217 protein-coding genes, 3 tRNA genes and 2 pseudogenes (2 of these 222 only partly in view) are annotated in these 226,708 nt (G+C 62.8%); 112 read left to right on the plus strand and 110 right to left on the minus strand.

Annotation, left to right across the window (positions count from 1 at the left end; translation table 11 throughout):
- Positions 1-2,730 carry the 3' portion of an efflux RND transporter permease subunit gene (locus NKI95_RS01440; RefSeq protein WP_352713458.1) on the plus strand. It extends 474 nt beyond the left edge of the window, so only the last 2,730 of its 3,204 coding nucleotides appear in the window; its start codon lies beyond the left edge, outside the window; its stop codon occupies positions 2,728-2,730.
- 233 nt (positions 2,731-2,963) lie between these two features.
- Here the strand turns inward: NKI95_RS01440 and NKI95_RS01445 are convergent, their stop codons facing one another.
- The 3 genes from NKI95_RS01445 to NKI95_RS01455 form a co-directional block, all read right to left on the minus strand.
- Positions 2,964-3,104, minus strand: a complete 141-nt coding sequence (locus NKI95_RS01445; RefSeq protein WP_292665242.1) for a hypothetical protein — start codon at positions 3,102-3,104, stop codon at positions 2,964-2,966.
- A 184-nt stretch (positions 3,105-3,288) separates the two neighbouring features.
- Positions 3,289-4,401: a TauD/TfdA family dioxygenase gene (locus tag NKI95_RS01450; protein WP_352713461.1), complete on the minus strand. Its 1,113-nt coding sequence runs from the start codon at positions 4,399-4,401 to the stop codon at positions 3,289-3,291.
- Between the two features lie 256 nt (positions 4,402-4,657).
- Positions 4,658-6,439: a chloride channel protein gene (locus tag NKI95_RS01455; RefSeq protein ID WP_352713464.1), complete on the minus strand. Its 1,782-nt coding sequence runs from the start codon at positions 6,437-6,439 to the stop codon at positions 4,658-4,660.
- 262 nt (positions 6,440-6,701) lie between these two features.
- On the opposite strand from NKI95_RS01455, the gene NKI95_RS01460 reads away from it, so the two are divergent.
- The gene (locus NKI95_RS01460) at positions 6,702-6,986 is read left to right on the plus strand and encodes an SCP2 sterol-binding domain-containing protein (RefSeq protein WP_352664381.1); all 285 of its coding nucleotides are present in this window, start codon (positions 6,702-6,704) and stop codon (positions 6,984-6,986) included.
- A gap of 50 nt (positions 6,987-7,036) precedes the next feature.
- On the opposite strand, the gene NKI95_RS01465 is transcribed toward NKI95_RS01460, so the two are convergent.
- Both NKI95_RS01465 and odc2 read right to left on the minus strand, forming a co-directional pair.
- The gene (locus NKI95_RS01465) at positions 7,037-7,711 is read right to left on the minus strand and encodes a GNAT family N-acetyltransferase (RefSeq protein WP_352713467.1); all 675 of its coding nucleotides are present in this window, start codon (positions 7,709-7,711) and stop codon (positions 7,037-7,039) included.
- A gap of 154 nt (positions 7,712-7,865) precedes the next feature.
- Complete coding sequence (odc2, locus tag NKI95_RS01470) at positions 7,866-8,999, minus strand: ornithine/lysine decarboxylase (protein WP_352576081.1); 1,134 nt, start codon at positions 8,997-8,999, stop codon at positions 7,866-7,868.
- Between the two features lie 563 nt (positions 9,000-9,562).
- Here odc2 and NKI95_RS01475 point away from each other — a divergent pair.
- The 4 genes from NKI95_RS01475 (at position 9,563) to NKI95_RS01490 (ending at position 13,530) form a co-directional block, all read left to right on the plus strand.
- Complete coding sequence (locus NKI95_RS01475) at positions 9,563-10,762, plus strand: amidase (RefSeq protein ID WP_352713471.1); 1,200 nt, start codon at positions 9,563-9,565, stop codon at positions 10,760-10,762.
- A 1-nt stretch (position 10,763) separates the two neighbouring features.
- A complete protein-coding gene (locus NKI95_RS01480) occupies positions 10,764-11,663 on the plus strand; it encodes a LysR family transcriptional regulator (protein WP_352713474.1) in 900 nt (299 codons plus the stop codon).
- 86 nt (positions 11,664-11,749) lie between these two features.
- Positions 11,750-12,418 carry a DUF1007 family protein gene (locus NKI95_RS01485; RefSeq protein WP_352713476.1) on the plus strand — a complete coding sequence of 223 codons (669 nt, stop codon included), beginning with the start codon at positions 11,750-11,752 and terminating at the stop codon, positions 12,416-12,418.
- Between the two features lie 5 nt (positions 12,419-12,423).
- Positions 12,424-13,530, plus strand: coding sequence for a nickel/cobalt transporter (locus tag NKI95_RS01490; protein WP_502908333.1), 1,107 nt, complete (start codon positions 12,424-12,426; stop codon positions 13,528-13,530).
- A gap of 25 nt (positions 13,531-13,555) precedes the next feature.
- Here the strand turns inward: NKI95_RS01490 and denD are convergent, their stop codons facing one another.
- The 4 genes from denD to NKI95_RS01510 all read right to left on the minus strand — a co-directional run bounded on the left by denD (position 13,556) and on the right by NKI95_RS01510 (position 16,488).
- Positions 13,556-14,533, minus strand: coding sequence for a D-erythronate dehydrogenase (gene denD, locus NKI95_RS01495; RefSeq protein ID WP_352713479.1), 978 nt, complete (start codon positions 14,531-14,533; stop codon positions 13,556-13,558).
- A 1-nt stretch (position 14,534) separates the two neighbouring features.
- Positions 14,535-14,741: a hypothetical protein gene (locus NKI95_RS01500; RefSeq protein WP_031211377.1), complete on the minus strand. Its 207-nt coding sequence runs from the start codon at positions 14,739-14,741 to the stop codon at positions 14,535-14,537.
- A 62-nt stretch (positions 14,742-14,803) separates the two neighbouring features.
- The gene (locus tag NKI95_RS01505) at positions 14,804-15,787 is read right to left on the minus strand and encodes a cation diffusion facilitator family transporter (protein ID WP_352713482.1); all 984 of its coding nucleotides are present in this window, start codon (positions 15,785-15,787) and stop codon (positions 14,804-14,806) included.
- A gap of 14 nt (positions 15,788-15,801) precedes the next feature.
- Entirely contained in the window at positions 15,802-16,488 is a 687-nt protein-coding gene (locus NKI95_RS01510) for a GNAT family N-acetyltransferase (protein WP_352713485.1), read from the minus strand.
- An 83-nt stretch (positions 16,489-16,571) separates the two neighbouring features.
- Here NKI95_RS01510 and NKI95_RS01515 point away from each other — a divergent pair, with 83 nt between their 5' ends.
- Positions 16,572-17,756, plus strand: coding sequence for a pyridoxal phosphate-dependent aminotransferase (locus NKI95_RS01515; protein ID WP_352713487.1), 1,185 nt, complete (start codon positions 16,572-16,574; stop codon positions 17,754-17,756).
- 30 nt (positions 17,757-17,786) lie between these two features.
- Entirely contained in the window at positions 17,787-18,173 is a 387-nt protein-coding gene (locus tag NKI95_RS01520) for a YciI family protein (RefSeq protein WP_352713490.1), read from the plus strand.
- A gap of 22 nt (positions 18,174-18,195) precedes the next feature.
- Here NKI95_RS01520 and NKI95_RS01525 read toward each other — a convergent pair whose 3' ends face one another.
- Both NKI95_RS01525 and NKI95_RS01530 read right to left on the minus strand, forming a co-directional pair.
- Entirely contained in the window at positions 18,196-18,951 is a 756-nt protein-coding gene (locus NKI95_RS01525) for an SDR family oxidoreductase (RefSeq protein WP_352713492.1), read from the minus strand.
- Between the two features lie 223 nt (positions 18,952-19,174).
- The gene (locus tag NKI95_RS01530) at positions 19,175-19,921 is read right to left on the minus strand and encodes a tellurite resistance TerB family protein (protein ID WP_352713493.1); all 747 of its coding nucleotides are present in this window, start codon (positions 19,919-19,921) and stop codon (positions 19,175-19,177) included.
- A 278-nt stretch (positions 19,922-20,199) separates the two neighbouring features.
- Between NKI95_RS01530 and NKI95_RS01535 the strand changes: the two genes are divergently transcribed.
- Positions 20,200-20,559, plus strand: a complete 360-nt coding sequence (locus NKI95_RS01535) for a YybH family protein (protein WP_352713495.1) — start codon at positions 20,200-20,202, stop codon at positions 20,557-20,559.
- Between the two features lie 2 nt (positions 20,560-20,561).
- Here the strand turns inward: NKI95_RS01535 and trhO are convergent, their stop codons facing one another.
- Entirely contained in the window at positions 20,562-21,482 is a 921-nt protein-coding gene (gene trhO, locus NKI95_RS01540) for an oxygen-dependent tRNA uridine(34) hydroxylase TrhO (protein WP_502908332.1), read from the minus strand.
- 169 nt (positions 21,483-21,651) lie between these two features.
- Between trhO and NKI95_RS01545 the strand changes: the two genes are divergently transcribed.
- A complete protein-coding gene (locus tag NKI95_RS01545) occupies positions 21,652-22,302 on the plus strand; it encodes a 2-dehydro-3-deoxy-phosphogluconate aldolase (protein ID WP_352713498.1) in 651 nt (216 codons plus the stop codon).
- Between the two features lie 41 nt (positions 22,303-22,343).
- On the opposite strand, the gene NKI95_RS01550 is transcribed toward NKI95_RS01545, so the two are convergent.
- The 3 genes from NKI95_RS01550 to NKI95_RS01560 form a co-directional block, all read right to left on the minus strand.
- Positions 22,344-22,417, minus strand: a tRNA-Gln gene (locus NKI95_RS01550).
- Positions 22,418-22,501: 84 nt separating this feature from the next.
- Positions 22,502-24,355, minus strand: a complete 1,854-nt coding sequence (locus NKI95_RS01555) for a peptidoglycan L,D-endopeptidase MepK (protein ID WP_352713501.1) — start codon at positions 24,353-24,355, stop codon at positions 22,502-22,504.
- Positions 24,356-24,715: 360 nt separating this feature from the next.
- A complete protein-coding gene (locus NKI95_RS01560; protein ID WP_352713503.1) occupies positions 24,716-26,293 on the minus strand; it encodes a sigma-54-dependent transcriptional regulator in 1,578 nt (525 codons plus the stop codon).
- A gap of 152 nt (positions 26,294-26,445) precedes the next feature.
- Here NKI95_RS01560 and NKI95_RS01565 point away from each other — a divergent pair, with 152 nt between their 5' ends.
- The 6 genes from NKI95_RS01565 (at position 26,446) to NKI95_RS01590 (ending at position 32,642) form a co-directional block, all read left to right on the plus strand.
- Complete coding sequence (locus NKI95_RS01565) at positions 26,446-28,281, plus strand: M3 family oligoendopeptidase (protein WP_352713505.1); 1,836 nt, start codon at positions 26,446-26,448, stop codon at positions 28,279-28,281.
- A gap of 391 nt (positions 28,282-28,672) precedes the next feature.
- Entirely contained in the window at positions 28,673-29,482 is an 810-nt protein-coding gene (locus NKI95_RS01570) for a helix-hairpin-helix domain-containing protein (RefSeq protein ID WP_352713507.1), read from the plus strand.
- 157 nt (positions 29,483-29,639) lie between these two features.
- Positions 29,640-30,791, plus strand: a complete 1,152-nt coding sequence (locus NKI95_RS01575; protein WP_352713510.1) for an aminodeoxychorismate synthase component I — start codon at positions 29,640-29,642, stop codon at positions 30,789-30,791.
- Positions 30,740-31,402 (plus strand): aminotransferase class IV family protein, encoded by a 663-nt coding sequence (locus NKI95_RS01580; protein WP_352713511.1) that lies wholly within the window; start codon positions 30,740-30,742, stop codon positions 31,400-31,402. Before NKI95_RS01575 ends, NKI95_RS01580 begins: the two co-directional genes overlap by 52 nt.
- 17 nt (positions 31,403-31,419) lie before the next feature.
- On the plus strand, positions 31,420-31,707 hold the full coding sequence (locus NKI95_RS01585) for a YciI family protein (RefSeq protein ID WP_352713513.1): 288 nt from the start codon (positions 31,420-31,422) through the stop codon (positions 31,705-31,707).
- Entirely contained in the window at positions 31,704-32,642 is a 939-nt protein-coding gene (locus NKI95_RS01590) for a heme-dependent oxidative N-demethylase family protein (protein WP_352713515.1), read from the plus strand. The genes NKI95_RS01585 and NKI95_RS01590 overlap by 4 nt, the downstream gene beginning before the upstream one ends.
- 98 nt (positions 32,643-32,740) lie before the next feature.
- On the opposite strand, the gene NKI95_RS01595 is transcribed toward NKI95_RS01590, so the two are convergent.
- Positions 32,741-33,184 (minus strand): DUF6640 family protein, encoded by a 444-nt coding sequence (locus tag NKI95_RS01595; RefSeq protein ID WP_352713518.1) that lies wholly within the window; start codon positions 33,182-33,184, stop codon positions 32,741-32,743.
- 13 nt (positions 33,185-33,197) lie between these two features.
- Positions 33,198-33,524 (minus strand): MoaF-related domain-containing protein, encoded by a 327-nt coding sequence (locus NKI95_RS01600; protein ID WP_352713521.1) that lies wholly within the window; start codon positions 33,522-33,524, stop codon positions 33,198-33,200.
- A 194-nt stretch (positions 33,525-33,718) separates the two neighbouring features.
- On the opposite strand from NKI95_RS01600, the gene NKI95_RS01605 reads away from it, so the two are divergent.
- From NKI95_RS01605 to NKI95_RS01640, 8 genes are all read left to right on the plus strand, one after another.
- On the plus strand, positions 33,719-34,768 hold the full coding sequence (locus NKI95_RS01605; RefSeq protein WP_352713522.1) for a LacI family DNA-binding transcriptional regulator: 1,050 nt from the start codon (positions 33,719-33,721) through the stop codon (positions 34,766-34,768).
- 158 nt (positions 34,769-34,926) lie between these two features.
- Positions 34,927-36,165 carry a hypothetical protein gene (locus tag NKI95_RS01610; RefSeq protein ID WP_352713525.1) on the plus strand — a complete coding sequence of 413 codons (1,239 nt, stop codon included), beginning with the start codon at positions 34,927-34,929 and terminating at the stop codon, positions 36,163-36,165.
- A gap of 122 nt (positions 36,166-36,287) precedes the next feature.
- The gene (locus NKI95_RS01615; RefSeq protein ID WP_352465847.1) at positions 36,288-37,733 is read left to right on the plus strand and encodes a homospermidine synthase; all 1,446 of its coding nucleotides are present in this window, start codon (positions 36,288-36,290) and stop codon (positions 37,731-37,733) included.
- An 85-nt stretch (positions 37,734-37,818) separates the two neighbouring features.
- Positions 37,819-38,193 (plus strand): outer membrane lipoprotein Omp10, encoded by a 375-nt coding sequence (omp10, locus tag NKI95_RS01620; RefSeq protein ID WP_352665656.1) that lies wholly within the window; start codon positions 37,819-37,821, stop codon positions 38,191-38,193.
- A gap of 189 nt (positions 38,194-38,382) precedes the next feature.
- Positions 38,383-40,494 carry a 5'-nucleotidase C-terminal domain-containing protein gene (locus tag NKI95_RS01625; RefSeq protein WP_352665512.1) on the plus strand — a complete coding sequence of 704 codons (2,112 nt, stop codon included), beginning with the start codon at positions 38,383-38,385 and terminating at the stop codon, positions 40,492-40,494.
- 150 nt (positions 40,495-40,644) lie between these two features.
- Positions 40,645-41,709 carry a ferrochelatase gene (gene hemH / locus NKI95_RS01630; protein WP_352665513.1) on the plus strand — a complete coding sequence of 355 codons (1,065 nt, stop codon included), beginning with the start codon at positions 40,645-40,647 and terminating at the stop codon, positions 41,707-41,709.
- Between the two features lie 130 nt (positions 41,710-41,839).
- Positions 41,840-42,790: an SPFH domain-containing protein gene (locus NKI95_RS01635; protein ID WP_352713527.1), complete on the plus strand. Its 951-nt coding sequence runs from the start codon at positions 41,840-41,842 to the stop codon at positions 42,788-42,790.
- A gap of 10 nt (positions 42,791-42,800) precedes the next feature.
- Entirely contained in the window at positions 42,801-43,265 is a 465-nt protein-coding gene (locus NKI95_RS01640) for an NfeD family protein (protein ID WP_352454064.1), read from the plus strand.
- 108 nt (positions 43,266-43,373) lie between these two features.
- On the opposite strand, the gene NKI95_RS01645 is transcribed toward NKI95_RS01640, so the two are convergent.
- Positions 43,374-44,375: a KpsF/GutQ family sugar-phosphate isomerase gene (locus tag NKI95_RS01645; RefSeq protein WP_292664673.1), complete on the minus strand. Its 1,002-nt coding sequence runs from the start codon at positions 44,373-44,375 to the stop codon at positions 43,374-43,376.
- A 177-nt stretch (positions 44,376-44,552) separates the two neighbouring features.
- Here NKI95_RS01645 and NKI95_RS01650 point away from each other — a divergent pair, with 177 nt between their 5' ends.
- Complete coding sequence (locus NKI95_RS01650; RefSeq protein ID WP_502909097.1) at positions 44,553-46,292, plus strand: outer membrane beta-barrel protein; 1,740 nt, start codon at positions 44,553-44,555, stop codon at positions 46,290-46,292.
- A gap of 131 nt (positions 46,293-46,423) precedes the next feature.
- Here the strand turns inward: NKI95_RS01650 and galU are convergent, their stop codons facing one another.
- Positions 46,424-47,329, minus strand: coding sequence for a UTP--glucose-1-phosphate uridylyltransferase GalU (gene galU, locus NKI95_RS01655; protein WP_352713532.1), 906 nt, complete (start codon positions 47,327-47,329; stop codon positions 46,424-46,426).
- 207 nt (positions 47,330-47,536) lie between these two features.
- On the opposite strand from galU, the gene NKI95_RS01660 reads away from it, so the two are divergent.
- On the plus strand, positions 47,537-48,763 hold the full coding sequence (locus tag NKI95_RS01660) for a lytic murein transglycosylase (protein WP_352713535.1): 1,227 nt from the start codon (positions 47,537-47,539) through the stop codon (positions 48,761-48,763).
- Positions 48,764-48,789: 26 nt separating this feature from the next.
- Positions 48,790-50,037 carry an SGNH/GDSL hydrolase family protein gene (locus tag NKI95_RS01665; RefSeq protein WP_352713538.1) on the plus strand — a complete coding sequence of 416 codons (1,248 nt, stop codon included), beginning with the start codon at positions 48,790-48,792 and terminating at the stop codon, positions 50,035-50,037.
- A 22-nt stretch (positions 50,038-50,059) separates the two neighbouring features.
- Here the strand turns inward: NKI95_RS01665 and NKI95_RS01670 are convergent, their stop codons facing one another.
- On the minus strand, positions 50,060-51,514 hold the full coding sequence (locus NKI95_RS01670) for a glutamate synthase subunit beta (RefSeq protein ID WP_352713540.1): 1,455 nt from the start codon (positions 51,512-51,514) through the stop codon (positions 50,060-50,062).
- A 143-nt stretch (positions 51,515-51,657) separates the two neighbouring features.
- Positions 51,658-56,388: a glutamate synthase large subunit gene (gene gltB / locus NKI95_RS01675; RefSeq protein ID WP_352713543.1), complete on the minus strand. Its 4,731-nt coding sequence runs from the start codon at positions 56,386-56,388 to the stop codon at positions 51,658-51,660.
- 476 nt (positions 56,389-56,864) lie between these two features.
- On the opposite strand from gltB, the gene NKI95_RS01680 reads away from it, so the two are divergent.
- A complete protein-coding gene (locus NKI95_RS01680) occupies positions 56,865-57,917 on the plus strand; it encodes a threonine aldolase family protein (protein ID WP_352713545.1) in 1,053 nt (350 codons plus the stop codon).
- Between the two features lie 93 nt (positions 57,918-58,010).
- On the opposite strand, the gene NKI95_RS01685 is transcribed toward NKI95_RS01680, so the two are convergent.
- Positions 58,011-58,475 (minus strand): Hsp20 family protein, encoded by a 465-nt coding sequence (locus NKI95_RS01685; protein WP_023675381.1) that lies wholly within the window; start codon positions 58,473-58,475, stop codon positions 58,011-58,013.
- Positions 58,476-58,947: 472 nt separating this feature from the next.
- Here NKI95_RS01685 and NKI95_RS01690 point away from each other — a divergent pair, with 472 nt between their 5' ends.
- The gene (locus NKI95_RS01690) at positions 58,948-59,922 is read left to right on the plus strand and encodes an alpha/beta fold hydrolase (RefSeq protein ID WP_352713546.1); all 975 of its coding nucleotides are present in this window, start codon (positions 58,948-58,950) and stop codon (positions 59,920-59,922) included.
- Positions 59,923-60,060: 138 nt separating this feature from the next.
- Positions 60,061-60,519 (plus strand): styrene oxide isomerase, encoded by a 459-nt coding sequence (locus tag NKI95_RS01695; RefSeq protein WP_352713549.1) that lies wholly within the window; start codon positions 60,061-60,063, stop codon positions 60,517-60,519.
- 60 nt (positions 60,520-60,579) lie between these two features.
- On the opposite strand, the gene hisN is transcribed toward NKI95_RS01695, so the two are convergent.
- Positions 60,580-61,353 (minus strand): histidinol-phosphatase, encoded by a 774-nt coding sequence (gene hisN, locus NKI95_RS01700; protein ID WP_352713552.1) that lies wholly within the window; start codon positions 61,351-61,353, stop codon positions 60,580-60,582.
- A gap of 347 nt (positions 61,354-61,700) precedes the next feature.
- Positions 61,701-62,657 carry an N-formylglutamate amidohydrolase gene (locus tag NKI95_RS01705; RefSeq protein WP_352713553.1) on the minus strand — a complete coding sequence of 319 codons (957 nt, stop codon included), beginning with the start codon at positions 62,655-62,657 and terminating at the stop codon, positions 61,701-61,703.
- Positions 62,658-62,796: 139 nt separating this feature from the next.
- On the opposite strand from NKI95_RS01705, the gene cpdR reads away from it, so the two are divergent.
- Positions 62,797-63,159: a cell cycle two-component system response regulator CpdR gene (gene cpdR, locus NKI95_RS01710; RefSeq protein ID WP_006199474.1), complete on the plus strand. Its 363-nt coding sequence runs from the start codon at positions 62,797-62,799 to the stop codon at positions 63,157-63,159.
- A 104-nt stretch (positions 63,160-63,263) separates the two neighbouring features.
- Positions 63,264-63,338 (plus strand) — tRNA-Val (locus tag NKI95_RS01715).
- 92 nt (positions 63,339-63,430) lie between these two features.
- Here NKI95_RS01715 and fcl read toward each other — a convergent pair.
- A complete protein-coding gene (gene fcl / locus NKI95_RS01720) occupies positions 63,431-64,393 on the minus strand; it encodes a GDP-L-fucose synthase (protein ID WP_352713556.1) in 963 nt (320 codons plus the stop codon).
- Positions 64,394-64,555: 162 nt separating this feature from the next.
- The gene (locus NKI95_RS01725; protein ID WP_352713558.1) at positions 64,556-65,710 is read right to left on the minus strand and encodes a dihydrodipicolinate synthase family protein; all 1,155 of its coding nucleotides are present in this window, start codon (positions 65,708-65,710) and stop codon (positions 64,556-64,558) included.
- Between the two features lie 242 nt (positions 65,711-65,952).
- Here NKI95_RS01725 and NKI95_RS01730 point away from each other — a divergent pair, with 242 nt between their 5' ends.
- The 13 genes from NKI95_RS01730 to NKI95_RS01790 all read left to right on the plus strand — a co-directional run bounded on the left by NKI95_RS01730 (position 65,953) and on the right by NKI95_RS01790 (position 80,667).
- Positions 65,953-67,008: a LacI family DNA-binding transcriptional regulator gene (locus NKI95_RS01730; protein ID WP_352465863.1), complete on the plus strand. Its 1,056-nt coding sequence runs from the start codon at positions 65,953-65,955 to the stop codon at positions 67,006-67,008.
- A complete protein-coding gene (locus NKI95_RS01735) occupies positions 67,005-68,021 on the plus strand; it encodes a Gfo/Idh/MocA family protein (RefSeq protein WP_352713561.1) in 1,017 nt (338 codons plus the stop codon). The genes NKI95_RS01730 and NKI95_RS01735 overlap by 4 nt, the downstream gene beginning before the upstream one ends.
- On the plus strand, positions 68,018-69,619 hold the full coding sequence (locus tag NKI95_RS01740; RefSeq protein WP_352713564.1) for an acyl CoA:acetate/3-ketoacid CoA transferase: 1,602 nt from the start codon (positions 68,018-68,020) through the stop codon (positions 69,617-69,619). Before NKI95_RS01735 ends, NKI95_RS01740 begins: the two co-directional genes overlap by 4 nt.
- Positions 69,612-70,388, plus strand: a complete 777-nt coding sequence (locus NKI95_RS01745; RefSeq protein WP_352713567.1) for an enoyl-CoA hydratase/isomerase family protein — start codon at positions 69,612-69,614, stop codon at positions 70,386-70,388. The genes NKI95_RS01740 and NKI95_RS01745 overlap by 8 nt, the downstream gene beginning before the upstream one ends.
- Before the next feature lie 15 nt (positions 70,389-70,403).
- Complete coding sequence (locus NKI95_RS01750) at positions 70,404-71,915, plus strand: aldehyde dehydrogenase family protein (RefSeq protein ID WP_352713570.1); 1,512 nt, start codon at positions 70,404-70,406, stop codon at positions 71,913-71,915.
- Between the two features lie 59 nt (positions 71,916-71,974).
- The gene (locus NKI95_RS01755) at positions 71,975-73,228 is read left to right on the plus strand and encodes an ABC transporter substrate-binding protein (protein WP_352713573.1); all 1,254 of its coding nucleotides are present in this window, start codon (positions 71,975-71,977) and stop codon (positions 73,226-73,228) included.
- Positions 73,229-73,371: 143 nt separating this feature from the next.
- Positions 73,372-74,331 carry a carbohydrate ABC transporter permease gene (locus tag NKI95_RS01760; protein WP_352713576.1) on the plus strand — a complete coding sequence of 320 codons (960 nt, stop codon included), beginning with the start codon at positions 73,372-73,374 and terminating at the stop codon, positions 74,329-74,331.
- Complete coding sequence (locus NKI95_RS01765) at positions 74,328-75,272, plus strand: carbohydrate ABC transporter permease (RefSeq protein WP_352713578.1); 945 nt, start codon at positions 74,328-74,330, stop codon at positions 75,270-75,272. Before NKI95_RS01760 ends, NKI95_RS01765 begins: the two co-directional genes overlap by 4 nt.
- A 4-nt stretch (positions 75,273-75,276) precedes the next feature.
- A complete protein-coding gene (locus NKI95_RS01770) occupies positions 75,277-76,392 on the plus strand; it encodes an ABC transporter ATP-binding protein (RefSeq protein WP_352713581.1) in 1,116 nt (371 codons plus the stop codon).
- Between the two features lie 5 nt (positions 76,393-76,397).
- Positions 76,398-77,912, plus strand: a complete 1,515-nt coding sequence (locus tag NKI95_RS01775) for an FAD-dependent oxidoreductase (protein WP_352713584.1) — start codon at positions 76,398-76,400, stop codon at positions 77,910-77,912.
- Positions 77,909-78,670, plus strand: coding sequence for a 3-ketoacyl-ACP reductase (locus tag NKI95_RS01780; RefSeq protein WP_352713588.1), 762 nt, complete (start codon positions 77,909-77,911; stop codon positions 78,668-78,670). The genes NKI95_RS01775 and NKI95_RS01780 overlap by 4 nt, the downstream gene beginning before the upstream one ends.
- A 46-nt stretch (positions 78,671-78,716) precedes the next feature.
- The gene (locus tag NKI95_RS01785) at positions 78,717-80,345 is read left to right on the plus strand and encodes a GMC family oxidoreductase (protein WP_352713590.1); all 1,629 of its coding nucleotides are present in this window, start codon (positions 78,717-78,719) and stop codon (positions 80,343-80,345) included.
- A 10-nt stretch (positions 80,346-80,355) separates the two neighbouring features.
- Complete coding sequence (locus tag NKI95_RS01790) at positions 80,356-80,667, plus strand: Dabb family protein (protein WP_352713592.1); 312 nt, start codon at positions 80,356-80,358, stop codon at positions 80,665-80,667.
- On the opposite strand, the gene NKI95_RS01795 is transcribed toward NKI95_RS01790, so the two are convergent.
- The 13 genes from NKI95_RS01795 to NKI95_RS01855 form a co-directional block, all read right to left on the minus strand.
- Positions 80,668-81,513 carry an EamA family transporter gene (locus NKI95_RS01795; protein ID WP_352465875.1) on the minus strand — a complete coding sequence of 282 codons (846 nt, stop codon included), beginning with the start codon at positions 81,511-81,513 and terminating at the stop codon, positions 80,668-80,670.
- A gap of 7 nt (positions 81,514-81,520) precedes the next feature.
- Positions 81,521-82,435, minus strand: a complete 915-nt coding sequence (locus NKI95_RS01800; protein WP_352713594.1) for an endonuclease/exonuclease/phosphatase family protein — start codon at positions 82,433-82,435, stop codon at positions 81,521-81,523.
- A gap of 89 nt (positions 82,436-82,524) precedes the next feature.
- Entirely contained in the window at positions 82,525-84,075 is a 1,551-nt protein-coding gene (locus NKI95_RS01805) for a cation:proton antiporter (RefSeq protein ID WP_352713595.1), read from the minus strand.
- 161 nt (positions 84,076-84,236) lie between these two features.
- Positions 84,237-85,301: an ABC transporter ATP-binding protein gene (locus NKI95_RS01810; protein WP_023675358.1), complete on the minus strand. Its 1,065-nt coding sequence runs from the start codon at positions 85,299-85,301 to the stop codon at positions 84,237-84,239.
- Positions 85,302-85,317: 16 nt separating this feature from the next.
- The gene (locus NKI95_RS01815; protein WP_352568166.1) at positions 85,318-86,109 is read right to left on the minus strand and encodes an ABC transporter permease; all 792 of its coding nucleotides are present in this window, start codon (positions 86,107-86,109) and stop codon (positions 85,318-85,320) included.
- On the minus strand, positions 86,106-87,020 hold the full coding sequence (locus NKI95_RS01820) for an ABC transporter permease (protein ID WP_352713597.1): 915 nt from the start codon (positions 87,018-87,020) through the stop codon (positions 86,106-86,108). The genes NKI95_RS01815 and NKI95_RS01820 overlap by 4 nt, the downstream gene beginning before the upstream one ends.
- Before the next feature lie 64 nt (positions 87,021-87,084).
- Positions 87,085-88,191 carry an ABC transporter substrate-binding protein gene (locus NKI95_RS01825; RefSeq protein ID WP_352713598.1) on the minus strand — a complete coding sequence of 369 codons (1,107 nt, stop codon included), beginning with the start codon at positions 88,189-88,191 and terminating at the stop codon, positions 87,085-87,087.
- Between the two features lie 242 nt (positions 88,192-88,433).
- A complete protein-coding gene (locus NKI95_RS01830; RefSeq protein WP_352713600.1) occupies positions 88,434-89,606 on the minus strand; it encodes an iron-containing alcohol dehydrogenase in 1,173 nt (390 codons plus the stop codon).
- 38 nt (positions 89,607-89,644) lie between these two features.
- On the minus strand, positions 89,645-90,130 hold the full coding sequence (locus tag NKI95_RS01835; RefSeq protein ID WP_352713603.1) for a DUF2569 domain-containing protein: 486 nt from the start codon (positions 90,128-90,130) through the stop codon (positions 89,645-89,647).
- 42 nt (positions 90,131-90,172) lie between these two features.
- The gene (locus NKI95_RS01840; RefSeq protein WP_352713606.1) at positions 90,173-91,561 is read right to left on the minus strand and encodes an aldehyde dehydrogenase family protein; all 1,389 of its coding nucleotides are present in this window, start codon (positions 91,559-91,561) and stop codon (positions 90,173-90,175) included.
- 183 nt (positions 91,562-91,744) lie between these two features.
- Entirely contained in the window at positions 91,745-93,115 is a 1,371-nt protein-coding gene (locus NKI95_RS01845; protein WP_352713609.1) for a glutamine synthetase family protein, read from the minus strand.
- Between the two features lie 85 nt (positions 93,116-93,200).
- Entirely contained in the window at positions 93,201-94,763 is a 1,563-nt protein-coding gene (locus NKI95_RS01850; RefSeq protein ID WP_352713612.1) for an amino acid permease, read from the minus strand.
- Positions 94,764-94,785: 22 nt separating this feature from the next.
- Positions 94,786-95,610, minus strand: a complete 825-nt coding sequence (locus NKI95_RS01855) for an N-formylglutamate amidohydrolase (RefSeq protein ID WP_352713615.1) — start codon at positions 95,608-95,610, stop codon at positions 94,786-94,788.
- 145 nt (positions 95,611-95,755) lie between these two features.
- Between NKI95_RS01855 and NKI95_RS01860 the strand changes: the two genes are divergently transcribed.
- From NKI95_RS01860 to NKI95_RS01870, 3 genes are all read left to right on the plus strand, one after another.
- Positions 95,756-96,583, plus strand: a complete 828-nt coding sequence (locus NKI95_RS01860; protein ID WP_352713618.1) for a MurR/RpiR family transcriptional regulator — start codon at positions 95,756-95,758, stop codon at positions 96,581-96,583.
- 522 nt (positions 96,584-97,105) lie between these two features.
- The gene (locus NKI95_RS01865; protein WP_352713620.1) at positions 97,106-97,921 is read left to right on the plus strand and encodes an SDR family oxidoreductase; all 816 of its coding nucleotides are present in this window, start codon (positions 97,106-97,108) and stop codon (positions 97,919-97,921) included.
- Between the two features lie 39 nt (positions 97,922-97,960).
- Positions 97,961-98,455, plus strand: a complete 495-nt coding sequence (locus NKI95_RS01870) for a MaoC family dehydratase (RefSeq protein WP_352714571.1) — start codon at positions 97,961-97,963, stop codon at positions 98,453-98,455.
- 129 nt (positions 98,456-98,584) lie between these two features.
- Here NKI95_RS01870 and NKI95_RS01875 read toward each other — a convergent pair whose 3' ends face one another.
- Positions 98,585-99,286, minus strand: a complete 702-nt coding sequence (locus NKI95_RS01875; protein WP_352713623.1) for a hypothetical protein — start codon at positions 99,284-99,286, stop codon at positions 98,585-98,587.
- A 193-nt stretch (positions 99,287-99,479) separates the two neighbouring features.
- Here NKI95_RS01875 and NKI95_RS01880 point away from each other — a divergent pair, with 193 nt between their 5' ends.
- Both NKI95_RS01880 and NKI95_RS01885 read left to right on the plus strand, forming a co-directional pair.
- Positions 99,480-100,121: a TetR/AcrR family transcriptional regulator gene (locus NKI95_RS01880; RefSeq protein ID WP_352713625.1), complete on the plus strand. Its 642-nt coding sequence runs from the start codon at positions 99,480-99,482 to the stop codon at positions 100,119-100,121.
- A gap of 188 nt (positions 100,122-100,309) precedes the next feature.
- On the plus strand, positions 100,310-100,549 hold the full coding sequence (locus tag NKI95_RS01885; RefSeq protein WP_352713628.1) for a DUF680 domain-containing protein: 240 nt from the start codon (positions 100,310-100,312) through the stop codon (positions 100,547-100,549).
- Between the two features lie 469 nt (positions 100,550-101,018).
- On the opposite strand, the gene NKI95_RS01890 is transcribed toward NKI95_RS01885, so the two are convergent.
- The 7 genes from NKI95_RS01890 to NKI95_RS01920 form a co-directional block, all read right to left on the minus strand.
- The gene (locus tag NKI95_RS01890; protein WP_352713630.1) at positions 101,019-101,243 is read right to left on the minus strand and encodes a hypothetical protein; all 225 of its coding nucleotides are present in this window, start codon (positions 101,241-101,243) and stop codon (positions 101,019-101,021) included.
- Between the two features lie 53 nt (positions 101,244-101,296).
- Positions 101,297-101,875, minus strand: a complete 579-nt coding sequence (locus NKI95_RS01895) for a sarcosine oxidase subunit gamma (protein WP_352713633.1) — start codon at positions 101,873-101,875, stop codon at positions 101,297-101,299.
- A complete protein-coding gene (locus NKI95_RS01900) occupies positions 101,868-104,861 on the minus strand; it encodes a sarcosine oxidase subunit alpha (RefSeq protein WP_352713634.1) in 2,994 nt (997 codons plus the stop codon). The genes NKI95_RS01895 and NKI95_RS01900 overlap by 8 nt, the downstream gene beginning before the upstream one ends.
- Positions 104,858-105,154 carry a sarcosine oxidase subunit delta gene (locus tag NKI95_RS01905; protein ID WP_352713637.1) on the minus strand — a complete coding sequence of 99 codons (297 nt, stop codon included), beginning with the start codon at positions 105,152-105,154 and terminating at the stop codon, positions 104,858-104,860. Before NKI95_RS01905 ends, NKI95_RS01900 begins: the two co-directional genes overlap by 4 nt.
- A gap of 8 nt (positions 105,155-105,162) precedes the next feature.
- Entirely contained in the window at positions 105,163-105,585 is a 423-nt protein-coding gene (locus NKI95_RS01910; protein ID WP_352713640.1) for a hypothetical protein, read from the minus strand.
- A complete protein-coding gene (locus NKI95_RS01915) occupies positions 105,585-106,838 on the minus strand; it encodes a sarcosine oxidase subunit beta (RefSeq protein ID WP_352709259.1) in 1,254 nt (417 codons plus the stop codon). Before NKI95_RS01915 ends, NKI95_RS01910 begins: the two co-directional genes overlap by 1 nt.
- Positions 106,839-106,966: 128 nt before the next feature.
- Positions 106,967-107,707 carry a hypothetical protein gene (locus NKI95_RS01920; RefSeq protein ID WP_352713642.1) on the minus strand — a complete coding sequence of 247 codons (741 nt, stop codon included), beginning with the start codon at positions 107,705-107,707 and terminating at the stop codon, positions 106,967-106,969.
- A gap of 198 nt (positions 107,708-107,905) precedes the next feature.
- On the opposite strand from NKI95_RS01920, the gene NKI95_RS01925 reads away from it, so the two are divergent.
- The 6 genes from NKI95_RS01925 (at position 107,906) to NKI95_RS01950 (ending at position 113,179) form a co-directional block, all read left to right on the plus strand.
- Positions 107,906-108,664: an SDR family oxidoreductase gene (locus tag NKI95_RS01925; RefSeq protein ID WP_352713645.1), complete on the plus strand. Its 759-nt coding sequence runs from the start codon at positions 107,906-107,908 to the stop codon at positions 108,662-108,664.
- Between the two features lie 109 nt (positions 108,665-108,773).
- Positions 108,774-109,160 (plus strand): SET domain-containing protein, encoded by a 387-nt coding sequence (locus NKI95_RS01930; RefSeq protein WP_352713648.1) that lies wholly within the window; start codon positions 108,774-108,776, stop codon positions 109,158-109,160.
- Positions 109,161-109,425: 265 nt separating this feature from the next.
- The gene (gene rpsU, locus NKI95_RS01935; protein ID WP_023675331.1) at positions 109,426-109,698 is read left to right on the plus strand and encodes a 30S ribosomal protein S21; all 273 of its coding nucleotides are present in this window, start codon (positions 109,426-109,428) and stop codon (positions 109,696-109,698) included.
- Between the two features lie 161 nt (positions 109,699-109,859).
- Positions 109,860-110,705, plus strand: coding sequence for a tetratricopeptide repeat protein (locus NKI95_RS01940; RefSeq protein WP_292657303.1), 846 nt, complete (start codon positions 109,860-109,862; stop codon positions 110,703-110,705).
- A 136-nt stretch (positions 110,706-110,841) separates the two neighbouring features.
- Positions 110,842-111,315, plus strand: coding sequence for a DUF992 domain-containing protein (locus tag NKI95_RS01945; protein ID WP_352713651.1), 474 nt, complete (start codon positions 110,842-110,844; stop codon positions 111,313-111,315).
- Positions 111,316-111,727: 412 nt separating this feature from the next.
- Positions 111,728-113,179 carry an MFS transporter gene (locus NKI95_RS01950; protein WP_352713654.1) on the plus strand — a complete coding sequence of 484 codons (1,452 nt, stop codon included), beginning with the start codon at positions 111,728-111,730 and terminating at the stop codon, positions 113,177-113,179.
- Here the strand turns inward: NKI95_RS01950 and coaBC are convergent, their stop codons facing one another.
- The 3 genes from coaBC to ubiE all read right to left on the minus strand — a co-directional run bounded on the left by coaBC (position 113,180) and on the right by ubiE (position 117,131).
- Positions 113,180-114,643 carry a bifunctional phosphopantothenoylcysteine decarboxylase/phosphopantothenate--cysteine ligase CoaBC gene (gene coaBC / locus NKI95_RS01955; RefSeq protein ID WP_352713656.1) on the minus strand — a complete coding sequence of 488 codons (1,464 nt, stop codon included), beginning with the start codon at positions 114,641-114,643 and terminating at the stop codon, positions 113,180-113,182. It abuts the gene before it with no gap.
- A gap of 66 nt (positions 114,644-114,709) precedes the next feature.
- Entirely contained in the window at positions 114,710-116,284 is a 1,575-nt protein-coding gene (gene ubiB / locus NKI95_RS01960) for a 2-polyprenylphenol 6-hydroxylase (protein WP_352713659.1), read from the minus strand.
- Positions 116,285-116,354: 70 nt separating this feature from the next.
- The gene (ubiE, locus tag NKI95_RS01965; RefSeq protein WP_352713661.1) at positions 116,355-117,131 is read right to left on the minus strand and encodes a bifunctional demethylmenaquinone methyltransferase/2-methoxy-6-polyprenyl-1,4-benzoquinol methylase UbiE; all 777 of its coding nucleotides are present in this window, start codon (positions 117,129-117,131) and stop codon (positions 116,355-116,357) included.
- A gap of 167 nt (positions 117,132-117,298) precedes the next feature.
- On the opposite strand from ubiE, the gene NKI95_RS01970 reads away from it, so the two are divergent.
- The 3 genes from NKI95_RS01970 to NKI95_RS01980 all read left to right on the plus strand — a co-directional run bounded on the left by NKI95_RS01970 (position 117,299) and on the right by NKI95_RS01980 (position 119,707).
- Positions 117,299-118,273: an adenosine deaminase gene (locus tag NKI95_RS01970; RefSeq protein WP_352713663.1), complete on the plus strand. Its 975-nt coding sequence runs from the start codon at positions 117,299-117,301 to the stop codon at positions 118,271-118,273.
- 143 nt (positions 118,274-118,416) lie between these two features.
- Positions 118,417-119,046, plus strand: coding sequence for a uracil phosphoribosyltransferase (gene upp, locus NKI95_RS01975; RefSeq protein WP_023675320.1), 630 nt, complete (start codon positions 118,417-118,419; stop codon positions 119,044-119,046).
- Positions 119,047-119,146: 100 nt separating this feature from the next.
- Positions 119,147-119,707 carry a TIGR02281 family clan AA aspartic protease gene (locus NKI95_RS01980; protein ID WP_352713664.1) on the plus strand — a complete coding sequence of 187 codons (561 nt, stop codon included), beginning with the start codon at positions 119,147-119,149 and terminating at the stop codon, positions 119,705-119,707.
- A 110-nt stretch (positions 119,708-119,817) separates the two neighbouring features.
- Here the strand turns inward: NKI95_RS01980 and deoA are convergent, their stop codons facing one another.
- The 6 genes from deoA to NKI95_RS02010 are packed head-to-tail and all read right to left on the minus strand — an operon-like array spanning position 119,818 to position 125,992.
- Positions 119,818-121,137, minus strand: coding sequence for a thymidine phosphorylase (gene deoA / locus NKI95_RS01985; RefSeq protein ID WP_352713667.1), 1,320 nt, complete (start codon positions 121,135-121,137; stop codon positions 119,818-119,820).
- Positions 121,137-121,955, minus strand: coding sequence for a purine-nucleoside phosphorylase (locus NKI95_RS01990; protein WP_352713670.1), 819 nt, complete (start codon positions 121,953-121,955; stop codon positions 121,137-121,139). The genes deoA and NKI95_RS01990 overlap by 1 nt, the downstream gene beginning before the upstream one ends.
- A complete protein-coding gene (gene cdd / locus NKI95_RS01995; protein ID WP_352713673.1) occupies positions 121,952-122,344 on the minus strand; it encodes a cytidine deaminase in 393 nt (130 codons plus the stop codon). Before cdd ends, NKI95_RS01990 begins: the two co-directional genes overlap by 4 nt.
- A 6-nt stretch (positions 122,345-122,350) precedes the next feature.
- Positions 122,351-123,322 carry an ABC transporter permease gene (locus NKI95_RS02000; protein WP_352516902.1) on the minus strand — a complete coding sequence of 324 codons (972 nt, stop codon included), beginning with the start codon at positions 123,320-123,322 and terminating at the stop codon, positions 122,351-122,353.
- A gap of 1 nt (position 123,323) precedes the next feature.
- Positions 123,324-124,463, minus strand: a complete 1,140-nt coding sequence (locus NKI95_RS02005) for an ABC transporter permease (protein ID WP_352465913.1) — start codon at positions 124,461-124,463, stop codon at positions 123,324-123,326.
- Complete coding sequence (locus NKI95_RS02010; RefSeq protein WP_352713676.1) at positions 124,460-125,992, minus strand: ABC transporter ATP-binding protein; 1,533 nt, start codon at positions 125,990-125,992, stop codon at positions 124,460-124,462. The genes NKI95_RS02005 and NKI95_RS02010 overlap by 4 nt, the downstream gene beginning before the upstream one ends.
- Positions 125,993-126,173: 181 nt before the next feature.
- Here NKI95_RS02010 and NKI95_RS02015 point away from each other — a divergent pair, with 181 nt between their 5' ends.
- Positions 126,174-126,383, plus strand: coding sequence for a SlyX family protein (locus tag NKI95_RS02015; RefSeq protein ID WP_031211352.1), 210 nt, complete (start codon positions 126,174-126,176; stop codon positions 126,381-126,383).
- 83 nt (positions 126,384-126,466) lie between these two features.
- Here NKI95_RS02015 and NKI95_RS02020 read toward each other — a convergent pair whose 3' ends face one another.
- From NKI95_RS02020 to NKI95_RS02030, 3 genes are all read right to left on the minus strand, one after another.
- A complete protein-coding gene (locus tag NKI95_RS02020) occupies positions 126,467-127,456 on the minus strand; it encodes a BMP family lipoprotein (RefSeq protein ID WP_292657345.1) in 990 nt (329 codons plus the stop codon).
- A 216-nt stretch (positions 127,457-127,672) separates the two neighbouring features.
- Positions 127,673-128,335 (minus strand): peptide-methionine (S)-S-oxide reductase MsrA, encoded by a 663-nt coding sequence (gene msrA / locus NKI95_RS02025; RefSeq protein WP_352713679.1) that lies wholly within the window; start codon positions 128,333-128,335, stop codon positions 127,673-127,675.
- A 65-nt stretch (positions 128,336-128,400) separates the two neighbouring features.
- Complete coding sequence (locus tag NKI95_RS02030; protein ID WP_352713682.1) at positions 128,401-128,724, minus strand: hypothetical protein; 324 nt, start codon at positions 128,722-128,724, stop codon at positions 128,401-128,403.
- Positions 128,725-129,152: 428 nt separating this feature from the next.
- Here NKI95_RS02030 and NKI95_RS02035 point away from each other — a divergent pair.
- Positions 129,153-129,242, plus strand: a tRNA-Ser gene (locus tag NKI95_RS02035).
- Positions 129,243-129,414: 172 nt separating this feature from the next.
- Here the strand turns inward: NKI95_RS02035 and NKI95_RS02040 are convergent.
- The 8 genes and pseudogenes from NKI95_RS02040 to NKI95_RS02075 form a co-directional block, all read right to left on the minus strand.
- A complete protein-coding gene (locus NKI95_RS02040) occupies positions 129,415-129,717 on the minus strand; it encodes a hypothetical protein (protein WP_352713685.1) in 303 nt (100 codons plus the stop codon).
- Between the two features lie 849 nt (positions 129,718-130,566).
- Positions 130,567-131,811: a hypothetical protein gene (locus NKI95_RS02045; RefSeq protein ID WP_352713688.1), complete on the minus strand. Its 1,245-nt coding sequence runs from the start codon at positions 131,809-131,811 to the stop codon at positions 130,567-130,569.
- A gap of 193 nt (positions 131,812-132,004) precedes the next feature.
- Positions 132,005-132,463 carry a hypothetical protein gene (locus tag NKI95_RS02050; protein ID WP_352713691.1) on the minus strand — a complete coding sequence of 153 codons (459 nt, stop codon included), beginning with the start codon at positions 132,461-132,463 and terminating at the stop codon, positions 132,005-132,007.
- A 260-nt stretch (positions 132,464-132,723) separates the two neighbouring features.
- Positions 132,724-133,224, minus strand: a complete 501-nt coding sequence (locus tag NKI95_RS02055; protein WP_352713692.1) for an RNase H family protein — start codon at positions 133,222-133,224, stop codon at positions 132,724-132,726.
- Between the two features lie 1,093 nt (positions 133,225-134,317).
- Positions 134,318-134,579, minus strand: a pseudogene (locus tag NKI95_RS02060) (hypothetical protein).
- A gap of 1 nt (position 134,580) precedes the next feature.
- Positions 134,581-134,928 carry a hypothetical protein gene (locus NKI95_RS02065; protein ID WP_352713694.1) on the minus strand — a complete coding sequence of 116 codons (348 nt, stop codon included), beginning with the start codon at positions 134,926-134,928 and terminating at the stop codon, positions 134,581-134,583.
- A 23-nt stretch (positions 134,929-134,951) separates the two neighbouring features.
- The gene (locus NKI95_RS02070; protein WP_352713696.1) at positions 134,952-135,161 is read right to left on the minus strand and encodes a hypothetical protein; all 210 of its coding nucleotides are present in this window, start codon (positions 135,159-135,161) and stop codon (positions 134,952-134,954) included.
- An 11-nt stretch (positions 135,162-135,172) separates the two neighbouring features.
- Complete coding sequence (locus tag NKI95_RS02075; protein WP_352713698.1) at positions 135,173-135,352, minus strand: hypothetical protein; 180 nt, start codon at positions 135,350-135,352, stop codon at positions 135,173-135,175.
- A 137-nt stretch (positions 135,353-135,489) separates the two neighbouring features.
- Here NKI95_RS02075 and NKI95_RS02080 point away from each other — a divergent pair, with 137 nt between their 5' ends.
- Positions 135,490-135,750: a hypothetical protein gene (locus NKI95_RS02080; RefSeq protein WP_352713700.1), complete on the plus strand. Its 261-nt coding sequence runs from the start codon at positions 135,490-135,492 to the stop codon at positions 135,748-135,750.
- Positions 135,751-136,010: 260 nt separating this feature from the next.
- On the opposite strand, the gene NKI95_RS02085 is transcribed toward NKI95_RS02080, so the two are convergent.
- Genes NKI95_RS02085 through NKI95_RS02095 form a run of 3 tightly spaced genes read right to left on the minus strand, consistent with a single transcriptional unit; the run spans position 136,011 to position 138,158 of the window.
- Positions 136,011-136,724 carry an SOS response-associated peptidase gene (locus tag NKI95_RS02085; RefSeq protein WP_352713703.1) on the minus strand — a complete coding sequence of 238 codons (714 nt, stop codon included), beginning with the start codon at positions 136,722-136,724 and terminating at the stop codon, positions 136,011-136,013.
- Positions 136,725-136,729: 5 nt separating this feature from the next.
- Positions 136,730-137,452 (minus strand): hypothetical protein, encoded by a 723-nt coding sequence (locus NKI95_RS02090; RefSeq protein ID WP_352713705.1) that lies wholly within the window; start codon positions 137,450-137,452, stop codon positions 136,730-136,732.
- Positions 137,453-137,507: 55 nt separating this feature from the next.
- A complete protein-coding gene (locus NKI95_RS02095) occupies positions 137,508-138,158 on the minus strand; it encodes a recombinase family protein (protein WP_502909098.1) in 651 nt (216 codons plus the stop codon).
- Between the two features lie 275 nt (positions 138,159-138,433).
- On the opposite strand from NKI95_RS02095, the gene NKI95_RS02100 reads away from it, so the two are divergent.
- Positions 138,434-138,850: a hypothetical protein gene (locus tag NKI95_RS02100; protein WP_352713711.1), complete on the plus strand. Its 417-nt coding sequence runs from the start codon at positions 138,434-138,436 to the stop codon at positions 138,848-138,850.
- Positions 138,851-138,863: 13 nt separating this feature from the next.
- Positions 138,864-139,388, plus strand: coding sequence for a hypothetical protein (locus NKI95_RS02105; RefSeq protein WP_352713714.1), 525 nt, complete (start codon positions 138,864-138,866; stop codon positions 139,386-139,388).
- Between the two features lie 175 nt (positions 139,389-139,563).
- Here the strand turns inward: NKI95_RS02105 and NKI95_RS02110 are convergent, their stop codons facing one another.
- The 5 genes from NKI95_RS02110 to NKI95_RS02130 are packed head-to-tail and all read right to left on the minus strand — an operon-like array spanning position 139,564 to position 146,814.
- Positions 139,564-140,121 (minus strand): hypothetical protein, encoded by a 558-nt coding sequence (locus tag NKI95_RS02110; RefSeq protein ID WP_352713717.1) that lies wholly within the window; start codon positions 140,119-140,121, stop codon positions 139,564-139,566.
- 30 nt (positions 140,122-140,151) lie between these two features.
- On the minus strand, positions 140,152-140,895 hold the full coding sequence (locus NKI95_RS02115; RefSeq protein ID WP_352713720.1) for a M48 family metallopeptidase: 744 nt from the start codon (positions 140,893-140,895) through the stop codon (positions 140,152-140,154).
- Complete coding sequence (locus NKI95_RS02120; RefSeq protein ID WP_352713723.1) at positions 140,882-144,181, minus strand: type I restriction endonuclease subunit R; 3,300 nt, start codon at positions 144,179-144,181, stop codon at positions 140,882-140,884. The genes NKI95_RS02115 and NKI95_RS02120 overlap by 14 nt, the downstream gene beginning before the upstream one ends.
- 1 nt (position 144,182) lies before the next feature.
- The gene (locus NKI95_RS02125; protein WP_352713725.1) at positions 144,183-145,310 is read right to left on the minus strand and encodes a restriction endonuclease subunit S; all 1,128 of its coding nucleotides are present in this window, start codon (positions 145,308-145,310) and stop codon (positions 144,183-144,185) included.
- Positions 145,300-146,814, minus strand: a complete 1,515-nt coding sequence (locus NKI95_RS02130) for a type I restriction-modification system subunit M (protein ID WP_352713728.1) — start codon at positions 146,812-146,814, stop codon at positions 145,300-145,302. The genes NKI95_RS02125 and NKI95_RS02130 overlap by 11 nt, the downstream gene beginning before the upstream one ends.
- A 199-nt stretch (positions 146,815-147,013) precedes the next feature.
- On the opposite strand from NKI95_RS02130, the gene NKI95_RS02135 reads away from it, so the two are divergent.
- Entirely contained in the window at positions 147,014-148,060 is a 1,047-nt protein-coding gene (locus NKI95_RS02135; RefSeq protein WP_352713731.1) for a hypothetical protein, read from the plus strand.
- Between the two features lie 171 nt (positions 148,061-148,231).
- Here NKI95_RS02135 and NKI95_RS02140 read toward each other — a convergent pair whose 3' ends face one another.
- The 4 genes from NKI95_RS02140 to NKI95_RS02155 form a co-directional block, all read right to left on the minus strand.
- Positions 148,232-149,590 (minus strand): tyrosine-type recombinase/integrase, encoded by a 1,359-nt coding sequence (locus NKI95_RS02140; protein WP_352713734.1) that lies wholly within the window; start codon positions 149,588-149,590, stop codon positions 148,232-148,234.
- A gap of 322 nt (positions 149,591-149,912) precedes the next feature.
- A complete protein-coding gene (locus NKI95_RS02145) occupies positions 149,913-150,320 on the minus strand; it encodes a hypothetical protein (protein WP_352713737.1) in 408 nt (135 codons plus the stop codon).
- A 272-nt stretch (positions 150,321-150,592) separates the two neighbouring features.
- Complete coding sequence (locus tag NKI95_RS02150; RefSeq protein WP_352516899.1) at positions 150,593-150,865, minus strand: hypothetical protein; 273 nt, start codon at positions 150,863-150,865, stop codon at positions 150,593-150,595.
- Between the two features lie 454 nt (positions 150,866-151,319).
- The gene (locus tag NKI95_RS02155) at positions 151,320-151,928 is read right to left on the minus strand and encodes a YdeI/OmpD-associated family protein (protein ID WP_352713740.1); all 609 of its coding nucleotides are present in this window, start codon (positions 151,926-151,928) and stop codon (positions 151,320-151,322) included.
- Positions 151,929-152,451: 523 nt separating this feature from the next.
- Here NKI95_RS02155 and NKI95_RS02160 point away from each other — a divergent pair.
- The 14 genes from NKI95_RS02160 to NKI95_RS02225 all read left to right on the plus strand — a co-directional run bounded on the left by NKI95_RS02160 (position 152,452) and on the right by NKI95_RS02225 (position 165,307).
- Positions 152,452-152,886 carry a DUF3597 domain-containing protein gene (locus tag NKI95_RS02160; protein WP_352713743.1) on the plus strand — a complete coding sequence of 145 codons (435 nt, stop codon included), beginning with the start codon at positions 152,452-152,454 and terminating at the stop codon, positions 152,884-152,886.
- 407 nt (positions 152,887-153,293) lie between these two features.
- Positions 153,294-153,524, plus strand: a complete 231-nt coding sequence (locus NKI95_RS02165; RefSeq protein WP_352713745.1) for a hypothetical protein — start codon at positions 153,294-153,296, stop codon at positions 153,522-153,524.
- A gap of 228 nt (positions 153,525-153,752) precedes the next feature.
- Positions 153,753-153,941 (plus strand): DUF3606 domain-containing protein, encoded by a 189-nt coding sequence (locus NKI95_RS02170; RefSeq protein ID WP_292657372.1) that lies wholly within the window; start codon positions 153,753-153,755, stop codon positions 153,939-153,941.
- Positions 153,941-154,123 carry a hypothetical protein gene (locus NKI95_RS02175; protein WP_352516894.1) on the plus strand — a complete coding sequence of 61 codons (183 nt, stop codon included), beginning with the start codon at positions 153,941-153,943 and terminating at the stop codon, positions 154,121-154,123. The genes NKI95_RS02170 and NKI95_RS02175 overlap by 1 nt, the downstream gene beginning before the upstream one ends.
- A 113-nt stretch (positions 154,124-154,236) precedes the next feature.
- The gene (locus tag NKI95_RS02180; RefSeq protein WP_352713748.1) at positions 154,237-155,718 is read left to right on the plus strand and encodes a hypothetical protein; all 1,482 of its coding nucleotides are present in this window, start codon (positions 154,237-154,239) and stop codon (positions 155,716-155,718) included.
- Between the two features lie 44 nt (positions 155,719-155,762).
- Entirely contained in the window at positions 155,763-156,032 is a 270-nt protein-coding gene (locus tag NKI95_RS02185; RefSeq protein WP_352713751.1) for a hypothetical protein, read from the plus strand.
- A 17-nt stretch (positions 156,033-156,049) separates the two neighbouring features.
- Positions 156,050-156,139: a K(+)-transporting ATPase subunit F gene (locus tag NKI95_RS02190; protein WP_023675300.1), complete on the plus strand. Its 90-nt coding sequence runs from the start codon at positions 156,050-156,052 to the stop codon at positions 156,137-156,139.
- A gap of 25 nt (positions 156,140-156,164) precedes the next feature.
- Complete coding sequence (kdpA, locus tag NKI95_RS02195) at positions 156,165-157,868, plus strand: potassium-transporting ATPase subunit KdpA (RefSeq protein ID WP_352713753.1); 1,704 nt, start codon at positions 156,165-156,167, stop codon at positions 157,866-157,868.
- Between the two features lie 213 nt (positions 157,869-158,081).
- Entirely contained in the window at positions 158,082-160,175 is a 2,094-nt protein-coding gene (gene kdpB / locus NKI95_RS02200) for a potassium-transporting ATPase subunit KdpB (protein WP_352713755.1), read from the plus strand.
- 12 nt (positions 160,176-160,187) lie between these two features.
- Positions 160,188-160,757, plus strand: a complete 570-nt coding sequence (gene kdpC, locus NKI95_RS02205; protein WP_352713758.1) for a potassium-transporting ATPase subunit KdpC — start codon at positions 160,188-160,190, stop codon at positions 160,755-160,757.
- A 52-nt stretch (positions 160,758-160,809) separates the two neighbouring features.
- Complete coding sequence (locus NKI95_RS02210) at positions 160,810-163,551, plus strand: DUF4118 domain-containing protein (RefSeq protein ID WP_352713760.1); 2,742 nt, start codon at positions 160,810-160,812, stop codon at positions 163,549-163,551.
- Entirely contained in the window at positions 163,548-164,240 is a 693-nt protein-coding gene (locus NKI95_RS02215) for a response regulator transcription factor (RefSeq protein WP_352713763.1), read from the plus strand. Before NKI95_RS02210 ends, NKI95_RS02215 begins: the two co-directional genes overlap by 4 nt.
- 121 nt (positions 164,241-164,361) lie before the next feature.
- The gene (locus NKI95_RS02220; protein ID WP_352713765.1) at positions 164,362-164,667 is read left to right on the plus strand and encodes a hypothetical protein; all 306 of its coding nucleotides are present in this window, start codon (positions 164,362-164,364) and stop codon (positions 164,665-164,667) included.
- A gap of 130 nt (positions 164,668-164,797) precedes the next feature.
- Positions 164,798-165,307: an NUDIX hydrolase gene (locus tag NKI95_RS02225; RefSeq protein ID WP_352713768.1), complete on the plus strand. Its 510-nt coding sequence runs from the start codon at positions 164,798-164,800 to the stop codon at positions 165,305-165,307.
- Between the two features lie 79 nt (positions 165,308-165,386).
- Here NKI95_RS02225 and NKI95_RS02230 read toward each other — a convergent pair whose 3' ends face one another.
- The 6 genes from NKI95_RS02230 to NKI95_RS02255 all read right to left on the minus strand — a co-directional run bounded on the left by NKI95_RS02230 (position 165,387) and on the right by NKI95_RS02255 (position 171,399).
- Entirely contained in the window at positions 165,387-166,238 is an 852-nt protein-coding gene (locus tag NKI95_RS02230; protein WP_352713771.1) for a citryl-CoA lyase, read from the minus strand.
- An 18-nt stretch (positions 166,239-166,256) separates the two neighbouring features.
- The gene (locus NKI95_RS02235; protein ID WP_352713773.1) at positions 166,257-167,441 is read right to left on the minus strand and encodes a CaiB/BaiF CoA transferase family protein; all 1,185 of its coding nucleotides are present in this window, start codon (positions 167,439-167,441) and stop codon (positions 166,257-166,259) included.
- Positions 167,442-167,456: 15 nt separating this feature from the next.
- Positions 167,457-168,980, minus strand: a complete 1,524-nt coding sequence (locus NKI95_RS02240) for a tripartite tricarboxylate transporter permease (RefSeq protein WP_352713776.1) — start codon at positions 168,978-168,980, stop codon at positions 167,457-167,459.
- Between the two features lie 4 nt (positions 168,981-168,984).
- A complete protein-coding gene (locus tag NKI95_RS02245; RefSeq protein ID WP_352713778.1) occupies positions 168,985-169,518 on the minus strand; it encodes a tripartite tricarboxylate transporter TctB family protein in 534 nt (177 codons plus the stop codon).
- Positions 169,519-169,673: 155 nt separating this feature from the next.
- The gene (locus NKI95_RS02250) at positions 169,674-170,651 is read right to left on the minus strand and encodes a Bug family tripartite tricarboxylate transporter substrate binding protein (protein ID WP_352713781.1); all 978 of its coding nucleotides are present in this window, start codon (positions 170,649-170,651) and stop codon (positions 169,674-169,676) included.
- Between the two features lie 208 nt (positions 170,652-170,859).
- Entirely contained in the window at positions 170,860-171,399 is a 540-nt protein-coding gene (locus tag NKI95_RS02255; RefSeq protein ID WP_352713784.1) for a GNAT family N-acetyltransferase, read from the minus strand.
- Between the two features lie 227 nt (positions 171,400-171,626).
- Here NKI95_RS02255 and NKI95_RS02260 point away from each other — a divergent pair, with 227 nt between their 5' ends.
- From NKI95_RS02260 to NKI95_RS02275, 4 genes are all read left to right on the plus strand, one after another.
- The gene (locus NKI95_RS02260) at positions 171,627-172,082 is read left to right on the plus strand and encodes a DUF2214 family protein (RefSeq protein ID WP_352713787.1); all 456 of its coding nucleotides are present in this window, start codon (positions 171,627-171,629) and stop codon (positions 172,080-172,082) included.
- Between the two features lie 182 nt (positions 172,083-172,264).
- A complete protein-coding gene (locus NKI95_RS02265; protein WP_352713789.1) occupies positions 172,265-173,242 on the plus strand; it encodes a tripartite tricarboxylate transporter substrate-binding protein in 978 nt (325 codons plus the stop codon).
- 78 nt (positions 173,243-173,320) lie between these two features.
- Positions 173,321-173,788 carry a tripartite tricarboxylate transporter TctB family protein gene (locus NKI95_RS02270; protein ID WP_292663247.1) on the plus strand — a complete coding sequence of 156 codons (468 nt, stop codon included), beginning with the start codon at positions 173,321-173,323 and terminating at the stop codon, positions 173,786-173,788.
- Positions 173,789-173,797: 9 nt separating this feature from the next.
- Entirely contained in the window at positions 173,798-175,309 is a 1,512-nt protein-coding gene (locus tag NKI95_RS02275; RefSeq protein WP_352713792.1) for a tripartite tricarboxylate transporter permease, read from the plus strand.
- A 34-nt stretch (positions 175,310-175,343) separates the two neighbouring features.
- On the opposite strand, the gene nth is transcribed toward NKI95_RS02275, so the two are convergent.
- Positions 175,344-176,165, minus strand: coding sequence for an endonuclease III (gene nth, locus NKI95_RS02280; RefSeq protein ID WP_352713794.1), 822 nt, complete (start codon positions 176,163-176,165; stop codon positions 175,344-175,346).
- Positions 176,166-176,187: 22 nt separating this feature from the next.
- Between nth and NKI95_RS02285 the strand changes: the two genes are divergently transcribed.
- Complete coding sequence (locus NKI95_RS02285) at positions 176,188-176,682, plus strand: DUF2244 domain-containing protein (protein ID WP_352713797.1); 495 nt, start codon at positions 176,188-176,190, stop codon at positions 176,680-176,682.
- A 3-nt stretch (positions 176,683-176,685) separates the two neighbouring features.
- Here NKI95_RS02285 and NKI95_RS02290 read toward each other — a convergent pair whose 3' ends face one another.
- Positions 176,686-177,501 carry a class I SAM-dependent methyltransferase gene (locus NKI95_RS02290; protein ID WP_352713800.1) on the minus strand — a complete coding sequence of 272 codons (816 nt, stop codon included), beginning with the start codon at positions 177,499-177,501 and terminating at the stop codon, positions 176,686-176,688.
- Positions 177,502-177,614: 113 nt separating this feature from the next.
- On the opposite strand from NKI95_RS02290, the gene NKI95_RS02295 reads away from it, so the two are divergent.
- From NKI95_RS02295 to NKI95_RS02320, 6 genes are all read left to right on the plus strand, one after another.
- Entirely contained in the window at positions 177,615-178,508 is an 894-nt protein-coding gene (locus NKI95_RS02295; RefSeq protein WP_352713802.1) for a methylated-DNA--[protein]-cysteine S-methyltransferase, read from the plus strand.
- Positions 178,509-178,624: 116 nt separating this feature from the next.
- Positions 178,625-179,533, plus strand: coding sequence for a ribokinase (locus NKI95_RS02300; protein WP_352713804.1), 909 nt, complete (start codon positions 178,625-178,627; stop codon positions 179,531-179,533).
- Positions 179,534-179,539: 6 nt separating this feature from the next.
- Positions 179,540-181,000, plus strand: a complete 1,461-nt coding sequence (locus tag NKI95_RS02305) for an amidase (protein WP_352713806.1) — start codon at positions 179,540-179,542, stop codon at positions 180,998-181,000.
- Between the two features lie 104 nt (positions 181,001-181,104).
- A complete protein-coding gene (locus tag NKI95_RS02310; protein WP_352713808.1) occupies positions 181,105-181,719 on the plus strand; it encodes a LysE family translocator in 615 nt (204 codons plus the stop codon).
- Between the two features lie 235 nt (positions 181,720-181,954).
- The gene (locus NKI95_RS02315) at positions 181,955-182,140 is read left to right on the plus strand and encodes a hypothetical protein (protein ID WP_352713810.1); all 186 of its coding nucleotides are present in this window, start codon (positions 181,955-181,957) and stop codon (positions 182,138-182,140) included.
- 3 nt (positions 182,141-182,143) lie between these two features.
- Positions 182,144-182,515: a hypothetical protein gene (locus NKI95_RS02320; RefSeq protein WP_352713812.1), complete on the plus strand. Its 372-nt coding sequence runs from the start codon at positions 182,144-182,146 to the stop codon at positions 182,513-182,515.
- A gap of 9 nt (positions 182,516-182,524) precedes the next feature.
- On the opposite strand, the gene NKI95_RS02325 is transcribed toward NKI95_RS02320, so the two are convergent.
- Positions 182,525-183,466, minus strand: coding sequence for a nucleoside hydrolase (locus NKI95_RS02325; RefSeq protein ID WP_352713814.1), 942 nt, complete (start codon positions 183,464-183,466; stop codon positions 182,525-182,527).
- A gap of 144 nt (positions 183,467-183,610) precedes the next feature.
- Here NKI95_RS02325 and NKI95_RS02330 point away from each other — a divergent pair, with 144 nt between their 5' ends.
- Positions 183,611-184,036, plus strand: a complete 426-nt coding sequence (locus tag NKI95_RS02330) for an Hsp20 family protein (RefSeq protein ID WP_023675270.1) — start codon at positions 183,611-183,613, stop codon at positions 184,034-184,036.
- Between the two features lie 63 nt (positions 184,037-184,099).
- Positions 184,100-184,357, plus strand: coding sequence for a BQ00720 family protein (locus NKI95_RS02335; protein WP_352713815.1), 258 nt, complete (start codon positions 184,100-184,102; stop codon positions 184,355-184,357).
- Positions 184,358-184,449: 92 nt separating this feature from the next.
- On the opposite strand, the gene ptsN is transcribed toward NKI95_RS02335, so the two are convergent.
- The 6 genes from ptsN to lptC form a co-directional block, all read right to left on the minus strand.
- Positions 184,450-184,914 carry a PTS IIA-like nitrogen regulatory protein PtsN gene (ptsN, locus tag NKI95_RS02340; protein ID WP_292663270.1) on the minus strand — a complete coding sequence of 155 codons (465 nt, stop codon included), beginning with the start codon at positions 184,912-184,914 and terminating at the stop codon, positions 184,450-184,452.
- A gap of 59 nt (positions 184,915-184,973) precedes the next feature.
- The gene (gene hpf / locus NKI95_RS02345) at positions 184,974-185,558 is read right to left on the minus strand and encodes a ribosome hibernation-promoting factor, HPF/YfiA family (protein WP_023675267.1); all 585 of its coding nucleotides are present in this window, start codon (positions 185,556-185,558) and stop codon (positions 184,974-184,976) included.
- Between the two features lie 291 nt (positions 185,559-185,849).
- Positions 185,850-187,376 carry an RNA polymerase factor sigma-54 gene (gene rpoN, locus NKI95_RS02350; RefSeq protein ID WP_352713817.1) on the minus strand — a complete coding sequence of 509 codons (1,527 nt, stop codon included), beginning with the start codon at positions 187,374-187,376 and terminating at the stop codon, positions 185,850-185,852.
- A gap of 197 nt (positions 187,377-187,573) precedes the next feature.
- Positions 187,574-188,392, minus strand: a complete 819-nt coding sequence (gene lptB, locus NKI95_RS02355) for an LPS export ABC transporter ATP-binding protein (protein ID WP_352713819.1) — start codon at positions 188,390-188,392, stop codon at positions 187,574-187,576.
- A complete protein-coding gene (locus NKI95_RS02360; RefSeq protein WP_292664963.1) occupies positions 188,392-189,000 on the minus strand; it encodes an LptA/OstA family protein in 609 nt (202 codons plus the stop codon). The genes lptB and NKI95_RS02360 overlap by 1 nt, the downstream gene beginning before the upstream one ends.
- The gene (lptC, locus tag NKI95_RS02365) at positions 188,987-189,700 is read right to left on the minus strand and encodes an LPS export ABC transporter periplasmic protein LptC (protein WP_352713821.1); all 714 of its coding nucleotides are present in this window, start codon (positions 189,698-189,700) and stop codon (positions 188,987-188,989) included. Before lptC ends, NKI95_RS02360 begins: the two co-directional genes overlap by 14 nt.
- Positions 189,701-190,007: 307 nt before the next feature.
- On the opposite strand from lptC, the gene sppA reads away from it, so the two are divergent.
- The 4 genes from sppA (at position 190,008) to lhpI (ending at position 192,731) form a co-directional block, all read left to right on the plus strand.
- A complete protein-coding gene (sppA, locus tag NKI95_RS02370) occupies positions 190,008-190,964 on the plus strand; it encodes a signal peptide peptidase SppA (RefSeq protein ID WP_352713823.1) in 957 nt (318 codons plus the stop codon).
- An 81-nt stretch (positions 190,965-191,045) separates the two neighbouring features.
- Positions 191,046-191,330 carry an integration host factor subunit beta gene (locus NKI95_RS02375; RefSeq protein ID WP_023675261.1) on the plus strand — a complete coding sequence of 95 codons (285 nt, stop codon included), beginning with the start codon at positions 191,046-191,048 and terminating at the stop codon, positions 191,328-191,330.
- Positions 191,331-191,377: 47 nt separating this feature from the next.
- A complete protein-coding gene (locus tag NKI95_RS02380) occupies positions 191,378-191,710 on the plus strand; it encodes a DUF1049 domain-containing protein (protein WP_292664966.1) in 333 nt (110 codons plus the stop codon).
- Between the two features lie 52 nt (positions 191,711-191,762).
- Positions 191,763-192,731, plus strand: coding sequence for a bifunctional Delta(1)-pyrroline-2-carboxylate/Delta(1)-piperideine-2-carboxylate reductase (lhpI, locus tag NKI95_RS02385; RefSeq protein WP_352713827.1), 969 nt, complete (start codon positions 191,763-191,765; stop codon positions 192,729-192,731).
- Positions 192,732-192,931: 200 nt separating this feature from the next.
- Here lhpI and NKI95_RS02390 read toward each other — a convergent pair whose 3' ends face one another.
- Positions 192,932-193,300, minus strand: a complete 369-nt coding sequence (locus NKI95_RS02390; protein ID WP_352713830.1) for a VOC family protein — start codon at positions 193,298-193,300, stop codon at positions 192,932-192,934.
- Positions 193,301-193,386: 86 nt separating this feature from the next.
- Complete coding sequence (locus NKI95_RS02395; protein WP_352713833.1) at positions 193,387-194,070, minus strand: helix-turn-helix transcriptional regulator; 684 nt, start codon at positions 194,068-194,070, stop codon at positions 193,387-193,389.
- A gap of 124 nt (positions 194,071-194,194) precedes the next feature.
- Here NKI95_RS02395 and NKI95_RS02400 point away from each other — a divergent pair, with 124 nt between their 5' ends.
- The 7 genes from NKI95_RS02400 to olsB all read left to right on the plus strand — a co-directional run bounded on the left by NKI95_RS02400 (position 194,195) and on the right by olsB (position 201,641).
- Complete coding sequence (locus NKI95_RS02400; protein ID WP_352713838.1) at positions 194,195-194,680, plus strand: anthrone oxygenase family protein; 486 nt, start codon at positions 194,195-194,197, stop codon at positions 194,678-194,680.
- Between the two features lie 89 nt (positions 194,681-194,769).
- The gene (locus NKI95_RS02405; protein ID WP_352713844.1) at positions 194,770-195,831 is read left to right on the plus strand and encodes an RsmD family RNA methyltransferase; all 1,062 of its coding nucleotides are present in this window, start codon (positions 194,770-194,772) and stop codon (positions 195,829-195,831) included.
- Positions 195,832-196,695, plus strand: a complete 864-nt coding sequence (locus NKI95_RS02410; protein ID WP_352713849.1) for a TrmH family RNA methyltransferase — start codon at positions 195,832-195,834, stop codon at positions 196,693-196,695.
- Between the two features lie 26 nt (positions 196,696-196,721).
- A complete protein-coding gene (lspA, locus tag NKI95_RS02415; protein WP_352468343.1) occupies positions 196,722-197,198 on the plus strand; it encodes a signal peptidase II in 477 nt (158 codons plus the stop codon).
- Positions 197,199-197,249: 51 nt separating this feature from the next.
- Positions 197,250-198,239, plus strand: a complete 990-nt coding sequence (gene acuI / locus NKI95_RS02420; protein ID WP_352713854.1) for an acrylyl-CoA reductase (NADPH) — start codon at positions 197,250-197,252, stop codon at positions 198,237-198,239.
- A gap of 88 nt (positions 198,240-198,327) precedes the next feature.
- Positions 198,328-200,616 carry a PAS domain-containing hybrid sensor histidine kinase/response regulator gene (locus NKI95_RS02425; protein WP_352713859.1) on the plus strand — a complete coding sequence of 763 codons (2,289 nt, stop codon included), beginning with the start codon at positions 198,328-198,330 and terminating at the stop codon, positions 200,614-200,616.
- A 149-nt stretch (positions 200,617-200,765) separates the two neighbouring features.
- Complete coding sequence (olsB, locus tag NKI95_RS02430; RefSeq protein ID WP_292664606.1) at positions 200,766-201,641, plus strand: l-ornithine N(alpha)-acyltransferase; 876 nt, start codon at positions 200,766-200,768, stop codon at positions 201,639-201,641.
- Positions 201,642-201,784: 143 nt separating this feature from the next.
- Here the strand turns inward: olsB and grpE are convergent, their stop codons facing one another.
- A complete protein-coding gene (gene grpE / locus NKI95_RS02435) occupies positions 201,785-202,420 on the minus strand; it encodes a nucleotide exchange factor GrpE (protein ID WP_023675250.1) in 636 nt (211 codons plus the stop codon).
- Positions 202,421-202,657: 237 nt separating this feature from the next.
- On the opposite strand from grpE, the gene NKI95_RS02440 reads away from it, so the two are divergent.
- Together NKI95_RS02440 and NKI95_RS02445 are read left to right on the plus strand one after the other, a co-directional pair.
- Positions 202,658-202,861: a hypothetical protein gene (locus tag NKI95_RS02440; protein WP_023675249.1), complete on the plus strand. Its 204-nt coding sequence runs from the start codon at positions 202,658-202,660 to the stop codon at positions 202,859-202,861.
- Between the two features lie 126 nt (positions 202,862-202,987).
- Positions 202,988-204,010, plus strand: a complete 1,023-nt coding sequence (locus tag NKI95_RS02445; protein WP_352713863.1) for a fatty acid desaturase — start codon at positions 202,988-202,990, stop codon at positions 204,008-204,010.
- A gap of 44 nt (positions 204,011-204,054) precedes the next feature.
- Here NKI95_RS02445 and NKI95_RS02450 read toward each other — a convergent pair whose 3' ends face one another.
- The 6 genes from NKI95_RS02450 to cysG form a co-directional block, all read right to left on the minus strand.
- The gene (locus NKI95_RS02450; protein WP_352713867.1) at positions 204,055-204,675 is read right to left on the minus strand and encodes a DJ-1/PfpI family protein; all 621 of its coding nucleotides are present in this window, start codon (positions 204,673-204,675) and stop codon (positions 204,055-204,057) included.
- A 136-nt stretch (positions 204,676-204,811) separates the two neighbouring features.
- Positions 204,812-205,348 carry a DUF934 domain-containing protein gene (locus NKI95_RS02455; RefSeq protein ID WP_352713871.1) on the minus strand — a complete coding sequence of 179 codons (537 nt, stop codon included), beginning with the start codon at positions 205,346-205,348 and terminating at the stop codon, positions 204,812-204,814.
- A 251-nt stretch (positions 205,349-205,599) separates the two neighbouring features.
- Positions 205,600-206,364, minus strand: a complete 765-nt coding sequence (locus NKI95_RS02460; RefSeq protein WP_292664601.1) for a phosphoadenylyl-sulfate reductase — start codon at positions 206,362-206,364, stop codon at positions 205,600-205,602.
- The gene (locus NKI95_RS02465) at positions 206,339-208,009 is read right to left on the minus strand and encodes a nitrite/sulfite reductase (protein WP_352713875.1); all 1,671 of its coding nucleotides are present in this window, start codon (positions 208,007-208,009) and stop codon (positions 206,339-206,341) included. The genes NKI95_RS02460 and NKI95_RS02465 overlap by 26 nt, the downstream gene beginning before the upstream one ends.
- Positions 208,010-208,082: 73 nt before the next feature.
- A complete protein-coding gene (locus NKI95_RS02470; protein WP_352713876.1) occupies positions 208,083-208,388 on the minus strand; it encodes a DUF2849 domain-containing protein in 306 nt (101 codons plus the stop codon).
- Positions 208,385-209,836, minus strand: a complete 1,452-nt coding sequence (gene cysG, locus NKI95_RS02475) for a siroheme synthase CysG (protein ID WP_352713878.1) — start codon at positions 209,834-209,836, stop codon at positions 208,385-208,387. Before cysG ends, NKI95_RS02470 begins: the two co-directional genes overlap by 4 nt.
- Positions 209,837-210,277: 441 nt before the next feature.
- Here cysG and NKI95_RS02480 point away from each other — a divergent pair, with 441 nt between their 5' ends.
- Both NKI95_RS02480 and NKI95_RS02485 read left to right on the plus strand, forming a co-directional pair.
- Positions 210,278-210,727 (plus strand): baeRF12 domain-containing protein, encoded by a 450-nt coding sequence (locus tag NKI95_RS02480; RefSeq protein WP_352468331.1) that lies wholly within the window; start codon positions 210,278-210,280, stop codon positions 210,725-210,727.
- Positions 210,728-210,952: 225 nt separating this feature from the next.
- A pseudogene (locus NKI95_RS02485) lies at positions 210,953-212,750 on the plus strand (cation:proton antiporter domain-containing protein).
- A gap of 36 nt (positions 212,751-212,786) precedes the next feature.
- On the opposite strand, the gene NKI95_RS02490 reads toward NKI95_RS02485, so the two are convergent.
- From NKI95_RS02490 to NKI95_RS02515, 6 genes are all read right to left on the minus strand, one after another.
- The gene (locus NKI95_RS02490; protein ID WP_254816795.1) at positions 212,787-213,539 is read right to left on the minus strand and encodes an SDR family NAD(P)-dependent oxidoreductase; all 753 of its coding nucleotides are present in this window, start codon (positions 213,537-213,539) and stop codon (positions 212,787-212,789) included.
- 157 nt (positions 213,540-213,696) lie between these two features.
- Positions 213,697-214,101 carry a hypothetical protein gene (locus NKI95_RS02495; RefSeq protein WP_352713880.1) on the minus strand — a complete coding sequence of 135 codons (405 nt, stop codon included), beginning with the start codon at positions 214,099-214,101 and terminating at the stop codon, positions 213,697-213,699.
- Between the two features lie 35 nt (positions 214,102-214,136).
- Positions 214,137-216,389 (minus strand): transglycosylase domain-containing protein, encoded by a 2,253-nt coding sequence (locus NKI95_RS02500; protein ID WP_352713882.1) that lies wholly within the window; start codon positions 216,387-216,389, stop codon positions 214,137-214,139.
- Positions 216,390-216,680: 291 nt separating this feature from the next.
- A complete protein-coding gene (locus NKI95_RS02505) occupies positions 216,681-216,932 on the minus strand; it encodes a hypothetical protein (RefSeq protein WP_352713884.1) in 252 nt (83 codons plus the stop codon).
- Between the two features lie 43 nt (positions 216,933-216,975).
- Positions 216,976-217,596 carry a ribonuclease D gene (locus NKI95_RS02510; protein WP_352713886.1) on the minus strand — a complete coding sequence of 207 codons (621 nt, stop codon included), beginning with the start codon at positions 217,594-217,596 and terminating at the stop codon, positions 216,976-216,978.
- 103 nt (positions 217,597-217,699) lie between these two features.
- Complete coding sequence (locus NKI95_RS02515) at positions 217,700-219,085, minus strand: M20/M25/M40 family metallo-hydrolase (protein WP_352713888.1); 1,386 nt, start codon at positions 219,083-219,085, stop codon at positions 217,700-217,702.
- 442 nt (positions 219,086-219,527) lie between these two features.
- Between NKI95_RS02515 and polA the strand changes: the two genes are divergently transcribed.
- The 3 genes from polA (at position 219,528) to NKI95_RS02530 (ending at position 223,594) form a co-directional block, all read left to right on the plus strand.
- Complete coding sequence (polA, locus tag NKI95_RS02520) at positions 219,528-222,476, plus strand: DNA polymerase I (RefSeq protein WP_352714573.1); 2,949 nt, start codon at positions 219,528-219,530, stop codon at positions 222,474-222,476.
- A 252-nt stretch (positions 222,477-222,728) separates the two neighbouring features.
- The gene (locus tag NKI95_RS02525; RefSeq protein WP_352713890.1) at positions 222,729-223,046 is read left to right on the plus strand and encodes a type II toxin-antitoxin system RelE/ParE family toxin; all 318 of its coding nucleotides are present in this window, start codon (positions 222,729-222,731) and stop codon (positions 223,044-223,046) included.
- A gap of 95 nt (positions 223,047-223,141) precedes the next feature.
- Complete coding sequence (locus NKI95_RS02530; protein WP_352713892.1) at positions 223,142-223,594, plus strand: hypothetical protein; 453 nt, start codon at positions 223,142-223,144, stop codon at positions 223,592-223,594.
- A 142-nt stretch (positions 223,595-223,736) separates the two neighbouring features.
- Here NKI95_RS02530 and NKI95_RS02535 read toward each other — a convergent pair whose 3' ends face one another.
- Entirely contained in the window at positions 223,737-224,141 is a 405-nt protein-coding gene (locus NKI95_RS02535; RefSeq protein WP_023675234.1) for a Fur family transcriptional regulator, read from the minus strand.
- 211 nt (positions 224,142-224,352) lie between these two features.
- Between NKI95_RS02535 and NKI95_RS02540 the strand changes: the two genes are divergently transcribed.
- On the plus strand, positions 224,353-226,554 hold the full coding sequence (locus NKI95_RS02540) for a caspase family protein (RefSeq protein WP_352713896.1): 2,202 nt from the start codon (positions 224,353-224,355) through the stop codon (positions 226,552-226,554).
- 101 nt (positions 226,555-226,655) lie between these two features.
- Positions 226,656-226,708, plus strand: the 5' portion of a protein-coding gene (locus NKI95_RS02545; protein ID WP_352713899.1) for a hypothetical protein. It continues 328 nt past the right edge of the window; the window shows 53 of its 381 coding nt (coding positions 1-53); its start codon is at positions 226,656-226,658; its stop codon lies off the right edge, out of view.

A 226,708-nucleotide genomic window follows, 5' to 3' on the forward strand; every position in this document is an offset into this window, starting at 1 on the left:
TACGCCCGCTCGCGGGTGCGCGACATACTGCTCAGACTCGACGGCGTCGGCGACCTCATCATCTTCGGCGAACGCGAATATTCGCTGCGCATCTGGCTCGATCCGGAAAAACTGTCCGCCCTGGGGATGACCTCGGGCGATGTGGTGCAGGCGTTGCGCGACCAAAACGTCCAGGTGTCGGGTGGCTCGATCGGCGCGCCGCCGACCAGCACTGGCATGGCGTTCCAGTACACGGTCACCACGCAAGGCCGCTTCAACGACGCACGCGACTTCCGATACGTGATCGTCAAATCGACCGACGACGGCCGCCTGATCTCGCTGCAGGACGTGGCGCGCATCGAGCTCGGCGCCAAGGATTACGTCACCAACTCCTATCTCAACGGCAAACCGGCGGTGGCGCTCGCCATCTTCCAGCGGCCGGGCACCAATGCGCTCGCCGCAGCCGCGGAGATTCAGGACAAGATGAAGGAGCTTTCCCGCGACTTCCCGAAGGGGTTGAGCTACGACATCGTCTACAATCCGACCGAGTTCGTCGCCGAGTCGATCCAGGAGGTCTACAAGACAATCCTCGAGGCGATGCTGCTGGTCATCATCGTCATCATCGTCTTCCTGCAATCGTGGCGCATGGCGATCGTGCCGATCGTGGCGATCCCCGTGTCGCTGATCGGCACGCTGGCGGTGCTTTACGCCGCCGGCTTCTCGCTCAACATGCTGACGCTGTTCGGCCTCGTTCTGGCGATCGGCATCGTCGTCGACGATGCGATCGTCGTGGTCGAGAACGTCGAGCGCAATATCGCCAGAGGGCTGGCGCCCAATCCGGCGTCGCACCTGACCATGGACGAAGTCGGAACGGCGGTCATCGCGATCTCGCTGGTGCTGATAGCCGTGTTCGTACCGACAGCCTTCATCCCCGGCATTTCTGGGCAGTTCTACCTGCAGTTTGCGATCACCATCGCGGTGTCGACGGCGATCTCGGCATTCAATTCGCTGACGCTTTCGCCGGCGCTGGCCGCACTGCTGTTCAAGCCGCACCACGCCGCGGCGGCGCCGCCGCGCTTTTTCCTGGCGCGGTTCGGACGCGCGCTCGCCGACGGCTTCAATCGCGGCTTCGACAGGGTCGCCCACTGGTATTCGAGCATCATCCGCGTGCTGGTCGGCTCGTGGATAACGATCGCCGCCATGCTGGCCGTTTTCGCGGCCCTCATCTACGCCACGGTCTACATGGTGCAGGCGGTGCCGCGCGGTTTCATTCCGTCGCTCGACCAGGGCTATGCGATCGTCGTCGTCCAGTTGCCGGACGGCGCCTCGCTGTCGAGGACCGATGCGGTCATCCAGCAGGCGTCGCAGATCATCCAGAAAACGCCAGGCGTCGACTACGCAGTCGCCTTCGCCGGCTTCTCCGGCGCGACCTTCACCAACGCCAGCAACGCGGGCGTGATCTTCGCCAGGTTCAAGCCCTTTGACGAGCGACTGAAAGCCGGCCAGTCGGCGACCCAGGTCATCGGCAATCTGTTCGGCAGCCTGCAAAGCATCAAGGAAGCCTTCATTATCGCACTGCCGCCGCCGCCGATCCGCGGCGTCGGCAATGCCGGCGGCTTCAAGCTGCAGATCCAGGAGCGCAACAGCGCCGACATGCGGCAGATCCTGGCGCTTGCCAACGAAATCGCCGGCAAGGCCAACAAGACGCCGGGGCTGACGGGCGTGTTCACCACGTTCTCCGCGTCGAGCCCGCAATTCTTCCTGGCGATCGATCGCGACAAGGCGCGCATCCTGAACGTGCCGATCCCCAACATCTTCGAGACGCTGTCGATCAATTTGGGCACCGCCTACGTCAACGACTTCAACGCTTTCGGGCGCGTCTACCAGGTGCGGGCGCAGGCCGACCAGGCGTTCCGCCTCGATCGCGCCGACATCTTGAAACTGAAGGTGCGCTCGGCGACCGGCGCGCTGGTTCCGCTCGGCACGTTGATCGAGATCCGCGACGTCACCGGCCCGGCGCTGGTCCAGCGCTACAACATGTACGTCTCGGTGCCGCTGCAGGGCAACGCCGCGCCCGGCGTTTCCACGGGCGACGCGCTGGCATTGATGGAAGGGATCACGACAAAGACGCTGCCGGCCGGTACCTCCTATGAATGGACCGAGCTCGCCTATCAGGAGCGCAACACCGGCAATGCCGCTGTCTATATCTTCGGACTGTCGGTGCTGTTCGTGTTCCTGGCGCTGGCGGCGCAATATGAAAGCTGGGTGCTGCCGTTCGCCATTGTGCTGGTGGTGCCGCTCGGCGTGCTCGCGGCGTTGCTCGGCGTGTCTTTCCGAGGGCTGGACAACAACATCCTCGTGCAGATCGGCCTCATCGTGCTGATCGGGCTTGCCGCCAAGAACGCGATCCTGATCGTCGAATTCGCGCGCCAGGCGCAGGAACGCGGCCTGTCGGCCGCCGAGGCTGCCGTCGAAGCCTGCCGGCTCAGGCTGCGGCCGATCCTGATGACCGCTTTCTCGTTCATCCTCGGCGTCGTGCCGCTGGTGATCGCAACTGGCCCGGGCGCAGAAATGCGCCAGTCGCTCGGCACCGCGGTGTTCTCCGGCATGCTCGGCGTCACCTTCGTCGGCCTGTTCCTGACGCCGGTGTTCTACGTCACGCTCAGGTCGCTGTTTTCACGGCGCAAGCCCCGTGCCGAGGCCGAGCCTTCGGAGCCGGCAGAGGCGCCATCGGAGACGGCCGCCGAGTAGGGTAACGAATTCGCCGCGTCGGGCGCGGCTTATCACTCCAGAAAATCGGCGGCGCGTAACGGCCACGATCTGCGCGACAACCGCGGCCTCCGGAGTCCTCGCTTGCGATGTCTGCTTTCAGGACGCGGCGAAGCTGATCTCTACGACCGAAATGAGGCGCAAAGCAGCCATTCAGGATTCGGTGTGCGAAGGTCAACGTCGGGCTCGTATCCAAACGTTGGCTCTCCCCCGCCCTACCCTTCGCCCGACAGATCGCGCCGCGCCTTGTCGAGTTCTTCGGCATAGCGGCGCATCAGATGACCTTCGGTCAACAGCCCGACGTCCTTGCGATCTGTGAAATCCTCGACCACCGCGAATCCCCTCGGCGCCGGCACTGGAAGGTCTCTGCCGCCGATTGCACGTTCGGCACCAGCAGCGATTCGTTCAAATTGGCGAACGACAGCACCGCCGATTGCGCCAAAGTGCCTCCGGCTAATAAGGGCTATGTCTTGACTGACCTACTAACGAACCCTGCCGAATGCGATCTTCGGCAAGTCGATGCTCTTTCGGTGCATGCCGCTATCGCGAGAGGACGCGAATCCGGCTCTGGAACTCACCACGATCGACATAGCATCCGCGCAGATGTCGCCGCCCGGTGTTCGGGTTGAACGATTGGCGGCCATGCAACACCCGGCGATTGTCGAAGACCGCCATTTCGCCGGCCTTCAGGCGGTAGGCTATCTGGAAACGCGGCCCGCGGATCATCATCATCAGCTTGCGATAAGCCCCATAAAAGGGCGCGCATAGCTCGGAGGGAAGGTCGATGACATCGACAAGATGGGCGTTGAACCGCAACTCCGTCACTTCCCCGTTGCGTCGAGTTACAATCACGGGAAACCTGCCCCGCAAATCGTAGTTTTCATCGTGAAAACGATAGGGGATCTCGACCTCGCACAACAGGCGGTAGGCTTCCGGATCTTCCGCCTGTAGCGCGGCGACGACCGCAAACCCGTCGGCCAAGATCGATCCACCACCCTCAGCGTCGTTTGCGATACAATGCAGGAACTGGTAGCCGGGCGGCACCTCCTGGTTGGCGAGATCGGTGTGTAGCGGCAAGGCGACCGGCGTATAGGCCAGATTGTTCGGGTTCGGCATCGACACGACTTCGAACATCGCGCCAAAATTTGTCTGGCGCAGGAAACCAATCCGCTCGGCCGCACGCCGCCCCGCGTCGGGATCATCGTCAAGCCCATCGACGATGGAGAGCCCGTATGCAGCCGTTGCCCTCAGCCAAGCGAGCAGATCGTCATCGCTTTGCAAGATGTCTCCGGCGGCGTGACGCGGTATGGTTTCAAGATCGACCGAGGCGTCCCAGAGTTTCGGAGCGATGTCGGCCGGATCGTCCCGCTTTCTGCCGGGACGGTAGGACTCAAAGAACTGGCTCGGGAATTCCTCCTCAGCCTGGTCGTTCTGCCAGACAATGCCCACAGCGCTGCCCCTGTTCCGCACGCTGATGGGTCTGAGCGAGGGGTCTACGCTGGTCAGATCGAAAGTTCGTTCTTCGGTCTGCGGGTGAAACGCCGATGGCGCATTGTCCTTTAGCCAAAGCCAGGGATAGCAGACTGTTTCGCCCGACACGAAAGTCACGGCAAGCGCGGTCTCCCGGGCCTCCACGGAAAGCAGGGTATTCATGATGATGTCTCTCTGAACACAGAATTTGATTTTCAGGTTGGATCAGGCCCGCAGGCCATCAACCCAACGGTGGTGGCCACCACAAGCTCGGCTTTCCATAGCGATGGGATCCGGGATTTCTGTTCGGTTCTTCGAGCACGCCATCTCCAGGCGGAATCTGGCTCCAGATGAAATCTGGTTCAAAGCCACCGCGATGGTAGCGATCATTCGCCGGCGGTGTCCAGCTAAATGCAGCGGGATCGCCATCCCCTCTCGGCTACCCCTCGCCCGACAGATCGCGCCGCGCCTTGTCGAGTTCTTCGGCATAGCGCCGCATCAGATGGCCTTCGGTCAGCAAACCGACCACCTTGCGGTCGGTGAAATCCTCGACCACCGCCAATTCCTCGGCGCCGGCGCGCTGGAAGGTCTCGGCCGCCGACTGCACGTTCATGCTCGGCACCAGCACCGCATCTCTGAATTTGGCGAAGGACAGCACCGGCATCTCGTCATCCGACAAATGGCTGTGCAGTTCGGCGACGATCAGCACGCCGAGATAATGCAGGTCGGCGTCGACCGCGATGACGCGCTGCGAGGCACCGAGCGGCACCTGCTTGCGGAATTCCGCAAGCGTCGTCGAGGCGTCGATGGTGCGGACATCCTTTCGCATCATCGAGCCGACAGTCAGGCTGCGCATCCAGCCGACGTCATGGGCGCTGCGGATGGTTTCGCCGCGCAGGTGAAAGCGCCATGTCGAGAAGGAATAGCCGAACGTTTCGCGCACCAGGATCGCCGCCATGAGCGAGGCGGCCAGCACCACGCCGGTCAGCGTCAGGTCGCGGGTCGATTCCAGCGCCAGGAAGGTCATCGTCAACGGGCCGCCGACGACGCCGACGGCGAGCGAGGTCATGCCGACGACGGCGGCGACGGCAGGATCGATGCCGGTCGCCGGCGAGACGAATGCCATCGCGCCGGCAAACATCTTGCCGAGCAGCGCGCCGAGGAACAGCGAGGCAAAGAACAGGCCGCCACGGAAGCCGGAGCCGAGCGAGATCGCCGACGCCGCCAGCTTCAGCACGAAGACGCTGGCCACTACGGCCAGCCCGTAATTCATCGCGAATTCGCGGTGCAGCGCGCCATGGCCGCTGGACAGGACTTGCGGCGTGACCAGCCCCAGCAGCCCGACCATCACGCCGCCGATGGCGGGGCGCAGCGAGGCGTCGATCGACAGCCTGGCAAAGAGGCGCTCGATCAGGCTCACCAGATGCATGATGGCGATGGAAGCACCACCGCCCAGAAGCCCGAGCAGCATGAACGGCAAATACTGGCTGACGGTGAGCTGCGGCAGGCCGGCGAGCTCCAGCGGAAACGGCACGCCGCCAAACACCTCGGCGGTCAGCGAGGCCGAGATCGCGGCGGCCATCACCGGCGCGACATTGGCGACCGAATAGATGCCGATGACCAGCTCGAAACCGTAGAAGGCGCCGGTCAGCGGCGCGTCGAAGGCGGCGGCGATCGCGCCGGCGGCACCGCAGCCGACGAGGATGCGGACACCGTTGCGGCGCAGCCTGAACAAGCGCGCCAGCCGCGACGCCAGGCCCGAACCCACCTGCGTATAGCCGGCCTCGAGCCCGACCGAAGCGCCGAAGCCGCTCGAGATCATCGTCTGCCCGGCGATGATGAAGGTGTCGGTGAGCGACATGCGGCCGCCATAAAGCGCGTTGGCTTCGATCGGATCGACCGGCGTGCGGAACTTCCGCTTTCTCAGCCAGATCACCGTCAGCCCGAGCAGGATGCCGCCGATCGCCGGTATCAGCGCCTGCTCCGGCCTTTGCAGCGAAAACATCGCTGAAAGCCGACCGCCGGGCTGAACGCCGAACATAAGCCCATGCAGGACCTGCACCAGTCCGCTCATGCCGGTGACCAGCGCACCCGCCATCACCCCGACCAAAGCCGCCAGAATGACGACGGCGATGCCGCGCGCCTCGAGCAGCGGGATCGATCGGATCAGCACCGCGCGCAACCGGCGGGCATAGACTTGCGGTTCGTTTCTGGAAAGCACCAGGGCGGCTCGCCGACATCAAAGGGGAGTGGTGCCTGATACGCCCGGCGGCTTCGCATGGCAACAATGCCGGCCGCCGAGGTGTCATGCCCGCGTGATGCTGCGGCGATAAAGCCCATCTTCGGCTCGGGGAACTGCGTTGACGTAAACGTCAACCCGAAGCTATATGCGCCGGCGGCCGTGGCTGTAAAACCAGGCAAGCGGCTTCGGCCAGGTCGGAGCGCCGGCGCGCGACAAACGCAACCAGACGAGGAGAACCGCCATGAGCGTTCAGGAGATTGCCGACAACATCAGGTCGCGCGTGGCGAGTGCCGGGTTCGATCGCTCCGTGAAATTCGACACCGGCAGCGACGGCGTCATCGTCATCGACGGCGCGGATGTCTCGACCACCGATGCGCCGGCCGATTGCACCATAAAGCTGTCACTCGACGATTTGGACTCGCTGATATCAGGCGATCTCAACCCGACCATGGCCTTCATGTCCGGCAAGATAAAGGTCGAAGGCGACATGACAGTCGCCATGGCGCTCAGCCAGTTGATCGGCTGATCCAGTTAAGGCGAAACAAGCCGCCGCGATCGGCGGCTTGTTTCGAACCATCAGGCAGCGAGCGGCAGTCTCTGCGCCTTCAGTTTGCGCCCGGCCGCCTTCAGCGTGCCTTGCGCGCCGTCGAGCGCGCCGACAACCAGTTCCCGCACCAGCAGACGGTGCCGCTCGTAAGGCCCCGGCATGGCCAGCGAGCCGGTCTTTGCGGCCGAAAACCCGAAGCGCTCGTAATAGGGCGCGTCGCCGACCAGCAGGATCGCCGCATGGCCAAGCCGCTCGGCCTCAGTGACCGCATGGCGCATAAGCGCCGAGCCGATGCCTGCATTCTTGAACGCCGGGTCGACCGCAAGCGGGCCGAGCAGCAGCGCTGCCTTGCCGCCCTCGCCCAGCACCACGTCCCACAGCCGCACGGTGCCGGCAACAGTGCCCGACGCATCGCGCGCGACAAAGGCCAGGCCCTCCGAAGGCCGGCGGCCGCGCCGCAGCTTTTCCGACGACTTTTTCCGGCGCTTCGGCCCCATGGCGCGATCGAGCAAAGCCTCGCGCGCGCCGGCGTCGGCGGCGGTTTCGGCAGTGATGACAAAAGCGCCGGCAATCTCCCCCCTCGAGGGGGAGATGTCGCCACAGGCGACAGAGGAGGTCGGCACGTCCTGACGCGACACCCTATCGTAGGCCAAGAACGTCGGCGCTTCACGCGCGGCGACCCCCTCTGGCCACTTCGTGGCCATCTCCCCCTCGAGGGGGGAGATTCCCGCGGCGCCTTCAACAATGAAATCCAAAACGTCCATTTCCGCGATCCTTCACGAGCGGATTGTTCCACAGGCGAGCCCGGGCGGGCGACAGGCGCCCACCTCGGATGATCTGACCGGTTCTTTCGAACCGTCAGATCACGTAGGATCGGAGAGGCTCGAAGCCGTTGAAGGCGACCGAGGCGTAGGTCGTCGTGTAGGCGCCGGTGCCCTCGATCAGCACCTCGTCGCCGATGGTCAGCGACAAGGGCAGCGGATACGGCGTCTTTTCGTACATCACGTCGGCCGAATCGCAGGTCGGGCCGGCGAGTACGCAAGGCGCGGTCTCGCTGCCGTCATGCGCGGTGACGATCGGATAGCGGATCGCCTCGTCCATGGTCTCGGCGAGACCGCCGAACTTGCCGATGTCGAGGAACACCCAGCGCACATTGTCGTTGTCGGCCTTCTTCGAGATCAGCACGACCTCCGACTTGATGACGCCGGCATTGCCGACCATGCCGCGGCCCGGCTCGATGATCGTCTCGGGGATGGCGTTGCCGAAATGCTTCCTGAGCGCCGAGAAGATCGCCTGGCCATAGGCCTGCGCCACCGGCACATCCCTGAGATAGCGGGTCGGGAAGCCGCCGCCCATATTGACCATCTTCAGCACGATGCCTTCGTCGGCCAGCGTCGCGAACACCTTCTTGGCGTCGGCGAGCGCGCGGTCCCAGGCGGTCAGGTCGGTCTGCTGCGAGCCGACATGGAACGACACGCCATAGGCGTCGAGGCCGAGCGCCTTGGCATGGCGCAGCACGTCGACCGCCATCGCCGGCACACAGCCGAACTTGCGCGACAGCGGCCATTCGGCGCCCTCGCCGTCGGTCAGGACGCGGCAGAACACGCGAGCGCCGGGAGCGACGCGGGCGATCTTCTCGACCTCCTCGACGCAGTCCACCGCAAACAGCTTGATGCCGAGCTGGTAGGCACGCTGGATGTCGCGCTCCTTCTTGATGGTGTTGCCGAAGGAGATGCGGTCCGCTGGCGCACCGGCGTCCATCGCCATCTCGACTTCGGCAACGGAAGCGGTGTCGAAGGACGAGCCCATCGCAGCAAGCAGGCGCAGGATTTCCGGCGCCGGGTTTGCTTTCACCGCATAGTAGATCTTGGAATCGGGAAGCGCCTTCTCGAAGGCGCGGAAATTGTCGCGCACGACATCGAGGTCGACGACAAGGCACGGGCCGTTCGGACGTCGGGTGGCGAGAAAGTCAAGGATGCGCTGGGTAGCCATCGGGGTCTCTCCATCAGCGCCTTTCGGCGCGCACAAAGGCTTGCGGACGCGGGCTCTCGGCCTCGCGAACACGCGGTGGACAAAGGCGGGACGGAAATCCATGGAACCAGCCGGTGGAGACCCCGGAACCATGAAGCGCCGTCTCGCGGCGGTGAACCTTGGCCTTGCCCGGCCTCGGTTCGCTTTGTCTGCCTTGGCTTGGATGGGAGACCCGTCCGCACTGCCGGCAATGAAGGTGTGCCTCTTCAGTAACCCCGGTCTTTGGACGACCGGCAGAACACCAGAAAGGCCCGCACCGTCGTTGCTTCAAGGTGTCCTCGGTTGGCGGTTGGCCGCTAAACCGACTGGAGGGGTTGGCTCCAGTTACCTTACCGATTGCCCTCACCATTCGAGGATCGGCGGACACCCACAGGCACGTGCGACTTTGGGCAAGCGCGATATAAGATCGAAAGATTTCACAATCAATAAAAATCGTATGGCAGGTTGTAAAATTTGTGGCATCGAACAATGCTGCGGCAACCAGAAGAACAATGCTGCGGCAAGCACATCCGGATATCGAACGCATGACAGGCACTCGTGGCCCGCTGAACGCTTTGCTCGACCTTGATCAAACCCCTGTAGCCGATACGAAATCCGGCCCGCTTGCCGGCTTGCGGCTTGCCGTCAAGGATATCTTCGACGTCGCCGGCTACCGCACCGGCTGCGGCAATCCGCAGAGATACCGGGAGGCTTCGCCGGCCATGGCGACCGCGCCGGCCGTCCAGGCGCTGCTTGATTCGGGCGCGCGCTTCGTCGGCAAGACGCAGACCGATGAGCTGGCGTTTTCCCTGCTGGGGCTGAACGCGCATTTCCCGTCGCCGGTCAATCCGGCGGCGCCCGACCGGGTCACCGGCGGCTCATCCTCGGGTTCTGCCGCGGCGGTTGCCGGCGGGCTTGCCGATATCGCCACCGGCTCCGACACCGGCGGCTCGATCCGTGCGCCGGCAAGCTTCTGCGGCCTGGTCGGCCTCAGGACGACGCATGGCCGCATCCCGCTCGACGGCACCATGCCGCTGGCCCCTTCGCTGGACACGTTCGGCTGGTTCGCAAGCGACATCGTCATCTACGAAAAGGTCGGCACGGTGCTGCTCGGCGATGATCCGCATTCCCACGAACTGGCACGCCCCGTCACCCTCGCTGCGCTGGACGGCCTTGTGCTCGGCCCGCACGAGGCCGACGAATATCGCGCCATGCTCCGCAGTGTCTCGTCGGTGCTGGGCGCGCCGCGCAGCGTCGGCCCGCTGTCGCATTCGACCGACGATCTCTATTGGTGCTTCCGCAAGCTGCAGGGCTATGAAGCCTGGCAAAATCACGGCGCCTGGATCGCCGGCGGCGACCGCATGCTGGGACCCGGGGTCAAGGAGCGTTTCGAGCACGGGGCGACTATCGACGCGGCAACGGCGCATCGCGAAACGGAACGTCGCGTTTCGTTTCGCGTCGAACTTGCCGGCCTGCTTGGCGACGACGGCGTCCTTGTGCTTCCTACCGCTCCGGGTGCCGCGCCGCTCAAGGCCGCGTCATTCGACGATTTGCAGACCTATCGCGAGCGCGCGCTGAGACTGCTCTGCCTTTCCGGCTTATCCGGTTTTCCACAAATCACGCTGCCGCTCGGCAAGACCGGCGGGGCGCCGTTCGGTCTTTCGCTGCTCGGCCCGAAGAACAGCGACCGGCAGCTGATTGCGCTGGCCGCCCGCATCCTTTCAGCCCACCAAGGAGGCGCATGATATGGATACGCTGACCCGCATGCGCGCCTTCATCGACGTGGTCGAGGCCGAAGGCTTTTCGGCGGCGGCGCGCAAGATCGGCCGCTCGAAGGCGCTATTGTCGAAATATGTGCGCGAGTTGGAGGACGAGCTCGGCGCGCTGCTGCTCAACCGCACCACCAGGCAGTTTTCCCTGACCGAGGCCGGCCACACCTATTACCGGCGCGCCTCGGAGATCGTGCGCGAGGTCGACAGCCTGGCCGATGCCGTGCGTGAATCCTCCGGCGACGTGCGCGGCAGGATCAAGCTGTCGGCGCCACGTACCTTTGCCGACGCGCCGATCGGCCAGTCGCTGATCGACTTCGCCAAGCAGCACCCCGATATCGTCCTCGACATCCATCTCGACGACCGTTTCGTCGATCTGGTCGAGGAGGGTTTCGATCTGGCGGTGCGCATTTCGCGGCTGGAAAATTCCTCGCTGATCGCCAGGCGTCTGGCGCCATTTTCGGTACGGCTTTGCGCGTCTCCCGAACTGATCGCCAAGCACGGCATGCCGGTCAGGGCGCAAGACCTTGCCCGCGTGCCTTGCATCATCGACACCAATGGCCGCTGGCTCACCAACTGGCCGTTCAAGGGCGACAGCGGCGATACGGTGAGCGTTTCGGTTTCCGGCCCGATCGAGGTCAACAGCCCGATGGCGGCAAGGGCCGCTGCCGTGGCTGGATTGGGATTTTCCATCCTGCCGGATTTCATCGCCGCGCCCGACATTGAAAACGGCAGGCTGGTGACTGCGCTGGATGACCGCATCCTGCCCGGCGGCGGCATCTTCGCCGTCTATCCGCACCGGCGCTATCTGCCTGCAAAGGTTCGCGTTTTCGTCGACTTCCTGGTGCAGTGGTTCAAGACGCTGGACAACGCATGAGCTTTCAGCCGCGTTGCGGTCCCATTTTCGCCCGCTTTCTGGTAACTGTCGGCAATTCACCGAAGCCGATTGAATCGCGACCGAGAATGCACCTGAAACAGCAAGCAATGATGCTGGCTTCGGCCTTGACCGCGACGTTTGCCGCCGTCGGACCGGCTGAGGTGCATCCCCACGTCTTTGCCGAGGCCCGCCTCGAAGTGGTCCTTAGCCCGGATCACCAAACTGTGAAGGCATTGCGCCATGTCTGGCGCTTCGACGATTTGTTTTCGAGCACAGTGATGATGGAGTTCGACAAGAATTCCGACCTGAAACTCGACGACAAGGAGTTGAAGGATGTTGCCGACACCGTCCATGCCTCGCTTGCCGAATTCAACTATTTCCAGCTCGTCACCGTCGACGGCAAGGACGTGGCAATGACCCCGCCGCCGCATTTGATGGCCAATTTCGACAATGACCAGTTGATCATCCTGTTTGAATCCGAACCGAAGGTGCCGATCAAACTGAGCGGCAAGATAGATATCGGCGTCTACGACCCGACCTTCTACACCGCCATCGATTTCACCGAGGATGCCCATCTGCAGGTCGATGGATTGCCGCCGACCTGCACCAGCAAGGTTGTCCGCCCGAATCCGGATGAGGCGATCGCCCAGAACCAGAAGACCCTGACCGACGCGTTCTTCAACGATCCGACAGGCACCGACATGAGCAAGATCTTTGCCACCAAGCTTGAACTGACCTGTCAGCCGGAAGGATAGATCCAGTGACCAAACCGTCCCTGCGTTTGGCATTCGGTCTTCTGGCCGTCGCCTTTGTGATGACGCACTTTCTCGGCTCCGCCCACGCCCAGAGCTCACTCGGCATCGGCACCAATGACGGCATGGCTCCAACCGCCACCGGCCCGTTCGCCCACATCCTGATGTGGATCAATCTGCGCCAGCAGGAATTCTATCATGCGCTTGCCGGCGCGATGAAGGCGATGCGCCAGGACGGCAGCAAGTTGTGGCTGCTCATCGGCCTGTCCTTTGCCTATGGCATTTTCCACGCCGCCGGCCCCGGTCACGGCAAGGCGGTGATCTCGTCCTACATGGTGGCCAATGAAGTGGCGCTCCGGCGCGGTATCATGTTGTCCTTCGTCTCGGCCCTGCTGCAGGCGCTGACCGCGATCGTGGTGATGCTGGTGGCCTATTTCGTGCTGCGCGGCACTTCTGTCTCGATGACCGACGCGGCATGGTTCCTCGAAATCATGAGCTATGTCTTCGTCACTCTGTTCGGCGCCTGGCTGCTGTGGCGCAAGGCCGGCCCGGCAATCCTTCGCCTGTTCGGGGCAAATCCCGGCTACAGCCTCTCGGCTGCCCATGCCGGCCATTCACATGCCGGCCATTCACATTCCGCGCATGCCCATGCGGCACATTCCCATGCGCTTCATGCCCACGACCACCACCACGCCCATGCCGCACACGGTCACCACAGCCATGCCGCGGGCGAGGTCTGCGAGACCTGCGGGCATTCGCACGCGCCCGACCCGGCGCTGCTTTCCGGCGATCGCTTCGATTGGCGCACGGCCTGGTCGGCGGTGGCTGCCGTCGGTATCCGCCCCTGTTCCGGCGCACTGATCGTGCTGAGCTTCGCCTTGCTGAATGGGCTGTGGTTCGGCGGCATCCTGTCGGTGCTGGCCATGGCGCTCGGCACCGCAATCACCGTCTCGGCCCTGGCGACGCTTGCGGTGACCGCCAAGAACTGGGCGGTGTATTTCGCCGGCGACGGCCGCATGGGCAACCGCATCCACTCCTTCGTCGAGATTGGCGGCGCCGCCTTCGTCTTCCTGTTCGGCCTGCTGCTGCTTTCGGCCAGCCTGACTGGCGCCTGACCTCGTTGCGTCCGATCAGGGCGCGTTAACTAGGGATCTTGCCACCCAACTCATCCTCGATATGGACGCGGATGATGTCGTCGAAGCTCGTTTCAGCGGCAAAGCCAAGCTCCCTCGAGCGCCGCGCCTCGAAGCGTGTCGGCCAGCCCTTGACGATCGCCCAGATCGTCTCGTCGGGCGCCTCGCGGATCAGTTTCACCGCCTTGGCGCCGGCGACGCGTTCCAGCGCTTCGATCTGCTCGCCGACACTGACGGCGACGCCCGGCATCGTCAGGTTGCGGCGCGGGCCGACGGCGGCACCGTCGATCTGAGCCGCATGGATCAGGAAATTCACCGCCGAACGCGGGCTGGCGTGTGTGTGGACGACCGAGCGCGGCACCGGCAGGATGGCTTTATGGCCGCTCAGCGGTTCGCGGATGATGCCGGAGAAGAACCCTGAGGCCGCCTTGTTCGGCTTTCCCGGCCTGACGCAGATGGTCGGCAGCCTGATGCCGATGCCGTCGAAGAAACCGCGGCGCGTATAGTCGGCAAGCAGCGCCTCGCCGATCAGCTTCTGCGTGCCGTATGAGGTCAAGGGCGTCGGGTGGAACTCGTCCGGAATGATGTCGGGAAACGGTGCTCCGAACACGGCGATCGACGAGGTGAAGACGACGCGTGGCGTATAGGCGGCTAAGCGGATGGCATCGAACAGCGCCCTTGTGCCGTCGAGATTGACGCGGTAGCCGAGATCGAAATTGGCCTCCGCCTCACCCGACACCACGCCGGCGAGATGGAAGATCACGTCAGGGCGCGGCGCGACCAGATTTGCCGTCGCCCCGGGCGCTGCGAGGTCGCTGGTGTGGACGCTGATGCTGACGCCTTCGAGGACCGGCGCCTGCGGCGGCACGATGTCGTGAAGGTCGAGCGCGGCGATCTTGCGGCCGCCGAGCGTCCCGTCCTTGGCCAGCCTGGCGATGAGCTTGCGGCCGACCATGCCTGCCGCGCCGGTAATCAGAATGCGCATGTCACTTTCCCTTTTTGCGCTGGCTGCGGCTACGCAGCCAGAACACGACGAAGATTGCCACCATGAAGATCGCGGCGACGACGCCGGCAAGCACCGTCGAGACCTTGCCGACAGCCAGCATCACGGTTGGAAGATAATAAGCAGCGATGCCGAACAGCAGCAAAATCCAGGCGGCGCCGATCGCCGCATTGCGGGTGTCGCGGTCCATTATGCGGCCCGAGAGTAGCGGGAGTTCATGTCGATCGTTGCCAATGCCCAGAACTCCCGAAGTCAGTGATAGTGGCCACGGTGTTGTGCCGTATCATGCGCATGCTCGTGCTCGTCATCATGCTCATGGCTATCGGCACATTGGCCGAATTCCGGTTCGACCGTGGCATGGGCTATGCCATGTTCCGCCGCAAGCCGCTTCTTGATCGCGCTGACCGCCATATGCGCATCGACGCCGTCATTGAGGCAGGCATGCAATGTCGCCATGTTGCTGGAGCCGTCGAGCGACCAGACATGCATGTGATGCACCTCGCGCACGCCCTTGACCGAGCCTTCGATGTCCCTCGCGATCAGGTCGCGGTCGAGGCTCGCAGGCACGCCCTCGAGCAGGACGTGGGCAGCCTCGCGCATCAGCGACCAGGCCGTGGACAGGATCAGCAGCGAGACCAGGATCGACAGAATCGGATCGATGGGCGTCCAGCCCGTCGCCAGGATCACCAGCGCCGCGACGATCGCCGCCGCCGAGCCGAGCAGGTCGCCGAGTACGTGCAGCATGGCACCGCGCATGTTCAGGCTGCCGCGGTCGCCGCCATGCAGCACGTAGAACGAGCCGAGATTGACCAGCAGGCCGGCGATCGCCACGACCAGCATCGGCCCGCCGAGCACCGGAACCGGCGCTTGCAAGCGGCCCCAAGCCTCGTAGACGATCCACAGCGCGATGGCGAAGATGGCGATGCCGTTGGTGTAGGCGACCAGCGTCTTGACCCGGCCGAAGCCGTAGGTGAGGCGCACGGTCGCCGGCCGGCTCGCAAGATGAAAGGCATACCAGGCAAGGCCGAGCGCGACGCAATCGGCAAGCATATGGCCGGCATCCGCCAGCAGCGCCAGTGAGCCGGTGAAGATGGCGCCCAGCGTCTCCGCAACCATGAAGCCGGCGGTCAGGCAAGCAGCGATCAGCACGCGCTTCTTGTCGGTCGAGCCGTGCACATGACCTGCGCCATGGCTGTCGTCATGCCCTTGCGAAGCGTGGTCGTGGATATGCGCCATTCTATGAGCCCTTGCTAGGCGCCGAACTCGGCGCGAATATCCTCGAGCCGCCGCCTCTGCTGGCCATCGCCGTCGAAATTGGCCGGATCGAGCCACGCCTCATAGGCTCTGCGCAGATCAGGCCACTCCTTGTCGATGATCGAATACCACGCGGTATCGCGGTTTTCGCCCTTGACCACAAGATGTTGACGGAAAATGCCCTCGAACTTGAAGCCGAAACGTTCCGCCGCGCGCTTCGACGGCTCGTTGCGATTGTTGCATTTCCATTCGTAACGGCGGTAGCCAAGCTCGTCGAAGACGTACTTCATGAACAGGAACTGCGCTTCCGTCGCCGCCGGCTTTCGCGAGATCAGCGGGCCCCAATAGATGTTGCCGATCTCGATGACGCCGTAGGTGGCGTCGATGCGCATCAGCGTCTGGCGCCCGGCGACCTTGCCGCTGGCCTTGTCAATGACGGTAAAGAACAGCGGGTCCTCGCTGGCTTCGACCTTGTCCAGCCACGGCTGGAAATCGGCGCGGGTCTGGGGCGGGTAGTCGAACAGCCAGGCGAAGCGATCGCCGGCATCGGCCACCGACGAGGCCTCGAACAGGCCGTCGCCGTGCTTTTCGGCGTTGAGCGGCTCCAGCCTGACAGTGCGCCCTTCCAGCACCTTGCGTCCAGGCCGCGGGCGCGGTTGCCAATTCTCGAGATTTTCCGACACCGAAAACTCCAATCCGTTTGACTTTTGCGGGCGGACGCTCACAAAAACGCACGCTCGCTGAAAGAACCACACGGACGGGAAAAATGCTCCACACGATTTCGGCCTTCGACCGCCTCGGCGAGGAAAATGCGTTCGCGGTGCTGGCGCGTGCCACTGCACTTGCCCATCAGGGCCGCGACATCGTCAATCTCGGCATCGGCCAGCCCGACTTCAAGACGCCGCAGCATATCGTCGAGGCCGCGATCAAGGCGCTACGCGACGGCCATCACGGCTATACGCCGGCCAACGGCCTGCTGGCGACGCGCGAAGCGGTGGTACGCCGCACGCTGGCCACTACCGGCGTCGAAGTCTCGCCCGAAGCGGTGATGATCCTGCCCGGCGGCAAGCCGACCATGTTCGCGGCCATCCTGATGTTCGGCGAGCCGGGTGCTGAAATTCTCTATCCCGATCCCGGCTTTCCGATCTACCGCTCGATGATCGAGTTCACTGGCGCTGCCCCCATCCCGGTGCCGATGCGCGAGGAGAACGGCTTTGCCTTTTCGGCTGCGGAGACCTTGGCGCTGATCACCCCGAGGACCAGGCTGCTGATCCTCAACTCGCCCGCCAATCCGACCGGCGGCGTCACGCCGCGAACCGAGATCGAGAAGCTGGTCAAAGGGCTGGAAGCGCACCCGGACGTGGCCATCCTCTCCGACGAGATCTACGACGTGATGACCTATGACGGCGAGACACATTGTTCGCTGCTCGCCTTCCCCGAGATCCGTGACCGGCTGATCGTCCTCAACGGCTGGTCGAAGACCTGGGCGATGACCGGCTGGCGCATGGGCTGGTCGATCTGGCCGAACGGCGACAAGGGCGCGCATCTCTACGACAAGGTGCGCAAGCTGGCGGTCAATTGCTGGTCCTGCGTCAACGCGCCGAGCCAGTATGCCGGCATAGCCGCCATCGACGGCCCGCAGGACGACGTCGACAGGATGATGCGCGCCTTCGACCGCCGCAGGAAGGTCGTGGTCGAGGGGTTGAATGCCTTGCCCGGCGTTTCCTGCATCACGCCGAAAGGTGCTTTCTATGCCTTCCCCAATGTTTCAAAAACCGGCTGGAAGGCCAAGAAGCTCGCCTCGGCGCTGCTCGAGGATGCCGGCGTGGCGCTAATCGGCGGCCCCGATTTCGGCATTCTCGGCGAAGGCTATGTCAGGCTGTCCTACGCCAATTCCGAGGAGAACATCCTGCGCGCGCTGGAGCGGATCGAGGCGTTCCTGGCGAAGTGAGGACGCACGACCGACGCAAGGAGACGCCAGATGTTCTATGCCATTCTTGCCTATCACGAGGAAGAAGCGATTACGGCGCTGACGCCGGAGCAGGATGCGGCGCTGATGACCGATCTTCTCCAGATCAACGATCGGCTGTACCGGCAAGGCACCCTTGGGCCGGCGGCGCGGCTCGGCGCGACACAAGACGCCTGTACCTTGCGCGGGCCAGGCACCGGAATGGTTGTCGACGGACCCTTCGCCGAGACCAAGGAACAATTGCTGGGGCTCTATGTCGTCGACTGCGCCAACCGTGACGCCGCTGTCGACATTGCGCGCGACCTTCGCCGCGTCAATCCGACCGCGGTCTACGAAATCCGTCCGATTTCGCTCTATCTTCATCTTCCCGGCGTGCCGCTTCCGGTCACGCGACCCTGATTTAGGACCGGGTGAGACTAATTTAGCCTCGCCCGACAAACGGCATCTTGGTCGCCATCACGGTCATGAACAGCACGTTGGCGTCGAGCGGCAGGCTGGCCATATGGAGGACGGCGTCGGCGACGCGCTCGACATCCATCACCGCTTCGGCGGCAATGGTGCCGTTGGCTTGCGGCACGCCGACCGTCATCGCTTGCGCCATGTCGGTCAGTGCGTTGCCGATGTCGATCTGACCGCAAGCAATGTCGAAGGGCCTGCCGTCCAGCGCCAGCGTCTTGGTCAGTCCGATGATGGCGTGCTTGGTCGCCGTATAGGGCACCGAGCCCGGCCGTGGCGCATAGGCCGATACCGAGCCGTTGTTGATGATGCGGCCGCCCATCGGCTGCTGCCTGCGCATGGCGCCGAAGGCGGCGCGAGCACACAGAAACGAGCCGGTGAGATTGACCCCGACGATGTCGTTCCACACCTCGACCGGGATATCGTCGATCAATGTCGATTTGTAGCTCGTGCCGGCATTGTTGAACAGCAGGTCGACGCGCCCGAAAGCCGCAGCAACCGTCTCGAACAAATCGTCGACCTGATCGGCCTTGCTGATGTCGCAGGCGAAGGCCAATGCCTTGGCCTGCGTCGGCCCGGCGGCGGCAATCGCCTCCTCCAGCACCGGCTTGCGGCGGCCGCAGAAGACCGTGTTCCAGCCGGCCTTGAGCAGCGCCGTGGCGACGCTTTTGCCGATGCCCGTGCCGGCGCCGGTGACGATGGCGGTTTTATAGTCGGTCATGGCTGTACTCCCTGAAAGGGATGAGCCATCGCAAATGACGGGAACCATGGCAAGCCGGCCCAAAGCCTGTGCTCACAAAAAGGGCGGCCATTGGCGACCGCCCCTGATCCGAACCGGGCTTGGGAGGAGGAAAGCCGATCCGACTGCCTGAATCATGCGCTCACCGGATTAATGAGAAGCTAACGCCAATGGCGCACCGGGTCTCCGCCGCCCAACCTTCAAGCTACCAGCGCGAGCCTGCGACCGGCTTGGCCGTGCTGCCCGCTGCCGGCACCTTCGCCGCCGTCACCGTCGCCTCGACATGATCGACCAGCGCGTCCGGCAGGCCGAGACGGCCGGCAAGCAGGTCGAGATAGCCGCGTTCGGCCCGCGTGTCCGGATCGATGGCAAGACGCGAGGCGGTGTAGAGTTCCAGCTTTTGCGCATCGGTCTTGGCGCCGGCGATCAGCACATCCAGATCGAGCGGTGCCTCCAGTTCCGACATCAGGAATTTCTCCGCTTCGGCGCCGACGCCGGCGAGGCTGAGCTTGCCGGCGATCTTCTGCCGCTCTTCGTCATCGACGTGGCCGTCGGCCTTCGCCGCCGAGATCATCGCCCTGACCAGCGTCAGCGTGAATTCGTCTTCGCCCTGCGGCGCTTGCGACGGATGGAAGGCGGTATCAGCCGGCGGCGGCAGCAATTCCGGTTCGCCGGCAGCTTGTATCTCGGCTGGCGCGTTGCCGTTCTTGTAGTTCTGGTAGGCCTTGTAGGCGAGGCCGCCGATCGCAGCCAACCCACCAAGCTTCACCGCCGCACCGGTAACCTGACGGCCCGGGCCGGTTCCGAGCAGCACCGCGGCCAGCGCACCGGCGGCAAGCGGATTGTCCTTGGCCATCTGCACCGCCTGCCCGGCCTTGTCGCGGACAGTCGATCCGGTACCGGGAACCTGCGAGCCGAGCAGATCGTCGAGGAGCTTCTTGGGATCGAACATCTATGCCTCCAGAATTGGCCCGGCCGAAGGTGCGCGGGCAGGTTTGCACGTCGAAGACCTAGGTCCCGCGGTTTGACATTACAATGACGGCGTACATCCTTTTGCCCGCTGCCACGCATGACCTCGCACCGGCATCTGCTGGGATTTCACGGGGAAATCACAGTGCTGCAGCCTCCTTCCGCGCCCAAAAAAACACGCGGCGCTCTGGACATTGGACGTGTCGAAACCGCCCCCGACTTCGACTAATGTCGCGGCATGTCGCTTGAGAGGAGCCTGGCATGACCGATGAGACAGACCGCCAGCCGGCACGCGATCCCCAGGAGCTGGAGCGCCTGCTGATTTCGCGGCAGTGGGTCGGAGACATTGACGGCATGGCGGCGCTTTTTGAGCCGCATGCAGTCATCGACAGCGGTGGCGAACAACTAACGTTCGGCCGCGAAGCCATCCGAACGCTGTTCGCGGAGATCACCGCAACCGGCCGAAAATTTCAATCCGGAGATCAGCGTCCGGCTGTCATCAGTGGCGACCTGGCGCTCACCTCGACCCGGCTTCCCGACGGCACGATCACTACCGAGGTCGCGCGCCGGCAGAGCGACGGGACATGGCTGTGGGTCATCGATCGCTTCTCTGTTGCTTGAAGCTAACTTCCGATGTGGCGGTCGCCGCGTGCTTGCGCCAGCTCGACCTGGCGCTGGCGCTCGGCATAACGGGAGCGATCTTCGTCCGAGCGGGCATCGAAGCAATGCGGGCATGAAACGCCGGTGGCATATTTCGGCGACAGCCGGTCTTCTGCCGCCAGCGGATGCCGGCAGGCGCGGCAGAGTTCGGCCTCGCCTTCGAGCAGCCCGTGCGACACCGAAACGCGCTCGTCGAAGACGAAGCATTCGCCTTGCCAGAGGCTCTGTTCGGCGGGCACGTCCTCGAGATATTTCAGAATGCCGCCCTTGAGGTGGAACACATCCTCGAAGCCGAGCGACTTCACGTAGGCCGTCGCCTTCTCGCAGCGTATGCCGCCGGTGCAGAACATGGCGACCTTGCGCCCCTCGAGCTCATGCCGATGCTGCTCGACCCAGGCCGGGAATTCGCGGAAGCTGGTGGTGGTGGGATCGACAGCGCCCTTGAAGGTGCCGAGCGACACCTCGTAGGCGTTACGCGTGTCGATGACGATGGTGCCTGTATCCGAGATCAGTGCGTTCCAGTCAGCTGGCGCAACATAGGTGCCTGCACCTGCCGCCGGATCGATATTCTCCACGCCCATGGTGACGATCTCGCGCTTCAACCGCACCTTCATGCGGTGGAACGGCATCGTTGCGGCGTTGCTGTATTTGATCTCGAGGCCGGCGAGACCGTCGATGGATTCGAGATGATCGATGAGCGCGGCGATTGCCGATTCACTGCCGGCGACCGTGCCGTTGATGCCCTCACGCGCCAACAGCAGCGTGCCTTTGATGCCGCGTGCGCAGCAGAAGGCGGCGAGCGGCGCTCGCAGCACCTCGAAGGTGTCGAGCCGGGCGAAGCGGTAAAGCGCGGCAACGCGGAAGGCTTGGCTGGGCAGTGTCATCACCAAGCCACTAAACGCTCACGACAGCCGGATCAAGGCAGAGCCGGGAGCGGTCTTACCGCGGGTGCGTTTCGACACCACGCGTGACATCGCGACACGCCGCGTTTCGTGGACAGAAAAACCGCCTTCTGCTAACCGGTCGACTTGATCAACAGAGGAGAGACGACGAATGCCCAGCACGACCGAAAAGCTCCTGTCGCTCCTCAACGGCCAGCCGGTCATACCGGTGCTGAAGATCGCCAATCCCGCCGATGCGGTGCCGCTGGCCCGGGCGCTGGCCCGCGGCGGCCTGCCGGCGATCGAGATCACGCTGCGCACCGCCGACGCGCTGGAGGCGATCCGCCGGGTGGCAGGCGAGGTCGAAGACGCCGTCGTCGGCGCCGGCACCATCCTGGACGCCCGCCAGTTCGGCGAGGCGGCGGCCGCCGGTTCGAAGTTCATCGTCAGCCCCGGCATCACCTGCGAGCTTCTCGCGGCAGCCAAGGACAGCGACGTGCCGTTGCTGCCCGGCGCCATCACGCCGGGAGAAGTCATGGCCGCGCGCGAAGCCGGCCTGCGCTTTCTGAAATTCTTCCCGGCCGAACAGTCGGGCGGCATCGCCTCGCTCAAGGCCTTCGCCTCGCCGCTTGCCGACGTGAAATTCTGCCCGACCGGCGGTATCACCGGCAAGAATGCCGCCGATTACCTCAGCCTGCCCAATGTCATCTGCGTCGGCGGTTCCTGGGTGGCGCCGGACGATCTGGTCAAGGCCGGCAAATGGGACGAGATCGAAGCCTTGGCGCGCGCCGCTAGCAAGCTCGGGCGCCAGCCTTCCGCATGAAGGCCCGCAAATCTGGCCTGCTGCCGATGTGATTTGCCGGCTGGTTCCCGCTCATGGGCTCGAACCACGATTCACGCCTTCAAAGGGCGCTGTCCTACCATTAGACGAAGCGGGAGAATGCTGACCAGTGGTTAGCATCCCGGGACGAAGGAAGCCAGTGCCGGCGGTGGAGGCAGCCGCGCGGGATGCCCAGCGCGGCCTACTCTGTCTTGAAGCGGGCTACCGACATGAACTTGACGGCCTTGCCGGTGAAGCGGTTGGCGTCGGCCATTTCGTTGCCCGGCTGGAAGCCCACGGTATAGACCTCGCTCGGTGCCGTACGGACGAAGTCGTAGGCGTAGCGCGGCGCCGTTGTCGCATCTGAAACGGTTGCGACATACTCACCGCTGTGCAGCGCCCAGCGGGCAGCCTGCGGCGCGGCGGCGACCACCACCGGCTTGGGGCCGGGTTTCAGGTCGCGGGCAGTGGCCCTGGGCTCCTTGCGTGTGGTCTTCACGCCCGCACCGATGACGGCCGCCGGATCGGAGCCGGCCGGGCGGGCAACGATGGCCTCGCGCGGCGATGCCCCGTCGCTCGATGCCCCGTCGTCGTTCGCCGGTTCCTCGAACACCGATGCTTGCTCGGAAAGCGACGCGACCTTGTATTCGTCGGTCGCGCTGACCCGTTCCAGAACGGCCTTGACCTCGTCGGGCTGGGAGCTGTCTGGCCGCGCCGACGGCAATACCGAGAATGCGTCGGTGGCGGTGTTGCTCCGCTCGGCCGCACTCGCCAGCGCCAGCAACACTTGCTTGTCCTGCGGTGCAAGACCCGCCTGCGAAAGATCGGCCGGCAGCGAATGATCGGGCCGCCAGCTCGGCACGGGAATGGTGTTGGCCGCGACCTGCACCGGGCCGGCCGCAGCAGACGGGTCTGCCATGCCGAACGGAACGTTTTCAGGCGCCATGCTTGCCGGCGCTTGCGCGGTCGCCACCGCCTGTTCGGTCGATCCAGCCGCATCCGCCACGCCGAACGGAACGTTTTCAGGCGGCTGGGCGCCGACTTCGGTCTTCGGACGCGGAGCAAAATCCGGCAGCGGAATGCTGCGCGCCGGCAATGCCGCGATGATCGTCTCCGGCGTGTCGTTCTCCGGTTCAGGCGCAGGCGCCGGAGCATCGGCGGCTTCCGGAATCTCGGCGCGCTTGGCGTCCTGAGGCGCCACGATGGCAATGCCAGGCAGGTTGCTGCTCTTGGCGGACGGCGCCGGCTTCACGTTACGGGGCTTTGGCGCTGGCTCGGCCATCGCCACATCGGCGCTGTCGTCCGCCTCGTCGTCGCCGCCGCCGAAGAAGGCTGCCAGGAAGCCGCGGGATTTTTTGCCACCGCCGCTTGCGCTGGCCAGTTCGATGGCCGGCGCGCCGGCGCCCTTGCGGGCCTTGTAGGAGGCGAGCGCCTGTTGATAACCAGGCAGCGGCTTGCCGTCGCTCGGTACATGCAGCGTCTTGCCGTTGGGGAACACGCGCGCCAGTTCCTGGCGGCTGATGCCGGGCCAGTGGCGCACGTTGCCGACATCCATATGCACGAAGGGCGAGCCGGAGCTGGGATAGTAGCCGACGCCGCCGCCCTGCATCCTGAGGCCGATGTCACGCAGCTTCTTCAATGGGACGCCAGGAACGTAGAAATCCATCGCCCTGCCGAGCATGTGCTGGCTCTTCTCGGCGACGCCCCTGCTGCGGCTGCGCAGCATCGAATTCGTCGACGGCGAACGATAACCGCACACGACCTGGATATAATCGGTGGCGCCGCTCTCCCGATACGCTTCCCAGACCAGGTCCAGCAGGCGCGGATCCATCTTGGTCGGCTCGTTGCGACGCCAGTCGCGCAGGATGATGTTAATCTTTCGCAATCCCGCCTGGTCGTAGCGGCCATTGCGCTTGTAGACGATCTCCGCCTTTTCATGCGTGTGGAGATGATAGAGTTTCAGCGAGCGTGTCTCGGCGCTGGCGCCGGTTGCCGCCGCTGCAAGGAACCCGACGGCAACAATCACCGCTGCCAGCCATCTCGGCCAGACGCTCATGTGATAATGCCGCCCGTTTTTGTGTCGTTCGATTCTGTTCAAATCAAAAGGCCTTGCAGGCTGCCGTTTTGTCCCCGGATTTGACCAAACGGATGCGTGGTGTGTGCATCCGAATATCGATCCTAATGGTTAATCATCGCTTATTGAAGCCGAAATGCGGTAACACGGTGGCGATATCCCGCCAAAAATATTGCGCAGGATATCTTGGTAAACCGCTGGTTTAGATCATGTTTTGGCGCTAGCTCGAAACACGATCTGTTACCGTCCGCCTTAATACGTGAACACTGCGGCGAATACCTCGTTTCGAGGCGTGCTTGCTTCGAATGGATGCCCGGATGAGAACCCGCTTGGCCCTGTGGCTCAGGAAGCGAGCCGTTCGACCCGGCCGGTTTCCGGGTCGATGCCGTATTCCTTGAGCTTGCGGTAGAGCGTCGACCGGCCGATGCCGAGGCGGCGGGCGACTTCGCTCATCTGGCCGTTGTAGTGGTCGATGGCGAGCTTGATCATTTCGAGCTCGACGTCGGCCAGCGCACGCACATTGCCGCGATCGTCGAGCGCCCGCAGCGTGCCGAAACGAGGCCTGGCCGGCGCATCGGGCTCGGCGGCTGCGATGCCGCCGGCGGCCGGTATGCTGTCGCGCGGCTGGCTGCCCGAAGCCAATCCGGAAGGCGGCCACCCTGGAGCTGCCCCCCCTGGAGCTGGCCCCCCTGAAGCTGGCAAGGCGATACCCGCATCGAGATTGACCGTGCCCTCGACCTGCGCCCGGATCTGCGGGAACTCTTCTTCGGTCAGCATGTCGCCGTCGGCGAGCACCGAAGCCCGGAAGACGGCGTTTTCGAGCTGCCTTATGTTGCCCGGCCAGTCATAGGCCTGCAGCATGGCAAGCGCCGCAGCCGAGATGCCTCGCAGGCGGTGGCGCGGATCGGCGGGCGCCACCTTCTCCATGAAGTGCTCGACCAGATAGGGGATGTCGTCGCGACGGTCGCGCAATGGCGGCACGAAGATCGGATAGACGTTCAGCCGATAGAACAGGTCCTCGCGGAACTTGCCGTCCTTGACCTGTTGCAGCAGGTTGCGATGGGTTGCCGAGATCAGCCTGATGTCGACCCTGACGGTCGAGCGCCCGCCAACCGGATCGACTTCTCCGTCCTGCACGGCGCGCAACAGCTTGACCTGCACGTCGAGCGGCAGGTCGCCGATCTCGTCAAGGAACAGCGTGCCGGAATGCGCTTCGACGAACTTGCCGGTATGTTTTTCGGTGGCGCCGGTGAACGAGCCCTTCTCGTGACCGAACAGGATCGATTCGACCAGATTGTCGGGGATGGCGCCGCAATTGACGGTGACGAAGGGTTTCGAGCGGCGGTCGCCGCTGCCCTGGATGGCGCGCGCCACCAGTTCCTTGCCGACGCCGGATTCACCCTCGATCAGGATCGGAATGTTGGACGCCGCAGCCTTGCGGCCGAGCCGGATCACCCGATCCATCGCAGGACTGTGGGTGATCATGTCCTTGAACGTCAGATGGCCGCCGCGCTGCCGTGACGAGCGCTTCACTTCGCCTTCGAGCGCTTCGACCTTGAGGGCGTTGCCGATCGACGCCTGCAGCCTGTCGGGAGAGGCCGGCTTGACGACGAAGTCGAAGGCGCCGTGACGCATTGCCGAAACGACGGTTTCGATGCCGCCCTGCGCGGTCTGCACGATGACGGGAATGTGGATGCCGCGCTCGCGCATCGCCTTCAGCACGCCGATGCCGTCGAGGCCGGGCATCATCAGGTCGAGGATGACCACCGACACGTCGCGCGCATTAGGCCCGTCGACGAGATCGAGACCGGCCTCGCCGCCATCGGCGACGATCGCCGTGTGGCCGAATTTCGTCACCGCTGCCTCGAGCAGCCTGCGCTGCACGGGATCGTCATCGACTATGAGTATGGAAGCTGCCATGACTGATCCGACCCTGCCCGCCCGAGAATGCGCCCTATGGATCATCTTGGCACAGGGTTCTAAATAAGCTTTCAAAAAACCCGGTGAACGAATTCCTTAGGATTTGACCGGCTTCTCGTTTCCTCGAATTTTTGTGTCTGGAAGGATCGGCAATGCGCATGGTTTTTGCTCGAAAGCTGGCGGCGGCGCCCGGTCAGGGCGTGGCGGAGCTTGGCGATCTGCCGGAATGGAATCTGGCCGATCTCTATTCGGGCATGGAGGCGCCCGAGTTGAAGCGCGACATCGCCAAGGCCGCCGCCGATGCCATCGCCTTCGAGAGCCGTTGGAAAGGCACGCTCGCCGCCGAGGCCGGGCGTGGCAGCGCCGGCAGGCTGGGCGAGGCGCTTCAGGCCTATGAAGCGCTGGAGGAGCTGATCGGCCGGATCGTCTCCTATGCGGGGCTTGTCTATGCCGGCAACACGTCGGATCCGCAGCGCGCCAAGCTCTATGGCGACATCCAGGAAAAGATGACCGATGCCAGCGCGCACCTGCTGTTTTTCGCGCTCGAGCTGAACCTCATCGACGATGGCGCGATCGAAAACGCACTCGCCGCCGATCCGGCCTTCGCCCATTACCGGCCCTGGGTGCTCGATCTGCGCAAGGACAAGCCCTATCAGCTCGAAGACCGCATCGAGCAGCTCTTCCATGAAAAATCGATCACCGGGCGCGGGGCCTGGAACCGCCTGTTCGACGAGACGATGACCGATTTGCGCTTCGACGTCGACGGCGAGGAGTTGACGCTGGAGCCGGCACTCAATCGCCTTCAGGATGCCGACGGCGAGGTGCGCCGCCGGGCATCCGAGGCGCTGGCCGCAACCTTTCGCAAGAATTTGCGCGTCTTTACGCTGGTCACCAACACGCTGGCCAAGGACAAGGAGATTTCTGACCGCTGGCGCGGCTTCGAGGACATTGCCGATTCCCGCCATCTCGCCAACCGCGTCGAACGCAGCGTGGTGGATGCACTCGCCGCCGCGGTTCGCGACGCCTATCCGCGCCTGTCGCATCGCTATTATGCGATGAAGGCGCGCTGGCTCGGCATGGAGGTGATGAACCACTGGGACCGCAATGCGCCCCTGCCGGAGACCCCGCAGGCGGTCATCGGCTGGGACGAGGCCAAGAACACTGTGCTTTCCGCCTACCAGCGCTTTTCGCCCGACATGGCGGAGATCGCCAGAACTTTCTTCGACCGCAACTGGATCGATGCACCGGTGAGACCCGGCAAGTCGCCTGGCGCCTTCGCCCATCCGACCGTGCCTTCGGCGCATCCCTATGTGTTGCTCAACTACATGGGCAAACCGCGCGACGTGATGACCCTGGCGCACGAGCTCGGCCACGGCGTGCACCAGGTGCTGGCCGGCGGCCAGGGCGCCTTGATGGCGTCGACGCCGCTGACGCTGGCCGAAACCGCATCGGTGTTCGGCGAAATGCTGACCTTCCGCTCCCTGCTCGAGCAGACCACCGACAAGCGCGAACGCAAGGCCATGCTCGCCCAGAAGGTCGAGGACATGATCAACACCGTCGTGCGCCAGGTCGCCTTCTACGAGTTCGAGCGCAAGGTGCATGCCGAGCGCAAGAGCGGCGAATTGACCTCCGACAAGCTCGGCCAGTTCTGGCTTGAAGTGCAGGCGGAAAGCCTCGGGCCAGCGATCAAGCTGCGCGAGGGGTACGAGGTTTTCTGGACCTATATCCCGCACTTCATCCACTCGCCTTTTTACGTCTATGCCTATGCATTTGGCGATTGCCTGGTGAACTCGCTCTACGCGGTCTACCAGAACGCAGAGCGCGGCTTTCAGGACAAATATTTTGCCATGCTGCGCGCCGGCGGCACCAAGCATCATTCCGAGCTTCTGGCGCCGTTCGGCCTCGACGCGGCCGACCCTGCCTTCTGGCAGATCGGGCTTGGCGTGATCAGCGGACTGATCGACGAGCTGGAAGCATTGGACAATTGATGCGCAACACTGGGTGATGCGCAACACCGGATGACCGGGTTTTCCAGAACAGTTTAGCTGCAATGCATATTGGCGATGGTTCTATTCTTGTCTTGGATATTTGTTCTTAAATAACTTTCCATGGAAGTTTTCCGTTAGATTCCCGTAAGCTGTATGATAGCGTCCGCCCTCAAGCTCAGCCGGGCACGTATGGATCCGGTCGGAAAATCCCGACCGGTCATGTCGCGTCGGCGGATGCGACAACGGTTGTTGGCCAGGGGCAAACCGGTCGCCGACAGCTCGATCGAAGCCGGCTGTTCTGCAAATTGCGGAACCACCATCGAATGGTCCTTCGCCGAGGTCATGGCTCCACAGGCCAGGGCGGACGGATCGGACTGGAGAGAGAAAGACAATGGGCACTTTTTTCTACATGCTCCTGGCGTTCCTGGTAGGTGTGTTGGTTGGCTGGTTCATTTGGGGACGCCTGCGTGGCGAGCTCGACAGTTTGCGCGGCGATCTCGACCGCACGCGCAGCGAACGTGACAGATTGCGGGCCGATAGCGACCGTCTGACCGGTGAGTTGGATGCATGCGGCCGCGCCCGCGCCGACCTCGAGCGGCGGCTAGGCGAGGCGCCGGCCGCCAAGGCGCCAACCGCGAAGGCGGCAACAGCCAAGGCGCCAGCCGCCAAGGCCGGCGCGACCAAAGCCGCGATGCAGGCGCCGTCAACCCTGATGTCGACATCCGCACCCGCCAAACCGGCGCCGAAGAAATCTGCAACGGCGAAGGCCGCGACCGCGCCACGCGCAAGTGCCGCGAAAACGGCAACGCCGAAACCGCCTGCATCGAAAGCAAGCGCCGCGCCCAGGGCCGCGCCAGCGGCAAGCAAGGCTGCGCCGGTGGCAAGCAAGGCCGCACCAGCGGCAAAGAAAGCCGCGACCGGCAACTCAACGACCGCAGCGGCGGGCAAAGCCAACGATCTGCGTCGCCTGATCGGCATCGGCCCGACCAACGAGCGGCTGCTCAAAGGGCTTGGGGTCACGACCTATGCCCAGATCGCCGCCTGGACGCCCGACGATGTCAAGCGGATCGAGGCGACATTGAATTTCGACGGCCGCATCGAACGTGAACGCTGGATCGAGCAGGCGAAACTGCTTGCCGCCGGTGACGAGAAGGAATTTGCGCGCCGCTTCCCGACCGCGGGAGAAGCCAGCAATACCTGATCCATGGCAAGACGGCATCTGGAACAAGGCGGCGCCCTCTGGCGCCGCTTTTGTTTTTGCCCCCCGCGCCTTTGCGTCTTGAGACGCCGTTCCCTCGATTGCGCACGGTCGAGCCCCCATATAGATCGATCGCTGGTGACCGCAGCATCCGAGCCTTATGTCCCTGCCCCTGCCCTTTGCAATCTTCCGGAACGACGAGACCGCGCGTCAGCTCGTTTTCGACCGGCCGGCCGAGATAATCGCAGCGCATTGCGAGGCGGACTTTTTGCCGGCCCTGGAAGCAGTGCAGGCCGCACATGACGGCGGCAAATGGCTGGCCGGCTATTTCTCCTACGAGGCCGGTTACCTGCTCGAACCCAAGCTCGTTCCGCTGCTGCCGGCCGGCCGCCGCGCCCCGCTTTTCTGCGTCGGCGTGTTCAACGCGCCGGTCGAAGAGACGGTCGCGCCAGGCGATCTGCCGGCTAGCAACGGCCCGATTTTTGACGCCAAGGCAGCCTGGTCTTCGGACGACTACGCCAAACGCTTTGCCAGGCTGCATGACCACATCCGCAAGGGCGACTGCTACCAGGGCAATCTGACCTTTCCTGTCCACGCGCAATGGTCGGGCGATCCACTGGTCGCCTTCAACGCGCTAACCGAACGCCAGCCGGTAAAGTACGGGGCGCTGGTCGCGCTCGGCGATCCGATCGTCTTGTCGCGTTCGCCGGAACTGTTCTTCGAGGTCGACGCGGAAGGCATGATCGAGACACATCCGATGAAAGGCACCGCGCCGCGCGGCGCCACCAAGGCGGAGGACGATCGCCTGAAAGCGTTCTTGCGCAACGACGAGAAGAACCAGGCCGAGAACCGGATGATTGTCGATCTCCTGCGCAACGACATTTCACTAATCAGCGAGGTTGGCACGCTCGATGTGCCGGAGCTTTTCCGCATCGAGAGCTACCCGACCGTCCACCAGATGGTGAGCCGCGTACGGGCGAAACTCTTGTCCGGCCTCACCATCCGCCAGATTTTCGCCGCGCTGTTCCCCTGCGGCTCGATCACCGGCGCGCCGAAGATCCGCGCCATGGAGATCCTGCGCGAGCTGGAAGGTGGCCCGCGCGATGTCTATTGCGGCGCCATAGGCTGGATCGCGCCCGGCGGCCGGATGCGCTTTTCGGTGGCGATCCGCACCATCTCGCTCTTTGCCAATGGCGAGGCGGTCTACAACGTCGGCGGTGGCGTCGTCTTCGATTCGACGACCGAAGAGGAGTACCAGGAGTGTCTGCTGAAAGCCCGTTTCGCGACGGGAACACTACCGATTTCGAACTGATCGAAACAATGCGCTGGGAGCCCGGCTCGGGTTTCCTCCGCTTCGACCGCCATCTCGCGCGGCTTTACGGCTCGGCAAGCGAACTCGGTTTCGCCTGCGATCCGCAAAGGGTCGGCGAAGCGCTGATGAATGCGGTTGGCCACCAACAGATCGCGATGCGCACCCGCCTCGTCCTGTCGCGCAAGGGCGAAGTCGCGGTTTCGGTGCAGCCCTACGAGCCGCTCGCCGCAGACAAGGTCTGGACACTGCAGCTGGCGCGGGTGCGGCTTGATTCGAGCGACATGCTGCTGCGTCACAAGACCAGCCGCCGACAAACCTATACGCGCGCCCGCGCCGAATATCTTGCCAGCTGCGCCGACGAGGTGCTGCTCGCCAATGAGCGCGGCGAAATCTGCGAGGGCACGATCACCAATGTCTTTGCCGATTTCGGCGACGGCGTGCTGGCCACGCCGCGGCTCGATTGCGGCCTGCTGCCTGGCGTCCTGCGCGGCGAACTGCTGGATCAAGGCCGCGCCGGCGAAGCGGTCTACACGTGGAACGAACTGAAATCGGCCAAGGCGCTGTTCGTCGGCAACTCGCTGCGCGGATTGATCCCGGCGCGGCTGGGCTGAAGCATCGGGAGACAACAATGTTCGTGATTTCGCTGAACTACAAGGTGCCGCTGGCCGAGATCGACCGCCTGCAGCAAGCGCACATCGAGTGGCTGAAGGCCTGCTATGTGGAAGGCATTTTTGTCGCCTCCGGGCCGAAGCGGCCGAGGACCGGCGGCATCATCATCGCGCACGGTCCACGCGAGGTGCTCGATGCCAGACTGGCGGACGATCCCTTCGCCAAGGCAGGTGCTGCCGATTACGAAATCACCGAATTCACGGCGAGAATGGCCGCTGCCGCACTGGAAGTCTACAAAGAAGCATGAGTTTCCGCCCACCGACCCACACACCCTATGACGGCTCGTCGAAACTGTTCACCATCGGGCTGAAGCCGCTCAATCTCGATAGTTGGATCGAGGTCGACGAATATCTGCTGCCCTATCTTGCCGAGAAACGCCGGCTTTATGCGGAAATTCCCGACAAGGTCTTTGTCGAGGAGCAAGCCACACGCGACGCTCAGCGCGAAGTGCTCGATCTGCTCGGTGCGCATCTGGCGGCGAACTTTCCTGAGAGCCACAGGCGTACCGACAACGCGATCGAGGTGATCGGCGGCACCGACAATCTCGAAGGCTCAGGCACCGCAGCTTCTTTCAGCGATGCGCCGCTTGTCGCGGCCTCGTTGCTCGTCCAGGAGGATTTGATCCTGATGCGCCGCGACGAGAGCGGCTGGCGTCTGGCGGCCGGCTCGCTCTGCTTCCCCTCGTCATGGGCGCTGACCGAAAAATTCGGCAAGCCGCTGCAGCAGATCCACGCGCCGGTACCGGGTTTCGGTCCGGGCACACGCCCGGCCGATCTCATCAACCGCATGTTCGACGGCCTCCAGGGCCAAGCCGTCGAACGCTATAACTGGTCGATCCAGGCGGGCGACGCGCTCTACCATCCGCTCTCGAACCTCGAACGCATCGACCGCGCCAGCAGTCGCCCGTCGAGATTCCCGGACGGCGACATCGACGCCCACGCCTTTATCCGCGTCGAGCGGCAGACGCTGAGAAAGCTCCCCGTTTCGGGCGACGTACTCTTCACCATCCGTATCCATCTCGACCCGCTCGCCGTGCTGGAGCGCCACCGCGACCGCGCGTCACTCGCAGTGTCCTTGGCCGAACAACTTCTGGCGCTGGACGAGGCACAGCTCGACTACAAGGGGATGACCGCCGACCGTGACCGCCTGGTCGCGTGGCTCAGGGCGCTGGCGCTGTCCTAGAGCAGTTCATCGTTTCACGGAAACGCCGAACCGCTCTACCTCTTTGTTCTTGCGCAATTCCGGACGGAAAACCGTTTCACACCTTTCCTGGAATTGCCCTAAATCGCAGCCAGGCCCAGCAGCAGGATCGCGGACATCGCGGTAAAGACGGTGACGTTGACGTCCCACCGCCAGCCCGCCGGTCCAAACGGCGGCCGGAATGGTGGATAGCCGTTCTCGTCGTAAAGCACTCCGCCATAGATCGGCCGCGAGAGCATGGCCACGAAGAACGCTCCATACATGGCCGCGGCCAGTCCCCCCGCGAGATAGAGCCGCTCGGCCTCGAGTTGCCCCTTGATCCAGATAAGCCCGAGCGCAATCAGCGCCACTCCGGTGTAGCTCAGCACCTGCCAGACGACGTGAAACCGGGCGTGGGGGGTCCACAACGGATTGGTCGCGTGGGTGGCGTTCAAGTCGGCTTTGATCGTCACCACACCGTAGCCCACGGTCGCGACGCTCAGCAGAATTCGGGCAAGCAGATGACCGTCGTAAGCGAGTTCCATCGCATTTCCTCCCTCACGCCGGAACGGCTTGAATGGCGCCCTGGGCACAGAAGAGCTGCCCATCGGCCAGCCGCGCATAATTATGGACGATCCCGTTCTCGTGATCCTGCAACTGCACAATGAAGTTGCCGCTCTGCTCCGTCCAGCTCGCGAGCACGAGATTCGGGCGCACGCTGGTCAGGCCGACGTTGACCACCTCGTCGATTTCGGTGGTCCCGATCGACGCCTGGATATGCAATTCCTGCGGCGAGAGAAATGTCAGCCGCGGTACGAAGGGGCCGAAAACGCAGTCGAAAGTCTTGCCTACGAGCGAGGCTGGAAAAGCATCGGTTGCTGCCATCATCCTCTCCTTGGGCATGGCCGCTGCGACCACGCCATTTGACGATTCTCGGTAACGCAGTCGCAGAAATATTCCGAATAGGTGCCCTTGGAGCGCTCCAAGGAATACGATCCCTCTATTTCGGTTTTGAGTCAATAAAATTCTTGGAGCGCTCCAAAAAATGGTCTACCTCAGGGAAAACGAGTGAATCGCCAATGCCCACCCTAGCCGATGTCGGCAAGGCTGCCGGAGTTTCCCGGGGGACTGTCTCCAACGTCTTCAACCGGCCGGAGCTGGTTAGGCCTGAATTGCGCGAGCGCGTCGAAGCGGCCGCGCGAGCGCTCGGGTTTGGCGGCCCCGATCCGAAAGGACGATTGCTGCGGGACGGCAAGTTCAATGCCATCGGGTTCATGCCGCCTGGCGCCTACGCCATCTCCGAAGTGATGAGAAGCCCTTACGGCCGCGAGCTGGTGCTCGGCGTTTCGCTCGCCTGCGACGAGGCTGGAACGACGCTCAGCCTTGTAAACGGCACCGACAATACGCGCTTCGCCAGCATCCGCGATGCCCTGGTTGACGGCTTTATCCTTGGTCACAGCGCCGACATTGGTCTCATAACTTCGGTACAGAGACGGCGTCTGCCCTTCGTCATTCTCGAAAGCGACGCAGGTCCCGGCATCAATTCGATAAAGATCGACGGCAGGAGTGGAGCGGTTGCTGCTGTCCGGCATTTGACCGGGCTGGGGCACCGGCATTTTGCCATCCTTTCGGTGCGCCGGACTCCCGGCCCGCCGATTGTCCACATGCCCGGACAGGCAACCCGCCCGCTTCTGGCCGGCTTCCCGCTCGACGATGAAAGGCTCGACGGTTTCAAACAGGGTTTGGCGGAGGCGAATTTGTCGATCGACGATGTCCCGATCATCGAGACGATCCCAGGCGAGCCATCTGCCGGAGCAGTAGTGTTCGACAGAGCACCTGAAGCAACCGCGATCCTGACAATGTCGGATTGGCAGGCGATCACGATATTGGACGAGGCGGTTCGCCGCGGCATAGACGTGCCGGGCCACGTATCGGTCGTCGGCTTCGATGGCACCGCCGAATCCGCACGCACCACGCCTCCGATGACCACTGTCGCACAGGACGTGATCGGAAAAGGCAGGCTTGCCGCCCGAATGGTTCTTGACAATGAAGCCCCCCGCCAGGTCGTTCTGCCGGTAGAACTGGTGGTTCGAGCCTCCACAGCCGCGCCGAGGGCAAAAATCCGCTGAAACGGGCGGGCGTGCCATCCGCACCAGGGGCGGCGCTCGCAGCGTCTTTTCTCTGAGCAGCGTCTGGCACTGGACGAGGCACAACTTGACTATAAGGGCCTGACAGCCGACCGTGACTGCCGGCGGAAGACAACTGTAACTTGTGGCTTGGGGGAACAATGATCCAGCATCTTGGCAGGCCGGTCACGTTCATGGCCGCGATCCTGGGACTGTTGACAGCAGCCGAGGCGGAGCCGGTGACGTATGCCGGCAAGCTTGGAAAGAGCGATATCGTCGTCGAATTCGCCGGCGACCCCGCGGCCGCCGGCGGCCCGCTGGCCGGCCGTTATTTCTACCGCTCGAAGGGCGTCGACATCCCGCTGCAGGCCCGGTCTCAAAAGGGCAGCAAGTTCGAACTGGCCGAGGAGGAGGCATGCGGCGCCGACAATTGCGATAACGGAAAGGCCGCGCCGATTGCCGCCGTCTGGCGCCTGGCCTCATCGAGTAACGGCAAAACCCTTGAAGGCAGCTGGAACGGAAAGAAGGCGCTGCCGCTCAGATTGGAACGGGTCGCAAGTCGGCAGGTGACCGAGAACGAGCCCAGCAGCCCGCTCGATCTCTACGATTTCAGCTTCATGAAGTTCTTCGGCAATGACACGCCGCTCACCATGGAAACGTCCCCTTATGACTATCTGCGGATGGACACTCGGCTCGATAACGGCAAGACGACTGGTTGGCCGGACGCAACCTACCGCTATGTCGTCGACCCCCGCACCAAATTTGCCACGCCGCGCATTGTCGAACTGTTCGGCGACGTTCCAATCGAGGCCGCGAATGCTCTGCTGCAAGACAGGCACTGGCGCGCAAACATCGGCGCACTGGGCTGCGTGGCGGCGCAATATGCCGGCTTCAACGAAGGCGGGTCGATTGAGAGTGCGGACGGCGGCACACTCGGCGGCTATGAGGACAGCACATTCGAATTGACCTCGCTGACGCCGCGGCTGATGAGCTGGCGGGAGTCCGGCAGCATCTTCTGCGGCGGAGCGCATCCGACCAACTATTCGGACGCCTACATCATGGATGTGCGCCGCGGCGTCCTGCTCGGGCTTCAGGACATTTTCTTGGATACGGTGGATGGCAAGCCCGGTCCTTCCCTCGCCTCCTTGGTCAAGCAACGGCGCAAGAAACCGACCGATCAGACCGATATCGATCACGAAGCCGAATGCGGCATGGACGATCTCATCGGCGAATATCTGGCGGTCAGCCTTTGGCGTCAGGGTGACAAGCAGGTTCTGGTTTTCGGGCTCCAGACCCTGCCGCATGCCATCCAGGCCTGCGCCGACGATCTGCTGGAACTGCCGGTCGCCGAGGCACGTGACCTCTTCAAGCCTGAATTCGCAAGACTGGTCGAGCCGTAGCCGGGATGGCGCGGCGTGAGGCCGGCCGTCCGCTTTTCGCTTTATTGTGACAATGATCTATGGTTTGTCGCGCCGCGGCCAAGCCGCTGTTCCGAAGCGTTTTTTGAGGGAGTAATCGATAAATGGCGAATGAAAACTGGCCCGTTTACGGTGAGATCACCGGCCCTGTCGTGATGATCGGCTTCGGCTCGATCGGACGGGGAACGCTGCCGCTGATCGAGCGCCATTTCAAATTCGACAAGTCGCGCATGACGGTCATCGACCCGCGCGACACCGACCGCAAATTGCTCGACGAGCGCGGCATCACCTTCATGCAGGATGCGGTGACCAAAAAGAACTACAAGAAGCTGCTGACACCGCTTTTGACCAATGGCGGCGGCCAGGGCTTTTGCGTCAACCTGTCGGTCGACACTTCCTCGCTCGAGCTGATGAAGCTCTGCCGCAAGCTTGGCGTCCTCTACGTCGACACGGTGGTCGAGCCCTGGCTCGGCTTCTATTTCGACGAAAAGGCCGACAATGCCTCACGCACCAACTATGCGCTGCGCGAGACGGTGCGTACTGAAATCGCAAAGAACCCGGGCGGCACCACGGCGATCTCGTGCTGCGGCGCCAATCCCGGCATGGTCTCGTGGTTCGTCAAGCAGGCACTGGTCAACCTCGCCACAGATCTTGGCCTCGACTTCTCGGAACCCGCGCAGCACGATCGCGAAGGTTGGGCCAGGCTGATGAAGAAGGCCGGCGTCAAGGGCATCCATATCGCCGAGCGCGACACCCAGCGCACCAAGAAACCCAAGCCGATGAACGTGTTCTGGAACACCTGGTCGGTCGAAGGCTTCATTTCGGAAGGCCTGCAGCCGGCCGAGCTCGGTTGGGGCACGCATGAGACGTGGATGCCGAAGAACGCCAAAAAGCACAAGAACGGCTCGAAGGCCGCAATCTTTCTGGAGCAGCCCGGCGCCAACACGCGCGTGCGCACATGGTGCCCGACGTCCGGTCCGCAATACGGCTTCCTGGTGACGCATAATGAGGCGATTTCGATTGCCGATTTCTTCACTTTGCACAGCAAGAAGGGCAAGGTGCAGTACCGGCCGACCTGCCATTACGCCTATCATCCCTGCAACGACGCCGTGCTGTCACTACACGAGATGTTCGGTGCCGCCGGCGAGGCTCAGCCCGTGCATCACGTGCTCGACGAAAACGAACTGGTCGATGGCATCGACGAACTCGGCGTGCTGCTCTACGGCCACGCCAAGAACGCCTACTGGTATGGCTCGCAGCTGTCGCTGGCCGAGGCGCGCAAGCTGGCGCCCTACCAGAACGCCACCGGCATGCAGGTCACGTCGGCGGTGCTGGCCGGCATGGTCTGGGCGCTGGAAAATCCCGAGGCCGGCATCGTCGAAGCCGACGAGATGGATTACAAGCGCTGCCTCGACGTGCAGAACCCATATCTCGGGCCGGTCAGGAGCTATTATACGGACTGGACACCGCTCGACAATCGGCCTGGTCTGTTTTCCGAGGACCTCGACACCAAAGACCCGTGGCAATTCCGCAACATCCTCGTTCGATAGCAGCGTTGCCTCGACACTCCGCCAGCTTGCAATCGCCCGGAAATCGGGCGATTGAAGAGGGCGGACCGAGGAGAGGAATTTGATGATGACGATTGTGCAAAGGTTGCTTTCGGCTGGCGTTGCCGCAGCCGCTGCCGTCACGTTGGCGGCCTGCACCACCACCGGCCCAGGCGAGCCGCCGGTGATCACGGCCAAAGGGGTCGAAGGCTCCTGGATCGACGCGCAGGGCACGGGCTTGTCCACCTTCAGGGGCGGCAGCTTCGCGACCGTCGCCACCGATACCGGCCAGAAGCTTGCCGATGGCAGCTACACCATGACCGGCGGCACCTCAGTCGAGATCCATGGCACTTCGCTGATCCGCCAGACGCCGATCAGCTTCAACTGCTTGATGGTCTCCACCAGCCAGCTCAATTGCACCAGCGCGAGCGGGCAGAATTTTGTGCTGACCAGGCGCACCTGAAATTCGATTCCGACTTGACTTTGCAAAGGGCGGCGGCTTCAAGCCGCCGTCTTCTTGCGCCGGCAAAGCTGATGCCGATTTCCGCTTGCATCGACTGAAACGCGATGTGAACATGGCCCGAGAGGGCTGTTACATCCCAGTCAAACAAGAGCGTTAAACGCGTCTGGTCCAGTTATCCGGGAGACGAGAATGAAGAAGATCGCTGCCATCGCCGCGCTGTCGGCATCGGCGCTTGGCCTGTCGGCAGGGGTATCCTTTGCCGACTACACGCTGAACATCCTGCACATCAACGACTGGCACAGCCGCATCGAGAGCAACAACAAGTATGAATCGACCTGCTCGGCCGAGGAGGAGACCAAGGGCGAATGCGTCGGCGGCGCCGGCCGCCTGGTCACCGCGATCGCCCAGGAGCGCAAGAAGCTGCAAGGCCAGAACGTGCTGCTGCTCAGCGCCGGCGACAATTTCCAGGGCTCGCTCTTCTACACGACCTACAAGGGTAAGACCGAAGGCGAATTCCTCAACCAGATGAAATTCGATGCCGAGGTGGTCGGCAACCATGAGTTCGACGATGGCGAGTCGGCGCTGGCGCCGTTTCTCGACATGATCCAGTTTCCGGTGCTCGGCGCCAACGTGAAGGCCAATGCGCAATCCAAGCTCGGCGACCGCGTCAAGCCGTCGATCGTGGTCGAGGTCGGCGGCCAGAAGATCGGCATCGTCGGCGCGGTCACCAACGACACGCCGGAGCTTGCCTCCCCTGGCCCGAACATCGCCATTGAAGACGACGTCAAGTCGATCACCGCTGAGGTCGAGAAACTGAAGGGAGAGGGCGTCAACAAAATCATCGCGGTCACCCATATCGGCTACAAGCGCGAGCGCGACGTGATCGCCAAGATCCCGGGCGTCGACGTGGTGGTCGGCGGCCACAGCCATTCGCTGCTTTCCAACACCGACCCCAAGGCGGAAGGCCCTTATCCGACGATGGTCGACAATCCGGACGGCTACAAAGTGCCGGTCGTGCAGGCGGCGTCCTATTCGAAATATCTCGGCGAGTTCAAGGTCGTGTTCGACGACAACGGCGTCGTCAAGGAGGCCAGCGGCGATCCTATCCATCTCGACAAATCGATCATTCCCGACCCCGCCGTGCTTGCCCGTATCAAGGAACTCGGCGCGCCGATCGAGGCTTTGAAGAACAAGGAAGTCGCCGAGACCACCAAGGCGATCGACGGCAGCCGCGAAAACTGCCGCGCCCGCGAATGCGAGATGGGCAATCTGGTCTCCGACGCCGTCCTCGACCGGGTCAAGGGCCAGGGTGTAGAGATCGTCATCTCGAATGGTGGCGGCTTGCGCGCCTCGATCGACCAGGGCACCGTCACCATGGGCGAGGTTCTCACCGTCCTGCCGTTTCAGAACACGCTGGCGACCTTCCAGATCTCCGGTAAGGATCTGGTTGCCGGCCTCGAAAGCGGCCTCAGCCAGGTCGAGGACGGCGCCGGGCGCTTCCCGCAGGTTGCCGGCCTGAAATATGCGTTCGACAAATCGGCGCCGCCTAACGGACGCGTCAAATCGGTCGAGGTGATGGAAGGCGGCGCCTGGACGCCGATCAAACCGGAGAAGGACTACCTGGTCGCCACCAACAACTATGTCCGCCAGGGCGGCGACGGCTACAAGGTGTTCGCCGAGAAGGCCAAGAACGCCTATGATTACGGCCCGGGGCTGGAACAGGTCGTTGCCGATTACCTCGGCGCGCACCGGCCCTATACGCCGAAGCTCGATGGCCGCATCACCGAGATCGCCGCGACCGGAGCCCCGACCGCAGAACCTGCCAACCCGGCCGAACCGCCAAAACCTGCTGAGGCAGCGCCGATAAAGCCTGCTGAGCCGGCAATGCCCGAAATGCCGGCCGGCTCCGGCGACATTTCCAAAACGCCGCCGGCCGTCCCGGCGGAAACCGCGCCGGCAACACCCGCACCCGCCGAGCCGGCCCAGCCGGCGGCACCTGCGGCTCCGGCCACACCGGCTCCGGCGACCCCTGCTCCGGCCGAACCGGCCAAGCCCGCCGAGACAGCGCCTGCCCCGAGTCAGCCAGCCCCAAGTGAGCCGGCAAAACCTGCCGAGCCGGCTGCGACGGCACCAGCCGAAAGCAGCCATGTAATCGTCGCCGGCGATACCTATTGGGATCTCGCGGTGAAGGCCTATGGCGACGGCACCAAATGGAAAATGATCTACGATGCCAACAAAGCCTACGAGCCACGCCGGCTGCCGGTCGGCGCAACCTTGACTATCCCGGCGGCCTCGAAGTAATCCGGCCGCATGAACGCAATGCACCCGCCCGGCAAACCGGGCGGGTGCTGCATTTCTGGGATAAGGTGCGGCCAGACGCTGCATTTGAAAACCGGCGCGGCATCGCTACTTTCGCCGCGGCACAGTTGGTTCGCGGTGTTGGAGAACCTCATGACGCGTGCCAGCCCTGCTGAAATCAAAGCCGAGAGGACCACCGCCTCGCCGTCGGCAGGGCGCCCTCTGGTCAGGACCGGCAAGGTCGGTGTCATGCTGATCAATCTCGGCACCCCGGACGGCACCGGCTTCAAGCCGATGTGGCGCTACCTCCGGGAGTTCCTGTCCGATCCGCGCGTCATCGAGCTCAACAAGGCGATCTGGTATCCGATCCTCTATGGCGTGGTCCTCACCACCCGGCCGAAGAAATCGGGCGCCAACTATGCCAGGATATGGAACCGGGAGCGCAACGAGTCGCCGCTGCGAACCTACACCCGTGCCCAGGCCGAGAAGCTCGGGCTTGCGCTCGGCGATTTACCCAACGTCGTCGTCGACTGGGCGATGCGCTACGGCAACCCTTCGACCGAGAGCGTGGCCAACAGACTGGTCGAGCAAGGCTGCGACCGCGTCCTGTCTTTCCCGCTCTATCCGCAATATTCGGCGACGACGACTGCGACTGCCAACGACCAACTGTTTCGCGCGCTGATGAAGATGCGCCGCGCCCCGGCCATTCGCAGCGTGCCGCCCTATTACAACGAGCCGGCCTATATCGAGGCGCTCGCCCGTTCGATCGAAAAGCATCTGGCGAGCCTCGACTTCGAACCGGAAATTGTCATCGCTTCCTATCACGGCATTCCGAAACCCTATTCCGACAAGGGCGACCCCTACCAAGCCCATTGCCTCGAGACGACGCGGCTGCTGCGCGAAAAGCTCGGCTGGGATGAAAAGAAGCTGATCACAACCTTTCAGTCGCGCTTCGGCGCGCAGGAATGGCTGCAGCCCTACACCGACAAGACGGTCGAAAGACTAGGGCGCGAAGGCGTGAAATCGATCGCCATCGTCAATCCGGGATTTTCCGTCGACTGCATCGAGACGCTGGACGAAATCGGCAGGGAAGCGGCCGAGACCTTCCACCATGCCGGCGGTGAAAAGTTCGCACACATCCCTTGCCTCAACGACAGTGCCGAGGGCATGGCGGTGATCGAGGCGATGGTGCGGCGCGAGTTGTCCGGCTGGGCCTGAACAGATCACCCGTCCATGCACCGGCAATCCGTGATCACCTGATTGTAACGTTGCTGAAACACACTTAAGTGTTTGGTCAAGTCGGCCGCGTGGAATGTCCAACATGGCCGGCTTTTGAGGGGAGAGCCAAATGGGTTTCAGTGGTTTTGATATCGCGCTTCTTGTTCTTGTCGCCCTTGTCGTCCTGGTGCTTTTCAAGGGCATCCGGACAATTCCGCAAGGCTATAATTATACCGTCGAACGCTTTGGCCGTTACACCAGGACATTGAACCCAGGCCTAAATCTGATCGTGCCTTTCGTCGACCGTGTCGGCGCCAAGATGAACATGATGGAGCAGGTTCTCGACGTTCCGACGCAGGAGATCATCACCCGCGACAATGCCACCGTTGCCGTCGATGGTATCGCCTTCTATCAGGTGCTCAACGCGGCGCAGGCCGCCTACCAGGTCTCCGGCCTGCAGAATGCGATTCTCAATCTCACGATGACCAACATCCGCACCGTGATGGGCTCGATGGACCTCGACGAACTTTTGTCGAACCGCGACGCCATCAACGAGCGCCTGCTGCGGGTCGTTGACGAGGCGGCGCATCCCTGGGGCATCAAGATTACTCGTGTCGAGATCAAGGACATCAACCCACCGGCCAATCTCGTCGAATCGATGGGCCGCCAGATGATGGCCGAGCGCAATAAGCGCGCCCAGATCCTCGCCGCCGAAGGCCTCAAGCAATCGCAGATTCTGGAGGCCGAGGGCCGCAAGGAAGCCGCCTTCCGCGACGCCGAGGCGCGCGAGCGCTCGGCCGAGGCTGAAGCACGCGCCACGCAGGTGGTGTCGGAGGCGATCTCCAAGGGCGACGTGCAGGCGCTCAACTACTTCGTCGCGCTGAAATACACCGAAGCGCTGACCAAGATCGGCTCGGCGACAAACAGCAAGCTCGTTCTGATGCCGATAGAGGCCTCATCGCTGATCGGCACGCTCGGCGGCATTGGCGAAATCGCCAAGGAGGTTTTCCGGAGCGAAGGCACCGCCGGCGCCGCACGACAGGCCGCCCGCCCGCCGGTGGTTCGCCCGAGCGAAACCTGAGGCCGCCGCCATGCTCGACCGCATTGTTTCCGAACTCGGCCCGTGGAGCTGGATGGTCCTCGGCTTCGTCCTGCTGGTTATGGAGGTTATCGCGCCGGGTATTTTCATGCTGTGGATCGGCATTGCCGCGCTGTTGATCGGCGTCGTCTCACTTCTCATCTGGGATGCCGGTTTCTGGACCTGGCAGGTCCAGGTCCTCGCCTTCCTCGCGCTGTCGCTGGTCTCGGCCTATGTCGGCAAGCGGCTGGTGGGCGGGCGCCATGATGAAACCGACCAGCCGCTGCTCAACCGTCGCGGCGCACAGATGGTCGGCCGGACGGCGACCCTTGCCGAGCCGATCAAGGACGGGCGCGGCCGCATCAAGCTGGGCGACACGTTGTGGCGCGTCTCCGGCCCTGACCTGCCGGCCGGCACGCAGGTGCGGGTGACGGGCGCCGCCGACACCGATCTGGAACTGACGGTCGAGGCGGTCTAGAAGCCCGCTAAAGCAATTCCAGGAAAAGTGTGAAACGGTTTTCCGACCGGAATTGCGCAAAAACAAAGAGATAGAGCGGTTCGGCGTTCCGTGAAACGATGAACCGCTTTAGGCAGCACCGATGCGCAGCAGGTCGTGCAGATGGACGAGCCCGATCGGCCGCCTGCCTTCGACCACCATTAGGCTGGTGATGGCCGAGTCGTTGATCGTCTGCAGCGCCGTCGCAACAAGCGTGTCGGGCGCGGCCATTTTTGGCTCTCTGGTCATCACCTGATCGACGCTCATCGCCAGGAGATCGCTGCCGATATGGCGCCTGATGTCACCGTCGGTGATGATGCCGATCAGCTTGCCGTCCGCGCCAGTCACCGCCACGCAGCCAAACCCCTTGCGCGACAATTCCAGGATCGCTTCGCGCATGCCGGTACCTGACGACACCAGCGGCAGCCTGTCGCCGACATGCATGATCTCGCGGATCTGCGTCAGGTTGGCTCCGAGCTGGCCGCCGGGATGGAACGTGCGGAAATGGTCCGGGGTGAAGCCGCGTGCCTCGAGCAGCGCGATGGCCAGCGCATCGCCCATCACCATTTGCAGCAGCGTCGAGGTCGTCGGCGCAAGGCCGTGCGGACAGGCTTCCGGGGCTCGCGGCAGCAGAAGCACCACGTCCGCTGCGCGCGCCAGAGCCGATTTTTCGCCCGCAGTGACCGCGACCAGCGGGATCGAGAAGCGCCTCGAATAGGCGATGATGCCTTTGAGCTCGAGGCTTTCCCCCGACCACGACAGGGCGACGATAGCGTCGTTCCTGGCGATCATGCCGAGGTCGCCGTGATTGGCTTCGGCAGGGTGGACGAAGAAGGCCGGCGTGCCGGTCGAGGCGAGCGTCGCGGCGATCTTCGAGCCGATATGGCCGCTTTTGCCGACCCCGGTGACGATGACGCGGCCATCGATCTGCGACACCATGTCGACGGCCCGTGCGAACGGCTCGGCCAGCCCGTTTTCGAGAGCGTCTGCCAGTGCCGCGACGCCGGCCTGCTCCGTCGCCACCGTTCTCAGCGCCGAGGCAATCGCGGCCTGCCCGTCGTGCCGCTTCCTGTCTGGGGATTTCACGTCCATGGACGATGCGATTAGCGCTTCGGCGCGCGCCTGTCCAACGGAATTGCCGCCCCGAACACCTTGACGGCCCATCCCTCAACGCTCCGTTAACCATCCCCATTTACGGTTTCGTAAGTATGGCGCGCGTGCGCCGCGCAAGCAGTGGTGCCGATGTCCGGGTTTCAGCCTCAAAGCAAAATGGGACGAAAGGGCAAGGCGATCTGCGCTTTGCTGCTGGCAACCAGTGTCCTTGCGTTGTCGCGGCCGGCGCTGCTTTGCGCCCAGGAAACCGAGCTGCGCGGCGAGGTTTCGGAATCGACAATCCTGGACGACCAGCAGTACAAGATCAGGCAATCGAGCATGGCTGGAACCCAGGCCGCGCAGGCTGCTGCAACCGCCAACGACAATACGCCGCTGCCTACCTATCGTCCGGCCAGTCCGGGGGCCTTGCCTGACGACGGCACGGGCGAAGCGGCCACAACCGGCGGCACTTTCGATCCGCCAGAGGCCAGCGGCGACCCATTTCCCGACAACCCTGCTCCGCCGCCGCGACGGCGGCCAAGCGCAACGCAACGCGCCACCAATGCGGCCAACGCCGAAGACGAGACCGCGGACAGTACGAAGAGCAAGGGAACCGCGACTGCAGGCGCGGCGACGACCGATGACACCGATACAGCTGCCATAGACGAGCAGGATACGGTCAACCGCCGTGCCGTCACCGTCGATTCCGCCGAGAGGCTCAAGCTCGACCCCGGCGCCGAGCGCACCGAAGCCATCGAAGGCCAGAACAAAAAGAACGAGGACGATCCGTTCGCCGCCACAGGCATCGAGCTCGGCTCCTTCGTGATCCGGCCGACGCTCGAGCAAGGCCTGACGTCTTCGACAAACGCCGATTCGAGCAGCCTCGGCAAGCCGGCATTGCTGTCGGAAACGACGCTACGCTTCAACGCCGTCTCCGATTGGCGGGAGAATTCGGCGACGGTTGAGGGCTATGGCATCTTCCGCGAAACCTTGTCCGGCTATGACATTCACGAGGCGCAAGGCCGCGTCGACGGCACGCTCAACATCGATCTCGACAATGATCTGCGCGCCATCGCCAAGCTGGGCTATGAGGCCGTGCCCGAATCAGCCTCGTCGCCGGACGCCATCGTCGGTGCCGTTGGGCAGCCAGTGCGCCAGACCGTGAACGGCAGTCTCGCCGTCGAGAAGGATGCCGGCAAGATGCGCTTCGCGCTGACCGGCGCGGTCGAGCACGACATCTTTGGCGACGCCAAGCTTTCGTCGGGCGGATCGCTGTCGCAGAAGGGCCGCGACTCGACGCTCTACACGGCCATTTTGCGCACCGGTTACGAGATCTCGCCTGCCATCACCCCGTTCACCGAAATCGAGATCGGCCGGCGCGCTTATGATTTGCGAGTCGATCCAAACGGTTTCCAGCGCTCCTCGACCAGGCTTGGCGCGCGGGCCGGCGTCGAGCTCGATCTCCGCGAAAAGCTTAGCGGCGAGTTCTCGGTCGGCTGGCTGCGCGAAGCCATCGACGACGACGCCCTGCCGGCGATTTCGGGCGCGACGGTCAATGCCGATCTCAAATGGTCGCCGGAACGCGGCACCACGATCGGGCTCACCGCACAGACGACCGCCGAGAACACGACGAACGCGGGCGAAAGCGGCGACATGCTCTATTCCGGCAGCCTCACGGGCGAGCGGCAAATCCGCGCCAACCTGACCGGAAATGCCGCACTCGGCCTTGAATGGCGCGACTATACCGGCTCCGACGATCATGATTTGACGCTGAGCGCCGAGGCTGGGCTGACGTGGTGGCTGAACCGCTACACCGGGCTCACCACCCGCGCCAGGACTGAAAAACTGACCAGCAACCTGGTTGGGCGCGACTACACGGCCAACAGTATCTTCGTCGGCTTGAAGTTGCAGCGCTAAATGCATGTCGCGCAAAAGTGTGCAGCGGTTTTGCGATAACGACATTCATAAAACAAGAACCTAATGCGCGTCGCATGAGGTCGGTCGAACGCGGCGCGCTTTAGCCGGTCTGCGGCAGCCGGTGTTGAAAACTACAAGGCTACGCCGCGGCGTTCTGACGGCGCGAGTTCGTCCAGAAGCGTGCGAATGACACCGGCCATGCTGGCATTCATGTCGCTGCGCCACAGTGCGAAGGCAACGTTGGCCTCGACGAAGCCTTCGGGCGAGCCGCAGTCGAACGTCCGCCCGCGGTAGTGGTAGCCGTAGAAGGGCTGTTGCTTCTGCAGCTTCAGCATTGCATCGGTGAGCTGGATCTCGTTGCCGGCGCCTTTTTCCTGACCTTCGAGTATCTTGAATATCTCCGGCTGCAGGATGTAGCGCCCGTTGATGTAGAGGTTCGACTGCGCCGTGCCGGTCTTCGGCTTTTCCACCATGCCGGTGATGCGGAAACCGTGATGCGCGTCCTCGCCGCGGCCGACAATGCCGTATTTGTGCGCCTCGGCCGGATCGCATTCCTGCACGGCGACGATGTTGTTGCCGGTCTCGGCGTAAAGCTCGACCATGTCCTTCATGCAGCTTTTTTCCGACTGCATGATCATGTCGGGTAACAGCAGCGCAAAGGGCTCGTCGCCGACAAGCTCGCGCGCGCACCAGACGGCGTGACCAAGGCCGAGCGGTACCTGCTGGCGGGTGAAGCTGGTCTGCCCCGGCGCCGGCTGCAGCCGCTGCAGGCGGGCGAGCTGGTCGTCCTTGCCGCGCTGCGCAAGCGTGTCGTAGAGCTCGAACTGGACATCGAAGTGATCCTCGATGACCGCCTTGTTGCGGCCGGTCACGAAGATGAAATGCTCGATCCCCGCATCGCGCGCCTCATCGACCACATACTGGATGACCGGCCTGTCGACAACCGTCAGCATTTCCTTGGGAATAGCCTTGGTAGCGGGGAGAAAGCGCGTGCCGAGACCGGCAACCGGGAACACTGCCTTGCGAACTCTCTTCATGTGCCAATTATCCATTTGCATGCCTGTTCGGCAATCCCGATTCGAGACATTTTCATGCCGAAATCGAGGATTACTGAACGGCGGGTCAGAAATCTCAGCTGGTAAAGCATTGACGCATCTTTTCACCCCGGACGGCACCTATGGTAAACCAAATGCTAACCGGGTTCGGCGATGAATAGTCTTCCTGAGATGAAGAAGGAGGAAAAGATGTCCGTTCGCAACGCCGCAAGGCGCTTCACCAGCGTCCTGACGGCCGCCAGCCTCTCGCTTGCCTTGCTCATGCCCAGCGGACCGGCTTTTGCCGATGCCGGCTTCCGCCAATGGGTCGCCAGCTTCCGTGCTACCGCCGTGGCGAGCGGCGTTTCCGGCTCCGTCTACGACCAGGCATTCAAGGGCATCAACGACGCTGACCCGGTGGTGCTGGAAAAGGCCCGTACTCAACCCGAATTCACCGCGCCCGCCTGGGATTATTTCGACAACCGCGTCCATGACCAGTCGGTCGCCGTCGGCCAGCAGATGGCAAGGAAATGGAAGCCTTGGCTGGACAGGATCGAGGCAAGATACGGCGTCGACCGCTACATCCTGCTGGCCATCTGGTCGATGGAATCGAACTACGGCGAAACGCTCAAGCGCGATGATATCATGCGCAATGTCGTGCGCTCGCTGGCGACGCTTGGTTATGCAGACCCGAAGCGCGCGAAATTTGCCCGCACCCAGTTGATCGCCGCGCTGAAGATCCTGCAGACCGGCGACATCGACGAAAGCCATCTCAGCGGCTCATGGGCCGGCGCGATGGGCCATACCCAGTTCATCCCCACCAGCTACCTGTCCTATGCGGTCGATATGGACGGCAACGGCAAGCGCGACATCTGGAATTCGATTCCCGACGCACTGGCGACAGCCGCCAATTTGCTGCGGAAGAACGGCTGGCAGGCAGGCAAGACCTGGGGTTATGAGGTCAGCATTCCGGACGGCAAGAAGCTGCCTGGGGGCTCGAAATCGCTGTCGCAATGGCAGGCGCTGGGCGTCACCCGTGCCAACGGCAAGCCGTTCAAGAACGGTGCGGACAAGGCGACGTTGAAGCTGCCCGGCGGCCGCGGCGGGCCAGCCTTCCTGATGATCAAGAATTTCTCGGTCATCAAGCGTTACAACAATGCCGACAAATATGCGCTCGCCGTGGGCCTTCTTGCCGACGAAATCGCCGGCTATGGCGGGCTTGTGCAGGACTGGAAGCGACCGTTTACCAAGCTCTCCTTCGAGGAAAGGCAGGAGCTTCAGAAGCGACTTTCCGAGCACGGCTATTACGACGGCAAGTTCGACGGCAAGATCGGTGACGGATCGAAAACCGCCATCATGGCCTTCCAGGCAAAGGCCGGCTTGACCCAGGACGGGTATCCGAGCAAGGAAGTGCTCAAATGGCTCAGGCAGAACTAGAGCCGGTTACGGGATGGAGAGGGTGATTGGTTTCGGCTGCGCGCATCCGGTTAATCGTTCGTCGCGTGCCGATCCTCGTTCTGGCGATCGCCGTTCTGGCAGTCGGCGCCGCCAGTGCCTTTCATACCTCGGCCATGGCGCAGGAGCCGGAAAGTCGTGGCTGGTCGCTGCGCGACCTGTTGTTTCCGCGCAGAAGCGAGCGGTTTGAGCAGCCGCCGCCCGAATTCCAGAGAGAATTCCAGAGAACAAAGCCCAGACCCAAGCTGAGGAAGCCCCGGTCCGGTCGCCGGCCGCCGCCGGCCGAACCGACAACCCCGGTGACCGAGAAGGCGCCGGATGCACGCGTCGTTCTGGTGGTCGGCGATTTCATGGCGTCTGGGCTGGCTGAGGGGCTCGACGCCGCCTTTGCCGAAAACACCGGCGTCAGGATCGTCGTCCGTGCCAACGGATCGTCCGGCTTCGTGCGTGACGATGTCTACAACTGGCCAGAACAGGTCAAGTCGCTGATCGCTGCCGAAAAACCGGCAGCCGTCGTCGTCATGCTCGGATCCAACGACCGACAGCAGATGCGCGTCGGCGATGTGCGCGAGCAGCCGCGATCCGAAAACTGGACCAAGGAATACGAGCGCCGGACCGATGCGTTCGGCAAGGCCATCGCCGCAACCAAGGTGCCGTATCTGTGGGTCGGCATGCCGGCCATCCGGGTCTCGAAAATGACCTCCGACATGCTGGCCTTCAACGACATCTTCCGCTCGTCCGCCGAAAGCCACGGCGGCGAATTCGTCGACGTCTGGGACGGGTTCGTCGACGAGAACGGCGCCTTCATCACCAGCGGTCCGGACATCAACGGCCAATCGGTGCGCCTGCGCTCCGACGACGGCATCAACATGTCGAAGGCCGGCAAGCGCAAGCTCGCCTTCTATACCGAAAAGCCGCTGATGAAGATCCTTGGGCTGGCCGCGCCGGGAAGCGTGGTGACAGCTTCTGCCCCAGCCGGCGCTCCCGTCGAGGCGCCGGCACCTGCTGCCGCACCGATAGCCGTCGATCGCACCGTGCCGATGCTGCTCAGCGATCCGGCGCTGGACGGCGGCTCGGAACTTCTCGGCGCCGCCCCGCCGGCAAAAGCTGACAAGAATTTGCCCGGCGAAAAGCTGATCGTCGAGGGCAAGGCGCCCGACGCCTCACCGGGCCGTGCCGACGATTTCTCCTGGCCGCCGAAGACACAGCCTGCGACGGCGGCCGCATCCGACACGACGACGGCGATCCGGCAGTAAGCAGAACCTCTTCGGAACGGACTCAACGCGGCAGCACGCTCGATCCCATCAGCGCCTCGTCGATGGCGCGCGCCGCCTGGCGGCCCTCGCGGATCGCCCAGACGACCAGCGACTGGCCGCGCCGCACGTCGCCCGCCGCATAGAGCCTTTCGACGCTGGTCCTGTAATCCCGATCATTGGCCTCGACATTCTTCGAACGGCGGCTGTCGGTGACGATCGTCATCTGCCGGTCGAGTTCCGACACCGGCCCTCGAGCGGCTGGCCCGGCAAAGCCGATGGCGATGAACGCGAGATCGGCGCGGATAACGAATTCGGTGCCGGCGATCGGCTTGCGCTTTTCGTCGACCTCGCAGCATTTGACCCCGGTCAGCTGGCCGTCTTCGCCGATGAATTCGAGCGTCGCCACCTGGAATTCGCGCTCGGCGCCTTCGGCCTGCGAGGACGAGGTGCGCATCTTGGTCGCCCAGTAGGGCCAGACCGACAGCTTGTCTTCCTTTTCCGGCGGCTGCGGCCGGATGTCGAGCTGGGTGACGCGCACCGCGCCCTGGCGGAAGGCAGTGCCGACGCAGTCGGAGGCAGTGTCGCCGCCGCCGACGACGACGACATGCTGGCCGCCGGCGACGATTGGGCGGGACGGCCATGCGACCGACTGGATCGGCTCGCCGCCTATGCGCTTGTTCTGCTGCACCAAATAGGGCATGGCGTCGTGCACGCCGTCGAGATCATCGCCCGGGATGTTGGCCGGACGCGGTGTTTCGGAACCGCCGCAATAGAGGACCGCGTCATATTCGGCGAGCAGTTCGGCGACCGGCTTGTCGACGCCGACATTGACGCCACAATGGAAGCTGACACCTTCGCCCTGCATCTGCTCGATGCGCCGGTCGATATAATGCTTCTCGATCTTGAAATCGGGGATGCCGTAGCGCATCAGCCCGCCCGGCCGGCTCTCGCGCTCATAGACGTGAACGTCATGGCCGGCACGACCGAGTTGCTGGGCAGCGGCCATTCCCGCCGGCCCCGAGCCGATGATCGCGACGCGCTTGCCGGTCTTCCGTTCCGGCGGATAGGGCCGGATATGGCCGGTTTCATAGGCCTTGTCGGCAATCGCCTGCTCGATCGTCTTGATGGCGACCGGAATGTCCTCGAGATTCAGCGTGCAGGCTTCCTCGCAAGGTGCCGGACAGATGCGGCCGGTGAATTCCGGAAAATTGTTCGTCGAATGCAGGTTGCGGATCGCGTTGTCCCAGTCGCCATTGTAGACGAGGTCGTTCCAGTCCGGGATCTGATTGTGGATCGGGCAGCCGGTCGGTCCATGGCAATACGGAATGCCGCAATCCATACAGCGCGCGGCCTGCTTCTCGACCTCCTTGTCCGACATCGGCAGCGTGAACTCGCGGAAATGCCGGATGCGGTCGGAAGCCGGCTGGTACTTGTGCACCTGCCGGTCGATCTCGAGAAACCCTGTTACCTTGCCCATAGTCCAGTCCCTGCTGTCCGGAAGGCACGCCTGGCGACGCACCCGTTAACCTCATAAGGCAGCCGTGGCAACCTTCAGTCCGAGGTCAGGATTGTTGATGAAGATGGTTGCCGAGACGCATGGCCTCCCGGCAATTTCCAAATCTATTCCGCCGCCACGTTCATGCGCATCCGTTCCATCTCGATCAGCGCGCGGCGGTACTCGACCGGCATGATCTTCCGGAATTTCGGCCGGAAAGTTGTCCAGTCGTCGAGGATTTCGCGACCTCGTACCGAGCCAGTGTAGTGGACGTGGTTGGAGATCAGCTGGTAGAGCCGCTCCTCGTCGTGGCTGGTCATATCGCCGGATACGTCGACACGGCCCTTGTGGTCGAGATCGCCGCCATGGTGGAGCAGCTTTTCCATAAGGTCGTCCTCTTCCGGAACCGGCTCCAGCTCGACCATCGCCATGTTGCAGCGCTCGGCGAAATCGCCCGCCTCGTCGAGCACATAGGCGACGCCGCCCGACATGCCGGCGGCGAAGTTGCGGCCGGTCTGGCCGATAACGACGACGATACCGCCGGTCATGTATTCGCAACCATGGTCGCCGACGCCTTCAACGACGGCGGCGACACCCGAATTGCGCACGGCAAAACGCTCGCCGGCGACGCCGCAGAAATAGGCCTCGCCCTCGGTTGCGCCGTAGAGCACGGTATTGCCGACAATAATGGACTCGGCAGCAACGATTTTCGTGTTCTCCGGCGGGCGGATGACAATGCGGCCGCCCGACAGGCCCTTGCCGACATAGTCGTTGGCAGCGCCCACCAGTTCGAACGAGACGCCGCGCGCCAGGAAGGCGCCAAAGGACTGGCCGGCCGTGCCGGTGAGCTTGACCGAGATCGTGTCCTCGCGCAGGCCCTTGTGCTTGAAGCGCTTTGCCACCTCGCCCGACAGCATGGCGCCCGTCGAACGGTCGACGTTGCGGATCGGCAGTTCGATGCTGACCGGCTGCCTGGCTTCGAGCGCCGGCTTTGCCAGTTCGATCAGCTTGCGGTCGAGCACGTCGTCGATCGGATGCTTCTGCCGCTCGGTCCAGTGCACCGCCTCGTGCGGCGCATCAGGCTTGTAGAACATCTTGCTGAAGTCGAGCCCGCGCGCCTTCCAGTGCTGGATCAGCTCGCGCTTTTCCAGAAGGTCGGTGTCGCCGATGATCTGGTCGAGATGGGTATGGCCCATCTCGGCAAGCAGCGCCCGCACCTCTTCCGCCACATAGAAGAAGAAGTTGATGACGTGCTCGGGCGTGCCCTTGAAGCGCTTGCGCAGCACCGGGTCCTGTGTCGCGACGCCGACCGGGCAGGTGTTGAGATGGCACTTGCGCATCATGATGCAGCCGGCCGCGATCAACGGCGCGGTCGAGAAGCCGAACTCGTCGGCGCCGAGCAGTGCGCCGATGATGACGTCACGCCCGGTGCGCAGGCCGCCATCGACCTGCAGCGCGACGCGCGACCTGAGACCGTTGAGCACCAGCGTCTGGTGCGTCTCGGCAAGGCCCATCTCCCACGGGCTGCCGGCATGCTTGAGCGAGGTCAGCGGCGAGGCGCCGGTGCCGCCGTCATAGCCTGATATGGTGATGTGGTCGGCACGCGCCTTGGCAACGCCGGCCGCAACTGTGCCGACGCCGACTTCCGAGACCAGCTTGACCGATACATCGGCCGCCGGATTGACGTTCTTCAGATCGTAGATGAGCTGCGCCAGATCCTCGATCGAATAGATGTCATGATGCGGCGGCGGCGAGATCAGGCCGACGCCCGGCGTCGAATGCCTGACCTTGGCTATGGTCGCATCGACCTTGTGGCCCGGCAGCTGGCCGCCCTCGCCGGGCTTCGCCCCTTGCGCGACCTTGATCTGCATCATGTCGGAATTGACCAGATATTCCGCCGTGACGCCAAAGCGTCCCGAAGCGACCTGCTTGATCGCCGAGCGTTCGGGGTTCTTGCCGCCGCCCGGCAGTGGCAGATAGCGGTCGGCCTCTTCGCCGCCCTCGCCGGTGTTCGACTTGCCGCCGATGGCGTTCATGGCGCGCGCCAGTGTCGTGTGCGCTTCCCTTGAGATCGAGCCGAAGGACATCGCCCCGGTCGAGAAGCGCTTGACGATATCGGCGGCCGGCATCACCTCGTCGAGCTTGACCTTCTTGCGCCCGGTCTCTTGCGCCAGCCTGATCTTGAACAGGCCGCGAATGGTCTGCGCCTGTGCCGTCTCGCTGTCGATCTGGGCGGAATAGTCCTTGAACGTTTCCCACGAGCCTTGGCGCACGGCGTGCTGCAAGGTCGCCACTGCGTCGGGCGACCAGATGTGGGCCTCGCCGCGCATGCGGAACATGTATTCGCCGCCGACCTCGAGGCTGTTGCGCAGCACCGGGTCGTTGCCGAAGCCGTCGGTGTGGCGGCTGACCGTTTCGGCGGCGATCTCGTCCAGCCCGACGCCTTCGATCAGCGTCGCCGTGCCGGTGAAGTACTTCTGCACGAAGTCCGACTTCAGCCCGATGGCATCAAAGATCTGCGCACCGCAATAGGACTGGTAGGTGGAGATGCCCATCTTGGACATCACCTTGAGGATGCCCTTGCCGATTGACTTGATGTAGCGGGAGACGACCTCGTAGGCATCGACCTCCGCCGGCAATTCGCCACGCTTGTGCATATCGAGCAGCGTGTCGAAAGCGAGATAGGGATTGATCGCCTCGGCGCCGTAGCCGGCGAGACAGCAGAAATGATGCACCTCGCGCGGCTCGCCGGATTCCACGACGAGCCCAACCGAGGTGCGCAATCCCTTCCGGATCAAATGATGATGCACGGCCGCCGTTGCCAGCAGCGCCGGAATGGCGATGCGGTCCGGCCCGAGCTGACGGTCCGACAGGATGATGATGTTGTAGCCGCCGGCGACCGCCGCCTCGGCGCGCTCGCACAGCCGGTCGATGGCGCCCAGCATGCCGGCCGCGCCTTCATTCGAAGCATAGGTGATGTCGATCGTCTTGGTGTCGAAACGGTCCTCGGTGTGACCGACCGAGCGCAGCTTCTCCAGATCGCCATTGGTCAGGATCGGCTGGCGCACTTCGAGCCGCTTGCGGCGCGAAGTGCCGACAAGATCAAAGATGTTGGGCCGCGGCCCGATGAAGGAGACGAGGCTCATCACCAGTTCCTCGCGAATCGGGTCGATCGGCGGGTTGGTGACCTGTGCGAAGTTCTGCTTGAAATAGGTGTAGAGCAGCTTCGATCTGTCCGACATTGCCGATATCGGCGTGTCGGTGCCCATCGAGCCGACCGCCTCCTGCCCGGTGGTCGCCATCGGCGACATCAACAGCTTTGTGTCTTCCTGGGTGTAGCCGAACGCCTGCTGGCGGTCGAGCAGTGAGACATCCCTGCGCAGGGCGCGCGGCTCGACCGGGTTCAGATCCTCGAGGATGAGCTGGGTGTTGGCGAGCCAGCTCTTGTACGGGTGCCTGGTCGCAATCTCCGACTTGATCTCCTCGTCGGAAACGATGCGGCCCTTGTCCAGGTCGATCAGCAGCATGCGGCCGGGCTGCAGCCGCCACTTCTTGACGATCCTTTCCTCTGGCACCGGCAGAACGCCGGCTTCCGAGGCCATAATGACGCGGTCGTCGTCGGTGACGATGTAGCGCGCCGGGCGCAGCCCATTGCGATCGAGCGTGGCGCCGATCTGGCGGCCGTCGGTGAAGGCAACCGCCGCCGGCCCGTCCCACGGCTCCATCAGGGCTGCGTGATACTCGTAGAAGGCCTTGCGGTCCTGACCCATCAGCTTGTTGCCGGCCCAGGCTTCCGGGATCAGCATCATCATGGCATGGGCGAGCGAATAGCCGCCCTGCGTCAAGAATTCGAGCGCATTGTCGAAGCAGGCGGTGTCCGACTGCCCTTCATAGGAGATCGGCCACAGCTTCGAGATGTCGTTGCCGAACAGTTCGGAATCGACCGAGGCCTGCCGTGCCGCCATCCAGTTGACGTTGCCGCGCAGCGTGTTGATCTCGCCATTGTGGGCGACCATGCGGTAGGGATGCGCCAGCTTCCACGACGGGAACGTGTTGGTCGAGAAGCGCTGGTGGACCAGGATCAGCGCCGTCTCGAAACGCGGGTCGGTGAGGTCCTTGTAGTAGGCGCCGACCTGATAGGCCAGGAACATGCCCTTGTAGACGATGGTCCGCGACGACATCGAGACGACATAGAAGCCGTTGTCGACGCCTTTGGTCTCCTCGTGGATACGGCCGGAAATGACCTTGCGCAGGATGTAGAGCCGCCGCTCGTAATCGTCGTCGTTCTCGATCTCGGCGCCGCGGCCCAGGAACACCTGCCGGTGCACCGGCTCGGAAGCGGCGATGTCGGGCGCCTTGGACAGCGACGAATTATCGACCGGCACGTCGCGAAAACCGAGCAGCGGCTGGCCTTCGAGCTGCGCAACCTCGGCGATGATGCCTTCGATATGCGCCTGCAGCTCCGGGTCGCGCGGCATGAATACATGGCCGACGGCGTAGTGGCCAGGCTTCGGCAGTTCGACCCCTTGCTTGGCCATCTCCTCGCGGAAGAAACGGTCCGGCAGTTGCACCAGCACGCCGGCGCCGTCGCCCATCAGCGGATCGGCGCCGACGGCGCCGCGATGCGTCAGGTTTTCGAGCACGGCAAGGCCGTCCTCGACAATCTGGTGCGACTTTACGCCCTTCATGTTGACGATGAAGCCGACGCCGCAGGCATCATGCTCGTTGCGCGGATCGTAGAGGCCGTGCGCGGCATAGCCGGTGCTGGTTCGCCCAATATTGGTCAGGGACGGATTTTTGACGGCTGCCGCTTTCGTCTGCGCGGCCTTCGTCGCAGATGGCGTCATGTCCATCATCGTCCTGTCCTCCGTTCCGTCCCCTTCGGGCGCTGGTTTCCGTCGGGAAGCGCGTGGCTCCCCTTTCAATCTTGCGGCACGTCTTGCGAAATTCTTGCCGACCGTGCGGCTTTCCGCATGGTTCGCATATGGTATTCGTACAGGCCAGAGCCAGGCTGTCTAGCTATCGCTCGCGGCAATTGCCGCAGAGGCGCAATCATATGCCAATGCGGCCAGTTTTGTGCGACAAAATAAGACAGCACTACTGTCCTAAATTTTTATGACAGAAATTTTGGATGCACACAAGACCGATTCACAAAATTCTTGAAGCTTTCGCGACAGAAAATTGCGCGGAACGCGGCCACAGCGTAACCTTCCGTCGCTGCGTCTACGGTCAGGCTTTCGCTGGCTTTAGCGGATTTTCTGCATCTGCCACTTGCGGCCGGCGTGCGAAAGCGGCCAAGCTCGCACCGATTTTCCCCAGCATAGGCAGACGCATGATTTTCGCTTCCGACAATTGGGCAGGCGCCCATCCCCGTATCGCTGCCGGCCTCTCGGCCCATGCCGACGGCTTCTCCACCGCGTATGGCGACGGCTTCCTCGACAAGGCAGTTTACCAGCGCTTCAATGAAATCTTCGAATGCGAAGTCGCGGTGTTTTTCCTCGCCACCGGCACCGCTGCCAATTCGCTGTCGCTGACTGCCTATAACAAGCCAGGCGGCATTTCCTTCTGCCATCGCGAATCGCACGTCATCGAGGACGAATGCGGTGCACCGGAATATTTCACCGGCGGTTCGCGGCTTTATACAGTCGAAGGCGCACTCGGCAAGATCGATGCCGGCAATCTGGAACGGGCGGTGGACCGTTTCGCACCCGAAAACGTCCATTCCGGGCGGCCGATGGCGGTTTCGATCACGCAGTCGACCGAGGTTGGCACCGTCTACACGCTGAACGAAATCGCCAGGATTTCGGCGATCGCAAAGCAGCGGGGATTGCCGCTGCACATGGACGGGGCCCGCTTTGCCAATGCGCTCGTCGCGCTGGAAACGACGCCGGCCGAAATGACCTGGAAGCACGGTGTCGACATCCTCTCCTTCGGCGGCACCAAGAATGGCTGTTGGTGCGCCGAGGCGATCGTGCTGTTCGACCTCGAGCGAGCCAAGGAATTGGCCTTTTTGCGCAAGCGCGCGGCCCAGCTGTTCTCGAAATCGCGCTTCATCGCCGCGCAATTCGATGCCTATTTCAGGGGTGGGCTATGGCTCGACACGGCACGGCACGCCAATGCGATGGCGGCACGGCTTGCCGCGGCGATAGAAGATTCCCCTTCGGCCCGGCTGGCCTGGCTGCCGCAGGCGAACGAGGTCTTCGCGGTCATGAAAAAGGCCGACGCCGAAAGAATGCAAGCGGCAGGCGCGGCCTTCCACGACTGGCACAGGCCGCTCGGCTACGACGGCCATATTGGCGAGGACGAAGCGCTCTATCGCTTCGTCACCAGCTTCGCGACCACGGCCGACGAGGTCGACCGTTTCGGCTACCTGCTCGCCGGATAGCAAGCCTTGCCCACCAGCAAAAAGAGCGGCGCATTGCTGCACCGCCCTTTCTTCCCGGGGAGTTGGCATCCCGGGAGAGTTTAGCTGCCTGGCTTAGGCGGCAGTCTTGGCCTCGATCTGCTTGGCCTTGGCCGGAGCCGAGGTGATCGCGATCTTGCGCGGCTTCAGCTCTTCGGGGATGTTGCGCTTGAGGTCGACGAAGAGCAGGCCGTTCTTCAGCGCGGCGCCGACAACCTCGACGTGATCGGCAAGCTGGAAGCGGCGCTCGAAGGCTCGGCTGGCGATACCGCGATAGAGCAGTTCGGAGCCTTCGCCATTGCCTTCCTCCTTGCGCTCACCCTTGACGGTCAGCACATTGCGGTGAGCTTCGATCGAAATCTCATCTTCCGAGAAGCCGGCCACAGCCATCGAGATGCGATAGGCATCTTCGCCCGTGCGCTCGATGTTGTAAGGCGGGTAGGTCTGGCCTTCCGGTTGCGCAAGCGAATCGAGCATGGTGAACAGCCGGTCAAAACCGACGGTCGAACGGTAGAGCGGGGAAAAATCAACGTGACGCATGGTGTGTTCTCCTGTTGAGCAACAAGGTTGCGTATGGCCGGTGCGAAACCCGTGACGGCGTTCCGGATGGGCCAGCGACCCCGACATTGGCGGCCGCATGACAAATTTGGGAAGCGGGCGACGGCATTTCAAGATTTTCCCGCGTCCGAACGGGACCGGTCCCGGCCCACGTCCCGATGTTGATGAACGGCAGATGAACCGTGGCTTCGGCGAGCGTTCAGCCAGGCGGCATTAAAACTGTTCTCGAGATCACGAACAGGTCGCCGGAAAAGGCGACACGACGAGGCCGAACCGGGTGTAACGTCCCTTCCTCCCGGTCGACAGAGGCCGGAAGCACGCCCAAGGCTGCTTCCGGCCTTTCTTGTTCGCTGCCTGGGTCGACCTCCCCGACGTCCCGAATTCCTTTGCTTTTGGCGCATGGGCGTTTATGCCTGATTTGCGCCCGTCGGCACCGACACCAACCAAACACCGTATGACCGATCTTTTCCACCAGCCCCCCCTCTTCCACGAAACTCCGGGCAATCCGCTGCCGGAAAACGCGGCCGGCGGCTTCTTCACCACGCGCGACGGCAAGAAGATCCGCTATGGGCTGTTTGCCGCGGTTACCCGCCCGATGAAGGGCACCGTCGTCGTCCTGACCGGCCGCAACGAGTGCATCGAGAAGTATTTCGAGACCATTCGCAACCTTGCCGACCGGGGCTTTGGCGTGGCAACCCTCGACTGGCGCGGCCAGGGCGCTTCCGACCGGCTGATCGGCGACCGACAGCGCGGCTTCGTCCGGAGCTTCTTCGACTACACCGGCGATCTGGAGCAGTTCTTCGAGGAGATCGTGCTGCCCGATTGCCGAGGGCCCTACTACATACTGGCCCACTCGGCCGGCGCGGTGATTGCGCTGCTCGCCGCGCCCGCAATGGCGAACCGCGTGCGCCGCATGGTGCTGATCGCACCGTTCTTCACCGTGCCGGACCTCCCGGTTTCGGTAAAAACCGTCCGCCGCATCTCTTCGCTGTTCTGCCTTCTCGGCCTTGGCCGGCTCTATGCCGCATGGGGGCCGCGGCCCAAGGAATCGGTGCCCTTCGCCATGAACAAGCTGACCAGCGACCCGGCGCGCTATCGGCGCAACACGCTGATCTACGAAACCTATCCGCAGCTGGCGCTTGGCGGACCGACGATCCGCTGGCTGAAGGCGGCCACGGAGGCGTCCTTGATCGTCAGCAACCCGGATTTCATGGCCAAGATCCAGGTGCCCTTGCTGATGATCGCCGCCGGCGCCGACCAGGTCGTCTCGACCAGGGCAGTCGAGGCCTATGCGAGGCGTCTGCGCGTCGGCTCGCTAGTGATGATCGACGGCGCCCGCCATGAGATCCTGCAGGAAGCCGACCTCTATCGCGAGCAACTGCTTGCGGCATTCGATGCCTTCATCCCAGGAACCGGCGACGCTGTTTGACCGCTTCGCCGGCGCCCGGCAATAAAGCCTGCGCGGGTCGCTTGCCCGGCACAGCTCGCCCCCTTATTCCCGTTCAGGCATCGCGCGCTAGGTTGCTGCCAAAGAGGTTGGAGGTCATTCGCCGGGAGAAAAACGACCATGAACGCATCGAACACGCTGTCACGTCAGGGGCATCGGCTGCTGCAGATTGGCGTCGCGCTGCTGCTGTTTTCGTCATTCGAGGGGTTTGCAATACCGTACCTCGCCGCACCGCGGCTCGGACTGTCCGCGCACACGCTCAGCGCCTTGGAGGGCGTTCTTTTGCTGGCGCTAGGCCTCACATGGTCTAGGCTCAATCTCGGCGCGGCGATGTCGCGGATTGCGTTCTGGCTCCTGATCTATTCGGCTTTGGCGATCCTGGCCGCCTACGTGATTGCCAGCGCCTGGGGGGCCGGCAACGAGACAATGCCGTTGGCCGCCGGAGCCGTCCACGGGAGCGCCTTTCAGGAAGCCGTGATCAAAGGCGTGGCGTATTCGTCCGCGCCGACCGGCCTCATCTCTTTCGTGCTCATTTTGTGGGGCCTGCGTCTCTCGGACGCTTGGCCTGCCGACTGCTAATTTAGAACCGCGGTTTCCGTCGGATTTGCGCAAAAACAGACGCTTGGGTGCACCGGATGCTCAGCCGCGCAGCGCCGTCATCGCCGCCGCGTGCAGCTCCGGTGTCGCCGCCGCCAGGATGTCGCCGCCGTTTTCCGCCGGTCCGCCCTCGAAAGTGGTGACGACGCCGCCTGCCTTCTCGATGATCGGAATCAGCGCCACGATGTCGTAGGGCTTCAATCCCGGATCGGCGACGATATCGACGCTGCCCGCCGCCACCATGGCGAAGGCATAGCAGTCGGTGCCGTAGCGGGCGAGCTGGACCTGCTTCTCGAACAGGTCGTAGCGTGAGCGCGCGTCTCCCTTGAACAGCGCCGGCGTGGTGGTGAACAGCGTCGCTTCGGCGAGATTTGTGGTCTTGCGCGTCGTGAGTTTTCGCGGGCCACCCGGACCTTCATAATGCGAGCCGGAAGCATTGGCGTAGAACAGCTCGCCGGTGAAGGGCTGCGACATCATGCCGGCGACGGCATCGCCGTCGACCGTCAGCCCGACCAGCGTGCCCCATACCGGCAGGCCGGAAATGAAGGCGCGCGTGCCGTCGATCGGATCGATCACCCAGACATGCCGGCTGGAGATGTTTTCGCTGCCATGCTCCTCGCCGAGGATGCCGTGATCGGGGTATTGCGCGCTGATCACCGCCCGGATGGCGCGCTCGGCTTCACGGTCGGCCTCGGTGACCGGGTCGAAGCTGCCGTGCTCCTTGTTGGTGACCGCGCCCTGATTGCGGAAGCGCGGCAAGGTCTCGGCTGCGGCGGCACGCGCAATGCGCCGCATGAACTCGATGCTGATGTCCAACTGATTCTCCCGCTTCAGCATGTCTGAGATGCCGGTATGCCTACGGTTTTATGCCGAAACAAAGGCGTTTTGCGCCAAAACAACGCGTTCGGAGCCTTTCGCACGGTGCCAACTGTTGCTCGAATGCAACGCCGCCGTCATGGAAATGCAGTTTCCACTTCACAGTGAATTAAAAAAGCCGGAACGCGCCTTGACATTTGTGCAGCGCACAATACGTTTGTTCTCGGACAGGGGTTCCTGTCCATGCCCTCCTTGGGCGTTTCCTCCCTAGACTTCGACCGTGTCGTGCAAACGATGCGGTCTTTTTTTACGCTGCCGCATAAGCGGCGAGTACCGCGATTCCGGCGCTATTCGGCAGCCAGCGGTAGATCCATGAAATTGTGATCGGGCATCGCCATCAGTTCGGCCGAAAACCGCGCCAGATCGCCGGCCAGGGCGTCGAAACCAGCCGATCTCTGGAACGTCCGCTCATTCATGTAGAGCCCGCGATTGACCTCGATCTGCAGCGCATGCAGATGGCGCACGGGGCGGCCATAGTGCTCGGTAATGAAGCCTCCGGCATAGGGCTTGTTGTGGGCGACGCTGTAGCCCATGCCGGTGAGCAGGCCGATCGCCGTCTCGGTCAACGCCGCCGTGGCGGAAATGCCGAACCGGTCGCCGACAATGAAATCCGGACGCAATCCGCTGTCGCCGACCCGTATGCTTGCCGGCATCGAGTGGCAGTCAATCAGCACGGCGTAGCCGAAGCGCGCATGGGTTCTGGTCAAAAGCCGTTTCAGCGTCTCGTGATAGGGCTTGTAGACCGCTTCGATGCGCGCCACGGCTTCCGCCAGCGGCAAGCGGCCGGAATAGATGTCGAGCCCCTCGCCGACCAGCTTGGGCACGGTGCCGAGCCCGCCGGCCACCCGCGCCGAGCGGATGTTGCAGAATGACGGCACCGGTTCGGCAAACATGCGCGGGTCGAGTTCCCACGGCTCCCGGTTGACGTCTAGATAGGCGCGCGGGAAGTTTGCCGCCAGCATCGGCGCCCCGAGCGCGACGGCACCGCCGAACAATTCCTCGACATAGCAGTCCTCGGAGCGGCGGATGGCGTTGCGGTCCAGCTTGGCCATAGCCATGAACCGGTCCGGATAGTAGCGGCCGCTATGCGGCGAGTTGAAGAGGAAGGGAACGCGCTGTTCGGCGCCCGATCGGATTTCGAAGGGTGGAACGACCGAAAAATCCTCGGCTGCCGTTTTCAATTTGAACGAACCCAGAAATACCAATGCATCATGATAAGGAAAGTGCCACCTCGCCGTCCGCATGTCCAGCCGCCGAAGTGCCAGCCAAATCAGGATTGTGCGGCCAACGTTCACTTGATGTTTACCGTCACCTCCTCATATACAGCATGGTTAACGGGCTTGCCGCACGGCATTGTCGGTTGGGTGATTCGGACGGGACAAGATGGCACGCATTCTGCTGGCGGAAGACGACGACGACATGCGCCGGTTCCTCGTCAAGGCGCTGGAGCGCGCCGGTTATCAGGTCAGCGATTTCGACAATGGCGCCAGTGCCTATGAGCGGCTGCGCGAGGAACCTTTTTCGCTGCTTTTGACCGACATCGTCATGCCCGAGATGGATGGCATCGAGCTCGCCCGCCGCGCCACCGAGATCGATCCCGACCTCAAGGTGATGTTCATCACCGGCTTCGCCGCCGTCGCGCTGAACCCTGATTCCAAGGCGCCGAAAGACGCCAAGGTGCTATCGAAGCCGTTCCACCTGCGCGACCTCGTCAACGAGGTCGAAAAGATGCTGCAAGCCGCCTGACGCGCTTTTTGTCGCGTCTTGACCGGCCCGGCAAGCCAGCCATTCTTTCCCTTTTCCCGCTATTGACGTGCCGAACCAAAAATGGTGTATGCGCGGCTTCGGATGGGCGTGTAGCTCAGCGGGAGAGCACTGCATTGACATTGCAGGGGTCACAGGTTCAATCCCTGTCACGCCCACCATCCAGATAATCCCTCACTTGGCCGTCGGTATTTTCATCGGCTGACGTTCTCGCCCTCATCCAGTCCTGATGCCGAGCTCGCCAATACCGGCCTCAGGCTGCGCCGAGGCGCAGATCGCCGGTCTCGACGTGCTCAAGAAACCAGGCATAGGTCTGTTCCAATCCGCTGCGCAGCGAATAGCGCGGGCGCCAGCCGGTGGCGAACAGACGCGACACGTCCATCAGCTTGCGCGGCGTGCCGTCCGGCTTCGTCGCATCGAATGTGATCGTCGCATCGGCGCCGGCGACCGACACGATGGTGCGGGCAAGATCGGCAATGGTGATGTCTTCCCCAGAGCCGACATTGATGTGGCTGTCGCCCGAATAATTCTTCAGCAGCCAGACCAGGGCGTCGGCGGCGTCGTCGACATGCAGGAATTCACGCATCGGCGTGCCCGATCCCCACACCTCCAGGCTCTTGCGGCCGGCGCGCCTGGCCTCGTGCGCCTTGCGCATCAGGGCCGGCACGACATGGCTTGAATTGAGGTCGAAATTATCGCCCGGGCCGTAGAGATTGGTCGGCATAGCCGAGATGTAGTCGACACCGTATTGGCGCCGATAGGCCTGGCACAGTTTCAGTCCGGCGATCTTGGCGATCGCATACCATTCGTTGGTAGGTTCGAGCGGGCCGGTCAGCAAGGCGTCCTCGGAGATCGGCTGCGCCGCGAATTTGGGATAGATGCAGGACGAGCCGAGAAACAGCAGCTTCTGCACCTCGTTGCGGAAGGCGCTGTCGATGACATTGTTCTGCATGACGAGATTGTCCTGCAGAAAATCGACGGGAAGCCGGTTGTTGGCCAGGATACCGCCGACCTTGGCCGCCGCCATCACCACTGCATCCGGCTTGCGGTCGGCCATCCAGCGCCGCACGCCGGCCTGGTCGAGAAGATCGAGCTCGGCGCGCGAGGCGGTCAGAACCTCGCAATCCTCGTCGGCCAATCGGCGCAGGATGGCCGAGCCGACCATGCCGCGATGTCCGGCCACGAAAACGCGCTTGCCCCGAAGGTCGAAGGTCATCAGCTTATCCCAATGCAGAACGGCAGCTTTGCCGGTTGGCCGGCAGAGCGCCGGATCGGCTTCTCTGTTGGACGCATACCGCATACAGATTTGCCCAGACAAGCCAAATCGCAAAGCCACCCGAAACCGGGCTTGCAGATTGGACGCTGCAATGTCTTGCGATCAGACGCCCGCTACCGCGCAGAGGCTTGTCATTCTGGCAATGGCAAGCTCCGGCTCGGCCAGCAATCCTGCCTGGTCGGCAAGGCGAAAGACATCGGCATAGTGACGTATGCCGCGCGCCGACTGCATGCCGCCGACCATCGAAAAATGGTCCTGATGGCCGTTCAGCCAGGCCATGAAGACAATGCCGGCCTTGTAGTATTCGGTCGGCGCCTCGAAGATCTTGCGCGACAGCGGCACTGTCGGCGCCATCAGCGCGTCATAGCCGGCGCGGTCGCCGTCGGCCAGCTTTGCCAGCGCCGCATTGGCGACCGGCGCGATGGTATCGAAAATGCCGAGCAGCGCGTGCGAATGTCTGTCGCCGTCGCCGGCGATCAGCTCGGGGTAGTTGAAGTCGTCGCCGGTGAACATCACCACGCCCTCGGGCAGCCGGTCCCTGAGCGCGATCTCCTTGCCGGCGTCGAGCAGCGATATCTTTATGCCTTCGACCTTGCCGGCATGGCGTTCGATGATCGCGATCACCGTCTCGAGCGCGGTTTCGAAATCGCTGCTGCCCCAGTAGCCTTTCAGCGCCGGGTCGAACATGTCACCCAGCCAGTGCAGGATGACCTTGCCGGATGCCTGGGACAGGATGCGGTCGTAGACGCTGACATAGTCGTCGGGGCTTTTGGCGATCGCCGCCAGCGCCCGGCTGGCCATCATGATCGCCTTGCCGCCAAGCCCTTCGATGAAGCCGAACTGCTCCTCATAGGCCGCGATGACATCGTCGAGCGTGCTCGCGGCCCCCGGCGCCAGATGGTCGGTGCCGGCGCCTGACGCGAGATCGGCGCCCTCGACGCTGCGCGCCTCGATAATGGAGCGGCGGATCAATTCCTTGGCATTTGCCCAGTCGAAACCCATGCCGCGCTGCGAGGTGTCCATCGCTTCGGCGACGCGAAAGCCGAGCCGCCAAAGGTGACGGCGAAACGCCATTGTCTTGTCCCAGTCGACCGCGGGCCTCGACCACGGATCGGTCATGGCGAGGGGATCGGCAACGACATGGGCGGCGGCGTAGGCGATGCGCGAGAACCGCGCGCCGGCCACAGGCTGCACCGGCTGGCCGACAAGCCGGTAGCGGATACGGCCGCCGCCTTCCCCGGGCAAGGTGATGTCCATGGCTCTCTCCTTCCCAGCGCCTATTAAATGGAACGTTCCAATAAATCAAGATACTTTGCCGCCCTTCGTCGCGCCGGTCAAATTGCTGCATCGCAGCAGGTGAAAGCCGTACTTGCTGGAGGATTGCGCCTATTGAGCCGCATTTTTCTCCGGTTCGAAAAAACGCGATTGACTCAAATGCGCCGCAGGGATTAGATCGTTCCAATAAATCGCACAAGAAACCACCGGGAGGACAGATCTGGATGGCCAGCCGGGCCAAGGCAACGATACTCGACATCGCCCGTGAGGCGGGCGTGTCCAAATCGACGGTATCGCTGGTGCTGCAAGGTAGCGGGCTGATCCGGCCTGAAACCGCGCTGAAGGTGCGCAAGGCGATCGAGGATGTCGGCTATGTCTACAACCGCGGCGCCGCCAATCTGCGCAAGGCCCATTCCAATGTCATCGGCATGGTCATCAACGATCTCACCAATCCGTTTTTCGCCGAACTGGCGGTCGGCATGGAGCGCGTCTTCCAGTCGGCCGGCGTCGTGCCCTTCATCGCCAATACCGCTGAAAACCCGGTGCGCCAGGAAGAGGTTTTGAAATCACTGATGGAGCAGGGTGTCGCCGGGCTCGTCGTGTCGCCGGCGCGCGGCACCACGCCTGGCGCGTTCCGCCGCCTTGAGACCGCGGGCGTTCCGGTCGTCTTCGTCATGCGCCGCCTTCCCGAAAGCCGCATCCCGGTGATCACACCCGACAATCATCGCGGCGCCTATCTCGCCACCGCCCATCTGATCGGTAAGGGCCACCGCCGGCTGGCCTTCTTCGGCGGCTCGTCCGACCTTGTCGTCTATCACGAGCGGCTGGGCGGCTTTCGCGAGGCCTGTGAAGCGCTCGGCATCGCACCGGCCGACAGGCTGGTCTTCGAGGGCGAAACCAGCCGCAAGGGCGGCATTGCCTGCCTGGAAACCGCGCTCGCCATGGCCGCGCCGCCGACTGCAGCCCTTTGCTTCAACGATGCGGTCGCCTTCGGCGTCTTGCTGGCGCTGCGCAAGCGCGGCCTGGAACCCGGCGCGGACTTTGCCGTCGTCGGCTTCGACGACGTGGCCGAGGCCGAGCACTATATGCCGGCGCTGACCAGCGTGTCGGTGAACACCGCCGGCCTCGGCGAGCGCGCCGCCCATGTCGTGCTGAAGATGATCCAATCGCGCACCACGCGCGCCGAGGATCATATCGGCGCCGTCAACCTCGTGGTCAGGGAAAGCTGCGGCCCCGATCGCAAGGAGCATGGCTGCGCAGGAATGGGAGACGCGGCATGACCGTCAGTTGGGGGCTGATCGGCGCCAGCACGATCGCAAGACAGTTCATGATCGGCGCCATCCGCGCGCAGCCGGACGGCGAAATCGCCGCAGTGATGAGCTCCAGCCCGGAGCGCGCCACCGCCTATGCCAGCGAAAACCGTATTCAGGCGGCGGTCTCGACGCTGGACGCCCTGCTCAAATCCGATATCGACGCCGTCTACATCTCGACCACCAACGAATTGCATCTCGAACAGGCACTCGCCGCCATCGAGGCGGGAAAGCATGTGCTGTGCGAAAAGCCGCTGGCGCTGACCAGCGCCGACGCGCGCAAGATGGTCGCCGCCGCCAGGGCCGCCGGCGTCGTGCTCGGCACCAACCACCATCTGCGCAATGCCGGCTCGCATCGGGCGATGCGCGAAGCGATCGCTGCCGGCCGCATCGGCAGGCCGATCGCTGCGCGCGTCTTCCACTCCGTCTATCTGCCGGAAAACCTGCAGGGCTGGCGCATCACCAGGCCGGACGCCGGCGGCGGCGTGGTGCTCGACATCACCGTGCACGATGCCGACACGCTGCGCTTCGTGCTCGGCGACGATCCGGTCGAGATCTCGGCATTCACGCAATCGGCCGGCATGGCCGCCGGCGGGCTGGAAGACGGCGCCATGTGCCTCTGGCGCTTCGGATCGGGGGTCATTGCCCAATCGCATGAGGGCTTCACCACCAAATTCGCCGGCACCGGCTTCGAGGTGCATGGCAGCGAAGGCTCGCTGATCGGCAAGGATGTGATGACGCAGAAGCCGGTCGGCTCGGTGTTGCTGCGAACGGCACAGGGCGAGGAGGAATTGAGCTTCGACCGCGAAGACCTCTATGCCCGTTCGCTGCGCCAATTCCACGCGGCGATACGTGGCGAGGGCCAGCCGTCCGCCACCGGCGAGGACGGCGTCTGGTCGTTGACCGCAGCCGAGGCGGCATTGCAATCGGCCAAGTCCGGCAAGGCCGTCGCCATCGACTCGAAGCTCGGGGGTGCTGCGTGAGCAAGCTCGTCTCCGCGGCTGAGGCCGCCGGCCTGATCAGGGATGGCATGGTCGTTTCCGTATCGTCGTCGAGCGGCCTCGGCTGCCCGGATGCAGTGCTTGCCGCCATCGGCGAGCGCTTCGACGCCGAAGGCCATCCCAAGGACATCACGACGCTGCACCCGATCGCCGCCGGTGACATGTACGGCATCAAGGGCATCGACCATCTAGCCAAGCCCGGCCTGTTGAAGCGCACTTTGTGCGGCTCCTATCCATCCGGGCCGTCATCTTCCGAGCCGCCGCAGATCTGGAAGATGATCGGCGACAATTCGGTCGCCGCCTATAACGTGCCGTCCGGCATCCTGTTCGACATGCATCGCGAGGCCGCCGCCAAGCGCCCCGGCGTGCTGACCAAGGTCGGGCTCGATACCTTTGCCGACCCGCGCCATCAGGGTTGCGCGATGAACGCGGCCGCCAGCGAGCCGATCGTTTCGGTGCAGCAGTTCGACGGCGAGGAGTGGCTCTATTTTCGCTCGATCGTGCCGCAGGTCGCGATCATCCGCGCCACCACGGCCGACGAGCGCGGCAACCTCACCTATGAGCATGAGGGTGCCTATCTCGGCGGCCTCGAACAGGCGCTCGCCGCCCGCAACAATGGCGGCATCGTCATCGCGCAGGTCAAGCGCGTCGTCGAGAACGGCACGCTGAAACCGCACGATGTGCGCGTGCCCGGCGTGCTGGTCGACCATATCGTGGTGGCGCCCGACCAGTTGCAGACGACGCTGACGCCCTACGATCCGGCCATCTCCGGCGAGATCTTCCGGCCGTTGTCGAGCTTCCGCAACGCCGAGATGAACGTCCAGAAGGTCATTGCGCGCCGCGTCGCCATGGAGCTTGCCGACGACATGGCGGTCAATATCGGCTTCGGCATCTCGGCCAATGTGCCGCGGATCCTGCTCGAGGAAGGCCAGCACGGCAAGGTCACCTGGGTCATCGAACAGGGCGCGGTCGGCGGCGTGCCGCTGCTCGACTTCAAGTTCGGCTGCTCGTCGAACGCCGACGCCTTCATGCCCTCGCCGCACCAGTTCATCTATTTCCAGGCCGGCGGCTTCGACGCCTCGCTGCTGTCCTTCCTGCAGATCGACCGCCATGGTTCTGTCAACGTGTCGAAGCTTTCGGCGCGGCCCCACGTCACCGCCGGCGCCGGCGGCTTCGTCGACATCACCGCGCGGGCGAAGAAGATCGTCTTTTCAGGTTTCTTCAATGCCGGCGCCAAGCTGTCGCTTGCTGATGGCGGCATCCGCATCGACCAGGAGGGCAAGGTCAAGAAAGTCGTCGGCGAGGTTGAGCATATCTCCTTCTCGGGCAAGCGTGCCGTCGCGCAGGGACAGGATATCACCTATGTCACCGAGCGCTGCGTGATGAAGCTGACGCCAGCAGGGCTGATGGTGACGGAGCTGGCGCCGGGCATCGACCTGGAGCGCGATGTGCTGGCGCAGGCCGAGATCCCGCTCGCCGTAGCCAACGATCTCAAAGTGACGCCGGATGCGCTCTACAGGGACCGGCCGATCGGCCTGTCGCTCAATGGCGGCGCCTCGCTTGGAGGCGCCCATGGCTGAGCGCCTCGTCACCTTTGAAACCGACGGCGCCATCGGCATTGTCACGCTGCGCCGGCCGGAGAAATTCAACGCCCTCGACATTCCGATGCTGCGGGCGCTGGAAGCAGCACTCGATGAGGCCGAGGCGGCGGACGGCGTCCGCGTCGTGCTGATCTGCGGCGAAGGCAAGGGCTTTTGCGCCGGCGGCGACGTCGAGGCATGGGCAGAAATGAGCGCCGCCGATTTCCAGGTGCAATGGGTTCGCTACGGCCACCGCGTCTTTGATCGGCTGGCGCGGCTGCGGCAGCCGACGATCGCCATTCTTGCCGGCCATGCGCTGGGTGGTGGGCTGGAACTGGCGGCGGCTTGCGACTTTCGCGTGGCGGAAACGCAGGTGAAGCTTGGGTTCCCGGAGACCTCGATCGGTGTCGTTCCCGGCTGGTCCGGCACACAGCGCGCCGTGCGCCGCTTCGGTGCGCAGGCGGTGCGGCGGATGGCGCTCGGCGGCGAGGTGTTTCTGGCGACCGAGGCTCTTGCTCTGGGGATTGTCGACCGGGTGGTCGAGACCGGTAAGGCGTTCGCCGAAGCCAAGGCCTGGGCCGGCAAGATCGCCGAGCGCGGGCCGCTCGCGACCGAAGCCGCCAAGCTGATGATTGCCATCGCCGAGGGCGAAGAGAGTGCTGCCGCGACCGAAGCGCTGGCCAGCGGCTTCATCGCGCTGACAAGCGATCTCAGGGCCGGCGTCGAGGCTTTCAAGGCCAAGCAGAAGCCGGCGTTCTCAAGATCTTAGGAACCTGAAACTCACATGAACGCACCTCTCAACATCGCCATGCCCGCCGAGGCAGCCGCAGCGCCGAAAAGCTACCGGCTGCTGATCGGCGGCAAGTTCATCGACGCCCAGGACGGCCGCACACTGGAGCGCAGCAGCCCCGGCCACGGCTTCACCGTCTCGCGCTATGCACAGGCCGGCGCGGCGGACGTGGAGGCGGCGGTACAGGCCGCGCACAAGGCCTTCGAGACCGGCCCGTGGCCGCGCATGAAGGCCGCCGAGCGCGCCGCGATCCTGCTCAGGACGGCTGACCTGATCGAGGCGCGGCTGGACGAGATTGCCCGGCTCGACGCACTGGAATCCGGCAAGCCGATTGCCCAGGCGCGCGGCGAGATCGGCGGCGCCGTCGACATCTGGCGCTATGCCGCGGCACTTGCGCGGACGCTTCACGGCGAAAGCTACGCCAATCTCGGCGACGCCATGCTCGGCGTCGTGCTGCGCGAACCGATCGGCGTCGTCTCGATCATCACGCCGTGGAATTTTCCCTTCCTGATCGTCAGCCAGAAGCTGCCCTTCGCGCTCGCCGCCGGCTGCACGGCAGTGGTCAAGCCGAGCGAGATGACCTCGGCCTCGACTTTCGTACTCGGCGAGATCCTGATGCAGGCCGGCCTGCCGGATGGCGTCGTCAACATCCTTGCCGGGCTGGGCGCCGATGTCGGCGCACCGATGGTCAGCCATCCGCTGGTCGAGATGGTGTCGTTCACCGGCTCCACCCGCGTCGGCAAGATGACCATGGCGTCTGCCGCCAACTCGCTGAAAAAAGTCGCGATGGAGCTCGGCGGCAAGAACGGCCAGATCGTCTTTCCCGACGCCGACCTCGAGGCCGCCGCCGACGCGGCGGTTTTCGGCGGCTTCTTCAATGCCGGCGAATGCTGCAATGCCGGCAGCCGGCTGATCGTCCATGAGGCGATCGCCGGCGAGTTCCTCGGCGCCGTCAAAGCACTCACCGCCAAGGTGACTGTCGGTGACCCGCTCGACGACCGCACCAAGGTCGGCGCGATGATCTCCACCGACCATGTGGCCAAGGTTACCGGCTACGTGACGGCAGCGGAGAACGGCGGCAGCCGGATCTATTGCGGCGGCAAGCAGCTTGCTTCGAGCGCCGGCCAGTATCTTGATCCGACCATCGTTGGCGACGTCACCGAAGACATGGCCATTGCGCGCGAGGAAGTGTTCGGGCCGGTGCTCTCGGTGCTGACTTTTGAGTCGATTGAAAGGGCGTTGCACATCGCCAACAACACGCCCTATGGTCTGTCGGCGGGCGTGTGGAGCGCCAGCATCGATACCTGCATGTCGGTGGCGCGGAATGTGCGTTCGGGAACCGTTTGGGTGAACACGTTCATGGAGGGTTACCCCGAACTGCCTTTCGGCGGCTACAAGCAGTCCGGTCTCGGACGCGAACTCGGCAAGCGCGCCGTCGAGGATTATACCGAGGAAAAGACAATCCAGTTTCATCGCGGCCAGCGCACCGGATGGTGGGTCGGCTGAGTTGGGAAGAACCCGGCGGGCATCCGCCGGTCGTGTAGGTTCAACAAGGGAGGAAGTACATGTTGCGCAAACTGCTTATCGGGACGGCTCTCGCATCAGGCGTTGCGTTCGCGGCCCATGCCGAGGACGTCAAGGAAGTCCAGATGCTGCATTGGTGGACGTCGGGCGGTGAAGCTGCCGCTCTGAACGTGCTCAAGCAGGATCTGGCCAAGGAAGGCTTTGCCTGGAAGGACGTGCCGGTGGCCGGCGGCGGCGGCGACGCCGCCATGACCGCGCTGAAGGCGATGGTGGCGGCCGGCAACTACCCGACCGCCTCGCAAATGCTTGGCTACACCGTGCTCGACTATGCCGCAGCCGGCGTCATGGGCGATCTGACCGAGACGGCGATAAAGGAAGGCTGGGACAAGTCCGTTCCCGCGGCCCTGCAGAAATTCTCCGTCTATGACGGCAAGTGGGTCGCGGCTCCGGTCAACGTCCACTCGGTCAACTGGCTGTGGATCAACAAGGCGGTGATGGACAAGATCGGCGGCACCGAGCCCAAGACCTTCGACGACTTCATCGCGTTGCTCGACAAGGCCAAGGCGGCGGGCGTCGTCCCGCTCGCGCTGGGCGGCCAGAACTGGCAGGAAGCGACCATGTTCGACTCGGTCGTGCTGTCGACGGGCGGGCCTGAGTTCTACAAGAAGGCCTTCAACGACCTCGACGAGGAGTCGCTGAAGTCCGACACGATGAAGAAGTCGTTCGACAATCTCGCCAAGCTCGTCACCTATGTCGACCCGAACTTCTCGGGCCGGGACTGGAACCTCGCCACCGCCATGGTCATCAAGGGCGATGCGCTGGTGCAGGTGATGGGTGACTGGGCCAAGGGCGAATTCAACGCCGCCAAGAAGGTCCCGGGCACCGACTTCCTGTGCTACCGCTTCCCCGGCACCGACGGCAGCGTCGTCTACAACTCCGACATGTTCGGCATGTTCAACGTTCCGGAGGACCGCAAGGCCGCCCAGATCGCCCTGGCCACCGCCACGCTGTCGAAGAGCTTCCAGTCGGCCTTCAACGTCGTGAAGGGCTCTGTTCCGGCCCGCACCGACGTGCCGGATACCGATTTCGACGCTTGCGGCAAGAAGGGCATGGCTGACCTGAAGGCCGCCAATGAAGGCGGCACGCTGTTCGGCTCTCTGGCGCAGGGCTATGGCGCGCCTCCGGCGGTTGCCAACGCCTACAAGGATGTCGTCTCGAAATTCGTCCACGGCCAGATCAAGACCTCGGACGAGGCCGTGACCCAACTGGTCAGCGCGATCGAAGACGCCAAGTAAGCGCCCGCCGATGTGAATGATCTCCCCGGCGCAAGCCGGGGAGAGTCCTCTGCGGTGGGGTTTGCGGTTGCGCCGACCGGCACGCTTTCGTGCCGCAGAGGCCGCGACGACAGAATTCCGGACCCGCGATACGGAATGGACAGATGAGCACAGTTGCTGAAACCAGTATCACGCTGACGCCGGAGCACGGTGCCCGTCCGGGCGCCTCGGTGCGCTCGCGCCTTCAGGACGCGCTGCCGAAGCTCGTGCTGGCGCCAAGCTTTGCCGCCACCGTCGTCTTCGTCTACGGCTTCATCCTGTGGACGATCTATCTGTCCTTCACCAATTCCAAGACCTTCCCGTCCTATGCGATCACCGGGCCACGCGCCTATCAGCGGCTCTGGCGCTGGACCTTCGAAAGCGACCCGCCGTCCAGCTGGTACACGTCGATCACCAATATGGGGATTTTCGGCTTCCTCTACATTTCCATCTGTCTGGCGCTCGGCCTGTTCCTGGCGATCCTGCTCGACCAGAAGATCCGCGGCGAAGGTGTGCTGCGGCCGATCTATCTCTACCCGATGGCACTGTCGTTCATCGTCACCGGCGTTGCCTGGAAATGGTTTCTCGACCCCGGCCTCGGCCTCGAGCAGACGCTGCACCAATGGGGCTGGACGAGCTTCCATTTCGACTGGATCAAGAACAAGGATTTTGTCATCTACACGGTGGTCATCGCCGGCGTCTGGCAGGCGTCGGGCTTCATCATGGCGATGTTCCTGGCCGGCCTGCGCGGCATTGACGGCGAGATCCTGAAGGCGGCGCAGATCGACGGCGCCACCACCTTCCAGCTCTACCGCCGCATCGTTATCCCGCTGCTGCGGCCGATCTTTCTCTCGGCCTTGATCGTGCTCGCGCATCTCGCCATCAAGTCCTACGATCTGGTCGTCGCGCTGACCAGCGGCGGGCCGGGCGGTTCGGCCTGGCTGCCGTCCAATTTCATGTATGAGTACACCTTCAAGCGCAACGAGATGGCCGTCGGCTCGGCCAGCGCCGTGATCATGCTGATGACCATCACCGCGATCATCGTTCCCTATCTCTATTCCGAGCTTCGGGAGAAGCCGCGATGAGCGCTATAGCCACTCCTGCTCGCCAGAGCACTGGCGGTATCAGCGCCAGGACGGTCAACCGTATCGTCATTTACGGGCTGCTGGCGCTGTTCGCGCTGTTCTACCTGATGCCGCTGTTCGTCATGCTGGTGACCTCGTTCAAGACCATGGACGAAATCCAGAACGGCAACATGCTGGCGCTGCCGCAGGCGCCGACCTTCGCACCCTGGATAAGGGCATGGAGCGAAGTTTGCTCGGGTCTCACCTGCGTCGGCATGAAGGGTTATTTCTGGAATTCGATCAAGATGGTGGTTCCGGCCGTCGTCATCTCGACCCTGCTCGGCGCACTCAACGGCTATGTGCTGACGAAGTGGCGCTTTCGCGGGGCGACGCTGGTATTCGGGCTGATGCTGTTTGCCTGCTTTATCCCGTTCCAGTCCGTCCTCTTGCCCATGGCAACGATCCTCGGCAGCCTCGGCCGGTTCGGCGTCAAGCTGCAGAACGCGACCGGCCTCACCTTCGGCTTCGGCAATCCGACGGTGAACCTGGTATTCGTCCACGTCGTCTACGGCATCGGCTTCACCACCCTGTTCTTCCGCAATTATTACGAGGCGTTTCCGAACGAATTGGTGAAGGCGGCGCAGATCGACGGCGCCAGCTTCTTCCAGATCTTCCGGCGCATCATGCTGCCCAACTCGCTGCCGATCATCGTGGTGACGGTCATCTACCAGTTCACCAACATCTGGAACGATTTCCTCTTCGCCTCCGCCTATGCCGGCTCAGGCGACGTCATGCCGATGACGGTGGCGCTGAACAACGTCGTCAACACCTCGACCGGCGTCGTCGAATACAACGTCAACATGGCGGCGGCGATGATCGCCGCGCTGCCGACGCTCCTCGTCTATGTGCTCGCCGGCCGCTATTTCGTGCGCGGCCTGATGGCCGGCGCCGTCAAAGGATAATCGGATGGCTTTTCTGGAAATTGACGGGTTGAAGAAGCGTTTCGGATCGGTCGAGATCCTGAAAGGCATCGACCTCGATCTCGAAAAGGGCGGCTTCCTCGTGCTGGTCGGGCCGTCCGGTTGCGGCAAGTCCACGCTGCTCAACACCATTGCCGGCCTGGAAACCATCACCGAAGGCGAAATCCGTGTAGACGGACGCACGATCAACGATCTCCACCCCTCCAAGCGCGACATCGCGATGGTCTTCCAGAGCTACGCGCTCTATCCGAACATGACGGTCGCCGGGAATATTGCCTTCGGCATGGAGATGCGCGGCGTGCCGGTCGGCGAGCGCCAGAAGGCGATCGACAAGGTGGCGAAGGTCCTGCAGATCGGCCATTTGCTGAAGCGCAAGCCAAGCCAGCTTTCCGGCGGCCAGCGCCAGCGCGTCGCCATGGGCCGGGCGCTGGTGCGCGATCCCAAGCTGTTCCTGTTCGACGAGCCTTTGTCGAACCTCGATGCCAAGCTGCGCGTCGACATGCGCATCGAGATCAAGCGCCTGCACGCCACCACCGGCACCACCATCGTCTACGTCACGCACGACCAGATCGAGGCGATGACGCTGGCCACCAAGATCGCGGTGATGCGCGACGGCGAGGTGCAGCAATTCGGCACGCCGGCCGAAATCTATAACAATCCGACCAACCTGTTTGTTGCCGACTTCATGGGCTCGCCGGCGATGAACCTGATCCCGGCGACGATCGGCAGCAACGGCAGCGGCTTCTCCGTCGTCATGGAGCGCGAGGCGCGCCAGCCGATTTCGTTGCCGCTGGCCAATGCGCCGGTCGGTCTTTCGGCATTCCAGGGCAAACCGATCATCTTCGGCGTCCGCCCGGAAGCACTGACCGATCCAGAGGGCGCCGAACGCAACGCCTCGAACATCGCCCGCGCCGACTGTCACATCGAGGTCATCGAGCCGGCCGGTTCGGATACGTTCGCGGTCACCAATCTCGGCGGCAAGGCGGTGGTGGCGCGGCTGCGCGCCGATGCCAACATCCAGCCCGGCACGGTCACCCCGCTCGCCTTCAACCTGACCAAGGCGGTGTTCTTCGATCCGGCGACCGAGAAACGCATTGTCTGACGGCTATGACAAATCCCGACATAGTCATTATCGGCTCCGGCATTGGCGGCGCCACGATCGCCTCCGGCCTTGCCGGCAGTGGCGCCTCGATCCTGATGCTGGAGCGTGGCGAACCACTGCCGGCAACGCCGCACTCACGCGACACGCGAGCTATCTTCGTCGATGGTCACTATCGGCCGAAGGAGATGTGGCTCGAGGCCGGCGGAGCGCCTTTCAACCCGGGCAATTACTACTATGTCGGCGGCAATTCGAAATTCTACGGCGCCGTGCTGATCCGCTACCGCGGGCAAGACTTTTCGGAGATGGAGCACTATGGCGGCATCTCGCCGGCCTGGCCGTTTTCCTATGAGGAATTCGAACCCTGGTATTCCAGGGCCGAGCAGCTTTTCCGCGTGCGCGGTGCACTCGGCGAAGACCCGACCGAGCCGTTCCACTCGATGCCCTACCCTTTCGGGCCGGTGCCCGACGAGCCGCCGATCGCGCGAGCGCGCGCCGAGCTCAGGAGCCTAGGCCTGCACCCGGCATCGCTGCCGCTCGGCGTCGACATCGAAGCCTGGCTGAAGGACGGCAGCACGCCGTGGGACGCGTTTCCCAACACAGGCGCCGGCAAGGTCGACGCCCAAACGGGACCGCTGGCCGCCGCACTTGCCGACCAGAACATCAAGCTCGAGACCGGCGCCCATGTCGAACATCTCGAGGCATCGCCGGATGCGAGGACAATCGCCGCCGTCCATTATCGACAGAACGGTACGCTGAAGAAAGTCGCGCCGAAACTGGTCATCCTATCGGCCGGCGCGGTCAATTCCGCCGCCATCCTGCTGCGCTCGCCCACCCCTGAGGGCAAAGGCGGTGGCAAAGGCCTGGCCAACCGCTCCGACCAGGTCGGCCGCAACTTCATGAACCACAATTCGAGCGCCATGCTGGCGATCGATCCACGCCGCCGGAACAAATCCGTCTACCAGAAGACGCTGATGCTGAACGATTATTATCTGTCCGACGGCAAGGGCGGCAAGCCGCTCGGCAACGTCCAGCTCCTCGGCAAGATCGACGGCAACATCCTCAAGGCCAATGTCAGGCGCGCGCCCAAATTCGCGCTCGATTTCATGGCCGGCCACGCCGTCGACTGGTATCTGATGTGCGAAGACCTGCCCGATCCCGAGAGCCGCATCATGGTCGACGGCAAGGACATCGTCATGCAGTGGCGGCGCTCCAACATGCAGTCGCTCGACGGACTGACCAAGGTGATGCGCGAGAATTTCCGCGCCTGCGGCTATCCGATCGTCCTGTCGCGGCCGTTCGACAAGCGCACGCCCTCGCATCAGTGCGGCACGGTGAAGATGGGCAACGATCCGGCGACCTCGCCGCTCGACCCGTTCTGCCGCTCCTTCGACCACAGCAATTTGTTCGTCGTCGATGCCGGCTTCCTGCCGAATTCGGCCGCCGTCAATCCGGCTCTGTCGATCGCCGCACAGGCGCTGCGCGTCGCCGATCATATCCGCAAGACGGAGCTTGCAACATGAGCCGCCCGGCAGCGATCGTCACCGGCGGCGCGCGCGGCATCGGCCTTGCCTGCGCCGAAGCGCTCGCAGATTCCGGCTTCGACATCCTCGTCGCCGACCTTGCCGACGAAGCCGCCGACGGGCTCGCCGCCGACATCACCGGGCGCGGCGCGAAATTCGCCTATGCCAGCAGCGACATCGCCGATCTCGGCGGCCATGCGGCACTTGTCGATGCTGCATTGAATGCCTTCGGCCGCATCGACTGCCTGGTCAACAATGCCGGCATCGGCGCCGTCCTGCGCGGCGACCTGCTCGAGCTCAAGCCGGAAAATTTCGACCGGGTGCTCGGCATCAATCTGCGCGGCACCGTATTCCTCGGCCAGGCCGTTGCCAAAGCGATGCTCGGCCTGCCGAGCGATGGTGCGAGATCGATCATCACCATCACCTCGGTCAGCGCCGCCATGGCCTCGCCGGAACGTGCCGATTACTGCATTTCCAAGGCCGGGCTTTCGATGTGGGTGAAGAACCTGGCGCTGCGGCTTGCCACCGAAAACATCGCCGTGTTCGAGGTGCGGCCGGGCATCATCCGCACCGACATGACCGCGGGTGTGACCGCCAAATATGACGGGCTGATCGACGGCGGGCTGGTGCCGGCAATGCGCTGGGGCGAAGCTGCCGATGTCGCCGCCGCTGTGGCGGCGCTCGCCGGTGGCAGGCTCGGCTTTTCGACCGGCTCGGTCATCAATGTCGACGGCGCGCTGTCGGTGCCGAGGCTATGAACAGGTGACGCCATGACCAACTACCTCCCATGAATGACTACATCCCATGACCGACTACATAATCGTCGGCGCCGGCCCGGCCGGCTGCGTACTCGCCAACCGGCTGAGCGAAGATCCGTCGCATCAGGTGCTGCTGCTCGAAGCCGGCGGCAAGGACTGGCATCCGCTGATCCATATGCCGGCCGGTTTTGCCAAGATGACCAAGGGCATCGCCGCCTGGGGCTGGTCGACGGTGCCGCAAAAGCACATGAACGACCGCGTCTTCCGATACACGCAGGCCAAGGTGATAGGCGGCGGCTCGTCGATCAACGCCCAGATCTACACGCGCGGCAACGCCCGCGACTACGATGCCTGGGAGAAGGAAGAAGGCCTTGCCGGCTGGGGCTATCGTGACGTGCTGCCCTATTTCAAGCGCGCCGAGAACAACCAACGCTATGCCAACGATTTTCACGGCGACCAGGGCCCGCTCGGCGTGTCGAACCCGATCGCGCCGCTGCCGATCTGCGAGGCCTATTTTCGCGCGGGACAAGAGATGGGCATGCCCTTCAATCCCGACTTCAACGGGGTAGCCCAGGAGGGCGTCGGTTACTATCAGCTGACGCAGAAGGACGCGAAGCGCTCCTCCGCCTCGGTCGCCTATCTCCGGCCGATCCGCGAGCGCAAGAATCTCACCGTCAGGACCGGCGTTCTGGTGACGCGCATCGTCGTCGACAAGGGCCGCGCCATCGGCGTCGAGATCGTCGACAGGCCGGGCGGCCAGCCAACGATCCTGCGCGCCGAGCGCGAGGTGATCGTCTCGTCCGGCGCCATCGGCTCGCCGAAGCTTCTGATGCAGTCGGGCATCGGCCCGGCCGACCATCTGAAGGCGGTCGGCGTCACACCGGTGCACGATCTGCGCGGCGTCGGCTCCAACCTGCAGGATCATCTCGACCTGTTCGTCATCGCCGAATGCACCGGCGATCACACCTACGACAACTACGCCAAGCTGCACTGGACGGCTTGGGCCGGCCTGCAGTATCTGCTCCTGAAGAAAGGCCCGGTGGCTTCCAGCCTGTTTGAGACTGGCGGCTTCTGGTACGCCGATCCGACCGCCGCCTCTCCCGACATCCAGCTGCATCTCGGCCTCGGCTCCGGCATCGAGGCCGGCGTCGAGAAGTTGAACAATCCGGGCGTGACATTGAACTCGGCCTTCCTGCGCCCGCGCTCGCGCGGCACGGTGCGGCTGAACAGTGCCGACCCGGCCGACCGCCCGCTGATCGATCCGAACTATTGGTCCGATCCCTATGACCGCGACATGTCGATCAAGGGGCTGAGGCTGGCGCGCGAGATCATGCGGCAGAAGGCGCTGCAGCCCTATGTGCTGCGCGAGGTACTGCCGGGACCTGACCTGCAGAGCGGCGACGAGTTGTTCGACTACGCCTGCCGCAGTTCCAAGACCGACCACCACCCGGTCGGCACCTGCCGCATGGGCCACGATGCGATGAGCGTGGTGACGCCCGATCTCAGGCTGCGCGGTATCGAGGGCCTGCGCGTCTGCGACGCCTCGGTGATGCCGCGCATCCCCTCCTCCAACACCAATGCGCCGACGATCATGGTCGGCGAAAAGGGCGCCGATCTGATCCTTGGCCGCGAGCCGCTGCCGCCGGCAGTGTTTTCCACCAACCGAGCGGCATGAAGGACAAGGAATGATCAGGCACTGTGTCTTCGTCAGATTCCGCGACGATGTCGCCAACGCCGAGCGCGCGGCAATCCATGCCGATCTCGAAGCGTTGCGGTCGGTGATCGACGGCATGGGCAAGGTCGAATTCAGCGCCAATACCAGCCCGGAACCCTTCGCTCGCGGCTTCACACACGGCTTCACCATCGACTTTCGCAATGCCGCGGCACGCGATGGCTATCTCGAGCATGAAGCGCATCAGCGAGCCGGCGCAAGACTGGTCGCGGCGCTCGAAGGCGGCATCGACGGGCTGATGGTGTTCGACCTGGAGATCGCGTGACTATCCCATTCTCAGCGCAACGACGCCGGCGACGATGCTAAGCACCGCGGCACCTCGCCATGCCGTCATCTTCTCGCCGAGTGCGAACACCGAGATCATCATGGCGAACAGGATCGATGTTTCTCGCAGCGACGCCACCGAGGCGATCGGCGCCTTGGTCATCGCCCACATGACGATCCAGTAGGCGCCGCCGCTGAGCACGCCGGTATAGATTCCCGCCTTCCAGTCGCGCGCCAGCACCGGCAGCGCCTGTGGGCCGCGAAAGACGACGCACAGCACCAGCGCCCACAGCGCATCGCAGACGAACAGCCAGGCCGCATAACTCGACGCGGTGGCGGCCAGCCGCGCGCCGCTGCCGTCCGACAGCGTGTAGCTGGCGATGAAGATCGATGTGCCCAGCGCGAAGCCGACGGCGCGCAGGTTCAATTTCTCCAGATGCGCGCCGCCGCGAAACGACAGCACCAGCGTGCCCGCCGACAACAAGAGGATGCCGACGATGGCGAGCGGCGCCGGCATCTCGGCAACCACCACAATGCCCCCCAAAGCGGCCAGCAACGGCGCGGTGCCGCGCGCCAGAGGATAGGTCTGGGCGAAATCGCCGGCCTTGTAGGCGCCGATCAGGAACGTCCTGTAGCCCATGTGGAAGACAACCGAGGCGAGGATGTACGGCCACACTTCCGGCTTCGGCACCTCGACAAAGGGCAACGTCACCAGCGCCGCGGCACCCATGCCGAGCGTCATCAGCGTGATCGACAGGAAACGGTCGAGATGGACCTTGACCAGCGCGTTCCAGATCGCATGCATGGAAGCGGCGGCGAGCACCGCGAAAAAGACAAACAGGCTCATCGTCGGTTCATCCGCCGCCCGTTCCGATGGCGATCGGCGTCTCCAGGTCGATATCCACCCAGAGCGGAAAATGGTCGGAGGCGATTTGGCCGATATCGGCGCTGACTGAGCGCACGCGCCCCGCAAACATGCCGCCGACGAAGCAATGGTCAAGCCGGCGCTTTGCGATCCTGCCGTCGATGGTCTTCACATGGGTATGAAAGTCCGACGTCGGTTCGCTGGCGACGGCGGCGGCATCGACAAAACCGTCGAGATAGGAGGCACCGCGATGATAGGGCGTGCTGCCGACGATGCGCCGGTACTCGGCGCTGCCCGGCTCCATGTTGAAGTCGCCCATCCAGATCGCCGCCACGGGGTTTTCCGGCTCCTGTTCGCCATTGCTCCAGTTGCGCGCCGGCTCGTCGTCGGCGCCGCTCCATGGCCCGCCCTCGGAGGGCGTACGGCGATGCTCGGCGAGCAGGTATTCGATCTGCTCCAGCCGCTCCTCGGCGGCGATATGCGCGAGATGCAGCGACAGCACCCGCACCGGGCCGGCAGGGGTGCGGATCATGCATTCGAGTGCCGCGTTGCGGGTGTTGAGCGGACGCAGCGTGCGCCTGAGCGGCAGCGTATGCAGCCGCGACCAGACGATCGGCAGCTTCGACAGAACCATGGTGCCGAATTGCCGCCGCCGGTTGGCGACGCGGCCGTCACGCCGCTCGCTGGCATCCATGTCGAAGGCCGGACCGTAGACCCAATGGTAGTCGGGCAGCAATTGCGAAAGAAGTTCCGGCTGGTCGTCCTCGTTGCTGCGCCGCCAGTGCCGCTCCACTTCCTGCAAGGCGATAATGTCGGCACCGGCCACGACATTGGCACAGCGCGCCAGGTCGTAGCGGCCATCGCTGCCGAAGCCGTACTGGATGTTATAGCTGACCAGCTTCATTGCTTATCCGGCTCAATTTCTTGCTGGCAGTAGCCGTTCGCTGGATTGGTTGCAATGTGCAGCCGGACAGAGGCAGCTTGGGCCAGATGCTAAGTGGTCAGCGGCTGGAACCGACCGGGCGGGGATGCTGCCAGTTCCGACCAGTCGATCTCTTCCTCGAGGCGGTGGTAGGCCTCGTCGCCGATCGTTCCGTCGATGCGCAAGCGCTCCAGCGCATCGCGCTGGCTCTTGATGGCATAAAGACGCAGTCTGTCATACTCGGTCGCCGCCTGGGCATTCTCCGGGTTTTCGGCGATGGCGCGCTGGGCGGCATATTGCTCTCGCACCGCCCCTGCCGCGCTCGATGTCTTGCCGCTGAGCACGTCGAGCGCCGCCTGCATGATGGCGACGCGCGCCTGCGCCACCTCCCGGTCGACCGTCCGGTCGAGGTCGAGATTGAGCAGAAGCAGCAACGGTTTCAGGCTGACGCCTTGCAGCACCAATGTGCCGAGCACGACCGTGAAAGCGGCGAGCACGATCGGATCACGGCCCGGAAAGTCGGCCGGCAAGGCGAAGGCTGCCGCAAGCGTCACCAGGCCGCGCATGCCGCACCAGCCGATGAGCACGCCGCCGCGGAATGTCGGTGCGTCCTTCCGCCTGTCCTCGTCGCCCAGACGTGCCAGCTGTCTGAGGATCGCGCCGCAGCCCAGCACCCAGACAAGCCGCGATACGATGACGACGGCCAGCACGGCCAGGGCAAAGACGAACGCCTCGCTTTGCCCTTGTTCGGCAAGTCGGCCGACGATCGATCGCGCTTGCAGGCCCATCAGGACGAAGGCCAGGACGTTGAGCACGAACACCGCCGTCTCCCAGACCGAGTAGGAGCTGACACGATTCCTTGCCGGCATGCGGCGCGGCGACGTACGTGCGATCGTCATGGCATAGACGACGATCGTGATGATGGCGGAAAGCCCTATCCTGTCGGCCAGGATCCAGACACCGAAGGTTGAGGCGAATTGAACCACTGTGCCGCTCGCCGGATCGTCGATGCGGCCGAGTATCGCGAGAGACAACCGGCCGAGCACATAGCCTGCGGCAAGGCTGCCGACCGTCGACAGCAGGATCATTGGAACGGCACTGCTCAACAGGATGGAGCCGGCGGCTGCGGAAACCGACATCCTGTAGATCAACAGCGCCGTGGCGTCGTTGAGAAGGCTCTCGCCTTCCAGGATGGCGGTGATGCGGTGCGGCACCTTGAATTGTCCGAGTACGGCCGCGGCTGCCACGGCATCGGGCGGCGCTACGATCGCGCCAAGCGCTATGGCGGCGGCAATGGGCAGGCCTGCCATCGTCCAGCCGACCAGCGCGACCGTCACGGTGGTGAAGATGACGGCGCCAAGCGCCAGCAGGATGAGCGAAACCTTGTAGCGGTTGAGATCGCGCAGCGACGTGTCGTAGGCCGCGTCGAGCAGAACCGGCGCGATGAACAGAGCGAGTGCCAGTTCCGGGTCGATCTCGATGGTCGGTGCAAACGGCAGGAAGGCGATACCGGCGCCGGCCAGCGCCAGCAATGACGGATAGGGAATCTGCAGACGCCGCGACAGCGCGGTCAGGGCGACCGCGATGAGAAGCAGGACAAGGGTGAGTTCAAAAAGCGCCATGTCCTATCGTAGCGGTGAAGCCGGGCGATTGGCACTGCAAAAACGGCCACGGCTTTGGCTGCTGGTGAATGGTGAATGGTGAATGGTGAATGGTTGCTTGCAGAGAAATTTCGGCGCGTAAAGTGCCCTCTTACTATTCACTATTCACTATTCACTATTCCCTAATGCAGCACCAGCATGTCGCCCGACGAGAACGAAATCTCGGCCTTTTCGCCGACAGCGGGTGGCGGTGTGGCCGGACTGTTGAACGTGTCGAGCGAGACCGTGCTGCCGCCGATGCCGACGCGCACCCGGATGACCGAGCCGAGGAAATGCACCTCGGCGATTTCGCCCGAAAGGCTGGAATCGCGACCGGGGTGGCGGCCGAGCGAGATCGCCTCGGGCCGCAACGCCAGCGACAGCGTGTCGCCGGACTTCGAGCCGTTGAGCTTGCCCTTGAGCGAGACCTCTTGCGAGTTGACGCGAACCTTGCCCGAAGCCGCGTCGGTGACCGTGCCTTCGAGCACGTTCAGCGTGCCGACGAAATTGGCGACGAATTTGGTTGCCGGCCGGTTGTAGATCTCGAACGGCGTGCCGACTTGCTCGGCCTTGCCGCCATACATGACAGCAATGCGGTCGGAGATCGACAGCGCCTCTTCCTGGTCGTGGGTGACGAAGATGGTGGTGATGCCGAGCTTCTTCTGGATCGAGCGGATTTCCTCGCGTAGCGACACGCGCACCTTGGCGTCGAGCGCCGACAGCGGCTCGTCGAGCAACAACAGCTTCGGCTTGGGCGCAATCGCCCGCGCCAGCGCGATGCGCTGCTGCTGGCCGCCGGAAAGCTGATAGGGATAGCGGTCGCCCATCTGCGGCAGCTTGATGATGTCGAGCATTTCGGCCACGCGCCTGTCGGCATCGGCTTTCGGCATACCGGCGACCTTCAGCCCGAAGCCGATATTCTGCGCCACGGTGAGGTTCGGAAACAGCGCATAGGCCTGGAACACCATGCCGACATTGCGCTGATTGGGCTTCAGCCGGGTGATGTCCTTGCCGGCCACGACGATCTTGCCGGCGGACGGCTCCTCGAAACCGGCGACCATGCGCAGCACCGTCGTCTTGCCGCAGCCCGATGGCCCGAGGAAGGAGACGAATTCGCCTGGCTCGACGTCGAGGTTGAAATCCTGCACCACGGTGATGGGGCCGAAGGATTTTCGCACATGCTGGATTGAGAGGAAGGGCTCGGTCATGGCTTTTTCCTTCGGGTCAGTTCGGACGGTTCGCCGATCGCGGCGCGAAACGCGACAGGATCTGGATCAGCGACATGCAGCCCCAGGTGATGGCGAAGGCGATGATGGCAAGCGCCGCCGGCTCGTAGGCGCGGTTGGCGCCGACGTTCTGCAGATAGGGTCCGAAGGCAGGCCGGTTGAGCAGGCTGGCCATGGTAAATTCACCGATGACGATGGCGAAGGTCAGGAAGGCGCCCGACAGCACCGCGATCAGCACGTTGGGCAGGATGACCCGGGTGATGATCGTGCCCCAGCCGGCGCCGAGGATCTGCGCCGCCTCGGTCAGTGTCCGCACGTCGATGGTGCGAAGCCCGGTGTCGACGGCGCGATACATATAGGGCAGCGCCAGTGTCGCATAACCGATGACCAGCAAGGCATTGGCTCCTGTGTCGCTGGCCAGGAACGGCAGCGGTGAATTCGACCCGTACATTCTGATGTAGCCGAAGACGATGACGATGGCCGGGATGACCAGCGGCAACAGCGTGATGAACTCGACGACGGGCCTTAGCTGCGGCAGCCGCAGACGAATCCAGTACGCCGCCGGCACCACCACCAGCACGCCAAGGACGATGGTGAAGATGGCGGCGACCACCGAATAGATGAAGGTCGCCTGGAAGCGGGGATCGCCGAGCACGACCTGATAGGCATCGAAGGAATAGGCGCCGCGCCGCATGCGCATGGAGAATTCCACGGTCGCGATGAGCGGAATGAAGAAATAGGCAGCGCCCAGCGCGAAGACGATCCAGGCCCAGAATCTGCCGGACTTCATTTGAGCCACCTCTCAGAGCGCGTCCGGAACCAGATGTAGAAGACATTGGCCAGCCCGGTGATGACGATCATGCCGAAGGCGATGGCGTAGCCGAGATGGGCATTGTGCAGCACGTCACCGCGGATCTGCGCGTAGAGCAGGATAGGAACGATATTAAGCGAGGAGCCGGTCAGAGCGTAAGCGGTGGCGATGGCACCGAAGGCGTTGGCGAACAAGAGGATGACGGTGCCGAGGAAGCTTGGCCAGATCACCGGAATGACGACCAAGCGCCAGAACTGCGCCTGGGTCGCGCCAAGCGTTGCCGCCGCTTCGCCCCATTCCTTCTTCAGCCCATCGATCGCCGGCACGATGATCACCACCATCAGCGGGATCTGGAAATAGACATAGGTCAGCGTCAGGCCCCAGAACGACAGGATGTTGAAACCATGGGCATAAATGTTGAAGCCGACCAAGACGTTGAGCAGCACCGTGGCGAGCCCGAGCCGGCCGAGCGTCGCGAGAAAGGCGAAGGCCAGCGGCACGCCGGCAAAATTGGAGGCCACGCCGGAGAAGGTCAGCGTCGCCGAGCGTATCCAGTCCGGCAGCCCGCCGCGCACGATGGCGATGGCAATGGCAAGCCCCGCGAAAGCACCGATCAGCGACGAGGCGAGGCTGACCTTGATTGAGATCCAGTAGGCGGCAACGATCGACGGCTGCGCCAAGGCCGCTATGTTTTCGAAAGTGAATTCGCCGGCATCGTTCCGGAATGCGCCCAGCATCAGATAGAGCGTGGGCAGGATCAGGAACATGATGGCGAAGATGAAGAAAGGCGCAACGCCAAGCCATTGCGTCGGCAGCCTCATGCTGCGGGCGTCGGCAGGAGGCGCGGTCTTCCCGGCAACAGCGTGATCGGACAACGAGATATCGGTCATGCGCCGGCTACCGTCCTGGAGGTATGCCGGGCGGCGATCTAAGCCGCCCGGCTGATCTCAAGTCTTACTTGACGTTGGCGCCGACGACGGCATCCCAGTTCTTGGTGATGGCTTCCTTGGCCTTGCCCTGCTCGTCGAGCGTCGGGAACACCGCGGCTGCATAGGACTCGGCCGGCGGCAGCTTGGCCATCACGTCAGCCGGGAGCTTGCCATTCTTGGCGAGGTCGTTGAAGCGGATCGGGTGACAATAGCCCTTCAGCCAGCCGATCTGGCCTTCGTCCGAATAGAGATATTCCAGCCATAGCTTGGCAGCATTCGGGTGCGGCGCGTAGGCACTAATCGCCTGAACATAGACGCCGGCGACGACACCGGTCTTCGGCACGACGACGTCGACCGGCGGATTGCCCTTCAGCGTATCGCGGCCGGCAAGCGCGTTATAATCCCAGGTCACCAGGATTGGCGTCTGGCCTTGGGCAAGCGTCGCGGGCTTGCCGATGACCGGCACGAAATTGCCGGCGGCGTTGAGCTTCTTGAAGAAGTCGAGACCAGCCGTGCCGGCGGCTTCGCCGGCAGCCGCACCGCCGGAAAGGCCGGCGGCATAGACGGCCTGGATGGCCTGGTTCGAAGCGCGCGGGTCACCGGCGAGCGCAACGGTATTGGCGAATTCCGGCTTCAGCAGGTCGGCCCAGTCGGCCGGCGCTTCCTTGACTAGGTCCTTGTTCACCAGGAACGAAAGCACGCCGTAATAGTCGCCGGTCCAGAAGCCATCGGCATCTTTGGCGCTGTCCGGGATCGAGTCCCAGGTTGATACTTTGTAAGCCTGGATCAGGCCATCCTTCTTTGCGGTGGGGCCGAACGACAGGCCGACGTCGATGACGTCGGGCGCCTGCGGGCCCTTGTTGTCCTTGTTGGCCTTGATCGCCTCGACCTCGTCACCGGAGCCGGCATCGGGGTTGAGTTCGTTGATGGTGAGTTCCGGATATTTCGCCTTGAAGCCGTCGATGACCGCGCCGTAGCCGCACCAGTCATGCGGCAGCGCGATGACCGTGAGCTGGCCTTCAGCCTTGGCTGCGGCGACCAGTTCATCCATGGACTGGGCCGACGAGATGGCAGAGGTCGCCATCAGGGCGACGGCCGAAAGGGAAAACAGTTTTCCCGTGAATTTGAACATGTGTTCTCTCCGTTGAACTGACGCCGTTGGACGCCTGCGATGCGGTATCGTTTTCGTGTGACAGCCAGATGAAAGCTTTGTGAAAGCGACGCCCTGCAGTACGAAAAAGTAAACTCTTTTTAACCGGCTGTAGCAATCGCTGCGCCGTTATTTTTCCGGCTAACTAGTTTCGGCCTTGCCTTTCATCCTTTCCCCCTTTCTTCGCCTCTTTTCCCAAGTGGATTTCCAATGCTGAAGTTGTCTTAGACGGCGCCGGCGATGGCATTTTCGAGCAGCGTCAGCGCCGCCTTCTTGGTCAGCTTGACCGGGTTGCCGCCGGCGGTCGGGTCGACCACCGCCATGTCGGCGATCAGGCCCTTGCGCTTCTTGTCCATGTCGAGCCCCTTGATCAGGTCGGGCAGCGCGTGCGGCACCTTGAGCTCCTTGCGCAGCTTGATGATCGCCTTGGCAAAGCCGTCGAAGCCGCCCTTGATGCCGCAATAGGCGGCGAGCCGGGCGATGCGCGGCTCGATCGCCTCGCGGTTGAAGGCCAGCACATAGGGCATGAACACGGCGTTGGTCATGCCGTGGTGGGTGTCGTAGAGCGCGCCGATCGGATGCGACAGCGAATGAATCGCGCCAAGCCCTTTCTGGAAGGCGGCGGCCCCCATCGCGGCGGCACTCATCATGTTGGCCCGGGCGACCAGATCCTTGCCGTTGGCATAGGCTTTCGGCAGGTTTTCGAAGACCAGCCTGATGCCTTCCACGGCAATGCCGTCGGCCATCGGGTGATAGCCCGGCGCGCAATAGGCTTCGAGGCAATGGGCAAGCGCATCCATGCCGGTGCCGGCGGTGATGAAGCCGGGCATGCCGACCGACAGTTCCGGATCGGCAATGACGATCGCCGGCAAAAGTTTCGGATGGAAGATGACCTTCTTGGTATGGGTCGCTTCATTGGTGATGACGCCGGCGCGGCCGACCTCCGAGCCGGTGCCGGCCGTGGTCGGCACCGCGATGATCGGCGCGATCGCATCGGCATCGGCGCGCGTCCACCAGTCGCCGACATCCTCGAAATCCCAGACCGGACGTGTCTGCCCGGCCTGGAAGGCGATCAGCTTGCCGAGGTCGAGCGCCGAGCCGCCACCAAAGGCGATGACGCCGTCATGCTTGCCCTTCTTGAACACGGCAATGCCGGCGGTCAGGTTGGAATCCACCGGGTTCGGCTTGACCTCCGAAAACACGCCATACGGCACCTTGGCGTCGTCGAGGATCTTCAGCGTCGAGGCCACCACCGGCAGCTTGGCCAGTCCTGGATCGGTGACGAACAGCGGCCGCTTGATGCCGGTCGCCGCCAGCACCTCCGGCAGCTCCTTGATGCGCCCGGCGCCGAAGCGGACGGTCGTCGGGTAATTCCATTTGGAAACGAGTTTTGTCATTTCGACCTTCTTGACTGCTTTCATGCTCTCGGATGTCGTTAATTCGCAAAGGTATTGGCCACACGGTCTGAGCGCATCATGTACGGAATCCAGATGGCTGCGGCCCAGACGGAGCGGTAAATTCCGCGCATCGTTTCCGTGTCGAACGCATCAGCCAAGGTTGGAAAGGTCTCGGGAAAAACCAGATGCGCGGCCCATGGGTCGAGGATGGCATATACCGGCATCGCGACTGCCCAAATCATGTACCAGCCGGGGAATATCTCCCAGCGCTTGAACATGAAGAACAACAACAGGGCCGGGGCTGTAAAGCTTAGAACGCCTGCTGTCACCAGTTCGGCAACGAGCAGCGCACCTTGAGAAAAACTGAAGGCCTGCCAGTCGAAGCCGAGATAGTCGACACCAAACATTTGCATCAGCCCCAGTATCGGCGTGAGCATCAACCCGAGCATCGGCAGGACAAGCCATCCGCCGATACCCTCGGGACCTTCACGATCTGGCAGGGCCGATTGTTGCGTATCCGCCATTACTCCCCCTCAACAGCGATCGTATGCTTGTCGATCGCCACCTTAGATCGCTTCGCGTAGATGGTATGATTTCGGCCTGGTCAGATTGTCGTAGCCGATGGCCGACAGTGCCGCGCCCTTGCCGGTGTCCTTGACGCCGGTCCAGACCAGCGCCGGATCGAGATAGTCGCAGCGGTTCATGAACACGGTGCCGGTCTCGACGCGATCGCCGATCGCCGCTGCATGGTCCGTGTCGCGCGTCCAGATCGAGGCGGTCAGCCCATAGGGGCTGTCGTTCATCAGCGCGATCGCCTCCTCATCGTTGCGCACCTTCATGATGCCGACGATCGGGCCAAAGCTTTCCTCGCGCATGACGCTCATCTGGTGGTCGACCTGGGTCAGCACTTCCGGCGCCAGATAGGGCGAACCTTGCCTGTCGTTGGCCACCTTCATATTGATGTGCGCCTTGGCGCCCTTGCGCAGCGCCTCGGCCTTCTGCTCACGGATCAGGTCGGCGAAGCGCGCCTGCGCCATCGGCCCCATGGTGGTCGCCTGGTCGAGTGGATTGCCGATGACGTAGTTCCTGGTCTCGGCGATGAAGCCTTCGACGAATTCGTCGTAGACCTTCTCGTGGACATAGACGCGCTCGATGCCGCAGCAGCACTGGCCGGAATTGAAGAAGGCGCCGTCGACCAGATTGGCAACGGCATGGTCCATCGTGGCATCCGGCAGCACATAGGCCGGATCCTTGCCGCCAAGCTCGAGGCCGAGCGTCATGAAGGTGCCCGCCGCCGCCTTTTCGATGGCGCGGCCGCCGGCGACCGAGCCGGTAAAGTTGACATGGTCGATCTTGCCGGAGCCGAGCAGCCTTTCGGTCTGCGCATGGTTCAGGACGAGGTTCTGGAACAGGCCCTTGGGCAGGCCGGCTCTGTCGAACGCCTGCTGAAAACGTTCGCCGACCAACAATGTCTGTGCCGCGTGCTTGAGGATGACGGCGCTGCCCGCCATCAGCGCCGGCACGATGGTGTTGACGGCGGTGAGATAGGGATAGTTCCACGGCGCGATCACCATGACCACGCCGAGTGGCACTTTTTTCACATAGCGGCGAAAGCCGTCCTTCGGATTAGAGGCCATGACCGGCTTCAGTGCCGCCTCGGCGATCTCGACCATGTAGGAGACGCGCTCTCTGACGCCGCCGAACTCGCCGCCATAACGCACCGGCCGACCCATCTGCCAGGCGATCTCCGGCACGATCTCGTCTGTCATGGCGACCAGCGCTTCCAGCATGGCAAGCATGTACTTGCCGCGCTCGACGACCGGCGTCTGCGCCCACTTCTCCTGCGCCGCCTTGGCGCGCTCGACCGCGGCACCGATCGCCTGGTCCGTCGCCAGAGGCCGTTCGGCATAGATCGAACCGTCGACGGGGGATTTTATCTTGACCGTTTCGGTCATGCCTTGGGTCCTCGCATTCTACAATAATTCTCGTTGGTCACGCCGCCCCTCATCCGCCTGCCGGCACCTTTCCGCCTATAGTGACGGAGAAGGGACAAGCTCCAGCGCTGGCGACCCCCCTCTCCCCGTTCTTCACGAGAGGGTAGAGGTGAGGGGCGGGCGGTGCTGACATTGCCAGGTCATCTAATACCGCTCGAACCCTCTGTGCAGTTCCCAGTCCGTAATCCGGCGGTCGTACTCGAACTGTTCCCAGTGTGCCGTGTGGACGTAATGTTCCAGCACATCGTCGCCGAGCGCCTGCCTCAGCATCTTCGATTCCGCCAGCGTCGCCGTGGCATCGCGCAATGTCTTTGGAATTTCAGGCAGCTGCGAGGCCTGGTAGGCGTCACCGATGAAAGGCTTCTGCAGTTCAAGCTTTTCATCGATGCCGGCAAGCCCGGCCGCGATCAGAGCGGCGAAAGCCAGATAGGGGTTCAAATCGGCGCCGCCGATGCGGCATTCCATGCGAATGCCCTTGGTGCCCTCGCCGCAAAGACGGAAACCGGCGGTGCGGTTGTCCTCGCTCCACATGATCTTGGTCGGCGCAAAGGTGCCGGCCTGGAAGCGCTTGTAGGAGTTGATGTAGGGCGCCAGGAACCAGGTGAATTCCTTGGCATATTTGAGCTGGCCGGCCGCCCATTGCTGGCCGAGCGTAGACAGCGTCCACTCGGCATTTTTGTCGTAGAACAATGGCGTCTTGCCGTCGGCGCTCCACAGCGAATTATGGATGTGGCTGGAATTGCCGGCGAGCCCGTAATTGTACTTGGCCATGAACGAGATCGCCTTGCCTTCGGACTCGGCGATTTCCTTGGCGCCGTTCTTCAGGATGACGTGGCGGTCGGCCATGTCGAGCGCCTCGGCGTAGCGGACATTGATCTCTTCCTGGCCGGGACCCCACTCGCCCTTCGAATTCTCGATCGGGATGCCGGCCGCCTCCATCTCGTTGCGCAGCCGGCGCATGACGCCTTCTTCCTTGGTGGTGATGCCGATCTGGTAGTCGCCGATGTAGGGCGATGCCGTCTCGAGGCCCTGCCAGTGCTTCTTGCGGGCGGAATCGTAGGTTTCGCTGAACAGATAGAATTCGAGCTCGGAAGCGAAATAGCCGATATAGCCGCGTTCCTGCAGCCGCTTGACCTGCTTCTTCAGTATGGCGCGCGGCGAATGCGCCAGGTCGTCATGGGTATGGTGGTCGAGCACGTCGCAAATCACCAGCGCCGTCTTCTCCAGCCACGGAACGAGCCGCAGCGTCGCAAGGTCCGGCTTCATGACGAAATCGCCATAGCCCTTCGACCAGCTCGCCGCCTTGTAGCCGGGCACCGGTTCCATATCGATGTCGGCGGCCAGCAGGTAGTTGCAGCCATGCGTCTCGTCATGCGCGGAATCGACGAAGTACCGGGCCAGGAACCGCTTTCCCGCAAGCCGCCCCTGCATGTCGACGATGCAGGCCAGCACCGTGTCGACCTCGCCGCTGGAGACCGCTTGCTTCAACTGATCGAACGAGAAATTTCCGGCCATTCTTACGGCACTCCAGCGTTTGTCGTTTTGAAAAGGGAATGAAAACCATGGCCGGCGCGATGCCGGCCATGGTCACGAGAGAGCGTCAGGCGCCGGCTTCGCCGACGGCTATCTCGGCTGCCTTGATCGCCGCCTGGCGCTTTGCGATCTGGTCGCCGATGGGCGGACCCTGGAAGCGGCGGTTCTCGAAACCGAACCAAAGGACCGCGGTCAGTACAATGAAGCCCAGGGTGATATAGAGCACTTTGTCGTTCGGCGGCTGGATGGCGATGTAGAAGATGATCGCCATGCCGATGACCGACAGGACGCAAAACAGCTTGAACAGTCCTGCGCCGAGATTCCACGGGCCGGGATTCGGCCATTTCGCCGTTCCGAAAGCCATCATGCCGAGCGCGATCGGAATCGTGAAGGACAGGAACAGGAACACCAGCGTCGAATTGACGACGATGGTATAGATGTTGGTGCCGCCGATCGAAATGAACTGGGCAAGAAAGACATAGATGATCTCGAGGATCGCAGCGGTCCAGATGGCGTTGACCGGCGTGCGCCAGGTTGGGCTGACTTTGGCGAGCCCGGCCGAACCGACCGGCATGCCGCCGTCGCGAGAGAAGGCAAACAGCATGCGCGAGGCCGAGGTCACCGTGGCGAGGCCGCAGAGGAACTGCGAGATCAGGATGGCCAGATAGAGCAGTTCTTTCAGCCAGCCCGGTAGGATTGCATCCATTGTCGAGAAGAATACGCTCCAGCCCTGCTTGGCGCCGGCAGCCAGGTCCGGAATTGCCAGAACGATCGCGCAGACCATCGCCCAGCCGATCAGCGACGACCAGAGCACGGACGAAATGATCGCCCGCGGAACGGAATGCGCTGCCTTCAGCGTTTCTTCCGAAGTATGCGCCGACGCATCGTATCCGGTGATGGTGTAGACCGGCAGCAGCAGGCAGAGCAGGAACAGGTAGCTCATGGAATCCGACTGTGGGAAGACACCGCCCCCGGCATCACCTGAATAGTTGGTGAAGGTCCAAAGCCGCGTGATGTCGATCGCAGGCGCAAACACTAGGCAGGCAACGATCAGCACAGCTGTTGCGCCAAGGATCAGGAAGCCGGAAGCGTCAGTCAGCATGGCGGTCAGCTTGATGCCGAAGTGATTGCAGAGCGCCTGGATCACAGTGATGACGGCAACAAATCCGACAATTTCGCCCGGAGTACCAGTAATGCCGAACCAGCTCCCGAACGTTCCAACGAAGAAGAATGCGGTACCGATATTGATGGCGCCCAGAACGGTGATCAGGCCGAGCAGGTTGAGCCAGGCGGTCAGCCAGCCGGTGAAACGATTGCCGAGGATCGACGCCCAGTGATAGAGGCCGCCGGCGGTCGGAAATGCCGAGGCGATCTGGGCCATGGCGAGCGCGAAAAATCCCGAAACCATGCACCCGACGATCCAGCCGATACCGGCGCCGGCGCCACCGATGGACGACGTCGCCTGCGCGAAGGAATTGATGCCGCCTGAGAGGATGCAGATGATCGAGAACGAGATCGCGAAATTCGAGAAGCGGCTCATGCTTCGCGACAGTTCCTGAGCATAGCCCATTCCGTGGAGAACTTTCAGGTCCTCCTTCTTGTCACCTTCGCTGTAACCCGGTGCTACCATTTTGAAGTCCCCTTTTGGTTTCTTAGCTGGCCGATTGAACTGACTTTCCGACTGCGCTTGGTCTGGAGGCCTTGGCCGCTTCGGGCTCCAGATTGAGAAAAATACCCGTGAGCAGATCCGCCCATTTCCGTTGCCCGGCTGCGCCGGAAATCTCGTCGTTGCGGATTTCGATCATCGCGCAGGGCAGCCCGCGCGAGCGGGCATGACGTTCCAGCGTGAAATAGACGCGGTCGGCCGGCGAATAGGGTTCATTGACGCCGACGGTGACACCGGCAAGCTGCTGCAGCGCCGCGATCAGTGGCGCCGCCAGCCGGCGGTCCTCGTCATGGATGATGCCGATGTGCCAGGGCCGGCACTTGCCCTTGTACACCGGCGTGAAGGAATGGATGGACACCAGCCGCGTCTCCCGCCCGGCCGCCAGGCGCTCGTCGATGATCGTCGCGATCCGGTCGTGGAACGGCCGCCAAGCCAGCGCGATGCGCGCCTCCCGCTCGTCGGCGGAAAGCCCCTGGTTGGCCGGGACAACGGTTTTTTCGCTGGCGCTGATCGTCACTATCAGGTCCGGCGCGTCGAGCGGTCGGTTGCAGTCGATGACGAGCCGCGAAATGCAGGTCTCGACCAGCGTCGCATCGAGCACCTCGGCCATGCGGCGCGCCACCGGCAAGGCGCCGGGATCCCAGGCGATGTGGCGGGAAAGCTCCTCGGCGGCAAGGCCGAGCGTTCCGAATTCCGGCGGCAGGAAGTTGGAGGCGTGGTCGCAGGTCAGCACGAAAGGGCTTGATCCGTCGGGGTTCGTCACCCTTACGGTTTCAGGCGATGCAAGGCTGGCGGGCCGTGCTGTCTCCATTGTCTGCTGTCCCCGGGGAGCGCTGTACCGTATGTTACGTATTTTGCCTCATTGCGTCCCTGCGGATGATTTCATACAGTTTGGCCGGCTTTGTCAAACGCGATTTCGATAACGCGGTAACGGCCCGGCCAGGGTGGGGAAAAACATGGTTTCGAGCATTGCCGAACTGATCTCCGACCGCATCGGCACCATGCCGGCCGGCGAACGGCGCGCAGCGCAAACGCTGATCGCCAGCTATCCGCTGATCGGGCTGAAGACGGTCGCCGAATTCTCGACCACGGCCGGCGTATCGTCGCCGACGATCCTGCGTTTCGTCGCCCGGCTCGGCTTCCAGAACTACCCGGAATTCCAGTCGGCGCTGCAGGACGAGCTGGCGGCGCAATTGCAGTCGCCGGCCTCGCGCACGCTCAATCCCCCATCGCAGGGCAGCAGCGCCGTCTCGCCGATGCTGGAGGCGACGCTCGACAATATGCGCGAGACATTCCGGCATCTCTCGGACAAGCAGCTTGCCGACATCGTCGCCAAGCTTGCCGACCGGCGCGGCAAGACATTCCTGATCGGCGGCCGCTTCACCGACCCGCTGGCGCGCTACATGGCCGCCCACCTCGCTATCATCCAACCCAATGTCTTCCATCTCGCCGGCCAGGAAAGCGTCTGGCGCGACCGGCTGATCGACATGGGCAAGCGCGACGTGCTGGTGATCTTCGACATCAGGCGCTACCAGGACAGCCTGGTCCGTTTCGCCGAGACTGCCAACCAGCGCGGCGTGCAGATCGTGCTGTTCACCGACCAGTGGCTGTCGCCGATCGCCCGCTTCGCCCGCCACGTCATCGCCGGGCGCACCGCCGTGCCTTCGGCCTGGGACTCATCCGCCGCACTTTTCGTCGTTGCCGAAACGCTGATCGGCGCCGTCACAAGGCAGCTCGAGGCCGACGGCGCCAAACGCATCCGCGAACTGGAAAGCCTGCGGTAGCACAGGCTTTCGGAAAGGCACGCTTGCTGGCTGGGCTAGTCAACCAAAAGGCTGACCATCTGCAGAATCAGGATCAGCAAAAAAACGCCAAAGACAGACGCAAAGACCGCTGCCAGCAGGACGGTGCGTTGTTTCTTACCCATAGCTTTCGCCTTGAAAGCATAGTCCCCGTCCACGAATACGAACGTCAGTCTCGCCCCACTGCTCGGCCACCCTCCCGACTCCTCAAGACCCGCCTGCGGCTTGGGCGGAGGAGTAATGACGACTGGTTCACGCGCGAAATGAACAGCTTACCAAGGTGCTCGCTAACGGGGATGGCCGCATCATTCATCCGACCCATGTCACGGCCGAATGAACACCTTGCCGCTGGCGCCTAACCAATTCAGCCGCAAACCCTGCCATCGCCCCAGTCCGGGTACTTTAGCCGTGGCAAGGATGATCGTAGTTCGGCTAGCCTTGTCGACTTGAAGCCGCTTCCTTGAACCACCAGTCAAAGCGCGGTGAACTGCGCGGAGGAATTCGATGAGCTATCTGGACGAACTGTTTTCCGTCGCCGGCAAGACGGCGCTGGTCACCGGCGCCGCGACCGGCATCGGCCGCATGGCGGCGACCGCTCTGGTCAAGGCCGGCGCTTCGGTGATGATCGCCTCGCGCAAGGGCGAGGATTGCGTCAGGGTAGCCGGCGAGTTGAACGGCCTTGGCGCCTCCGGCCGGGCCGAGGGTTTCTCCGCCGACGTCTCCAGTGAGGCCGGCATTGCGGCGCTCGTAGCCGAGGTCAGGACACGGACCGAGCGGCTGCATATCCTGGTCAACAATGCCGGCATCTCCTGGGGCTCGCCGCTGGAAAGTTTTCCCTACCATGCCTGGGCCAAGGTGTTCGGCGTCAACGTTGCCGCGGTCTTCCACCTGACGCGCGAATTGCTGCCTCTGCTCGAAGCCGCCGCCAGCGATGCCGACCCGGCACGGGTGATCAATCTCGGATCGGTAATGGGCACGCAGCCTTTGGCCGAAGATGCCTACTCCTACTCTGCCTCGAAGGCTGCGGTTCACCACCTGACGCGCATCCTGGCGATCGAGCTCGCCGGCCGCCGCATCACCGTCAACGCCTTTGCGCCCGGCCCTTTCCAGAGCCGGATGACGGCCTTCGCCACCGGCACCGAGGACCAGGCAAGACATATCGGCAACCATGTACCGATCGGCCGCATCGGCGCGCCGGATGACATTGCCGGCGCAACGCTCTATTTGTGCAGCCGTGCCGGCAGCTATGTCACCGGCGCCATCCTGCCGATCGATGGCGGGCAGTCGGTGCAACACGGGCTGACATTGTTCAAGGAATGAGACGCACGCCATCCGGCGAGTGAAATGCCGGGGGTGAAGATGGAGGACATCAGCGTGAAACCGATCAGTCTCGATGTGCTTCTGGCCAATGTCGGCAAGGAAGTCGGCGTGTCGCCATGGCGGGTGGTCACCCAGCGCATGATCGACCAGTTCGCCGATGCCACCGACGACCATCAGTTCATCCATTGCGATCCGGAACGCGCCAGCCGCGAGACGCCGTTCGGCGGCACCATCGCGCATGGCTTCCTGTCGCTTTCGCTGTTGTCGGCGATGACCTTCGAAACCATGCCGCCGCTGGAAAACAGCAAGATGGGCGTCAATCACGGCTTCGATTCGCTGCGCTTCCTGGCGCCTGTGAAGACCGGCTCGCGCATCCGCACGCGCTTCGTGCTGGCCGACGTCAAGGTCAGGCCGTCGGGCTGGGTGCAGACGGCGCACGACGTGACGATCGAGATCGAGGGCTCGAAAAAACCGGCGCTGACTGCCCGCTGGCTGACCCTGACGCTGATCGAACGCCAGCCGGAAGCGGTTTGACTGGCATCCGAGCCTGGGGACCTAGAGCAATTCCAGGAAAAGTGTGAAGCGGTTTTCTGTCCGGAATTGCGCAAAAACAAAGAGATAGAGCGGTTCAGCGTTTCCGTGAAACGATGAACCGCTCTAAGTCTATTTGGCTTCGGCCGCGACGTACTTCATGTGGCGGCTGACCTGCAGCGCAATGTAGACGACCAGTGAACAACCGATTGGGAACACGATCTCGTTGAGGCCGGTTGCGATCGCCTGTGGCATTGCGAGAGCAGCGTCGTTCGCCGCGGCCGTCTCGATCGTCAGCACCGTGATGCCGCCGCCGAATACCGCACCTATCAGGGCGCCCGCCAGCGCGAAATGAAGCGGACGCGGTTCTTCCTTCGATGCCAGCGACGCCAGTATCCAGCCGAGCAGCCCGTATTCGATCGCACGCAGCACGCCCAGCGTGGTGAGCGACAGGATGGCCGGCTTCGCGGCCGCATCGAGCGCGCTGACCATCACCTTTTGCGTCCCTTTGGCGATGCCCATCGCCAGTGGCGCCGAAATCGCGCTGACTAAGCCGCCGAACGAGGCTCGCACCTTGGTGAGCGCCGTGCCGAGGCTGACGCCGGCGCAGACGAAGAACGACCAGGTCACGCCTTGCGCCAGTTCGATCAGAACCTGTGTCGTCGCCGGATAGGCACCTGCCGCAAATCTGACGGTCAGAATGAGAGCTTCCATGGCGAAGCCGAGCGCGATCGCCAGCCATGCAACCATGACGACGCGCCTGAGCGCCATCCTGGCGCGATGGGAAAGCGGGTCCACGTCCGGCACGCCGGACGAAAGCTCAGTCGGGGCCATGTTGGCCTCCCAGATCACAATTGTTGCAGAGCCGCGAATTAGTCTTTGTCTGTAACAGTCCGATGTTGCCGGCTTTATTGCCGGGTTACATCGTTTTGTGACAGTCAAGCTTCTGCTTCGTGCCACCTTGCCCGACGCCGTACAGCGTATATATGCTGCATCCAGCCATCATTCATTTAAGGCAGTCGAACAATTGCAGCTAAGCGTCCAGGAGCGCCGCGAAAAACAAAAGGCCGAACTGCGTTCCGAACTTGTCGACGCCGCGCACAAGCTTGTCCAGGAAGAAGGCTATGACGGCCTCACCATCCGCAAGCTCGCCAAGCGCGTCGGCTATGCGCCGATGTCGGTCTATTCCTATTTCGCCGACAAGCAGGATATCCTGTTCGCCTTGGCCGAGGACGCGTTCGAGACCTTGGCCAGGCGCATCGAACGTCACACGGCCGACGACCCGATCGAGGCGCTCAAGGCGGTGCTTGTCGAATACGCTGCCTTCGGGCTGGAAAATCCCAACGAATACCGCACCGTTTTCATGACCGAAAAAGTCAGGCCGCCAGCCGGAAAGACGTTCGCCGATATGGAGAGCGGCAACCCGGCGATGAAAGTGCTGATCGAGAGGGTCGAAGCCTGCGTTGCCGCCGGCAGACTCAAAGGCGATCCACGCGCCATCGCCACCATGTTGTGGGCAGTCGGCCACGGCGCCATCTCGCTGCTGATCACCTTCCCGTTCTACCCGCTCGGCGACCAAAAGACGTTCATCACACGGATCGGCGACATCATGCTCGAAGCCATCGCCGCGCACGAGATCGCGCCGCTCACGCCGCCGGTCAACTGCTGAAGAGCGGCGCTTCTCCCGATCTGTAGGATCTTCTCCGAACGATCCGCGCTCCGGCGCCGAGCGTTCGGCAATTCCTGCGCTCAACTTCTCCGTACATGTACGATTTTGCTTGAACTCCCTAAGTCCTGGGCGTATCTGTACGCAATGCCGTACATGTACGAATCCAATAACTGGACCGGAGACAGACCATGAAGAAGGCAATCCTCACGCTCGCCGCCCTGCTGGCGCTCTCTGGCGCCGCATTTGCCGGCGGCAGTCAGCCAGCCAAGCAGGAAGCGACCTGCATCGGCACCAAGACCGATGTGAAGCTCGATTGCGCGCCGACCGGATCGCTTGAGAAGGTGGATGCCGCGACCCACAAGGCCGACACCAAGGGCCCGAGGCTCGGCATCGGCATTGACCCGTGGATCGTGCCAAGCAGCTTCTGAGGACTTCGAGCGGCATGAAGATGAGGAGCGGCAGGATATCCTGATTGCCCGTCCTCGTGGCTGGTCGATGCCGGCACCGAAATGGGCGCCATCGGCGAAGCTGCCGATCTCCCCACTTGCAGGCTGGGCAATCGCATTTGGATTCTTGCGAAGATGGACCCCACCCTAACCCTCCCCACAAGGGGGAGGGAACGCTGCCGCGCGCCTTTCCTTCCGCTTTGGCGCCGAAAGGCAGGCCATTTGCCCGAGGTTAGCGCCAACGGAAGTCTCCCTCCCCCTTGTGGGGGAGGGGTTGGGGTGGGGGTACATCGTAGAGTGAAAGCCTCGGCTTTCCACCTGCGATAGGCCTGCCCTTGCGTGGGAGATCGCCCTCGTTCGGGCTTTCGCCAATCATCGACGCTGGAACGCATATCCACATGGAACAGCGCAAACCTGCTGGTCGAGGCCGGCTCCGCCGGGCCGATAGAAATTATCTCTTGCGCTTCTGTCCCGCCACGCTTTTGGGCTTGCCGGGTCTTGCGGGTGCGCCGGGAATGGCCGTTCCGGTGATCGACACCGGATCGCTGGCCGGGAATGTATCCTCGAGGCCTTCCTCGAGTTCCTCTTCAATATCCGTCCCAGTGCGCTGCTCGCCTTCGAAAGAGCGCACGGCCGGCGTCTTGGCCGGCGACTTCGGCGCGGAGTTCGACGGCATTTGCATTCTCCCTCGGCTCGCTGTCGCAGAACGGTCGGGCACGGCGAACATGCCTATGCTGCCGCGTCGCGCGCTGCCTCCGACAGAAAAGTAAAGACATAATCGGAGAACGAACGCCAGCATTCGACGCGGAACGCGTCGGCCGCGGTGCGCAACAGCACGATTTCGACCTTGCCGAGAATGGTACGCGACGCCGCCCCGACCGGAAAGGCGTCGAGCGACAAATCCTGCGGGCAGCCGGCATTGATCGTCGCCGCGGCAGCCGGACCGGTGACCGATACGGCGACGTTGCGGTGCGAGATGCCGACCGCCGAATGCAGCGCGGAAACCCTGGCGCAATCGGCGAGCGGGTCTTTGCCGCTCTCATCGATGACCAGCCACTCGTCCGGCCCGAGCCACAAGGCCGTGCGTCCGGCCTTTGCCGCCGAGGTTTTCGGTCTCTGCGGCAGGACGACGCCGAGCGCTTTCGAAAGTGCCGCGATCGAGGTGTCCGGCGCGCGCAGCGATATGCGCTCGGCCGGCGGCAGCACGGCAAGTGTGACGCCGGCGCCGGAAAGCGACTGGCCGGCGAGCGCCGGACGGCGTTCGACCGAGGGTCCGGCGGCGGCAGTTTTCAAAGCGGCCTTAGCCATTGAGGCGCTCTCCCTTCTCGTCGAAGAACACCATGCCGGTGACCTCCACCTCGACCACCCCGTCCGGCATCGGCACGTAGAGCGTCTCGCCCATGCGATCGCGGCCGCCGGCGACCAGCCCCAGCGCGATCGAGCGGCCGCAATTTTGCGACCAATAGCTCGAGGTGACATGGCCGATCATCTTCATCGGGATTGCCTGCTTCGGGTCCGCGACGACCTGCGCGCCCTCCTCCAGCACCACCTTGGGATCCCTGGTCTTCAGGCCGACAAGCTGCTTGCGGCCCTTGGCGACCAGGTCCGGCCGCGCCATGCCGCGAATGCCGACGAAGTCGGTCTTCTTCTTGCCGACCGCCCAGTCGAGCCCGGCGTCGTTCGGCGTCACCGTGCCGTCGGTATCCTGGCCGACGATGATGTAGCCCTTTTCGGCGCGCAGCACATGCATCGACTCGGTGCCGTAAGCACAGGCGCCATGCTTCTGGCTCTCGGCCCATAGCGCTTCCCAGACCGCCTCGCCGTAATCGGCCGGCACGTTGACCTCGAAGCCGCGCTCACCGCTGAACGACATGCGAAACAGCCTTGTCGGAACGCCGCAGATCCGGCCTTCGCGCACCGACATATGCGGCAGCGCTTCATCCGACATGTCGATGCCCTCGACCAGCGGCGCGATGATGTCGCGAGACTTCGGTCCCTGCACGGCGATCACCGCCCACTGCTCGGTGATCGAGGTCAGCCAGACGTTGAGATGCGGGAACTCGGTCTGGAGATAATCCTCCATATGGTTCATGACGCGCGGCGCGCCGCCGGTCGTCGTCGTCACGTGGAAACGGTCGGCAGCCAGTCTTCCCACCACGCCGTCGTCATAGATGAAACCGTCCTCGCGCAGCATGATGCCGTAGCGGCAGCGACCGGGCTCCAGTTTCTCCCATGGATTGGTGTAGAGCAGTTCCATGAATTTGGCCGCATCCGGCCCGACCACCTCGATCTTGCCCAGCGTCGAGGCGTCGAACAGGCCGGCCGTCTTGCGCACCGTGACGCATTCGCGGTCGACGGCCGCATGTATGTCCTCGCCCGGCTTCGGGAAGTACCAGGCGCGCTTCCACTGGCCGACATCCTCGAACATCGCGCCCTGGCGCTCTGCCCAGGGATGGATCGCCGTCTTGCGGGTCGGGTCGAACAGGGGACCGCGCGCGTGCCCGACGATCGAGCCGAATGTCACCGGCGTATAGGGCGCACGGAACGTCGTCAGCCCGACCTGCGGGATCGGCTTGCCCAACGTCTCGGCGGCAATCGCCAGGCCGTGCATGTTGGAGGTCTTGCCTTGGTCGGTCGCCATGCCGTTGGTGGTGAAGCGCTTGACGTGCTCGATCGAGCGCATGCCTTCATGCACCGCCTGGCGGATGTCCTTGGCGGTGACGTCGTTCTGGAAGTCGACGAACGCCTTTACCGTCGTATCCGCGCCGGCGCCGGGTGCCGCACCCAGCATGCCGCGTGACCAGCTCTCGCCGGCATCGACCTTCGGCTTCGTGCCCTTGGCTGGCTTGCTGCCGGCGTCCTTGGCCGCCTTGGCACCCGCTGCATAGGCCTCCTCGATCGTCGCCGACAGCCCGTCCGTACCGTTGCAGGCGCCGACGGAGACGCAGTCCTGCGCGTAGATGCCGGGCACGAAGCGCTTGGTCTCGTCATTGAAGGCGACCTTGCCGCGCGATTGCGAGAACAGATGCACCGATGGCGTCCAGCCGGCCGACATCAGAATCGCGTCAACCGGGATGGTGCGCTCGCCGCCGCCATTCTTCGGCTGCACGGTCATCGACGACACCCGCAGCTTGCCGCCGGCGCGGATCACGGCGCGGCCGAAATTGACCTCGATGCCGAGCGCCCTCGCCTCGTCGATCACCGGCCCGGTCGGGTTGTCGCGCAGGTCGACGATGGCCGCCACGTTGATGCCGGCCTTTTTCAGGTCGATCGCCGCCGCATAGGCGGAATCGTTCGCGGTGTAGACGCCGACATTCCTGCCGACGGCGACACCGTAATGGTTGAGATAGGTGCGCGCCGCCGATGCCAGTATGATGCCCGGCCGGTCGTTGTCGGCAAACACCATGTGGCGCTCGATGGCGCCGGTCGCCAGCACCACGCGTTTGGCGCGAACCTGCCACAGCCGCTCGCGGGGCAGGTCGCGGCCGGGGTTCTGCAGATGGTCGCTGACGCGCTCGACCAGCCCGACGAAATTCTGCGCGTAATAGCCGAAGGCGGTGGTGCGCGGCAGCACGCGGACATTGTCCATCGCCCTCAACTTGGCGACAGCGGATTGCGCCCAGGGAAAGCCGTCCTGGCCTTCAATCTTCGCGCCGCTCTCGAAGCGCAGGCTGCCACCGAATTCCGCCTGCTCGTCGGCAAGGATGACACGCGCGCCGGTCTCGGCCGCGGCCAATGCCGCGGCGATGCCCGCGGCACCGCCGCCAAGCACCAGCACCTCGCAATGGGCGAAGCGCGCCGAATAATGGTCGGGATCCGGCTGGTTGGGGGCGACGCCGAGACCGGCGGCGGCCCGGATCTTGGGCTCGTAGAGGTTTTTCCACGCAGCCTTCGGCCACATGAAGGTCTTGTAGTAGAAGCCGGCCGAAAGCATCGGCGAGGCGATGCTGCTGACTGCACCGATGTCGAAAGCGAGCGACGGCCAGCGGTTCTGCGACTGTGCGGTCAGCCCGTCATAGAGTTCCTGCACCGTGGCGCGGACGTTCGGTGTCTTGCGTGCCTGGTCGCGCTTGATCTCGACCAGCGCGTTCGGCTCTTCGGCGCCTGCCGACAGGAAGCCGCGCGGCCGGTGGTACTTGAACGAGCGGCCGACAAGGTGGACGCCATTGGCAAGCAGCGCCGAGGCCAGCGTGTCGCCCTCGATCCCGGTATAGGGGCGGCCGTCGAAGCTGAAGCCAGCTATCTTTGCCTGCTTGAGCCGCCCAGCGCCGGCAATGCGGAACGTGGCGCTCATTTGGCGGCTCCCGGCAGCTTCGTGGGCTTCGGCTCGCCGGCCTTGTAGGTCATCAGGAACCTGTCGCTGACGGTGTCGCGCACGGCGTTGAAGAACCGCGCGCAGCCATGCATGTGCCGCCAGCGCTCATAGATGATCCCCTTGGGATTGGAGCGGATGAAGAAGAACCTTTCGAAATCGTCGTCGCTCTCGCCGGCGATGTTTGGGGAACGCGCAATATGCGCCTCGCCGGCGTTGCGGAATTCGAGCTCCGGACGCTCTTCCTCGCAATAGGGGCAGCGGATGAGAAGCATGGTTGGTCCTACAGTTCGCCGTGGCCGACGCGAGCGCCGGCAGGTTGGTCGCAAAGCCTCTGGCCCATCGTCACGAAGGGCGCGACCAGCCGGATGCGCTCCTCGATGCTGGCTACCGGGCGGAAAAGGTCGCGATACGCCATATTGCCGACCGAAAGCGTCATCGGTTCGGTCGTCACGATGACGTAGCGCCGCTCGAATTTTTCGCCTTCCTCGAGATCGGCTGGCCGGTTCTCCATAAAGGTGACCACTCTCTGACCGGCGCTCCAGGCGCAGGCGAGTACACCCTCGTCGACGGAAAACGGCCAATCCGCTTCATTGCCGGCGCGGCTGATGGGCTGCAGGCGCACCTCCTCTGGCGTCGGGATATGAAACAGGCCTTGCTCGCCGGCGAGCATCAGCGGCATGGCGACGGCCATCTCGGTCACCATCAGTGCGCCACCGCTGCCGCCGCCGCCTCGTCGATCAGCCGGCCGGTGCGGAAGCGCTCTATGGTGAAGGGCGCGTTGATCGGGTGCGGATCGTCCCTGGCGATCGTATGGGCAAAGACATGGCCCGAACCCGGCGTCGCCTTGAAGCCGCCCGTGCCCCAGCCGCAATTGACATAGAGGCCGGGCACCGGCGTCTTGGCCAGGATCGGCGAACGGTCCGGCGTCACGTCGACGATGCCGCCCCATGAGCGCAGCATCTTCATGCGCGTGAAGATCGGAAACATCTCGCAGATCGCGTCGAGCGTATGCTGCAGGATGTGCAGGCCGCCGGTCTGCGAATAGGAGACATATTGGTCGGTGCCGGCGCCGATGACCAGCTCGCCCTTGTCGGACTGCGAGATATAGGCATGCACCGTGTTCGACATCACCACGCAAGGCACCACCGGCTTGACCGGCTCCGATACCAGCGCCTGCAGTGGATAGCTTTCCAGCGGCATGCGCACGCCGGCCATGTTCATGATCACCGAGGAATGGCCGGCGGCGACCACGCCGACCTTCCTGGCGCCGATGAAGCCGCGCGTCGTCTCGACGCCGGTAACCGCGCCGTTCGGCGCCCGCTTGACGCCGGTGACCTCGCAATTCTGGATGATGTGGACGCCGCGCGCCGAAGCGCCGCGCGCATAGCCCCAGGCGACGGCATCGTGGCGCGCCGTGCCGCCGCGGCGCTGCAGGGCAGCACCCATAACCGGGTAGCGCGCATCGCGCGAAATGTTGAGCGGCGGGCAGAATTCCTTGGCCTGTTCCGGCGTCAGCCATTCATTGTCGATGCCGTTCAGCCGGTTGGCGTGGACGTGCCGCTTCAGCACCTGGATGTCGTGGATGTTGTGGGCGAGCATCATGACGCCCCGCGGCGAATACATGACGTTGTAGTTGAGCTCCTGGCTGAGCCCGTCCCACAGCTTCAGCGCATGGTCGTAGATGCCGGCGCTTTCGTCATAGAGATAGTTGGAGCGGATGATGGTGGTATTGCGGCCGGTATTGCCGCCGCCGAGCCAGCCTTTTTCCAATACCGCGACGTTGGTGATGCCGTGCACGGTGGCGAGATAATAGGCGGTGGCCAGGCCATGGCCGCCGGCGCCGACGATGACGACGTCGTACTCCTTCTTCGGCTCCGGCGAGGACCACTGTTCCTCCCAGCCCCTATGACCGCGCATGGCCTCGCGGGCGATGGCGAATACCGAGTATTTCTTCAACGTTGCAGGCCTCGCAAATGGCGGCCGGGCAGATCAGACAACCCCGGCGCGCGAGCTGTATCACTAGCGAAACCGTGCTGCCAGCCTTGCACTGTTTGCGACGGCGCTTGCCGTTTTGCGCCGTGCCTTCAACGGCCGCTGTTGTGAGCTTCGCGTTTTGACGTTTCAGCCGACGCACGCTTCAGGATAGACGGCCCGATTGCATAGGTCGGCCGTAAAAAGCCCCGGCGACAATCGGCGGCGATTTTACGAACCTCTGCATCGCCCGACTGCTCCGCCATGGCCACGAAACGCTCAACGATCACCTCGCGCTGCCTGATAGCCACTGCGGCGGCAAAGCGCCGCAACACAGCATCAGGATGATCGAGCAACCGGGGCAGGTCCTCGGCGCTCGGCATGAAATAATGACCGCGAGGACTTACCAGCGTCCCAAAAATCGAGTCCGGGCGCAGAGCGGCGGCATTTTCCACCGCAAGCCTCAACTGCCAACGCTGCGCGAGGCAAATGAACTGGACGACCTTCCATCGAACGCCCGCATGTTCGTCATCCAGCCTCAGAAAAATGCGGCCGAGAACGACTCCATCAGCTGGCGTGGTGCAACTCCACAGCGCCTCGATTGCATCGAACCGAGTACGCCAATGTTTGCTGTCGAGCAGGTTGGCTATCTCCTCGACGACGCAATTCATCTTGAAGCTAAGTGTTGGCCTTATTTCAGCTACCAGAAATGCCGCCGTGCCCTGCGTATAACTATTACTGGATGTCAGTAACGGCCGCAGATTCTCGATCGGAAAGCCCTTTTGGAAATACGAAAGGAGATCGTTCGCCAGTTTGCCGTCGCCCTCGTAGCCGGGCTCCAGCAACTTGCTCATCATGTCTTGGGGGGTCATTGCAAATGGGTGGCGCGTCCACCCGCGAGTTTTGGATGAGGACCCGTAGCTTGGTGGCCAGCGGAGGTCAAGAAGCGCTGTTGAAAACAGCGCAGGTATCGGGTGGTTCGCACCGCCCCGATTTGCGACCAAGCATCCCGATTGCCGGCAAGGGCCGGCGCGAAAGAAGGATGCAAAAAAATGCTCGCACTTGCCAACAAAGTTGCCATCGTCACCGGCGCCAGCTCCGGCATCGGCCGCGCCACGGCCAAGGTGTTTGCGGAGGAAGGCGCCAAGGTGGTCGTCGCAGCCCGTCGCCAGGCGGAGCTCGATGCGCTGGTTGCCGAAATCGAAGACGCCGACGGCACCGCCGTCGCTCTTGCCGGCGATGTCCGCGACGAAGCCTACGCAAAAGCCCTCGTCGACCTGGCGGTCGGGAAATTCGGCGGGCTGGACATCGCCTTCAACAATGCCGGCTCGGTCGGTAGGATGGGGCCGGTCTCGGAGCTGTCGCTGGAGGGCTGGCGCGAGACGCTCGATACCAATCTGACCAGCGCCTTTCTCGGCGCAAAATACCAGGTGCCGGCGATGATCGATCGCGGCGGCGGCTCGTTGATCTTCACCTCCACCTTCGTCGGCTACACGGTCGGCATGCCCGGCATGACCAGCTATGCCGCAAGCAAGGCCGGTCTGATCGGATTGACGCAGGTGCTGGCCGCCGAATATGGCCCGAAAGGCGTCCGGATCAACGCGCTGCTGCCAGGCGGCACCGACACGCCTTCGGCAACGTTCAAGACACCTGAATCGCGAGCCTTCGTCGAAAACCTGCATGCCTTGAAGCGCGTCGCCGAGCCTGAGGAGATCGCCCGCTCGGCGCTTTACCTGGCTTCCGATGCATCGAGCTTCACCACCGGCACGGCACTGTTCGCCGACGGCGGCGTCTCGATCACCCGGACGTGAAGCGTTTCGCGGTCGGCGCATCGGCGCGCAAGCCAACGTCAGAAAAACCAGTCTTGCTTTTTCCGGCGATTTGACGATTCCGTCTTCTCCTCGAAGACGGATTGGAAACATGCTGCTGATCAGAACCTATATCGCCGCAAGCGCAATCGAAGGCGTCGGCGTGTTCGCCGCCGAGCCGGTCCGCAAAGGCGCGCAGATCTGGCGTCTCGATCCGGACTTCGACCGGCTGATCCCGGTCGAAAGATACGAGACTGCGCCGCCGCACCTCAAGGAATTGCTCGACAGATATGCCTATCCCAGTCCGGACCGGCCGGGCTTCATGGTCTATGAGGTCGACAATGGCCGTTTCATGAACCACGCCGACAAGCCGAACACCGACTTTTCGCAGCATGGCGGGGCCACCGCGACCCGCGACATCGCCGCCGGCGAGGAGATAACCTGCGACTACGGCGAATTCTTCGAGGGTTTCGAGCAGCTCCACCTGGCCACAGCGTAGCGGCGCCTATCTGGTCCAAGGTGAATTTTGTTCTTGCTTTGTGCCGGCAGCTATGCTATTAATTTCGATATGGTGCTGATTCACACCGAAGACCCGCCGCCGAGGCGGGTTTTTCGTTTCGGGGTCGGCACCGTCTCTCAATCGGCTGTGGACAGCGCCCCTTGATTCTGCTATCAGCCGCCCCAATTCGTGGTGTAACGCGCCGCGGAGGCTTGTGGCTATGGCCGCTTGCCTGTTGATTTCAAACCGAAAGACAGGATTGCACGTGCAGGTACTCGTCCGCGACAACAATGTTGATCAGGCGCTTCGCGCGCTCAAGAAAAAGATGCAGCGCGAAGGCATCTTCCGCGAAATGAAGATGCGCGGACATTACGAGAAGCCCTCCGAGAAGCGCGCCCGTGAAAAGGCGGAAGCCGTGCGCCGTGCCCGCAAGCTGGCCCGCAAGCGCGCCCAGCGCGAAGGCCTGCTGCCGATGACGCCGCGTCCGGTCGCGGCCGGTGCTGCCGGTGCCGGTGCTCCGCGTCCGCCGCGGTTCTGACGTCAATTTTTCGTCCTTTTCCAAGGATATCCAAGGTGGCGCGATGCGGAATCGCCGCCACCTTTTTGTTGTGAGTTCGACCCGGTCCGAGAGGACCGGTTGGGAGAGATGCCGGTTCGGAGGGGCCACGGACCAGACGGCGCAGTAAGGACAGGGCAGACATGGACGCAATCACCGTAGAGCGCAGAACCGCGTGGCGCGGCCTCGCCCTGACGGCAGCCCTGCTTTCCGGGATGGCGCTTGCCAGCTGCCAGAGCGTTCCAACCGGCGAGTTCAACAACATCGACAAGGCGCAAGCCTCGAGCGAGAACATCTCCTCGCTGTCGGCGGTGATCCAGCGCAACCCCCAGGATCCGGAAGCCTACAATGTGCGAGGCTCGGCCTATGGCCGCGGCGGCCAGTACCAGGCGGCGCTGAAGGACTTCGACACCGCCATCCAGCTCAATCCGAATTTCTACCAGGCCTATTCGAACCGGGCGCTCATCCAGCGCTTCCTCGGTGACCAGGCAAGCGCGCTGGCCGACTACAACCGCTCGATCCAGATCAATTCCAATTATGACGCCGCCTATATCGGCCGCGGCAATCTCTACCGCAGGGCCGGCCGGATCCAGGAAGCCTTCAACGATTTCCAGAAGGCCATCCAGCTCGACACGACCGACGCGCGCGCCTATCACAATCGCGGCCTGATCTACCAGAGCCAGGGCCAGCACGCCTTTGCCATCGAGGATTTCTCGACCGCCATTTCGCTAGCGCCGGATGCTTCCGAGCCTTACAACGGACGCGGCCTCTCCTACCTTGCCATGAACGACGAGGACAACGCCTTCGCCGACTTCAACATGGCCATAAAGCTCGACGGCAAGAACGCCGAGGCCTGGTCCAACCAGGCGCTAATCTACGAACGGCGCGGCGACAAGGTCAGGGCCGCGAAATCCTACCGCGAGGCCGTGCACCTCAATCCGACCTACCAGCCGGCCAAGGACGGCCTGGCTCGCACCAGCGCCGGCTGAGCGGGCCGGTTTATCGGGCCGCCCTTTCCGCACCCCGACAACCCTGCGTTTACCCTTGCCTTGCTGGCGCCAAGTTTTCGGCGGAACGCTCGGCGTGCTCAGCCGTTTGTACAAAGCCATTGGAAAGGACCCCGCCATGATCAAGAAACTCGCCTGTGCCGCCGCTCTGGCGACGACCGTCGTTGTCGCTCCCGCCAGCGCCAGCAAGCTCCAGCTCGGCGTGCTCGACTGCACCATCGACGGCGGCACGGCCTATCTCGTCACCTCCAACAAGGATGTTTCCTGTGTCTTTCGTCCGCATCGTGGCGGTCCCTCCGAAGTCTATACCGGGGTGATTTCCAAGCTCGGCGTCGATGTCGGCCGGACGCACCAGGGCCAGCTGGTATGGGCGGTTCTGGCGGCGACCCGCAACCACGATGAGGGCGACCTTGCCGGCAGCTACTATGGCGTGAATGCCGAGGCCAGCGTGGTCACCGGTGGCGGCGCCAATCTCTTGGTCGGCGGCCTCGACAGCGCCTTTTCGCTGCAGCCGCTCAGCGTCCAGGCACAGACCGGCGTCAACCTGGCGGTCGCCGTCACGTCGCTGGACCTGATCCACTCGTTCAAGTAACGGCGTAGCATGGCTCCCCGAGCGGCGGGGAGCGTAGGTGTCGGCCTGCGAATAGCTGCCGAAAGCTCATGGATTCCGGCAGGCCCACTCCGCAGAGGATGGGCCGCCCTGATGTTCAAAGTTGCAGCGCTCGAAGATCACGGCATGGCAACTGTGTTCATGCCGTTACCGTGACCGAAGATTGCGGCGATCCAATATTGCTCGTCTTCGGTCTGACCAGAATCTCAATGCCTCGTGATCGTCCCCCCATCGCACAATTTTGACATCCGCCACGACAACGGCGATCAAAACCGCTTGATCTCAACTGTGGTTGAGGTTCTACAAGCCCTCCCGCGAGGCGGCGCGCGTCCATTTCGACGCGACGAATGCTCAGTATCTTAGATCGGCGCCCAAGAAAATTCGGGAGGACGGGGTGACCAAAACAAGCACAAATAGAGTTGACTGGCGCGCGCTGTGGGCGAGCGGCGACCTGGCGCGCTTCTGCTTCATCAGCCTCGGCATCCTGCTGCACGCCACCAACGAAACGATGGTGGCAACGGTCATGCCGGCCATGGTCGGCGAGCTCGCCGGTGTGCAACTGTTCGGCTGGTCGCTGGCGATCTACGAGCTCGGCGCCATCGTTGCCGGTGCGGCCGCCGGACGGCTGGTGAGCTATGTCGCGCTGCGTACCAACATGATGGTCGCCGCAATGCTCTATGCCGGCGGCGCGCTGGTCTGCGCCACCGCGCCTTCGATGCCGCTGTTCCTCAGCGGCCGCCTGATCGAGGGGCTCGGCGGCGGCGCGCTGGTGTCGCTGGCCTTCGTCTCGGTCGAGCGGCTGTTTGCCCGCGCGATCTGGCCGCAGCTTTTCGGCGTCATGTCGGCGATCTGGGGTGTCGCCGCCTTCAGCGGGCCGGTGCTCGGCGCGGTCATGACCGAATTGCTGTCCTGGCGCTGGGCCTTCGGCGTCTTCACCCTCGGCGGCACGGCCATGGCCCTGGCAAGCTTCATCGTGCTCGATACGCCTGAAGCAACAAGGCCGCAGGCGACCGGCGGCTCAGCGCCGCCTTTCCCGTTTGCAGCACTTGGCTGCCTTGCCGTCAGCGTCGTGCTGATCGCCACCGCCGGCGTCGACATCGCCCTGCTGCGCTCGTCGCTGCTGCTCACCCTCGGCCTGATCGGCCTGGCGCTGTTTATCCATATCGACGCGCTGAAGCCGCGCTCGCGCCTGTTCCCGTCGCGGCTGTTCTCATGGCGCTCGCCGGTCGGCGCGGGCATGACCATGGTCGCGGCGTTCTCGGTGGCGACCTGCTCGTTCGCGGTCTACGGGCCACTGCTCCTGACCAGCCTGCACGGCATTCCGATCCTCACCACCGGCTACATCATCGCCGCCGAATCGATCGCCTGGTCGATCCTGTCGATCCTCGTCGCCAATGCGCCGCCGGAGCGCGAGCGGCTGATCATCGTCGGCGGAGCGCTGATGATCGCCACGGGCATCGCCGGTTTCGCCTATACGGTGCCGGCGGGCTCGATCCCGTTGATCCTGCTTTGCGCCTTGCTGCAAGGCGGCGGTTTCGGCATCGCCTGGCCGTTCGTCACGCGTGTCATCGTGGCATCGGCGCGGGAAGGCGAGCAGACGGTCGCCTCGGCCGCCGTGCCGACCATGCAGCGCATCGGCTATGCCGTGGGTGCGGCACTGACCGGCATCGTCGCCAATGCCAGCGGCTTTTCCGAAGGTCTGAACCGCGAGGCCGCGGCAAATGTCGCCGCCTGGCTGTTCCTCGCCTTCATCCCGCTCGGAATCCTGGGATGCCTCGCCGCCTTGCGGATATCGGGGACGAGCGACGCGCAGCCGGCGAAGCTGCCAATCTCCGTCGGGGATTGACTAGACCACGACCGTCTTCAGCCGGTCGGCGATCAGTGCCGCGAGCCGCGTCGCCACCTCGTCCTTGCTCATCTCCGGCCATTCCTCGACGCCGGCCTTTGAGACGATCCGCACCTTGTTGCGGTCGCCGCCCATCACGCCCGGAGAACCGCCTTCATGCGAGACATCATTGGCGACGATAAGATCGGCACCCTTTTTCGCAAGCTTGGCCTCGGCATTCCTGACCAGGTCCTGCGTCTCCGCGGCGAAACCGACCACCAGCATCGGCCGCTTTTTGTGATGCCCGACACCGGCAAGAATATCGGGATTTTCCACCATCTGCAGCACCGGCGGACCCTCGCCCGCCACCTTCTTGATCTTTTCCCCGGCCGAGCTTTGAGCGCGCCAGTCGGCGACAGCCGCGACGAACACTGCCGCGTCGGCCGGCAGCAGCTGTTCGACCGCATCCTTCATCTCGACGGCAGTTTCGACATGCAGCGTGGCGACGCCGGCCGGATCGGCAACGCCGACCGGACCGGAGACGAGACGCACGTCGGCGCCAAGCCTGGCCAGCGCCGCCGCGATCGCATGGCCCTGCTTGCCCGACGAGCGGTTGGCGATGTAGCGCACCGGGTCGATCGGTTCATGCGTCGGTCCGGAAGTGACGATGATCTTTCTTCCCGCCAGCGGCTTTGGCCGGCTGTCGAGCAGCGCCTCGATCGCGGCGACGATCTCCAGCGGCTCGGCCATGCGGCCCTCGCCCGCCTCGTTGCTCTCGGCCATCTCGCCCTTCGACGGGCCGATAAATGCGATGCCGTCCTTCTGCAACGTCGAGCGGTTGCGCCGGGTCGCCGGATGCGCCCACATCTTCGGGTTCATGGCGGGCGCCATTAAAACCTGCTTGTCGGTGGCGATGAGCACGGTGGAGGCAAGATCATTGGCGTGGCCGTTGGCGAGCTTCGCCATCAGGTCGGCGGTGGCCGGCGCCACGACGATAAGGTCGGCCTCGCGCGACAGGCGGATGTGGCCGACATCGTGCTCGTCCTGGCGGTCGAACAAATCGATGAAGACATGATCGGCGGACAGCGCCCCGACCGACAGCGTGGTGACGAATTCCTGCGCCGCCGCGGTCATCACCACGCGCACCGAAGCACCACGCTCGCGCAGCCGGCGCATCAGGTCGAGCGCTTTGTAGGCAGCGATGCCTCCGCCGATGATGAGCAGGATGCGCTTGCCGGAGAGGACACCTCGCGCGACTTGGCTGGGGACCGCGACCACCGGAGCTGCAGGATTCTGCAAGCTTATCAGTTCGCGCAACGTTTTCTCGATCTGGTCGATGCGGCCGGACGAACCGAGTTGACCTTCGACCGCTGCGCGGATCATGACCCGCGCCTGGTCTTCCATTGACCGGCCATTCTCCGCAGCCAATCGGCGCAGCATATCCTTGACCTCGTCATCAAGGTTGCGGATCGTGATGCTGGCCATGTGATTGCACTTTATCCGAAATCGCCGAAGGCAATGATAGCAATGCAATCAATCGACAACAAGGCGTTAGAGCAGCTTCCAGGCGATATACACCAGCGTCAATGCGATTACCCACAGCGCCAGCCGGCCGGAGCGGGTGTAGCGCGCCTCGGCCCTGCCGATTGCGTGCGCGGTCCTTTCGTCGAAGCGCAGGCCGTGTTCGGCCATCAGGTCGATCTCACGCGACAGCCGCTCGGTGCGGGCAGCGAGGTCCGGCGCCTGGCGGGCCAGCGCCAGCAGCGCGTTGGCGCCGTCGCGCGCATCGGCCAGTAAAGCGCGCGGGCCGAGATTGCGCGTAATCCAGCCGCTCACCACAGGTTCCGACGTCTTCCACATGTTGAAGGCCGGGTCGAGGGTGCGGGCGACGCCTTCGACGACGACCATGGTCTTCTGCAGCAGCACCAGCTCGGATCGCGTCGCCATGTCGAAGAGGTCGGTCACCTCGAACAGCAGCGTCAAAAGCTTGGCCATCGAGATGGTCTCAGCCGGCTGGCCGTGGATCGGTTCGCCGATCGCCCGGATCGCCTGGGCAAAGGCTGCGACATTGTGCTGGCGCGGCACGTAGCCGGCCTCGAAATGCACCTCGGCGACGCGCTGGTAATCGCGCGTGATGAAGCCGTAGAGGATTTCAGCGAGGAAGCGGCGCTCCTTCCTGCCGAGCCGGCCGGCAATGCCGAGATCGACAGCGACGATGGTGCCGTCGGCCTCGACGAACAAGTTGCCCGGATGCATGTCGGCATGGAAGAAACCGTCACGCAGCGTATGGCGCAGGAACGACTGGACCAGGTTGGCGGCAATCGCCTTCAGGTCGTGGCCGGCGGCGGCGAGGCCGGCAATATCGTTCAACTTGATGCCGTCGACCCATTCCATGGTCAGCACGTCACGACCGGTGCGCTCCCAGTCGACCGACGGCACGCGAAAGCCGGGATCGTCCTTGGTGTTCTCGCCGAGCTCCGAAAAAGCCGCCGCCTCCAGCCTCAAATCCATTTCGATCTTGGTGGTCTGGGCCAGCGTCTCCGTCACCTCGACCGGCCGCAGCCGGCGCGACGACGGGATGTACTTTTCCTGCAGCCGGGCGGCGAGGAAATAGCTCTCGAGATCGCGAAAGAAGCGGCGGCGCACGCCCGGCCGGATGACCTTCACCGCCACTCGCCTAACGACGCCGTCCTGCATCGTTTCGGCGGTATGGACCTGCGCGATCGAGGCGGCGGCGACGGCCTCGCCAAAACTGGCATAGAGCTCACCGACCTTGCGTCCGAGCGATGCTTCTATCGCCGCTATGGCCTCGGCCTTGGGAAAGGTCTGCATCTTGTCCTGCAGCATGGCGAGATCAAGCGCGATATCGTTGCCGACGACGTCTGGCCGTGTCGCCAGGAACTGGCCGAGCTTGACGTAGGACGGGCCGAGCCGCACGACCGCCTTGGCCAGCCTGTCGCCGCGCTCATAGGCAAGCGCGCGCCGGCGGGTGAACAACCGGGCCATGCGCCAGCCGAATTTCGGCAGGCCGAAGAGTTCGTCGCCAGGCAAAGCCGCGATGACCCCTTCGCGGACCAGCACCCAGCCGGCCCGCACGAGCCTGAAACCAGCGCCGATGCTGCTCATGGCTGGCTTTGCCCTGCCGGTTTCCCGAACTGGCGAAAGGCACGTCGGGCTATGAAAATGCGGGCCAGCCTCAAAGCTTCCAGCCCGAATGAAGCGCGGCGATCCCGCCGGAATAATTGCGGAATGAGGCGCGGTCGAAGCCCGCGCGAGAAATCATCGCCGCGAAATTCTGCTGATTGGGAAATTTGCGGATCGATTCGACCAGATAGGAGTATGGCTCGCCATCGCCGGTCACCACCTTGCCGATCCGCGGGATGGCGTTGAACGACCACGCTTCATAGACCTTGTCGAGCAGCGGCATCTCGACCTCGGAAAATTCAAGGCAGAGAAAGCGCCCGCCAGGCCTCAGCACGCGATAGGCTTCGGCAAGCGCCACATCGATGCGCGGCACGTTGCGGATGCCGAAAGCGATGGTGTAGGCATCGAAAGCAGCGTCGGCAAAAGGCAGTTCCTCGGCATTGGCTTCGACGAAATCGGTATTTGCCGACAGGCCCTTTTTCTCGGCCCGGTCGCGGCCGACGGCGAGCATCGAGCCATTGATGTCGAGCACCGTCGCATGGGCATGCCTGCCGCTCGCCTCGACGATGCGGAAGGCGACATCGCCGGTGCCGCCGGCAACGTCGAGAACGCTCCAGCCCGGCCGCTTCGGTGGATTGAGCCAGGCGACCATGGCGTCCTTCCACAACCGATGCAACCCGGCCGACATCAGGTCGTTCATCAGGTCGTAGCGGTTCGCCACCTTGTGGAAAACATCATTGACCAGGGACTGCTTGTCGCCTGGTCCTACCCGCTTGAAACCATAGGAGGTTTCCATGCCGCCCGCAGCTGTGGTTCTTTCAACCGACATCGTTTTGATCCGCCATAAAATCGGCGGGACCATAGCCGATCGATGGTGCGGGCGCTATTGTTTAAGGCGCGGTGTTCGGCCGCGCTTCGAAGCAGGTGCCGGAAAAGTGTCACACGGTTTTCCGGCAAGAACTTGCGTCATAAGAAAAAGCCTGACGGGATAATCGAATGCCTTTGAAAGCAGAACTGCACTGCCACATCGAAGGGGCAGCGGCGCCTGAACTCGTCCTCCGCCAGGCTGAGAAATACGGCAAGGATGCCTCGCCCTATATCCAGGACGGCTCCTTCGTCTGGCACGATTTCACCTCTTTCCTCGCCGCCTACGACTTCTCGTCCGACCTGTTCCGCACCGAAGAAGATTATGCGCGACTGGCCGATCACTACCTGACCAGCCTTGCCCGCGACGGCGCCATCTATTCCGAGGTTTTCACCTCGCCCGACCATGCCAGCAAGGCCGGGCTGTCGCCAAAGGCCTATACCGACGCGCTCGGCGAAGGCATGGCCCGCGCCAAGGCAAAGACCGGCATCGAAGGCCGGATGATCGTCACCGGCGTGCGCAATTTCGGCGTCGAATCGATCGAGCGGGCGGCACGTTTCGCCGCCCGCAGCGGACATCCGCTGGTCACCGGCTTCGGCGTCGCCGGCGACGAGCGGATAGGCGACCTGGAAGACTATGTCAGGGCCTTCGAGATCGCCCGCGAGGCCGGCCTCGGCATCACCGTTCATGCCGGCGAGTTGTTGGGCTGGGAAAGCGTCGAGGCGGCACTCGACCACATCCGCCCGTCTCGCATCGGCCATGGCGTGCGCGCCATCGAGAACCCCGAGCTTGTGCGGCGCATCGCCGACGAAGGCGTCGTGCTCGAATGCTGCCCCGGCTCCAATATCGCCCTGAAAATCTTCGACAGCTTCGCCGACCATCCCTTTCCCGCCTTGCGCGCGGCGGGCTGCAAGGTGACGCTCAACTCCGATGACCCGCCCTATTTCTGGACCTCGCTGAAACGCGAATACGACATCGCCGCCGAGCATTTTGCCATGGATGACAAGGCGCTCACCGCCGTCACCAGGACGGCCATCGAGGCAGCCTTCGTCGACAGGAAGACCAGGGCGGCGCTGCTGGGCAGGCTCGGCGCCAAGGGCAGGTGAATGGTGAATAGTGAATGGTTCACCCGGCGCTTCGGTCCATCAACCGCGAGTTTTTCCGCGCAACCAAGGACTCGCAAACCAGTTCACTATTCACTATTCACCATTCACCATCCACTATTCACCTGCGCAGTTCGGAGAACACCATGAAGGGCGTCACCGTCGTCGACCATCCGCTTGTCCAGCACAAGCTGACCATCATGCGCAAGAAGGAAACCTCGACGGCCGGTTTCCGGCGGCTGCTGCGCGAGATCTCGCTATTGCTCGGCTACGAGGTCACCCGCAATCTCGAACTGACGACGACGACGATCGAGACGCCGATCGAGACGATGGAGGCGCCGACGCTGGAGGGCAAGAAACTGGTCTTCGCCTCGGTGCTGCGCGCCGGCAACGGCTTGCTTGAAGGCTTGCTCGATCTGGTGCCGGCGGCGCGTGTCGCCCATATCGGCCTCTACCGCGACCATGAGACGCTGGAGGCTGTCGAATATTTCTTCAAGGCGCCGGGCGACCTCGCCGACCGGCTGGTGATCGTCGTCGACCCGATGCTGGCGACCGCCAATTCGGCGATCGCGGCGATCGACAAGCTGAAAGGCCGCGGCGCCACCAACATCCGCTTCCTCTGCCTGTTGGCGGCACCAGAGGGCCTCGAGCGGTTTACCCAGGCGCATCCCGATGTTCCGGTCTTCACCGCTTCCATCGACCGCCAACTCAACGAGAAGGGCTACATCATGCCCGGTCTCGGCGATGCCGGCGACCGCATGTACGGCACCAAATAGGTCCGTTTACCGATTGTTTACGCAAACGGCTGGTTTCCGCATTCGTTAAAGCGGCAAACACCATATCGGACTAAGGATCGGCAACCACAAAGGCCGGTCCATGCTGCGCAAGCTTCTCATCCTTGGCGTATTTGCCGGAACGTCGGCATCGCTGCCGATCGTCTATCAGTCGAATCCACAGGTAATCGAGCGGCTGTTGAAATCCGCCGTCGGAACCAAGCCGGCCGACACACAAACCGACCTGAACCTCGCCGCCGTTCCGGACAGGCCGGCGACGCCGCAGCCGCTCGGCCGCAAGGTCGTCGTCACCGCGGACGCGCGCGGGCATTTCATGTCGGCCTTCAAGTTGAACGGCCGCCAGATCGACGGCATGATCGATACCGGCGCGACGCTCGTCGCCATCAACAGCTCGACCGCACGCAGGATCGGCATCTCGCTCAATTCGTCGGACTTCAGCCATCAGGTCAACACCGCCAACGGTGCGATCAAGGCCGCCGTGGTGACGATCGACCGCCTGCAGATCGGCAGGATCACCGTCGAGGGCGTCGAGGCCGTCGTGCTCGACGACAGGGCGCTGCACACCAACCTGATCGGCATGAGCTTTCTGCAGCGGCTCGAAAAATACCAGGTCGAAGACGGCACGCTGCTGCTGGTTCAGTAGACCGTGATCCCGAACCGCAGGTCCGCGCCAGCGAAAAGAGGGAACCGGTTTTCGGACAAGATCATGGTCCAAGAGAGATAGAGCCCATCCGATACCCATCGGAATGGGCTCTACCCGCGCGGCAGGATCCGCCGGATGACGGTTTTCTCCGTGGCCGGTTTGGAAGTGCCGATCGTATAGGCCGAAAGCACGGCGGCGGCGGCCGCTTCGGCATCCCCGGTATTGCGGGCATGGACCAGCGCCAGCGCTTCGCCGGTCCGCACTTCAGCGCCGACTGGCAACAGCCTGGTGATGCCGACGGCGTGATCGATCCTGTCGTCCGGCCGCGTCCGCCCGCCGCCAAGCCCGACCACCGCAAGCCCGATCTCGCGGGTCGCGATGCCGGTGACAAAGCCGTTCGCGCTCGCCTTGACGGCAAATTCCGTTGCCGTTTTCGGCAGATATTTTTCCGGATTTTCGATGAAGTCGGCGGGACCGCCAAGTGCCGCCACCATGCGCGCGAAGATGGAAGCGGCGCGGCCGCCGGCCAGCGTCTCGGCGGCGCGGCGCAGGCCGTTCTGGTTGGACGACACCAGGCCTGCCGATTGCAGCATTTCGGCGGCCAGCGCCAGCGTCACGTCCTCCAGCCGCCGGTCGCGAAAGCGGCCGGTGAGAAAATCGACGGCGTTGCGCACCTCGACCGCATTGCCGGCGGCGGATGCCAGCGGCTCGTTCATGCCGGTGACCAGCGCCGAGGCCTTAAGGCCGGCGCCATTGGCGACGTCGACCAGGCTGTTGGCCAGCGCGGTTGCATCGCGCGATTTCTCCATGAAGGCGCCGTTGCCGACCTTGACGTCCAGCACTAGCGAATTGAGGCCGGCGGCCAGCTTCTTCGATAGGATCGAGGCGGTGATCAGCGGCACCGATTCCACTGTTCCCGTCACATCGCGGATGGCGTAGAGCCTGGCGTCGGCGGGTGCCAGATCGGCGGTCTGGCCGATGATGGCGCAGCCGGTTTCCAGCACCGTCTTGCGGAAGCGTGCAATGTCCGGCTGGCTGATATAGCCGGGGATGGCATCCATCTTGTCCAGCGTGCCGCCGGTATGGCCCAGACCCCTGCCGGAAATCATCGGCACATAGGCGCCACAGGCAGCGACGATCGGTGCCAGCATCAAGGAGACATTGTCGCCGACGCCGCCCGTCGAATGCTTGTCGGTGACCGGCCCAGGCAGATCCGACCAGTCGAGCACATCGCCGGAATCGCGCATCGCTATTGTCAGCGCCACCGCCTCGTCGCGGCTCATGCCGTTGAAGAACACCGCCATGGCGAAGGCGCCGACCTGCGCGTCGGTAACGGTGCCGGCGGTCAGGCCCTCGATAAAGAACGCGATCTCCTCAGCCGAGAGCTTCTGGCCATCGCGCTTGCGGCGGATGATTTCCTGGGGAAGCATCAGGCGTCGACCCTGTGCTCCGGAAGCCCGTCCTGAAAAACGCGCTGCAGGATGGTCGCCAGCCGCGCGCCGCCGACCGGCGCCATGTCCTTGGTCTCCTGGTGCGACAGCTCGGCTCCGGTCATGCCGGCGGCAAGGTTGGTGACGACAGAGCAGGCGGCGACGCGCAGGCCGAGGAAGCGGGCGAGAATGACCTCCGGCACCGTCGACATGCCGACCGCGTTGGCGCCCATGACGCGCGCCATGCGGATCTCGGCGGGCGTCTCGAAGCATGGGCCGGAGAACCACATATAGACGCCCTTGTGCAGCGTGGTACCGGTGGCCTTCGCCGCCTGCTCGATGGCGGAGCGGAGACCGGCGTCATAGGCTTCGGTCAGGCCGACGAAACGGCGGTCGCTCGGCTCGCCTATCAGCGGGTTGGAGCCCGAGAAATTGATGTGGTCCGTGATCAGCATCACCGAGCCCGGCCCCATCCCCGGATCGACCGAACCGGCGGCGTTGGTGAGGATCAGTTTGGAGATGCCGAGGCCGGCAAGCACCTCGAGTGCCGGCCGCATCGCCGCCGCGTTGCCGTGCTCGTAGTAGTGTGCGCGGCCGGACAGCATCAGCACCGGCGTGCCGGCAAAGAGTCCCGCCACCACCTCGCCGGCATGGCCGCTGACGCCGCTTCTGGGAAACCCCGGCAAGTCGGCGTAGGAAATGCGCACTGCATCCTCGACCTTGTCGACAAGCCCGCCAAGCCCCGATCCCAGCACCAAAGCGGTGGTCGGCGCCAGCCCGTCCAGCCTTTCGACGAGGTGATCGAGCGCTTCTTTCATTTCAGCACATCGCCCTGGAATCCGTATGGCAGCAACTCGCCCATGGTCACGGTCTCGACCACGCCACTGTCATCGCAGAGATAGAACTTCGTTTCCGGCCGGCAGAATTCCGCCAGCCGCTGCCGGCAGCCGCCGCAGGGCGAGCATTTTGCCACGCGTTCGGCGATCACGGCGACTTCCGTGATCTTGCCGCCGCCGCCCATGATGTAGTTGGCAAGTGCGGTGGTTTCAGCGCACCAGCCCTCCGGATAGGACGCGATCTCGACATTGGCGCCAGTGAAGACACGGCCGTCCTCGGTGCGCAACGCCGCGCCGACCGGAAATTTCGAATAGGGCGCATAGGCCTTGGCCATGGCGGCTTTCGCCGCTTCGAACAGATCATGAGCCATGATAGATCAGCGTTCCTTGACATAAGGCACGCCGCCGGCGCGCGGCGGGATTGCCTTGCCGATGAAGCCGGCAAGCAGGATGACCGTCAGGACATAGGGCAGCGCCTGCATGAATTGCACCGGCACCTTGCCGATCAGCGGCAGCGGCGTGCCTTGCAGGCGGATCGACGCCGCGTCGAGGAAGCCGAACAGCAGGCAGGCGAACATGGCGTTGACCGGTTTCCATTTGGCGAAGATCAGCGCGGCCAGCGCGATGTAGCCCTTGCCGGCGGTCATGTCCTTCACGAAGCCGCCATTCTGCACCATCGACAGATAGGCGCCGGCAATGCCGGTGAGCACGCCGGTGCAGATCAGCGCCCGGTAGCGCAGCCAGGCGACGGATATTCCGGCGGTATCGACCGCGGCCGGGTTCTCGCCGACGGCGCGCAGGCGCAAGCCGAAGCGGGTGCGAAACAGCACCCACCAGGTGAACGGCACGGCCAGGAAGGCGAGATAGACCAGCACGGAGTGGCCGGAGATGAGTTCCGAATAGATCGGCCCGAGGATCGGAACGCTCCTGAGCGCATCCGCGCCCGGCCAGATGATTGCCTCGAAGCGCTCGCCGGCGGCCAGCGCTGGCGTGCGCCCGCCTTGCTGGAACCAGGCCTGGCCGAGCATGATCGTCGATCCGGCCGCAATGAAATTGATCGCGACGCCGGAGACGATCTGGTTGCCGCGATGGGTGATCGAGGCAAAGCCGTGGATCAGCGCGAAGGCAACCGAGATGAGGATGGCCATGCCGAGCCCGAGATAGGCCGAGTGGAAGACCGAGGCGGCGGCGGCACCGGCGAAGGCGCCGACAAGCATCTTGCCCTCGAGCCCGATGTCGAAGACGCCGGCGCGCTCCGAATAGAGGCCGGCGAGGCAGGCGAGCAGCAAGGGAACCGACAGGCGGATGGTCGAGTCCAGGACCTGCACGATGGCATTGAAGAAATCCATCTCAGGCACCCTTCCCCTTGACCGCTTCCATACCAACCGATCTCGGGCTGAGCGAGGCGAACAGCGCCTGGACGTAGGGCCGGAACATATGCTCGAGCGCGCCGGCGAACAGGATGACGAGGCCCTGGATGATGACGATCATGTCGCGGCTGATCGCCGGCATCTCGAAGGCGAGCTCGGCGCCGCCCTGGTAGAGCATGCCGAACAGTATTGCGGCAAGCACGATGCCGACCGGGTGCAGGCGGCCCATCAACGCCACTGCGATGCCGACGAAACCGGCGCCCGAAACGAATTCGAGCGCGACATTATGCTGGTCGCCCATCGTCGGATTGAGCGCCATCATGCCGGCCAGTGCGCCCGAGATCATCATCGCGATGATGATGATGCGGATCTCCGAAATGCCGGCATAGCGCGCCGCTTTCGGGCTATGGCCATAGGTGCGCATCTCGTAGCCCAGCTTGGTGCGCCAGATCAGCACCCACACGAGAAAGGCCATGGCCAGCGCCAGCAGCGAGCTGACGTTGAACGGCGCCGAACGGATTTTGGCGCCGAACAATTCGATGATCCAGTTGAGCTTCGGCAATTGTGCGCCTTCGAGGAAGGTGCGCGTCTGCGGCGCCATCGAGCCGGGCGGCTTCAGCATGCCCACCAGCGCATAGACCATGACGCTGGCGGCGATGAAATTGAACATGATGGTGGTGATGACGATGTGCGAGCCGCGCTTGGCCTGCAGATAGGCCGGGATCAGCGCCCACAGCGCGCCCATCGCCGCTGCGGCGACAATGGCAATCGGGAAGGTCAGCCACCAGGGCAGCACGCTGTCGAAGGCCAGGCAAACGATGCCGATGCCGAGACCGGCGATATAGCCCTGGCCCTCGCCACCGATGTTGAACAGGCCGCAATGCGCCGCAACCGCCACCGAAAGCCCGCTGAAGATGAAGGTGGTGGCATAGAAAAGCGTGAACGCGATGCCTTGGCCGCGACCGAAGGCGCCCTCGACCAGGACGACGGCTGCGCGCAGCGGGTTCTCGCCAACCAATATGACGACGAAGCCGGCAACGACGAAGGCGACGAACAGATTGATCAGCGGGATCAGCACGTAATCGGCCCAGGCCGGCAGCTTGGCATAGGGAGTGCTCACTCGGCCGCCTCCCGGTGCTCGACGCCGGCCATCAGCAGACCGAGTTCGCCCTCGGTCGCGTCGGGGCCGCGCTCGCCGACGATGCGGCCGGCAAACATCACCAGAATGCGGTCGGAAAGCGAACGGATCTCGTCGAGCTCGACCGAAACCACCAGCACCGCTTTGCCCTGGTCGCGCATCGCGATGAGGCGCTTGTGGATGAATTCGATGGCGCCGACATCGACGCCGCGCGTCGGCTGGCCGACGATCAACACGCCGGGATCCTGCTCCATTTCCCGCGCGAGCACGATCTTCTGCTGGTTGCCGCCGGAGAAATTGGCGGTCTTGAGGCGGCAGTCGGCCGGGCGGATGTCGTATTTGACGATCTTGTCCCTGGCATCGTTACGGATGGCGTCGATGTCGAGGAACGGCCCCTTCAGATAGCGCTCGTCGTCCTGGTAGCCGAGGATCGAATTCTCGTTCTCCTCGAAGGCCAACACCAAGCCGACATGGTGGCGGTCCTCCGGCACATGGGCAAGGCCGCGCTCGCGCAGCTCGCCAGGGTCGGCGGCGCCGGTCAGGTCGATCGGCTTTCCGTCCAGCATAACCGAGCCCGACACGGCATGCCTGATGCCGGAAATCGCCTCGAGCAGTTCGGATTGTCCGTTGCCGGCGACGCCGGCAATGCCGACGATCTCGCCGGCGTGTACGTCGAAGGAGACGTCGTCGACCATGGTGACGCCGCGGGAATCCTTGACCGTCAGGTTCTTGACCGCGAGCTTGACGCCGCCGGCCTTCGCCTCGCCCTTCTCGACGCGCAGCAGCACGCGCCGGCCGACCATCAGCTCGGCCAACTCCTCGACCGTGGTCTTCCTGGTTTCGCGTGTCGCCACCATCGTGCCCTGGCGCATCACCGAGACCGTGTCGGTGATCGCCATGATCTCGCGCAGCTTGTGGGTGATCAGTACGATCGTCTTGCCCTGCTCCTTCAGCTGCCTGAGGATGCGGAACAGATGGTCGGCCTCGGCCGGCGTCAGCACGCCCGTCGGTTCGTCGAGGATCAGGATCTCGGCGCCGCGATAGAGCGCCTTGAGGATTTCGACGCGTTGCTGCAGGCCGACCGGCAATTCCTCGATGATCGCGTCGGGATCGACTTCGAGCCCGTATTCGCGCTCGAGCCGCTCCAGCTCGGAACGAGCCTTGGCGATGCTCTTCTTCAGCAGCGCATCGCTTTCGGCGCCGAGAATGACGTTTTCCAAGACCGAGAAGTTGTCGACCAGCATGAAGTGCTGATGCACCATGCCGATGCCGAGCGCGATTGCATCGTTTGGTGTCTTGATCGATGCCGGCTGGCCGCCGACACGGATTTCGCCGGCATCGGCCTGGTAGAAACCATAGAGGATCGACATCAGCGTCGACTTGCCGGCACCGTTCTCGCCGACGATGCCATGGATGGTACCGCGCATGATCTCCAGATTGATGTCGCGGTTGGCGCGCACGGCGCCAAAGCTCTTGTCGATGCCGATCAGCTCGATTGCGGCTTGCGCCATGCAGCCTGTTCCCACTGTTATTTTTTTACCGCTTGGTCAAACGCCTAGCATGACGCCCAGTCTGTGCCAATTGGGTCTGTGCCAATTGGCCGGAGCAGGGTTCACTCTCGACAAATCCCGCCATGCTTGTCAATTTCCAACGTGGCCGCAGCCTGCACAATCGCCTGATCGAGGATTTCAAATGACCATGCCCGAGGACCGGCTGACGACGCTGGAAATCCGCGCCGCCGAGCAGGAGAAGACCATTGAGGAACTGTCCGGCCAGATCGCCGAACAGTGGAAGGTGATCGAGCGCATGCAGCGCAAGCTCGACGCGCTGGCCGAGCGCTTCCTGGCGCTGGAGGAACAGGCCGCACCCGACGTGCCGGTAACCAAGCCGCCGCACTGGTGAGCGGCTGACAATGCAAAACCGCCGGGCTTTCACCCGGCGGCTCGTCAGTTCAGCAGTGCTAGTCGATCAATAAGGGCAATCGATCAATACGGGCAGGCATTGTCCGACATGTAGTCGTGCACCTTGATGGTGCCGGCGATGATGTCGGCCTTGGCCTTTTCGACCGCTGCCTTCATCGCGTCGTCGACAAGCGCCTTGTTGTTGTCGTCCATGGCGTAGTCGACGCCGCCTTCCTTGAGGCCGAGATCGTTGACGCCGGCCGTGAACTTGCCGTCCTTGGCATCCATGAAGGTGTTGTAGACGGCAACGTCGACGCGCTTGACCATCGAGGTCAGCACCTTGCCGGGCTGCAGGCCGTTCTGATTGGAATCGACGCCGATGCCGAGTTTGCCGGCGTCGGCCGCTGCCTGCAGCACACCGACACCGGTGCCGCCTGCCGCTGCGTAGACCACGTCGGCGCCCTGGTCGATCTGCGTCTTGGCGATCTCGCCGCCCTTGGCCGGATCGTTCCAGGCTGCCGGCGTATCGCCGGTCATGTTCTGGATGACGTCAGTGGCGCCGGCCGCCTTGGCGCCGCCGACATAGCCGCAGCCAAACCTGCGGATCAGCGGAATGTCCATGCCGCCGACGAAGCCGACCTTCTTGGTCTTGGAAGCCATCGCCGCCATCACGCCGACGAGGTAGGAGCCTTCCTGCTCCTTGTAGACAAGGGAGCGGACATTGGGCTTGTCGACGACCATGTCGATGATGGCGAATTTGGTGTCGGGGAACTCGGTGGCGATCTTGTCCAGCGCGTCCGCCCAGGAAAAGCCCGCCATGACGATCGGATTGCGGCCGTCCTCGGCGAAACGGCGCAGCGCCTGCTCGCGCTGGGTGGCGTTGCTGACCTCGAATTCCACATAGGGGATGCCGGTCTCGGTCTTGAACTTTTCGGCGCCGTGGAAGGACGCCTCGTTGAACGACTTGTCGAACTTGCCGCCGAGATCGTAGAGGATCGCGGGTTGAATGTCCGCGGCGAAGGCCGGAAGAACCATTGCAGCTGCGGCCATAAGGCCGAGAACGATACGTTTCATGTGATCCACACCCCTGTCGGTTATTTGTCCATTATGCACCCTAATGCCGGCCCGGTTCTCCGGCAGGCACGCGGCGTCAGGCAGGAGTGTCTTCCTCCCGCTTCGGGCCAATCTGGCACGGCCCGAAACAAAATTCACGTGGAATTTTGACCCTTTGGAAAAGCGTGGCGCCGCATCGCTGCGCCACAGCACATTCCTTGCGTCAGGGGCGCAAAATCAGTCGGAGACGGCAGCCGGAATGGCGCAGGAGACGCCGGTTCCCTGCAGGCCGCAATAGCCATAGGGGTTCTTCGCCAGATATTGCTGGTGGTCTTCCTCGGCGAAGTAGAATTCCGGCGCCGGTGCGATCTCCGTGGTGATCTTGCCGCGTCCGGCGCCGCGCAGCGAAGCCTCGTAGGCATCGCGCGAGGCGATCGCAGCCTGGTACTGCGCGTCGTTGAACGTGTAGATCGCCGAACGGTAGGTGGTGCCGACGTCATTGCCCTGGCGCATGCCTTGGGTCGGGTCGTGACTTTCCCAGAACAGCTTCAAAAGCTCGGCATAGGACACGATCTTCGGATCGTAGACGACGAGCACGACTTCGGCATGGCCGGTAAGCCCGGTGCAGGTTTCCTGATAGGTCGGGTTGGGCGTGACGCCGCCGGCATAGCCGGCCGCCGTGACCCAGACGCCCTCGACCTGCCAGAACAGGCGCTCGGCGCCCCAGAAGCAGCCCAGGCCGAACATCGCCGTCTCCAGCCCTTCGGGATAGGGACCCTTGAGCGGCCTGTTCGAGACAAAATGCTTCGATGCCGTCGGGATCGGCCGGTCGCGGCCGGGCAGCGCCTCGGAGGGTTTCGGCAGGTTGAGCTTCTTGTTCAGCATGTCGCTGAGAAACATGTGTGGGTTCCTTTTCTTCTTGGTTGAGCCTCCCCGGTACGGGAACACCGGGTCAGGCTGGAATTTCAGGTCGCGGCGAACCGCCCGCTGGGGCGCTGCCGCCTGTAGCCGATGGCGTAAAGAATGAACGCCAGCACCGCGAACACGGCGAAGCCGGACTGGCTGAGCACCCAGGCGATGGCACCGTCCCACAGCAGCGGATTGACCTTGTCGCGGACGAAGCTTTCGAAGGCGCTGCGCGTATCCGGCGAGACCGCGAGCCAGCTGGTATTAAGCGGGGTCATCACCAGCGCCGAAGCCGCCACCGACCGGGTCGCATCGAGCACGGCCATGATGACCGAAACCGACAGCGCGACCATTGCAGCGAGACGAAAGACGAAGCGGAACATCCAGACCCTTCCTCCCCAGGAGATTATCAGAATGTCGTATCGGACTGTTAGATAGGATCTACTTGCTTCGCCTGCAATCGCGACACGCGAAGTTGAACCCGCGACCGCCGGTTCGCCGGAACCGGTGGCGCGCCGGACGGCGAGCACACCTCCGCCGCCCCTTTCGATAGGCTCCCAACGGGTGCTCCGGTAACATGGGGTGAGCATCCGTATGCGGCAAAGCGAATAGACTGTCGTTATGTCTTGGCATTCGGCACCGGATCGACTAGATGAGCCCCGCGCCTGTTGCTTTGACGGCTCAGGTGCGGGGAAAGGGTATCCGCTGGTTGACGGCGCCCACGGCCGGAATTCCGGGCCGGAATCCCAAGGGAGATGCATCTCCCCAACCCGCGCGGCGAAACCGACCGCGTCGAAAATGCTAAAAGGACGGAGAGGTGGCCGAGTGGTTGAAGGCGCACGCCTGGAAAGTGTGTTTACGGGAGACCGTAACGCGGGTTCGAATCCCGCTCTCTCCGCCAATCTAGGCAACTCCCTTCAACGTACTGAATGGATAGGGTTTTTCGGAGAGCCTTTCCAGGTCGGTGCCCCACATCGGTGCCCCAAGATCCTGTCGCTTCACTTCTGGCTGGGATAGAAGCTGTAAAGGGCAGATTCCAGCGCGGCCTTTCGCTCAAACCTCTAGCAGCCCGTTCACGGACAGCTTGCGGCCTCAGGCATCAACGTCTTAATGATGCAAGCTGGATGCCCACCGTTAATATTGCCATACTTTGTATCCGAGCCGTAGAACTGCTTACACCTGGCCAGGAGAAGTTGTCCCTTTAGCTCATTGTTGTTGCTGTCTATGAACGGACAAACTACGGTTCCATCGGCTGTAGGGAAGTCGCAGGAGACTTTTACCTCGCATTCCTTGAACCCCGCAGGAGCGGCAGCCGAAGGCCCAGGAATGGCAAGAAGCACTCCGCTTAACAATACGAACATACTCACTTTAGTCATGACATCCTCCCTTTTCCTAACTAGAATGTTGCAGTTTCTTTTCCCCGACTACCTAGTCTGCTTGCCAAGGTAACGATTGTTTTTGAGGTTTATGTCGGCAAGCGTCAGCTCACACTAATGCGGTGAGGGCCAGACACTTGAATCTACTAGATTCGCAGCGTCTTCAAGAATCCACCACCTGAGCAAGGATCCCCGAGGAATTCACGTAAGTGCCTACATCAGCAAAGTAAAATGAGACATCAGCCAATCATAGGCATTCTACGCTCGAATAACAGTATGCTCTGAAAACGCTGCCAAGGCAATGACTATGAGAACCAACACCAAAAGTTGTACGTCCACTATTCCGACCGAATTAATCAGGCCGGAGTACCCTTCGTGTCTTTGGGACCACACTTTACAGTGGCCGGTGGTTTGGGACAAAATAGTACGAAGGCTCACTTCGCCCCACGATGCTTCTCAGGCCGAAAATGGCATAGACGTACCCTCGGGCGTCCCAGCGCCTCTTGCTTTCGGTGACACCTTGAAGCCGCCCATACGCTCTTTCCTTTATCCATTCGGTCTTACCACTGCCCTCTCACTGCCATTTCGTGCAGCCCCGTATGTCGTCATGAGCGCGGCCGGGAGACTGCTGCCTTGAGGTCATCTAGTCGATAGGCGATGGCGGACCGCAAGGGAGTGGACATGAAGGAGAGGAGGGAGTGGGGCGAGCGCATCTACATATGCTGGGGGCAAGCGTACTATTTGGCCACCCGCATGAGTGGGAGCGATGGTTCTGTTCGCAATGGGAAGCATGGTGGGCCGGCTGGCGCAAGGCGAAGGTGTGAGGGGACCAACCCTGAATTGACGGCCTCATTTGACCACCACCGGAATTGACACCCCCTCGCGAGACTCGGCAAACTCGACCATAACCTTCTTGGCCACCTCGCAGTCTCGCGCCGCCACCATCACCCCATCATGCATCGGTAGGGCCGCTATCCCCATCTCCGCCAGTCGCAGCAAGACGGCAACCAAGATGCAGCTTTCAGTGAACATCAAGTCCAACGCGATGTCCCTACCGAAGAGCGGCACGAGGGCCGGGTGCTTATTACTAATCGCCGTCGCCAGCCTTCTTCCCGTCCAGCCCACCGGCAAGGCATCCTTCACGCCGCTCGGCAGGCGGGTCATTTCGTTGGAAGACGACAGCATGGCCGCGAAGCCAGCCTTCACGGCGGCACGATGCTCCTCCAAGCCGGGGATAGCATAGACGTCACCCTCAGGCGGTGCAGCCCCAAGTCGCGCATAGGCAAGCCGTGGGAACATGCTGGCGAAGTCGAGGTCGGCTATAGGCTCTCCGTTGATGCGCAGGTCTCCCCGCAGTCTCTTCGGTAAGGATTGCCAGAAGCCACCGTAGAGCCGGCCATGAAGGCGGAAGGTATGCGGGTCCCCGATGTCGCGCAGCAGGAAGCGGCGGGTTAGCCTGAAGCCAGCTTGGGGCTGGCCTTGAAGCTCGATGCGCTGGGTGGCGAGAAAGGTGTTGATTTCCTCCATCTCCCTCCGCAGTGAGCATGTCTCAGGGGTGTCCACATAGTCCACCAGTTGATAGGGGAGCTTGTGGCCAATGGCATCACGGCCCATCCTTGCGGTCAGCCATACGGTCTCCTCCCCCTCTGCTCTGCCAACCTCCGCCACTGTCCCCGCGAGCAAGGCATTAAGCAGGCTACCCGTTGCCTCTATGCCTGTCCTGCGCTTCTTGATGTGGGCTGGGTGCTTGAGCACTAGGCCCTGGGCGGCCATCGCATCGGTGACATGGGGGAGATGCCCCAAGCCCTTGCGGTCGTAGCGGGACAGGGAGGTGTGGCGCAGAGAGATGGCTAGACGGCTATGCTCGGGGTGACCTTGATGCATGGCTGCGAGGTTCGCCACTAGGCAGGACACGATGCTGGTCACCCTCTCCACCTGCTCCTGCTTGGGTCGCCTGATGCGGGCTTGATGTCCCTTGGCGGTGGCTTGGAGCACCTGCATGGTGATGGACTCAGTGAGTGCCTTGAGGTTCGGGCCTAGTGCCGTTGCCCAAGGATCAAACCAATGGTCGGAGGAGGAGAAGGGATCATCCATCAAAGCCCACCAATCTCTAAGCCGGCGTCCAGGGGCCTCTAAGCTGGGTTGACGGAGATGGGGCTGGGAAAGGCCTCTAGCCCCAAGCGCACCACCACGGGGCCGCCATAAGGGGAATGGGGGGAGCTAAGGCTTGAACATGCGCGTCCCCGAGATACCCGATCAAGTCACACGATGAAGTGGCCGCGAGTTTTCATTCTGCCGCCGCACGGTGCGATGGATGCAGGCCAAACCTTTCCACCTTCAGCTTAATGATTTCCGGAACTGCCACGCCAACAAGCGGATCGACAACCTTCCCCATGGCCTCACCGATTTTCCGCAGTACGAGCCCTGAGGAGCGAGGATAGGCATGGATCTCAATCGAAACGTCCTCGCCCTTGGGGTTCCACATCATCCACCGCCTATGGGTCCCACTTGCCAGCCGATGAGCAGCTTTCGCGGCCTGAACAATCTGGAACTCCTTAGTCCGATTGCTTGCGAAGTCGTCCTCAATAAGGGCCGCCACGGCGAGATAGATCGCCACCAGACGCTTTGCTGGTATCTCCGCGTCACTAAGCCGGGCGAACGCGATACGTGCCCTGCTGGCAGCATCCAGACCGCGAAGATTCATGGCGGGTTCGGCTCTGCCGGCTGTGGCGAGCAAGTAATCCATCTCTACCACGGTCGCGGCATCACGGCGAGTTGCTAGCCACTGGGAGGCGGCAACAAGATAAGGCTTCAATTCAGCAGCGCGGTACGTTCCGCGCCACTGCGAGCCGTGGCGAGATTTACGCTGAGCGTGGTATCGGCATAGATACCGCGACAACCCATTGCCCTGAGAGAGCATCGAGGGGCGGCCACACCCAGGTATAGAACAGGCGGAGCCGTCACTCTCGTGTCGCTGTGCTCGCTCTCCAGGATGGTTTCGCGCCCTCACGCTTCGTCTTGCCTCCATGCGCCACGGGCTCGCAGCGTTAGGCGCGCTATCGTGCTGTGATGAGGTTCAACACCATCGTCGATAAGCTGCATGCGGAGAGTGATCTGGCGTGAAGTAAGCACGTGGTGAATGCGCTTGAGAATATCTTGATTGGCAAGAGGTCCCTTGGAACCCTCCCAGCCCCGGGCGGCCTGTGCTTCAGCGTTCTGTCCAGCTCCTATCGCGTAGGTGCTGTTTGTGTAGCAGTTGATGGTTGACTTGGGCTGCACGCTCTCCAAAACGCCAGCTAGGCTGCCCAAGGTTGCTCTCTGAGCACTGCTCTTTCCTTCGCTTTTCCTGACCGGTTCGAATTTCTCCGGGGCATCGGACTTTGAGCGGATCAACCAGACCGCCGCAGACCGCACCTGCCCCCCGCTTCCTGATATCCAAGCGTCGAATTCGCCTGGTTCTGCGAAAATCGGCTGACCTTCAGGGTAGTGCCAATCTGTAGGTTTCATTTTGCGTTGTGACCTTCTCTTTCGGAAGCAGCGGTTAGATGCTGCACGATCCAGAAGTTGGAGGCGCGAAAGGCGGGTTTCAAGTATTTAGCAGAAATATATTTTGTTGTTACACCCTAACTTAAGAGTTTGTTACACCCACTTAAGACTAAAGTCAGCAACCTCGGGGAGATACTGTACTTTCAAGGGTAGTGGCGATAGCCGTCTATGCGTACCCTCGCCCAGCATCCAGCTTCGTCCCCACACTTGCCACCCACAGCTACCTTCGCCGGCGCGAGTCCCGGGCAGCTGCCTTGCATTGCGCTAACTGTTAGCTAGACTCGTTGCGTTCGCTGACGCGGCGTTCCGGGGTGTGGAAACCCTGAGTTCAAACATGGTGCCGAACACATCGGCGCCGATCCTCGACTTTTTCGGTCGGGGAGCCTGTGGCGTATGTCCAGGTTCTCCGGAACTAAAGGCCGCAGGAACCGGAACTCGGTTTTCCAACTCCCCGATCAGGGGTCATGAGGAGGCTGTCTGCGGGGGCGTACCGCAGGCGTTTGCCTCTCTAGGGGAACCAATGTCGTCAAAAGCGCTCCGGGCACCAAGCAGCGCCACAGCAACCGACCGCTATCGAACATTCCGAGGGCGGGAGCCGGCAAGGTGGCTAGCTGAATTCCGAGAAGCGGGCTGGCCCGATACAGCAGCAGCGGCCGTAACGAGCTTTCTAATGGGAGCACGACCGCTTCCTCCAGGCTGGAAGGAGGAGATGGTGCCTGCTGCATCCGGGCAGGCCGAAGCTATCGCATCGAGTGCCGCCGCGACCATTGCGGCGCAAATCGCTGCCCTAGAGCCACGGCCTGCACAGGGTTATCTTGCTGAGAGCAGGTCGCCTAGGAACAAGACGGCTCTCGTGATTGCACTCGGGCTGTCGACCGTCGCCGTCATCGTGGTGTTTCGCGCGGTCGGCACGATGGAGTATCGCCGGTCAGTCAATCACTACTGCATGTCGGGGCCGGCCTCGCGCTGTCCAGACTATCCACGTATTCCCGGAAAGTTCTCATATGAAATTGATCCCGACGTCCCTGCCGGCCCTTGACCTCATACGGGTTCGCTACTCCATGTCCGGCACGTCGCCACCACAAAGAGCGTCGTCGGTTCGCCGTACTCTCCTGGCAAGGGTTGGCATCACGTGTCCACGCAATGACTCCGGCATGCTTACCCGCTAGGCCCTTCGCGGTCCTTATAGCCCGGTCCTCGGTCTGCTGCTCGGCAGGCCCAAAGACAGGCTGAAGGTCGCCCGTCTCATCGCGGTCGAAGGCGGTGACGACGATTAGCTTGGGCGCCCTCTGCTGCGGAAGGATGCTGTCCGACATGCTATCGTCTCCCGTTCCCTATCGCTCGGTAACCGAGGGGGCGGGCCAGGTCTTTGGCCGGAGCCTGACGGACAGGGTTGCTCCGGCTCGGCGGACCAATCGGAACGGTCCCGACTATGGGCACCATCGGCGCGGCCTGCTGCGGGTCCTTCCGCTTGGCCTTTAGCTCCGTGATTTCCTCATCGCGTCTAGCGATCCGGCTTTCCAGGTTGGCAATGCGCTCGGTCAGCAAGTAGCGGCCGACCAAGAAGCCGCCACCTCCAAACAGTACGGCAAACGTCGCAAAGGCAGCCGGGTTCGCGATGACCAGCGCCGAGTTGGCTTCTAGGAACTCAATAAGGTCATGCATGGGGCGTTGTGGTCCACAGTCTCTCACCCCGAGCGGGGCGGCGAGTCGTCGTAGCTTACGTGCACAAGCCCCGGATGCCGATGAGCGAGTGCGAGGATTTGGGTCTCAAGTTCGCAGTTGTAGGCCATGAGCGCTTTGACGGTCTCTAGGGGGCTCTCGTAGCGAGCGATGAGCTTCTCCGCCTCCGAGTGCAGCTCGGCCTTGGCTTCGGCGTCTAGGTGCATGATGCCCATCGGGGTGCCTCCTAACGTCTTGCCCGTCGCGGCGCCGAGAGTTCGTCAAGGCGGTCCTGAAGGTGGCCATTGAGCACGATCATTTCCTTGAGCGCTTTTACCGCGTCCCCCTTGTGCTGAGCAATGAACTTGTCGGCGATTGACTGGAGAGCGGCTTCTTGGCGGCTGTCCAGCTTCACAATGTGGTCCATGGCGATAACTCCAAACGCTTGATGAGAGGCAGTGAACAAAAACGGAACAAAATTGTCAAGCCAGAATTGACTCTGCGAGGACTGTGTTCCTATTTGGCGATGAGTGGGGCGGTTACTCATAGGCATGGAGAGCCGCGATGGGCAGACGGAAAAGCCGGTATGAAAGGCTATCCGCACGTGACGCGGAGGCGATCATTTTGGACGCGCTTAGCCTTCGAAAGACGCTGATGGCGGCACAGGTGCATCTCAATGCAAGTGGCCCGTTGTTCTGGCAACTTTGCGGGCTCGTCGAGAAATTGCACGAGGTGCTCGCCACGGTCGCCGAGAAAGAGCCCGACTACCGGGCAGGGCATCTTGGCCTGCTTCCGCTGCCTGAGGACTACTCGACACGGAAGTGATCAATGGCCGGGCCAATGGACAGCGTTGGACGGGCCGCAAAGGCCAACATGCTGCTAATCGTCGAGTGCGGCCATTGCTATCATGTGGGTCGGTTTAAGGCGAACGATGTGGCCAAGGTGGTGGGATGGAACAAGCCGCTAGAGGCCATCAAGTTTAAATGCAAACGGTGCAGTCGAACGGACACGAAGGTGAAGACGCAGTTCATCGATCAGGACCATCCGCCGAAGGGCTACATTTGGGTTTTACAGAAAGCGAGAAGCTAGAACAGCGAGCCTTGAGCGGGCGGAGGCACTTGAGTGGGAACCTTGATCTGTGTGGCAGGCTTCTCGACAATCACGAGGGCGTCATCCGGCGCTGTGCGCTGTAGCTGTTTCGCCTCCGACCAGGGGGCACTTAGCCACATCTCCGTTTCCTCTTGCGTGGTTAAAATTACCGGCATCGCCTTCTCATGGATCGGCGCAATGAGGGCGTTGGGCTTGGTGGTCAGGAAGCCATAGACCTCATGATCACCAGGGCCTTCCTTGACCTTGCGGACTCCAGTCCAGCGCGTCCACAGGCCGGCGAAGAAGAACAGCGGGCGGTCCTCGTTAAGGGCGAACCAAAAGTTGCGCTGAATGCCGCCCGTCTCGGGGTCCTTGTCGCCGGGCGCAGGGCTGGGCTCCGCGAAGCTCGTCACCGGCACAACACAGCGATGCTCGACGCCGACATACTGCTGCCAATGGCCGTACTGCGGATTGCGGATGTTCGTCGTGCCAGGGTCGGCGTTGCCCTTCACCCGTTCCAGCGGCGTCGGCATCCCCCAGCGCAGATTGGCAAGTTCGCGGGTGCCGTCCTGCGCATTGCGGACGACCGGGCCAAACTGGTTTGGATAGATATCAATGGACGGCTCAAGGTTGCCAAGGATGTCCCGCAAGGCGCGGGTCCACTGGCGAATGGCCTCTTGCGACGTGGTGATGTTGTAGAGGTTGCACATCGCATCTAGCTTCGACTTTTACCTCGGATTTCACGAACTCGCGATCCTGGCACAACTATGACAGCCCCATCACTAGCGCAAAAAACGGCGTAGTCTGAGGTGAACAAAACTACAACGGCGTCATACAGAATACGATCATCCAGATAAACGGTTTCCTTGAATCGTGCATCGTTCTTCACGTACTGGCCAAAATACACTCCGCAGAGTGTCATGAATAATAGCATAAAAAACAAATCTCCCATCACCCTTCTAGGATTTGCGTGATAGAAGTCTTGGCCAAATCTAGACAATCTGTACATTAGATATATTGCAAATACAACCAGTAATATAAAGATAACACGCTCGCCTATTCTATTCTTACCGCTTGTGTGATCGAAATAAAATTGAAGCCCCATATAAGCCGCGAAAGCACCGCAAAAAAGCAGTCCAGTTATTATTCTCCTCCTACTAGAAATGTCAGATTTAAAAAGGTCCAGTAAGAAGTAAGCGTAGCTATCAGCTGCCCATGTAAATCCGAGAAGGAAGACCGTTATCACTAGTCCGATCTTCACGAGGTCGGAATATTGCACCAGCCATATAAGCCCACTTCCAAAGACACTTAGATATCCTGAGGTGAATAACGCGGCGGTCATTACTGCTAACACAAATGCTGCAGCGGACATGACTGCAAAATTTGTCGTTGCGAAATCCATCGCCTTCGTAAACCTGGAGTTCGACAAGTCGGCCACAAGCGCTCCAACGACAATCATAATTCTGATACCAGGATAGATACATAGCTGATTCTTAGCGCCCGGCCAGATTGGTCTTAAGAGCTATGCCCTGAACTATTAGGGTTTTGGCATTGGGGTGCTCCGCCAGAATCCGAAAGACCGACGCCCGGCTAATCCGTAGAGCGGTCACGATATCGCCGGCTGATTTACCTTCAGCCCTTAGGCGCAGCACCTCCTGTGCCTTGGCGCGGGCAGTAGGCTGCCTACCAGCATACTTACCGTCCGCCTTGGCTTTCGCGATCCCCTCGCGTTGCCGTTCAAGCATTAGCTCCCGTTCGAATTCGGCGATTGATCCCAGTAGGTTCAACATGAGCTTCCCTGTCGGAGTGGCGGTGTCGAGGTTCATTGCCAGAATACGGAGCCCTGCCCCCTTTGCCTTCAGAGCCACAGTGATCGACACGAGGTCGGCCACAGAGCGTGCTAGCCGGTCCAGCTTGGTCACAACCAACGTGTCGCCCTCCCGCACCCATTCAAGGACGGCAGCAAGCTGGGGTCGATTGGTCGCAACAGAGGAAATTTCTTCGCGAAATACCTTGGTGCATCCCGCTTGCTCAAGGTCGCGAAGCTGGGCCTCAAGGCCTGCCTTTTGGTCAGTGGTGGAGGTGCGGGCGTAGCCGACTAGTGCGGACGTGGACATGACATTGGGTCTCCCATTGGCGTTCATGTGAGACTATTATGTGAGACAGAAGGCGAGAATGTCAAGCGACCATTCATATGAGACTGTCTGGACGGCTATATGGCAGACTCACATGGGCTTGCCCTAGTGATACAGTGATACTTCTGCCGCTTGGGGTGAGTGCCGCAACTTCATTCTTATGGTCCGTGCTAGCCCAACACTACGGCCCTCCCGAAGCAATGCGCGTCTAGAGCAGCCATAGTAAGATGACGTTGACAGCGACAATATAAGGCGCCACCATTGCGCTTAGTGGGGGAGATGGCTTGCAAGACGTTGCATCCGACTTAATTGCGAACATTGAGGGATACCAACAGCTTCTGACAACCTTGTCATTAGGGGTGTCGGCTGGTGCGTTTGCGCTTTTGTGTCAGATCATTTTTCACAATGCGCAGAATGATAATCGAATATTCCTGAAACGCAGCTGGCTAGTATTCGCAGCCATCGTTGCGCAATTCTTCTCAATTGTTTTTGGCGTCATGACAAAAAGCGTACTTGTATCGGCTGTCCCAGCGCTTCATGCAATCGCATGGGGCTCGAAATCTGCGACCGTCTATCTCAAGGACGCTGGCCTTGAAAACATCATGAACTGGGCCGCGATGCAGGTTGTGTTCTTTGGAATTGGTATGCTGCTGCTCCTAGTAGTCCTTCTATCTAACACACATCAGCTTCGAAACCGCTAAGGGGCCTAGCTAAATGGATCGTCGTGGTTTGCTGCTGTCGGCCATCGGAATTGCGGCCGCAGTCAGTTCGTCACCTGCTGTGGGCCAGACACAAATTCGCGAACCGCTCGACCTAGATGCCTTCGCTAAGAGCATCTTCGAACCCAAAGTTCTCGGCAACATTTTTGTTGACGTGGAGTTTGTGCACAGTTGGCGAACCCAAGTGGCCCCTCGCGGCTATGAGAGCAGCGCAGAATGGGAACAGCGTGCGACAGCGAATAGAGGAGAGGTGTGGAAGTATCTACAGGACAAGTCGGTGCAGGGCATATTAACGCGATCGGATGCCCTTTTCTCCTACGAGAAAACGGGCCTTTCTGTTTTCGAAAAAAGTAAGGATGACTTTGACCGGTTCCTTATGCAGATCGGGGTCGAGCCCTCCGGCTTGTCCGCCCATCGAATTCTCACATCCCTTCGAGCCTACTCACTGTTGAACGCAGCTGCGTTCGGGGATGATGTTACCAGCAAGGCGCAGGAGTCATTCTTCTGGCCATTCTGTTGAAGTCCGTAGCGCAATCACATCGTCATAAGGCTACGCCGACCACCACAAGTGTCCGCCACGGCGGGCACAAAGCCGGCAAAACGCGGCGGCGATAGGGGGCACGGGGGGAATGGTCGTCGACGCCCTCACGAGATGGTGTCTCGAATATCTGACCCAAAATTTGATTGGGCGACTGTCACCGTTCACGCAAGAGCAGCTTTATGTCAGCCAAAAGCTCAAGGTCGACTTTGTCACCTAGCAGCGGTCGTAGACTTCTCTCTGTCGCTTTGCCAAGCAGTTGGACAAGTTCGCCCGAAAAATCAAACGGTGGTTCCGCCCTCTTTCTTTCACCCATCAATGTCCAAAATGGGTTTGCAATCGCTTCGTTCCGATTAGGTTGACGTTCACGCGAGTAGGCAAGCACCCCCGGAGCCTTCAGGTGAACCCTACCGAATTTGCAGAACCAAGCTTCGACGGCCCCCCGATCGTTCTTGTTATCAATGTGATCGAGAAGCGTTTTTATGACTGTAATGTCTTTGTGCTTTTCCACGTGGTCGAAAATGCCGACCGCTATCTGATGAATTATTTTGCGTTCCTCTGATTTGGTGGGTTTTCGACCGCCCTTGGCGCGAGCACTGTCTGCCGAAAACTTCTTTTCCAGCTTAGCCAGGTCGTCCGGCAGATTTATGCGGCGCTCTCGCTTGAGGCTAGCAAGCAATCGAAACAGGGGCCTTTCGTGATCTAGTCGGCTCATCGTTTCCTATCTTACCAACACTCTTGGACGTTAGTCGTTCAGGATGATCTCGGCGCTGTGGTCGAGGCGCGACTTGACGGCCTCCCAGCCCGGCATGGCACGCGTGAGAAGGCGGAAGAACTCGGGGCTGTGATTGTGTTCTCTGAGATGGCAAAGCTCGTGGGTGATGACGTAATCGATCGCCTCGCGTGGGGCTTTGACCAAGAACGGATTGAGCGTGACCGAGCCGCCCGTCGCGCAGCTTCCCCATTGCCGCTTCATGTCGAGCAGCCGGAAAGGCGGCGGCCCCTGGACCCAGGGCAGTGCCTTTGAAATTGCCTCGATGCGACCGGCGAAATAGTCCCGCGCCTTGACGCGATACCAGGCCCGCAAGCGGGCCCGGAGCGCCGCCTTGTCGGTGTTGTCCGTCGCGACGATGAGGAGGCCATGCTTCAGCTTGATTGACCGCTCTGCCTTGGGCACCTGCATTACCTTCAGGACATGGCGGCGGCCGAGATAGAGCGCCTGCTCGCCGCTGACATATTGCCGTGGCAGCACATATTCGAAGCGTTTCCTGGCATCGGTGACATGCCGGAGAACCCAGCGGGCGCGTTTCATTACGGCTTTGCGGATGGCTTCCTCGCTGGCGTCCTCGGGAGCCTCGACCTCGACGGCACCATCGGGATGGACATGGATGGCAATGCGCTCGCGCCGCACTGGGTTGACCCGCACGGCGTAGGCGATGTTCTGGTCGCCATAACGCAGCGTCGACATGTTACGCTCAGAGAGTGCCACGGGAGGCTCCCAGGCGTACGATCTCGACGATGTGGTCTACCAGCGCCCCGGCCTTGTCCAGCCCACCCAGCGCCTTGAAATAGCGCGGCAGGAGCCTGGTCCTGATGTCGGCCTCGATGTTCGCCGGGTTGATCGAGAACGTCGCCACGGCGTTGCTCACGATCCCATCGATGTGGAAGGCCTCATCCACCAGCCAGTCCTCACCCCTATCCCGCGCGACCTCGCCCAGCACGATCGGGAACAGACCGAAATAGGCCTGCGCGTGGGGATTATCCGGGAATCGATCGGGGACATGGGGATTGGCCCGCATCCTCGCCTTCTCCTCAAGGTCCTTGAAAAGGATGTATTGCTTGTGCGGGTGATCGAACAGGGATTCCGCCTCCTTGATCGCTTGCCGTAACAGGTCAGAGAAGACCGCCTGTGCATAAGGATCATCGGCGAGCGTCTGTTCGATTGTCTTGGTCAGTCGTGTCTTGATGACATCGGTCTCGGCGCGGGCCTTATCGTCGCTCCACCCTGACGCGTCATAGCCGGCCTGCTTTTGATCCGTGAAGCCGGTGAGGTCGATGACGCCTTCCGACTCCTTGATCTCGACACCGACGACCTGCTTGTCGACCAGCTTGCGTATCTGCTCCTCGTAAGCCGAGAAGTCGACCGTCTCCATGGCATCTTGCTTGGCCTGGATGCGCAGCTCGGTGAAGAACTTCAGGTCCTTCTTGTAGCCGGCAATCGTCGCCTCGCTGAAGGAGCCGTCCTCGAAGAAGGCGCGTGAGGAAAGGGCGAGCTTAAGGCACATGCCGAACTCGGTCAGCGCGGCATAGAAATCCTCGCGCACTTTCTGATTGCGATCGTAGCTAACGCCCTCTTCGCCAAGAACCGAGTCCGGGGTTAAGACCAGGCGGAACTGCTCGCGGTCACCCTTGTTCTTCACGCCGACGAAGATTGCCCATAGCGAGGCGTGGAGGCCTGGCAGGCGCTTGTATTCGGTCGAGACGCTGGCGAAGGTGCCTTCGATGTCTTCAATGTCGTAGCCGCCCTGGGTGCGCTCGGCGAGGTCCTGGTAGTCCTTCAGCGACGTGTCGAGTTCCATCAGGATGCCGCGATAGTCGATCAGGAAGCCGAACTGCTTGGCCTCGTGAAGGCGGTTCACTCGCGCGATGGCCTGGAGCAGATTGTGCTCCTTGAGATATTTGTCGATGTAGAGCACCGCGTTGCGCGGCTCGTCGAAGCCGGTCAGCAGCTTATCGACGACGATGAGGATGTCGGGCTCACCCGGTGTGCCGAAATCGTCGATGACGCGCCGCTCATATCCCTCTGCATCGTTGCCCACATTGGCTGCCCACCATTTCTGGACTTCAGGGGTCTTCGCCTCGTCGGTGTCCTCATGGCCTTCGCGGGTGTCGGGCGGCGAGATGATGACGGCGCTGGTGACAACGCCCGTGGCATCGAGTGCCTGCTTATAGCGGATCGCGGAGAGCTTGCTGTCGGTCGCCAGCTGCGCCTTTAGCCCGGTGCCAAGCTCCTTGAAGTTCTGCGAGAAGTGTGTGGCGATGTCCCAGGCGATGAGGTCGATGCGGTTGCCGGCTCGGTAGACGATGCCACGGGTGGCGAACTTCTTCTTCAGATCGGATTGCTGCTTGCCGGAAAGCCCTGTGGTGATCTTGTCAAACCATTTGTCGATGGCCTCGGCATTCACGTCGACCACCGGCCGGCGCTCCTCGTAGAGCAGCGGCGTGACCGTCCCATCCTCCACCGCCCGCTGCATCGTATAGGCGTGGAGGATCGGCCCGAACTTGTTCTGCGTCTTGTCGTCTTTCAGCAGCGGCGTCCCTGTGAAAGCGATGAAGGCGGCGTTGGGCAGCGCCTTGCGCATCCGCTCATGGTTTTCGCCGCCATGGCTGCGGTGCCCCTCGTCGACCAGCACGATGAGGTCTTCGGACGCGTTGTGGCACTCCTTAAAGCGTGTCGCCGAATTGAACTTTTGCAGCAGCGTGAACATGATGCGCTCGGTGCCGGAGCCGATGCGCTGCGCTAAGTCGCGACCTGACGACGCCTTGGCGTTCTCACCGCCCTTCTTAGTCGCCACCGCAGAGCCGAAAGCACCGCCCGCCATGAAGGTGGTCGACAGTTGGCGCTCTAGGTCGACCCGGTCGGTGATGACGATGATGCGGCAGCGGGCAAGTGCGTCGTGGATCAGCAGCGCCTTGAGCAGAAAGACCATGGTGAAGGACTTGCCCGAGCCGGTGGTGTGCCAGATGACGCCGCCCTCGCGCCCGCCATCGCGGTTGCGCTTCTCCATCCGCGCCAGCATCGCCTTGATGCCGAAGACCTGCGGGTAGCGGGCGGCGATCTTGCCGAGCTTGCGATCGAAAAGGAGGAAGTAGCGGATGAACTCCAGAAGGCGATCGGGCCGCAACAGGCTGACGATGAGCCGATCTTGTCCGGTCGTGGCGACGGGTTTCGACCACAGGCCATCGAAGAAAGCGCTGACATGGGGCGGCCGTTCGGCGAACAGGGCGGAGTGCTGCTGCGGCGTCAGTTTGGCGTTGACCATCGCGTCGATCGAGGCGGCGGAAATGTCCTCCTCGCGCCACAGCGACCAGAATTTGGCAGGGGTCTCGGTGGTGGCGTATTTGCCGTCCTGCCCAGAGATGGAGAGAAGGAGCTGGGCATAGGCATAGAGGGCGGGAACGCCGTCAGGCTTCTGGTTGCGGAGATGCTGCGAGACGCCCTCGGCCAGCATCAGCTTTTCGGCATGGCTACCGGTCGGGCGCTTGGCTTCGATAACAGCCAGCGGGATGCCGTTGACATAGAGCACGATGTCGGGACGGAATCGTCCATGCCCACCCTCCCGTTGAACCGAAAACTCCTCGGTGACCTGGAGGCGGTTTCTCGCAGGGTCCGCGAAGTCGACCAGCGGCACGGTGACGGAATGCTTGTGCCCGTCCGGCATCAACTCGGACACGGTGACGCCAAGGATGAGATGCTTCCAAACCCGCTCGTTGGCCGGCGTGAGGCCCTCATTGAGGCCGGTGTCATTGAGTGCCTTCAGTACCTGGGCGACACCGGTGGTGGAGAGCGCATGGCTCGCGCCGCGATAGGCAAAGCGCCAGACCGAGATATGGTCGCGCAGCACCGCATCGAGCAACACCGCCCGTTCTCCCCCGCGCAATCCCAGGCACTCCTGCGGCGATAGGTAGGACCAGCCAAGCTTTAGTAAGAGGGTGAGCGCCGGGACCTTTGCCTGGGTTTCCTCGTCAGTCCTTGGGCGCTCGGGGGCATTCATCTCACACGGTTACTCGTCTCTTCCCTGTTAGCAGTTCCCGCATAAGGGCAGCTTTTTCCACCTTCAGCAGCTCTAATTGCCTTCTCAATGATTGGAGTTCATCGTCAGCAGTTGAAAGGATTTCGGAGATTTTGTTTCTCTCCGCGCTTGGAGGGTAAGCAAACACGAATTTCCGCAAGTCACTGCCGTTTATCGAGTTGATCGTCGCGCCGAGATTTTGGCTCACATGCCGCCTAAAAACAGCGGAGCAAATCAGCTGATAGGCAAACTCTGGCTCAGTCGGTCGAAACAATGCCATGAAGGCCCCGTGAGCAACGCCAGTGGTCTCTTTCGAGATTTTGGCCGCCTTCCCGATTAGATTCCGACTGCCGTTCCTCACACAAATGAGGACGTCGCCGAAGCGGGTAAGTTTGTTCTCGGGAAGCTTCAAATTGACGTAGACCGTGTCGACTAACGAAATGGACCCGCCTTGAACATTCGATGAGCGGAGAACAAGTAGGCCCTGCCCGTCTTTAACCACATCGCTTGGGGAATACGTTAGGCCCGAAATCAACTCCCCCATCTGCCCCAACTCGACATCCGGCCAAGTACTCCCTTCATATCCTTTCAGTCGCCGTTTGCCCGTAAGCAATTGCCCCATGAGGGCCCGCTTCTGCGCCTCTGCATTTGCAAGCAGGTTCTCGTTGGTCTCGATGGCAGCGTCCCAAGTCGAAAGGATGTCGGCGATCTTCTTCTGTTCGGCGAGCGGAGGGACGAGAGCCGAGATTCGATGTAGGTCGTTGCGATTAACACCCGGCACACTGGTCTTATCACTGTATTTTTCAAAATCTACGGTTTGCAGAAAGTAGTATGCGAAGCGCTTATCGTTGCCATGAAAGTCTCTCACCCAAAGCGACGTGTTGAGCGGCCAGTGATCCTCCTCAACATAGAATACCTCGCCTATTGAACCGTATCGCCCGGTTACAATTCCCGGCCCTTTTACTCTTGGCTCAGAATGCGTACCGGAGCGCCCGCTTGAGGAAATAATTGGATAAAGGCCTGGCTCTCTTTGTGATGCTGGAAGATCGAATCCCCTCTGAAGTTCTGTCACTTCTCCCAGCGTCCGGCGCTGCCATCCTTCAGGAACCATAGCCAAGTTCCCGAAGATATCCTTCCATCTTATCTTCAAGTTCGGCAAGTTCGGCGTTCAGCTTCAGTCGCTCCGCCCGCGCGGTCATCAGGTTTATCTCCTCATCCGCCTTGAAAGTGTCGACATAGCGCGGGACATTGAGATTGAAGTCGTTGTTGGCGATCTCTTTCGCTGTCGCCAGATAGGCGTATTTGTCAATCGAGACGCGGTCATCGAAAGCCGCCAAAACCTTAAGAAACTGCTCCTCGCCCAGCCGATTCTGGTTGGCGTCCGCCTCGTAGTCGCGGCTGGCATCGATGAAGAGCACGGTGTCATCGGGCTTCTTCTTGCGGAAGATGAGGATGGCTGCGGGGATGCCTGTACCGAAGAACAGCTTTTCGGGCAGGCCTATGACCGAATCTAGAAGGTTCTCCTCGATGAGCTTGCGGCGGATTTCGCCCTCGCTCGATCCCCGGAACAGGACGCCGTGCGGCACGACGACTGCCATGCGGCCAGTGCGCGGCTTCATCGTCTCGATCATGTGCAGGATGAAGGCATAGTCGCCCTTGGTCTTTGGCGGGAGGCCCCGGCGGAAGCGGCCGAAGGGATCGGCTGCGGCCTTCTCCGATCCCCATTTGTCGAGGCTGAAGGGCGGGTTGGCAACGACGACATCGAAATGGCGCAGCCGGTCTTCCGCCGTGCGTAGCTTGGGGTTGCCGATGGTGTCGCCCCATTCGATCTGGTGATTGGTCTCGCCATGCAAGAACATGTTCATCTTGGCCAGCGCCCAGGTCGAACCGATCGCCTCCTGGCCATAGAGTGCATACTTTCTGGAGCCGGTGTGCCTGGTGATCTCCTGGCCGCACTTCATCAGCAGCGAGCCCGAGCCGCATGTCGGATCGCAGATGTCGTCGCCTTCCTGTGGCTCGACCAGTCGCGCCATAAGGGTCGAGACTTCGGCGGGGGTGTAGAATTCGCCCGCCTTCTTGCCCGCAGAGGCCGCAAAGCGGGAGATAAGATATTCGTAAGCGCCGCCAATGATGTCGAGGCTGCCGACACGGCTTGGCCTCAGGTCCAGGCTGTCCTTGGCGAAATCCTCCAGCAGCATCCGCAGAATGTCATTCTTCTGCTCCTCGTCCCCCAACTTATTCGCGTTGAAGGAGATGTCCTGGAACACGTCGCGTAGCTTGTTGCCGTTCGCCTCTTCGATGGCATGAAGCGCGGTGTCGATTCGCTCGCCATTGCCGGCCTTGTGGCGGTCGCGGTGAAGATCATAGAAGCCCGCACCCTTCGGCAGCACGAACTGCTCATTCTTCATCAGCGCTTCAATGAGATCGGGATGGTCGCCATGCTCCTTGCGGTAGGTCTCGTAGTGGTCCTTCCAGACATCGGAGATGTATTTCAGGAACAGCATGGTCAGCACGTAGTCCTTGTAGACCGACGCGTCGACCGTGCCCCTGAAGGTGTCGCAGGCAGCCCACGCCGCCTTGTTGATTTCCGCCTGTGTGACGCGACTAGCCGCCATGATGCCTCCGTTGAATCGATTCGTCCGAAATTGGCCGTTTGGCCCACCCGATGCAATCGGGAAAGGGCTCTACCCCCCGGCCATACATTGAACCATTTCATCCACCCCGATTTGCCAAGCGCTAGAGCCTGTGACATGTCCCGGTTTCAATATCTCGATCTTTCGGCTATTCCTCCGAGCTCTAAAGGGGGAGAGTGCTATGGCGGATTCCGACGAGATTGTCGCTTTGAGAGAGAGAGTGATAAAACTAGAAAATTTGCTTGGTCATCTTATTGACAATTGGTCATCTTTTGGTCATCTTATTGACAATGAGAAGCTAATTATTGACAATGAGAAGCTAACTAGCCGCGATCGAGCCGTTATCAGGAGCTATGTGACGGGGAATGAACCTCCTGAGGAGGCATTCGATGATGCAGATTTATACGCCAGAGCGGTGGTAGATCGGCGCGTACGAGCCAAGGTAAAAAAGCCATCTAGAACAGAACGGTTGGAGAATTCCGTAAAAGATATCTCGGAACGACAGGCAAATTTGCAAACCGAGTTCCAGACGTTCAATTTTGAAAAAACCTCGGAAATTAAAACCCTCTCAGAAAGCTCTTCGCAGACCGGGCGGGATATGAGGCTCTGGTTTTCTGTGCAATCCCTAGGTCTAGACACGTCCTTGTTGTCGCTGCCGCGCTACTTCCCAATTCGAATCTTCCTCGAAGAGTCTCCATCTCCCGCAGTCCAAGGTTTAAGGGACGAAATCACTAAGCTTCTCGACGCCTTCGGTGCTGAAGTTGCTGATGAATTTCCACCGGTTATAGGGTCGTTCTTTCAGACATTTACCGGCCGCTTCAAAAATGCTCTGCGGAGCAAAGAGGCGAAAGAGCGATATGCCAAGATCGAAAAAGCGCTCGAACTACAGGTTCTAGGAAAGATTCAGGCGGACATAAATCTGAAGGCCTCAGAAGCCTTCGCAAACGTTGCAAGAGCGTTGGAAAACTCAGGAAACGCATCGATCCAAATTGGTTCAATGATCTACGAGCAAGTTGTGGACGAGAGCGGCCGACATGTACGTTCCCGCGAACTGACGCTAGCAGAAATGATCGAGATTGAAAATCGCGATAAGCTCAAGGCGGCCGTCACGGTCGATGCAAAGTTCGATTTCAAACAGCTGCCAGAGGTGCGCGAATTGCCGGCTCCAGATAGGAGTTCGCAGCCCGGCAGCCCTGAGAGACTGCGACTTAGGGCACCTGAGAAGTGAGCCGACATATTAATTGCGATCGCGGCAGGGGTTTTTAAGAAAAGGTCGGATTGGCAGCTGCAAGCGCCTTTTGGCGTTATCCGGGTCGTGCCACGCGTATGCTGTTTGACCCACTCGCTTTCTGTGCAACGGGACCGTGTTACAGCGGATCGACACCGCGTCGAAATTCCCTTATGAATGGGCCTCCGGGGCGCAATCCGCCTCTGAGCACTGTCGAGGTAGCTTTACGGACTCCACAAGCGCCCTCTTTGCCTTCTCCGGGTCCATCCCCGCGTAGACGTGCTGGCTGAGGTCTAGGCTCTTGGCCCGTTCGCTATCCGTATGCCCGACCACCCACGTGATGGTCCACTCGTCAAAACCCTCGGCCCCCGCAAGCATGGCATCACGTGCCTTGCGCATGAACCAGCGGCGAAACGAGTGAAAGTCCACGTTGCTCTTGGCCTTGTCGTTCGGCCGCTCATCGACCCCCACATCTCGGCGATAGCGGGTGAACCTCTTGGCGGCCGGATCGGAACGCGTCTCGCGTGACTTGGGGATGGGCGGCAGGTCTTCAAAGAGATAGTCGCTGTCCTTCTTTCCGGCGGTGCGGCGCTTGACGATCTCCACAAGGCCGCTGTGGATGGGCACCGTGCGGCGGGCATTGTCCGTCTTGCCGGCCCAGATGTTGAAGACGCCACCTTCGCAGTCGGAAACGTGAAGCTGGCAAATTTCCTCAATCCGCATACCGCTTAAGGCCCCCACTGGTATAAGGTCATCGAGCAGCGGGCCAGCATCGCCGCCAAGCAGCGTGGCCATCTCGGCATCAGTGAAGGGCCGCTTGCCTCGGTCTGGCTCAGCGTCGCGCCTTTGCCGGGGCCCTGCGGGAAGCGTCTGGCCCGCCCATGGGTTCTCACTGGGTGTGAGGTGTCCCTTGTCTCGCAGCCATGCCCAGTACTGCCGGATGAACCCGAGATATGCGGTGGCCTTCTGGTGACCCCTGCCGACCACCAGCGACTCAGCGATGAACCTGCCCGCTTCGGTGCGGCCAACCGCCTCCAGCGCGACGGGTCGATTGCTATCCCGGAGCCAATCTTCGAGCCACCCCAGCGCCCTGCGAAAGTCGCCCTCGGATTTCAATCGGTAGCCTTGGTGCTTCAGGAAGTCTTCAACGTGGTGGTCTAGCGGGGTCACCTTACCACTTGCGAGGTCATAGAAAGCCTTCGCCCGATCCTCTCCGTGAATGGCCTCAAGCTGGTAGGCCCGCAGCGTAATGGCCTCCTGCGCATTTTCATCTTGGTTGGCGAGACGCAGCCGCAGCGCTTCGGCCTCCACGGGGTCATTCGATCCCAGCGCCTTCTCTGCCGCCGCGATGATGCCTTTGAGCCGCGCAACGATAGGCCATTTGCGCTCATTGGCTTCCTTGAGGTCGGCCGTGTGGAGAGGATGAGTGAGCTTGCCACGACCTAGGATATCGCGAACCCTTGCCGGCACCTTCACGCGAACACGCCACTGTTGACCGTGCCATTCGAGATACTGTCTTGAGATAGCCATTCGGACCCCGGTGCCCCACGCTGGTGCCCCACAAGTGAGTCTCAGATGCGCAGAAGTCAAGGGCTGCAAGGGGTACGGGCCTATGGAGGAGAGTTTCCCGCTCTCTCCGCCAGCTAAATCACACCGGCTCGCCGAGCCTGAAGGGACACTGGACGGCGACTGCCGCTGCGATGCAGTATCTTGAGGCAGGCAGCGGGGGCGCGAAGGCTACTGAGCGGCTTTCATCTTCGCCGCACCCTTACTTCAGATCAGCCCACAACCAATCGGCCGCGCTTCACCAGAAGCACGGGCTTTGGTCGACTCGGCACTGTCGCCGCCCCGTCTAGCGCGGAACCGCTTGTATCCCCGAGACCGAGCGCTCTGTTTCGCCGGAGAACACCACGAAGGCAAAGATCAGCACGGCGACAGCGACAATCATTGAGCCGGTGGCGACAATCGGCTCGAGCGCCGGATTTCCCTGCAGCATTAGGTAAAGGGCCGGCAGCATCACGACCAGGCCGAGATTGTACACGCCGTAGTGGATCATCGCGCTCCTGCGGGCGGCCTTCGCCGGGTTCAACGCATAGTAGCCGCCGAATATTGCACTGGTGACCCATCCCAGCAGGTTGATGTGCGCGTGAGCCGGAAACGCGCCGTGATCGCCTGAAATTGCCATCTGCAGGCCAGCTGCAATTCCCAGAATTAGAAAGACGATGGCTGTCTTGAAAAAGAGTTCCGAAACCTTAGGCATGTCATTCCCCCAAACCGTTTTTGCCGCCGCATCATGCTTTGGTTCCAGCGACCTGCCAAGGGGACCGTCGGGCCTGCGGAACCATTTATCGCCGGCCTGACAGCCCATCGGCGGCCGGCCGCCGGGCCTGGCCGGTTCGCGAGACCAGCCGGCAAAAAATATGCACTCACGCTAATTTAATTGCAACATTACCCGCCAGGCTTCCATGTCGTTTCTCGCCCAGGGAAGTGTCCTGCACGATCTTGGTGCCATACGCGCCGAAGATCTGCCCGTCACTGTTGCAGCAAGGCCTCGCCAAACTTCTCCCACAGCTGTGCGCAATCTGTTGCTCTGAGGCTGGGGGTTCCGAGTGGGCCATATCTGATGACGGCGGCGTGAACATCATAGCCAACGATAGGTGCATTGGCGACAAAGTGGATAGCCTCGCCCAATCGGCGAGAGCCAATTGGCGCATCGGTTTTGTTGGTGATGTCGAAGACACCACAAATATCCACTTCCTGATTTCTGGCTGCCAACGCAGCTTCCATTACCTGTTCGTGCATCATCGAAATCTCTCCTAACGGTCTAAGTCTAAGAACTTGTGCCGGTCCGGCAGCTGACAACTGGCAAATCGAAGTGCCTTTTGCAGCATCTCGATTGGCTCTTGCTGCGAGCCACTCCGCCCGCTCCCGCGGCAAGCCGATAAGGCAACTGCCAGCGAAATCCGCAGGCACGTCCACGGTCGCATCAAACACGGCCCACGTGCCAGTCGGCTCCTGAACGGGCAAAAACCTCATAACAGCGCCTGCTAATATACTATGCCGACTGTGAGGACGGGACTTTTTTCCTGCATCAACTAAACGAATGAGAGCTGGTGTCGAAATGGCAGGCGACGCTCGTCGAAAACAAATCGTCGGCGACATCGCCAGAATCGAAGGTGCGCCTGAGCAGCGATCCGGCAGCATTCGGGGCTCGCCGACAGGGACAAGCACAAGATGCCGGAGACAAGCAGCCAAATGTTCATCCAGAACCGCGATTTCGTTGCGGATAGATGGTCTCGCCGCGCTTCAGCATCTCCACGAACGCCGCGATCTTCCTCTTGCGTCCGGCTTCGGTCTTCATGTTGTGGATGCGGAAGGCGAGCGCGAAGCGGTTTTGCCCGCTGAGCTTTGCCAGCATCTCTTTCGCCCTGGGCTCGGCGTCTATTGCCGCCTGGAGATCGTCGGGGATCTTCATCTCCTTACCGCTCTTGTAAGCGGGCGCCCAGCGGCCATCGGCCTTGGCTGCCTCGACTTGCTTCAGCCCGTGCTCGGTCATCCGGCCCTCCTCAATCAGCCGGGCGACATTGTCGACATTGATCTGGCTCCAGGTGCTCTTCTTGCCGCGCGGGGTGTAGCGCTGCAGGTAGCTTTTGCCGTCCAACGCCTTTCGCACCGCATCGATCCAGCCCCAGCACAACGCCACGTCGATGGCTTGCTTCGGCGTAATCGACGGCAGCCCCGAATCGAGCTTATGGATCTTGATCCAGACTTCGTCCTCGCTGTCGTGATGCTCGCCAAGCCAGGCATGGAAGCTTTCGGCATCCCTGAACTCGCGCACCTTGGCGGGGTCGACCTTGACAGGCGCCATCAGCCGGTCCGCCCGTGACGCAGGCGCGTAACGACGCCGAACCGCTTGCGGGCCGCGCGCGCGCTCATATCAGCTCCGACAACCGGGATCATGGTTCGCTCCCCTCAACGATGCGAATACGTAACCTAGACGATCTTTCTGCTTTCATCATCAAGAGCGTCTCCCTCCAGGTACCGCTCCAATGCCTCCATTGGCCACTGACACTGATCTTACTCGTACGGAACCGCTCGGCATTCCGCAGATTTATTTGCAACTTCTAATTTATCTGGATGCATGCTGAGAGCCTTCAATTAGGCCGCCACCCATTGCACTTGACGGTCTCTCGAGCTGTCTCTAGCCCGAACTGCTGCCGTCTCGGTCGATTTTCTAACGCAACCAAGCCTTTACCTTTCAGCCAGTTTGGAGTTGCCGCCGCGTCGCGTTCGTGGCCCGGTACAACCAGGGCGCTCAATGCGGCATTCGGCAACGGTCGCCTCACCGACCGTCAAGGCAACACCACCGTCAAGGCACACAGGAGATAACAATGGGCATTTTCGACAGTATCAAAGGTGCGATTTTCGGAAACGCGGTTGCGGCCGAAGCGCAGCCGGCGCAACCGTCTCCCGCGCCTGCTTCGAGCACGGCCACCCAGCCGACGGCGCCTACCCGATCCGTCCCGGCTGCAACCCCGGCCCCGGCAGCGCCGGCCGCGCCGTCCCCTGCTCCGGACATCGCTGCCATTCTCGACAAGGCGGTGGCCGCGAAGGGGCAAAAGCTCAACTGGAAGAATTCGATTGTCGATCTGATGAAGGCTCTGAATATCGACAGCAGCCTCGGCGCCCGCAAGGAGCTTGCTCACGAGCTGAACTACACCGGCGACATGAACGACACCGTAACGATGAATCTGTGGCTGCATGATGCACTGATGAAAAAGCTGGCCGAAAATGGCGGCAAGCTTCCGAGCGACCTGGCCGCCTAGGTCATAAGACAAGCAATTCCAGGAAAACGTGTGAACGGTTTTCCGTCCGGAATTGCGTCAAACAAAAAAACAGACCGGTTCGGCGTTTCCATGAAACGACGAACCGTCCTGGTCCTGCCCGCACCGTGGTTCTTGCTGCGCTGGCTTCGGCCGCAACCGAGCAGACCACACTGCCAAGCATCAGACTGCCAAGTAAATAAAATTTAGACCGATCCCGGCCGCTGGGATTGGGTCTATGGCGAAGTCGCATGGCACAAAAGCGCTGCCGCCTCGCGCCCGGATTGCCTCACGCAAACCGACGATTTTCGGTCGCTGCCCGCACGCTGGTAGGACCACCATTTCGCTGGCGAAACGCGACGTTCGGCGTATCATTCTCCCGGGAGAGGGTTCATGGTGGGAGGAAGCCAATGAACGTGGTGCAGAGGGTGCCTGTCGCCGACTTGACGGCCCAAGAGCTTGTTTCATCTGCGCTTTCACGGTTCGGTGCCGGCGACACCATATCGACGAGGGCGATGCTGGACATCCTTCGCAGGACGGCTCCGGCCTGCGGCAACAGTGACGACGATCTGGTCGAGCTTATCGTCATGACGGCCGTTGGTAGGACCATGGGCGTCGTGTTCGACCATCGCTCCTATTAGCAATCCGGAACGAATATCAGGCTGCAGGAGCAGTGGCGGGCGGTTGGCAGCGCCGCCAAAGAAGCCAGCCTGTTTGTGCGTGAAGGTCGGCCTGGCACCAAGCCCTTGCTTTGAGCAAAACCGCTGCTCATGCCGGGTCATGCCCGAGGGCGGTAATTGGGCGACACGCTCGAAGGAACTCGCTGAAATCTTGCCCGTTATGCTCTCGTTGAGATGAGGAGAGCTGCCATGGCCGACGACAAAACCAAGACCGACAGTCGCGACCGCTCACGAGTGGCGGGCGGCGAGGATTACGAGGTACGTCACTTCGCCGAGGAAGCGGGCATTACCCCGGATCAGGCACGCACGCTGATCAAGCGCCACGGCACCGACCGCAAGGTGCTGAACGAAATCGCCGAGAGCATAAGAGCGTCGTAATGGCTGACAAGAAAACCGCAACGGCCGACCGCAAGACGCGCGATGCGGACGAAAAGGAGGCTCTGCGTCTGGCCGAAACCACCGACGTTTCGCCGAAGCAGGCGAAGGATCTGATGCGCAAGCACGGCAAGGACAGCCCGAAGGTCGAGAAGGAGGCCAAGAACTTCAAGGCCGAGGGCTGAGCCGCCGAGCCGGTTGGACGCGCGGCACAGGGTTGTGGCCGCAATCCTCCAGCTTATCGGTTTTCTAACAAATTCGGCCTATCCCTTCCGCTATCGCGGCTCAGGGATGCCATATGCACGGGATATCTGGTGAGGCCAGGCCGTCGATAGACGACATACGGCATGTGAGGCTGGTGTTTTGCCTGCTGGCGGCGGTCGTGATGGCGGCGGCGCTCCTCGCCTTTGCCACCTCCCTCCTGCAGGATCCCGATAGCTGGTGGCACATCAAGGTCGGCATGGATATGCTGGCAAGCCGCACATTCCCCACCGTCGACATCTATTCCTACACTTTTGCCGGCCAGCCATGGATCGCCAAGGAATGGCTTAGCCAGGTTCTCCTTGCAATTGCCTTTGAAGCCGGCGGCTGGAACGGCGTGGTGCTGCTGGCGACTGCAGTAATCGCGCTGACGGCCTTCTTGACGTCGTGGTATCTCAGCGCGTGGTTGAAGCCGACGCTGGCGATAGGACTGACGCTGGTTCTCGCGCTGTTGATCGGGCCGATCTATGTCGCCCGGCCGCACATCTTTACCTTGCCCATCATCGTCGTCTGGACCGCCGGTCTTTTCGAAGCCGCACGCAACGAGAAAGCGCCGCCTTTGTGGCAGCTGGCGCTGCTTTGCCTGTGGGCCAATCTCCACGCCACCTTCACCTTCGGTTTCGTCATCGCCGCCTTCGCCGGCCTCGACCTCGTCATGCGCACGCGCTTGTCGAACCCCCGGCTGCTGGCCAAGTGGATCGCTTTCGGGCTGCTTTGCCCGCTGATCAGCCTGCTCAATCCCTATGGCGTCAAGGCCATACTCGCCACATTCACCGTGGCCTATGGCAATGAGGCGGTGCCTTACATTGCGGAGTGGCAGCCGTTCGACGCCTCGCGGCATACCCTCCAGGAGGTGGCCCTGCTGGTGGCGTTTTTCGGGCTGCTCGTGTCGAGATTGCGCATTGGCTGGGCCAAGGCGCTGTTCCTTGTCTTCACGTTGCACGTCTATCTCACCCACATACGGTTCATGTACCTGTTATTTCTTCTTGTCCCGGTCGTCCTTGCCGTCGAGGTCGCGCAACAATATCCAGCGCTTTCAGCCGCAAAATGGGCGGCTGAAAAGCGCGACGGACTCGAGCAATTTTTCGCGCGGCAATTTTCCAGGATTTGCGCTGGACTTGCCGTTTTGGTGGTTTCGGCGGCTGCGGCGTTCATGGCGTATCCGGTGGTGCCGAGCCAGAAGACCTCGGCGAGGGACGCGCTGGCATTCGCCCAAACCCATAAACTGTCGGGCAATCTGCTGAACTCCTACAATTTCGGCGGCACGCTGATTTTCCATGGCATCAGGACGTTTATCGACGGCCGCGCGGATCAGCTCTTCCTGAATGGCTTTACGGAAACGGATGAGCAGACTGGGCACAGCCGGGGCAAGCCGATCCTGAAAGCCCAACTCGAGAAATATACGGTAGGCTGGGCATTGTTGACCGCCGACGACAGCCGCATTCCGTTCTTCGAGGAACTGGGCTGGAAGCGGGCCTATGCGGACGATTACGCGGTGATCTATACCCGCCGCGACTGATCCCGGCAGCTTCGCGCGCCGGTGCGCACCTCCCTCCTGAAGCTGTGGTCAGTGCCGAGGCGGCGAAATCCTTATGGGATTTTGATTTCTTTGCTCCGCGTCCCGTCTCGAACCTTTATGGCACTTTGATCCATATTCGCCGAAGCGATGTATCCGGCCGCCGATGTGATGCGGCGACAGGCTCGGATAGTTTTGTCCAAGTTGAAAAGAACAAACACCAAGGAAAATGCACGATGGACATCGTTGTTGTCGGGATTGGAATCGCGTTCTTTGCTCTATGCTTCGGCTACATCAAAGCCTGCGACAAGCTGTAAGTTTAGGGGATCGCAACATGCTTTTCGACTATATCCTCGGCGGCGCCGTGACCTTGTTTCTTCTCGCTTACCTGACATACGCCCTCGTTCGCCCGGAACGCTTCTGATCTCCGCTGGCAAGGAGCCAACCCCATGACAATCAACGGATGGCTGCAGATCCTCGTCTATTGCGGGATCGTAGTTTTGCTGGCCAAGCCGCTCGGCGGCTACATGCATCGCGTTTTCAGCGGCGAGCGCACATTCCTATCGTCAATTCTGGCCCCGCTCGAGCGCGGGCTCTACCGCATATCAGGGACCAGCGAGCGCGAGGAGCAGCACTGGACCTCCTATGCGGCGGCCCTGCTGTTCTTTAACCTGGCCGGCTTCCTGGTGCTCTATTTGCTGCAACGGCTGCAAGGCGGCCTGCCCTACAATCCGGCCGGCATGACCGCCGTCGAACCTGGGCTGGCCTTCAACACCGCCGCCAGCTTCATGACCAACACCAACTGGCAGAACTACGGCGGCGAAAGCACGATGTCCTATCTCGTGCAGATGGCCGGCTTGACCGTGCAGAATTTTCTGTCGGCGGCGACCGGCATCGCCATTGCGGTCGCACTGATCCGCGGCTTTGCCAGGGCCTCAGGCAAATCCATCGGCAATTTCTGGGTCGATATGACCCGCTGCACGCTCTATCTGCTTTTGCCGTTCTGCATCGTCCTGACGCTCGTCTATGTCTATCTCGGCATGCCACAGACGCTCGCTGCCTACGTCAACGCGACGACGCTCGAAGGCGCGCAACAGACCATCGCGGTCGGGCCGGTCGCATCGCAGATCGCCATCAAGATGCTCGGCACCAATGGCGGCGGTTTCTTCAACGCCAATGCCGCGCATCCCTTCGAAAATCCCGATGCAATCTCCAACCTGATCCAGATGGTGACGATCTTTGCCCTCGGCGCGGCGCTGACCAATGTCTTCGGCCGCATGGTCGGCAACCAGCGCCAGGGCTGGGCAATTCTGTCGGCTATGGGCGTGCTGTTCATCGCCGGCGTTGCCGTCTGCTACTGGGCCGAGGCCGCCGGCAATCCTCTGGTCCATGCCCTCGGCATCGACGGCGGCAACATGGAGGGCAAGGAGAGCCGCTTCGGCATCGCCCTGTCGGCACTGTTTGCCGTCATCACCACAGCCGCGTCCTGCGGCGCGGTCAATGCCATGCATGACAGCTTCACCGCACTCGGCGGCATGATCCCCATCATCAACATGCAGCTCGGCGAGGTCATTGTCGGCGGCGTCGGCGCCGGCTTCTACGGTATCCTGATGTTCATCGTCATTGCCGTTTTCGTCGCCGGGTTGATGGTCGGACGCACGCCCGAATATCTCGGCAAGAAGATCGAGGCCAAGGAGGTCAAGATGGCTATGCTGGCCGTGCTCTGCCTGCCGCTGGCAATGCTGATCTTCACCGCTATCGCGGTGGTGCTGCCGACCGGCGTTGCTTCCATCGCCAACGCCGGTCCACACGGCTTCTCCGAGGTTCTCTATGCCTACACCTCGGCCGCGGCGAACAATGGCTCCGCCTTTGGCGGTCTCAGCGGCAACACGCCCTGGTACAACATAACGCTCGGCATCGGCATGCTGATGGGCCGCTTCCTGGTCATCATTCCGGCGTTGGCGATTGCTGGCTCGCTGGTTGCGAAGAAGACCGTCCCTGCCTCCGCCGGCACCTTTCCGACGGACGGTCCGCTGTTCGTCGGACTGCTGGCCGGTGTCATCCTGATCGTCGGTGGCTTGACCTTCTTCCCTGCCCTGGCGGTCGGACCGATCGTCGAGCACCTGGCGATGATTCACGGTCAGACATTCTGAAACGGCGATGCCCTGGTTCAAGATCATACCTCGAAAGGTCCGGCATCGCCCCGAGCCGGAGGGGGAGAAAACGCCCCCTCCTTTCCCGACGCTGTCCACATTCCTCGCTATTGCGGCAGCCTTGATCATGATCTGGCTGCTGGCTTACGGGCCGCCGCACCTTCGTTCGGCACACGATCGACCGGTCAACAACATCGACACTGGAGCCACCAAATGAGCCCGTCGAAATCCGTGAGCATCATGGATACCCGCATTCTGTGGCCCGCTATCGGCGGTTCCTTCAGAAAACTGAACCCGCGCACCTTGATGCGGAACCCGGTGATGTTCGTCGTCGCCGTCGTCTCGGCGCTCACCACCGTGCTGTTCGTCAAGGATCTCGTTACCGGCGGCGGCGATCTTGGCTTCACGCTGCAGATCATCATCTGGCTGTGGTTCACCGTGCTCTTCGCCAATTTCGCCGAAGCGGTGGCCGAAGGCCGCGGCAAGGCGCAGGCAGACTCGCTGCGCCGGGCGCGCACCGAGACGCAGGCCAAGCTGTTGAACGGTGGCGACCGCAGCAAGTTCAAACTGGTGCCCGGCACCAGCCTGAAGGTCGGCGACATCGTGCTGGTCGAAGCCGGCGACATCATCCCCTCGGACGGCGAGGTGGTCGAAGGCGTGGCTTCAGTAAACGAGGCGGCCATCACCGGCGAATCCGCACCGGTCATTCGCGAATCCGGAGGCGATCGTTCGGCGGTGACCGGCGGCACGCAGGTCTTGTCCGACTGGATCCGCGTGCGCATCACTGCGGCTGCCGGCCATACGTTCCTCGACCGCATGATCTCGTTGGTCGAGGGCGCCGAGCGCCAGAAGACACCCAACGAGATCGCGCTTAACATCCTGCTCGTCGGCATGACGCTGATCTTCGTGCTGGCGACGGCGACGATCCCGAGCTTCGCCTCGTATTCGGGCGGCTATATCTCGGTGACCGTGCTGGTCGCCCTGTTCGTTACCCTGATCCCGACCACAATTGGCGCCCTGCTGTCGGCCATCGGCATTGCCGGCATGGACCGCCTGGTGCGCTTCAACGTACTCGCCATGTCGGGCCGCGCCGTCGAGGCGGCCGGCGATGTCGACACGCTGCTGCTCGACAAGACCGGAACCATCACGCTGGGCAACCGTCAGGCGACGGCATTTCGTCCGGTCAAGGGCGTCACCGAACAGGAACTGGCCGACGCGGCCCAGCTTGCCTCGCTTGCCGACGAAACGCCGGAAGGCCGCTCGATCGTCGTCCTGGCGAAGGAAAAATACGCCATCCGCGCCCGCGACATGGCAAGCCTGCACGCGACTTTCGTGCCCTTCACCGCGCAAACCCGCATGAGCGGCGTCGATCTGGAAGGCTCCTCGGTCCGCAAGGGCGCAGTCGATGCGGTGCTTGCCCACGTCAACCTCTCGACCGTTGCCACAGGCAGTACGCGCCCCGGCAGCGACACCGTCCGCGACCTCCAGGGGATCGCCGCCGAGATCGCCAAATCGGGTGGCACCCCACTGGCGGTCGAGCGCGACGGGCGCCTGCTCGGCGTCGTCCATCTGAAGGACATCGTCAAGGGCGGCATCGCAGAACGCTTTGCCGAATTGCGCCGCATGGGCATCCGCACGGTGATGATCACCGGTGATAATCCGATGACCGCGGCGGCGATCGCGGCGGAAGCCGGCGTCGACGACTTCCTTGCCCAGGCGACGCCCGAGGACAAGTTGAAGCTGATCCGCGACGAGCAGGCCAAAGGCAAGCTGGTCGCGATGTGCGGCGATGGCACCAACGATGCGCCGGCCCTTGCGCAGGCCGATGTCGGCGTTGCCATGAACACCGGCACGGTCGCGGCGCGCGAGGCCGGCAACATGGTCGATCTTGACAGCGATCCGACCAAGCTGATCGAGATCGTCGAAATCGGCAAGGCGCTGCTGATGACGCGTGGTTCGCTGACCACCTTCTCCATCGCCAACGACGTGGCCAAGTATTTTGCCATCATCCCGGCAATATTCGCCGTCTTCTACATCGCCCCGGGCCAGACCGCCGGGCCGCTGCAAGCGCTCAACGTCATGCATCTGGCGACGCCGCAGAGCGCTATCCTCTCGGCCATCATCTTCAACGCGCTGATCATCATCGCGCTGATCCCGCTGTCGCTAAGGGGCGTCAAATACCGCGCGGTCGGCGCCGGTGCGCTGCTCAGCCGCAATCTCATTGTCTATGGTCTCGGCGGCGTCGTCGTCCCCTTCGTCGGCATCAAGGTGATCGACATGGCTATCACTGCTCTCGGTCTCGCATAAGGAACCACGTCGATGCTCAATCAAATCAGGCCCGCGATCGTCATGATCGTCTTCTTCACCGTTCTGACGGGTTTGGTCTATCCGATCGGCATGACCGGCATTGCCCAGGCGCTGTTTTCGCGCCAGGCCAATGGCAGCCTGATCGAGAAGGACGGCAAGCTCGTCGGTTCCGAGCTGATCGGCCAGGCCTTCACCAGCGACCGCTATTTCCATGGCCGTCCGTCGGCTGCCGGCGACGGCTACAATGCCGCCGCCTCGGGCGGCTCGAATCTCGGCCCAACCAACCCGAAGCTCATCGACCGTATCAAGAGCGACGCCGAAAAGTTGAGAGCAGAAAACCCGAACCAGCCGGTGCCGATGGATCTGGTCACCACGTCCGGCAGCGGGCTCGATCCGCATATCAGCCCCGATGCGGCCTATTTTCAGGTTGCCAGGGTGGCCAAGGCCAGGGGCGTCGATGAATCCAGGATCAAATCGGTTGTCGACAGCCAAGTCGAGGATCGCGAGTTGGGTTTCATCGGCGAGCCGGTGGTCAATGTGCTGGCCCTCAACCTTACGCTGGACGATGCGATGAAACAATGAAAGGCGGCGCCGGGATCGACACCGAAGCCGGCGCCGTTCATGATTGACCCTTATGCCAGACGACAGCCGCACCGCCGAAACCAGGCCGTCTCCCGACGCGCTGCTCGCGCATGCCGAGCGGGAGGAGCGCGGTCGCCTGAGGATATTTCTCGGCGCCGCCCCCGGTGTCGGCAAGACCTACGAGATGTTGATGTCGGGCCGCGCCAGGCTGGCCGACGGGGTCGACGTGGTGATCGGCATCGTCGAGACGCACGGCCGCAAGGAAACCCAGACGCTGGTCGAAGGCTACGAGGTCATTCCTCGCCTTGAGATCGATTATAAGGGGCGGATCCTCGAGGAGATGGATCTCGACGCCATCCTCGCCCGGCACCCGGCGCTGGTTCTGGTCGACGAACTCGCCCACACCAACGTCGCCGGCAGCCGTCACCCCAAGCGCTATCTCGACGTCCAGGAAATCCTGACGCACGGCATCGATGTCTACACGACACTGAACATCCAGCACGTCGAAAGCCTGAACGACGTCGTGGCGCAGATCACGCGCGTCAGGGTGCGCGAGACGGTTCCAGACTCGATCATCGACCAGGCCGACGACATCGAGATCATCGACCTCACCCCCGACGACCTGATCAAGCGGCTGGAGGAAGGCAAGGTCTACTTCCCCAACACCGCCCAGCGCGCCATCGAGAACTACTTCTCGCCGGGCAATCTGACGGCCCTCAGGGAGTTGGCGCTCCGCCGCACCGCCCAGCGTGTCGACGAGCAGTTGCTCAACCATATGCAGGCCCACGCGATCCCGGGACCGTGGGCGGCCGGAGAAAGGGTTCTCGTCTGCGTCGACGCACGTCCGGGCGGAGCGGCTCGCATCCGCTATGCACGCAGGCTGGCCGACCGGCTCCGCGCCCCCTGGACGGCGCTTCATGTGGACACCCCTCGCTCAGCCGCCATGCCCGAGGAGGACAAGGATCGGCTGGCGACGCAGCTGCGCCTTGCCGAGCAGCTCGGTGCCGAGGCGACGACCATTCCGGGTCAGAATGTCGCGCAAGACATCGTTCGCCACGCGACGGCGAACAACTTCACCCATATCGTGATCGGCAGGCCGACCCGATCGCGCTGGCGCGAATTGATCGAAGGCTCGCTCACCTATGATCTCATCCGCGACGCCGGCAACATCAGCGTCCATGTAATTTCGGGAACCGACCAGGGCACCGACGCACCCTCGAAAAATGTCAGCGCGGCAACCGAGCAGAAGCAGTTTCAGGTTAGGCCCCACCTGCTAGCCACAGCCTATGTCATGGGCTCCCTCGCCTTCAGCACTGTTCTCGACCAGTTTCTCGACGTTCGCAATCTGGCCATTGTCTTTTTGCTGGCGGTGCTCACATCGGCTGTAACGGGCGGGCTCTGGACAGCGTTGTACGCCTGTGTCGTCAGCGCCCTTGCATTCAACTACTTTTTCCTAGAGCCGCGCTACACACTGACGATCAGGGATCCGGAGAGCATCGTTGCGCTTGCCGTGTTCCTTGTTGTCGCCGTTATCGCCAGCAATCTGACGGCGCGGGTGCAGCGTCAGGCGATCGCCGCCAGCTCACGGGCGCGCGCCACGGAAGACATCTATCAGTTTTCAAAGAAGCTCGCCGGCGCCGGTACCCTGGACGACGTGCTATGGGCCACTGCCTTCCAGATCGCCTTGATGCTGAAGCTGCGCGTGGTGCTGCTTTTGCCGGAGGACGGCACAATCGCGGTCAAAGCCGGCTACCCACCCGACGACACGCTGGCCGAGGCCGACATCGCAGCAGCCCGCTGGGCGTGGGAGCATAACCGCGCCGCCGGGCGCGGCGCCGACACCCTGCCCGGAGCAAAACGCCTCTATCTGCCCCTGCGGACCGGACGCACGGCGGTGGGCGTTGTCGGCCTCGACAACGACAAGCAAGGTCCGCTGCTAACCCCCGAGCAACAGCGTCTGCTCGATGCGCTCGCCGACCAGGCGGCGGTCGCCATCGAGCGTATCCAGCTCGTCGCCGATGTTGACCGGGCCAAGCTTGCGGCCGAGGCAGACCGTCTGCGCTCGGCCTTGCTCACCTCCATTTCCCACGATTTGAAGACGCCGCTTGCCGCCATCATGGGCGCGGCCGGAACACTCAGGGAATTCGAGGCCGCACTTCCCGAGCAGGACCGGGCGGAACTGCTGTCGACCGTGCTTGATGAATCGGAAAGGCTGAACCGCTTCATCGCCAATCTGCTCGACATGACCAAGATAGAATCCGGCACGATGGAGCCGAATTATGCGTTCCACTATGTCGGCGACATTGTCGGCTCAGCCCTGCATCGGGCCCGCAAAATCGTCGGCGAGCACAAGACTGAGATCGATATCCCATCGGATCTGCCGATGTTGCGGCTCGACCCCGTTCTGTTCGAACAGGTGCTGTTCAACCTCCTCGACAACGCTGCAAAATACGCGCCGCCAGGTTCGACGATCCGCCTGCAAGCCTGGGCCGACCATGGCTTCGTCATCCTGCAGATCATGGATGAGGGACCAGGCATTCCGCCGGCGGATCTAGAGCGCGTGTTCGACACTTTCTACCGTGTGCGCAAGGGTGACCAGGTGCGTGCCGGCACCGGGCTCGGATTGTCGATTTGCCGTGGCTTCATCGAAGCGATGGGCGGGACTCTCTCGGCGGCAAACAGAACCGACCGCTCGGGTGCGGTTTTCACCATCAGGATGCAGGTGGTGCCGGCAGAGCTGCCCAACCTCGGCGAACCCGATGCAGGCCATCAGAATATGGACGATGTGGCATGACGAGCCTGGACGTCAGGATATTGGTGGTCGACGACGAACCGCCGATCCGAAAACTGCTTCGCGTCGGGCTCGGCAGCCAGGGCTATGCCATCAGCGAGGCGCCGAACGCCAACGTGGCGATCGAACTCATGGAGGCGGAAAAACCGGACCTGATCCTGCTCGATCTCGGACTGCCCGGCATGAGCGGTCATGATTTGCTGCGCAAATGGCGCGACGACGGCCTCGATATTCCCGTGGTCATCCTCTCCAGCCGCACCGACGAGGCCGGCATCGTCTCGGCCCTCGAACTCGGCGCCGACGATTATATCACCAAGCCGTTCGGTATGAACGAGCTTGTCGCACGCATCCGCGTAGCGCTTCGCCACAAGTTCCAGAAGCAGGGTGAGAGACCGGTGTTCGAAACCGGCGACCTCTCCGTCGATCTGGTGAAGCGCATCGTCAAGGTCGAGGACAGGGAGATAAAGCTCTCGCCGAAGGAATACGACATTCTTCGCACCTTGGTGCAGCACGCCGGCAAGGTTCTCACCCACCAGTTCCTGCTGAAGCAGGTCTGGGGCGATTCCACCGACGTTCAATATCTCAGAGTCTACGTCCGGCAGATCAGGCAAAAGATCGAAAAAACGCCCGACCAGCCCCGCTATATCACCACCGAGACCGGCGTCGGATACCGGCTGCGCGAAGTCGATTGACGCGACGGGCGTCCGAAGCCGAAATGCCTCTTCCAATCCGCTTCAAATCAGCGGCGGCCATGGCGTCGTCCGACAAAAGCCCTATATTGAGGCAAGAACGGATTTGTGCGGGAATGAACGGATGCCACGGCTTCTCCTACTGCAGTTTTTTGGGTCGGCAATGCTGACTGCGGCGATGCTGTGGGGCGTAAATCCTGCTGCATCGGCACAGGTCGTCAGCCCCGCCGATCGCAACGTGTTGATCCAGCAAGACCAGTTGCAGATGTTGGAGAACAGGCTGCGGCGGCAGCAATACCAGCAGCAGCAACAGCAGTACCGTGCCCAGGATCGCCAAATCCCAATACCGCAACGGCAGGAGGTACCGCAGATGAGGCCAACTTGCCAGTTGCTGCCGTCGGGGAGCGGCTTTGTCAGCACCTGCCGCTGACGACCGGCCCCTTTCATTTATTTAGCCGACTTATATACTGGGGAAACCGCTCCGCTTGCGCCCCATTGAGGGCGGCCGACTTTGCAACGCTGCCCTTGCCGTCTGGGCACCGCTTCGACTGGATTATCGAATGGCAGCCAGCAAGAAGAAGGTCGTACGCAAGGCAAGGAAGGGCGACGGGGTTCGCCAGGTCGCGGCGATTCCCTTTCGGCTGAACGAGCATGGCGATGTCGAGGTGATGCTGGTCACATCGCGAACGACGAGGCGCTTCATCGTACCGAAGGGCTGGCCGATGAAGGGCAAGAGCGGCCGCAAGGCAGCCACCATCGAAGCACAGGAAGAAGCCGGTGTTCTCGGCAAGACACTGAAACAGCCGGCCGGTACCTATCACTACTGGAAGCGGCTGGCGAACCGGTTCGTTCGCGTCGACGTCGTCGTCTATTTGCTGGAAGTAACCGAGGAACTTGCCAATTGGCAAGAAGCCGAGAGACGGCAGCGGGCATGGCTGACGCCGACCGACGCGGCGTTGCTGATCGACGAGCCGGATCTTTCGACGCTAGTGAGGAACATCAGGATTGCCGAACTGGAGCACAATCCCAAAAAGCAGAATCCGGCGTTCGGAAAAGATCACACTCGATAAAAGATGGGGGCCTGCCCCGACTGTGTGTGTCGGGATGGAATTGGTTCCAGCGCCCGCCGCCGTCTCTTGAACCGATGCCTCACTGACTGCCATCGTCTTCCTCGGGCAGAGGCCGCGCCGGCGTGCCGGTATAGGCCCACAGCCATTCGCGCGGCAGTGGCCCTTTGTTGCGGTCGCTTTCCTGCGACTGTTCCCACGCATGTGCGAGGATGCCGACCGAGCGCGACAGCACGAAAAGGCCGCGCGTCAGCGGCGGCGGGAAGCCGAGCTCGCCGTAGATGATGGCCGTCGCACCGTCTATATTGAGCGGGATTTTTTTGCCCTTGCGCCGCGCAACTTCCGCCTCGACCATCTCGGCGATGTCGGCGAAGCGCCCGCTGACGACGCCGCGCGCGGCAAAGTCGCGGGTCAGTTCGATGAGGCGCGGCGCCCGCGGGTCGACCGGGTGGAAGCGGTGGCCCAGCCCCGGCACATAGCCGTCTTCCCCAGCAAGGACACGATCAACCCGCGCCGACACCGCGTCCGCGAGCGGCACGCCGGCGTCCAGTTCGGCGGCGATGTCTCCGTAGAAGGAGAGCGCCTGTTCGCCGGCGCCTCCATGCACGTCGCCAAGCACGTTGACGGCCGACGCCATGGCGCTGTTGATGCCGACACCGCACGTGATCGCCATGCGGGCGATGGCGATGGACGGCGCCTGCGGCCCGTGGTCGACGGCGGCACCCAGCGCGATGCCAAGCAGCGCCGCCTGCTCCTCGCTTGGCAGTTCGCCGCGCAGCATCAGCCAGATCATTGCCGGAAAGCTGACGCGGCCGATCAGATTCTGGATTTCATAGCCGCGCAGCCGGATGACGCCGGGCCGCATCTCGATGATGCCGGTCTGCCACCATTCCTCGCCGCGCGCGCGGCCAGTCTTGTTTTCCGTGTCGCTCATGTCTTCTTTCCGTGCCGCTCATGCCTTCGCTCTTTTCTTGGCGCGTGGCGGCAGGTTGGCAAAAACCTCGTCCATATGCTCGCCCAGCCCCGGCGGCGGCCTGCTCGGCAAAGGTGCCTCGCCATCGACCATGAAGCCGCCGCGCACCACGGTCAGCGGCCTGTCCATGCCGGACACAGCCGGGAAGCGCGCCGTCATGCCGCGCTCGATCACCTGTCGCTCTTGCAGGACCTGCGGGATTGTCAGTACCCGGCCTGCCGGCAGGCCGGCGCGATTGAACGTCTCCTCCCAGGCGGCGGCCGAGCCGCTCGCCAAGGCATCCTCGATCAGCGCTTTCAATGCAATGCGGTTCTGCTTGCGCGTTTCTCGCTCGGCAAAGCGGACATCCGACGCCAGCTCCGGTCGACCGATCAACCGGCACAGTGTGACGAACTGCTCCTGCTTGTTGGCGGCGATGTTGAGCAAGCCGTCGCCGGTGCGAAACGCGCCAGACGGTGCGGCCGTCATGTTTTCATTGCCCATCGGCTGCGGCTCGACTTCCGCCGTTAGATAGTTCGACACCGGCCAGCCGAGCGCAGAAAGCGTGCATTCGAGCATCGAGACGTCGAGGAACGCGCCCTCGCCTGTCGTCTTCTGCTTGACCAATGCGGCGGTAATGGCGAATGCCCCGACCAGCCCGCCAAGCGTATCGGCGACGGGATAGCCGACACGCAGCGGCGCCGTTTCCGGTGTACCGGTGATGCTCATAATGCCGGAAAGACCCTGGATGATTTGGTCGTAGGCTGGATTGTCGCGCATCGGCCCGGTCTGGCCGAAGCCCGATATCGCACAATAGACAAGGCTTGGCCGGACCTCTTTCAGCCTGGCATGGCCAAGCCCCAGCCGGTCCATTACGCCGGGGCGGAAATTCTCGACCAGCGCGTCGGCCGAAGCGACCAGATCGAGAAAGCGTTCGCGGTCGGCCTCCTGCTTGAGATCGAGCGCCACCGAGCGTTTGCCGGCATTCTGCGCCAGGAACGAAGCGCCCATGCCCGCCCGGTTGAGCTCCGGAGAGGCGCCGAGCTGGCGCGCCAGATCACCGCCTTGCGGCGTCTCGACCTTGATGACGTCGGCCCCGAGCAACGCCAGCTGGTAGGCGCAATAGGGGCCGGCCAGCACATTGGTCAGGTCAAGGATGCGGATGCCGGAAAGCAGGTCTGTCATGACGTCACGAACAGCTCAGGCATCGCCCGGCACGTGCTCCGGTCCGCGCATGCGCCTGTGCTCGATGTAGGCCCAGATATGCGGTCCGACCAACCCGATGAAGGCCAGCGTCAGCAGCGTCAGCGACAGCGGATGCTTATAGAACACCGTCCAATCGCCGTTCGAGATGGTCATCGCGCGGCGGAACTGCGTTTCGGCAAGCGGCCCGAGAATCATGCCGATGATGACCGGCGCGGTCGGGAAATCGAAACGCCGCATCAGGAAGCCGGCTGCACCGAGCAGATAGAGGATGACGAGGTCGATCGGCGATTGCGAGATGCCGTAGGTGCCGACCGTGGCGAACACCAGGATGCCGGCATAGAGGTGCGGCGCCGGGATCTTCAGCAATCGCACCCAAAGCCCGATCAGCGGCAGGTTGAGGACGACGAGGATGACGTTGGCGATGAACAGGCTGGCGATCAGCCCCCACACCAGGTCGGCCTGCGTCGTCAGCAGCAGCGGCCCCGGATTGATACCGTAGCTCTGGAATGCCGACAGCATGATCGCGGCCGTCGCCGAGGTCGGCAGGCCGAGCGTCAGCATCGGCACCAGCACGCCGGCCGCGGATGCATTATTGGCCGCTTCCGGCCCGGCAACGCCCTCGATGGCGCCGACCGTGCCGAACTCCTCCTTGTGTCTGGAGAGTTTCTTCTCGATGGCATAGGAGAGGAAGGTCGGGATTTCGGCGCCGCCGGCCGGCATGGCGCCGATCGGGAAGCCGATCAGGGAGCCGCGCAGCCATGGCCTCCAGGAGCGCGACCATTCAGCCGCGGTCATATAGAGCGACCCTTTCAACGGCACGATGTCGTCCTTGCCGGCATAGCGGCGCGAGGCCATGTAAAGCGTCTCGCCAACGGCGAACAGGCCAACCGCGACGACGATGACGTCGACGCCGTCCAACAATTCGCTCATGCCGAAGGTGAAGCGCGGCTGCCCCGTCTGCAGATCGACGCCTATCATGCCGACGACGAAGCCGACGAACAGGCTGGTCAGGCCGCGCACCGACGACGAGCCGAGCACCGCCGAAACCGTGATGAAGGCCAGCACCATCAGCGAGAAATATTCGGCCGGACCGAAAGCCAGCGCGAATTTGACGACGATCGGCGCCAGGAAGGCAACGCCGATAGTGCCCAGCGTGCCAGCGACGAAGGAGCCGATCGCCGAGGTTGCCAAGGCCGCACCGCCGCGGCCGGAGCGGGCCATCCGGTTGCCTTCCAGCGCGGTGACGATAGTGGCGCTTTCGCCAGGCGTGTTGAGCAGGATCGATGTCGTCGAGCCGCCATACATGGCGCCGTAATAGATGCCGGCAAACAGGATGAACGACGCCTCCGGCGCCACCTGATAGGTTATCGGCAACAGCAGCGCGATGGTCAGTGCCGGCCCGAGGCCGGGCAGCACGCCGATCGCAGTCCCCAGCGTGGTGCCGACCAGGCACCATATGAGATTGATCGGCGAGAAGGCGACCGAAAATCCGTGCGCGAGATGGCCGAGCGTTTCCATGGCGTCAGCCCCTCAGCATGGCAACGACCGAATCGACGATCGCGTTCAGCTGGTTTTCGATGAAGCCGGCGCCGATATTGACGCCGAGTGCCCTGGCAAAGCCGAAATAGGCGGCCAGCGCCAGGATCAGACCGAGCAGCACGTCACGCAGCGGACGCCGGCTGCCGAAACCGTGGCAGATGAGAACGAACATGATGACAGATGCGGCGGTAAAGCCGAGCGGCTGGATCAGCACGAGGTTGGCGATCAGTCCGAGGGCGACGATGCCCATCGCCTTCCAGTCGGTCGGCGTCTCCTTTTCGTCCTCCGGCTGCCATCCGCCCCGCAAGGCGGCAATGATGAGCAGCAGCGACAGGATCACCATCCCGGTCATGGTGATGTAGGGAAAGACGGTCGGACCGACCTTGGAATAGAGCGGCGACACCGGGATTGCCAGCGTCTGCCAGGCAACCGCACCCGCACAGGCGAGGAGCCCAACGCCGATCAGCAGTTCGGGCACTGCAAGGCGCGGCGGCGCCTGCTGGTCGCTGGTGCTCATGATCGTCCTCCCAATGTCGGTCCCTTGGGGCCGGTTCTCCTTGGACCGGTCTCACTCGGCCGATCTCGGCGTAGTTTCACCTCCGGCGCCGCGTATGTCCATGCGGCTGGCGAAAGTCGGCAAGGGCCGGCGCAGGCCGCCCCTTGCCGAGAGCATCACGCCAGGCCGAGGTCCTTGAGGATCGTCCCGATGCGGGCCGTGTCTTCGGCGACGAATTTCGCATAGTCGTCACCGGTGAGCAGGATCTGCGTCCAGTTGCGGTTCTTGCATTCGGTCGCCCAGGCGTCGCTCTTGGCCATGGTCTCGATCAGCTTGATCATTGCTGCCTTGTCGGCGTCCGAGACGCCGGGCGGTGCGAAGACGCCGCGCCAGTTGAACAGCTCGACATCGATGCCGGCTTCCTTCATCGTCGGCGCATCGATCCCCTCCTGGCGTTTGTCCGCGGAGATGGCCAGTAACCGCAGCGCACCCGCCTTGACCTGTTCGGCGAACTCGCCATAGCCGGAGATGCCGGCCGCGACCTGGTTGCCGAGCAGCGCCGACAGCGCCTCGCCGCCGCCGGCAAACGGCACATAGGAGAGATTGGTGGCCGGAACACCGACGGTCTTGGCGATGAGGCCGAACAAGATGTGGTCCGAGCCGCCGGCCGAACCGCCAGCGACCGGAACCTGCGTCGGGTCAGCCTTGAGAGCAGCGACAAAGTTCGCGGCCGTCTTGAACGGCGAGGCGGCCGGCACGACAAGCGCCTCGAACTCGCCGGTGAGGCGGGCGATCGGCGTGACTTCGGTAAGGTTGTTAGCCGCCTTGTTGGCGATAATGGCGCCGACCATGACCATGCCGGCCACCATCAGCGCATTGCCCTTGCCGTTCCACTGGTTGACGAATTGCGGCAGGCCGACTGTACCGCCGGCGCCGCCGACATTGGTGATCTGCGAGCCGGAAATCAGCTTTTCGCTGCGCAGCACCTGGTCCATGGCACGCGCCGTCTGGTCCCAGCCGCCGCCCGGCGCCGCCGGCACGAAAATCTGCAGCTGGGGCGCGTCCTGCGCGAAGGCGGGGACAAAATGCGATACCGCGAGTCCGGCAGCACCTGCTGCCGCGGTGCTCATCAAGAATCGGCGTCTGTTCAGCATGGGATTCCTCCAAATCGCGACACCTCCTCCGGTGCCTGCCAGAAACGTGGCCTGACTTCAGACCCGCTCGATAAAATTCATGCAGAGTTTGCGTCCTCCTGTCAAAGACAGAACACGCTGCATGCGGCACAATTGGCCTGTGCGATTTTCAGGCTGGCGAACTCGACGCCCGACGACAACGTGGCAGGCAGAGGCCTGACAGCATCCGTCAGGGTTGCCGCTCGAGCAGAATGGTCGGCTTGTCTTGATAGACGGTTCGCAGCACTTCGCCATAACCGCATTTTGCCGCGACGTTCAGCGAGCCGGTGTTTTCCGGATCGATGATGCAGACGGTTTTCGCGGCGCCGAACGTCTCGTCGCCCCAGGCAAGCACCCGTGCGACGACTTCGCTGGCCAACCCCTGGCCATGCACGCCCGAAACCAGAGCCCATCCGGCCTCAGGAATGCCCTCGATGGACGGCGTCATGTCGCGTTTCAGGTCGTGAAAGCCGGCCTCGCCGATGAAGCGGCCGGTCGCCCTTTCCTCGATCGCCCAGAAGCCGTAGCCCAGAAGCGACCACAGGCCGGCATGGCGCAGGACGCGCATCCAGCTTTCCTCCCGTGTGCGCGGCTTGCCGCCGATAAAGCGGGTGATGACAGGATCGGCCCACATAGCGACATAGGCGTCGAAATCGTCCAGCCGATGCGGCCGCAGGACCGTGCGCGAGGTCTCAATCACTGGGGCGACAATTGTCTGCGGACTGGCCATGGTCATGTCTCGGTTGTGTTGCCGGTGCCCAATGCAGGTCTTCCAAAAGTGGGGACAGCGACATGCACGAGACGGGAAATCCAAATCCGTTGCGCAAAACAAGAGCCAAGGCTGTGTAGATCATCTTCCACCTGATGTGAATCCTGCCAAGCGGTGTTCGTTTTTCACCAGTATCTGGTTCAGGCGCGTTCGGTTTCGGCGCTGCCGTCCGACACAGGGAAAACAGCATGGACACTACCGACCTTGTGCTTGCCATCTTCCATCATCTGCTGGTGTTTTCGCTAGCAGGCATCATCGGCGCCGAATTCGTCCTGATCCGCAGCGACTTGTCCGCCGCGACGCTGAAGCGGCTTGTCGGCATCGACCGCCACTACGGCATCATTGCCATGCTGATCATCATCGTCGGCATCGGCCGCGTCATCTATGGTCTCAAGGGCTGGGAATTCTACGTCTACAATTGGATGTTCTGGGCTAAGATGGCCGCTTTCGCCATTGTCGGCCTGTTGTCGATTGTCCCGACCATCCGTTTCCTGTCCTGGAATAGGCAGGTAGTCGCCAATCCGGGCTTCCAGGTGCCTGGGGCGGAGCTAGCGTCCGTTCGCACCTATGTCCGCACCGAGGCCTTGATCTTCCTATTGATCCCGATGTTCGCGGCGGCGATGGCGCGCGGCTACGGCTACTAGAATAGGTTGGAGGAAGGGCATCGCATGGCCCAACCTTCCCACTCATTTGCGCGGACAAACGTGCAGTTTGCCGTTTGAGCCCGATTGTCATTTGTCGGGTTGCGCTAGTTATTGCTCCATCTACAGTCGGTTTTAGAGGAATCCGCGCAGCGGTTGGCAATCATATTCTGGGAGGAAACACGATGCGAAAATTCATCGCCGCGCTGGCTGTCGCTGCGGCCGCCATGCTTTATCCGTCGGCCGCTGGCGCGCAGACCTACCCCGAACGCACCATCACCATTGTCGTGCCTTTTTCGGCCGGCGGCCCGACCGACACCGTCACGCGTCTTGTCGCGGAAGCCATGTCGAAAGACCTCGGCCAGCAGGTTATCGTCGAGAATGTCGGCGGCGCCGGCGGCACACTGGGCGCCGGCCGCGTCGCGAATGCCGAGCCTGACGGCTACACGCTGCTCCTGCATCACATCGGCATGGCGACCAGTGCGACGCTATATAGGAATCTCGCCTACGACACGCTGAACGCGTTCGAATATGTCGGCCTCGTCACCGAGGTGCCGATGACCATTGTCGCCCGCAAGGACCTCGAGCCGACCGATCTGAAGGGACTGGTCGACTACGCCAAGGCCAACAAGGACACCGTCACCGTCGCCAATGCCGGGATCGGCGCGGCCTCGCATCTGTGCGGCATGCTGTTCATGAGCGCCATCGGCACGCCGCTGGTCACCGTGCCCTACAAGGGCACCGGCCCGGCCATGACCGATCTTCTCGGCGGCCAGGTCGATATCATGTGCGACCAGACGACCAATACCACCAAGCAGATCCAGGGCGGCACGATCAAAGCCTATGCCGTAACCTCGCCACAACGCCTAGACGTGCTGCCGGACGTGCCGACGACGATAGAAGCCGGCCTTCCCCAGGTGCAGGTCGGCATCTGGCACGGCATCTATGCGCCCAAGGGCACGCCGGCCGAGATCACCGAACGCCTGTCGAAATCTCTGCAGGTGGCGCTGAAGGACCAGAACGTCGTCGCCCGATTTGCCGAACTCGGCACCAAGCCGTCGCCCGAGGCCGATGCCACGCCGGCCGCGCTCAAGGCCAAGCTGGAAAGTGAGATCGTGCGCTGGAAGCCGATCATCGAAGCGGCCGGCCAGTACGCCGACTAAAGATTTTAACGGGGCGCCGCCAGCGCCCCATTTTTACACCGGCATCGGCACGCCCCTGAGGCGGGCCGGGAGGACGCCATGAAACCTTTCGCAATCGACAGAACCAACGGCATATGCGCCGCGCTGTTGATCTTTATTGGCGCCTTTTTCGCGCTGCAGTCACTGGGCCTCGAAATCGGCACCGCCTTTCGCATGGGGCCGGGCTATTTCCCGCTGGTGCTGGCGATCGTGCTGATCCTGCTTGGCGCTGCTATCCTCGTCCAAGCGGTGCGTTTCGAGAGCGAGCCGATCGGTTACATTGCGTGGCGCGGCATGTTGTTCATCCTGCCTGCTCCGATCTTCTTCGGCCTGACGGTGCGCGGCCTCGGCTTCATCCCGTCGATCTTCCTGACGGCGCTGATCGCATCGTTCGGTAGCGGCCGTATGAAGCCACTGACTGCACTCGTCCTGTCAGCCGGCCTGACGCTGTTCGCATTCGTCGTCTTCAGCTACGCACTCGGCCTGCCGTTCCGGCGTTTCGGCCCATGGCTGCCACTATCGTTGTGAGGAGATGAAATGGAACTCCTCAACAACCTCGCACTCGGCTTTTCGACAGCCACATCTTTGGCAAACCTCGGTTTCTGCCTGATCGGCGTCCTTCTCGGCACGCTGATTGGCGTCCTGCCCGGCATCGGCGCCACCGCTACCATCGCCATGCTGTTGCCGATCACCTTCCAGATCGGCGACCCGGTTTCCTCTCTCATCATGCTCGCCGGCATCTATTACGGCGCGCAGTATGGCGGCTCGACCACCGCCATTCTCATCAACATGCCCGGCGAATCCTCGTCGGCCGTCACCGCAATCGACGGCTACCAGATGGCCAGGAACGGCCGCGCCGGAGCAGCTCTGGCGACCGCGGCGATAGGCTCGTTCTTTGCCGGCACGGTGTCGACCTTCCTCGTCGCCATCTTTGCCCCACCGCTGACGGCGATAGCACTGAGATTCGGCGCGGCCGAATATTTTTCGCTGATGATCGTCGGCCTGGTCTCGTCCGTCGCGCTCGCCCACGGCTCGATCGTCAAGGCGCTGGCCATGGTCGTGCTCGGCCTGCTGCTGGGACTTGTCGGCACGGATATTTACACCGGTACGCCCCGCTTCACGCTCGGCATCCGCGAATATGCCGACGGGCTGAATTTCGTCGCAGTGGCGGTCGGCGTCTTCGGCGTCGCCGAGATACTGCGCAACCTCGAAAACGAGCATGAGCGTTCCGTGCTGATTCGAAAGATCTCCGGCCTTATGCCGACCCGCGACGATTTTCGGCGCATGGCGGCTCCAATCGTGCGCGGAACGATCATCGGTTCGGCGCTCGGCATCCTGCCGGGAGGCGGCGCGATCCTTGCCGCCTTTGCCTCATACACCGTCGAAAAACGTGTCTCGAACAATCCGGGCGAATTCGGCAAGGGCGCCATCGAAGGGGTCGCCGGGCCGGAATCGGCCAACAATGCCGGCGCGCAGACCTCCTTCATCCCGATGCTGACGCTCGGCATTCCGGCCAACCCGGTAATGGCGCTGATGATCGGCGCGATGATCATCCAGGGCATCGTGCCCGGCCCCAATGTCGCCATCGAACAGCCTGCGCTGTTTTGGGGTATCATCACCTCGATGTGGATCGGCAATCTGATGTTGATTGTCTTGAACCTGCCGCTGATCGGGCTTTGGGTGAAACTTCTTACGATCCCCTACTATGTGCTCTTCCCGATCATCATGGCGTTCTGCTCGATCGGCGTTTACAGCGTCAACACCAACGTCTACGACCTCTATGCCGTCGCCTTCTTCGGCTTGCTTGGCTACCTCCTGACCAAGCTGCGCTGCGAACCTGCGCCGCTGCTGCTCGGCTTCGTGCTCGGCCCGCTGCTCGAGGAAAACCTGCGCCGCGCCATGATTCTCTCGCGCGGCGATCCGAGCACCTTCGTGACGCGGCCGATCAGCGCCAGCCTGCTCCTCATCGCGCTTGCGGTGCTCGTCATCGTGTTTCTCCCCGCGGTCAGGAAGAAGCGCGAGGAGGTGTTCGTCGAAGAGAGTTCCTGAACGTGGACGGCGCCACATAGGAGGAACTTCAGAGTCACTTGGCGGGCACTGATTCAGCAGCCGCTTCTACTGACCCGAGCGGCGCGATCTCGACCAGCGGTGCAGGCACGCTGGTCGTCTTTTCCTTGGCCTTGCAGATATCGGCGATGACGCAGGCTGGGCAATCCGGCTTGCGCGCCTTGCAGACATAGCGGCCGTGCAGGATCAGCCAATGATGGGCATGCCGCATATATTCGTCCGGAATGATCTTCAGGAACCCGTGCTCCACCTGTTCCGGCGTCTTGCCCGGCGCCAGCCCGAGCCTGTTTCCGATGCGGAAGATGTGCGTGTCGACCGCCATCGTATGCTGCCCGAAGGCTACGTTCAGCACGACATTGGCGGTCTTGCGGCCGACACCCGGCAGCTCGACCAGTTGATCGCGATCCTCAGGCACCTCGCCGCCATGGTCACGGATCAGCGCCTCGGACAGCGCGATGACGTTCTTGGCCTTGTTGCGCCACAGCCCGATGGTGCGGATATGGTCGCCGAGCCTGGTCTCGCCCAGCGCCAGCATTTTCTGCGGCGTGTCGGCGATTTTGAACAGCGCCCGCGTCGCCTTGTTGACGCCGGCATCCGTCGCTTGCGCCGAAAGCACCACCGCCACCAACAGCGTGAAGGCGTTGATATGTTCGAGCTCGCCTTTCGGCTCCGGCCGCTGAACGGAAAAGCGCCGGAAAATCTCATGCACCTCGGCGAGGCTGTAAAGCGCCCGGGATCTTGCCGGCCGCGGACGCGGCTTGACGTTCGAGCCGTCGCGGCGGCCGGGCAACAGGTCTTTTTTTAGCGCCGAAGAGTTTTTGGGCTTGGGGCTTGTCATTGCCTTCCTATAATATTCTGCAATGAGCGACACAAACGCCTCATTTCAGGCCGACGAGCCATTCTTCCAGGCGCTGCTGACACCGCACCGGTCGCTGGGTAAAACCGGCTTTGCCATCCTGATGGGCGCCCTGCTGTTCGGGTGGCTGGTGACCGGAGCGTTTTTTCTGTCGCGCGGCGCCTGGCCGGTGTTCGGCTTCTTCGGCCTCGACGTTATTGCCGTCTATATCGCCTTCCGCGCCAATTATCGTGCCGCCCGGGCTCGCGAGGAGGTGTCGGTGTCGCGCACCAGCCTCGACATCCGCAAGACTGCCCCGTCAGGCAAATCGGAAGCACATCGCTTCAATCCATTCTGGGCACGCTTTTCGATCGCCCGCCACGCCGAGATCGGCATCACCAGAATGGCGGTCGAGGCGCAAGGAAAAACCGTCTCGATCGGCGGCTTTCTCAACCCCGACGACCGCGAGAGTTTTGCCGCCGCATTTTCGCGCGCTCTGGCGACCGCCAAGGCGCGCTGACGATCAGAACCGAAATCTCAATAGCCTGCCGACCCTCCGAAGAGCCGGAATGTGGCTCCAGAGGCGAAAGACCAGTCCGGCGAACCAGCTCACACGGGCGGCATGTTCGGGTTTGTAAGCCATGGTTTCCTCGACCAACCGCAGGCCGGGCACTGACCGTTCCAAGTCGCGCGGATCGTTGATGGCCCAGTGGAGTTCGGCGCCAGTGGCGCGGCACGACGGGTTGAGGCGCACGAGCTTTAGACCCAGGTCGCTGTAGGCATCGCAGACAAGTTCGCCGCTGGCCAGATGCGACACAAGCCGCGAAACCAGCCTTGGGCCCTCGTCAGCGGCAAGGTAGGGTGTCAGGCCCTCCGCCACGACCATCGCCGGGCGATCGCCGGGCACTTCGTCCAGCCAGCCAGGCTCGGTGACGGATGATCCGATCAGGTGATAATGCTCGCGCATCGGATAGAGCTTGCGCCTGAGCTCGATGACTTCGGCATAATCGACGTCGAACCAGTCCACGCCGGGCGGCGGATCGATGCGGAATATTCGCGTGTCCAGCCCGCAGCCGAGATGCAGGACAATGGCGTTCGGGTTGTTCGCCAGAAAAACCGAAACCCAGTCGTCCAGCGTCTTGGCCCGGATCGCCAGACCGACGCCGAGATTGTTGTCGACCTTGAGCCGCGAGAAGTCGTAGTCGATGCGGCGAACCGCCTCGTCCGCGAAGCGGTCTTTCAGCAGCGAGTTGGGAAGCCGGCTTTCCAGCGCCTTGCCATAAACGGTGATCAGCAGCGTTTCTTTTTCCTTGGTCAGCTGCACCTTCTCGCCGGCCATGATTGTCCTCCCATTCAAAGCCAGCTCTATCTGGGTACATGCCGCGGGAAAGCAAGTTTCGGGTGGTGATCGGCGCCGCGAAAGACGATATTCGCACTCAAGGAGATACTGCCATGAACGCCCAAATGCCTCTCAAAACGACAGCAATCCTTCAGAAAGACATCACGCCTGAAGGCGGCGACTACGAAATCGTCCGTCGTGCCATCGAAAAGATCAGCCTCGACTATCGCGACCAGCCTTCGTTGGAAGTGCTGGCCGAGGAGGTCGGCGATACGCCGACCGGGCTGCAGAAGCTGTTCACCCGCTGGGCCGGCCTGTCGCCCAAGGCTTTTCTGCAGGCCGTCACCCTCGATCATGCGCGCAAACTGCTCGATGCCGGCATGCCGCTGCTTGAAACCTCGTTCGAACTCGGCATGTCCGGCCCAGGCCGGCTGCACGATCTGTTCGTCACCCACGAAGCGATGTCGCCGGGCGACTACAAGACCCGCGGCGCCGGGCTCACCATCCGCTACGGCTATCATATCTCGCCTTTCGGCATCGCGCTGATCATGGTGACGGACCGCGGCCTTGCCGGCCTCGCCTTCAACGACCCCGGCGGCGAGCGTGCGGCCTTTGCCGACATGTCCAGCCGCTGGCCGAATGCGACCTATGTCGAGGACATGGCGGCGACGGCGCCCTATGCCGCGCGCATCTTCGATCCGTCGCTGTGGCGCGCCGACCAGCCGCTGCGCGTCGTCATGATCGGCACTGACTTCCAGGTCCGTGTCTGGGAGGCCTTGCTGCGTATTCCGATGGGCCAGGCCTGCACCTATTCCTCGATCGCCGCGCGCATCGGCGCACCGAGCGCCAGCCGGGCTGTCGGTGCCGCGGTCGGTGCCAATCCGATGTCCTTCGTCGTGCCGTGCCACCGGGCTCTCGGCAAGTCCGGCGCGCTCACCGGCTACCATTGGGGCCTGACGCGCAAACGCGCCATCCTCGGCTGGGAGGCGGGACAGGTCTCTTCTTGAATAGCCAACGAATGGAACGACAGGAGCGATGCAAGGACCGCTAGGGTGACAAGCAGCGATCTTACGGAGTAGCTTCCCGCGCAATTAGAGTGATATGCGCTAGCGGGAGGCACTTCTTGATCGTCGTCATCGGCTCCATCAATCTCGACCTCATCGCCAGTGTCGACCGCTTGCCCGGTCCCGGCGAGACCGTGCGCGGCTCCGGTTTCGCCACTGCCCCCGGCGGCAAAGGCGCCAACCAGGCGCTGGCCGCCGCCCGCGCCGGCGCCAAGGTGCGCATGGTCGGCGCAGTCGGCAAGGACAGCTTCGCCAGCGACGCTCTGGCGCTGCTGCGCGACGGCAAGATCGACCTGTCCGGCGTCGGCGAGACCTTTGCCTCGACCGGTACTGCGCTGATCATGGTCGGCGCCGACGGCGAGAACGTGATCGCCGTTGTGGCGGGCGCCAATGATTCGGTCGTGCCGGGTGACCTTTCCAAAGCTTTCCTGAAAAACGGCGACGTCGTGCTGCTGCAACTGGAGATCCCGCTGCAGACCGTCGAGGCAGCACTCGACGCGGCAAGGACGGCCGGCGCGATCACCGTGCTCAACACCGCACCTTTCCATAGTGACGCGGCCGGCTTCCTCGGCAAGGCCGACTATCTCGTCGCCAACGAAACCGAGTTCGACCTCTATGGCGAGGCGCTGTCATTGAGCGGCCGCGACCGCCCGGCACGGATGCGCGACTATGCCGCGAGAACCGGCCGCACCATCGTCGTCACGCTTGGCCCGGACGGCGTTCTGGCGGCAATGCCGGACGATCTTCTGATGGTTCCGGCGCTGCAGATCACCCCGCTCGACACGGTCGGCGCCGGGGACACGTTCTGCGGCTATTTTGCTGTCGGGCTGGCAGCCGGCCTGCCGCTCGACCAGGCGCTTGCCCGCGCTGCCGCAGCCGGTTCGCTGGCCTGCCTGAAAGCCGGTGCACAGCCGGCCATCCCGCTGGCCAGGGACGTCGATGCTGCCTTGCAGAAATCTGCAGGCTAAAGCGGGATGACAGCCGTGCGCCCGACCACGAAGCATGCGGTGCCGCCCCCCGGCGACATCTGCCGCCTGTCTGCCGTGGAGCTTGCCGAGAAGATCAGGCGCCGGCAACTTTCGGTGTGCGAAGTGATCGCGGTATTCCTCGACAGGATCGAGGCGGTGAACCCGCTGGTCAACGCTATCGTTTCATTGCGTGAGCGTGCCGACATCCTGCACGAGGCCGACAGCGCTGACACCCATCTGGCGCGAGGAGGAGATACCGGATCGCTGTTCGGCCTGCCGATCGCGATTAAGGACCTTGCGCTGACAAAAGGCCTGAGAACCACCTTCGGCTCGCCGATCTTCGCCGATTTCGTGCCTGAGGAAGACGACTTCTTCGTCGAGCGCGTCCGCAAAGCCGGCGCCATCATCATCGGCAAGACCAACGTTCCCGAATTCGGACTTGGCTCCAACACCTACAACACCGTGTTCGGACAGACGCTCAACGCGTTCGACCCGGCGCTGACCGCCGGCGGCTCGAGCGGCGGCGCGGCCGTCGCGCTGGCGCTCGACATGGTTCCCGTTGCCGATGGCAGCGATTTTGGCGGTTCGCTGCGTAATCCCGCTGCCTACAACAATGTCTATGGCTTCCGCCCATCGCAGGGATTGGTGCCGGCTGGCCCTGACCTTGATGTGTTTCAGGCGCAGATGGGCGTCGAAGGGCCGATGGGACGCAACGTGCGCGACATGGCGTTGCTGCTCGACGTTCAGGCCGGCTATCATCCTCGCGCGCCGCTGTCGCATGATAGGCCAGGCTCGTTCCTCGAAGGGCTGGAAGCACCGGCGGCCGGCGGGCGCATCGCCTGGCTCGGCGATCTTGACGGCCACCTGCCGGTTGAAGCAGGCATTCTACAGCTTTGCGAGGCCGCACTCGGTCGATTCGCGGATGTATCCTTCGAGGCCGAGCCGCTGATGCCGGAATTCGACTTCGAAGCGCTGTGGCAGGCCTTTGTAACGCTTCGCCAGGCGAGCAGCGGTTGTGCGCTCAAGGCGCATTACGACGATCCCTTGAAACGCAGTCTGCTGAAGCCGGAGGCCGTGTGGGAGGTGGAACATGCACTGCGCCTCACCGCGCCACAGATCCACGCCGCAACGGTGAGGCGCTCGTCCTGGCATCGAATGCTGCTATCGCTCTTCGAGCGTTTCGACCTGATTGCGCTGCCAGCCGCACAGGTCTTTCCCTTCGATGTCGTCACCCACTGGCCAAGGGAAGTGGCGGGGCGTGCCATGGACAGCTATCATCGCTGGATGCAGGTCTCAGCGCTCGCCACGCTGGGCGGCTGCCCGGCGGTCAACGTGCCGGTGGGCTTCGACGCCAGGGGCAGGCCAATGGGCATGCAATTGATCGGGCGGCCGCGCGGTGACCTCTCGGTGCTGATGGCGGCTGCCGCCTATGAGGCAACACTGCCGTGGCAGGCCGGCGCCTGCTGACATCAGCTCCGCATTGTCGGCGCCTCGCCGACTTGCACGCAACTCATCGCCATGCATTGATCGCAACAGCGCGCCGCACGAGCGGCATTCTGCGGAGGGAAAAAATGTCGCTGGAACTCTACGCCACCTATGTCGTCGCCTGCATCGTCATCATCCTGGTGCCGGGGCCGACGGTGACGCTGATCATCGCCAACAGCATCCGCCACGGCTCGCGCGCCGGGCTCGCCAATGTCGCCGGCACCCAGGCCGGACTGGCCATCATGATCGCCATCGTCGGCATCGGGCTGACATCGCTGATCGCCGGCATGGGCCACTGGTTCGAATGGGTCCGGCTGATTGGCGCTGCCTACCTGATCTGGATGGGCGTGCAGATGTTTCGCTCGAAAGGCAAGCTGAACGCCGACGGATCGGCAAAAAGACCGCGCGGCGGCTTCTTTTTGCAGGGGCTGCTGGTGGCGATCAGCAATCCGAAGACGCTGGTGTTCTTCGGCGCCTTCTTTCCGCAGTTCATCGCGCCTGAAGGCAATTACGCATTACAGATCGGCGTCATGGGTCTCACCGCCATGATCTTCGCCGCCGTCTCGGATTCGACCTACGCGCTGGCCGCCGGCCGCGCCGGACGCCTGCTGTCGGCCGGCCGCGTCAGGCTGCTGTCGCGAATCAGCGGCAGCTTCCTGGTCGGCGGCGGCCTTTGGCTGGCGTTTTCCAAGGCGAAGTAACGGCCGCGAGTCCGGCGACGCCAACAGCAACATCCTGGAATAGGAAGGCCGATTGAAAGTCGGCCTTCAGGCCACCACATGAATCAACAGTGGGGATTCATGTCTATGCCGTGGACTTATGCGGATTTGAAAAGGAACGCGTTTGGCGTGATTCTGTTCATCGCTTTGTTCGCGGCGATGGTTCCGTCGGTTCTGAACAAATGGGCGAATGACGCAAGTCCGATCCGGTCGGTCGATGCGCGTCGATGCAACGATCAAAAGTGGACAGGGTAAAGGGCAGAATATCCAATATCTGCTGGTCCTTGAGAACGGTTCGACGGTCCTGGTTTACGACGACCTCCCGCATCTGATCGACTCGCGCGTCGGCATCGAGCGGGTAACGCGCGACAATGGCTTCGTCTTTTACCGGTTTGCAAATTGAACCATGACAAGAGCGCGGCTGGCCTTCACCTTGCTGATACTGCGGGAAAACCTCCGGGGCATCATCACCACCAGCCTTGTGGTGGGCGTCTGCATTTTGGCAATCGGCGCACTGATTGCAAGGCGGAGCAGCCCCATCATCGATGTGGAGCGCGTGCCAGGCACTGTGGTTAACGTCCTCAACGCTTCCCCAAATCCCGAAGGTGCGGTCGGTGACGGATTCCGCTATCTCTACGGAATCCGCCTCGAAGAAAATAATCTCTTGGTGTTCGTATATGGCGACCCGAGCGCGCCGCGCGCCATCGGCTCGCAAGTTTTGATTGAGCGACAGCGTCGCGTGAACGAAACCGAAACGTATCGTCTGCTTCGGGAATGAAAGACGGCCCTAAAGCCGCCCCAGCCTTTCCAGCAACAGCTCGAAAAACGCATCATGGTCGATGTCACGCATCACCATCGCGTTCTTCGGCCGCTTGGTCACTCCCCACCAGTCGATAACCGTCATGCCCATGGTGAGCTCCGAGGCGGTTTCCACGCTGACATTGCAGTTGCGGCCCTTGAACAGCTTCGGCTTCAACAGATAGGCGATGACGCAAGGATCGTGCAGCGGGCCGCCATCGGTGCCGTATTTTTCCTCGTCGAAACGTTCGAAGAATTCCAGCATGTCCGCGGTGGCCGTGCCGACCCTGGTGCCGAGCTTGCGGAAGGCCTTCGTGCGCTTGGCGGTGGTCAGCGCCTTGTGGGTGACGTCGAGCGGCATCATCACGATCGGAATGCCCGATTTGAACACGACATCGGCGGCATGCGGGTCGACATAGATGTTGAATTCGGCGGTCGGCGTGACATTGCCGCCCTCGAAGAAGCCGCCGCCCATCAGCACGATCTCCTTGATGCGCGGCGCGATTTTCGGCTCGCGGATCAGCGCCAGCGCAACGTTGGTGAGCGGCCCGAGCGCGCAAAGCGTGATCGTGCCGCTCTCCTCCCTCATCAGCGTCTCGACGATGAAATCGACCGCATACTCGTCCTGCAGCTTCATCTTTGGTTCGGGCAGTTGTGGTCCGTTGAGGCCGGTCTTGCCATGCACTTCCTCGGCGGTGACCAGTTCGCGCGCCAGCGGCCGGATGGCGCCTGCATAGACCTTGACGTCCGGCCGGCCGGCCAGCTCGCAGATCTTGCGGGCGTTTTTTTCGGTAAGTTTCAACGGCACGTTGCCGGCCACCGCGGTGATGCCGACGATCTCCAGCTCGGCGCTGCCGAGCGCCAGTAATATGGCGACGGCATCGTCCTGGCCGGGGTCAGTGTCGATGATGATCCTGCGGGATTGGGGCATTTCAATTCCTTGTTTTGGCAAGTCTTTTTGGGCGGGACGTGTGACGGCTTGAAGTCTGCCGGGCGGCGGACCATATCAAGACCATCGGGAAAAATGCCATCCGGGTTTTTCCACTTTATGTCGCTCTTGAGAGGACACTGTAACATGAGCCGAATGACGCCTTTTTCCAGCCCGCTTCTCCTCGGTTTCGATTCCATGGAAAAGACGCTGGAGCGGTTGGCAAAGTCCGGCGATAGCTATCCTCCCTACAACATCGAGCGCCTCAGCGGTGCCGACGGCAAAACCGAAAGGCTGCGTATCACGCTCGCTGTCGCCGGTTTCGCGGAAAGCGATCTCGATGTCACAACGGAGGAGAACCAGTTGGTCGTGCGCGGCCGTCAGAACGACGACACCGAGCGCGAATTCCTCCACCGCGGCATCGCCGCGCGCCAGTTCCAGCGCTGCTTCGTGCTGGCCGACGGCATGCGGGTGATTGCGGCGGAATTGAAGAACGGCCTTCTGTCGATCGATCTCGATCGGCCGGAATCCGAACGGCTGGTACGAAAAATAAACATATCGGTGAAAGACTGATTTTTGCCGATAGCTCTCATGCGGGATGGCCTTGAGCGGCGTCTCGCGGCAAGGAGGCTTGAAATGACCAGAACTAACGAAAATATCATCATGACCAGCGGCGAATTCGCCCATCTCGGCGAAGGTTCGGTCGCCTATCTCAGGAAAGTGTCGAGCGACGATCTGCGCGGCCGTTTCCCGGGTCTCGGCGAAATCGCCTCCGGGCTCGAACTGTGGGCCCTGTTTGCCGCCAATGGCCAGCCGATCCTGCTTTCGGACGCTCGCGACCGGGCACTGGCTGGCGCGCTGGAAAACGATCTGACCCCGGTCGCTATCCACTAACGTCGCTATCCACTGACAAATACGGCGCAGCGATCTGGTTGGAAACGGACAGGGCCGCTCACGGCGGCCCTTCAACGGATTTGATCAAAACCTCAGGCGGCGTGCGAGGCCTGCGTGTCCGACAGCAGCGCGTGGATGGCTACGGCGTCACGCGTGCCCCTGATCTTGGCAACCGTGTCGGCATCGCGCAGCACCCGCGCGATGCGCGACAGCGCCTTGAGGTGGTCGGCGCCGGCACCTTCGGGAGCCAAAAGCAGAAACACCAGGTCGACCGGCTGATCATCGAGGGCCTCGAAGTCCACCGGTGTCTCCAGCCGGGCAAAAACGCCGGCGATCCGCTTCACCCCGGCCAGCTTGCCGTGCGGAATGGCGATGCCGTTGCCGACGCCGGTCGAGCCGAGCCGCTCGCGTTGCAGGATGGTATCGAACACCTCTCGCTCCGGAATGCCGGAAATCGCCGCCGCCCTTTCGGACAGCAGTTGCAGCAGCTGCTTTTTGGAGTTCGCCTTCAACGTCGGCATGATTGCCGGAACGCTGACGAGATCGCTCAGATCCATGCTTGAAATCCCTTGTTCGCCTGCCGTCGCCAGTCCCCACGCTCGCGTGCGGCTGGTTTTTACCCCTGCGCGACCTTGGCCGTGGACGGGTCAATCCAGCCAATATTCCCGTCCGGCCGGCGATAGACGATGTTGAGATGGTCGTTTCCGGCATTGCGGAAGACCAGGACCGGGCTGTCCTTGGTGTCGAGTTCGATCACTGCTGACGCCACCGACATGGTCCGCAGCGTCATGGTCGATTCGGCGACGATGGCCGGCGCGAAATTCTCCGGTATGTCCTCCTCGTCGTCGGCAAGCGGCGCCATCACCGTATAGGCGACGTCGGTGAGCTCGCCGTTGCTGTTGCCTGAATTGTGCGACTTCAGCCGGCGCTTGTAGCGCCTGAGGCGTGTTTCCAGACGGTCTGCCGCGGTATCGAAGGCAAGCGTTGGATCCTGGGCATCGCCGGTCGCCTGCAGCGAAGCACCGGAATCCAGCCGGATCATGCAATCGGCCGTGTAGCGCGACCCCGATTTGACGACTACGATTTGCCCTGAAAAGCCCCGATCGAAATATTTCCCGATCACTTCGCCGACACGGTCGTTGATGCGCGTACGGAACGCATCGCCGATATCCATGTGTTTTCCCGATATGCGCAGTGTCATCTGAAAACTGACCTTCCTTGCTCAGGCTTCAAACTGTCCCGAGTTTATACTCGTGGTCCGTGCGCACAAGCTTTTGCGGCGTCACTTGCGCCGATTTTAGATCCGAACTTTCCGGTTGATCACAAGCCGCCTTCTTGGCCGTCCCGTGGCCTACGTCGTGACGGACCATCTCTCGTGCGGGCATCAGCGAACTCAAATCCACTCGCCAGCCCGTCTCATGCGGGCGGGCTTCTAGCCACTTCGTTGCCGCTTGTCAATGAAGGGCGAAAGCCGTGGAAATTCCGCCGGAGCTCAACGGCCGGCGCTGGCCAAAGCGCGTTTTTCGCGCCGCCGCTGCACCGAAGAGGGTATGTTCATGCCTTCCCGGTATTTGGCCACCGTGCGCCTGGCGATGTCGACGCCGCTTTCCCGCAGCATGTCCACGATGGCATCGTCGGAAAGCACATCGACGGCTTTCTCCTCGTCGATCAACTGCTTTATGCGGTCGCGCACCGCTTCCGACGAATGCGCATCGCCGCCACCAGACGAAGCGATCGAGGCGGTGAAGAAATAGCGCAGCTCGAACACACCGCGCGGCGTCAGCATGTATTTGTTTGCCGTGACCCGGCTGACCGTTGATTCGTGCATGCCGATGGCGTCCGCCACCGTGCGCAGGTTGAGCGGCTTCAGGTGCCGCACGCCGTGGACGAGAAAAGCGTCCTGCTGGCGCACGATCTCGGAGGCCACCTTGAGAATGGTCTTCGCCCGCTGGTCGAGGCTGCGCGTGAGCCAGTTGGCGTTCTGCAGGCATTCGGCGAGGAAATCCTTTTCGGCCTGGTTTTTCGCATGCGGCGTGACCTGGGCGAAATAGATGTGATCGACCAGTACACGCGGCAGCGTCTCGGCATTGAGTTCGACCGTCCAGCTGCCGTCATTGGCTGCGCGCACCTCAACGTCGGCCACGATCGCATCGCTGGCACCGCGCGAAAACGCCATTCCCGGCCGCGGGTCGAGCGCCCGGATCTCAGCCAGCATGTCGAGCAGATCCTCCTCGTCGACACCGCAAATCCGCTTCAGCGTCTGGAAATCGCGACGTGCCAGAAGTTCGAGATTGGCGATCAGCGCCTTCATCGCCGGATCGAGCCGGTCGCGCACGGCAAGCTGCAGCAACAGGCATTCGGCGAGGTCGCGGGCGAAGATGCCGGCCGGCTCGAATGTCTGGCAGACCGCCAGGACCTTTGCCACCGCCGTGGCGTCCGCGCCGAGGCGGGCCGCGATCTCGGCCATGTCGGCACGCATGTAGCCGGCCTCGTCGAGGCCGTCGGCAAGCTCGCTAGCGATCAGGCGCGTCGCCGGATCGGCAAAGGCGAGCGCCACCTGCTCGCCGACATGGTCGCGCAGCGTGATGGCAGCCGCCGCCATATCCGCGACGTCGAAGCCGTCGGAGGAAGAGGTGGAACCGTTGCCGGACGCCGATTTCCATTGCGCCGTCAGGTCGGGCCCGAGCCGCTCGCTCGTACCAGGATCGTCGGGAAACAGGTTTTCCAGCGACGTATCGAGCTTTTCCGAGATCGCCTCGGCGCTCCACGCCGTCTCCGCTTCGAACCAGTCGCCGTCGGCAGCCGGTTCCGGTGCAGCGTCGCCCTTCTGCGCCTGGTCGCTGGCGGCGTCCTCCTGCGGTTCGGCGCGTTCCAGCAGGGGATTGCGTTCGATCTCGTCGTCGATGAAGCGTTCCAGCTCGAGATGGGTGAACTGCAGCAGGCGGATCGACTGCATCAGCTGCGGCGTCATCACCAGCGACTGCGACTGTCGTAGCTGTAGTTTTGCCGCCAACGCCATGGTTCGGTTTCAAACGCTCCGTCTACGCACCCGCACTGCTGGAAGGAATTTTCCAGGCCAGCATAGAAACTGGCCCGGCTTTTGCTTGTCAAGGCGAGGAGCGGTAAAACTCGCCTGCCGGCGCGTTTTCAGGCAGAAAATTGAAGAAAAAGCTGCTGGACTACGCCGGAAATCCCGCTCGAACCGGAATTTCGCACTTAGAGCGTAAATCCCTCGCCGAGATAAAGCCGCCGCACATCGGCATTTGCCACCACTTCGTCGGCACGCCCATGGGTCAGCACCTGGCCGGCATGGATGATGTAGGCGCGGTCGATCAGGCCAAGCGTCTCGCGGACATTATGGTCGGTGATCAGCACGCCGATGCCACGTGCCGTCAAGTGGCGCACGAGCTGCTGGATGTCGGCGACGGCGATCGGATCGATGCCGGCGAAAGGTTCGTCGAGCAGCATGTAGGCAGGGCGGGTTGCCAACGCACGAGCAATTTCGAGGCGTCGCCGCTCACCGCCGGAGAGCGACAGCGACGGAGCCTTGCGCAGATGGCTAATATGGAATTCCTCGAGCAATTCGTCGAGCAGGCGCTCACGCTCCTTGCGGCTCTTTTCGACCACTTCGAGCACGGCCCGGATGTTTTGCTCGACATTCAGGCCGCGAAAAATCGAGGCTTCCTGCGGCAGATAGCCGATGCCGAGACGAGCGCGGCGATACATCGGCATCGACGTGACGTCGAAACCGTCAATTTCGATCGTGCCTTCATCGACCGGCACCAGGCCGGTCACCATGTAGAAACAGGTCGTCTTGCCGGCGCCGTTGGGGCCGAGCAGCCCAACCGCCTCGCCGGCGCGCACGCCCAGCGTCACGCCGCTGACGACTTTGCGGCCCTTGTAGCTTTTGGTCAGCCCTTTGGCGATCAAGGTTCCCTTGAACTTTGCCGCTTCGACGGTGATCCTGGCCGGTGCCGCAAGTTTGCTGGCGGCGCGCGCTGGAAGACGCGCCAGCAGCGACGATATGCCGGTCATCAGGGTTTCGCTGCTCCAGACTTCGCCGGCGGCGTGATCGACATCATGACGCGGCCGCCGCAAGCGTCGACCTGGGCAAGGCCGCTCTTCATCTGCACGGTAAGCTTGCAGCCGACAAGCACGTTGTCGCCTTGCGAGAGCACGACCTTGCTGCCCGAAAGCACCAGCACTTCGGTCTTCATGTCGAAGGTGCCGCGGTCGCCAGTGGCAACCTGATTGTCCGATTTGATGTAGACCTTGTCGTCGACCTCGAGATGGTCGATGTTGGCGGATCCGGTCATTGCCGCGGCACCCGCGGGCTGGGCGCCTTTAGCGGCGCCTGCATCCCTGACGTAATAGACCGTCATTTTGCCGGCCTTGAGCACGGTTGGACCCTGGACGACGTTGACGTTGCCGGTGAAGACGGCGACGCTTTCCGCCTGGCGCACCTCGAGCTTGTCGCTTTCGATCTGGATAGGCTTGTCGCCCGACAGCCTGAGGCCGGACATTTGGCTGGTGGCACTGGATTGCGCCAGCGACGGCGCCGTCCCGAAGGTCAGCCCCAAGGGCAACCCAAGCGTCAACGCCGAAATCGCGGCGAGGCGCCGTGCCGAACTACTGAACCGCATTGGTCTCTCCGCTCTTTGCCTCTGCCGCCTTCAAACTGGCGGGATCGATGTCGACGCGCACCTTGTTCTCGAAAACCAGGACCTTGCCATTGTCCTGGACCGACATCGAATCCGCCCTGATCCGCGACCCGCCGCGGCTGACATCGACGGGCTCGCTTGTCTTCATAGTGCCTTCGCCCATGTCGAGATAGACTGATTTGAATTTTGCCACCACACCATCCGTGGTCGACACGGTCACGTCGCTGGTCAGGCTGAGCGTGTTGCCGTCGCGATCGTAGGTGCCGTGCGTGGCATTTATGGCGGCCGTGTTGTCGGCCGCAATCGGCAGCTTGGCCTTGATACCTTCCAGATCGATGATGCCTTGTTTGCTGACGTCCTGTATCGCGCGCAGCGCTGTCATCGAATAGGGCAGGTCCTGCTTGGTGAAGCCGTTGAGCTTGGGGTTGGCCATCACCAGCTTGCCATCGGCAAAGGCGCCGCCGTCGGCCTGCACCTCGATTGCAGCGGGAGCCATGAGATAGGAATAGACCGGAAACGCGACCGCGATCACGGCAGCGACCAGCGGCACGGCCAGCTTGAGGATCCGGACCCGGCGCGAATGACGCCGCGCAATGTCAAACGCGTCGACCCGCGCCCGGCCTGCGGCCTTGGGAGCCAACTCCGTCTCGGTGTTGGTCGGTTCGATTGGTCCCGCTAACATGACTGCTTCTTCTAAACCCCTGCCCGCCAGGCCGCCCTATAGGTGGGGTGCCGGCGCCCTCAAGCAAGCACAAGCCGAGGAAAACCGCAAAAATGTGACAGCCGCCCCTGTACAATGAAAATGGCCCCAGCGCAGCCTGTACCTCATACCAGATATGGGCGCACAGTGTTAGAGCCTGTGGAACGTGACAGGTTGAGGCTTGCCGCGAATGCCCAAGACGCCTTTGGCGCAAGGCCGTCAGGAAACGGTAGCCGGGCGCGAATGGTTGCTTTAAAAGCATCTGCTCCCACCGACTATGAGGCTGACCATGGCATTGAGAGCCGACGACCTGATCGACCGCCGCCGCTTGCGCCGCAAGCTGACATTCTGGCGTGTTGCGGCGATTATTGTCGCCGCAGCCGGGCTGATCGCCTTTTCGGCGTGGATCTATGGTGACGACTTCACCGGCGCGGCTGTCGACCACATCGCCAAGGTCAAGATCGAAGGCACCATCACCGAAGACGAAGAACTGATCAAGCGGCTGGAGGCCATCCGTCAGTCGCCGCGCGTCAAGGCTGTGATCCTGTCGATCGATTCACCCGGGGGCACCACCGTCGGTGGCGAGTCGATCTACGAGGCAGTGCGCAAGCTCGCCGCCGACAAGCCGGTGGTGGCCGAGGTCGGCACGCTCGCGGCTTCGGCGGGCTACATGATCGCCACTGCGGCCGACCATATTGTCGCACGCAAATCCTCGATCGTCGGGTCGATCGGCGTGCTGATCCAGTACCCGGACGTCAGCGGCCTCATGGACAAGCTCGGCGTCAAGCTGGAGGAGGTGAAATCCTCGCCCTTGAAGGCCTCGCCTTCTCCCTTCAAGCCGACCAATGACGATGAGCGCGCCATGGTCCGCAAGCTCATCCTCGACAGCTACGACTGGTTCGTCGGCATCGTCGCCGAGCGCCGCAACATGACCAAGCCGGAGGCGCTGGCGCTCGCAGACGGGTCGATCTTCACCGGCCGGCAGGCGGTCACCAACAAATTGATCGACGCGGTCGGCGGCGAGGCCGAAGCGATCGACTGGCTTGCAGGCAAGGGTGTCGATGCCAAGCTCAAGGTGGTGGAATGGAAGGACACGGAAAAACCCAGTGGTTTTCTGTTCTCCAAGGCGATGGCGCAGACCGTCGGCGCTGCGCTTGGCCTGCCCGGCCATGGCGGCGACGTCCTTCACGAAATTGGAGTGGACCGCTTGTTTCTTGACGGTCTCGTTTCCGTCTGGCACCCTTGAGGAACCGCTTGGGACGAGTGAAAAAGCAAATAAAATCATTCTGATAATTTCGGCGGCACTGCTTTCACGGGGAGCCTTTTCATGATCAAATCCGAACTTGTGCAGATCATCGCCACGCGCAATCCGCATCTTTTCCTGCGCGACGTCGAAAATATTGTCAGCGCCATCTTCGATGAAATCACCGACGCGCTTGCCGAGGGCAACCGGGTCGAGTTGCGCGGCTTCGGCGCGTTTTCGGTGAAAAACCGCCCTGCCCGCACCGGCCGCAACCCGCGCACCGGCGAATCCGTAGAGGTCGAGGAGAAATGGGTACCGTTCTTCAAGACCGGCAAGGAATTGCGTGAAAGGCTGAACGGAGGCAAATAGGCGCGGCACCCGCCACCGCTCCTGCCTTTTCTTCCGAACGGAAAAACATGTTCAATCGCTTTCTCCTCATCGTGGTTTTCGTGCCGCTGGCCGTCATCCTGATTGCCTTGGCCGTCGCCAACCGCGAACCGGTCGCCTTCACGCTCGATCCGTTCAATCCCGGCAATCCGGCGCTGACGCTCACCGTGCCGCTCTTCATTTTCTTGTTCCTGGCGCTGGCCATCGGTATGATCGTCGGCAGCCTGGCGACCTGGATCAAGCAGGGCCGCTACCGCAAGCTGGCGCGCCAGCGCGGCGCCGAGGCCGAGAACCTGCGCCAGGCGGTCAGCCGCGCGCCCACCGCGTCGCAGGGCCAGGCCTTGCCGAAGCCGACGAACTGAGCCACGGCTCGGGCCTGAAGCGCAGCTGGCCTATTTCTCTACGGAGCCTTTCATGCTGACGATTTCCGCCGCCGAGGTCGACCGCGCGCTGACCTTTTCCGGGCTGGTCGAGACGTTGCGCGCCGCTTTTCGCGACGGCGCCGTGCAGCCGGTCAGGCACCATCACACGGTCGAGCGGCCCGATGGCGCCGCCTCGACGCTGCTTTTGATGCCGGCCTGGACCGACTTCAACGCAGCCGGCACCTCGGCCGATGGCCATATCGGCGTCAAGATCGTCACGGTGTCGCCCGACAACAATGCCGTCGGCAAGCCCGCGGTGATGGGGCTTTACCTGTTGCTCGACGGTGCCACCGGCGAGCCGCAGGCGTTGATCGATGGCCAGAGGCTGACGCAGTGGCGCACGGCCTGCGCCTCGGCGCTGGCCGCCTCCTATCTGGCCCGTGAGGACGCATCGCGGCTGCTGGTGGTCGGCGCCGGCGCGCTGTCGCCATTCCTTGCAAAGGCGCATTCGGCGGTGCGTCCGATCAAGAACATCCGCATCTGGAACCGCACGCCGGCGAATGCCGAAAAGGTCGCGGCAAAATTGCGTGCCGAGGGTTTTTCGGCCGAAGCAGCAGGCGATCTCGACGCCGAACTCGGAAAGGCCGATATCGTATCGTCGGCGACCATCACCACCACGCCACTGATCAAGGGCGCACTCTTGAAGCCCGGAACCCATGTCGATCTGGTCGGCGGCTTCACGCCGGCGATGCGCGAAAGCGACGACGACGCGATTGCACGCGCCGGCGTCTATGTCGACACCCGCGCCGGCGCCACCAAGGAAGCCGGCGATATCGTTCAGCCGCTGGCCTCCGGCGTGTTGAAGCCGGAAGCCATCGTCGCCGATCTCTATGAACTGGCACGCAGCCAGAAAAAAGGCCGGCAGAACGACGACGAGATCACGCTGTTCAAGTCGGTCGGCGCAGCCCTCGAGGACCTCGCCGCCGGCATTGCCGTGTATCGGGCAAGCGTAGGGGAGTAGGGGAGTAGGGGAGTAGGGGAGTAGGGGAGTAGGGGAGTAGGGGAGTAGGGGAGTAGGGGAGTAGGGGAGTAGGAAACCGTACTGATGGTGCGGCGCCGCGCCAGCTATATTTCCTGTCACGTACTCCCTTGCTGCCTTACTGCCCTACTCCCTTACTGCCCTACTCCCTTACTCCCGTATTCCACTACTCCCCTCCTCCCTTACTCCCTTTGCCAATAAGCCCGCAGCCGGTGGCTGTCGGGATCAAGCGCGACGAAGGTGCGGCCGAAATCCATGTCGGTCGGCGTCTGCAGAATTTTCAGCCCGCGGCCGGCCCACTCGGCATGGGTGGCGTCGACGGCATCCGGCGTGTCCAGTGCAAAGACGATCTCGGCGCCGCCGCCTGCTGCCGCGGCGGCCGGCTCCACGGTGTGACGCGACCAGAGGCCGAGCTTGAAGCCGTTGTCGAGCACGAATACCACGAAGGTCGGCGAGGTCTCGACCGGCTGCCGCCCAAGCAGCGCGCTGTAGAAGGCGCCGCTTTGCTCAGGCTTGTCGACATAGAGGATGACGAAATTGGGCGGTGTCATGAATTGCTCTCCAGATGGTTTCGACTGGAGGAGCATAGCGTACGCCACTGCCAGATTCTGGCAGCAGTCTTAACTGAGCAGCAGCCTTAGCTTGGCTTGTCGAGCGTCGCCCGCCATTCTTTGAGCAGCACTTGACGGCGGCGCGGATAGCGCATCTCGGTGGCGTTGAGGCCGGATATCCGATCGGCGCGAAAGTGCCTGAAATCCTGGCGCATCTCGCACCAGGCCGCGACGACGCGCACCTTGTCGAAGAAGCCGAGTGCGAACGGCCAGACGGTGCGCTCGGAGGCAGCGCCGCCGGCGTCGCGATAAACAAAGCTCAGCTTGCGCTCCTCCCGGATGGCCTGCCGCACCACGCCGAGATCGATGCCTTCGGTGACCTCGGTGCGCGACCCGACCAGCAGCGTCGAGGCGTCGAGCTCTTCGCGCAAATCGTCCGGCAGCACCGCGGCGATCTTGGCCAGCGCGTCGGTGGCGGCGTTGGCAAGCCGCCAGTCCGGCTGCTTGGCCACCCAGCGCGAACCGAGCACGATCGCCTCGATCTCCTCATCGGTGAACATCAAGGGCGGCAGCATGAAGCCAGGCCTGAGCACGTAGCCCAGCCCCGCCTCGCCCTCGATCGGCGCGCCCTGCCCCTGCAGCGTGGCGATATCGCGATAGAGCGTGCGGATCGACACACCCATTTCGCCCGCAAGGCTGCGGCCGCTGACCGGCCGGCGATGCCGGCGCAGGATCTGGATCAGGTCGAGCAGGCGTTCGGCGCGGGACATGGATCGCAACCCGGTTTGGATGGATGCCCAATTTGAATGGACGATAGTGCGCCTGCGGTTTCGGCGGCAAGCGAGATGATCGCCGACCGGAACGTCTGCGGTCTGACGCCGTTGTCTGGCCATTATGGATATACGCGGTTTTCTGTTGTTCTGGTCGGTTTTGAGCGCCATCGTCGCTGCGCTCAGCCTTGGGCCGTCCTTCGCCCACGTGCTGGAATCGGTGCCGCGGCTGACCAGATGGTCGCCTTCGCTCTGGCGTGAAACCACTGTCTTCAATGCTCAGTTCCAATTCTTCGCGATTGTCGGCGCGCCGCTGGACGTGGCGGCGATCGTCTGTCCGGGCCTCCTCGCCTGGATGCTGCGCAGCGATCGCCCGGTATTCTGGTGGGTCTTGGCGGCCACCGTGCTTTATCTGATGGCCCTCGTGGCGTGGTTTACCCTGGTCAAACCGGCAAACGATGTCCTGGCCACCTGGGTGCCTGGACCGATCCCGGACAATTTCGAAACTATCCGGAGCCGCTGGGAAACCGGCCATATGGTCGTCACCGGCTTCAAGGCCGTTGGTTTCATAGCGCTCGCAATCGGCCTGCTGTCGATCAGGCGCGGCTGATCCGGTTGCACACGTCGGCAGCCCTTTTGTTGCGCCGGTCAATGTGCTGTGGCAGAAGCGGCCAAGCCGCCGTCCGGAGATGCGCCTTCTTGAAACCTTTTCGCGACAAACGCCGCGACAGCCGCCCGTCCGCGAAGGGCGGGGCGGAGCAGCCGCGGCGGCGCGACGCCGGCCTGACCGCCGGTTCGGAGCCTAAACTGCAGGACCGGTCCGAGCCGAAAGCCGCGCCACGCCTGCTCTCGCGCCGCGATGGCGCGCTGCCTGCCGAACATCTGCCGCTGATCCTCGAGGTCGGCCCCAATCAGGACTACGCGCTGCTCGACAGCGGCGCCGGAGAAAAACTCGAGCAATACGGTCCCTACCGCATCGTTCGGCCGGAAGGCCAGGCGATCTGGCAAAAGGCTTTGCCGGCCAGGGACTGGGAGCGCGCCGACGCCATTTTCACCGGCGATACCGACGAGGAAGGCATCGGCCGCTGGCGCTTCCCCAAGACGCCGCTCGGCGAGACCTGGCCGATGAAGCATGACGGCATAGACTATCTCGGCCGCTTCACTTCGTTTCGCCATGTCGGCGTCTTTCCCGAGCAGGCCTCGCACTGGGACCACATGGCCGGACTGATCGCGGCGGCAAAACGGCCTGTGAAGGTGCTGAACCTGTTCGGTTACACCGGCCTTGCCTCGCTGGTGGCGGCGCGTGCCGGCGCCGAGGTCACGCATGTCGATGCTTCCAAGAAGGCGATCGGCTGGGCGCGCGAGAACCAGGAGATGGCGGGCCTGTCGCAAAAGCCGATCCGCTGGATCGTCGACGATGCCGTGAAATTCGCCGAACGCGAGGAGCGCCGCGGCAGCCGCTACGACATCATCCTGTTCGACCCGCCCGCCTATGGCCGCGGACCGAAAGGCGAGGTCTGGCAGCTGTTCGAGGACCTGCCGGCGCTGACCGATATCTGCCGCGCGATCCTGACGCCGAAGCCGCTCGCCGTGGTACTGACCGCCTATTCGATCCGCGCCTCCTTTTTCGCCATCCATGCCCTGATGCGCGACACCTTCGCCGGCATGGGCGGCACGGTCGAATCGGGCGAATTGATCATCCGCGAGAAATCTGCCGGTCGGGCGCTTTCGACCTCGCTGTTCTCACGCTGGGTGGCCTGAATGAGTGCGTACGAACGGCATGCAGGCGCGCCAGGGCAGGTGAAGGAAGTCACCAGCCTCGCCAATCCGCTGATCAAGGACATCAAGGCGCTCGCGCTGAAGAAATTCCGCGACCAGCAGAATGCCTTCATGGCCGAAGGCCTGAAGCTGGTTATTGACGCGCTCGATCTCGGCTGGTCGATCAGGACGCTGGTCTTCGCCAAGGCCGGGCGCGGCAATGCGGCGGTCGAAAAGGTCGCGGCGCGCACGGTCGCCGCCGGCGGCACCGTACTTGAAGTCTCGGAAAAGGTGCTGGTCGCCATCACCCGCCGCGACAATCCGCAAATGGTCGTCGGCGTGTTCTCGCAGAAATTGCTGCCGCTGAAAGATATCCGCGCCCGTGACGGCGACGTCTGGGTGGCGCTCGACCGCGTCCGCGACCCCGGCAATCTCGGTACCGTCATCCGCACGGTCGACGCCGTCGGCGCCAGGGGCGTCATACTGGTCGGCGAGACCACCGATCCCTTTTCGGTCGAGACGGTGCGCGCCACCATGGGCTCGATTTTCGCCGTGCCGGTCGCCAAGGCGACGCCCGAGGCTTTTCTCGCCTGGCGAAAGAGCTTTCCCGGCCTTGTCGCCGGCACCCATCTGAAGGGTGCGGTCGACTACCGCTCGGTCGATTTTTCAAAAGGCCCGGTGCTTTTGATGATGGGCAACGAGCAGCAAGGCCTGCCTGACGAGCTTGCCGCAAGCTGCGACAAGCTGCTGCGGATACCGCAGGCCGGCCGCGCCGATTCGCTCAACCTTGCGGTGGCCACCGGCGTCATGCTGTTCGAGATCCGGCGCGGCACGCTGAAGCTCGGCCCGGAGGACGCCAGATCGTGACATCCCAAACCGTGAAACTGCAAACCATGAAGTCCTGGAGGCCCTATGCTCTTCTGGTCGTCGCCGCGATAGCGCTCGACCAGTGGCTGAAATATCTGGTCGAAACCGGCCTTGCCTTTCAGGAACGGCTCGACCTGCTGCCGTTCCTGGCGCTGTACCGCACCTACAACACCGGCATCGCGTTCTCGCTGTTTTCGTCCTTCGGCGACACCGGCCTGGTGGTCGTCGCGGTTCTGGTGGTCGCTTTCGTGCTCTATCTTGCGGCCCGCACGCCGCCCGGCCACCTGCTTGCCCGCATCGGCTTCGCACTGATCGTCGGCGGCGCGCTCGGCAACCTGATCGACCGCGCTGCCTATGGCCACGTCATCGACTATATCCTGTTTCATACGCCGGTCTGGTCCTTCGCCGTCTTCAACCTCGCCGACGCCTTCATTTCGGTCGGTGCCGTGCTGGTCGTCTTCGACGAACTCATTGGCTGGCGGCGCGGAACGTCGAGCGATTGACCTCACTCGCCTGGCGCCGCACATTCTGATCTGCAAGCCCGAGGAGAAAAAATGCCCAAAACCTTCAAAGCCATCCTCGTTTCGCGCGACGCCGAGAAAAACCAGTCGGTCGCGGTGACCGAGCTTACCGAGGCAGACCTGATGGAGGGCGACGTCACCGTCGCGGTCGAGGCGACGACGGTGAACTACAAGGACGGCCTTGCGATTACCGGCAAGGCGCCGGTGATCCGCCGCTGGCCGCTGGTGCCGGGCATCGATTTCGCCGGCACCGTCATCTCGTCTTCCAGTCCCGACTGGCGCAAGGGTGACAAGGTCATATTGAACGGCTGGGGCGTCGGCGAAACGCATTTCGGCGCCTTTGCCGGACGCGCCCGCGTCAAAGGCGACTGGCTGGTGCCGCTGCCGGACGGCATGAGCCCGCATGATGCGATGGCGGTCGGCACCGCCGGCTACACCGCCATGCTTTGCGTCATCGCGCTGGAGCGCCACGGCATCGTTCCCGATCGCGGCCCGGTGGTGGTGACCGGCGCTGCCGGTGGCGTCGGCTCGGTCGCGGTCTCGATCCTGTCCAGCCTCGGCTATCACGTCATTGCCTCGACCGGCCGCGCTGCCGAAAGCCCCTATCTGATAGATCTTGGCGCCGCGGAAGTGATTTCACGCGACGAGCTTGCCCAGCCGGCAAAACCACTCGCCAAGGAACGCTGGGCCGGCGGCATCGATGCTGTCGGCAGTCATACGCTGGCCAACGTTCTGTCGATGACCTCCTATGGCGGCGCCGTCGCCGCTTGCGGCCTCGCCGGCGGCATGGACCTGCCGGCAAGCGTCGCTCCGTTCATCCTGCGCGGCGTCTCGCTGCTCGGCATCGATTCGGTGATGGCGCCCAAGGCGGTCCGCCTCGAGGCCTGGCGCCGCATCGGCGCCGATCTCGATCACGCAAAGCTTGCCAGCCTGTCGACGAGCATCGGCTTCGACGGCATCATCGGCGCCGCGCATGACATCGTCGAGGGCAAGATCCGCGGCCGCGTGGTGGTGGATATGTGAGCCCCAAAGGGACAAAAAAGAGCGCGACCGCTAAAATTCGAACGATCAACCACAACCTTCGATAAGCTCTGTCTGGCAGGAGTTCCGTATGATTGCGGAACCCGGCATCAGAGAGGCGGAACCAGCCGAACGAGCCGACGGGACGGCCCCCGAGGTGCCAGGACGGCAGCTTGTCGCCGCGCCGCCGCTGGCGCCGGAACTGCCGGCCGCCAACCGCGAAGGCCTGCCCTTCCTGACGCTCGTCGCCATCGTCGTGCTGGCGGGCCTGTCGCATCTGACCGGAGCGCCGATCTTCATCACCCTCGGCCTTTTGGCGACAGCCATCGCCGGGCTCGCCATGCATCTGCGCAACAGGCGCACCCAGCGTCGCGCAGTGGCCCTGCTCGATGCCACGACCGCCCGCAGCCGCGCCGAAATCGAGACGCTGGCCGACCGCATGTGGGAGATGCAGGAGAGCGAGGAGCGCTTTCACGGTCTGATCGATGCACTCGGCGATCTCGTCGTCCACCGCGACCGCGACGGCCATATTGTCTACGCCAACAAGGTTTTCGCCGACCTTGTCGAAACCGACCAGCGCGACCTCGCCGGCAAGACCCTGGCCGAACTAGGCATCGATGTCGGCATCGTTCCCGACGCCGCCTTTTCCGACCATGAATGCCTGAGTTCCACCGATGTCGCCATTCGCACGCCGGACGGCCCACGCTGGTTCTCGTGGATCGAGCTGTCGGTGCGCGACAAGGACAGCGGCGCCGTTTCGCATCGCGCCATCGCCCGTGACATCACTGCCCGCAAACGCGCCGAATCCTCGCTGATCACCGCCCGCGAGCGGGCCGAACATGCGAGCCAGGCCAAATCGCGCTTCCTCGCCACCGTCAGCCACGAGATCCGCACGCCGATGAACGGCATCATGGGCATGGCCCGGCTTCTCGCCGACACCAGCCTTTCGGCCGAGCAGCGGACCTATGTCGGCGCCATCTCGACCTCGGCCAGCGCGCTGCTGGCGCTGATCGAGGACCTGCTCGACTACTCCAAGATCGAGGCCGGCCGCTTCGATCCCGAACCGCAGCCGATGTCGGTGCGCGAGATCGCCGACAATGTCATCGAGCTTTTGGCGGCGCGGGCTTTTGCCAAGGATATCGGCCTCGGCTGTCATGTCGAACCCGACGTGCCGCAGCTGATCACCGCCGACCCCGGCAGGGTCAGGCAGGTGCTGCTCAACCTGATCGGCAACGCCGTCAAGTTCACCGACAGCGGCGGCGTCCTGGCAAGCATCGCCCGCGTCCGCACCGAAACCACCGACCGCATCCGCTTCACCATCACCGACACCGGCCCCGGTCTGCGCGAGGAGGACATGGAGCGCATCTTCGAGGACTTCGAACAGGCTGACGGCACCTCGACCCGTGCGCATGGCGGTGCCGGCCTCGGTCTTGCCATTTCCAAGCGCCTGGTGACCGCCATGGGCGGCACCATCTCCGTGTCGAGCCGGCTTGGCCAGGGGTCCGAATTCGTCTTCGATATTCCCGCTATTTCCGCCGTCGAGGCGGCGCAGATCCGGCAGGACCCGCTGTCGGGCCGGCATGCGGTGATCGTGTCGAAGAACCTGGTCGAGGCCGAAGCCATCGCCCGCACCATTCGCGCCAATGGCGGCACGGTCGATCTGGCCACCACCGCCGCCCAGGCCACCCCTTTCGCCGAGAGCTGCGACCTGCTTCTGATCGATGCTGCCATGGAGCAAAGCGACGGCAGGCTGCTCAGGCGCCTGCGCCAGGGCGGATTTGCCGATTGCGAGGCGGTGACGCTGATCGCGCCGACCGACCGCGGCATGCTTGGCGAATTCCGTGCCAACGGTTACGCCACCTTCCTGGCGAGGCCAGTGCGCGGCGAGACATTGCTGCGCGTGCTTTTGACCAGCCATGCGCCGGTCATCGCAGAGCCACAACCGCAAAAGCGCGGCGCGCAGGCTGGGCACGCCATTGGCGGCCGCCAGCAGGGCCTGTCGGTGCTGATCGCCGAGGACAACGACATCAACGCCATGCTGGCTCGCGCCACGCTGCTGAAGGCCGGGCATCGCGTGAAAGTGGTCGGCAACGGCAAAGCCGCCGTCGAGGCGGTCATCAGCTCCGGCCACAAGCACCGCTACGACGTGGTGCTGATGGACTTGCACATGCCTGTCATGGACGGTCTGGACGCCATCGCCGCCATCCGCCGCCATGAGGAGGAGACCGCGGTGCCGCCGGTGCCGATCATGGTGCTGTCGGCCGACAGCCAGGAAAAGACCCGCCACGCCGTGCTCGCTCACGGTGCCAGCGGCTTCGTCACCAAGCCGCTCGACCCCGATGCCCTGGTTCATGCGGTCGAGGGGCAAGTGGCCGCCTGAGGCACAACATAGACGGTTGATAGATTACCCAGCCGACGAAGTATTGCCCGCAGAGCCGTATCACGGTACTGTCACAATCCTGTTGCACCTACAACGTATCCCCGTGCCAAGAGGGATGGCTCGAAGGAGAATCACTCGTGCATACAGTCATGCCGGAATGTGATGCTCGGCCGAACGCCAGCGGGCCTTTGCTCGTCGGCCGGAACGCCGATGCCGTCATAAAAGGCGCATCGCTCGGCCGCATCGGCAATCTCGAAGTGCGGCTCGCCCGCAACGAGGCCGAGATCGCTGCCGCGCAGGAAGTGCGCTACCGGGTGTTCTACGACGAGCTTGGTGCCAGGAAGGACCTGTTCCAGATGCAGGACCGCCGCGATGCCGATCGCTTCGATCCCCTCTGCGACCATCTGCTGGTCTTCGACACTTCGCTTTCCGGCCCCGAGCACCGCCGCATCGTCGGCACCTACCGCCTGCTGCGGCAGGAGATTGCCGCGGCCGCCGGCGGCTTCTATTCCGAAGGCGAATTCGAGCTGACCAAGCTGATCGCGCGGCATCCCGGCCAGCGCTTCCTCGAGCTCGGCCGCTCCTGCGTTCTGCCGGAATACCGCTCGAAGCGCACCATCGAGGCGCTGTGGCAAGGCATCTGGGCCTATATCAACCATTACGGCATCGGCGTGATGACCGGCTGCGCGTCGTTCCACGGCACCGTGCCGGCCGCACATGCCGAGGCGCTGACCTATCTTGCCCACCACTGCCGGACGAATTCATCGTGGGACGTGCGTGCCGTCGCAGGGCGCTATTGTTCCATGGATCTGATGCCGATCGAGGCCGTCAATGCCAAGGCAGCGATCGCCGCGATGCCGCCGCTGGTCAAGGGCTATCTGCGCGTCGGCGCGCGCATCGGCGACGGCTGCGTCATCGACCGTGAATTCTCGACGGTCGACGTGTTCGTGGTGATGCCGGTCAAGGAGATCGGCGCCCGCTACGTCAATTATTATGGCGGGGAAGCGCAGCGCTTCGCTGCCTGAGTAGGGCAGTAGGGCAGTAGGGGAATAAGGCAGTAGGGGAGTAGGCGGAGAGAAGGCAACGGCCGGAGTAGGCAATTGCTCTACTTTACCCGCGTAGCGTTATTCCCTACTCCCGCACTGCCCTATTCCCCTACTCCCCTAACTTACGCATCCTTCTCAGCCTGCTCGTTGACCGGCCCCGGCTCGACCGGCGCTTCGCTTGCTACATGCTTGGGGCCGCCCTTGGCCACGCCGACCATGGCCGGCCGCAACACGCGCTCGCCGATCGAATAGCCGGGCTGCACGACCTGCACGACCGTGTTGGCCGGTACGTCGGGATTGGGCACCTCGAACATCGCCTGGTGGAAATTCGGATCGAATTTCTCGCCCTCGGGTTCGAGCTTCTTCACGCCGTGACGTTCCAGCGCCGACAGCATGGCGCGCTCGGTGATCTCGACGCCGTCGATCAGCGCTTTGAACCCGGCATCGCCCGAAGCCTTGGCCTCTTCCGGGATGGCATCCAGCGCACGGCGCAGATTGTCTGATACCGAAAGCATGTCGCGGGCAAAGTTGGCAACCGCATAGGCGCGCGCATCGTGGACGTCTCGGGCCGTGCGGCGGCGCAAATTCTCCATGTCGGCCGCCACGCGCAGCGCGCGATCCTTCAGCTCTTCGTTTTCCTTCAGAAGCCGCACAAGCGCTTCATAGTCGCCGTCGACGCCGCCTTCCCTTGGCTCCGCGGCAGCCTCGGTCTTCTCGGCTTCATCGGGCGCGCGTTCGTCTTTTGCCTGGTCGCTCATCGCCGTTTCCCGTCATTTTCGAATGGTGTGGATTTGCGCCCGATATCGAGGTTTAGCGGCCAAAAATCAAGGGGCAAGCGATACTCTAGCCGCTGTCGTGGCTTGATGGCCGACGGCGCAAACCTTTCGATTTTAATTCAAACTTTACCGTACCCGCCGGCTTTGCTTGCCAGGCTACTACAATGCGGGAACCATTCCTCCCGTGGAAGAGTTTCGAAGCCGACACAGGATTTTGAGATGATGCCCCGCAGGAATGGCGAAAAACGCGACGGGCTCGCAGCCGATATCCGGCGCCAGCTCGGCACCGAGGCGACCAAGCGCTTTCTGCGCACCTTGCCGGCCTTCCGCACGGAGTCGGATATTCCCGACCGTCTGAAGGAATTGCTCGACCGCCTGGACGGCGTGGAAGCCAAGGTGGTCGCAGGCGGGCGCCGTCGGTAGGCGTCGTTGCCGGCGACGCGCCCGGCGATTGCCACCGGAATTCCTCGCCATCGCGCGACATTTACGCGCAGTAACTTCGCGTGATCTCCGCCTTGCGGCAGCGCGCCGCTCCGCCTATGTTTCATGATGAACATGATTTCCCCCGAAGCTGTGGCAAACAGCAAGCGCGCCTGGTTGAAAATCCTGTCGCGCTATAAAAAGCCCGACAGGCGTCGCAGCGCCGTCGAACTCGCCATCACCCTCATCCCCTTCGCCACGCTGTGGGCACTGTCCTCGGCCGCCTATGCCTATGGCCATTGGTGGGGTCTGGTCCTCATCCTTCCGGCAGCCGGCTTTCTGGTGCGGATCTTCATGATCCAGCACGATTGCGGCCACGGTTCCTTCTTTGCCAACCGCTATGCCGACGACTGGATCGGCCGCGTGCTTGGCGTGCTGACGCTGACGCCCTACGATTGCTGGCGCCGCGCCCACGCAACCCATCACGCCAGCGCCGGCAATCTCGACGAGCGCGGCACCGGCGACATCAAGACACTGACCGTCGCCGAATACCGGCAACTGTCGTGGCGGGGCCGGCTCGCCTATCGCCTCTATCGCCATCCGCTGGTGATGTTTGGCCTTGGCCCGATATGGATCTTCATTTTCGAGCAGAGATTGCCGTTGGGCATGATGCGGGGCGGCCTCACCCCCTGGGTGTCGTCGATGTCGACCAATCTCGCTATCGCGGTCATCGCCGCGCTGCTCATCTGGTTCGTTGGCCCCGGCGCGTTCCTGGTCGTGCATTTGCCAATCGTCATCCTCGCCGGATCGGCCGGCATCTGGCTGTTTTATGTCCAGCACCAGTTCGAGGAGACGGAGTGGACAAAGGACTCCGAGTGGGAATTCCAGCACGCAGCCCTGCACGGCTCGTCCTATTACGACCTGCCGCCGGTGCTGAACTGGATTACCGGCAATATCGGCGTCCACCACGTGCACCACCTCTCGGCCAAGGTGCCATGCTACCGGCTTCCGGAAGTGCTGAGGGACTATCCGGAACTGCGTGAGATCGGCCGCGTCACGCTTCTCGACAGCCTGCGCTGCGTCAAGCTGGCGCTGTGGGACGAGAGCCGCAGCAAGCTGGTATCGTTCCGCGAAGCGCGGATGGGCGTGTAGACGCACCGCCGCACCACTGGTGCGGCGGGCTCCAAAATTCCACCTCAAGCCGCCCGGCGTTGGTCGCGCATCAGGATCTCGCCCTGGCGGATCTCGGTGCCCAGCACTTTCAGGCATTCGCGCATGAACGCTGCAAGGCCCGGCCAGCCCTTGGCCGACACAAGATTGCCGTCGACATGGGCGCCGGTCGGCGCAACATCGATATAGATGCCGCCGGCCAGCGTGACTTCCGGCTCGCAATATTGCAGCGCCGCAACCTCGCGGCCGCGCACCACGCCGTCGACCGCGATCAGGATCTGCACGCCGTGGCAGATGGTGAAGATCGGTTTTCCCGTCTCATGGAAATGCCGCACCAGCGCCTGCACGCGCTTGTCGATACGGATATATTCCGGCCCGCGCCCGCCCGCCGCGTAGACGGCGTCGTATTCGGCAGGATTGACCTCGGAAAACGTCTTGTTGAGGATGTAGTCATGACCGAGCTTTTCCGTATAGGTCTGGTGTCCTTCGAAGTCGTGCAGCGAGGTCTTCAGGACATCGCCGGCCTTCTTGTCCGGACAGACGACGTGGACGGTGTGGCCCACCGCATGCATGGCCTGTTCAAAGACGAAAATCTCATATTCCTCGCTGAACTCGCCAACGAGCATCAATATCTTCTTGCCAGCCATACCCGGTTCCTCCCTTGTGGCCACATTTATTCGGATCGCGAAATAATGGGCCTATCCTAAGGCGGAGAGGCGCAAAATAAAAGGCTGAATCGGGAATGTGGTCCGACCAGATAGGGCTTCTGGCCCCTGGAGCAGATCAGCCGGCGCGCACCCGCCGCCAGGAATATTTCGGGCCTTTGGCCTCCGGCTTCACCGCCGGCTGATAGAATAGCGGCAGTCCGCCGGTGCGGCCTTGCTCGAGCCGCTTCAGCAGCACCGGGTGCGAGATCTCGAATTCGTCGAAGCCGAGGCGCAGCATATGCGGCAGCTGGTCGACCAGCACTTGCCCGGTGGCGCGCATGGCGCCGGTGAAGTGATAACGGCTGCGCAGCAATTCGCCCTTGGAGAACGAGCGGCCGTCATTGAACGCCGGGAAGGCCAGCGCCACCAGCGACAGCTGATCGAGCAGGCCGGCGATCTTTTCGAGCTGGTCGCCGGGCTGCAGCAGCACGCCGATGCGTTCCTTCGCCGACCGCCGCACCGCCGGATCGAGGCCGAGAAACGCCTGCAGCGGCAGGATGAAGCGGCCATTGCCGACCAGCGCCTCGGCGCTTTCGGCATGAACCCACTCGTCCTCGCGGAACCCATTCGGTGTCCACAGCCGCGTGGCGTTTTCGGCTATCAAGTCGCTCATCAAGAAATTCCCAAGTCCAAAGATTCTAAAGTGCAAAACACCTCAGGGTGTGTTGAGATTCAGGTCAGGCCGAGCCGAAAATGGTGGCTTCCGAGAACCGGAGCGGAGCGTACTTTTGGTACGTGAGCACCGGCCTATGCCGGCCGTAGCCTTAACTCCTTCGTCACTATCATGAATGCTTCGGCCGGCGAAGGCCGGAAGCGCAGGAAGCCGCCGTTTGCACGCCGGCATCACCTGAATATCAACATACCCTAAAGCGAGGCGTCGGTCAGCGACCTTTCCAGCCCCGACAAATGAATGCCGCATTCGGTCTTGGCGTGCCCGGCCCAGCGGCCGCTGCGCGCGTCGTCGCCCGGCTGCACCGGCTGCGTGCATGGGAAGCAGCCGATCGACAGATAGCCATAGGCGACCAGCGGGTTTTCACGCAGCGCATGCGCGCGCATGTAGCCGGCCTGGTCTGATGTCGTCCAGTGCGCCAGCGGATTGATGCGGATGCGCGAACCGACCGCCTCGAACACCGGAAGCGCTGCCCGGGTCGCCGCCTGGAAGCGCTTGCGGCCGGTGAACCATGCGCGGAACGGCTCGACGCCGCGCGCCAGCGGCTCGACCTTGCGCACGTCGCAGCAGGCGTCGGTATCGGTCTCGTTCAGATTGCCGGTCGGGTCGATCCTTGCCAGCGCCGCATCGTCGGGCCTGATCACCCGGATATCGGTTAGCCCGAAATCGGCGACCAGCGCGTCACGATAGCCGAGCGTCTCCTCGAAATGCTTGCCGGTGTCGAGAAAGATCACCGGCAACGTACGGTCGATCTCGGCGATCATGTGCAGCAGCACCGCCGAATCCGCGCCGAAGGACGAGACGGCGGCGATTTCGCCGTGAAAGAATTCCCGGGCCGACCGCTCGATGATCTCCAGCGGCTTCAGGTGGCCATAGAGCGCGTCGAGGCCCGCCGCTTCGGCGGCGATGCCGGCCTCGACGTCGACGATCCGGTCAAGCGGCCTTGGTTTCGCCAGCATAGAGCGCCTCCTTGAACGGCGCGGGACCGACTCGGCGGTAGGCGTCGATGAATCGTTCGTTTCTGTCCAGCCGAAGCCCGAGATAGGTCTCGACGATCTGCTCGATGGCGTCGGTGATCTCTTCCGAGCTGAAGCCGCGGCCGATGATCTCGCCGACCGAGGTGTTCTCGTCGGCCGAGCCGCCGAGCGTCACCTGGTAGAGCTCGGCGCCTTTCTTCTCGACGCCGAGGATGCCGATATGGCCGACATGGTGATGGCCGCAGGCATTGATGCAGCCGGAAATCTTCAGCTTCAATTCACCGATCTCGCGCTGGCGCTCCAGCGAGGCGAAGCGCCGCGAGATTTCCTGCGCCACGGGAATCGAGCGCGCCGTCGCCAGCGCACAATAATCGAGGCCGGGGCAGGAGATGATGTCGCTGATCAGGTTGGAATTGGCCGTCGCCAGCCCGATATCGACAAGCGCGTCATAGACCGCCTTGAGGTCGGTCCGCGCCACATGCGGCAGAATCAGGTTCTGCTCGTGACTGACGCGCAGCTCGTCGAAGGAATATTTTTCGGCAATGTCGGCGACCGCTTCCATCTGGCTGTCGGAGGCGTCGCCCGGCGTCTCGCCGATGCCCTTGAGCGAGATGGTCACCGCCGCGTAGTCGGGATGGCGATGGGTGACCACATTCTGGTCCAGCCATTCGGAAAAGCTCTTGGAGTCGAGCCGGGCAAGCTTGACCGCCTCGTCGCCTTCCGGCCGGTCGACAAGCGCCGGCGGCGCGAAATAGGCGTCGATGGCACGGATGTCGGCTTCCGGCAGCCTCAGCTCGGCGTCCTTCAACTCCTGCCATTCGGCCTCGACCTGGCGGGTAATCTCCTCGACACCGGTCTCATGGACCAGGATCTTGATGCGCGCCTTGAACTTGTTGTCGCGACGGCCGTAGAGGTTGTAAACGCGCAGGATCGCCGTGCAATAGGACAACAGATCCGCTTCGGGGAGGAAGTCGCGGATCTTCTTGGCGATCATCGGCGTGCGGCCCTGGCCGCCGCCGACATAGACGGCGAAACCGAGCTCGCCGGCAGCGTTCTTCTTCAGGTGCAGGCCGATGTCGTGCGTCTGGATGGCGGCGCGGTCGCGCTCAGCACCGGTCACCGCGATCTTGAACTTTCGCGGCAGGAACGAGAATTCCGGATGCACCGACGACCATTGCCGCAGGATTTCGGCATAGGGGCGCGGATCGGCAACCTCGTCGGCGGCGGCGCCGGCGAAGTGGTCGGCGGTGACGTTGCGAATGCAGTTGCCGCTGGTCTGGATGGCGTGCATCTCGACGCTTGCCAGATCCGCCAGGATCGCCGGAATGTCCGACAGCGCCGGCCAGTTGAACTGGATGTTCTGGCGCGTCGTGAAATGGCCATAACCCTTGTCGTATTTGCGGGCGATATGGCCGAGCATGCGCAGCTGCTTGCTGTTCAGAGTGCCGTAGGGCACCGCGATGCGCAGCATATAGGCATGCAGCTGCAGATAGACGCCATTCATCAGCCGAAGCGGCCGGAACTGGTCCTCGGTGATCTCGCCGGCAAGCCGCCGCGCGACCTGATCGCTGAACTCGGCGACGCGGGCCTTGACGAAATCGTGGTCGAACTCATCGTAACGGTACATATCCAGGTCTTTCCGGGCGCGTCCGCCCGTTATTTTCTTCGTTCGAGCATGATCGGGATCATGCTTGTGTCATCTATGCCGCGCGTGCGGCCTGCGGACGGGCCTGCTTTCCCAGATCGTTGCGGGTCGTCGGGCCGGCGGCACGGATCTTTTCACGCAACCGGACCGCCTCGACCGTGCCGTTGACCACGGTCACGTCGATCAGATTGACGTCGACCACTTCGTTGTTGGCGGAGGCCTTGGCGCCGATCGCCTCCAGCCGGTCCTCGGCCGCCTTGTCATGGGCGATGTCGGCATGGTCGATGGTCTCGGCCCAGCCGCCATTGGCGTACCAGACGGCTATGCCGTCGGCGAGGCGGTTCGCGGTCAGGACTTTCATTGGCTCACTCCTTGCGCGGCAGCACGGGCCACGCTTTCCTGCCTGTGTGCCGCCAGCGGCTCGGACCGTTCGAAATTGGCGCCGGCGACCGCGTCGCCGATGATGGTCATCACCGGGCCGCTGAGGTCGGCGCGTGCCTCCAGCGATGGCAGGTCGGCCAGCGTGCCGTGGAAACGGCGGCGGTTGGCAAGGCTGGCATTCTCGACCACGGCGACGGCGGTATCCGGCGACAGGCCGGCTTCGATCAGCCGGCCGGCGACCTCGGCGGCGACCGAGCGCCCCATATAGACGGCGACCGTCGCGCCGGAAATGGCGAGCTTTGCCCAGTCGGGCAGCGAATTTCCCTTGAGGTCGTGGCCGGTGGTGAACACCATCGACGACGACACGCCGCGCAGCGTCAGCGGCAGTTCGAAATCGGCGGCGGCGGCGAAGGCCGCGGTGACGCCCGGAACCACTTCGTAGGCGACGCCGGCATCGCGAAGTGCCGCCATCTCCTCGCCGGCCCGTCCGAACACCAGCGGGTCGCCGGACTTCAGCCGCACGACGCGCTTGCCGGCGTGGCCAAGCTCGACCAGCAGCGTATTGATCTCGGCCTGGCTCTTGGAATGGCAGCCCTTGCGCTTGCCGACCGGCAGGCGCTCGGCATCGCGGCGGCCCATGGCGACGATCGCCTCCGGCACCAGCGCGTCATGGACGATCACGTCGGCTTCCATCAGCAGGCGATGGGCGCGCAGCGTCAAAAGGTCCTCGGCGCCGGGACCGGCGCCTACAAGCGCGATATGGCCCGATGCCGGTTCGTTCGAAAGCAGCAGGCCGACGGCGGCATCATGCGCCTGCGAAAGCTCGCCGGCCTCCACGGCACGGGCCGGCGCGCCGCCAAAGAAATCGCTCCAGAAGCGGCGGCGGGCATTGCCTTTCGGCAGCAGTTTTTCGGCGGCGCCGCGAAACGATGCGGCAAGGGCTGCGAGCGGCCCGAGCGAGGGCGCCAGCATGCGGTCTATGCGGCTGCGCAGCATCTGCGCCAGCACCGGGCCGGCGCCTTCGGTGCCGATGGCGATGGCGACCGGCGCGCGGTTGACCAGCGCCGGCGTGAAGAAATCGCAAAGCTCCGGCCGGTCGACGGCATTGACCGGAATGCCCAGCCGGCGCGCATCCCCGGCAACGCGGCGGTCGAGCGCCTCATTGCCGCTGGCGGCAAACACCATCACCGCACCGGCGAGATGTGCTGCATCGTAGGCGTCGGCAATGTAGGTGGCCCCCGTCTCGGCGATAAAGGCCAGCAGATCGGCGCTTGCGGCATCGCTGACGATGCGCAGCACAGCGCTCGACTGAGCGAGCAGCCGCGCCTTGGCCAGCGCCTCCTCGCCGCCGCCGACGATGCCTACGGCTTCGCCCTCGACCCGCATGAAGACGGGAAAGGCATTGAGCTTGGGCGTGGCTTGCGGCATGACGAGCGGAATCCTTGGAACCGTTTGCCAGTTCTACGCGGGGGCGCGAAAAACCAGAAGGCACCCACTCGCGCATCGCTTCGTAGCAGGCAATCTCTTTTCTGCAAGCATGAAGGCCAAGAGAAAAATATTCCACATTCAAATGCGGAGCGGATTGAAGCTGCTGTTGCGGCCCTTGATCCGCTGCCTTTCTAGCGGCTGCCAGAGCCGGCCACAAAACAGATTTTTCTAAATTCTACCAATTTAGTAGATTAAAGCCGCCGGATGCCAAACGAGCCATCAAAGGCAGCCCGGCGCTCTCGCCGGCCTCTGTCGGAATACCGGTCCGAGTACCGGAACATTCCCGCCTCGGCACGCGTTTGCCCTATGGGCCCAGCCCCGGTCATGCCCCTGCGGCAAAGGCTTGGCGATGGGCTCGAAAAATCAAAAAAGGAGCGCCCCATGAGCAACGTCAGACTGAAACGCGGACTGTGGATCGTGGTGGCAGATGGCGAAAAGGCGCTGTTCCTCGAGAATCGTGGAGACGTCCAATATCCCGACCTTCAGGTCGTGCACGAGATGGAGCAGGAAAATCCGGCAACCCGAGAACAAGGCACGGACCGCCCCGGCCGCTACAGCGACGGCCCTTCCGTCCACCGCAGTGCGGTCGAGGACACCGACTGGCACCGTCTCGGCAAGGAGCGTTTTGCCGAAGAGATTGCCGACAGGCTCTACAAGCTCGCGCATCGCGGCACGTTCAAGGAGATCGTGCTGATCGCGCCGCCGGCGGTGCTGGGCGACATGCGCAGGAAGCTGCACAAGGAGGTCACCGACAAGATAACGGCCGAAATTCCAAAGACGCTGACCAACCACAGCATACCCGATATCGAGAGCCTGCTGCAGGCAACCTGATCGGGGCATCGGCGGCGCGCAACTTTCGTTGCCGTAGCAATCGCCTGCCTGGAGCAGGCCGCCGGGTGGCAACGCTTGCCGGCTCTCCGCCTTTTGCTGCTTTGTCATCGATTTCATGGGGATTGCGGGTTGTCTCGCGACTGTCCCAGCCTCCATACTGCCAAGGCGGCGGCTTTTGGGCGGCGCACATCCGACATCGCAATTCCTGAAGGCGCTCCATAGACAATGCCGCATGACACGCCCCTTATCGCCACCATCGTCGCCGGTCTGGGGCTGGCTTTCATCTTCGGCGCACTTGCCAACCGCTTCCGTGTCCCGCCGCTGGTAGGCTATCTCGTCGCCGGCGTTCTGGTTGGACCGAACACGCCGGGTTTCGTTGCCGATGCCGGCCTCGCCAATGAACTGGCCGAGATCGGCGTCATCCTGCTAATGTTCGGCGTCGGCCTGCATTTCTCGCTGAAGGACCTGTTGTCGGTTCGCGCCATCGCCGTGCCCGGCGCCATCGTGCAGATCGGCTTCGCGACAGCCCTCGGCGCCGGCCTTGCCTGGATGCTCGGCTGGTCGATGGGCGCGGGGCTGGTCTTCGGCCTGGCGCTTTCCGTGGCCTCGACCGTGGTGCTGTTGCGCGCCCTGCAGGAGCGGCGGCTGATCGAGACCGAGCGCGGCCGCATCGCCGTCGGCTGGCTGATCGTCGAGGATCTCGCCATGGTGCTGGCGCTGGTGCTTTTGCCGGCATTGGCCGGCGTGCTCGGCGGCCAAGAGCAGGTGGAGGTGCACTCCAGCGGTCTGCTGTCGCTGCCGACGAGCTACGGCGTCTGGGGCGTCGTCGGCATCACACTGGCCAAGGTCGTGGCCTTTGTCGTGGTCATGCTGGTGGTCGGCCGCCGGCTTATCCCCTGGATCCTGCACTACGTCGCCCATACCGGATCGCGCGAACTGTTCCGGCTGGCGGTGATTGCGATTGCGCTTGGCGTCGCCTTCGGCGCGGCCAAGCTGTTCGGCGTGTCGCTGGCTCTCGGCGCTTTCTTCGCAGGCATGATCATGAGCGAATCCGAGCTCAGCCACCGCGCGGCCGAGGAATCGCTGCCGCTGCGCGACGCTTTTTCCGTGCTGTTCTTCGTCTCGGTCGGCATGTTGTTCGACCCGTTCAGCCTGATCAGCAATGGCTGGCCGATCCTGGCGACGCTGGCCATCATCGTTATCGGCAAGTCGCTGGCAGCCTTCGTCATCGTCGTCGTTTTCCGCTATCCGATCGCAACCGCGTTGATGATTTCGGCAAGCCTTGCCCAGATCGGCGAATTCTCGTTCATCCTTGCCGAACTCGGTGTCGGGCTGAAGCTGCTGCCCGAACAAGGCCGCGACCTCATCCTCGCCGGCGCCATCCTGTCGATCGTCCTCAATCCGCTGATGTTTCTTGCCGTCGACCGGATGAAACCCTGGCTGGAAGCACGCGCCGGCGGGACGGCGGCGCCCGGCGAAGCAAGGCCGATCGGCCCGGCGACCGAGCCCGGCCAGGTGGCTTCGGTCGCGGCCCTGCGAAGGAGGATGGCCCACCGCCCAGGACGAGGCTGACCGGCCACACCATCCTGATCGGCTACGGCCGCGTCGGCAGCCTCGTCGGCACGGCGCTGAGGCAGGCCGCCCTGCCCTTCCTCGTCATCGAGGATGCCGACAAGACGTTGGCGAAGCTCAAGGCCGACGGCATCGAAACCGTGGCCGGCAACGCGGCGAATGGCGACGTGTTCGCCGCATCGAACCCCGAGGGCGCGAAGCGGCTGATCCTGGCCATTCCCAACGCGAGGCCGGGCAGGTCGTGCTGCGCGCCCGCGCCGCCAATCCGACAATCGAGATCATCGCCCGCGCCCATTCCGATGCCGAGGTCGAGCACCTCAAGGGCCTTGGTGCCGACACCGTCATCATGGGCGAACGGGAGATCGCCCGCGGGATCGTCGAGGAAGTTTTGGCAGCACCGGAAAGCGCCCCCGGCGGCCTAAGCCTGCGCCGCCCCTCACCCCTACCGTGAAGAGGCAGCGTCAACGATCCATAAAAACTCAGCCGCTCAAACGTGCTGGCCGCCGTTGATGTGGATTTCCGAGCCGGTCACGTAAGACGCCTGCTGCGAGCACAGGAAGAAAATGATGTCGGCGACTTCCGCGGTGGTGCCCAGGCGCCTCAGCGGGATGGTCTCGACGATTTTTTCCGTGCCCGGCGACAGGATCGCGGTGTCGATCTCGCCCGGCGCAATGGCGTTGACGCGAATGCCGTGCGGGCCGAAATCATGCGCCATCTCGCGGGTCAGCGAGCCGAGTGCCGCCTTCGAGGTCGCGTACGCGGTGCCGGCGAAAGGATGCACGCGGGTGCCGGCGATCGAGGTGACGTTGACGATCGAGCCCTTGGCCGATGCCAGCTCCTTGAACAGTCCGCGCGCCAGCATGATCGGGGCGAAGAAATTCACCTGGAAGACGTCGCGCCAGACATGCATCGGCGTGTCGATCGAGTTCATGCGGCTGTTGCCGTCCTTGAGCTTCGGCGAGATGCCGGCATTGTTGACCAGCGCATGCAGCTGCCCGCCATGCGCCTCCAGCCGGTGGCGGATCTCGGAGATGGCGATGCCGACGTCCTCCTGGTCGGCGAGGTCGACCTTGATGTGGTCTTCCGGGCCGGCCGGCCACGGGCAGTCCTCGGCAAAAGCCTGGCGCGAGCAGGTGATGACGCGCCAGCCTTCGCGTGAAAAGCGCTTGACCGTGGCATGGCCGATGCCACGGCTGGCGCCGGTCAGCACGATCGTCTTTCTGGTGTCGAGTTCAGCCATGTCTGTCACTCCGACGACGACATCTAGCCGAATGTGCGAACCGTGGCGAGGGTCGTTCGGGTTTTGGCGAGGATCGACCGTGCAGGCACCCATCGATCGACGCGCGCGCGACCATTGCCTTGTGCTGCCGCAAGAAGCGACCGCTGCTAGACCTTGCTCATAAGCAGGTAGGACAAGTGGCGAGCAGGCCGAGATTGAGGATAAACATTATGGTCGCCAGCGACCATAGAACCCACAGGAAGCCGCCGCGCGATCTATCCGCGAGGCGCCCAATACCCCACGCAATACCATACGGCACGACGAGCATCAAAACGACTGAAGCTATTATCGCGCCCAGCCTCTCATTGAACAGATAGGCCGGATCGGAAATATGCAGATACGGCAAATGCCTCAACACCACGACGCACACCAGCATCGACAGCAAGAGGAGCCATTGCCACCAGCTTAAGCTATTGAATCTGCGCCTGTTTAGACCATCCATTTCGACCTGCCCGTCCACGACAAGATTGAACTTGGTCAAAGCGGAAGGCAAGTGGGTAATGCGCTCCGCGACTGTCGACATTGGACTAGCGTGTTGCGCCGTCAAATACGGGTGCGTCAGCCCCCAGTCAGAATGTCAAGGATCGAGGTCTGCCGCTTCTTGACCGGGCCGCCGACATTGCCGGGCGGCACCGGATGCTTGATCGATCCGGTGGCACTGTCGACGCCCGGCATGGCCAGGCCGCCGGCATCGACCGTCTCGGCAGGACGCACGGGACGCGAAGCCGACTGGGTGGCTGCTGCAGGCGGCGCCGATTGGCCAACGGAAGCGACCGGCGCCGGCGGTGCCGTGTCGGACGGTATGTCGTCCGGGACGATGGTGTCGGGCGGCGTCGACTTCCAGGTTCCGGGCAGCGGCCGCACCGGCACGCCCTCATGCGCGGCGACCATGAACTCGTGCCAGGCCTGCGCCGGCAATGCGCCGCCGGTGACCTTCTTCATCGCGCTGCCGTCATCATTGCCGAACCAGACGCCGGTGGTCAGGTTGGCTGTATAGCCGATGAACCAGGCGTCGCGCGAGTTCTGGCTGGTGCCGGTCTTGCCGGCGGCCGGCCAGGCGAACGCCGCCTTCCTGGCCGTGCCGATCTCGACCGTGCCTGTCATCATCGAGTTCATCATGCCGACAACATCCGGCTTGACGACCCGCGGCGCGCCGCCGCCATTGTTCTCGTAGAGCACCTTGCCGTCGCTCGTCGTGACGCGGCGGATGAAATGGATGTCGGGCTTAAAGCCGCCATTGGCGAAGGGAACATAGGCCGAGGTCAGTTCCAGCGGCGTCACTTCCGAGGTGCCAAGCGCTATCGAGGTGTTGGCCGTCAGCTCGGACTGGATGCCCATGCGGTGCGCCGCCTCGACCACCGCATTCGGTCCGACTTCCATGGTCAGCTGCGCGGCCACCGAATTCAGCGATTTTGCCAGCGCCGTCGCCAGCGTCACCTTGCCGAAATATTTGCCGCCGTAATTGTCGGGCGTCCAGTTGCCGATCCTGATCGGCGCGTCGTTGCGCACGCTGTCGGGCGTACGGCCGGATTCCAGCGCCGCCATATAGACGAACGGCTTGAATGCCGAGCCCGGCTGGCGGCGCGCTTCCGAGGCGCGGTCGAACTGGCTGGTCGAATAATCATAACCGCCGACCATGGCGCGCACCGCGCCGGAATTGTCGATCGACACCAGCGCGCCCTGGCTGACATTGAGCTTCTTGCCGCTCTGGTCGATCAGCCGGCGGATCGATTGCTCGGCGAGCTTCTGCAGCGTCAGATCGACCGTCGCGTCGACGACGATATCGCGGCGCACATCGCCGATCAGGTCGGGCAGTTCTTCCATGATCGTGTCGGCGACATAGTTTTCCGAGCCGATCCAGTAGGACGGCGCGCGCGTCGCCGGCGCGCTCATCGCCGTGGTCATCTCCTTGGCGCTGATCTTGCCCTCGTCGCGCATCGCGGCGAGCACCAGCTGCGAACGCTGTTCGGCCGCCTTCGGGTCGCGCGCCGGCGACAGCCGCGACGGCGCCTTGAGCAGGCCGGCGAGAAGTGCCGCCTCCGACAGCGTGACATCGCGCGCGCTCTTGCCGAAATAGCGGCGCGAGGCCGCTTCGACGCCATAGGCGCCGGAGCCGAAATAGACCCGGTTGAGGTACATTTCGAGGATCTGGTCCTTCGTATGCTTGTGCTCGAGCCACAACGCCAAGAGCACTTCCTGCACCTTGCGTTCCAGCGTGCGGTCCGGCGTCAGGAACAGGTTCTTGGCCAGCTGCTGGGTCAGCGTCGAACCACCCTGCGAAAAATGCCCGCCCAGAACATTGGTCACCATGGCCCGGGAAAGGCCGATCGGATCGATGCCGAAATGCGAATAGAAGCGGCGGTCCTCGATGGCGATGACGGCCTCGGGAATATAGGGCGACATTTCGTGCAGGCCGACGGCCTCGCCGCCGCTCATGCCGCGATTGCCAAGCAGCTGGCCATCGACCGAGACGATCTTGATGTTGGGGGCGCGGTCGGGAATGGCCCAGGTGGTGGCCGCCGGCATCTTTGCGCCGTAATAGACGACGATGCCGGCAGTGGCGATACCGCCCCAGATGGCCAGCACGAAGCACCAGTAGAACAGCCGGCCAAGCACGCCGAACAGCCCGCGCCGGCTTTTGCCGCGCCCGCCGCGTGACGGCTTGGCCTTGGTCGATTTGCGCTTTGCAGCGGCTTTGCGATTGCTCGGCACGACGCGGTCCTCCTCGCTCACCGAAAAGCCGGCCGAGGATCTCGCCCCCGGCGATGCCTCGAAGCTGGGCTCGATGCGGCTGTCTTTCCGGTTCGCCATGCGCTGTGCTGTCTTCCCCATGCCTATGGCGTTCGGGTTGAAGACTAGATGCGGCGATTTAAGGGCGGGTTAAGTCGGGAAAAATCGAAGTAAAGTGTATTCAATCGCTTGCCGAGCCGGCGCGGCCCGCGACAGTGCCAAAGCCCGAAATGAAAAACCCGCCTCGGCGGGCGGGTCGTTGGAGCCAATGAGCACCATAGCGAAATTAGTAGCATAGCTGCCGGCACAAAGCAAGAACAAAATATGCTTTGCCTCAGAATAATCGCTTCAGGTCGGCGGTTGCGTCAGCCCTCAGTCGTCCGCGTCCGGATCGTCGGAGGCCGGCCGCCAGCTGATTGGTTCGATCTTCTTTTGCGTATGGCCGTCCGTATAGGCCCACCAGCCGGCATCGCTTTCGTCCCAGTCGCCGCCGGCCGCCTTCAGCCGGTCGAGCGAACGGTATTGCGCGATGCTCTCGTTCATCACGCCGTCGCTGTCCTGCCAGTAGACGGTGACCTTGGAGCCGTCCTTCGGTGCCGTTTCGATTGGTTTTCGCGCAGCCATTTCAATTCCTCCCGGCCAACGGCGTTAAGGTGCCAGAAGGCCATTAGCTGTGGGCGAAGATATCCTCCTCATCCCAGCCCATCAGGTCGAGTTTCGCACGCGTCGGCAGGAAGCGGAAGCAGGCATCGGCCTCCTTGGTCCGGTTGTCGCGAGCCAGCCGCGCGCTCAGCACGTCGCGCAGCCGGTGCAGGTAGAGCACGTCGGAGGCGGCATATTCGAGCTGCTCGGGCGACAGCGTCTCGGCGGCCCAGTCCGATGATTGCTGCGCCTTCGACAGGCCGACCCCGAGAAGCTCGAAGCAGATGTCCTTCAGCCCGTGCCGGTCGGTGTAGGTGCGCGTCAGCCGCGACGCGATCTTGGTGCAGAACACCGGCTCCGGCATGACGCCAAAGGCGTTGTAGAGCACGGCGAGATCGAAGCGGCCGTAATGAAAAAGCTTGGTGATGCTGCGGTTCTTGAGCAGGCTGACGAGGTTCGGCGCCTTCTTCTGGCCGGGCGCGATCTGGATGACGTCGGCCGAGCCGTCGCCCGGCGAGATCTGCACGACGCAGAGCCGGTCGCGATGCGGGTTCAGCCCCAGCGTCTCGGTGTCGATGGCGACCGCCCCGACATCGTAATGCAGCAGGCCGGGCAAATCGTTTTTATGGAAACGTATGTCGCTCATCGTCTTCTCCGGTCGCGGCCCCGTGCAGCGATGCGCGACGGACCATGCCCGTCCTTGCCGCGATCCGGCGAAAAATCAACAAAAACTTGAGTCTGGCGCGATTTCAGCGTGTCAGCGCGTCGAGAATGCGCGCCCAGGAGCGCTGGCCCTTGTGGAAGGAGTTCATCTCGTACTTCTCGTTCGGCGAGTGGATGCGGTCGTCGTCGAGGCCGAAACCGACCAGCAGCGATTCCATGCCGAGATAGTTCTGGAAATCGCCGACCACCGGGATCGAGCCGCCGCCGCCGGTCACCACCGCCGGTTTCGGCCATTCGTCGGACAGCGCCTGCTTGGCCTTGGCCAGGAAGGGCGAGTCGTAGGAAAGCTGGATCGCCGGCGAGCCACCATGCGGATGGAATTCGACCGAGCAGTCGGCCGGAACCCGCTGCCTGACAAATGCCTGGAAGGCGGCGCGGATTTTTTCCGGATCCTGTTTGTGAACGAGGCGGAAGGAGACTTTCGCCGAGGCCTGCGCGGCGATCACCGTCTTGAAGCCCTTGCCGGTATAGCCGCCGATAATGCCGTTGAACTCGGCCGTCGGCCGCGCCCAGGTCAGTTCGAGCACCGAGCGGCCCTTTTCGCCGGACGGAATCGACAGGCCTATCGGTCCGAGGAAGGTCTCGGCCGTCTCGCCGAGCGACAGCCACGACTGCAATATCTGCGACGGCGTTTCCTCGACGCCGTCATAGAAACCCGGAATGGTGACGTGGCCGTCCGCATCGTGGATGTCGGCCAGGATTTTTGCCAGGATGCGGATCGGATTGGCGGCCGCACCGCCATAGAGCCCGGAATGCAGGTCGCGGTCGGCAGCCGTCACCGTGACCTCCTCGCCGACCAGCCCGCGCAGCGAGACGCAGATCGACGGCGTATCGCGGTCCCACATGCCGGTGTCGCAGACCAGCGCGAAATCGGCCCTCAGCTCATCCGCATTCGCCTCGAGAAACGGTTTCAGCGACGGCGATCCGGACTCCTCCTCGCCCTCGAACAGGATCGTGATGCGGCACGGCAATCCGCCATGCACCTGCTTCCACGCGCGGCAGGCCTCGACGAAGGTCATCAGTTGGCCCTTGTCGTCGGCCGCGCCGCGGCCGGTGATCACCTTGTGGCCGGGCTCGATCTCCTTGACCGCCGGCGCGAACGGGTCGCTTTCCCACAGCTCGATCGGATCGACCGGCTGGACGTCGTAATGGCCGTAAAACAACAGATGCGGCGCGCCCGCCGGCCCATCGTGATGCGCGACCACCATCGGATGCCCCGGCGTGTCGCGCACGCTGGCGTCGAAGCCGATCAGCTTGAGCTCGGCAACCAGCCATTCGGCGGCCTTGCGGCAGTCGGCGGCGTAGTCCGGATCGGTGGAGATCGACTTGATGCCGAGCAGGCCGAACAGGCGTTCGAGGCTCTGGTCGAAGTTCTTGTCGAGGCGGTCGAGGACAGGGGAAACTGCGGACATCTGGCGGGCCTTTCGATTCTGGCGGCGAATCTAGAGCCCATGCGGCGAAACGGAAAGCCCGCGATCGTTGGGCCACAGCTTCCTGTCCAAAGGCAAAAAAATGCCGCCGTGGTGGAGGGGAACCACGGCGGCCTTACTCGAAACGATGCGGCAGCCCGGAGAGGGGGGATAGGCTGCCGCAAGTGTCCGGGATAGGCGGGGGACGGGCCTTGCTCCGGACTTCGGCGAAAACTGCCGATGGCGTTTATTTGTGTCTGCGAACGTGGCGATTCAAGGGCACAAAAATTACACTTTTGTAACATAGGCGTGAGCGAACAAAGCTCCGGCCAAGCCGCCATGGCCGGCCAAGCCCGCACGCCATTTGTCAGGGTGTTGCCGGAACCCTTGGCGGAAGCCGCCTTTGGCATGGACCGCGGCGCTGCGCCGCGCTATCCCTCGTGCCATGAAAAAAGGCGATCATCTCTTCCTTGTCGACGGCTCCGGCTACATCTTCCGTGCCTATCACGCGCTCCCGCCACTGTCCCGCAAGTCCGACGGGCTGCCGACCAGTGCCGTGCTCGGCTTCTGCAACATGGTCTGGAAGCTGACGCAGGACGCCCGCAATACCGATGTCGGCATCGTGCCGACGCATTTCGCCGTGATTTTCGACTATTCGTCGAAAACCTTCCGCAACGACCTCTACCCCGAATACAAGGCCAACCGCTCGGCGCCGCCGGAAGATTTGATCCCACAATTCGGCCTGATCCGCCAGGCGACCAGGGCCTTCAACCTGCCATGCCTTGAGACGGAAGGCTACGAGGCCGACGATTTGATCGCCACCTATTGCCGGCTTGCCTGCGAAGCCGGCGCCGACACCACCATCATCTCTTCCGACAAGGATCTGATGCAACTGGTCGGCCCAACGGTTGCCATGTACGACCCGATGAAGGACCGCCAGATCGGCGTTCCCGAGGTGATCGACAAATGGGGCGTGCCGCCGCAGAAAATGATCGACCTGCAGGCGCTGACCGGCGATTCGGTCGACAATGTGCCGGGCGTGCCCGGCATCGGGCCGAAGACGGCGGCGCAATTGCTCGAACAGTTCGGCGACCTCGATACGCTGCTCGCCCGCGCCGGCGAGATCAAGCAGGACAAGCGGCGCGAATCGATCATCGCCAATGCCGACAAGGCGCGCATCTCGCGTGACCTGGTGACGCTGAAGAACGACGTGCCGGTGACCGAGGGGCTCGACGAGTTCGTGTTGCACGAGCCGGACGGCCCCAGGCTGATCGGCTTTCTCAAGACCATGGAATTCTCGACGCTGACCCGCCGCGTGGCCGAAGCGACCGGAACGGACGCGGGTGACGTTGCGGCCACTCCCGTCACGATAGAGCGTGCCGATACCGCGCATGGCCCCGATATGGGTTTTGGCGTGCCCGCGGCCGCCGAGAGCGCACCGCCGTCGGACGAAGCGGCACTCGAAGCCCCGGCCGCAGCCAGGCAAGGCGACACCCCATCCCTGCTTTCGGCGCTTCGCCTGGAGGCTGCCACCGCCCGCAAGATCGACACCGGCGCTTACGCCTGCATCCGCGACGCCGCGACGCTGAAGGCCTGGATCGCCGAGGCGATGGAGAGAGGCATCGTCGCCTTCGACGTTAAAACCTCCTCGCCGGATCCGATGCGGGCCGAAGTGATCGGCCTTGCCATGGCCGTCGCGCCCGGCCATGCCGCCTATGTGCCGCTTGCCCATAAGAACGGCAATGGCGACCTGCTCGGCGGCGGCGCGGTCGAAAACCAGATCCCGATCCGCGACGCTCTGGCGTTGCTCAAGCCGCTGCTCGAGGACAAATCCGTCCTCAAGATCGTGCACGACATGAAATACCGCCTTGTCGTCATGAGCCGTCACGGCATCGAGATCGGCCCCTATGACGACACCATGCTGATCTCCTACGTGCTTGAGGCCGGCACCCATGGTGGCCATGGCCTGGAGGCGCTGGCCGATAAATGGCTCGGCCACGCGACCATTCCGCTGAAGGAACTGGCCGGTTCGGGAAGAAGCTTTGTCGGCCTCGATCAGGCCGACCTCGGCAAGGCGACGGCTTACGGCGCCGAGCACGCCGATGTCGCGCTCAGGCTCTGGCAGGTGCTGAAGCCGCGGCTTGCCGCCAAGGGCCTGGTCTCGGTCTATGAACGGCTGGAACGGCCACTGGTGCCGGTGCTGGCACGGATGGAGCAGCGCGGCATCTCTGTCGACCGGCAGATCCTGTCGCGGCTCTCCGGCGAACTGGCACAGGGTGCCGCACGGCTCGAGGACGAGATCTATCAGCTGGTCGGCGAACGCATCAACATCGGTTCGCCAAAACAGCTCGGCGACATCCTGTTCGGCAGGATGGGCCTGCCCGGTGGTTCTAAAACCAAGACCGGCCAGTGGTCGACCTCGGCGCAGCTTCTCGAAGACCTCGCCGCCGAGGGCCACGAATTGCCGCGCAAGATCGTCGACTGGCGCCAGCTGACCAAATTGAAATCGACCTATACCGATGCCTTGCCCGGCTTCATCCATCCCGACACCAAGCGCGTCCACACCTCCTACGCGCTTGCCGCGACGACGACCGGACGGCTGTCGTCCTCGGATCCCAATCTGCAGAACATTCCGGTGCGCACCGTCGAGGGCCGAAAGATCAGGACGGCCTTCATCGCCGACAAGGGCAACAAGCTGGTTTCCGCCGACTACAGCCAGATCGAATTGCGCGTGCTCGCCCACGTCGCCGAAATCCCGCAGCTCAAGCAGGCCTTCGCCGACGGCGCCGACATCCACGCCATCACCGCCTCGGAAATGTTCAACGTGCCGGTCGAGGGCATGCCTTCGGAAGTGCGCCGCCGCGCCAAGGCGATCAATTTCGGCATCATCTACGGCATTTCGGCCTTCGGCCTCGCCAACCAGCTGTCGATCGCGCGCGAAGAAGCCGGCGACTACATCAAGAAATATTTCGAGCGTTTCCCCGGCATCCGCGACTATATCGATGCGACCAAGGCCTATGCCCGCGAGCACGGCTTCGTCGAAACCATTTTTGGCCGCCGCATCCACTATCCGGAGATCAGATCGTCAAACCCGTCGGTCCGCGCGTTCAACGAGCGCGCCTCGATCAACGCACGCCTGCAGGGCACCGCCGCCGACATCATCCGCCGCGCCATGATCCGCATGGACGAGGCGCTGGAAAAGGCCAAGCTTTCCGCCCGCATGCTGCTGCAGGTGCATGACGAGCTGGTTTTCGAGACCGTCGAAGCCGAGGTCGAGGCGACGATTCCCGTCGTCTGCCACGTCATGGAGAACGCCGCCATGCCCGCGGTATCAATGTCGGTGCCGCTGCACGTCGACGCCCGCGCCGCCAACAATTGGGAAGAGGCGCATTAAGGCGGGCCACAGAGCCATATTCGGTTCAAGGTTCACGAGAAGCAGCGGTATGCTATAGTGCCCGTATGATCACCAAGGCACTTGAGAATCTGGTAAGGCACGCGGAAGCTTGGCCTCGCGAAGACCAGGAGGAGCTTGCCGAGTATGCCCACGTCATCGAGGCGCGGCGAACCGGAGTGTATGCCACGTCGGAATCAGAGCGCAGCGCCATCACAACGGGACTCGCAGAAACCGACCACGGCACTTTCGTAGATGAGGATACGGTTCGCGCGGCAGACACCCGCCGCAGACTATGAAGGTCCGATTTACGCGGCAGCCTTTGCCGAACGCGAGGCGATTTTCAACTACCTCGAAGAGCGGGGGCCTCAGGGCGCCCTTTCGGTCATTTCTCGGATCCACGCTGGAATTTCGCGACTTGCCGAGTTTCCTGAAAGTGGTCACGCGACCGACATCCCTGGCGTTCGCGTTCTCTTCATAGGTCGCTATCCCTACAAGGTTTTCTATCGGGCCCGTTCCGATGCAATCGAAATCCTGCACATCCGGCATACCTCAAAGAAGCCGGTTGGCTAGGCCGTAAACTAGGTGGAAAGCGGACTTGGGGATTTGTGGAAAGCACTCATGGCGTATGTCATGCTAGAACCGCAGTCATCGAGAATGGTTCATGCATGAATTGGGAACAGATAGCATCGGATTTCGCTTGGGACGGCTACTGGCGAGACATCTACGTTCTGAACACGTCTGAGGCAGATTGGCAGAGCGTCTGGAACATCCTCCTCGAATGGACCCCGCCTGCTAGTTTCAGTGTCTCCGGCAAGATCGAGTCGATGCCATTGGGCGTCGAAGCGGCCCTGGAAAGCGAAACAGGCAGCTTACTGTCTTTTAACGTCGGGCCAATTCAGCTTGCATGTCACTTCTTCAGCGCTGTCGAAATTGAGTTCGACTTCGATCCAAGGCAAGTCAGAGGAAAAACCGAGGTTGAGCACCTTGACCGCTTTATGCGATTGCTCGGTGACGCTACTGGGAAGCAGATAATTCTCACGCAGGAAAATGATCAAGAGGCTATCATCGCACGCTACTCTCCCGATCTTGAGAGGGTAGTTTGGACTGCACTTTCATAGCCGAATGTCTGCAACGGGTCGTTTGTCGACTGGCGGCTTCCGCCCTCATGGAGGCTATCGCCAAGGCATAGGAACCATCGTGAGCCCACCGGCGAGGCGTGAATACTGCTCCGCCGCCTTCGAAGTGTTGCCTTCGGGCTTGCTAAGCCGCCTCGGCCAAACACTTCGCACAAGTCCCGCGGAATTCGATAACCGCCTTCTTGGCGGCGAAGCCGGTCGAGCGTACCCATTCGTCGAGCCGGTGGCCGACATCGTGGTCGGAGAACTCGGTCACCTGGCCGCAGGTGTCGCAGATGGCAAACGCCGTCATCGAATGGCTGTGGTCGTGCGGCTCCGCACAGGCGACGAAGGAATTGAGGCTTTCGAGCCTATGCACGAAGCCGGACTTCACCAGCGTGTCGAGCGCGCGATAGACCTGCAGCGGCGCGCGAAAACCGCGCTCGCGCAGTTGGTCGAGCAACGTATAGGCGCTGAGCGGTCCGCTGGCGGCTTCGAGTTTCTCGAGAACGCAAAGCTGGTTCTTCGTCAGTACATCCCTTGCCGCCATGATCCTGTTCCAACCCGCTTCGTGCCGATCACTGCCATTTCGCATGCGATCGGACCACTTCCACTGAGATAGCGACGAACTGCCATTTTTGCTACTGTTTCTATTCGCAGCCGGTGGTCGGCTGGCCGGCGGCGCCATATTCAAAATACTGACAAAATCGTCGGCCAGGCTGGCCGTGCTTGGAAATTCGATCGGGCTTGGGGAAGCAATCATGATCAAAGTGACGCGGCGGACGCTGCTTGCCGGCACGTCCGCGCTGGCCGCTGCCGGCCTGGTGCCGTTTCGGGCATTCGCAGCGGCGCGCACCTATCACGCGCTGCTTGTTGCCTGCACCGATTACCCGAACCTGCCGAAGAAAAACTGGCTGATCGGACCGAAGAACGACGCCGGCCTGGTGCGCGATTACCTCTTGAAGAACACGCCCGCGCCGGTGAAGTTTTCAGCCGAAAACGTCACGCTGCTCGCCAAGGATGTCGAAGGCGCCAACGGACCGCCGACACATGCGGCGATCAAGGCGGCGTTGGCCGACCTTGCCGCCAAGGTCCAGCGCGACGATTTCGTCTACCTGCATTTGTCCGGTCACGGCGCGCAACAGCCGGCGGCGAGCAAGGGCGACGAGACCGACGGCCTCGACGAGATTTTCTTGCCGTCCGACATCGACAAATGGGTGAACCGCGAACAAGGCGTGCCCAATGCGCTGGTCGACAACGAGATCGGCACCGCGCTCGACGCCATCCGCGACAAGGGCGCCTTTATCTGGGCCGTGTTCGACTGCTGCCATTCCGGCACCGCGACGCGCGCCGCCGCGGTCGACGACGAGCTGGAACGCAAGGTCGAGTTCGCCGATCTGGTCGGCGGCGACGACGCTGCCAGGGCGGCTGCGGTGAAAGCCTATGACGAGATTGCGTCGGCCGCGCCGCGCGGCTTTGACGAGGACGGGCAGCGCAAGCCGGCCTTCAAGCTGACGCCGACCGGCGCCGAGCCGACCACCAAGGGTAAATTGGTCGCCTTCTACGCGGCGCAGACGGTGGAGACGACACCTGAGATGCCACTGCCCAAGGGCACGGCCGATGCGCCGCGTTTCGGGCTGTTCACCTTCACCATCCTGTCGAAACTGGCCGAGAACCCCAACATCACTTACCGCCAGCTCGGCCAGGCCGTGCTGCAGCAATATTCGGCCGACGGCCGCACCCGGCCGACGCCGCTATTCGAGGGAGAACTCGACGCACGCGTCTTCGGCACCGACCGGACCGACGCGGTCATGCAATGGCCGATCGTCATCGAGAACGACAAAGCCACGATCGGCGCCGGACTGCTGCATCGGCTCACCCCCGGCAGCAGCCTCGCAGTATTGCCCTCGGCGTTGTCGCCGCTGTCCGAGGCGCTTGGCTATCTCCAGGTGCAGTCGGCGAAAAACCTGGAAAGCCGGGTCAAGCCGGTCGAGTTCGGCGGCAAGCCGGCGCTCAAGCTGGCCGACATCCCCGCCAATGCCTATGCCCGGCTGGCCGAGCTCGCCGTCGACTACAAGCTCGTGGTCGCGCGGCCGGCGGCGATCAAAGGCCTGGAGAAGGAGGCCGCGCTGGCCAATTCGGTTCTCGACGAACTGGCGGCCAGGGAGAACTCGGGGTTCCACATCGCGCTGGTCGAGCCCGGCAAGAGCGCAGATCTGCGTCTCGCCGTGCTGCGCGAGAATGCCATTGCCGGCGCCGCAGAAGATGCCACCGACGCGCCGGCGCTGTGGTTCCTGCCGGCTTCGGGCGACATGACGCTGAAGGACGGCAACAAGCCGCCGATGATCGTCATTCATCCGGATGGCCGCGAAAAGTTGATCGACGCCGCGGCAGGGACTCTGACGAAAATCTTCCGCGCCATCGGCCTGTCGCGGTTGGCCGCCGCTTCCGATTATCGGCCGGAAGAAGTCAGTGTCGAGTTCCGGATCAAGCGTTTTGACAGTGACACGCTGCAGCCGATCGAACCGTCGACGGTGCCGCGTGTTTCTCCCGATGATCAGGTGCACGTGCTGGCCAGGAACAGCTCGACCAACCTGGTCGACATCAACGTGCTCTATGTCGGCTCCGACTATTCCATCCAGCATTTTCTTGCCGAGCGCCTTACCGAAGGCGCCGTGCTCGAGGAAGGCCTGTTCAAATTCACCGACACCAGCTTCGGCATGGAGCGCATGATCGCCGTCTTGACCGAAGCGCCGCCGCAGAGCGAGAAGCAGGATCTGAGTTTCCTGGCGCAAGACGGGGTTGTCTCGGTAACGCGCGGACTGGGACAGCCAAGTTTCTCCGACATGCTGGCCGATATCGGCATGGCGCCGGCGACGCGGTCGGCCATGCGGCTCACCGACGACAAGGGGTCGAAGGGCGCCGTGATGATCTTCCCGATGGAGACGGTGCCGCGCGCCTGAGGCGGGATCAGCGCCCGGCCGGGCCTCTTGCCTAATCGGCTGATAATGAACATTCTTCGACCGCCGCTGTCGGCGGCCGAACGGAACGGATGAGGGCGTTCGTGAACAGGATCGTATTTTCGTGGCGCGCAACAGCCGCCGGCCTTGTCGCCGG

It is taken from the genome of Mesorhizobium sp. M0306 (genome assembly GCF_040321655.1).
GTDB lineage: Bacteria > Pseudomonadota > Alphaproteobacteria > Rhizobiales > Rhizobiaceae > Mesorhizobium.

Coding starts and splice junctions, on each gene's coding strand:
- NKI95_RS01450 (WP_352713461.1), bottom strand. CDS start 4,401: ATGAATACCCTGCTTTCCGTGGAGGCCCGGGAGACCGCGCTTGCCGTG.
- NKI95_RS01460 (WP_352664381.1), top strand. CDS start 6,702: ATGAGCGTTCAGGAGATTGCCGACAACATCAGGTCGCGCGTGGCGAGT.
- NKI95_RS01465 (WP_352713467.1), bottom strand. CDS start 7,711: ATGGCCACGAAGTGGCCAGAGGGGGTCGCCGCGCGTGAAGCGCCGACG.
- odc2 (WP_352576081.1), bottom strand. CDS start 8,999: ATGGCTACCCAGCGCATCCTTGACTTTCTCGCCACCCGACGTCCGAAC.
- NKI95_RS01475 (WP_352713471.1), top strand. CDS start 9,563: ATGACAGGCACTCGTGGCCCGCTGAACGCTTTGCTCGACCTTGATCAA.
- NKI95_RS01480 (WP_352713474.1), top strand. CDS start 10,764: ATGGATACGCTGACCCGCATGCGCGCCTTCATCGACGTGGTCGAGGCC.
- NKI95_RS01485 (WP_352713476.1), top strand. CDS start 11,750: ATGCACCTGAAACAGCAAGCAATGATGCTGGCTTCGGCCTTGACCGCG.
- denD (WP_352713479.1), bottom strand. CDS start 14,533: ATGCGCATTCTGATTACCGGCGCGGCAGGCATGGTCGGCCGCAAGCTC.
- NKI95_RS01500 (WP_031211377.1), bottom strand. CDS start 14,741: ATGGACCGCGACACCCGCAATGCGGCGATCGGCGCCGCCTGGATTTTG.
- NKI95_RS01505 (WP_352713482.1), bottom strand. CDS start 15,787: ATGGCGCATATCCACGACCACGCTTCGCAAGGGCATGACGACAGCCAT.
- NKI95_RS01515 (WP_352713487.1), top strand. CDS start 16,572: ATGCTCCACACGATTTCGGCCTTCGACCGCCTCGGCGAGGAAAATGCG.
- NKI95_RS01520 (WP_352713490.1), top strand. CDS start 17,787: ATGTTCTATGCCATTCTTGCCTATCACGAGGAAGAAGCGATTACGGCG.
- NKI95_RS01525 (WP_352713492.1), bottom strand. CDS start 18,951: ATGACCGACTATAAAACCGCCATCGTCACCGGCGCCGGCACGGGCATC.
- NKI95_RS01530 (WP_352713493.1), bottom strand. CDS start 19,921: ATGTTCGATCCCAAGAAGCTCCTCGACGATCTGCTCGGCTCGCAGGTT.
- NKI95_RS01535 (WP_352713495.1), top strand. CDS start 20,200: ATGACCGATGAGACAGACCGCCAGCCGGCACGCGATCCCCAGGAGCTG.
- trhO (WP_502908332.1), bottom strand. CDS start 21,482: ATGACACTGCCCAGCCAAGCCTTCCGCGTTGCCGCGCTTTACCGCTTC.
- NKI95_RS01545 (WP_352713498.1), top strand. CDS start 21,652: ATGCCCAGCACGACCGAAAAGCTCCTGTCGCTCCTCAACGGCCAGCCG.
- NKI95_RS01555 (WP_352713501.1), bottom strand. CDS start 24,355: ATGAGCGTCTGGCCGAGATGGCTGGCAGCGGTGATTGTTGCCGTCGGG.
- NKI95_RS01560 (WP_352713503.1), bottom strand. CDS start 26,293: ATGGCAGCTTCCATACTCATAGTCGATGACGATCCCGTGCAGCGCAGG.
- NKI95_RS01565 (WP_352713505.1), top strand. CDS start 26,446: ATGCGCATGGTTTTTGCTCGAAAGCTGGCGGCGGCGCCCGGTCAGGGC.
- NKI95_RS01570 (WP_352713507.1), top strand. CDS start 28,673: ATGGGCACTTTTTTCTACATGCTCCTGGCGTTCCTGGTAGGTGTGTTG.
- NKI95_RS01575 (WP_352713510.1), top strand. CDS start 29,640: ATGTCCCTGCCCCTGCCCTTTGCAATCTTCCGGAACGACGAGACCGCG.
- NKI95_RS01585 (WP_352713513.1), top strand. CDS start 31,420: ATGTTCGTGATTTCGCTGAACTACAAGGTGCCGCTGGCCGAGATCGAC.
- NKI95_RS01590 (WP_352713515.1), top strand. CDS start 31,704: ATGAGTTTCCGCCCACCGACCCACACACCCTATGACGGCTCGTCGAAA.
- NKI95_RS01595 (WP_352713518.1), bottom strand. CDS start 33,184: ATGGAACTCGCTTACGACGGTCATCTGCTTGCCCGAATTCTGCTGAGC.
- NKI95_RS01600 (WP_352713521.1), bottom strand. CDS start 33,524: ATGGCAGCAACCGATGCTTTTCCAGCCTCGCTCGTAGGCAAGACTTTC.
- NKI95_RS01605 (WP_352713522.1), top strand. CDS start 33,719: ATGCCCACCCTAGCCGATGTCGGCAAGGCTGCCGGAGTTTCCCGGGGG.
- NKI95_RS01610 (WP_352713525.1), top strand. CDS start 34,927: ATGATCCAGCATCTTGGCAGGCCGGTCACGTTCATGGCCGCGATCCTG.
- NKI95_RS01615 (WP_352465847.1), top strand. CDS start 36,288: ATGGCGAATGAAAACTGGCCCGTTTACGGTGAGATCACCGGCCCTGTC.
- omp10 (WP_352665656.1), top strand. CDS start 37,819: ATGACGATTGTGCAAAGGTTGCTTTCGGCTGGCGTTGCCGCAGCCGCT.
- NKI95_RS01625 (WP_352665512.1), top strand. CDS start 38,383: ATGAAGAAGATCGCTGCCATCGCCGCGCTGTCGGCATCGGCGCTTGGC.
- hemH (WP_352665513.1), top strand. CDS start 40,645: ATGACGCGTGCCAGCCCTGCTGAAATCAAAGCCGAGAGGACCACCGCC.
- NKI95_RS01635 (WP_352713527.1), top strand. CDS start 41,840: ATGGGTTTCAGTGGTTTTGATATCGCGCTTCTTGTTCTTGTCGCCCTT.
- NKI95_RS01640 (WP_352454064.1), top strand. CDS start 42,801: ATGCTCGACCGCATTGTTTCCGAACTCGGCCCGTGGAGCTGGATGGTC.
- NKI95_RS01645 (WP_292664673.1), bottom strand. CDS start 44,375: ATGGACGTGAAATCCCCAGACAGGAAGCGGCACGACGGGCAGGCCGCG.
- NKI95_RS01650 (WP_502909097.1), top strand. CDS start 44,553: ATGGGACGAAAGGGCAAGGCGATCTGCGCTTTGCTGCTGGCAACCAGT.
- galU (WP_352713532.1), bottom strand. CDS start 47,329: ATGAAGAGAGTTCGCAAGGCAGTGTTCCCGGTTGCCGGTCTCGGCACG.
- NKI95_RS01660 (WP_352713535.1), top strand. CDS start 47,537: ATGTCCGTTCGCAACGCCGCAAGGCGCTTCACCAGCGTCCTGACGGCC.
- NKI95_RS01670 (WP_352713540.1), bottom strand. CDS start 51,514: ATGGGCAAGGTAACAGGGTTTCTCGAGATCGACCGGCAGGTGCACAAG.
- gltB (WP_352713543.1), bottom strand. CDS start 56,388: ATGATGGACATGACGCCATCTGCGACGAAGGCCGCGCAGACGAAAGCG.
- NKI95_RS01680 (WP_352713545.1), top strand. CDS start 56,865: ATGATTTTCGCTTCCGACAATTGGGCAGGCGCCCATCCCCGTATCGCT.
- NKI95_RS01685 (WP_023675381.1), bottom strand. CDS start 58,475: ATGCGTCACGTTGATTTTTCCCCGCTCTACCGTTCGACCGTCGGTTTT.
- NKI95_RS01690 (WP_352713546.1), top strand. CDS start 58,948: ATGACCGATCTTTTCCACCAGCCCCCCCTCTTCCACGAAACTCCGGGC.
- NKI95_RS01695 (WP_352713549.1), top strand. CDS start 60,061: ATGAACGCATCGAACACGCTGTCACGTCAGGGGCATCGGCTGCTGCAG.
- NKI95_RS01705 (WP_352713553.1), bottom strand. CDS start 62,657: ATGCGGACGGCGAGGTGGCACTTTCCTTATCATGATGCATTGGTATTT.
- cpdR (WP_006199474.1), top strand. CDS start 62,797: ATGGCACGCATTCTGCTGGCGGAAGACGACGACGACATGCGCCGGTTC.
- fcl (WP_352713556.1), bottom strand. CDS start 64,393: ATGACCTTCGACCTTCGGGGCAAGCGCGTTTTCGTGGCCGGACATCGC.
- NKI95_RS01725 (WP_352713558.1), bottom strand. CDS start 65,710: ATGGACATCACCTTGCCCGGGGAAGGCGGCGGCCGTATCCGCTACCGG.
- NKI95_RS01730 (WP_352465863.1), top strand. CDS start 65,953: ATGGCCAGCCGGGCCAAGGCAACGATACTCGACATCGCCCGTGAGGCG.
- NKI95_RS01735 (WP_352713561.1), top strand. CDS start 67,005: ATGACCGTCAGTTGGGGGCTGATCGGCGCCAGCACGATCGCAAGACAG.
- NKI95_RS01745 (WP_352713567.1), top strand. CDS start 69,612: ATGGCTGAGCGCCTCGTCACCTTTGAAACCGACGGCGCCATCGGCATT.
- NKI95_RS01750 (WP_352713570.1), top strand. CDS start 70,404: ATGAACGCACCTCTCAACATCGCCATGCCCGCCGAGGCAGCCGCAGCG.
- NKI95_RS01755 (WP_352713573.1), top strand. CDS start 71,975: ATGTTGCGCAAACTGCTTATCGGGACGGCTCTCGCATCAGGCGTTGCG.
- NKI95_RS01760 (WP_352713576.1), top strand. CDS start 73,372: ATGAGCACAGTTGCTGAAACCAGTATCACGCTGACGCCGGAGCACGGT.
- NKI95_RS01765 (WP_352713578.1), top strand. CDS start 74,328: ATGAGCGCTATAGCCACTCCTGCTCGCCAGAGCACTGGCGGTATCAGC.
- NKI95_RS01770 (WP_352713581.1), top strand. CDS start 75,277: ATGGCTTTTCTGGAAATTGACGGGTTGAAGAAGCGTTTCGGATCGGTC.
- NKI95_RS01775 (WP_352713584.1), top strand. CDS start 76,398: ATGACAAATCCCGACATAGTCATTATCGGCTCCGGCATTGGCGGCGCC.
- NKI95_RS01780 (WP_352713588.1), top strand. CDS start 77,909: ATGAGCCGCCCGGCAGCGATCGTCACCGGCGGCGCGCGCGGCATCGGC.
- NKI95_RS01785 (WP_352713590.1), top strand. CDS start 78,717: ATGACCGACTACATAATCGTCGGCGCCGGCCCGGCCGGCTGCGTACTC.
- NKI95_RS01790 (WP_352713592.1), top strand. CDS start 80,356: ATGATCAGGCACTGTGTCTTCGTCAGATTCCGCGACGATGTCGCCAAC.
- NKI95_RS01795 (WP_352465875.1), bottom strand. CDS start 81,513: ATGAGCCTGTTTGTCTTTTTCGCGGTGCTCGCCGCCGCTTCCATGCAT.
- NKI95_RS01800 (WP_352713594.1), bottom strand. CDS start 82,435: ATGAAGCTGGTCAGCTATAACATCCAGTACGGCTTCGGCAGCGATGGC.
- NKI95_RS01805 (WP_352713595.1), bottom strand. CDS start 84,075: ATGGCGCTTTTTGAACTCACCCTTGTCCTGCTTCTCATCGCGGTCGCC.
- NKI95_RS01810 (WP_023675358.1), bottom strand. CDS start 85,301: ATGACCGAGCCCTTCCTCTCAATCCAGCATGTGCGAAAATCCTTCGGC.
- NKI95_RS01815 (WP_352568166.1), bottom strand. CDS start 86,109: ATGAAGTCCGGCAGATTCTGGGCCTGGATCGTCTTCGCGCTGGGCGCT.
- NKI95_RS01820 (WP_352713597.1), bottom strand. CDS start 87,020: ATGACCGATATCTCGTTGTCCGATCACGCTGTTGCCGGGAAGACCGCG.
- NKI95_RS01825 (WP_352713598.1), bottom strand. CDS start 88,191: ATGTTCAAATTCACGGGAAAACTGTTTTCCCTTTCGGCCGTCGCCCTG.
- NKI95_RS01830 (WP_352713600.1), bottom strand. CDS start 89,606: ATGACAAAACTCGTTTCCAAATGGAATTACCCGACGACCGTCCGCTTC.
- NKI95_RS01835 (WP_352713603.1), bottom strand. CDS start 90,130: ATGGCGGATACGCAACAATCGGCCCTGCCAGATCGTGAAGGTCCCGAG.
- NKI95_RS01840 (WP_352713606.1), bottom strand. CDS start 91,561: ATGACCGAAACGGTCAAGATAAAATCCCCCGTCGACGGTTCGATCTAT.
- NKI95_RS01845 (WP_352713609.1), bottom strand. CDS start 93,115: ATGGCCGGAAATTTCTCGTTCGATCAGTTGAAGCAAGCGGTCTCCAGC.
- NKI95_RS01850 (WP_352713612.1), bottom strand. CDS start 94,763: ATGGTAGCACCGGGTTACAGCGAAGGTGACAAGAAGGAGGACCTGAAA.
- NKI95_RS01855 (WP_352713615.1), bottom strand. CDS start 95,610: ATGGAGACAGCACGGCCCGCCAGCCTTGCATCGCCTGAAACCGTAAGG.
- NKI95_RS01860 (WP_352713618.1), top strand. CDS start 95,756: ATGGTTTCGAGCATTGCCGAACTGATCTCCGACCGCATCGGCACCATG.
- NKI95_RS01865 (WP_352713620.1), top strand. CDS start 97,106: ATGAGCTATCTGGACGAACTGTTTTCCGTCGCCGGCAAGACGGCGCTG.
- NKI95_RS01870 (WP_352714571.1), top strand. CDS start 97,961: ATGGAGGACATCAGCGTGAAACCGATCAGTCTCGATGTGCTTCTGGCC.
- NKI95_RS01875 (WP_352713623.1), bottom strand. CDS start 99,286: ATGGCCCCGACTGAGCTTTCGTCCGGCGTGCCGGACGTGGACCCGCTT.
- NKI95_RS01885 (WP_352713628.1), top strand. CDS start 100,310: ATGAAGAAGGCAATCCTCACGCTCGCCGCCCTGCTGGCGCTCTCTGGC.
- NKI95_RS01890 (WP_352713630.1), bottom strand. CDS start 101,243: ATGCCGTCGAACTCCGCGCCGAAGTCGCCGGCCAAGACGCCGGCCGTG.
- NKI95_RS01895 (WP_352713633.1), bottom strand. CDS start 101,875: ATGGCTAAGGCCGCTTTGAAAACTGCCGCCGCCGGACCCTCGGTCGAA.
- NKI95_RS01900 (WP_352713634.1), bottom strand. CDS start 104,861: ATGAGCGCCACGTTCCGCATTGCCGGCGCTGGGCGGCTCAAGCAGGCA.
- NKI95_RS01905 (WP_352713637.1), bottom strand. CDS start 105,154: ATGCTTCTCATCCGCTGCCCCTATTGCGAGGAAGAGCGTCCGGAGCTC.
- NKI95_RS01910 (WP_352713640.1), bottom strand. CDS start 105,585: ATGGTGACCGAGATGGCCGTCGCCATGCCGCTGATGCTCGCCGGCGAG.
- NKI95_RS01920 (WP_352713642.1), bottom strand. CDS start 107,707: ATGAGCAAGTTGCTGGAGCCCGGCTACGAGGGCGACGGCAAACTGGCG.
- NKI95_RS01925 (WP_352713645.1), top strand. CDS start 107,906: ATGCTCGCACTTGCCAACAAAGTTGCCATCGTCACCGGCGCCAGCTCC.
- NKI95_RS01930 (WP_352713648.1), top strand. CDS start 108,774: ATGCTGCTGATCAGAACCTATATCGCCGCAAGCGCAATCGAAGGCGTC.
- NKI95_RS01940 (WP_292657303.1), top strand. CDS start 109,860: ATGGACGCAATCACCGTAGAGCGCAGAACCGCGTGGCGCGGCCTCGCC.
- NKI95_RS01945 (WP_352713651.1), top strand. CDS start 110,842: ATGATCAAGAAACTCGCCTGTGCCGCCGCTCTGGCGACGACCGTCGTT.
- coaBC (WP_352713656.1), bottom strand. CDS start 114,643: ATGGCCAGCATCACGATCCGCAACCTTGATGACGAGGTCAAGGATATG.
- ubiB (WP_352713659.1), bottom strand. CDS start 116,284: ATGAGCAGCATCGGCGCTGGTTTCAGGCTCGTGCGGGCCGGCTGGGTG.
- ubiE (WP_352713661.1), bottom strand. CDS start 117,131: ATGTCGGTTGAAAGAACCACAGCTGCGGGCGGCATGGAAACCTCCTAT.
- NKI95_RS01970 (WP_352713663.1), top strand. CDS start 117,299: ATGCCTTTGAAAGCAGAACTGCACTGCCACATCGAAGGGGCAGCGGCG.
- upp (WP_023675320.1), top strand. CDS start 118,417: ATGAAGGGCGTCACCGTCGTCGACCATCCGCTTGTCCAGCACAAGCTG.
- NKI95_RS01980 (WP_352713664.1), top strand. CDS start 119,147: ATGCTGCGCAAGCTTCTCATCCTTGGCGTATTTGCCGGAACGTCGGCA.
- deoA (WP_352713667.1), bottom strand. CDS start 121,137: ATGCTTCCCCAGGAAATCATCCGCCGCAAGCGCGATGGCCAGAAGCTC.
- NKI95_RS01990 (WP_352713670.1), bottom strand. CDS start 121,955: ATGAAAGAAGCGCTCGATCACCTCGTCGAAAGGCTGGACGGGCTGGCG.
- cdd (WP_352713673.1), bottom strand. CDS start 122,344: ATGGCTCATGATCTGTTCGAAGCGGCGAAAGCCGCCATGGCCAAGGCC.
- NKI95_RS02000 (WP_352516902.1), bottom strand. CDS start 123,322: ATGGATTTCTTCAATGCCATCGTGCAGGTCCTGGACTCGACCATCCGC.
- NKI95_RS02010 (WP_352713676.1), bottom strand. CDS start 125,992: ATGGCGCAAGCCGCAATCGAGCTGATCGGCATCGACAAGAGCTTTGGC.
- NKI95_RS02015 (WP_031211352.1), top strand. CDS start 126,174: ATGACCATGCCCGAGGACCGGCTGACGACGCTGGAAATCCGCGCCGCC.
- NKI95_RS02020 (WP_292657345.1), bottom strand. CDS start 127,456: ATGAAACGTATCGTTCTCGGCCTTATGGCCGCAGCTGCAATGGTTCTT.
- msrA (WP_352713679.1), bottom strand. CDS start 128,335: ATGTTTCTCAGCGACATGCTGAACAAGAAGCTCAACCTGCCGAAACCC.
- NKI95_RS02030 (WP_352713682.1), bottom strand. CDS start 128,724: ATGTTCCGCTTCGTCTTTCGTCTCGCTGCAATGGTCGCGCTGTCGGTT.
- NKI95_RS02040 (WP_352713685.1), bottom strand. CDS start 129,717: ATGACTAAAGTGAGTATGTTCGTATTGTTAAGCGGAGTGCTTCTTGCC.
- NKI95_RS02045 (WP_352713688.1), bottom strand. CDS start 131,811: ATGGATGATCCCTTCTCCTCCTCCGACCATTGGTTTGATCCTTGGGCA.
- NKI95_RS02050 (WP_352713691.1), bottom strand. CDS start 132,463: ATGGATTACTTGCTCGCCACAGCCGGCAGAGCCGAACCCGCCATGAAT.
- NKI95_RS02055 (WP_352713692.1), bottom strand. CDS start 133,224: ATGAAACCTACAGATTGGCACTACCCTGAAGGTCAGCCGATTTTCGCA.
- NKI95_RS02065 (WP_352713694.1), bottom strand. CDS start 134,928: ATGCATGACCTTATTGAGTTCCTAGAAGCCAACTCGGCGCTGGTCATC.
- NKI95_RS02070 (WP_352713696.1), bottom strand. CDS start 135,161: ATGGGCATCATGCACCTAGACGCCGAAGCCAAGGCCGAGCTGCACTCG.
- NKI95_RS02075 (WP_352713698.1), bottom strand. CDS start 135,352: ATGGACCACATTGTGAAGCTGGACAGCCGCCAAGAAGCCGCTCTCCAG.
- NKI95_RS02080 (WP_352713700.1), top strand. CDS start 135,490: ATGGGCAGACGGAAAAGCCGGTATGAAAGGCTATCCGCACGTGACGCG.
- NKI95_RS02085 (WP_352713703.1), bottom strand. CDS start 136,724: ATGTGCAACCTCTACAACATCACCACGTCGCAAGAGGCCATTCGCCAG.
- NKI95_RS02095 (WP_502909098.1), bottom strand. CDS start 138,158: ATGAACGCCAATGGGAGACCCAATGTCATGTCCACGTCCGCACTAGTC.
- NKI95_RS02105 (WP_352713714.1), top strand. CDS start 138,864: ATGGATCGTCGTGGTTTGCTGCTGTCGGCCATCGGAATTGCGGCCGCA.
- NKI95_RS02110 (WP_352713717.1), bottom strand. CDS start 140,121: ATGAGCCGACTAGATCACGAAAGGCCCCTGTTTCGATTGCTTGCTAGC.
- NKI95_RS02120 (WP_352713723.1), bottom strand. CDS start 144,181: ATGAATGCCCCCGAGCGCCCAAGGACTGACGAGGAAACCCAGGCAAAG.
- NKI95_RS02125 (WP_352713725.1), bottom strand. CDS start 145,310: ATGGTTCCTGAAGGATGGCAGCGCCGGACGCTGGGAGAAGTGACAGAA.
- NKI95_RS02130 (WP_352713728.1), bottom strand. CDS start 146,814: ATGGCGGCTAGTCGCGTCACACAGGCGGAAATCAACAAGGCGGCGTGG.
- NKI95_RS02135 (WP_352713731.1), top strand. CDS start 147,014: ATGGCGGATTCCGACGAGATTGTCGCTTTGAGAGAGAGAGTGATAAAA.
- NKI95_RS02140 (WP_352713734.1), bottom strand. CDS start 149,590: ATGGCTATCTCAAGACAGTATCTCGAATGGCACGGTCAACAGTGGCGT.
- NKI95_RS02145 (WP_352713737.1), bottom strand. CDS start 150,320: ATGCCTAAGGTTTCGGAACTCTTTTTCAAGACAGCCATCGTCTTTCTA.
- NKI95_RS02150 (WP_352516899.1), bottom strand. CDS start 150,865: ATGATGCACGAACAGGTAATGGAAGCTGCGTTGGCAGCCAGAAATCAG.
- NKI95_RS02155 (WP_352713740.1), bottom strand. CDS start 151,928: ATGGCGCCTGTCAAGGTCGACCCCGCCAAGGTGCGCGAGTTCAGGGAT.
- NKI95_RS02160 (WP_352713743.1), top strand. CDS start 152,452: ATGGGCATTTTCGACAGTATCAAAGGTGCGATTTTCGGAAACGCGGTT.
- NKI95_RS02165 (WP_352713745.1), top strand. CDS start 153,294: ATGAACGTGGTGCAGAGGGTGCCTGTCGCCGACTTGACGGCCCAAGAG.
- NKI95_RS02170 (WP_292657372.1), top strand. CDS start 153,753: ATGGCCGACGACAAAACCAAGACCGACAGTCGCGACCGCTCACGAGTG.
- NKI95_RS02175 (WP_352516894.1), top strand. CDS start 153,941: ATGGCTGACAAGAAAACCGCAACGGCCGACCGCAAGACGCGCGATGCG.
- NKI95_RS02180 (WP_352713748.1), top strand. CDS start 154,237: ATGCACGGGATATCTGGTGAGGCCAGGCCGTCGATAGACGACATACGG.
- NKI95_RS02190 (WP_023675300.1), top strand. CDS start 156,050: ATGCTTTTCGACTATATCCTCGGCGGCGCCGTGACCTTGTTTCTTCTC.
- kdpA (WP_352713753.1), top strand. CDS start 156,165: ATGACAATCAACGGATGGCTGCAGATCCTCGTCTATTGCGGGATCGTA.
- kdpB (WP_352713755.1), top strand. CDS start 158,082: ATGAGCCCGTCGAAATCCGTGAGCATCATGGATACCCGCATTCTGTGG.
- kdpC (WP_352713758.1), top strand. CDS start 160,188: ATGCTCAATCAAATCAGGCCCGCGATCGTCATGATCGTCTTCTTCACC.
- NKI95_RS02210 (WP_352713760.1), top strand. CDS start 160,810: ATGCCAGACGACAGCCGCACCGCCGAAACCAGGCCGTCTCCCGACGCG.
- NKI95_RS02215 (WP_352713763.1), top strand. CDS start 163,548: ATGACGAGCCTGGACGTCAGGATATTGGTGGTCGACGACGAACCGCCG.
- NKI95_RS02220 (WP_352713765.1), top strand. CDS start 164,362: ATGCCACGGCTTCTCCTACTGCAGTTTTTTGGGTCGGCAATGCTGACT.
- NKI95_RS02225 (WP_352713768.1), top strand. CDS start 164,798: ATGGCAGCCAGCAAGAAGAAGGTCGTACGCAAGGCAAGGAAGGGCGAC.
- NKI95_RS02230 (WP_352713771.1), bottom strand. CDS start 166,238: ATGAGCGACACGGAAAACAAGACTGGCCGCGCGCGCGGCGAGGAATGG.
- NKI95_RS02235 (WP_352713773.1), bottom strand. CDS start 167,441: ATGACAGACCTGCTTTCCGGCATCCGCATCCTTGACCTGACCAATGTG.
- NKI95_RS02240 (WP_352713776.1), bottom strand. CDS start 168,980: ATGGAAACGCTCGGCCATCTCGCGCACGGATTTTCGGTCGCCTTCTCG.
- NKI95_RS02245 (WP_352713778.1), bottom strand. CDS start 169,518: ATGAGCACCAGCGACCAGCAGGCGCCGCCGCGCCTTGCAGTGCCCGAA.
- NKI95_RS02250 (WP_352713781.1), bottom strand. CDS start 170,651: ATGCTGAACAGACGCCGATTCTTGATGAGCACCGCGGCAGCAGGTGCT.
- NKI95_RS02255 (WP_352713784.1), bottom strand. CDS start 171,399: ATGGCCAGTCCGCAGACAATTGTCGCCCCAGTGATTGAGACCTCGCGC.
- NKI95_RS02260 (WP_352713787.1), top strand. CDS start 171,627: ATGGACACTACCGACCTTGTGCTTGCCATCTTCCATCATCTGCTGGTG.
- NKI95_RS02265 (WP_352713789.1), top strand. CDS start 172,265: ATGCGAAAATTCATCGCCGCGCTGGCTGTCGCTGCGGCCGCCATGCTT.
- NKI95_RS02270 (WP_292663247.1), top strand. CDS start 173,321: ATGAAACCTTTCGCAATCGACAGAACCAACGGCATATGCGCCGCGCTG.
- NKI95_RS02275 (WP_352713792.1), top strand. CDS start 173,798: ATGGAACTCCTCAACAACCTCGCACTCGGCTTTTCGACAGCCACATCT.
- nth (WP_352713794.1), bottom strand. CDS start 176,165: ATGACAAGCCCCAAGCCCAAAAACTCTTCGGCGCTAAAAAAAGACCTG.
- NKI95_RS02285 (WP_352713797.1), top strand. CDS start 176,188: ATGAGCGACACAAACGCCTCATTTCAGGCCGACGAGCCATTCTTCCAG.
- NKI95_RS02290 (WP_352713800.1), bottom strand. CDS start 177,501: ATGGCCGGCGAGAAGGTGCAGCTGACCAAGGAAAAAGAAACGCTGCTG.
- NKI95_RS02295 (WP_352713802.1), top strand. CDS start 177,615: ATGAACGCCCAAATGCCTCTCAAAACGACAGCAATCCTTCAGAAAGAC.
- NKI95_RS02305 (WP_352713806.1), top strand. CDS start 179,540: ATGACAGCCGTGCGCCCGACCACGAAGCATGCGGTGCCGCCCCCCGGC.
- NKI95_RS02310 (WP_352713808.1), top strand. CDS start 181,105: ATGTCGCTGGAACTCTACGCCACCTATGTCGTCGCCTGCATCGTCATC.
- NKI95_RS02315 (WP_352713810.1), top strand. CDS start 181,955: ATGCGCGTCGATGCAACGATCAAAAGTGGACAGGGTAAAGGGCAGAAT.
- NKI95_RS02320 (WP_352713812.1), top strand. CDS start 182,144: ATGACAAGAGCGCGGCTGGCCTTCACCTTGCTGATACTGCGGGAAAAC.
- NKI95_RS02325 (WP_352713814.1), bottom strand. CDS start 183,466: ATGCCCCAATCCCGCAGGATCATCATCGACACTGACCCCGGCCAGGAC.
- NKI95_RS02330 (WP_023675270.1), top strand. CDS start 183,611: ATGAGCCGAATGACGCCTTTTTCCAGCCCGCTTCTCCTCGGTTTCGAT.
- NKI95_RS02335 (WP_352713815.1), top strand. CDS start 184,100: ATGACCAGAACTAACGAAAATATCATCATGACCAGCGGCGAATTCGCC.
- ptsN (WP_292663270.1), bottom strand. CDS start 184,914: ATGGATCTGAGCGATCTCGTCAGCGTTCCGGCAATCATGCCGACGTTG.
- hpf (WP_023675267.1), bottom strand. CDS start 185,558: ATGACACTGCGCATATCGGGAAAACACATGGATATCGGCGATGCGTTC.
- rpoN (WP_352713817.1), bottom strand. CDS start 187,376: ATGGCGTTGGCGGCAAAACTACAGCTACGACAGTCGCAGTCGCTGGTG.
- lptB (WP_352713819.1), bottom strand. CDS start 188,392: ATGACCGGCATATCGTCGCTGCTGGCGCGTCTTCCAGCGCGCGCCGCC.
- NKI95_RS02360 (WP_292664963.1), bottom strand. CDS start 189,000: ATGCGGTTCAGTAGTTCGGCACGGCGCCTCGCCGCGATTTCGGCGTTG.
- lptC (WP_352713821.1), bottom strand. CDS start 189,700: ATGTTAGCGGGACCAATCGAACCGACCAACACCGAGACGGAGTTGGCT.
- sppA (WP_352713823.1), top strand. CDS start 190,008: ATGGCATTGAGAGCCGACGACCTGATCGACCGCCGCCGCTTGCGCCGC.
- NKI95_RS02375 (WP_023675261.1), top strand. CDS start 191,046: ATGATCAAATCCGAACTTGTGCAGATCATCGCCACGCGCAATCCGCAT.
- NKI95_RS02380 (WP_292664966.1), top strand. CDS start 191,378: ATGTTCAATCGCTTTCTCCTCATCGTGGTTTTCGTGCCGCTGGCCGTC.
- lhpI (WP_352713827.1), top strand. CDS start 191,763: ATGCTGACGATTTCCGCCGCCGAGGTCGACCGCGCGCTGACCTTTTCC.
- NKI95_RS02390 (WP_352713830.1), bottom strand. CDS start 193,300: ATGACACCGCCCAATTTCGTCATCCTCTATGTCGACAAGCCTGAGCAA.
- NKI95_RS02395 (WP_352713833.1), bottom strand. CDS start 194,070: ATGTCCCGCGCCGAACGCCTGCTCGACCTGATCCAGATCCTGCGCCGG.
- NKI95_RS02400 (WP_352713838.1), top strand. CDS start 194,195: ATGGATATACGCGGTTTTCTGTTGTTCTGGTCGGTTTTGAGCGCCATC.
- NKI95_RS02410 (WP_352713849.1), top strand. CDS start 195,832: ATGAGTGCGTACGAACGGCATGCAGGCGCGCCAGGGCAGGTGAAGGAA.
- lspA (WP_352468343.1), top strand. CDS start 196,722: ATGAAGTCCTGGAGGCCCTATGCTCTTCTGGTCGTCGCCGCGATAGCG.
- acuI (WP_352713854.1), top strand. CDS start 197,250: ATGCCCAAAACCTTCAAAGCCATCCTCGTTTCGCGCGACGCCGAGAAA.
- NKI95_RS02425 (WP_352713859.1), top strand. CDS start 198,328: ATGATTGCGGAACCCGGCATCAGAGAGGCGGAACCAGCCGAACGAGCC.
- olsB (WP_292664606.1), top strand. CDS start 200,766: ATGCCGGAATGTGATGCTCGGCCGAACGCCAGCGGGCCTTTGCTCGTC.
- grpE (WP_023675250.1), bottom strand. CDS start 202,420: ATGAGCGACCAGGCAAAAGACGAACGCGCGCCCGATGAAGCCGAGAAG.
- NKI95_RS02440 (WP_023675249.1), top strand. CDS start 202,658: ATGATGCCCCGCAGGAATGGCGAAAAACGCGACGGGCTCGCAGCCGAT.
- NKI95_RS02445 (WP_352713863.1), top strand. CDS start 202,988: ATGAACATGATTTCCCCCGAAGCTGTGGCAAACAGCAAGCGCGCCTGG.
- NKI95_RS02450 (WP_352713867.1), bottom strand. CDS start 204,675: ATGGCTGGCAAGAAGATATTGATGCTCGTTGGCGAGTTCAGCGAGGAA.
- NKI95_RS02455 (WP_352713871.1), bottom strand. CDS start 205,348: ATGAGCGACTTGATAGCCGAAAACGCCACGCGGCTGTGGACACCGAAT.
- NKI95_RS02460 (WP_292664601.1), bottom strand. CDS start 206,364: ATGCTGGCGAAACCAAGGCCGCTTGACCGGATCGTCGACGTCGAGGCC.
- NKI95_RS02465 (WP_352713875.1), bottom strand. CDS start 208,009: ATGTACCGTTACGATGAGTTCGACCACGATTTCGTCAAGGCCCGCGTC.
- NKI95_RS02470 (WP_352713876.1), bottom strand. CDS start 208,388: ATGAAAGTCCTGACCGCGAACCGCCTCGCCGACGGCATAGCCGTCTGG.
- cysG (WP_352713878.1), bottom strand. CDS start 209,836: ATGCCGCAAGCCACGCCCAAGCTCAATGCCTTTCCCGTCTTCATGCGG.
- NKI95_RS02480 (WP_352468331.1), top strand. CDS start 210,278: ATGAGCAACGTCAGACTGAAACGCGGACTGTGGATCGTGGTGGCAGAT.
- NKI95_RS02490 (WP_254816795.1), bottom strand. CDS start 213,539: ATGGCTGAACTCGACACCAGAAAGACGATCGTGCTGACCGGCGCCAGC.
- NKI95_RS02495 (WP_352713880.1), bottom strand. CDS start 214,101: ATGTCGACAGTCGCGGAGCGCATTACCCACTTGCCTTCCGCTTTGACC.
- NKI95_RS02500 (WP_352713882.1), bottom strand. CDS start 216,389: ATGGCGAACCGGAAAGACAGCCGCATCGAGCCCAGCTTCGAGGCATCG.
- NKI95_RS02505 (WP_352713884.1), bottom strand. CDS start 216,932: ATGGCTGCGCGAAAACCAATCGAAACGGCACCGAAGGACGGCTCCAAG.
- NKI95_RS02510 (WP_352713886.1), bottom strand. CDS start 217,596: ATGAGCGACATACGTTTCCATAAAAACGATTTGCCCGGCCTGCTGCAT.
- NKI95_RS02515 (WP_352713888.1), bottom strand. CDS start 219,085: ATGTCCGCAGTTTCCCCTGTCCTCGACCGCCTCGACAAGAACTTCGAC.
- polA (WP_352714573.1), top strand. CDS start 219,528: ATGAAAAAAGGCGATCATCTCTTCCTTGTCGACGGCTCCGGCTACATC.
- NKI95_RS02525 (WP_352713890.1), top strand. CDS start 222,729: ATGAGGATACGGTTCGCGCGGCAGACACCCGCCGCAGACTATGAAGGT.
- NKI95_RS02530 (WP_352713892.1), top strand. CDS start 223,142: ATGAATTGGGAACAGATAGCATCGGATTTCGCTTGGGACGGCTACTGG.
- NKI95_RS02535 (WP_023675234.1), bottom strand. CDS start 224,141: ATGGCGGCAAGGGATGTACTGACGAAGAACCAGCTTTGCGTTCTCGAG.
- NKI95_RS02540 (WP_352713896.1), top strand. CDS start 224,353: ATGATCAAAGTGACGCGGCGGACGCTGCTTGCCGGCACGTCCGCGCTG.